At 59.4% G+C, this 224,906-nt stretch carries 225 protein-coding genes, 1 tRNA gene and 8 pseudogenes (2 of these 234 cut by a window edge); 143 read left to right on the forward strand and 91 right to left on the reverse strand.

What is annotated here, in order from left to right:
* The 4 genes from AB8A38_RS25095 to AB8A38_RS25110 all read left to right on the forward strand — a co-directional run.
* A protein-coding gene (locus AB8A38_RS25095) for an FAD-dependent oxidoreductase (RefSeq protein WP_315843663.1) crosses the window boundary here: on the forward strand, window positions 1-1,147 show its 3' portion. 563 nt of this gene lie to the left of the window's left edge; the window shows 1,147 of its 1,710 coding nt (coding positions 564-1,710); the start codon falls outside the window, past its left edge; it ends in the stop codon at window positions 1,145-1,147.
* A 20-nt stretch (window positions 1,148-1,167) separates the two neighbouring features.
* Window positions 1,168-1,476: a UBP-type zinc finger domain-containing protein gene (locus tag AB8A38_RS25100; RefSeq protein ID WP_092145281.1), complete on the forward strand. Its 309-nt coding sequence runs from the start codon at window positions 1,168-1,170 to the stop codon at window positions 1,474-1,476.
* A gap of 41 nt (window positions 1,477-1,517) precedes the next feature.
* On the forward strand, window positions 1,518-2,441 hold the full coding sequence (locus AB8A38_RS25105) for an alpha/beta fold hydrolase (protein WP_315843662.1): 924 nt from the start codon (window positions 1,518-1,520) through the stop codon (window positions 2,439-2,441).
* 148 nt (window positions 2,442-2,589) lie between these two features.
* Entirely contained in the window at window positions 2,590-3,096 is a 507-nt protein-coding gene (locus AB8A38_RS25110) for a hypothetical protein (protein ID WP_315843661.1), read from the forward strand.
* A gap of 31 nt (window positions 3,097-3,127) precedes the next feature.
* On the opposite strand, the gene AB8A38_RS25115 is transcribed toward AB8A38_RS25110, so the two are convergent.
* Window positions 3,128-3,799 (reverse strand): TetR/AcrR family transcriptional regulator, encoded by a 672-nt coding sequence (locus tag AB8A38_RS25115; RefSeq protein WP_439087822.1) that lies wholly within the window; start codon window positions 3,797-3,799, stop codon window positions 3,128-3,130.
* A 101-nt stretch (window positions 3,800-3,900) separates the two neighbouring features.
* Between AB8A38_RS25115 and AB8A38_RS25120 the strand changes: the two genes are divergently transcribed.
* The 11 genes from AB8A38_RS25120 (at window position 3,901) to AB8A38_RS25170 (ending at window position 11,749) form a co-directional block, all read left to right on the forward strand.
* Window positions 3,901-4,836, forward strand: a complete 936-nt coding sequence (locus tag AB8A38_RS25120) for an SDR family oxidoreductase (RefSeq protein WP_315843659.1) — start codon at window positions 3,901-3,903, stop codon at window positions 4,834-4,836.
* A 42-nt stretch (window positions 4,837-4,878) separates the two neighbouring features.
* On the forward strand, window positions 4,879-5,544 hold the full coding sequence (locus AB8A38_RS25125) for an epimerase (protein WP_439087823.1): 666 nt from the start codon (window positions 4,879-4,881) through the stop codon (window positions 5,542-5,544).
* Window positions 5,545-5,670: 126 nt separating this feature from the next.
* Window positions 5,671-6,960 carry a UDP-N-acetylglucosamine 1-carboxyvinyltransferase gene (gene murA / locus AB8A38_RS25130; RefSeq protein WP_439087824.1) on the forward strand — a complete coding sequence of 430 codons (1,290 nt, stop codon included), beginning with the start codon at window positions 5,671-5,673 and terminating at the stop codon, window positions 6,958-6,960.
* Window positions 6,961-6,979: 19 nt separating this feature from the next.
* Window positions 6,980-7,432, forward strand: coding sequence for a DUF2948 family protein (locus AB8A38_RS25135; RefSeq protein ID WP_439087825.1), 453 nt, complete (start codon window positions 6,980-6,982; stop codon window positions 7,430-7,432).
* A 103-nt stretch (window positions 7,433-7,535) separates the two neighbouring features.
* A complete protein-coding gene (hisD, locus tag AB8A38_RS25140; RefSeq protein WP_315843656.1) occupies window positions 7,536-8,831 on the forward strand; it encodes a histidinol dehydrogenase in 1,296 nt (431 codons plus the stop codon).
* Window positions 8,828-9,325: a UPF0262 family protein gene (locus tag AB8A38_RS25145; RefSeq protein ID WP_089266102.1), complete on the forward strand. Its 498-nt coding sequence runs from the start codon at window positions 8,828-8,830 to the stop codon at window positions 9,323-9,325. Before hisD ends, AB8A38_RS25145 begins: the two co-directional genes overlap by 4 nt.
* A 6-nt stretch (window positions 9,326-9,331) precedes the next feature.
* Window positions 9,332-9,799, forward strand: a complete 468-nt coding sequence (locus tag AB8A38_RS25150; RefSeq protein ID WP_089266103.1) for an arsenate-mycothiol transferase ArsC — start codon at window positions 9,332-9,334, stop codon at window positions 9,797-9,799.
* 75 nt (window positions 9,800-9,874) lie between these two features.
* A complete protein-coding gene (locus AB8A38_RS25155; protein WP_315843655.1) occupies window positions 9,875-10,498 on the forward strand; it encodes a Maf-like protein in 624 nt (207 codons plus the stop codon).
* Complete coding sequence (gene yacG, locus AB8A38_RS25160) at window positions 10,488-10,664, forward strand: DNA gyrase inhibitor YacG (RefSeq protein WP_068734778.1); 177 nt, start codon at window positions 10,488-10,490, stop codon at window positions 10,662-10,664. The genes AB8A38_RS25155 and yacG overlap by 11 nt, the downstream gene beginning before the upstream one ends.
* A gap of 158 nt (window positions 10,665-10,822) precedes the next feature.
* Window positions 10,823-10,898: transfer RNA gene (locus AB8A38_RS25165), tRNA-Phe, on the forward strand.
* A 176-nt stretch (window positions 10,899-11,074) separates the two neighbouring features.
* Entirely contained in the window at window positions 11,075-11,749 is a 675-nt protein-coding gene (locus tag AB8A38_RS25170; RefSeq protein ID WP_439087826.1) for a tyrosine-type recombinase/integrase, read from the forward strand.
* A gap of 202 nt (window positions 11,750-11,951) precedes the next feature.
* Here AB8A38_RS25170 and AB8A38_RS25175 read toward each other — a convergent pair whose 3' ends face one another.
* From AB8A38_RS25175 to AB8A38_RS25185, 3 genes are all read right to left on the reverse strand, one after another.
* Window positions 11,952-13,892 (reverse strand): caspase family protein, encoded by a 1,941-nt coding sequence (locus AB8A38_RS25175; protein ID WP_439087827.1) that lies wholly within the window; start codon window positions 13,890-13,892, stop codon window positions 11,952-11,954.
* Between the two features lie 374 nt (window positions 13,893-14,266).
* Window positions 14,267-15,229, reverse strand: a complete 963-nt coding sequence (locus tag AB8A38_RS25180) for a dienelactone hydrolase family protein (protein WP_439087828.1) — start codon at window positions 15,227-15,229, stop codon at window positions 14,267-14,269.
* Between the two features lie 70 nt (window positions 15,230-15,299).
* The gene (locus AB8A38_RS25185; protein ID WP_231079525.1) at window positions 15,300-15,497 is read right to left on the reverse strand and encodes a hypothetical protein; all 198 of its coding nucleotides are present in this window, start codon (window positions 15,495-15,497) and stop codon (window positions 15,300-15,302) included.
* Between the two features lie 67 nt (window positions 15,498-15,564).
* On the opposite strand from AB8A38_RS25185, the gene AB8A38_RS25190 reads away from it, so the two are divergent.
* The 3 genes from AB8A38_RS25190 to AB8A38_RS25200 all read left to right on the forward strand — a co-directional run bounded on the left by AB8A38_RS25190 (window position 15,565) and on the right by AB8A38_RS25200 (window position 20,189).
* Window positions 15,565-18,729 carry a CHAT domain-containing protein gene (locus AB8A38_RS25190; protein WP_439087829.1) on the forward strand — a complete coding sequence of 1,055 codons (3,165 nt, stop codon included), beginning with the start codon at window positions 15,565-15,567 and terminating at the stop codon, window positions 18,727-18,729.
* Between the two features lie 26 nt (window positions 18,730-18,755).
* Complete coding sequence (locus AB8A38_RS25195) at window positions 18,756-19,208, forward strand: hypothetical protein (RefSeq protein WP_439087830.1); 453 nt, start codon at window positions 18,756-18,758, stop codon at window positions 19,206-19,208.
* 213 nt (window positions 19,209-19,421) lie between these two features.
* Window positions 19,422-20,189: a hypothetical protein gene (locus AB8A38_RS25200; protein ID WP_439087831.1), complete on the forward strand. Its 768-nt coding sequence runs from the start codon at window positions 19,422-19,424 to the stop codon at window positions 20,187-20,189.
* A gap of 254 nt (window positions 20,190-20,443) precedes the next feature.
* Here AB8A38_RS25200 and AB8A38_RS25205 read toward each other — a convergent pair whose 3' ends face one another.
* The gene (locus AB8A38_RS25205; protein ID WP_231079528.1) at window positions 20,444-20,686 is read right to left on the reverse strand and encodes a hypothetical protein; all 243 of its coding nucleotides are present in this window, start codon (window positions 20,684-20,686) and stop codon (window positions 20,444-20,446) included.
* Between the two features lie 328 nt (window positions 20,687-21,014).
* Between AB8A38_RS25205 and AB8A38_RS25210 the strand changes: the two genes are divergently transcribed.
* Window positions 21,015-21,494, forward strand: a complete 480-nt coding sequence (locus AB8A38_RS25210; protein ID WP_439087832.1) for a hypothetical protein — start codon at window positions 21,015-21,017, stop codon at window positions 21,492-21,494.
* Here AB8A38_RS25210 and AB8A38_RS25215 read toward each other — a convergent pair.
* Entirely contained in the window at window positions 21,491-21,730 is a 240-nt protein-coding gene (locus AB8A38_RS25215; protein WP_439087833.1) for a DUF2171 domain-containing protein, read from the reverse strand. The two genes, AB8A38_RS25210 and AB8A38_RS25215, sit on opposite strands and share 4 nt — an antisense overlap.
* A 123-nt stretch (window positions 21,731-21,853) precedes the next feature.
* On the opposite strand from AB8A38_RS25215, the gene uvrA reads away from it, so the two are divergent.
* Together uvrA and AB8A38_RS25225 are read left to right on the forward strand one after the other, a co-directional pair.
* The gene (gene uvrA, locus AB8A38_RS25220) at window positions 21,854-24,397 is read left to right on the forward strand and encodes an excinuclease ABC subunit UvrA (protein ID WP_439088600.1); all 2,544 of its coding nucleotides are present in this window, start codon (window positions 21,854-21,856) and stop codon (window positions 24,395-24,397) included.
* A gap of 348 nt (window positions 24,398-24,745) precedes the next feature.
* Complete coding sequence (locus AB8A38_RS25225; RefSeq protein ID WP_439087834.1) at window positions 24,746-25,138, forward strand: response regulator; 393 nt, start codon at window positions 24,746-24,748, stop codon at window positions 25,136-25,138.
* A gap of 818 nt (window positions 25,139-25,956) precedes the next feature.
* On the opposite strand, the gene AB8A38_RS25230 is transcribed toward AB8A38_RS25225, so the two are convergent.
* Window positions 25,957-27,447 carry a PAS domain-containing protein gene (locus AB8A38_RS25230; protein ID WP_139285943.1) on the reverse strand — a complete coding sequence of 497 codons (1,491 nt, stop codon included), beginning with the start codon at window positions 27,445-27,447 and terminating at the stop codon, window positions 25,957-25,959.
* 374 nt (window positions 27,448-27,821) lie between these two features.
* Between AB8A38_RS25230 and AB8A38_RS25235 the strand changes: the two genes are divergently transcribed.
* The 10 genes from AB8A38_RS25235 (at window position 27,822) to AB8A38_RS25280 (ending at window position 34,692) form a co-directional block, all read left to right on the forward strand.
* Window positions 27,822-28,229, forward strand: a complete 408-nt coding sequence (locus AB8A38_RS25235; protein ID WP_439087835.1) for a BLUF domain-containing protein — start codon at window positions 27,822-27,824, stop codon at window positions 28,227-28,229.
* Window positions 28,230-28,842: 613 nt separating this feature from the next.
* Complete coding sequence (locus tag AB8A38_RS25240) at window positions 28,843-29,013, forward strand: hypothetical protein (protein ID WP_439087836.1); 171 nt, start codon at window positions 28,843-28,845, stop codon at window positions 29,011-29,013.
* Window positions 29,013-29,627 (forward strand): cell envelope biogenesis protein TolA, encoded by a 615-nt coding sequence (locus AB8A38_RS25245; RefSeq protein ID WP_309943754.1) that lies wholly within the window; start codon window positions 29,013-29,015, stop codon window positions 29,625-29,627. Before AB8A38_RS25240 ends, AB8A38_RS25245 begins: the two co-directional genes overlap by 1 nt.
* Before the next feature lie 247 nt (window positions 29,628-29,874).
* On the forward strand, window positions 29,875-30,432 hold the full coding sequence (locus AB8A38_RS25250) for an alpha-ketoglutarate-dependent dioxygenase AlkB (RefSeq protein ID WP_439087837.1): 558 nt from the start codon (window positions 29,875-29,877) through the stop codon (window positions 30,430-30,432).
* Window positions 30,433-30,459: 27 nt separating this feature from the next.
* Complete coding sequence (locus AB8A38_RS25255; protein ID WP_093760830.1) at window positions 30,460-31,701, forward strand: DUF763 domain-containing protein; 1,242 nt, start codon at window positions 30,460-30,462, stop codon at window positions 31,699-31,701.
* A complete protein-coding gene (locus tag AB8A38_RS25260) occupies window positions 31,698-32,387 on the forward strand; it encodes an alpha/beta hydrolase family protein (protein WP_439087838.1) in 690 nt (229 codons plus the stop codon). Before AB8A38_RS25255 ends, AB8A38_RS25260 begins: the two co-directional genes overlap by 4 nt.
* A 140-nt stretch (window positions 32,388-32,527) precedes the next feature.
* The gene (locus AB8A38_RS25265; protein WP_093760826.1) at window positions 32,528-32,758 is read left to right on the forward strand and encodes a hypothetical protein; all 231 of its coding nucleotides are present in this window, start codon (window positions 32,528-32,530) and stop codon (window positions 32,756-32,758) included.
* A 167-nt stretch (window positions 32,759-32,925) separates the two neighbouring features.
* On the forward strand, window positions 32,926-33,288 hold the full coding sequence (locus AB8A38_RS25270; protein ID WP_309943758.1) for a DUF3175 domain-containing protein: 363 nt from the start codon (window positions 32,926-32,928) through the stop codon (window positions 33,286-33,288).
* Window positions 33,289-33,415: 127 nt separating this feature from the next.
* On the forward strand, window positions 33,416-34,030 hold the full coding sequence (locus tag AB8A38_RS25275; protein WP_439087839.1) for a cupin: 615 nt from the start codon (window positions 33,416-33,418) through the stop codon (window positions 34,028-34,030).
* 182 nt (window positions 34,031-34,212) lie between these two features.
* On the forward strand, window positions 34,213-34,692 hold the full coding sequence (locus AB8A38_RS25280; RefSeq protein WP_231079536.1) for a TspO/MBR family protein: 480 nt from the start codon (window positions 34,213-34,215) through the stop codon (window positions 34,690-34,692).
* Between the two features lie 321 nt (window positions 34,693-35,013).
* On the opposite strand, the gene AB8A38_RS25285 is transcribed toward AB8A38_RS25280, so the two are convergent.
* From AB8A38_RS25285 to AB8A38_RS25295, 3 genes are all read right to left on the reverse strand, one after another.
* Entirely contained in the window at window positions 35,014-35,724 is a 711-nt protein-coding gene (locus tag AB8A38_RS25285) for an outer membrane protein (RefSeq protein ID WP_093760820.1), read from the reverse strand.
* A 469-nt stretch (window positions 35,725-36,193) separates the two neighbouring features.
* The gene (gene rpoH / locus AB8A38_RS25290) at window positions 36,194-37,069 is read right to left on the reverse strand and encodes an RNA polymerase sigma factor RpoH (protein ID WP_439087840.1); all 876 of its coding nucleotides are present in this window, start codon (window positions 37,067-37,069) and stop codon (window positions 36,194-36,196) included.
* A gap of 110 nt (window positions 37,070-37,179) precedes the next feature.
* Window positions 37,180-37,632 (reverse strand): Hsp20 family protein, encoded by a 453-nt coding sequence (locus AB8A38_RS25295; protein WP_093760818.1) that lies wholly within the window; start codon window positions 37,630-37,632, stop codon window positions 37,180-37,182.
* A gap of 567 nt (window positions 37,633-38,199) precedes the next feature.
* Between AB8A38_RS25295 and AB8A38_RS25300 the strand changes: the two genes are divergently transcribed.
* Both AB8A38_RS25300 and AB8A38_RS25305 read left to right on the forward strand, forming a co-directional pair.
* The gene (locus tag AB8A38_RS25300; RefSeq protein ID WP_439087841.1) at window positions 38,200-41,382 is read left to right on the forward strand and encodes a GAF domain-containing protein; all 3,183 of its coding nucleotides are present in this window, start codon (window positions 38,200-38,202) and stop codon (window positions 41,380-41,382) included.
* Between the two features lie 353 nt (window positions 41,383-41,735).
* Entirely contained in the window at window positions 41,736-42,074 is a 339-nt protein-coding gene (locus AB8A38_RS25305; protein WP_093760814.1) for an integration host factor subunit beta, read from the forward strand.
* 357 nt (window positions 42,075-42,431) lie between these two features.
* On the opposite strand, the gene AB8A38_RS25310 is transcribed toward AB8A38_RS25305, so the two are convergent.
* The 5 genes from AB8A38_RS25310 to AB8A38_RS25330 all read right to left on the reverse strand — a co-directional run bounded on the left by AB8A38_RS25310 (window position 42,432) and on the right by AB8A38_RS25330 (window position 45,180).
* The gene (locus AB8A38_RS25310; RefSeq protein WP_231079538.1) at window positions 42,432-42,716 is read right to left on the reverse strand and encodes a hypothetical protein; all 285 of its coding nucleotides are present in this window, start codon (window positions 42,714-42,716) and stop codon (window positions 42,432-42,434) included.
* A gap of 134 nt (window positions 42,717-42,850) precedes the next feature.
* Window positions 42,851-43,075, reverse strand: coding sequence for a hypothetical protein (locus AB8A38_RS25315; protein WP_231079539.1), 225 nt, complete (start codon window positions 43,073-43,075; stop codon window positions 42,851-42,853).
* Window positions 43,076-43,123: 48 nt separating this feature from the next.
* Window positions 43,124-43,363, reverse strand: a complete 240-nt coding sequence (locus AB8A38_RS25320; RefSeq protein ID WP_439087842.1) for a hypothetical protein — start codon at window positions 43,361-43,363, stop codon at window positions 43,124-43,126.
* Between the two features lie 383 nt (window positions 43,364-43,746).
* The gene (locus AB8A38_RS25325; RefSeq protein ID WP_231079541.1) at window positions 43,747-44,397 is read right to left on the reverse strand and encodes an outer membrane protein; all 651 of its coding nucleotides are present in this window, start codon (window positions 44,395-44,397) and stop codon (window positions 43,747-43,749) included.
* A gap of 525 nt (window positions 44,398-44,922) precedes the next feature.
* On the reverse strand, window positions 44,923-45,180 hold the full coding sequence (locus AB8A38_RS25330) for a hypothetical protein (RefSeq protein WP_231079542.1): 258 nt from the start codon (window positions 45,178-45,180) through the stop codon (window positions 44,923-44,925).
* Window positions 45,181-46,925: 1,745 nt separating this feature from the next.
* Between AB8A38_RS25330 and AB8A38_RS25335 the strand changes: the two are divergent.
* Together AB8A38_RS25335 and AB8A38_RS25340 are read left to right on the forward strand one after the other, a co-directional pair.
* Window positions 46,926-47,147 (forward strand): annotated as a pseudogene (locus tag AB8A38_RS25335) (septal ring lytic transglycosylase RlpA family protein); the annotation flags it as partial.
* A 1,280-nt stretch (window positions 47,148-48,427) separates the two neighbouring features.
* Entirely contained in the window at window positions 48,428-49,444 is a 1,017-nt protein-coding gene (locus tag AB8A38_RS25340) for an AI-2E family transporter (protein WP_439087843.1), read from the forward strand.
* Between the two features lie 654 nt (window positions 49,445-50,098).
* Here the strand turns inward: AB8A38_RS25340 and AB8A38_RS25345 are convergent.
* From AB8A38_RS25345 to AB8A38_RS25360, 4 genes are all read right to left on the reverse strand, one after another.
* Window positions 50,099-50,962: a hypothetical protein gene (locus AB8A38_RS25345; RefSeq protein WP_439087844.1), complete on the reverse strand. Its 864-nt coding sequence runs from the start codon at window positions 50,960-50,962 to the stop codon at window positions 50,099-50,101.
* A 761-nt stretch (window positions 50,963-51,723) separates the two neighbouring features.
* Complete coding sequence (locus tag AB8A38_RS25350; protein ID WP_068738758.1) at window positions 51,724-52,185, reverse strand: low affinity iron permease family protein; 462 nt, start codon at window positions 52,183-52,185, stop codon at window positions 51,724-51,726.
* A 703-nt stretch (window positions 52,186-52,888) separates the two neighbouring features.
* Window positions 52,889-53,128 (reverse strand): hypothetical protein, encoded by a 240-nt coding sequence (locus AB8A38_RS25355; RefSeq protein ID WP_439087845.1) that lies wholly within the window; start codon window positions 53,126-53,128, stop codon window positions 52,889-52,891.
* Between the two features lie 167 nt (window positions 53,129-53,295).
* Window positions 53,296-54,135: a DUF1236 domain-containing protein gene (locus tag AB8A38_RS25360; RefSeq protein ID WP_439087846.1), complete on the reverse strand. Its 840-nt coding sequence runs from the start codon at window positions 54,133-54,135 to the stop codon at window positions 53,296-53,298.
* A 253-nt stretch (window positions 54,136-54,388) separates the two neighbouring features.
* Here AB8A38_RS25360 and AB8A38_RS25365 point away from each other — a divergent pair, with 253 nt between their 5' ends.
* Complete coding sequence (locus tag AB8A38_RS25365; protein WP_286144418.1) at window positions 54,389-54,517, forward strand: hypothetical protein; 129 nt, start codon at window positions 54,389-54,391, stop codon at window positions 54,515-54,517.
* A gap of 241 nt (window positions 54,518-54,758) precedes the next feature.
* On the opposite strand, the gene AB8A38_RS25370 is transcribed toward AB8A38_RS25365, so the two are convergent.
* Window positions 54,759-55,391 (reverse strand): response regulator transcription factor, encoded by a 633-nt coding sequence (locus tag AB8A38_RS25370; protein WP_092148399.1) that lies wholly within the window; start codon window positions 55,389-55,391, stop codon window positions 54,759-54,761.
* 71 nt (window positions 55,392-55,462) lie between these two features.
* On the opposite strand from AB8A38_RS25370, the gene AB8A38_RS25375 reads away from it, so the two are divergent.
* Complete coding sequence (locus tag AB8A38_RS25375) at window positions 55,463-56,803, forward strand: ATP-binding protein (RefSeq protein ID WP_309943785.1); 1,341 nt, start codon at window positions 55,463-55,465, stop codon at window positions 56,801-56,803.
* Here AB8A38_RS25375 and AB8A38_RS25380 read toward each other — a convergent pair.
* The 3 genes from AB8A38_RS25380 to AB8A38_RS25390 all read right to left on the reverse strand — a co-directional run bounded on the left by AB8A38_RS25380 (window position 56,800) and on the right by AB8A38_RS25390 (window position 59,133).
* Window positions 56,800-56,988 (reverse strand): hypothetical protein, encoded by a 189-nt coding sequence (locus AB8A38_RS25380; RefSeq protein WP_231079554.1) that lies wholly within the window; start codon window positions 56,986-56,988, stop codon window positions 56,800-56,802. The genes AB8A38_RS25375 and AB8A38_RS25380 overlap by 4 nt on opposite strands.
* A gap of 358 nt (window positions 56,989-57,346) precedes the next feature.
* Window positions 57,347-57,751 carry a DUF1236 domain-containing protein gene (locus AB8A38_RS25385; RefSeq protein WP_068738747.1) on the reverse strand — a complete coding sequence of 135 codons (405 nt, stop codon included), beginning with the start codon at window positions 57,749-57,751 and terminating at the stop codon, window positions 57,347-57,349.
* A gap of 1,142 nt (window positions 57,752-58,893) precedes the next feature.
* On the reverse strand, window positions 58,894-59,133 hold the full coding sequence (locus tag AB8A38_RS25390; protein ID WP_184511638.1) for a hypothetical protein: 240 nt from the start codon (window positions 59,131-59,133) through the stop codon (window positions 58,894-58,896).
* Between the two features lie 262 nt (window positions 59,134-59,395).
* On the opposite strand from AB8A38_RS25390, the gene AB8A38_RS25395 reads away from it, so the two are divergent.
* The 4 genes from AB8A38_RS25395 to mdoH all read left to right on the forward strand — a co-directional run bounded on the left by AB8A38_RS25395 (window position 59,396) and on the right by mdoH (window position 64,555).
* Entirely contained in the window at window positions 59,396-59,710 is a 315-nt protein-coding gene (locus AB8A38_RS25395; RefSeq protein WP_068738741.1) for a hypothetical protein, read from the forward strand.
* A gap of 15 nt (window positions 59,711-59,725) precedes the next feature.
* A complete protein-coding gene (locus AB8A38_RS25400; RefSeq protein WP_068738739.1) occupies window positions 59,726-60,337 on the forward strand; it encodes a hypothetical protein in 612 nt (203 codons plus the stop codon).
* A 580-nt stretch (window positions 60,338-60,917) separates the two neighbouring features.
* A complete protein-coding gene (locus AB8A38_RS25405; RefSeq protein ID WP_231081050.1) occupies window positions 60,918-62,381 on the forward strand; it encodes a glucan biosynthesis protein G in 1,464 nt (487 codons plus the stop codon).
* Window positions 62,369-64,555 (forward strand): glucans biosynthesis glucosyltransferase MdoH, encoded by a 2,187-nt coding sequence (gene mdoH, locus AB8A38_RS25410; protein WP_439087847.1) that lies wholly within the window; start codon window positions 62,369-62,371, stop codon window positions 64,553-64,555. Before AB8A38_RS25405 ends, mdoH begins: the two co-directional genes overlap by 13 nt.
* 137 nt (window positions 64,556-64,692) lie before the next feature.
* On the opposite strand, the gene AB8A38_RS25415 is transcribed toward mdoH, so the two are convergent.
* Window positions 64,693-65,703 carry a DUF1236 domain-containing protein gene (locus AB8A38_RS25415; RefSeq protein WP_439087848.1) on the reverse strand — a complete coding sequence of 337 codons (1,011 nt, stop codon included), beginning with the start codon at window positions 65,701-65,703 and terminating at the stop codon, window positions 64,693-64,695.
* Window positions 65,704-66,556: 853 nt separating this feature from the next.
* On the opposite strand from AB8A38_RS25415, the gene AB8A38_RS25420 reads away from it, so the two are divergent.
* The 4 genes and pseudogenes from AB8A38_RS25420 (at window position 66,557) to AB8A38_RS25435 (ending at window position 68,725) form a co-directional block, all read left to right on the forward strand.
* Window positions 66,557-66,733, forward strand: coding sequence for a DUF3606 domain-containing protein (locus tag AB8A38_RS25420; RefSeq protein WP_081422158.1), 177 nt, complete (start codon window positions 66,557-66,559; stop codon window positions 66,731-66,733).
* 1,180 nt (window positions 66,734-67,913) lie between these two features.
* Window positions 67,914-68,054: a hypothetical protein gene (locus tag AB8A38_RS25425; RefSeq protein WP_175500496.1), complete on the forward strand. Its 141-nt coding sequence runs from the start codon at window positions 67,914-67,916 to the stop codon at window positions 68,052-68,054.
* 20 nt (window positions 68,055-68,074) lie between these two features.
* Window positions 68,075-68,293 (forward strand): annotated as a pseudogene (locus AB8A38_RS25430) (RlpA-like double-psi beta-barrel domain-containing protein); the annotation flags it as partial.
* Window positions 68,294-68,428: 135 nt separating this feature from the next.
* Window positions 68,429-68,725, forward strand: a complete 297-nt coding sequence (locus AB8A38_RS25435; RefSeq protein WP_120286796.1) for a hypothetical protein — start codon at window positions 68,429-68,431, stop codon at window positions 68,723-68,725.
* Between the two features lie 108 nt (window positions 68,726-68,833).
* Here the strand turns inward: AB8A38_RS25435 and AB8A38_RS25440 are convergent, their stop codons facing one another.
* A complete protein-coding gene (locus tag AB8A38_RS25440) occupies window positions 68,834-69,160 on the reverse strand; it encodes a nuclear transport factor 2 family protein (protein WP_309943793.1) in 327 nt (108 codons plus the stop codon).
* 1,350 nt (window positions 69,161-70,510) lie between these two features.
* Between AB8A38_RS25440 and AB8A38_RS25445 the strand changes: the two genes are divergently transcribed.
* The 5 genes and pseudogenes from AB8A38_RS25445 (at window position 70,511) to AB8A38_RS25465 (ending at window position 76,458) form a co-directional block, all read left to right on the forward strand.
* The gene (locus AB8A38_RS25445; protein WP_439087849.1) at window positions 70,511-70,738 is read left to right on the forward strand and encodes a hypothetical protein; all 228 of its coding nucleotides are present in this window, start codon (window positions 70,511-70,513) and stop codon (window positions 70,736-70,738) included.
* A 720-nt stretch (window positions 70,739-71,458) separates the two neighbouring features.
* Window positions 71,459-72,049, forward strand: coding sequence for a ribbon-helix-helix domain-containing protein (locus AB8A38_RS25450; protein ID WP_439087850.1), 591 nt, complete (start codon window positions 71,459-71,461; stop codon window positions 72,047-72,049).
* A 267-nt stretch (window positions 72,050-72,316) separates the two neighbouring features.
* Window positions 72,317-72,881, forward strand: a pseudogene (scpB, locus tag AB8A38_RS25455) (SMC-Scp complex subunit ScpB).
* Between the two features lie 485 nt (window positions 72,882-73,366).
* Window positions 73,367-75,058 carry an alpha-amylase family protein gene (locus tag AB8A38_RS25460; protein ID WP_439087851.1) on the forward strand — a complete coding sequence of 564 codons (1,692 nt, stop codon included), beginning with the start codon at window positions 73,367-73,369 and terminating at the stop codon, window positions 75,056-75,058.
* Between the two features lie 233 nt (window positions 75,059-75,291).
* A complete protein-coding gene (locus AB8A38_RS25465) occupies window positions 75,292-76,458 on the forward strand; it encodes a glycosyltransferase (protein ID WP_439087852.1) in 1,167 nt (388 codons plus the stop codon).
* Here AB8A38_RS25465 and AB8A38_RS25470 read toward each other — a convergent pair.
* The 3 genes from AB8A38_RS25470 to AB8A38_RS25480 are packed head-to-tail and all read right to left on the reverse strand — an operon-like array spanning window position 76,391 to window position 78,839.
* Window positions 76,391-76,945 carry a class I SAM-dependent methyltransferase gene (locus AB8A38_RS25470; RefSeq protein ID WP_309943799.1) on the reverse strand — a complete coding sequence of 185 codons (555 nt, stop codon included), beginning with the start codon at window positions 76,943-76,945 and terminating at the stop codon, window positions 76,391-76,393. The genes AB8A38_RS25465 and AB8A38_RS25470 overlap by 68 nt on opposite strands.
* A gap of 17 nt (window positions 76,946-76,962) precedes the next feature.
* Complete coding sequence (locus AB8A38_RS25475) at window positions 76,963-77,700, reverse strand: PIG-L deacetylase family protein (protein WP_309943800.1); 738 nt, start codon at window positions 77,698-77,700, stop codon at window positions 76,963-76,965.
* Window positions 77,700-78,839, reverse strand: coding sequence for an acyl-CoA dehydrogenase family protein (locus tag AB8A38_RS25480; protein WP_309943802.1), 1,140 nt, complete (start codon window positions 78,837-78,839; stop codon window positions 77,700-77,702). The genes AB8A38_RS25475 and AB8A38_RS25480 overlap by 1 nt, the downstream gene beginning before the upstream one ends.
* A 93-nt stretch (window positions 78,840-78,932) precedes the next feature.
* Here AB8A38_RS25480 and AB8A38_RS25485 point away from each other — a divergent pair, with 93 nt between their 5' ends.
* Window positions 78,933-79,160 (forward strand): hypothetical protein, encoded by a 228-nt coding sequence (locus AB8A38_RS25485; protein WP_309943804.1) that lies wholly within the window; start codon window positions 78,933-78,935, stop codon window positions 79,158-79,160.
* 144 nt (window positions 79,161-79,304) lie between these two features.
* On the opposite strand, the gene AB8A38_RS25490 is transcribed toward AB8A38_RS25485, so the two are convergent.
* Together AB8A38_RS25490 and AB8A38_RS25495 are read right to left on the reverse strand one after the other, a co-directional pair.
* On the reverse strand, window positions 79,305-79,514 hold the full coding sequence (locus tag AB8A38_RS25490; protein WP_309943806.1) for a hypothetical protein: 210 nt from the start codon (window positions 79,512-79,514) through the stop codon (window positions 79,305-79,307).
* Window positions 79,515-80,673: 1,159 nt separating this feature from the next.
* Window positions 80,674-82,596 carry a PAS domain S-box protein gene (locus tag AB8A38_RS25495; RefSeq protein ID WP_439088601.1) on the reverse strand — a complete coding sequence of 641 codons (1,923 nt, stop codon included), beginning with the start codon at window positions 82,594-82,596 and terminating at the stop codon, window positions 80,674-80,676.
* A 584-nt stretch (window positions 82,597-83,180) separates the two neighbouring features.
* Here AB8A38_RS25495 and AB8A38_RS25500 point away from each other — a divergent pair.
* The 8 genes from AB8A38_RS25500 (at window position 83,181) to AB8A38_RS25535 (ending at window position 87,864) form a co-directional block, all read left to right on the forward strand.
* A complete protein-coding gene (locus AB8A38_RS25500) occupies window positions 83,181-83,405 on the forward strand; it encodes a hypothetical protein (RefSeq protein ID WP_184511624.1) in 225 nt (74 codons plus the stop codon).
* 96 nt (window positions 83,406-83,501) lie between these two features.
* Entirely contained in the window at window positions 83,502-83,717 is a 216-nt protein-coding gene (locus tag AB8A38_RS25505; RefSeq protein WP_439088602.1) for a hypothetical protein, read from the forward strand.
* Between the two features lie 685 nt (window positions 83,718-84,402).
* Window positions 84,403-84,564: a DUF2934 domain-containing protein gene (locus AB8A38_RS25510; RefSeq protein ID WP_309948661.1), complete on the forward strand. Its 162-nt coding sequence runs from the start codon at window positions 84,403-84,405 to the stop codon at window positions 84,562-84,564.
* 111 nt (window positions 84,565-84,675) lie between these two features.
* Entirely contained in the window at window positions 84,676-85,536 is an 861-nt protein-coding gene (locus AB8A38_RS25515; RefSeq protein WP_068738716.1) for an SDR family oxidoreductase, read from the forward strand.
* A gap of 62 nt (window positions 85,537-85,598) precedes the next feature.
* The gene (locus AB8A38_RS25520; RefSeq protein WP_439088603.1) at window positions 85,599-85,853 is read left to right on the forward strand and encodes a SemiSWEET family sugar transporter; all 255 of its coding nucleotides are present in this window, start codon (window positions 85,599-85,601) and stop codon (window positions 85,851-85,853) included.
* Window positions 85,854-85,932: 79 nt separating this feature from the next.
* Window positions 85,933-86,487 carry a phosphatase PAP2 family protein gene (locus tag AB8A38_RS25525; protein WP_439088604.1) on the forward strand — a complete coding sequence of 185 codons (555 nt, stop codon included), beginning with the start codon at window positions 85,933-85,935 and terminating at the stop codon, window positions 86,485-86,487.
* Complete coding sequence (locus AB8A38_RS25530) at window positions 86,484-86,822, forward strand: DUF3147 family protein (protein WP_309948655.1); 339 nt, start codon at window positions 86,484-86,486, stop codon at window positions 86,820-86,822. The genes AB8A38_RS25525 and AB8A38_RS25530 overlap by 4 nt, the downstream gene beginning before the upstream one ends.
* A gap of 433 nt (window positions 86,823-87,255) precedes the next feature.
* Window positions 87,256-87,864: a cysteine hydrolase family protein gene (locus AB8A38_RS25535; protein WP_309948653.1), complete on the forward strand. Its 609-nt coding sequence runs from the start codon at window positions 87,256-87,258 to the stop codon at window positions 87,862-87,864.
* 121 nt (window positions 87,865-87,985) lie between these two features.
* Here the strand turns inward: AB8A38_RS25535 and AB8A38_RS25540 are convergent, their stop codons facing one another.
* Complete coding sequence (locus AB8A38_RS25540; protein ID WP_439087853.1) at window positions 87,986-88,336, reverse strand: hypothetical protein; 351 nt, start codon at window positions 88,334-88,336, stop codon at window positions 87,986-87,988.
* Between the two features lie 318 nt (window positions 88,337-88,654).
* Here AB8A38_RS25540 and AB8A38_RS25545 point away from each other — a divergent pair, with 318 nt between their 5' ends.
* From AB8A38_RS25545 to xth, 4 genes are all read left to right on the forward strand, one after another.
* Window positions 88,655-89,137 (forward strand): (2Fe-2S)-binding protein, encoded by a 483-nt coding sequence (locus AB8A38_RS25545; RefSeq protein WP_170849812.1) that lies wholly within the window; start codon window positions 88,655-88,657, stop codon window positions 89,135-89,137.
* The gene (locus AB8A38_RS25550; RefSeq protein WP_439087854.1) at window positions 89,134-90,147 is read left to right on the forward strand and encodes an FAD binding domain-containing protein; all 1,014 of its coding nucleotides are present in this window, start codon (window positions 89,134-89,136) and stop codon (window positions 90,145-90,147) included. Before AB8A38_RS25545 ends, AB8A38_RS25550 begins: the two co-directional genes overlap by 4 nt.
* Before the next feature lie 20 nt (window positions 90,148-90,167).
* Window positions 90,168-92,423 carry a xanthine dehydrogenase family protein molybdopterin-binding subunit gene (locus AB8A38_RS25555; RefSeq protein WP_439087855.1) on the forward strand — a complete coding sequence of 752 codons (2,256 nt, stop codon included), beginning with the start codon at window positions 90,168-90,170 and terminating at the stop codon, window positions 92,421-92,423.
* Between the two features lie 119 nt (window positions 92,424-92,542).
* Window positions 92,543-93,313 carry an exodeoxyribonuclease III gene (xth, locus tag AB8A38_RS25560; protein ID WP_439087856.1) on the forward strand — a complete coding sequence of 257 codons (771 nt, stop codon included), beginning with the start codon at window positions 92,543-92,545 and terminating at the stop codon, window positions 93,311-93,313.
* A gap of 9 nt (window positions 93,314-93,322) precedes the next feature.
* On the opposite strand, the gene AB8A38_RS25565 is transcribed toward xth, so the two are convergent.
* Window positions 93,323-93,691, reverse strand: coding sequence for a hypothetical protein (locus AB8A38_RS25565; protein ID WP_309948644.1), 369 nt, complete (start codon window positions 93,689-93,691; stop codon window positions 93,323-93,325).
* Between the two features lie 163 nt (window positions 93,692-93,854).
* Here AB8A38_RS25565 and AB8A38_RS25570 point away from each other — a divergent pair, with 163 nt between their 5' ends.
* Window positions 93,855-96,242 (forward strand): PAS domain S-box protein, encoded by a 2,388-nt coding sequence (locus AB8A38_RS25570; protein WP_439087857.1) that lies wholly within the window; start codon window positions 93,855-93,857, stop codon window positions 96,240-96,242.
* A 5-nt stretch (window positions 96,243-96,247) separates the two neighbouring features.
* Here the strand turns inward: AB8A38_RS25570 and AB8A38_RS25575 are convergent.
* Both AB8A38_RS25575 and AB8A38_RS25580 read right to left on the reverse strand, forming a co-directional pair.
* Window positions 96,248-96,493, reverse strand: a pseudogene (locus AB8A38_RS25575) (DinB/UmuC family translesion DNA polymerase); the annotation flags it as partial.
* Window positions 96,494-96,876: 383 nt separating this feature from the next.
* Entirely contained in the window at window positions 96,877-97,197 is a 321-nt protein-coding gene (locus AB8A38_RS25580; RefSeq protein WP_439087858.1) for a hypothetical protein, read from the reverse strand.
* A gap of 158 nt (window positions 97,198-97,355) precedes the next feature.
* Here AB8A38_RS25580 and AB8A38_RS25585 point away from each other — a divergent pair, with 158 nt between their 5' ends.
* Both AB8A38_RS25585 and AB8A38_RS25590 read left to right on the forward strand, forming a co-directional pair.
* Window positions 97,356-97,607 (forward strand): hypothetical protein, encoded by a 252-nt coding sequence (locus tag AB8A38_RS25585; RefSeq protein ID WP_439087859.1) that lies wholly within the window; start codon window positions 97,356-97,358, stop codon window positions 97,605-97,607.
* Between the two features lies 1 nt (window position 97,608).
* Entirely contained in the window at window positions 97,609-97,839 is a 231-nt protein-coding gene (locus AB8A38_RS25590) for a DUF6894 family protein (RefSeq protein ID WP_309948635.1), read from the forward strand.
* A gap of 573 nt (window positions 97,840-98,412) precedes the next feature.
* Here AB8A38_RS25590 and AB8A38_RS25595 read toward each other — a convergent pair.
* Complete coding sequence (locus AB8A38_RS25595) at window positions 98,413-98,649, reverse strand: hypothetical protein (protein WP_309948633.1); 237 nt, start codon at window positions 98,647-98,649, stop codon at window positions 98,413-98,415.
* A gap of 402 nt (window positions 98,650-99,051) precedes the next feature.
* Here AB8A38_RS25595 and AB8A38_RS25600 point away from each other — a divergent pair, with 402 nt between their 5' ends.
* Both AB8A38_RS25600 and AB8A38_RS25605 read left to right on the forward strand, forming a co-directional pair.
* Window positions 99,052-99,396 carry a hypothetical protein gene (locus tag AB8A38_RS25600; RefSeq protein ID WP_309948631.1) on the forward strand — a complete coding sequence of 115 codons (345 nt, stop codon included), beginning with the start codon at window positions 99,052-99,054 and terminating at the stop codon, window positions 99,394-99,396.
* 233 nt (window positions 99,397-99,629) lie between these two features.
* Window positions 99,630-100,139, forward strand: a complete 510-nt coding sequence (locus AB8A38_RS25605; RefSeq protein ID WP_374725728.1) for a hypothetical protein — start codon at window positions 99,630-99,632, stop codon at window positions 100,137-100,139.
* A gap of 37 nt (window positions 100,140-100,176) precedes the next feature.
* Here AB8A38_RS25605 and AB8A38_RS25610 read toward each other — a convergent pair whose 3' ends face one another.
* Window positions 100,177-100,563, reverse strand: coding sequence for a hypothetical protein (locus tag AB8A38_RS25610; RefSeq protein ID WP_309948629.1), 387 nt, complete (start codon window positions 100,561-100,563; stop codon window positions 100,177-100,179).
* On the opposite strand from AB8A38_RS25610, the gene AB8A38_RS25615 reads away from it, so the two are divergent.
* Window positions 100,562-100,987: a hypothetical protein gene (locus AB8A38_RS25615; RefSeq protein WP_439087860.1), complete on the forward strand. Its 426-nt coding sequence runs from the start codon at window positions 100,562-100,564 to the stop codon at window positions 100,985-100,987. The genes AB8A38_RS25610 and AB8A38_RS25615 overlap by 2 nt on opposite strands.
* Before the next feature lie 380 nt (window positions 100,988-101,367).
* Here the strand turns inward: AB8A38_RS25615 and AB8A38_RS25620 are convergent, their stop codons facing one another.
* Entirely contained in the window at window positions 101,368-101,544 is a 177-nt protein-coding gene (locus AB8A38_RS25620; protein ID WP_309948626.1) for a hypothetical protein, read from the reverse strand.
* Window positions 101,545-102,123: 579 nt separating this feature from the next.
* Window positions 102,124-103,161, reverse strand: a complete 1,038-nt coding sequence (locus AB8A38_RS25625) for an adenosine deaminase (RefSeq protein WP_439087861.1) — start codon at window positions 103,159-103,161, stop codon at window positions 102,124-102,126.
* Between the two features lie 761 nt (window positions 103,162-103,922).
* Between AB8A38_RS25625 and AB8A38_RS25630 the strand changes: the two genes are divergently transcribed.
* Window positions 103,923-104,165 carry a hypothetical protein gene (locus AB8A38_RS25630; protein WP_309948623.1) on the forward strand — a complete coding sequence of 81 codons (243 nt, stop codon included), beginning with the start codon at window positions 103,923-103,925 and terminating at the stop codon, window positions 104,163-104,165.
* Window positions 104,166-104,772: 607 nt separating this feature from the next.
* On the forward strand, window positions 104,773-104,952 hold the full coding sequence (locus AB8A38_RS25635) for a hypothetical protein (RefSeq protein WP_309948675.1): 180 nt from the start codon (window positions 104,773-104,775) through the stop codon (window positions 104,950-104,952).
* 668 nt (window positions 104,953-105,620) lie between these two features.
* On the opposite strand, the gene AB8A38_RS25640 is transcribed toward AB8A38_RS25635, so the two are convergent.
* Entirely contained in the window at window positions 105,621-105,854 is a 234-nt protein-coding gene (locus AB8A38_RS25640) for a hypothetical protein (protein ID WP_309948621.1), read from the reverse strand.
* A 33-nt stretch (window positions 105,855-105,887) separates the two neighbouring features.
* On the reverse strand, window positions 105,888-107,279 hold the full coding sequence (locus tag AB8A38_RS25645; RefSeq protein ID WP_439087862.1) for a TAXI family TRAP transporter solute-binding subunit: 1,392 nt from the start codon (window positions 107,277-107,279) through the stop codon (window positions 105,888-105,890).
* A gap of 267 nt (window positions 107,280-107,546) precedes the next feature.
* Here AB8A38_RS25645 and AB8A38_RS25650 point away from each other — a divergent pair, with 267 nt between their 5' ends.
* The 4 genes from AB8A38_RS25650 (at window position 107,547) to AB8A38_RS25665 (ending at window position 114,712) form a co-directional block, all read left to right on the forward strand.
* On the forward strand, window positions 107,547-108,275 hold the full coding sequence (locus AB8A38_RS25650; RefSeq protein ID WP_439087863.1) for a DUF72 domain-containing protein: 729 nt from the start codon (window positions 107,547-107,549) through the stop codon (window positions 108,273-108,275).
* Between the two features lie 481 nt (window positions 108,276-108,756).
* On the forward strand, window positions 108,757-109,758 hold the full coding sequence (locus AB8A38_RS25655; protein WP_439087864.1) for an alpha/beta fold hydrolase: 1,002 nt from the start codon (window positions 108,757-108,759) through the stop codon (window positions 109,756-109,758).
* A 686-nt stretch (window positions 109,759-110,444) separates the two neighbouring features.
* The gene (locus AB8A38_RS25660; protein ID WP_439088605.1) at window positions 110,445-110,789 is read left to right on the forward strand and encodes a pyridoxamine 5'-phosphate oxidase family protein; all 345 of its coding nucleotides are present in this window, start codon (window positions 110,445-110,447) and stop codon (window positions 110,787-110,789) included.
* Window positions 110,790-111,568: 779 nt separating this feature from the next.
* Window positions 111,569-114,712 (forward strand): glycoside hydrolase family 113, encoded by a 3,144-nt coding sequence (locus tag AB8A38_RS25665; protein WP_439087865.1) that lies wholly within the window; start codon window positions 111,569-111,571, stop codon window positions 114,710-114,712.
* 1,108 nt (window positions 114,713-115,820) lie between these two features.
* Here AB8A38_RS25665 and AB8A38_RS25670 read toward each other — a convergent pair.
* Window positions 115,821-116,282, reverse strand: coding sequence for a phage holin family protein (locus AB8A38_RS25670; RefSeq protein WP_309948610.1), 462 nt, complete (start codon window positions 116,280-116,282; stop codon window positions 115,821-115,823).
* Between the two features lie 594 nt (window positions 116,283-116,876).
* On the opposite strand from AB8A38_RS25670, the gene AB8A38_RS25675 reads away from it, so the two are divergent.
* The 4 genes from AB8A38_RS25675 to AB8A38_RS25690 all read left to right on the forward strand — a co-directional run bounded on the left by AB8A38_RS25675 (window position 116,877) and on the right by AB8A38_RS25690 (window position 119,594).
* Window positions 116,877-117,419 carry a DUF4142 domain-containing protein gene (locus tag AB8A38_RS25675; RefSeq protein WP_309948606.1) on the forward strand — a complete coding sequence of 181 codons (543 nt, stop codon included), beginning with the start codon at window positions 116,877-116,879 and terminating at the stop codon, window positions 117,417-117,419.
* Window positions 117,420-117,430: 11 nt separating this feature from the next.
* Window positions 117,431-117,649: a hypothetical protein gene (locus tag AB8A38_RS25680; RefSeq protein ID WP_309948603.1), complete on the forward strand. Its 219-nt coding sequence runs from the start codon at window positions 117,431-117,433 to the stop codon at window positions 117,647-117,649.
* Window positions 117,650-117,936: 287 nt separating this feature from the next.
* The gene (locus AB8A38_RS25685; RefSeq protein WP_309948600.1) at window positions 117,937-118,707 is read left to right on the forward strand and encodes a histidine phosphatase family protein; all 771 of its coding nucleotides are present in this window, start codon (window positions 117,937-117,939) and stop codon (window positions 118,705-118,707) included.
* The gene (locus tag AB8A38_RS25690) at window positions 118,704-119,594 is read left to right on the forward strand and encodes an NAD(P)H-hydrate dehydratase (protein ID WP_309948598.1); all 891 of its coding nucleotides are present in this window, start codon (window positions 118,704-118,706) and stop codon (window positions 119,592-119,594) included. The genes AB8A38_RS25685 and AB8A38_RS25690 overlap by 4 nt, the downstream gene beginning before the upstream one ends.
* 398 nt (window positions 119,595-119,992) lie before the next feature.
* On the opposite strand, the gene AB8A38_RS25695 is transcribed toward AB8A38_RS25690, so the two are convergent.
* On the reverse strand, window positions 119,993-120,181 hold the full coding sequence (locus AB8A38_RS25695; protein WP_309948596.1) for a hypothetical protein: 189 nt from the start codon (window positions 120,179-120,181) through the stop codon (window positions 119,993-119,995).
* A 238-nt stretch (window positions 120,182-120,419) separates the two neighbouring features.
* Here AB8A38_RS25695 and AB8A38_RS25700 point away from each other — a divergent pair, with 238 nt between their 5' ends.
* The 3 genes from AB8A38_RS25700 to AB8A38_RS25710 all read left to right on the forward strand — a co-directional run bounded on the left by AB8A38_RS25700 (window position 120,420) and on the right by AB8A38_RS25710 (window position 121,374).
* Window positions 120,420-120,557: a hypothetical protein gene (locus tag AB8A38_RS25700; protein WP_309948594.1), complete on the forward strand. Its 138-nt coding sequence runs from the start codon at window positions 120,420-120,422 to the stop codon at window positions 120,555-120,557.
* A gap of 128 nt (window positions 120,558-120,685) precedes the next feature.
* Window positions 120,686-120,940 (forward strand): hypothetical protein, encoded by a 255-nt coding sequence (locus AB8A38_RS25705; protein ID WP_439088606.1) that lies wholly within the window; start codon window positions 120,686-120,688, stop codon window positions 120,938-120,940.
* Between the two features lie 308 nt (window positions 120,941-121,248).
* A complete protein-coding gene (locus tag AB8A38_RS25710; protein WP_439087866.1) occupies window positions 121,249-121,374 on the forward strand; it encodes a DUF3606 domain-containing protein in 126 nt (41 codons plus the stop codon).
* Between the two features lie 1,253 nt (window positions 121,375-122,627).
* Here the strand turns inward: AB8A38_RS25710 and AB8A38_RS25715 are convergent.
* Entirely contained in the window at window positions 122,628-122,840 is a 213-nt protein-coding gene (locus AB8A38_RS25715; protein ID WP_309948592.1) for a hypothetical protein, read from the reverse strand.
* A gap of 297 nt (window positions 122,841-123,137) precedes the next feature.
* Here AB8A38_RS25715 and AB8A38_RS25720 point away from each other — a divergent pair, with 297 nt between their 5' ends.
* The 4 genes and pseudogenes from AB8A38_RS25720 to AB8A38_RS25735 all read left to right on the forward strand — a co-directional run bounded on the left by AB8A38_RS25720 (window position 123,138) and on the right by AB8A38_RS25735 (window position 125,453).
* Window positions 123,138-123,536, forward strand: coding sequence for a host attachment family protein (locus AB8A38_RS25720; protein WP_309948590.1), 399 nt, complete (start codon window positions 123,138-123,140; stop codon window positions 123,534-123,536).
* A gap of 401 nt (window positions 123,537-123,937) precedes the next feature.
* Window positions 123,938-124,204, forward strand: coding sequence for a ribbon-helix-helix domain-containing protein (locus AB8A38_RS25725; protein ID WP_309948588.1), 267 nt, complete (start codon window positions 123,938-123,940; stop codon window positions 124,202-124,204).
* Window positions 124,205-124,837: 633 nt separating this feature from the next.
* Window positions 124,838-125,150, forward strand: a pseudogene (locus AB8A38_RS25730) (septal ring lytic transglycosylase RlpA family protein).
* 135 nt (window positions 125,151-125,285) lie between these two features.
* Complete coding sequence (locus AB8A38_RS25735; RefSeq protein ID WP_309948586.1) at window positions 125,286-125,453, forward strand: hypothetical protein; 168 nt, start codon at window positions 125,286-125,288, stop codon at window positions 125,451-125,453.
* A gap of 24 nt (window positions 125,454-125,477) precedes the next feature.
* On the opposite strand, the gene AB8A38_RS25740 is transcribed toward AB8A38_RS25735, so the two are convergent.
* Window positions 125,478-125,741 (reverse strand): PepSY domain-containing protein, encoded by a 264-nt coding sequence (locus AB8A38_RS25740; protein WP_309948584.1) that lies wholly within the window; start codon window positions 125,739-125,741, stop codon window positions 125,478-125,480.
* Window positions 125,742-126,558: 817 nt separating this feature from the next.
* Here AB8A38_RS25740 and AB8A38_RS25745 point away from each other — a divergent pair.
* Window positions 126,559-127,188, forward strand: coding sequence for a TetR-like C-terminal domain-containing protein (locus tag AB8A38_RS25745; RefSeq protein WP_309948582.1), 630 nt, complete (start codon window positions 126,559-126,561; stop codon window positions 127,186-127,188).
* A gap of 131 nt (window positions 127,189-127,319) precedes the next feature.
* Here the strand turns inward: AB8A38_RS25745 and AB8A38_RS25750 are convergent, their stop codons facing one another.
* From AB8A38_RS25750 to AB8A38_RS25760, 3 genes are all read right to left on the reverse strand, one after another.
* A complete protein-coding gene (locus AB8A38_RS25750; RefSeq protein WP_439087867.1) occupies window positions 127,320-127,556 on the reverse strand; it encodes a hypothetical protein in 237 nt (78 codons plus the stop codon).
* Window positions 127,557-127,683: 127 nt separating this feature from the next.
* The gene (locus AB8A38_RS25755) at window positions 127,684-128,049 is read right to left on the reverse strand and encodes a hypothetical protein (protein WP_309948579.1); all 366 of its coding nucleotides are present in this window, start codon (window positions 128,047-128,049) and stop codon (window positions 127,684-127,686) included.
* A gap of 808 nt (window positions 128,050-128,857) precedes the next feature.
* A complete protein-coding gene (locus AB8A38_RS25760) occupies window positions 128,858-129,037 on the reverse strand; it encodes a hypothetical protein (RefSeq protein ID WP_309948574.1) in 180 nt (59 codons plus the stop codon).
* A 314-nt stretch (window positions 129,038-129,351) separates the two neighbouring features.
* Between AB8A38_RS25760 and AB8A38_RS25765 the strand changes: the two genes are divergently transcribed.
* The 3 genes from AB8A38_RS25765 (at window position 129,352) to AB8A38_RS25775 (ending at window position 130,193) form a co-directional block, all read left to right on the forward strand.
* A complete protein-coding gene (locus AB8A38_RS25765) occupies window positions 129,352-129,546 on the forward strand; it encodes a hypothetical protein (RefSeq protein ID WP_439087868.1) in 195 nt (64 codons plus the stop codon).
* 22 nt (window positions 129,547-129,568) lie between these two features.
* Entirely contained in the window at window positions 129,569-129,742 is a 174-nt protein-coding gene (locus AB8A38_RS25770; RefSeq protein ID WP_309948571.1) for a hypothetical protein, read from the forward strand.
* A 73-nt stretch (window positions 129,743-129,815) separates the two neighbouring features.
* The gene (locus tag AB8A38_RS25775; protein ID WP_309948569.1) at window positions 129,816-130,193 is read left to right on the forward strand and encodes a hypothetical protein; all 378 of its coding nucleotides are present in this window, start codon (window positions 129,816-129,818) and stop codon (window positions 130,191-130,193) included.
* A gap of 1,290 nt (window positions 130,194-131,483) precedes the next feature.
* Here AB8A38_RS25775 and AB8A38_RS25780 read toward each other — a convergent pair.
* The gene (locus AB8A38_RS25780) at window positions 131,484-131,672 is read right to left on the reverse strand and encodes a hypothetical protein (RefSeq protein ID WP_309948568.1); all 189 of its coding nucleotides are present in this window, start codon (window positions 131,670-131,672) and stop codon (window positions 131,484-131,486) included.
* Window positions 131,673-132,119: 447 nt separating this feature from the next.
* Window positions 132,120-132,299, reverse strand: a complete 180-nt coding sequence (locus AB8A38_RS25785; protein WP_309948566.1) for a hypothetical protein — start codon at window positions 132,297-132,299, stop codon at window positions 132,120-132,122.
* A gap of 208 nt (window positions 132,300-132,507) precedes the next feature.
* Here AB8A38_RS25785 and AB8A38_RS25790 point away from each other — a divergent pair, with 208 nt between their 5' ends.
* From AB8A38_RS25790 to AB8A38_RS25805, 4 genes are all read left to right on the forward strand, one after another.
* On the forward strand, window positions 132,508-132,780 hold the full coding sequence (locus AB8A38_RS25790; RefSeq protein WP_309948564.1) for a hypothetical protein: 273 nt from the start codon (window positions 132,508-132,510) through the stop codon (window positions 132,778-132,780).
* 159 nt (window positions 132,781-132,939) lie between these two features.
* The gene (locus tag AB8A38_RS25795; RefSeq protein ID WP_309948562.1) at window positions 132,940-133,293 is read left to right on the forward strand and encodes a PRC-barrel domain-containing protein; all 354 of its coding nucleotides are present in this window, start codon (window positions 132,940-132,942) and stop codon (window positions 133,291-133,293) included.
* 865 nt (window positions 133,294-134,158) lie between these two features.
* Window positions 134,159-134,854, forward strand: coding sequence for a helix-turn-helix transcriptional regulator (locus AB8A38_RS25800; RefSeq protein WP_309948560.1), 696 nt, complete (start codon window positions 134,159-134,161; stop codon window positions 134,852-134,854).
* 107 nt (window positions 134,855-134,961) lie between these two features.
* Window positions 134,962-135,237, forward strand: coding sequence for a ribbon-helix-helix domain-containing protein (locus AB8A38_RS25805; protein WP_309948558.1), 276 nt, complete (start codon window positions 134,962-134,964; stop codon window positions 135,235-135,237).
* On the opposite strand, the gene AB8A38_RS25810 is transcribed toward AB8A38_RS25805, so the two are convergent.
* From AB8A38_RS25810 to AB8A38_RS25825, 4 genes are all read right to left on the reverse strand, one after another.
* Complete coding sequence (locus tag AB8A38_RS25810) at window positions 135,234-135,416, reverse strand: hypothetical protein (protein WP_309948557.1); 183 nt, start codon at window positions 135,414-135,416, stop codon at window positions 135,234-135,236. The two genes, AB8A38_RS25805 and AB8A38_RS25810, sit on opposite strands and share 4 nt — an antisense overlap.
* Before the next feature lie 223 nt (window positions 135,417-135,639).
* Window positions 135,640-135,819, reverse strand: a complete 180-nt coding sequence (locus AB8A38_RS25815) for a hypothetical protein (RefSeq protein ID WP_309948555.1) — start codon at window positions 135,817-135,819, stop codon at window positions 135,640-135,642.
* A gap of 57 nt (window positions 135,820-135,876) precedes the next feature.
* On the reverse strand, window positions 135,877-136,143 hold the full coding sequence (locus AB8A38_RS25820) for a hypothetical protein (protein WP_374725726.1): 267 nt from the start codon (window positions 136,141-136,143) through the stop codon (window positions 135,877-135,879).
* A 15-nt stretch (window positions 136,144-136,158) separates the two neighbouring features.
* Entirely contained in the window at window positions 136,159-136,398 is a 240-nt protein-coding gene (locus AB8A38_RS25825; protein ID WP_374725725.1) for a DUF6894 family protein, read from the reverse strand.
* 258 nt (window positions 136,399-136,656) lie between these two features.
* Between AB8A38_RS25825 and AB8A38_RS25830 the strand changes: the two genes are divergently transcribed.
* Complete coding sequence (locus tag AB8A38_RS25830; protein WP_439088607.1) at window positions 136,657-136,944, forward strand: ribbon-helix-helix domain-containing protein; 288 nt, start codon at window positions 136,657-136,659, stop codon at window positions 136,942-136,944.
* 44 nt (window positions 136,945-136,988) lie between these two features.
* On the opposite strand, the gene AB8A38_RS25835 is transcribed toward AB8A38_RS25830, so the two are convergent.
* Complete coding sequence (locus AB8A38_RS25835; protein WP_374725733.1) at window positions 136,989-137,396, reverse strand: hypothetical protein; 408 nt, start codon at window positions 137,394-137,396, stop codon at window positions 136,989-136,991.
* A 173-nt stretch (window positions 137,397-137,569) separates the two neighbouring features.
* On the opposite strand from AB8A38_RS25835, the gene AB8A38_RS25840 reads away from it, so the two are divergent.
* From AB8A38_RS25840 to AB8A38_RS25855, 4 genes and pseudogenes are all read left to right on the forward strand, one after another.
* Entirely contained in the window at window positions 137,570-137,821 is a 252-nt protein-coding gene (locus AB8A38_RS25840) for a hypothetical protein (protein WP_309948551.1), read from the forward strand.
* Window positions 137,822-137,836: 15 nt separating this feature from the next.
* Window positions 137,837-137,998, forward strand: a complete 162-nt coding sequence (locus AB8A38_RS25845) for a hypothetical protein (RefSeq protein ID WP_309948549.1) — start codon at window positions 137,837-137,839, stop codon at window positions 137,996-137,998.
* A 598-nt stretch (window positions 137,999-138,596) separates the two neighbouring features.
* Window positions 138,597-138,740 (forward strand): annotated as a pseudogene (locus tag AB8A38_RS25850) (CsbD family protein); the annotation flags it as partial.
* A gap of 168 nt (window positions 138,741-138,908) precedes the next feature.
* Window positions 138,909-139,250 (forward strand): outer membrane protein, encoded by a 342-nt coding sequence (locus AB8A38_RS25855; protein ID WP_439087869.1) that lies wholly within the window; start codon window positions 138,909-138,911, stop codon window positions 139,248-139,250.
* 247 nt (window positions 139,251-139,497) lie between these two features.
* On the opposite strand, the gene AB8A38_RS25860 is transcribed toward AB8A38_RS25855, so the two are convergent.
* The gene (locus AB8A38_RS25860) at window positions 139,498-140,223 is read right to left on the reverse strand and encodes a Crp/Fnr family transcriptional regulator (protein ID WP_093760764.1); all 726 of its coding nucleotides are present in this window, start codon (window positions 140,221-140,223) and stop codon (window positions 139,498-139,500) included.
* 1,183 nt (window positions 140,224-141,406) lie between these two features.
* Window positions 141,407-141,610 (reverse strand): hypothetical protein, encoded by a 204-nt coding sequence (locus AB8A38_RS25865; protein WP_309948544.1) that lies wholly within the window; start codon window positions 141,608-141,610, stop codon window positions 141,407-141,409.
* Between the two features lie 49 nt (window positions 141,611-141,659).
* On the opposite strand from AB8A38_RS25865, the gene AB8A38_RS25870 reads away from it, so the two are divergent.
* Entirely contained in the window at window positions 141,660-141,863 is a 204-nt protein-coding gene (locus tag AB8A38_RS25870) for a hypothetical protein (protein WP_439087870.1), read from the forward strand.
* A 26-nt stretch (window positions 141,864-141,889) separates the two neighbouring features.
* On the opposite strand, the gene AB8A38_RS25875 is transcribed toward AB8A38_RS25870, so the two are convergent.
* The 3 genes from AB8A38_RS25875 to AB8A38_RS25885 all read right to left on the reverse strand — a co-directional run bounded on the left by AB8A38_RS25875 (window position 141,890) and on the right by AB8A38_RS25885 (window position 143,309).
* The gene (locus AB8A38_RS25875; protein ID WP_309948541.1) at window positions 141,890-142,153 is read right to left on the reverse strand and encodes a PepSY domain-containing protein; all 264 of its coding nucleotides are present in this window, start codon (window positions 142,151-142,153) and stop codon (window positions 141,890-141,892) included.
* Between the two features lie 67 nt (window positions 142,154-142,220).
* Complete coding sequence (locus AB8A38_RS25880; protein ID WP_309948540.1) at window positions 142,221-142,400, reverse strand: hypothetical protein; 180 nt, start codon at window positions 142,398-142,400, stop codon at window positions 142,221-142,223.
* Between the two features lie 756 nt (window positions 142,401-143,156).
* Window positions 143,157-143,309, reverse strand: a complete 153-nt coding sequence (locus tag AB8A38_RS25885) for a hypothetical protein (RefSeq protein ID WP_309948538.1) — start codon at window positions 143,307-143,309, stop codon at window positions 143,157-143,159.
* A 210-nt stretch (window positions 143,310-143,519) separates the two neighbouring features.
* On the opposite strand from AB8A38_RS25885, the pseudogene AB8A38_RS25890 reads away from it, so the two are divergent.
* The 7 genes and pseudogenes from AB8A38_RS25890 to AB8A38_RS25920 all read left to right on the forward strand — a co-directional run.
* Window positions 143,520-143,978, forward strand: a pseudogene (locus AB8A38_RS25890) (YciE/YciF ferroxidase family protein); the annotation flags it as partial.
* A 355-nt stretch (window positions 143,979-144,333) separates the two neighbouring features.
* Window positions 144,334-144,528: a hypothetical protein gene (locus AB8A38_RS25895; RefSeq protein ID WP_089268093.1), complete on the forward strand. Its 195-nt coding sequence runs from the start codon at window positions 144,334-144,336 to the stop codon at window positions 144,526-144,528.
* 412 nt (window positions 144,529-144,940) lie between these two features.
* Entirely contained in the window at window positions 144,941-145,111 is a 171-nt protein-coding gene (locus AB8A38_RS25900; protein WP_439087871.1) for a DUF3606 domain-containing protein, read from the forward strand.
* A gap of 508 nt (window positions 145,112-145,619) precedes the next feature.
* A complete protein-coding gene (locus tag AB8A38_RS25905; RefSeq protein ID WP_172980498.1) occupies window positions 145,620-145,796 on the forward strand; it encodes a hypothetical protein in 177 nt (58 codons plus the stop codon).
* Between the two features lie 430 nt (window positions 145,797-146,226).
* Window positions 146,227-146,490 (forward strand): helix-turn-helix domain-containing protein, encoded by a 264-nt coding sequence (locus AB8A38_RS25910; RefSeq protein WP_374725723.1) that lies wholly within the window; start codon window positions 146,227-146,229, stop codon window positions 146,488-146,490.
* A 972-nt stretch (window positions 146,491-147,462) separates the two neighbouring features.
* Window positions 147,463-148,491: an ABC transporter substrate-binding protein gene (locus AB8A38_RS25915; protein WP_439087872.1), complete on the forward strand. Its 1,029-nt coding sequence runs from the start codon at window positions 147,463-147,465 to the stop codon at window positions 148,489-148,491.
* Window positions 148,488-151,181, forward strand: coding sequence for an ATP-binding protein (locus tag AB8A38_RS25920; protein ID WP_439087873.1), 2,694 nt, complete (start codon window positions 148,488-148,490; stop codon window positions 151,179-151,181). Before AB8A38_RS25915 ends, AB8A38_RS25920 begins: the two co-directional genes overlap by 4 nt.
* Here AB8A38_RS25920 and AB8A38_RS25925 read toward each other — a convergent pair.
* Both AB8A38_RS25925 and AB8A38_RS25930 read right to left on the reverse strand, forming a co-directional pair.
* Window positions 151,178-151,917, reverse strand: a pseudogene (locus tag AB8A38_RS25925) (response regulator). The gene AB8A38_RS25920 and the pseudogene AB8A38_RS25925 sit on opposite strands and share 4 nt — an antisense overlap.
* A 77-nt stretch (window positions 151,918-151,994) precedes the next feature.
* Window positions 151,995-153,704, reverse strand: a complete 1,710-nt coding sequence (locus AB8A38_RS25930; protein ID WP_439087874.1) for a ShlB/FhaC/HecB family hemolysin secretion/activation protein — start codon at window positions 153,702-153,704, stop codon at window positions 151,995-151,997.
* A gap of 324 nt (window positions 153,705-154,028) precedes the next feature.
* Between AB8A38_RS25930 and AB8A38_RS25935 the strand changes: the two genes are divergently transcribed.
* Complete coding sequence (locus AB8A38_RS25935) at window positions 154,029-154,745, forward strand: hypothetical protein (RefSeq protein ID WP_439087875.1); 717 nt, start codon at window positions 154,029-154,031, stop codon at window positions 154,743-154,745.
* Window positions 154,746-154,812: 67 nt separating this feature from the next.
* On the forward strand, window positions 154,813-161,925 hold the full coding sequence (locus AB8A38_RS25940) for an MBG domain-containing protein (RefSeq protein ID WP_439087876.1): 7,113 nt from the start codon (window positions 154,813-154,815) through the stop codon (window positions 161,923-161,925).
* Window positions 161,926-162,437: 512 nt separating this feature from the next.
* Here AB8A38_RS25940 and AB8A38_RS25945 read toward each other — a convergent pair.
* The 3 genes from AB8A38_RS25945 to AB8A38_RS25955 all read right to left on the reverse strand — a co-directional run bounded on the left by AB8A38_RS25945 (window position 162,438) and on the right by AB8A38_RS25955 (window position 165,604).
* A complete protein-coding gene (locus tag AB8A38_RS25945) occupies window positions 162,438-163,361 on the reverse strand; it encodes an HpcH/HpaI aldolase/citrate lyase family protein (protein ID WP_439087877.1) in 924 nt (307 codons plus the stop codon).
* Complete coding sequence (locus AB8A38_RS25950; protein ID WP_439087878.1) at window positions 163,358-164,524, reverse strand: CaiB/BaiF CoA transferase family protein; 1,167 nt, start codon at window positions 164,522-164,524, stop codon at window positions 163,358-163,360. The genes AB8A38_RS25945 and AB8A38_RS25950 overlap by 4 nt, the downstream gene beginning before the upstream one ends.
* Window positions 164,525-164,626: 102 nt before the next feature.
* Window positions 164,627-165,604 (reverse strand): LysR substrate-binding domain-containing protein, encoded by a 978-nt coding sequence (locus AB8A38_RS25955; RefSeq protein WP_439087879.1) that lies wholly within the window; start codon window positions 165,602-165,604, stop codon window positions 164,627-164,629.
* A gap of 146 nt (window positions 165,605-165,750) precedes the next feature.
* Between AB8A38_RS25955 and AB8A38_RS25960 the strand changes: the two genes are divergently transcribed.
* Entirely contained in the window at window positions 165,751-166,713 is a 963-nt protein-coding gene (locus tag AB8A38_RS25960) for a Bug family tripartite tricarboxylate transporter substrate binding protein (RefSeq protein WP_315843401.1), read from the forward strand.
* Window positions 166,714-166,971: 258 nt separating this feature from the next.
* On the opposite strand, the gene AB8A38_RS25965 is transcribed toward AB8A38_RS25960, so the two are convergent.
* The 6 genes from AB8A38_RS25965 to AB8A38_RS25990 form a co-directional block, all read right to left on the reverse strand.
* Window positions 166,972-167,232, reverse strand: a complete 261-nt coding sequence (locus AB8A38_RS25965; protein ID WP_089266051.1) for a hypothetical protein — start codon at window positions 167,230-167,232, stop codon at window positions 166,972-166,974.
* Between the two features lie 90 nt (window positions 167,233-167,322).
* The gene (locus AB8A38_RS25970) at window positions 167,323-167,598 is read right to left on the reverse strand and encodes a hypothetical protein (RefSeq protein WP_315843400.1); all 276 of its coding nucleotides are present in this window, start codon (window positions 167,596-167,598) and stop codon (window positions 167,323-167,325) included.
* Window positions 167,599-167,682: 84 nt separating this feature from the next.
* On the reverse strand, window positions 167,683-168,687 hold the full coding sequence (locus AB8A38_RS25975; protein WP_439087880.1) for a glycosyltransferase family 4 protein: 1,005 nt from the start codon (window positions 168,685-168,687) through the stop codon (window positions 167,683-167,685).
* Between the two features lie 564 nt (window positions 168,688-169,251).
* Window positions 169,252-169,398, reverse strand: a complete 147-nt coding sequence (locus AB8A38_RS25980) for a hypothetical protein (RefSeq protein ID WP_158596715.1) — start codon at window positions 169,396-169,398, stop codon at window positions 169,252-169,254.
* A gap of 377 nt (window positions 169,399-169,775) precedes the next feature.
* Window positions 169,776-170,015, reverse strand: a complete 240-nt coding sequence (locus AB8A38_RS25985) for a hypothetical protein (protein WP_089266054.1) — start codon at window positions 170,013-170,015, stop codon at window positions 169,776-169,778.
* A gap of 877 nt (window positions 170,016-170,892) precedes the next feature.
* Window positions 170,893-171,108 carry a hypothetical protein gene (locus AB8A38_RS25990; RefSeq protein ID WP_315843396.1) on the reverse strand — a complete coding sequence of 72 codons (216 nt, stop codon included), beginning with the start codon at window positions 171,106-171,108 and terminating at the stop codon, window positions 170,893-170,895.
* A gap of 538 nt (window positions 171,109-171,646) precedes the next feature.
* On the opposite strand from AB8A38_RS25990, the gene AB8A38_RS25995 reads away from it, so the two are divergent.
* A complete protein-coding gene (locus AB8A38_RS25995) occupies window positions 171,647-171,985 on the forward strand; it encodes a hypothetical protein (RefSeq protein WP_315843395.1) in 339 nt (112 codons plus the stop codon).
* Window positions 171,982-172,188, forward strand: a complete 207-nt coding sequence (locus AB8A38_RS26000) for a hypothetical protein (RefSeq protein WP_089266057.1) — start codon at window positions 171,982-171,984, stop codon at window positions 172,186-172,188. Before AB8A38_RS25995 ends, AB8A38_RS26000 begins: the two co-directional genes overlap by 4 nt.
* A gap of 21 nt (window positions 172,189-172,209) precedes the next feature.
* Here the strand turns inward: AB8A38_RS26000 and AB8A38_RS26005 are convergent, their stop codons facing one another.
* Window positions 172,210-172,398 (reverse strand): TenA/THI-4 family protein, encoded by a 189-nt coding sequence (locus AB8A38_RS26005; RefSeq protein ID WP_439087881.1) that lies wholly within the window; start codon window positions 172,396-172,398, stop codon window positions 172,210-172,212.
* Between the two features lie 185 nt (window positions 172,399-172,583).
* Window positions 172,584-172,715: a hypothetical protein gene (locus tag AB8A38_RS26010; RefSeq protein WP_256461247.1), complete on the reverse strand. Its 132-nt coding sequence runs from the start codon at window positions 172,713-172,715 to the stop codon at window positions 172,584-172,586.
* Between the two features lie 231 nt (window positions 172,716-172,946).
* Here AB8A38_RS26010 and AB8A38_RS26015 point away from each other — a divergent pair, with 231 nt between their 5' ends.
* On the forward strand, window positions 172,947-173,150 hold the full coding sequence (locus tag AB8A38_RS26015; protein WP_068734860.1) for a cold-shock protein: 204 nt from the start codon (window positions 172,947-172,949) through the stop codon (window positions 173,148-173,150).
* 182 nt (window positions 173,151-173,332) lie between these two features.
* Here the strand turns inward: AB8A38_RS26015 and AB8A38_RS26020 are convergent, their stop codons facing one another.
* From AB8A38_RS26020 to AB8A38_RS26030, 3 genes are all read right to left on the reverse strand, one after another.
* Window positions 173,333-173,509 (reverse strand): hypothetical protein, encoded by a 177-nt coding sequence (locus AB8A38_RS26020; RefSeq protein WP_315843393.1) that lies wholly within the window; start codon window positions 173,507-173,509, stop codon window positions 173,333-173,335.
* Window positions 173,510-173,623: 114 nt separating this feature from the next.
* A complete protein-coding gene (locus AB8A38_RS26025; protein ID WP_439087882.1) occupies window positions 173,624-174,922 on the reverse strand; it encodes a glycoside hydrolase family 130 protein in 1,299 nt (432 codons plus the stop codon).
* A 41-nt stretch (window positions 174,923-174,963) separates the two neighbouring features.
* Entirely contained in the window at window positions 174,964-177,240 is a 2,277-nt protein-coding gene (locus AB8A38_RS26030) for a glycosyltransferase family 4 protein (protein ID WP_439087883.1), read from the reverse strand.
* A gap of 296 nt (window positions 177,241-177,536) precedes the next feature.
* Between AB8A38_RS26030 and AB8A38_RS26035 the strand changes: the two genes are divergently transcribed.
* The 4 genes from AB8A38_RS26035 to AB8A38_RS26050 all read left to right on the forward strand — a co-directional run bounded on the left by AB8A38_RS26035 (window position 177,537) and on the right by AB8A38_RS26050 (window position 178,942).
* The gene (locus AB8A38_RS26035) at window positions 177,537-177,665 is read left to right on the forward strand and encodes a hypothetical protein (protein ID WP_256461248.1); all 129 of its coding nucleotides are present in this window, start codon (window positions 177,537-177,539) and stop codon (window positions 177,663-177,665) included.
* Window positions 177,666-177,785: 120 nt separating this feature from the next.
* On the forward strand, window positions 177,786-177,977 hold the full coding sequence (locus AB8A38_RS26040) for a hypothetical protein (protein ID WP_068735371.1): 192 nt from the start codon (window positions 177,786-177,788) through the stop codon (window positions 177,975-177,977).
* 123 nt (window positions 177,978-178,100) lie between these two features.
* Window positions 178,101-178,604, forward strand: coding sequence for a YciE/YciF ferroxidase family protein (locus AB8A38_RS26045; protein ID WP_439087884.1), 504 nt, complete (start codon window positions 178,101-178,103; stop codon window positions 178,602-178,604).
* 143 nt (window positions 178,605-178,747) lie between these two features.
* Entirely contained in the window at window positions 178,748-178,942 is a 195-nt protein-coding gene (locus AB8A38_RS26050; RefSeq protein WP_439087885.1) for a hypothetical protein, read from the forward strand.
* A 214-nt stretch (window positions 178,943-179,156) separates the two neighbouring features.
* Here the strand turns inward: AB8A38_RS26050 and AB8A38_RS26055 are convergent, their stop codons facing one another.
* Entirely contained in the window at window positions 179,157-179,933 is a 777-nt protein-coding gene (locus AB8A38_RS26055; RefSeq protein ID WP_439087886.1) for an SDR family oxidoreductase, read from the reverse strand.
* 25 nt (window positions 179,934-179,958) lie between these two features.
* Window positions 179,959-180,657 carry a GntR family transcriptional regulator gene (locus tag AB8A38_RS26060; RefSeq protein ID WP_439087887.1) on the reverse strand — a complete coding sequence of 233 codons (699 nt, stop codon included), beginning with the start codon at window positions 180,655-180,657 and terminating at the stop codon, window positions 179,959-179,961.
* 181 nt (window positions 180,658-180,838) lie between these two features.
* Between AB8A38_RS26060 and AB8A38_RS26065 the strand changes: the two genes are divergently transcribed.
* The 5 genes from AB8A38_RS26065 (at window position 180,839) to AB8A38_RS26085 (ending at window position 187,539) form a co-directional block, all read left to right on the forward strand.
* Entirely contained in the window at window positions 180,839-182,095 is a 1,257-nt protein-coding gene (locus AB8A38_RS26065) for an ABC transporter substrate-binding protein (protein ID WP_439087888.1), read from the forward strand.
* 120 nt (window positions 182,096-182,215) lie between these two features.
* Window positions 182,216-183,094, forward strand: coding sequence for a branched-chain amino acid ABC transporter permease (locus AB8A38_RS26070; protein ID WP_068734877.1), 879 nt, complete (start codon window positions 182,216-182,218; stop codon window positions 183,092-183,094).
* Window positions 183,095-183,104: 10 nt separating this feature from the next.
* Complete coding sequence (locus AB8A38_RS26075; RefSeq protein ID WP_439087889.1) at window positions 183,105-185,624, forward strand: branched-chain amino acid ABC transporter ATP-binding protein/permease; 2,520 nt, start codon at window positions 183,105-183,107, stop codon at window positions 185,622-185,624.
* Window positions 185,625-185,632: 8 nt separating this feature from the next.
* Window positions 185,633-186,580 carry a 3-hydroxyacyl-CoA dehydrogenase gene (locus AB8A38_RS26080; RefSeq protein ID WP_439087890.1) on the forward strand — a complete coding sequence of 316 codons (948 nt, stop codon included), beginning with the start codon at window positions 185,633-185,635 and terminating at the stop codon, window positions 186,578-186,580.
* 35 nt (window positions 186,581-186,615) lie between these two features.
* Window positions 186,616-187,539, forward strand: a complete 924-nt coding sequence (locus AB8A38_RS26085) for a 3-keto-5-aminohexanoate cleavage protein (protein ID WP_068734883.1) — start codon at window positions 186,616-186,618, stop codon at window positions 187,537-187,539.
* Between the two features lie 393 nt (window positions 187,540-187,932).
* Here the strand turns inward: AB8A38_RS26085 and AB8A38_RS26090 are convergent, their stop codons facing one another.
* Together AB8A38_RS26090 and AB8A38_RS26095 are read right to left on the reverse strand one after the other, a co-directional pair.
* Window positions 187,933-188,106: a hypothetical protein gene (locus AB8A38_RS26090; protein WP_439087891.1), complete on the reverse strand. Its 174-nt coding sequence runs from the start codon at window positions 188,104-188,106 to the stop codon at window positions 187,933-187,935.
* A gap of 286 nt (window positions 188,107-188,392) precedes the next feature.
* On the reverse strand, window positions 188,393-189,421 hold the full coding sequence (locus AB8A38_RS26095; RefSeq protein ID WP_439088608.1) for a LacI family DNA-binding transcriptional regulator: 1,029 nt from the start codon (window positions 189,419-189,421) through the stop codon (window positions 188,393-188,395).
* Window positions 189,422-189,529: 108 nt separating this feature from the next.
* On the opposite strand from AB8A38_RS26095, the gene AB8A38_RS26100 reads away from it, so the two are divergent.
* The 6 genes from AB8A38_RS26100 (at window position 189,530) to AB8A38_RS26125 (ending at window position 194,474) form a co-directional block, all read left to right on the forward strand.
* The gene (locus AB8A38_RS26100) at window positions 189,530-190,420 is read left to right on the forward strand and encodes a dioxygenase (RefSeq protein WP_439087892.1); all 891 of its coding nucleotides are present in this window, start codon (window positions 189,530-189,532) and stop codon (window positions 190,418-190,420) included.
* Window positions 190,421-190,427: 7 nt separating this feature from the next.
* A complete protein-coding gene (locus AB8A38_RS26105) occupies window positions 190,428-191,174 on the forward strand; it encodes an SDR family NAD(P)-dependent oxidoreductase (RefSeq protein ID WP_439087893.1) in 747 nt (248 codons plus the stop codon).
* Between the two features lie 19 nt (window positions 191,175-191,193).
* Window positions 191,194-192,078, forward strand: a complete 885-nt coding sequence (locus AB8A38_RS26110) for a 3-keto-5-aminohexanoate cleavage protein (RefSeq protein WP_439088609.1) — start codon at window positions 191,194-191,196, stop codon at window positions 192,076-192,078.
* Window positions 192,079-192,098: 20 nt separating this feature from the next.
* On the forward strand, window positions 192,099-193,118 hold the full coding sequence (locus AB8A38_RS26115; protein ID WP_439087894.1) for a quinone oxidoreductase family protein: 1,020 nt from the start codon (window positions 192,099-192,101) through the stop codon (window positions 193,116-193,118).
* Between the two features lie 66 nt (window positions 193,119-193,184).
* The gene (locus AB8A38_RS26120; protein WP_439087895.1) at window positions 193,185-193,472 is read left to right on the forward strand and encodes a cupin domain-containing protein; all 288 of its coding nucleotides are present in this window, start codon (window positions 193,185-193,187) and stop codon (window positions 193,470-193,472) included.
* A 33-nt stretch (window positions 193,473-193,505) separates the two neighbouring features.
* Window positions 193,506-194,474, forward strand: coding sequence for a Bug family tripartite tricarboxylate transporter substrate binding protein (locus AB8A38_RS26125; protein ID WP_439087896.1), 969 nt, complete (start codon window positions 193,506-193,508; stop codon window positions 194,472-194,474).
* Between the two features lie 45 nt (window positions 194,475-194,519).
* Here AB8A38_RS26125 and AB8A38_RS26130 read toward each other — a convergent pair whose 3' ends face one another.
* From AB8A38_RS26130 to AB8A38_RS26150, 5 genes are read right to left on the reverse strand one after another with little or no spacing between them, the layout of a single operon-like run.
* The gene (locus AB8A38_RS26130; RefSeq protein ID WP_439087897.1) at window positions 194,520-195,494 is read right to left on the reverse strand and encodes a sugar ABC transporter substrate-binding protein; all 975 of its coding nucleotides are present in this window, start codon (window positions 195,492-195,494) and stop codon (window positions 194,520-194,522) included.
* 55 nt (window positions 195,495-195,549) lie between these two features.
* Window positions 195,550-196,530, reverse strand: coding sequence for an ABC transporter permease (locus AB8A38_RS26135; protein WP_439087898.1), 981 nt, complete (start codon window positions 196,528-196,530; stop codon window positions 195,550-195,552).
* Window positions 196,527-197,504, reverse strand: a complete 978-nt coding sequence (locus tag AB8A38_RS26140) for an ABC transporter permease (RefSeq protein WP_315843373.1) — start codon at window positions 197,502-197,504, stop codon at window positions 196,527-196,529. Before AB8A38_RS26140 ends, AB8A38_RS26135 begins: the two co-directional genes overlap by 4 nt.
* Window positions 197,501-199,072: a sugar ABC transporter ATP-binding protein gene (locus tag AB8A38_RS26145; RefSeq protein ID WP_439088610.1), complete on the reverse strand. Its 1,572-nt coding sequence runs from the start codon at window positions 199,070-199,072 to the stop codon at window positions 197,501-197,503. Before AB8A38_RS26145 ends, AB8A38_RS26140 begins: the two co-directional genes overlap by 4 nt.
* Window positions 199,073-199,128: 56 nt before the next feature.
* The gene (locus AB8A38_RS26150; RefSeq protein ID WP_158550404.1) at window positions 199,129-199,593 is read right to left on the reverse strand and encodes a RidA family protein; all 465 of its coding nucleotides are present in this window, start codon (window positions 199,591-199,593) and stop codon (window positions 199,129-199,131) included.
* Between the two features lie 176 nt (window positions 199,594-199,769).
* On the opposite strand from AB8A38_RS26150, the gene AB8A38_RS26155 reads away from it, so the two are divergent.
* Complete coding sequence (locus AB8A38_RS26155) at window positions 199,770-200,276, forward strand: MarR family winged helix-turn-helix transcriptional regulator (RefSeq protein WP_315843371.1); 507 nt, start codon at window positions 199,770-199,772, stop codon at window positions 200,274-200,276.
* Between the two features lie 90 nt (window positions 200,277-200,366).
* Here the strand turns inward: AB8A38_RS26155 and AB8A38_RS26160 are convergent, their stop codons facing one another.
* Window positions 200,367-201,509 (reverse strand): LacI family DNA-binding transcriptional regulator, encoded by a 1,143-nt coding sequence (locus tag AB8A38_RS26160; RefSeq protein WP_439087899.1) that lies wholly within the window; start codon window positions 201,507-201,509, stop codon window positions 200,367-200,369.
* 192 nt (window positions 201,510-201,701) lie between these two features.
* On the opposite strand from AB8A38_RS26160, the gene AB8A38_RS26165 reads away from it, so the two are divergent.
* The 10 genes from AB8A38_RS26165 (at window position 201,702) to AB8A38_RS26210 (ending at window position 212,222) form a co-directional block, all read left to right on the forward strand.
* Window positions 201,702-202,781, forward strand: a complete 1,080-nt coding sequence (locus AB8A38_RS26165) for a maleylacetate reductase (RefSeq protein ID WP_439088611.1) — start codon at window positions 201,702-201,704, stop codon at window positions 202,779-202,781.
* Window positions 202,778-204,145 carry an amidohydrolase family protein gene (locus AB8A38_RS26170; RefSeq protein ID WP_439087900.1) on the forward strand — a complete coding sequence of 456 codons (1,368 nt, stop codon included), beginning with the start codon at window positions 202,778-202,780 and terminating at the stop codon, window positions 204,143-204,145. The genes AB8A38_RS26165 and AB8A38_RS26170 overlap by 4 nt, the downstream gene beginning before the upstream one ends.
* A complete protein-coding gene (locus tag AB8A38_RS26175; protein ID WP_439087901.1) occupies window positions 204,142-205,059 on the forward strand; it encodes an NAD(P)-dependent oxidoreductase in 918 nt (305 codons plus the stop codon). Before AB8A38_RS26170 ends, AB8A38_RS26175 begins: the two co-directional genes overlap by 4 nt.
* 9 nt (window positions 205,060-205,068) lie before the next feature.
* Window positions 205,069-205,953, forward strand: coding sequence for an intradiol ring-cleavage dioxygenase (locus AB8A38_RS26180; protein ID WP_439087902.1), 885 nt, complete (start codon window positions 205,069-205,071; stop codon window positions 205,951-205,953).
* Window positions 205,954-206,012: 59 nt separating this feature from the next.
* A complete protein-coding gene (locus AB8A38_RS26185) occupies window positions 206,013-207,413 on the forward strand; it encodes an FAD-linked oxidase C-terminal domain-containing protein (RefSeq protein WP_439087903.1) in 1,401 nt (466 codons plus the stop codon).
* Window positions 207,410-208,948: a sugar ABC transporter ATP-binding protein gene (locus AB8A38_RS26190; RefSeq protein WP_439087904.1), complete on the forward strand. Its 1,539-nt coding sequence runs from the start codon at window positions 207,410-207,412 to the stop codon at window positions 208,946-208,948. The genes AB8A38_RS26185 and AB8A38_RS26190 overlap by 4 nt, the downstream gene beginning before the upstream one ends.
* A complete protein-coding gene (locus AB8A38_RS26195) occupies window positions 208,941-209,891 on the forward strand; it encodes an ABC transporter permease (protein ID WP_439087905.1) in 951 nt (316 codons plus the stop codon). The genes AB8A38_RS26190 and AB8A38_RS26195 overlap by 8 nt, the downstream gene beginning before the upstream one ends.
* Complete coding sequence (locus AB8A38_RS26200) at window positions 209,888-210,862, forward strand: ABC transporter permease (RefSeq protein ID WP_439087906.1); 975 nt, start codon at window positions 209,888-209,890, stop codon at window positions 210,860-210,862. The genes AB8A38_RS26195 and AB8A38_RS26200 overlap by 4 nt, the downstream gene beginning before the upstream one ends.
* 36 nt (window positions 210,863-210,898) lie before the next feature.
* Window positions 210,899-211,870 (forward strand): sugar ABC transporter substrate-binding protein, encoded by a 972-nt coding sequence (locus tag AB8A38_RS26205; RefSeq protein WP_439087907.1) that lies wholly within the window; start codon window positions 210,899-210,901, stop codon window positions 211,868-211,870.
* 64 nt (window positions 211,871-211,934) lie between these two features.
* Window positions 211,935-212,222, forward strand: a complete 288-nt coding sequence (locus AB8A38_RS26210; RefSeq protein WP_184511564.1) for a YciI family protein — start codon at window positions 211,935-211,937, stop codon at window positions 212,220-212,222.
* 127 nt (window positions 212,223-212,349) lie between these two features.
* On the opposite strand, the gene AB8A38_RS26215 is transcribed toward AB8A38_RS26210, so the two are convergent.
* Window positions 212,350-213,987 carry an isocitrate lyase gene (locus AB8A38_RS26215; RefSeq protein ID WP_068734918.1) on the reverse strand — a complete coding sequence of 546 codons (1,638 nt, stop codon included), beginning with the start codon at window positions 213,985-213,987 and terminating at the stop codon, window positions 212,350-212,352.
* 146 nt (window positions 213,988-214,133) lie between these two features.
* Between AB8A38_RS26215 and AB8A38_RS26220 the strand changes: the two genes are divergently transcribed.
* The gene (locus AB8A38_RS26220; RefSeq protein WP_439087908.1) at window positions 214,134-215,573 is read left to right on the forward strand and encodes a helix-turn-helix domain-containing protein; all 1,440 of its coding nucleotides are present in this window, start codon (window positions 214,134-214,136) and stop codon (window positions 215,571-215,573) included.
* Between the two features lie 5 nt (window positions 215,574-215,578).
* On the opposite strand, the gene AB8A38_RS26225 is transcribed toward AB8A38_RS26220, so the two are convergent.
* The 3 genes from AB8A38_RS26225 to carA all read right to left on the reverse strand — a co-directional run bounded on the left by AB8A38_RS26225 (window position 215,579) and on the right by carA (window position 219,005).
* The gene (locus AB8A38_RS26225; RefSeq protein WP_315843361.1) at window positions 215,579-217,078 is read right to left on the reverse strand and encodes an ATP-binding protein; all 1,500 of its coding nucleotides are present in this window, start codon (window positions 217,076-217,078) and stop codon (window positions 215,579-215,581) included.
* Between the two features lie 106 nt (window positions 217,079-217,184).
* Window positions 217,185-217,679 (reverse strand): PaaI family thioesterase, encoded by a 495-nt coding sequence (locus AB8A38_RS26230; protein ID WP_439087909.1) that lies wholly within the window; start codon window positions 217,677-217,679, stop codon window positions 217,185-217,187.
* A gap of 135 nt (window positions 217,680-217,814) precedes the next feature.
* Complete coding sequence (carA, locus tag AB8A38_RS26235) at window positions 217,815-219,005, reverse strand: glutamine-hydrolyzing carbamoyl-phosphate synthase small subunit (RefSeq protein WP_439059556.1); 1,191 nt, start codon at window positions 219,003-219,005, stop codon at window positions 217,815-217,817.
* A 308-nt stretch (window positions 219,006-219,313) separates the two neighbouring features.
* On the opposite strand from carA, the gene AB8A38_RS26240 reads away from it, so the two are divergent.
* Together AB8A38_RS26240 and AB8A38_RS26245 are read left to right on the forward strand one after the other, a co-directional pair.
* Window positions 219,314-220,939: a glycosyltransferase family 39 protein gene (locus tag AB8A38_RS26240; protein WP_439087910.1), complete on the forward strand. Its 1,626-nt coding sequence runs from the start codon at window positions 219,314-219,316 to the stop codon at window positions 220,937-220,939.
* 142 nt (window positions 220,940-221,081) lie between these two features.
* Window positions 221,082-221,537: a GatB/YqeY domain-containing protein gene (locus AB8A38_RS26245; RefSeq protein ID WP_093756874.1), complete on the forward strand. Its 456-nt coding sequence runs from the start codon at window positions 221,082-221,084 to the stop codon at window positions 221,535-221,537.
* A 64-nt stretch (window positions 221,538-221,601) separates the two neighbouring features.
* Here the strand turns inward: AB8A38_RS26245 and AB8A38_RS26250 are convergent, their stop codons facing one another.
* Window positions 221,602-223,230: a fatty-acid--CoA ligase gene (locus tag AB8A38_RS26250; protein WP_439087911.1), complete on the reverse strand. Its 1,629-nt coding sequence runs from the start codon at window positions 223,228-223,230 to the stop codon at window positions 221,602-221,604.
* Window positions 223,231-223,318: 88 nt separating this feature from the next.
* Between AB8A38_RS26250 and AB8A38_RS26255 the strand changes: the two genes are divergently transcribed.
* The gene (locus AB8A38_RS26255; protein ID WP_439087912.1) at window positions 223,319-224,410 is read left to right on the forward strand and encodes an extensin family protein; all 1,092 of its coding nucleotides are present in this window, start codon (window positions 223,319-223,321) and stop codon (window positions 224,408-224,410) included.
* 308 nt (window positions 224,411-224,718) lie between these two features.
* On the opposite strand, the gene AB8A38_RS26260 is transcribed toward AB8A38_RS26255, so the two are convergent.
* Window positions 224,719-224,906, reverse strand: partial view of a L,D-transpeptidase gene (locus AB8A38_RS26260; protein WP_315843350.1) — the end only. Its footprint extends 499 nt past the window's final position; 188 of the gene's 687 nt are visible here — the last part of the coding sequence; its start codon lies beyond the right edge, outside the window; the stop codon is at window positions 224,719-224,721.

Raw genomic sequence — 224,906 nt, forward strand, 5'->3', positions numbered from 1 at the left:
CGACCCCGCAACGGACAAGGACGCCGCCGATCTGATCGCGCGCTATACGCCGTCGCCGGAGGATCTGCCGCTGGTGGTGGTGGCCGACGGCACGGTGCTGCGCAATCCGTCATTCTCCGAACTCGCCCGCGCGATGGGCATGATCAGCCATATCGCCAAGGGCAAGACCTATGACGTCGCCATCGTCGGCAGCGGACCCGCGGGCTTGTCCACCGCGGTGTATGGCGCGTCGGAAGGCCTGTCGATTGCGGTGTGCGATGCCAAATCATTCGGCGGGCAGGCGGGTGCCAGCGCGCGGATCGAGAACTATCTGGGTTTCCCCACCGGCATCTCCGGCATGGCGCTTACGGCGCGTGCCTTCAACCAGGCGCAGAAGTTCGGCGCCGATATCATGATCCCGGCGGCCGTGAAGTCGCTGGACTGTTCACGCAAGGACGGACTGTTCGCTCTTGAACTTGACGACGGCGATGTCATGCGTGCCAAGGCCATCGTGGTGGCATCGGGCGCACGCTATCGCCGGCCGGATATCGAGCGGCTCGCCGATTTCGAAGGTCGCGGCGTCTGGTACTGGGCATCTCCGATCGAGGCCCGGCTCTGCAGGGAGCAGGAAATCTACCTGGTCGGGGGTGGCAATTCGGCAGGTCAGGCGGCGGTGTTTCTCGCGAGCCAGGCCAACAAGGTGCATATGGTGATCCGCGGCGGCGGCCTCGGCGCCAGCATGTCGCGCTATCTGATCGAGCGCATCGAGGCGACACCGAATATCGAGCTGGTCTTCAACACCGAAGTCGTGGCGCTGGAGGGGACGCAGGAGGCGGGGCTCGAACGGATCTGCACCCGTAGTCGGCTGTCCGGCGAGGAGTCCTGCGCTGACATCCGCAATCTGTTCCTGTTCGTCGGCGCCGATCCCGCCACCGAGTGGCTGGCGGACTGCGGCGTCACGCTCGATCGTCATGGCTTCATCATCACCGGCATTCCCGCCAATGGCCGCAGCGTGCAGGCGCTGGAGACGTCGGTGTCCGGTGTCTTTGCGGTCGGTGATGTGCGCTCGGGTTCGGTGAAGCGTGTCGGCGGCGCGATCGGCGAGGGCGCCCAGGTGGTGGCGGCGCTGCATGGTTTTCTCGGCGATACGGCCACGCCAACCCTTTGAGCTCATAACGGGAGATCATCATGCCGAAAGGCTGCACGCATATTTCCGGCATTCGCGATGTGACACCCAGCGCACTCGGTTGCGAGGAATGCCTGAAAACGGGCAGTATGTGGGTGCACTTGCGGATCTGCCGGACCTGCGGTCACGTCGGCTGCTGCGACGACTCCCCGAACAAGCACGCGACCAAGCATTTCCACGCCACGAAGCATCCGATTATCGAAGGCTACGATCCGCCCGAAGGCTGGGGCTGGTGCTATGTCGATGAAGTCATGTTCGATTTGTCGGATCGAAAGACTCCGCACAACGGGCCGATTCCGCGCTACTACTGAGACAATCGTCCCGACGCGGGCGACGTTTCAGTGGGGACTTCATGCACATTTTTACGATCGGACGCCGGGCTTTGTTGGGTGTGCTGCTGGCCGTCCTGGCAGCGCCGTTTCTCCCCGTATCCGCTTCAGCGCAAGCTCCGCAAAGCCGCTTCGCCACCATCAACGGCGTCAAGCTGCATTATCTCATTGCGGGCAAGGGCGATCCGATCGTGCTGCTGCATGGCTATGCCGAGACCAGCCATATGTGGCGCCCGCTGATCGCGAAACTTGCGGCCAGTCATACGGTGATCGCGCCAGATCTGCGTGGCTTCGGCGATTCCGACGCGCCGGCTGATGGCTACACCAAGGCGGCGATGGCGCGCGATATCCATGCGCTGGTGGTCGGCCTGAAATATCCCAAGGTGAAAATTGTCGGGCATGACATCGGTCTGATGGTCGCCTATGCCTATGCTGCGCAATATCCGGCCGAGGTCGATCGTATCGCGTTGATGGATGCGTTCCTGCCCGGCGTCGGCGACTGGACCCATGTCTGGCTGCTGCGCGATCTTTGGCATTTTCATTTCTACGGCAAGACGCCGCTGGCGCTGGTAGCGGGCCGCGAGCGCATTTACCTCGAGCACTTCTGGAATGATTTCGCGGCGGACCCGAAGAAGTCGGTGCCGGAAAAGGACCGCGTGTTTTACGCCAAGGCCTATGCGAAGCCCGGCCACATGGCAGCCGGATTCGAGGTCTTCCGCGCTTTTGAGAAAGATGCCGCCGAGTTTGCCGAACTTGCCAAGACCAAACTGCCAATGCCGATGCTGGTTCTCTCCGGTGAGAAGGCCGGTGGGTCTTTTCTGATCGAGCAAGGGCGCCTCGTCGCCAGCAATGTGGACGGCGTTATCGTCAAAGGCTCAGGCCATTGGCTGATGGAAGAAGCTCCCGATCAGGTGATCCCGAAACTGGTTGAGTTTCTCAACAAGTAGATTGCGCGGCTCTATTGATCGAACGCGAATGTCTTGAACAAAACGGCGCCCTGCGCGCAAATCTATATGATGACTATCAGCCAAAAACTATTGGCAAGTTCCCGCGCTGCACCCTAAGATTTGAAAAGTTCTAAAGCAGGGGTGCATCATGGTCCTAGGAATGAGCTTGGCAACGTTCACGTTGCTTCATGTGGTGGTCAGCCTGATCGGCATCGTCGCGGGCCTTGTCGCAATGGTCGGGTTGTTGAAGTCAAAGCCGATGCCCGGCTGGACCGGTCTGTTTTTGCTGACGACGATCCTGACCAGCGTGACCGGCTTTTTCTTCCCGGTCGAAAAACTGCTGCCGTCGCATGTCATCGGCATCATTTCGCTGGTGCTGCTGGCGGTCGCCTGTTTGGCGCTGTACGGCCAGAAGCTGGCGGGGTCATGGCGCTGGATTTACGTGCTGACTGCGATGATCTCGCTTTATCTCAATGTGTTCGTGCTGGTGATCCAGAGCTTCCTGAAGGTCCCGCCGCTTCATGCGCTGGCACCGAGCGTGCCGCCGAGTGAGCCGCCTTTTGCGATCGTTCAGGGCATCGTGCTGGTGTTCTTCGTCGTCACGACCTTCCTTGCGATCAGGAAGTTTCGCCCGATGCCCGGCGGCTTCGCCTGATCGCAGCGCGACGATCTCCCGCCGATAGCGGCTAGGCTTTGCCTTTTCGGGCGGGCGATTCCCGGAGGATCGCCCGTATCTCGCCGAAGGTGCGCTTCACCAGCGCCTCGGGTCTTTCGCCCGCGCCCTGCGCTAGCCAGATCTCGCCGCCGATCCGCATCGCGCCCGTCGTGATCATGGCGACCAGCCGCGCCTGTAATTGGCCGGATTTGTCTTTGGCGCGGTTGCCGAGCGCGGCAGCGATGGCGCGCTCCATCTTCTCGTATTTCACGTGGTCGCGCGCGCGCAGCGCGGGATTACCGTGCTTCAATTGCGCAATGGCGATCGCCTCGGAGCTCTCGAGCTGCTGCGCCATCGAGAGCAAAGCATTTTCCGCGGCCAGCAGCATCGGCTCGTCCGCGGGCCTTGCGGCGATCGCGGCCACAAGGAAATCCGTGCTGGCATCCTGCCACGCCAGCACCAGGTCTTCCTTCGACGCGAAGTAATGGAAGAAACTGCGGCGCGAGATCTCTGCGGCAGCGGCGATGTCGTCCAGCGTCGTTTCTTCGAAACCGCGCCTGAGAAACAGTTCCATCGCGACCTTGGTCAGCCGCTCTCGGGTCTGCTGGCGCTTCCGTTCGCGCAGGCCGGTCGGCGGCACAACAGGTGCCGCAACCGATTCCGTGTCTGTTTTCTTCGGCTTAGCCGGCGTCCTGGCGGTCACAACAATCCTCGATCTGCACCTATTGCAAGTTTGCACTTAGTGCACATTTATGTCCGGCGGCCGCGCCGCGCAACGATTCTCGATCCTGGGGAGATATAAGCATGACGGACTGGAGCATCGACCATATTCCGCCCATGACCGGCAAACTCGCCGTGGTGACCGGGGCGACAGGCGGCCTCGGCTTCGAGACGGCAATGGCGCTTGCGGGAGCCGGCGCCGAAGTGGTGCTGACCGGCCGTAGCGACGCCAAGGGGAGTGCCGCGATCGAGCGCATCTGCGAGCGACATCCCGACGCGATTATCAGCTATGAGCACCTCGATCTCGCCAGCCTGGACTCCGTCGCTACTTTCGCACGCCGTTTCGATGCGATGTACGCGTCGCTTGATCTGCTGATTAATAATGCCGGCGTGATGGCGCTGCCGACGCGCCAGACCACCGCCGACGGCTTCGAGATGCAGCTCGGTACCAATTATCTCGGTCACTATGCGCTCACGGCGCGTCTGCTCCCGGTGCTTCGCCGCAACAAGGCGCCGCGTGTGGTCAATCTCAGCAGTCTTGCGCATCGTTCGGGCCTCATCGACTTCGACGATCTTCAGGGCGCGACATTCTACAAGCCGTGGAAAGCCTATCAGCAGTCGAAGCTCGCGATGCTGATCTTCGCGATCGAACTGCAGCGGCGCAGCGATGCCGCGGGCTGGGGTCTAATGAGCAATGCCGCGCATCCCGGTTTCGCGCTCACCGATCTCATTCCGAACGGTCCCGGCAGTGGTGGCTTGATGGGGCTCGGAAGCCGGTTGCTGCGTCCGCTGAGCCATTCAGCCGCCGCCGGTGCCTTGCCCACGCTGTTTGCGGCTACCTCACCCGATGCGAAGCCAGCTGGCTATTACGGCCCGAACGGCGTCTACGAAATGAAGGGGCCGCCGGCTCCCGCGAAGATCATGCCGCGAGCGCAGGACGCCGCCGTCGCTGCGCGGTTGTGGGAGGTCTCAGCTGCGCTCACCGGCATGTCGTTCGATCAGGTCGCAATTGCCGCCTGATTGCGTCGCGCGATCGACTGTCAGTGATCCAAAGGAAGTCTCATGAAAGTCATTCTGTTCGGTGCGACCGGCATGGTCGGCCAAGGCGCGCTGCGCGAATGCCTGCTCGATCCCGATGTCGAAGCCGTGCTCGTGGTCGGCCGCAGTCCTACCGGGCAACGCGATGCCAAACTGCGTGAGATCACGCATACGGATTTTTTCGATCTGTCGGCCATCGCACCTGACTTGACGGGCTATGACGCCTGCCTGTTCTGCCTCGGCATCTCTTCACTGGGCATGAGCGAGTCGGATTATCGCCGGCTCACCTATGACATCACCCTCGCGGTCGCGAACACGCTGGTCCGGCTCAATCCTGGCATGACCTTCGTCTACGTGACCGGCCAGAGCACCGACAGCACCGAGCAGAGCAGCGTGATGTGGGCGCGGGTCAAGGGTAAAACCGAGAACGACTTGCTCAAGCTGCCGTTCCAGGCGGCCTATATGTTTCGCCCCGGTGGCATCCAGCCGCTGCATGGTGTTCGTTCGAAGACGGCGTGGGTTCAGGCGATCTACACCGCGACCGCGCCGCTTTGGGGGCTGCTGGTCCGGATCGCGCCGAAATACGTCACCACGACGGAGAAAGTCGGCCGCGCCATGATCCGGGTGGTTCGCAACGGCTATTCCAAGCCCATTCTTGAGACGCCTGATATCAACCTGGTCGGAGCGTAAACGGGCCGATTCGGCCCTTTTTCAGATTTGCTGCCGGCCTCATCGAAAAACCGCAAATTTCGACGCTTTTGCTTTAAAGAGGCCATCCGCCCTATAGTCGGGGCACAGCAATCAGCGGGAATCGGTATGGATCGCATTCGCATCGTCGGCGGCAGCAAACTCAATGGCACGATCCCGATTTCGGGCGCCAAGAACGCGGCGCTGCCATTGATGATCGCCGGTCTGTTGACCGACGAGACGCTGATTCTCGACAACGTGCCGCGTCTGGCCGACGTCGCGCAGTTGCAGCGCATTCTCGGCAATCACGGCGTGGACATCATGTCGGCCGGCAAGCGCCCGGGCGACCATGAATATCAGGGCCAGACCCTGCATATCTCCGCCGCCAACATCATCGATACGACAGCGCCCTACGAGCTGGTGTCGAAGATGCGCGCGTCCTTCTGGGTGATCGCACCGCTGTTGGCGCGCATGCACGAAGCCAAGGTGTCGCTACCCGGCGGCTGCGCCATCGGCACCCGCCCGGTGGATCTGTTGATCATGGCGCTGGAGAAGCTCGGCGCCGAACTCACCATCGACGGCGGTTATGTCATCGCCAAGGCCCCCGGCGGCCTCAAAGGCGCGGACATCGATTTCGCCAAGGTCACCGTCTCCGGCACCCATGTGGCGCTGATGGCCGCCACGCTGGCCAAGGGCACGACCGTCATCAACAATGCGGCGTGCGAGCCGGAAATCGTCGACGTCGCCGACTGCCTGAACAAGATGGGCGCGCGCATCTCCGGCGCCGGCACCCCGACGATCACGATCGAGGGCGTGGCCAAGCTGAATGGCACGCGCCACACCGTGCTGCCGGATCGTATCGAGACTGGCACCTATGCGATGGCCGTGGCCATGACCGGGGGCGACGTGCAGCTCTCAGGCGCACGGCCTGAATTGCTACAGTCGGCGCTCGACGTACTGGTCGAGGCCGGCGCGACGGTGACGCCGAACAACGATGGCATCCGCATCTCGCGCAACGGCGCGGGCATCAAGCCGGTGAACGTGTCGACGGCGCCATTCCCCGGCTTTCCGACCGATCTGCAGGCGCAACTCATGGCGCTGATGACGACAGCCACGGGCTCCTCGCATATTACCGAGACAATTTTCGAGAACCGCTTCATGCATGTGCAGGAGCTGGCACGCTTCGGCGCGCGAATTCACCTCGACGGTGAAACCGCGACCATCGACGGTACGGCCAAGCTGCGCGGCGCGCCCGTGATGGCCACTGATCTGCGCGCCTCGGTGTCGCTGGTGATCGCTGGCCTCGTCGCGGAAGGCGAGACCATGGTCAACCGCATCTATCATCTCGATCGTGGCTTCGAGCGGCTCGAAGAAAAGCTGTCCGCCTGCGGCGCCACCATCGAGCGCATCAGCGGCTAGGTTCTCACATGAGGTCGTCGTGACGGGTCAACGCAAGCTTATTGCACTGGATGCCGACGACCTCGCGGTGATTTCTGCGCATGTGCAGGATGCGGCCGTTAATGTCGGCGACATTATCTGGCGGCAGAGCGAAAAGCGGCTGGTGGTCGGCATGAGCCGGCTCGACTGGGACCAGGCAATTTCGGGTGAGGTGACGCCGCGCCGGCTGGTCTCGGCGCTGCGCTTCGACCGCGTGCTGGCCTGCAAGTCCCGCGATATCGATCTCGACACGCCCGACATCGCGCTGGAACTGTTCGGCATCGAATTCCATGCCGCCGAGCCTCCTGGCGGTAGCGTCGTCTTGATCTTCGCCGGTGGGGGCGCACTTCGGCTGGACGTCGAGTGTCTGGAATGCGAACTGGCCGACCTGGGTCCCGACGATCTCACCAGCGAATCCGGGGCCGGCACCGAGGCCTCCGGCCTGGACGCCTGATCCGCTATTCATCCTTTCCATGGCAGCACAGGGTTGACGGCCCTTTGCCGCCGCGCCATTGAGCAGGGGGCCTTGGCCGGCAAGGCCCCGCCGGAACACCAGAATGCCAATTCGTATCGATACCGCCAGCGCCGATTTCACCCAGCGCTTCAATGCTTTCCTGACCATGAAGCGTGAAGTCGCGGCCGATATCGAGGCTGCCACGCGCGCCATTGTCGATGACGTCGCCGCTCGCGGCGACGATGCGCTGCTGGAGGCCACCCGTAAGTTCGACCGGCTGGACCTCAAGGCCTCCGGACTGCGCGTGAGCCCGGCCGAGGTCGATGCCGCCGTCGCCGCCTGCGACGCAGAGACCGTCGAGGCCCTGACATTCGCCCGCGATCGCATCGAGCTGTTCCACAAGCGCCAATTGCCCAAGGACGACCGCTTCACCGATGCGCTGGGCGTCGAGCTTGGCTGGCGCTGGAGCGCCATCGAGGCTGTTGGTCTCTATGTGCCCGGCGGGACTGCGGCCTACCCATCCTCGGTGCTGATGAATGCCGTGCCGGCCAGGGTCGCCGGCGTCGAGCGCGTGGTGATGGTGGTGCCGTCGCCGGACGGCAAGCTCAACCCGCTAGTGCTGGCCGCGGCGAAGCTCGGCGGCGTGTCCGAGATCTATCGCGTCGGTGGCGCGCAGGCCGTGGCCGCTTTGGCCTATGGCACCGCGACCGTCGCGCCGGTGGCCAAGATCGTCGGTCCCGGCAATGCCTATGTGGCCGCTGCCAAGCGACAAGTGTTCGGCAAGGTCGGCATCGACATGATCGCCGGTCCGTCGGAAGTCCTGGTCATCGCCGATGACACCGCCAATGCCGACTGGATCGCGGCGGATCTCCTCGCGCAGGCTGAGCACGACGTCAATGCGCAGTCGATTCTCATCACCGACAGCAAGGCACTGGCCGACAATGTCGCGCGCGCGGTCGAAGCGCAGCTCACCACGCTGCCGCGCGCGGACATCGCGCGCGCGTCGTGGGACGAATATGGCGCGATCATTCTGGTGCAGGCGCTCGATGACGCCGTGCCGCTCGCCAACGCCATTGCCGCGGAGCATCTCGAAATCATGACGGCCGATCCTGAAGCGTTCTCGCTCAAGATACGCAATGCCGGCGCCATCTTCCTCGGCGGCCATACGCCGGAAGCGATTGGCGATTATGTCGGCGGCTCCAACCACGTGCTGCCGACGGCGCGTTCGGCGCGGTTCTCGTCGGGCCTCGGCGTGCTTGACTTCATGAAGCGAACATCGATCCTGAAGTGCGGGCCGGATCAGCTGCGGGCGCTGGGACCGGCTGCGATGACGCTGGGCAAGGCCGAAGGCCTCGATGCCCACGCACGTTCGGTCGGATTGCGCCTCAATTTGCGATGAGCAATGCCCCTCCACCAGAGGATGACAGCAACAACCGCATCGTGGCGGTGACGCTCGATGAGGAATCGATCGGCCGTTCCGGGCCGGATATCGAGCATGAGCGCGCGATCGCGATCTACGACCTGATCGAGCAGAATCTGTTCGCGCCGGAAGGCGCGCATGTCGGCCCGTTTACGCTGCATATCGGCATCACCGGCAGCCGGCTGATGTTCGACATCCGCCGCGAGGACGGCACGCCTGTCGTCGCGCACCTTCTGTCGCTCGGGCCGTTCCGCCGCATTGTGAAGGACTACTTCATGATCTGCGACAGCTACTATCAGGCGATCCGTACCGCTACGCCCGACAAGATCGAGGCGATCGACATGGGCCGCCGCGGCATCCACGACGAAGGCTCGCGGACGCTGCAGGAACGATTGGCCGGCAAGGTGCGCGTCGATTTCGAAACGTCGCGGCGGCTGTTTACGTTGATCTCCGTCCTTCACTGGAAAGGCTAGTCGCTGATGGCCGCGCCGCCACGCGCGCGTACGCCGCAGGCGGTGTTGTTTGCCTGTGGCCAGAACAGCGTGCGCTCGCCGATGGCCGCCAGCCTGTTGCAGCAGATGTTTCCGCAGGCGCTGTATGTGAAATCTGCCGGGGTGAAGAAGGGCGAGCTCGATCCCTTCGCGGTGGCCGTGATGGCCGAACTCGGCCAGGACATCTCCAGACACAAGCCCATGACCTTCGAGGAACTCGAAGACTGGGAAGGGCTCAATTTTGACCTCATCATCACGCTGTCGCCCGAGGCGCATCACAAGGCGCTGGATCTGACACGCACCGATGCCGCCGAGGTCGAATACTGGCCGACGGTGGATCCTACGGGAACCGAAGGTAACCGCGACCAGAAACTGGCTGCCTATCGCGAGGTCTGCGATGGGCTTTTGCTGCGGATCCGCAAACGTTTCGCCAAAGGCAGTGCTGCCAGCGGCTAAATACAGCGTGTGCGGTTGTCGAAGCAGGGGGCTTCCGATAGGTTCCGCGCGCATTTCCAGGATCGCAGACCCCGCATGCTCGGCCGCCCCAAATTCGTTCTCGCCTCCGGTTCGCCCCGCCGCCTCAGCCTGCTCAACCAGGCCGGGATCGAGCCCGATGCGCTGCGTCCCGCCGATGTCGACGAGACCCCGAAGCGGGGCGAACTGCCGCGCGCCTGTGCCAATCGGCTGGCGCGCGCCAAGGCGGAAGCGGCGCTGAAGTCGGTCCAGCTCGACGACGAACTCCGCGGCTCGTTCATTCTCGCGGCAGATACCGTGGTGGCCGTCGGCCGCCGCATTCTGCCCAAGGCGGAACTGGTTGATGAGGCCTCGCAGTGCCTGCGGCTGCTGTCGGGCCGCAACCACCGCGTCTATACGGCGATCTGCATCGTCACCCCCAAGGAAAGCTTCCGGCAGCGGCTGATCGAGACCAAGGTGCGCTTCAAACGCCTTAACGAAGATGACATCTCGACCTATATCGGCTCCGGCGAATGGCGCGGCAAAGCTGGTGGCTACGCTGTGCAGGGCATTGCCGGTTCCTTCGTGGTCAAGATGGTCGGCTCCTACACCAATATCGTCGGCCTGCCGCTCTACGAGACCGTCTCCCTGCTGGGCGGCGAGGGCTTCCCGATCCGTTTCGGATGGTTGAATGCAAGCTAAGGTGTCCAAATCCGGCGAAAAGCCGTGCCCGATCTGCGGCAAGCCCGTTGTCGAGGCATCCAAGCCGTTCTGCTCCGAGCGTTGCCGCGACGTCGATCTCAATCGCTGGCTGTCGGGCTCCTATGCGATTCCCGGCAAACCGACGGATGACGAGGACGCCGAATAGGCTCGACGGGCATTCGCGCTGTCCAAGCTGGTCCGAAGCGGTCATTTCCCATTGTTTTGACGGGAAAATCTTCGTTCACAGAAATGCCATCGGGCGGGTGGACAGGGCCGATTTGCCTGACTATAAACCGGCGCTCCCTGGACCTGATCCGGGGCGGCGCCCAGGTAGCTCAGTTGGTAGAGCATGCGACTGAAAATCGCAGTGTCGGTGGTTCGATCCCGCCCCTGGGCACCATTTGTTGTCCCCCAGCTTCCTCCTCTGTCCGCTGATGTGCTATAAGTGCTTGAATTAGAGCGCTTTCTCGTTCGCTGACATTCGCGACCGTCCGCCGGCAGCCGTTGTTTTTGTTGGTATTGCTGTTGGTATCCCGTCGATCGCGTGTTGGTAGATTGACTGCGGGGACCTAATCGATGCCGCTTTCGGATGCCGCCTGCCGTGCCGCCAAATCCGCCACGAAGCCCTACAAAATCAGCGACGGAGGCGGGCTGCATTTGCTTGTTGAAAAGAACGGGTCGCGGCTTTGGCGGCAGGCGTATCGGTTCGACGGAAAGCAGAAGCTGATCGCGCTGGGCGCCTATCCGGCGGTCAGTCTCGCCGACGCCCGCGCCGGTCGGGACGCGAACAAGACGCTTCTGGCCAAGGGCATCGATCCGTCCGCGCAGCGCAAGTTGGATCGCAGCGCGGCGCGCATCGCGCGCAGCAATACGTTCCGGATCGTCGCGGACGAACTGATCACGAAGTTCGAAGCCGAGGGCGACGACCCAAAGACAATTGAGAAGAAAAAATGGCTTCTCGGCTTCATCAACGCCGATTTGGGCGATCGACCGATCGCCGAAATCAAGGCGTCGGAATTGCTTGATGTACTTCGAAAGATCGAGAGGCGAGGGCGATATGACACGGCCCGACGCGCCCGCAGCATTAGCGGTCGTGTCTTCAAATATGCGACAACGGCGAGAAGGTTACTTGGCCGTCGGTCGCCGACGCGACTCTCTGGGATAGGTACGACGAGGCACGCTCGGCACTTTTCGCCGCGACTCAAACCGGCAAGCCAGCTCCGCGCTATAATATTGCCTGATAAGAGATAGTAGAGAGACGCGCAATCTGTTGGCCAGAGCGTCGGCGGCGCGCGTCTCGCACGGAACGAATGCAAGATTTCCATGACCGCTTATGGCGCAAAACGGACGTTCATGCTCGCGCTCGTGTGTGAATTGTGAACACCTCCTGCGGCGAAGCGATTGACACATCTCCAGCGCCGGCGCGGCGCGTACAGGAATTTCGGATTTGTGCTCAGTTACAGACTTCGAAGTTTCCGGCGTATCCATTGCGCGTCTGCACTAGTTTGCATCCCTTGCCGATTGGGCGGCAGCCACCATTACCACAAATGATTTGCGCGGACGGCGCGGCGGGCGCCGCTACCTGGGTCGTTGAAGGGGCGCGCTTTGTCGGCGGCTTCTTGACTTCGATTTTTTCGCAAGCGTTGTTGTCTCCAACCTCATAGCCGGCGCGGCATGTTACTTTCGTGCAGCGATCGCCATCGGCCTTGTAGCCGCTTTCGCAGACCAGCGGACAGATGCGGCCGGTTTTACTTTTGACTAGATCGAGCGCATCAAGACTTGCAAGTTTCACATCTAGGGTGGTGCCGGCGTGCTTGTTAAAGAGACCGAGTGCGCGCTGGGCGGCGCCGTTCCACTCGCTGGTAACGGCTCCGGTGTTGCAACCAACTCTACGCAGCTCTGCTTGTACTTGACGAGGTATATCAATTGCATTTTCGGCAGATCGTGATGAAGTTTCGAACTTCGAATCGGATGCAACGCTGGCCACCGGCCCAGTAGGTCTGTCCGTATCCAAATTCGGCGAGATCGCCTGGCGTCCGTCAGCTTCGCGCTTCCTCTCCGGTAGATTTGGGCCATCGGTAGCGTTTTTCTTCTCCGCCGCAACGCGTGCTTCTTCCGCAGCCTTCGCTACCGCGGCGATCTTGGCGCGCTCTGCTTGGGCCAGCTTGGCGTCTTCCGCCGCTTTTTTCTTTTCCGCTGCAACGCGCGCCTCTTCTGCAGCCTTCGCTACGGCGGCGGTCTTGGCACGCTCTGCTTCGGCTAGCTTGGCGTCTTCCGCTGCTTTTTTCTTTTCTGCAGCGATCCGAACCTCGTCGGCTGCCTTCGCGGCTTTCGCTGCTTTCGCTTGTTCCGCCGCACGCGCACCGTCGGCAGCGAGCCGGGCTTTCTCTTCGTCAGCGATACGTGATCGCTCGGCCGCGGCGCTGCGAGCTTCCTCGGCCAATAACTTTGCGCGCTGCGCCTTGGCGAGCTCCGTGTATAGGCCTCTCGGATAATCGACAATAAACGCCTCCCAAACCGCTTGGGTACCGATCGTCACTGCGGCGTCGTAGTCACGCCGGGCATCGGCATTGGTGGAGCCTGGCAATGAAGATGGGGGGGCAACTGCAGTCGGTAATAGAACCGCACCCGACGGCACTAGCGACACGTCGTTGCCGCCGAGGGACCCGTAAACATAGGGCTCTTGCTTGTTGTCGGTAGCTTTCATCACATCGTCGCGAATGAAGCCGAAAGCCTTACGCAGGTCCAGTCCGGGTTTAGGCAGGTGATCCACGAGTGCGGTGGCGAACGGGCTATTGCGGCTCGCGCCGTCTGAAGCGGTCGAACCTGCTTTGGCGGCGAACGCAATCATGGTATTGGGCGTGGTAGGCTCAACCTTTGCCAAGCCTCGGCCAATCGCGCGAGAACCCAACGTACGCTTCATGGTCTTGGCGAACGGGTTGTCGCGACAAGCATCAAGGATTACCAGCCGCAGCTTTTTGGCGGGCTCAACAGCGACAAGGATACGGTCGAGCGAGACCGCTTCATCGTAGATATCCGTGTCCTGCTCAAGAGTCGCGTCGATCGGAATAATGTAATTGATGCCGTCGACTTCAATACCGTGTCCCGCGTAATAGATAACGGCTACGTCTGCATCACGCGTCTTTGCCGTGAAGTCCCGCAGTACTTTTCTCGTGTCACTTATGGAAAGATCACGACGCGAATCGACCGTATCGAAACCGGCTTTTCTCAACACTGTTTCGATGGCGGCCGCGTCATTCGCCGGATTCGCAAGTCTTCCGACATGACTGTAGGCGGAGTTTCCCACGATCAACGCGACTCGTTTTTCTGCCGCAGCCGCTGTAACCAACGTGCAGTAGAGCCCAGCCGCGATCAAAAGGCGTATGACGGTCACTATCAAAATTCCAAAAAGTATAACTTAGATTGCTACAGAAGCCCCCTGTTGGGTAGCGTAAAATTCGTCTGGTTAGCTTGGACTACCTGGCAGGCAACAAAAAAGATGGCGACGGTCGTTTCTGCGTTCACCATCAACCTCCGTGGCGATCGCCGCTAATGGGATTAACCAGATACCGCTGTAATTTACCGTACCGGAACTGCCCCGCCAGAGCGGGTAGGGTCCTTAAGATCCGATTGTATTGAAAGGAAATCGTTCGAACTACCGCCTCTCGCCAATCCTGAACGGTTGCGGTCAGGACGCCTCGCAGATGCAAGTCCTTCAGTGTCGGAGGAGCGGGGGTCTATTCCTGTGGAGAGAGTCTGTCACCACAATTATTTGCCCCGGTGCGGAGCGGCTAGGAATTGAAATAACCGCTTGGATGAGTCTGTCGTGACGTCCTGTCTAAACTTATAGAAAACTAGGTTCCCGTGTAAATCCGTCTTGCTACGACCGTCGAGTTGCCGGCAGTCCCAGCAGTGGCCAGTGTCAGGGTAGACATGCCATTCTACGGCTGAGCCAGCCGACTTGGCTTCATGTAGTTTTTCAACGCATTCGCTGGCGGGGGTTTCATTGTCGGTGGCGCCCATGAGAACCAGTGTCGGCTGCTTCATGTCATCGCTGACGATATCAAAGCTCGGCGTATTTGGCCGCGAAACGCGCAAGCACCCGGGATAGAAACTTGCAACGGATGCGAACGGGCGACCGCCCAGCGCTTCCGCGTACCTTGCGCTGGAGACGATAAGGCCAACCATCGCTCCCCAAGAGAACCCGACGAATGATAGCCGAGTCGGGTCCACGAACGGATATTGACGGAGATGGTCCGCCGCTTGAAATGCGTCCTTTGCTCCGCGGAATAGATTGACGCCGTTTCGCGGCCCGAAGCACAACGTGCTAACCTGCCGAGGCGTCAGACTGTCGATCAGGAGAACGACATAGCCAAGGCTGACAGCTTCGCGCGCCCAGAGGACGATCGCTTGGTTCACGCCTGCGCACTGATGGACCATCACCAGCGCAGGAAACGGGCCATCGCCGTCAGGCTTCAGAAACGCAGCTTGGGACGAAGTCAGTTCATCTCCCGCCTTGACCGGCTGCGGATAGGTGAGATCCTTCGCGAATGACGCGGCGCGGCTGGCGATTTCAGAAGGAAGCATACGTAACGGCGGGACAAAATCTTCCGCCGGAGAGCTCGTCAACAGGCCGGTGGTACCTGCGATCAACACTAGTGCAACGTAAGACACTCGGCAAATGGTCGCCATCTCGTCTCCGAGCTTTACAACAATGAACCCTGGTTCCATGCGGAACCTGTCTCAACGCGCTTGTCGATCAAATTGGTTTGCGGCTAGGATCGCGTCATATTTTGATAAGTTATTTTGGAGCCGTGATCATGCAAGCGGTCATTTCCAAGCGATTGATAATTTGGCATGTGGCTTTATGCGCATCGGCGACGCTCTTCATCAGCGCAGCGCTCGCGGTGTTGTCGCAGGCGGCATTTGCGCTCACGCAGGAAGCTGCGATCGAGCAGTGCCGGATGTCGGTTGGAAAGCCAATTGTGATGTCCTGCATGCGCGGTGGCGGCGGCAGCCTGGAGGCATGCCGGACGAAGGCCACTCCCGCAGTACGCTCTTGTGTGATGTCGAGACTGAACGCGGCAAACGGGCGTGCCAATGTCGCCGTCGCCGTCCCCGCCGATGTCACGCCGAAGATCGCACCGGAAACGGCATTGCCGGTCGGCTTTGTCGCACCGCCGCGCTCGATCTCCGATATCACGGCGATCCTCGATACCGAAAAGCCGGACGAGAAAAAGATCGAGCAACTAAGGGCCGACGCAGACGTGAAGCCTCCCGGCGGAGCTTCGCGCGTCTCGCTTGCGCAGTTCTATCTCGACCGTGCGGGCGCAAGAAGCCAGCTCGGTCGGCTAACGGATTCCATCTCCGATCTTGAAAAAGGGATTGAGGCGGGCCGCGGTGCTGCTCCGCCCGGACTGATGGCGCGCCTGGTTCAACTAGCGGCTGTCCAGTACGGCAGTGCGGGCGATCCGAAGAAGGCGCTCGAAACATATCAGCGGCTACTGCGCGACACCGCGAACACGCCGGGTGCGAAGGGGTTCGTACATACAGCTAATCGCTCGATTGCCAATTCGCTGATCCAGATGGGCGATGTCGTCCAGGCAGAAGGCTACATGCGCCGCAGCCGCCCGGCGATCGAGGAGGCGCGAACGAGTGGCCATCCTTCCATGCGCGCAGCGTATGCGCGTTACGGGCAGAATTGGGAGGCGGAGATCGAGCTCGGGAATGCTGCCATTTTCGAGGCACGTGGACAGTTTAAGGAGGCTGAGGCTTCGCTTCGCATTGCGGAAGCCCGCAAGCGTGCAGGCATGAAGGGCCTTCTCAGTGGCGAGAATCCGCCGACGGAGTCGGCATTGCTTCAATCCATCGATTTTATCACGCTCAGTCTTGCACGGACGAAGGCCCGGCAGGGCCGTTTTGCGGAGGCCGAATCCGATGCACGTCGCGCGCTGTTGTCCCGGTTGAAGGACCAAGGCAAATATCATTACGCGACGCCGCGTTTCATTGCAGGTCTTGCGGGCATCCTGATCGAACAGGGGCGCCATTCCGACGGCGAAAAGCTGCTGCGCGTGGCACTCGATATCGGCAAGACAACGGGCGTTCCGGATGAAGCGCCACAAAGCGTGCAGATGCTTTCACAGCTTGGCGGCGTCCTCAACTTGCAGCGCAAGAGCCGTGACGCCGTCGCGGTTTATGCTCAGATCGATAGGGCAATCGCCAACTGGGAGCCGATGCGGCGTCAGGTATTCGAACTGAACGGCTCGCGTATCGCATCGCTCTATGCTTCGGGCCAGATCGAGGCGGGCATTTCCGCGGCTGACCAGTTGGTCAAGAAGCAGATCGCACGCGTCGGCGAGAGCCATTTTGATACGGCGTCGGCGCGCGGAACCCTTGCTATCGGCTTGATGCGAGCAGGACGCGATGAGGAAGCTATCCGCGAATTCAAGATCGCAATACCAATCCTAGTCGCATCGGCGCGTGAGAATGCCGACGATGACGACACAACGGTCGTTGCGGCAAGGAATCAACGCTTCCAAGCGATTGTCGAAGCCTATTTCAGAATGTTGTCCAGACAGAAGAGTCTGGCGGCTGATATCGGGGCCGAGACATTCAGCCTTGCCGACGCTGTCCGCGGCAGCTCAGTGCAGCAGGCGCTGGCGGCTTCGAGTGCGCGGAGCTCGGTCAAGGACCCAGCGCTAGCTGAATTGGTGCGCAAGGAGCAGGATCTGTCAAAGCAGATCAACGCTCAGCTGGGTACGTTGAATAACGTATTGTCCTTGTCATCGGCTGAGCGAGACGAGAAAGGCGTACAGGCGTTGAATGCATCCATCGCCAATCTGCGCAGCGATCGGGTCAAGGCGCGACAGGAGATCAACCGTCGGTTTCCGTCCTATGCCGATCTGGTCGCCCCAAGAGCACCGTCTGTCGATGAGATTCGCGATACGCTCGCGCCTGACGAGGCGATGCTGTCGTTTTATTTCGGCCAGGATGCGAGCTTCGTCTGGGCGGTCCCGAAGGCGGGCGCGGTCGCCTTCGCTTCAATCGGGTCCAATGCAGCGGAAGTCCAGACCAAAGTGACGAAGTTGCGCGAGGCGCTCGAACCGCAGGCCGCGATCATCTCGGATATTCCGGCTTTCGATATGGCGCTCGGATATGATCTCTATTCGTCGCTTCTCAAGCCCGTCGAGGTCGGCTGGAAGTCGGCCAAGACATTGGTCGTCGTCACCAACGGCGCGCTGGGCCTGCTGCCGCTCTCTCTTTTGCCAACGCAGCCATCGACGATCAAGAAGGATGAAGACGTTCTGTTTGCGAGGTACAGGGACGTTCCCTGGCTAGCGCGCACCCATGCGGTCACCTTGGTCCCCTCCGCGGCCGCGCTGCGAACCTTGCGGCAGCTACCGCCCGGCAAGTCCGACCGTAGCGAGATGATCGCGTTCGGAGATCCCTATTTTAACACCGAGCAGCAGGCCGAGGCTGAGCAGATTGAAGCGAAGATCCGCGTGGCCGATGCCGCAGATGCCAATGCCATGCGAGGTGTGCCGCTGAAGCGCCGTAATAGTCCGAAGCTTGACGGGGTCGATAGCGCGGAGCTTGGCTTGCTGCCGCGCCTTCCGGATACGGCGGACGAGCTGCGCTCGATCGCTTTGGCGCTGCAGGCCGATCCATCCAAGGTTCTGAACCTCGGCAAAGGAGCGACGGAGAAAGCCGTCAAGTCTGTCAATCTGACCGGCTTTAAGATCATTGCGTTCGCAACACACGGCCTCGTTCCCGGTGAATTGAATGGGCTGACCCAGCCGGCGCTTGCATTGTCCTCGCCGACTGTGACCGGTGAAGAGGGCGACGGCCTATTGACGATGGAGGAGATACTCGGTCTCAAACTCGACGCGGACTGGGTCATTCTTTCGGCCTGCAACACCGGTGCCGGCGCCGGCGCCGGCGCAGAAGCCGCCTCGGGCCTTGGCCGGGCGTTCTTTTACGCGGGCACCCGCGCTCTTCTGGTCACCAACTGGTCGGTGCATTCACAGTCCGCGCGCGAGTTGATGACAGATCTATTTAAGCGACAGGCCGACGATCCAAAGCTGGCACGCGGCGAAGCTCAGCGTCAGGCCATGATGGCTTTGGCTGACGGACCCGGCTATCTGAATGCCGATGGAAAGACAGAATTCGCTTACGCACATCCGTTATTCTGGGCGCCCTACTCCATTATAGGGGATGGGGGCACCAGATAAGTTTATAGATCGCGTTGGGGGGGATGATGCGACGTCGTATAGGAATTTGCTTTGCGTTCGCCTGCCTGATCGTGCTGTGTCAATCCGTGCCGTCGCGGGCCGCGGGGGTATTAATCACACAAGAGGAGGCCTCCTTGCCGCCGCCAAAAGGTGCAGTAGTCGTCGATCGGCGCGGTATCACGCGTGGCCCGAAGATCGAGCTCCTTTCCGGCAGCGATAACATCCAATCGCCGACTCACTTTCAGCTCAAGTTCCTGTCATTTGGTGGAGCGACGATCGATGTTACCTCCGTAAAGGTCATTTATCTTCGTACGCCGAATGTGGACTTGACGGAACGGTTGAAGGTGTTCGTTCAACCGGCTGGCATCGATATGCCGGATGCGTCTCTACCTCCCGGCGAGCACATGCTGCGCGTGGATCTCAAGGATTCTGATGGGCGCCCCGGCAGCACGAGTTTCGTCCTCAAGGTCGCGCGCTGACGCGATGGCAATCATTTGTCCGTACTGTCTTCGAGAGAACAGCGATCTCGTACTGGTCTGTGGCTGGTGTTCCAGAGACATCGCCGTTCCCGAAGCACTGGCGAGGGAACGCAAGGACCTGATTGCCAAGCGTGATGCAGCAGTGGCTAAACTTTCCCGGATCAGAACCGAGATCGCGTCCATCCGTGCGAAGCGGAAGGGCTGAGGCGTCTTATGGAATGCCCGTTCTGCACAGAGACAATCAGGGATGAAGCCATCGCGTGCAAGAACTGCTCGCGGGACCTGCGTTTCGTCCGTCCGGTCCTGCTTGAGGTCCAGGACCTTGTCAGTGAAATCGACAATCTAACGCACGCGCTGGATCGGGCCGAGGTTGCGCTGGCGCGGCTGACCAGTCCGCTCCGCTACTACGTAATTCACTTTGCGGTCTATGTACTGCTGCCAGCCGTGTTACTTGTAGCCGCCCACATTGTAATCACCATCGTCCTCAATGTTGCACCGCTATATCTGCGTCTTGCATCGATCGTGATCCCGTTGCTGTTCGGAATTGCTTCGATGCCCTTCAGTAAGCTTGGGCCACTCGGCGCTTGGCTGGTGGGGTTGATCACGGCCATCCTGAGTGTAGGGTGCATGTTGGTTGTTACCGGAATCAACGACAGCGTGCCGATTGTCCCGGCATCGGTCGTCGAGTGGCGTGAGGTCGGAGAATATGTAGCCAGCATCAGTTTGGCATTCCTGTCCGGCAATGTCCTCGGGATGGTTATTTTTCGAATTTTGCCGAACACATTGGCGCAGGGTGGCAAACCCAATGCCATTGCCTTTAGGGCTGCCCGCCTGCTCGGAGAGCATGTTGGCGGAGAGCAGATGAGACGTCGTGCAAGATTGATTCAGGAGTTTGCGCAGACCGCGGGACCGTTGCTCGGCGCAGGTGCCGGCGTGGCTGGGTCTCTTTATACCGGACTCAAAGGTGTGATTGGATCCTAACTTCCACAAGCCAACGTGTGTTCCGTGCCGTTGGCCAAACGCGCTGAACAATGTTTGTTGGCCGCTCCGCAACCGTCCGCTTCTGGCGCAAAGCGGATTGCTCAACACTGGATTCCGAACCTCCGGATAGGGGCGGTGACGAACTACGCCCAATCCGCGAAAGCACCTTATACGGCTGCAAAAATGGCATTCTGAACAGCAGGTTGATTGCGCTTGTAACAGAATGATCGTCCCCACATTGGAGTAGTCTAATCTCACTTGACTGTGGAGACCATTTCTCCCGTGGTCGCGTGCCAAATTTCAGTGTGGCCGGCGATATGCTCAACAATCTCACTTAGATGGCGAAACCGCGTCGGCTGGGCTGATATCCGCGGATGGATGTGGAGACCGAAGAACTTGGTCGATGCGACGCCTTCAGCATAAAGGCCGTCGAACGCATCCATCACCGAAAGCGCATAGTCTTCACTGGTCACCTTGCGATGGACGAGCATCTCCACGTCGTTCCATTCCGACTGGTTAGGAACGGAGATAAGCGGAGGCGTTGTCAAGGACCAAACGTTTCATCGAGTAGATGTCTGCAGTGTCATACTGCACTCACCGTGGGACCATCAAGAAGAGTTTTCAACAGATTGGCTCTCGCTCGTTGACAGAGGTCTAAGGCTTCCTTCTCCCCAGGCACTCATCTCTCGCCCGCGCACCCATTGTGCAGAGACCGGCGGCGGTGCCAATGCCTTCGCATGGCCTATGCTGGCAAGACGGTGACCAAGCACCCGCAGTGAACTCGGCTTCCGCACCGACAAGTCGTTTGCCGTGATGGACGCGATCTTGACCCTGCGCAGCCGAGTCGCATGGGCGCATGATTTCAACACCGACCGTTTCGCTTCGGCGACGTTCCAGATGCTGCCCCGTGCGAGCTTCGTCGTGAACGGCGCGGCACAGGCGCGCGATGTTGCGTTGACGACCGCATCCGCAGAGATGAAATGGACGAACGAATGGGCGGTCGTTGGCACCTTTGAAGGCGAGTTCTCGGATGTCACGCGCAGCTACGCCGGCAAGGCTGTGGTGCGGTACGATGTTTCCATGCATTCGAAACGGCGGATATCTGGCGCCGGCCAACGCGGCTGGTGGCGAACTGGCTATTATCCAATAACCAGCGCTGGATCCCATGGGAAATCCGGCCTCCAAGCTCTAGCTTGCGAAGCTGCGAGAGATGGGCCACCGAGTCACCAATGCCATGCAAAAGGCTACGCAACAATCCCATACCCCGGCCAGATGTCACAAGTGGAATTCCAACTAGCAGGCTAGCTCCGCCCGTGCTTCCAGTGCGCCGTCACTTCCACTCCCGATTTCCTGAGGTGGACATGCTGATCGACGTAGTCGATCCAATCGACGGGAATGAAGTGATGGTGCTGCCCGTCTGGCGAGCTCTGTTTGGTAAGCTTTATCGCATGCACGCCATCCAGGTGATCGACCTTGCCGACGACCTTTTTGTCCGACGAGATGACGTCCATATGCTCTTTGATTTGTGATGTGTCGACCATCTCGTCCTCCTATGTTGTTGAGGCTTCTGCAACGCTAAGGATCTCCGTTGGGGGGAACCGCACTCCTCCGCCAAAGTTTCATCTATGGTTGAAATCGCGGCCAAAGTTCCACGGAAGGGCAAGATGTACGCAGGAAGACGTGGTTCGTACAATGCCGGCTCGCCCTTCGATGAGGGCTTCGTGCGGGTTCGCGGAGCTCGCGAGCACAATCTGAAGAATATCGACGTCGACATCCCCCGCAATGCACTTGTCGTTTTTACAGGGGTGTCGGGATCGGGCAAATCCTCGCTGGCCTTCGGCACGCTCTATGCCGAAGCGCAGCGGCGTTATCTTGAGTCGGTGTCCCCTTACGCGAGAAGATTGTTTAATCAGATGTCCATTCCGGAGGTGGACGAAATCGAAGGTCTACCACCGGCCGTGGCTTTACAGCAGCAACGCGGATCTCCGACGACACGCTCGTCGGTCGGCAGCGTGACGACGTTGTCGAACCTGCTGCGCATGCTATATTCGCGCGCCGGCGACTACCCGCGTGGACAACCACTGCTCTATGCCGAGTCATTTTCGCCCAACACTCCCGAAGGCGCTTGTCCTCACTGTCACGGAATCGGTCGGATCCACGATATTACCGAGGCCTCGATGGTTCCAGATGACAAGCTCACCATAAGAGAGCGAGCCGTGGCGGCTTGGCCGAGCGCCTGGCAGGGGCAAAATCTGAGGGACATCCTGGTAACTCTCGGTCATGACGTAGATACGCCCTGGCGCAAACTGCCGAAGAAAACCCGCGACTGGATACTCTTTACCGAGGAACAGCCCACCGTCCCGGTATATGCCGGTTACACGCCAGCCGAGGTGAGGCGTGCCCTCAGACGCAAGGAAGAGCCGAGTTATCAGGGCACCTTCATCGGCGCACGCAAATACGTCTTGCAGACGTTCGCAACAACGCAGAGCGCGATGATGAAGCGGCGGGTTTCGCAGTTCATGCTGAGCGGCCGTTGCCCGGTATGTCGGGGAAAACGGCTTAAGCCCGAAGCCCTCTCGGTCAGATTCACAGGTTTGGATATTGCAGAACTGTCTGAGCTTCCTTTGAAGGACGTTCGCGAGTTGATCGCACCGTATCTCCAAGGCAAATCTCAAATGCCCAAAGACCATCCGGAAAAAGCTCTCGTGGTCCAGCGCATTCTGGAAGATCTAAACGGGAGATTGGCGATTCTGCTCGATCTCGGCTTGGGATATCTCGCGCTCGAGCGCAGCACCCCGACATTGTCTCCTGGCGAATTGCAGCGGCTCCGGTTGACGACACAAGTTAGGTCGAACTTGTTTGGCGTAGTGTATGTTCTGGATGAGCCCTCCGCTGGACTTCATCCAGCCGACACCGAAGCTCTCCTGCGAGCGCTGGACCGGCTTAAGGCAGCGGGCAATTCGCTTTTCGTCGTCGAACATGAACTGGATGTAGTCCGCCACGCGGACTGGATAGTCGATGTCGGCCCCGCGGCGGGCGTTCACGGGGGCGAGGTGCTTTACAGCGGTATCCCTAAAGGACTTGCCGACGTCGAAGCGTCTCAAACAAGGCGCCACCTATTCGGGAGCGCAACGCCCTTCGATCGAAGGCGCCGTCTCCCGCGAGGTCAGCTTCAACTTCGCGGTGTCACCCGCAACAATCTCAAGGACCTCGACGTCGACATTCCTGTCGGTGTGTTTACCGCGGTGACCGGCATCTCGGGGTCGGGCAAGTCCAGCTTGATCACTCAGTTTCTAGTCGAGAAGGTTGGAGAAATATTGGGGCACAAGAGCGGCGAAGAGGACCGGGGCGCTCCAGACGAAGGGGACCTTCTGGAAACCGCCGTTCAAACGTTAGGCGGCAACATCGTCGCGGGCATGGAGCACGTAAAACGTCTCGTAGTCGTCGATCAAAAGCCGATCGGACGCACCCCGCGGTCGAATCTCGCCACCTATACGGGGCTTTTCGATCACGTCAGAAAGCTGTTCGCGGCCACGAAGCAGGCCAAGGCACGGCATTATGATGCCGGCCGCTTTTCATTCAATGTCGCCAAAGGACGTTGCGAAACCTGTCAAGGTGAGGGCTTCGTCACCGTCGAATTGCTTTTCCTCCCGTCAGTCTACGCACCATGTCCGACCTGTCGCGGGGCGCGCTACAACGCGAAAACATTGGAAATCAAGATCCGGGACAAATCCATTGCTGACGTGTTGAACATGACGGTGGACGATGCCTTCGCCTTTTTCGAGAAAGATGCGCTACTACGACGTTCGCTGGGCGTCATTCGAGAGGTCGGCCTCGGATACATTAGACTCGGTCAGTCCGCGACGGAACTCAGTGGCGGCGAAGCCCAACGGATCAAGCTCGCTACCGAGTTGCAACGGGCTCAGCGGGGGACGGCCCTTTATGTACTGGATGAGCCGACCACTGGATTGCATCCCTCAGACGTCGAAAAGCTAATGGCGCAGCTTCAAGGTCTGGTGGATGCCGGCAACACCGTGGTCGTCGTCGAACACGACATGGCAGTGGTCGCCGAAAGTGATTGGGTGATCGATATGGGCCCCGGCGCAGGCATTGAGGGCGGGTCCGTCGTGACCGCCGGCGAACCCCAACAGGTTGCGCGCAATGCCGAAAGCCGCACTGCCAAATTTCTGGAAGCCTTAATCGGTTAGAGATCCGATCAAAGTTGGCTTTAGCGTCGATCATAAAATTTGTGGGCCCGCTGCTGAGCGATAACGCGCTACGTCGGAGAACTTGATCCGCGCCCACCGACAAGTCAGCCGCCGACCTGAAAAGGGCTATCGCTGCAGACATACCGACGAGTGAATTGAGTTCATTCTGTCGAACGCCTTTGAAGGCACTAGAGCTTCGATCGCCCGCGATATTGCTGTCCCGTCGTCACCGAACGCCTCGCCCTTTTCCTAGAGCTACTTCTCCGCATCAAAGGTTTATCGGAACTTTTCGCTGCCCCATCAATTGTAGCGCGACCGTCGCTTCCGGCTGTCAACAGGGGCGCATCAGTGGAAGACCTTCCAGTAATCCTGCTCGTAGAAGACGAAGAGCTGATCCGAAATATAGTTGAAGAGACGTTGGGCGATGGCGGATTCAAAGTCATCGTTGCCAAGTCCGGGGATGAGGCGGTTAGACTACTCGATAGTTCCGTACCCAAATACCGCGCACTGGTGACCGACATAAAGTTGAGTCCCGGCACACTATCGGGGTGGGATGTAGCTAGGCACGCACGAGCGATCGATCCTGAACTGGCTGTCGTATATATGACCGGGGATAGCGCCGCGGAATGGGCTTCCCAAGGCGTGCCGAACAGTGTCCTCCTGACAAAGCCTTTTGCACCGGCACAGCTACTGACGGCGGTGGCACAACTTCTCAACGTTGGCGGTCAAAACCCTTCTTAATTGCGCTTCATCACTATCCTCTTCAGCCGAGATTTTCCTGACCTATGACAGCCAGATTGAAGCAGCTATCGCAGATCGCGACATCGATAGACTGATAAGATTTGCATACGGAGACACTTGCAGGTGCACGACCGTTAAAGGTGAACCGATGTGCGTCTGCAAGATGTTGGCGAACGCACTTCGCTCCAAGGTTGTTACGCGCTCACTGTTCGAAAACAGGATTGAGCGCATTAGTTCAGTCTGAACGGCTCCACTTCTCCTTGATAGCAAGTGTTTTGAAGAATATTATCAAGCGTGGACTTTTGTAACTCATGACGTGCTGCCATGCCGCGCACCCGAACTCCACCTTGTCAAAATTGCGGAGCCGCCACTCACTGGATCAGATGCTCCCTCCCGGAAAAGGGCTTCGTTGTGCATTCCTACGAATGCCCAAAGTGCAGCTTCATCAATACCGCCGTTGAGCCAGATCCCGCGATCCAAGCCGCAGGCTGGTTGGAGGGCGAGCTTCGACCGATGGAGAAATAGCCGTGAGCAGGCACCTTCTTGCGTAGCCATGGGACACGGACGACGTTGCCAAGCTGAAAGCACTGGTCGACAGCGGAGCGTCTGCTCTACGTGCCGCAGCAGCGCTCCGCCGGCCATTACGTCAGTCAAAATGAAGGCGTGCGATTTGGGTATTCAGCTGCCAGGCGTACGCAAGATAACGGCCGATCTGCGAGACAAGGGTGCTATCGAGGATCGGCGACACCGATAACCCGCTGTGGCAGCTTCTGGGTGCGAAGCGGACCTTCGATCAGGTGGCGATGGGCTATGCACGTTCAAACTAAAAGGCGTTGCAGAGGAATGCTCAGCTTTAGCCTAAGACCGTTTCTCAGCCAGTTATGCTCGATCCGGCCTCCCAGTTCTCCGGTCACACTGCGGTCGATGAGAGTGCTACCAAAGCCACGCGTCTGCGGTTTTACATGAATTTCAGGACCGCCGGTTTCGTCCCAGTCCAGACTGAAGTAGTCACCGCTCGCGTTCCATGTGACATGGATCGAACCATCCGGCCGAGACAGCGCCCCGTACTTGACCGCATTCGTCGCCGTCTCGTGCAACACTAAAGCAAGGCCCGTCACGGCCTTTGCTCCCACTGGCACATTGGGTCCGCTTATGACGATGCGGTCAGGCGAGCCATCTTCATAAGGCTGCAACACGGTGCGCACCAGCGCGTCCATCGTTGTCTGCTCGCTCTCGTGCTCAGTACCCATGATACCTGGACGGACAAGATCCTTGGCTCGCAACAGCGCGTCCAATCGGCCACGAAGAGCTTGAGCCATCTCCTTTGGGCTTCCGGCACTCCGTGCACTCAGACTAATCATTGAGTGGAAATTGGCGAAAATGTTCTTTACTCGGTGATCCGCTTCGCGAGCGAGCAATCGTTGACGCTCTTGTGCGTTCTTCTGATTGGTCACGTCGATCACCACACCAACGAAGCGGCCCGGCTTACCATTCTCGCTGTAGAGGCATTCACCGCGCATCTCGACCCAGCGGATACTCCCGTCTTTCTGAAGAAGCCGATATTCTTGAACATACTTTTCCCGGGTGAGGACAGTGTGGTTCACGGCATCGGCGATCCGCCGAACATCCTCGGGATGAACACCAGCTAGATACTCCGACAACGGAGCACCTTTGTCTCCTTTGGCGGGATCGACCGAGAACATCTCAGCAAATCGCGCGTCGGAATAGAAGGTGTCGGACTGTACATGCCAACTGAACGTACCTACCATCCCAGAAGCGTTCAGAGCTTGTCGTAGTCGCTCCTCCGCGATGCCTAACGCTCGCTCTGCCAACACCTGCTGAGTAGTTTCCACGACAATGGCGAGAACGCCTTCCGGACGACCATCCTCGCCCAACACTGGGCTGTAATCGAGGTTCATCCAGACCTGCTCAGGAACGCCTGAACGATGAAGGGTCAGTTCTTGGTTGCGGTACGAGAGCGTTCCCCCGCTCAAGCCGACCTTCATCACGTTGTCGTTGAAGTCGGCCACCTCGGGCCAACCTTCCCGCACCTTTGAGCCGAACAGGAGGGGATGACGTCCTCCGGCAAAAATAGAATAGGCGTCATTGTAAAGCATGATGCCGTCCGGTCCCCACAAGAGCACAATGGGAACTGGGGAGCGCAGCAATACGCTAACCGTGGTCTTCAAGCTTTCTGGCCACTCGGGGATTGGCCCCAAACCGGTGTTGGACCAATCGAGCGCACGAATAAGAGCGCCATTTTCACCACCGCCGAACGGGAAAGGTTCGTCAGACACCGAGCCCGTCACGGCCACTCCCCTGATGCTGTTGGTACCTGTTCCAAATCAGCGGAACACAGCTATCCCTCACCATCTTAGGCGCGTTCACACAAGTGGGAAATGGCTAAAGCTGGCCTCCATGGCTGCTTTGGGGCAAAGCTGATCTGGGATGGACCTCCGCTTCGGGCGCAAAGCTGCCTTTTGATCGGCGCCAGCCATGGCTTTTCGCAACGTCACCGGGTCGGTACCGTAAATCATTGAGAAGTCGGGGAGGGCCTTCGGCAACCTTGATGACACTTGCTCGGGTGAGCTCAGGGGGCGGCGCCGGTCGGCGGCGGACGTTGCCGTTCAGGCACCATTGAACTCTCTCCGGAAGCCGGCGTTGACGGAGGTGGAGGTCGTTCGTGTTTCGTATTTTGTATCTTAGCACTGCAAATCAGCCGTTTTCACCCGGGGATCTTTCCGAGCTATTGCAGAAGGCAAGGGCGCGGAATGATGCCGCGCATATAACAGGCATGCTTGTCTATTCGGACGGCGACTTTCTTCAAGCGCTTGAGGGAGAGCCGGAGAATGTGATCGAAGTTTACGGCCGTATCAGCGTCGATCCGCGGCATCGAGATATCAGCTTGCTCCAGCGCGGCATTGGATATGGGGACCGGCTGTTTCCGAACTGGGCAATGGGCTTCAAGCGGGTGCCTGATCAGACGTTAATCGACGAAGCGGTTGGGGTGAACGGCCGTGTGAAATTGCGATATCTGGATGCGATGTCGGCTCTGGATTTCCTGTTGGCGTGCAGCCAAAACCAGACGTAAATGGTGCCCTCAGACGGGCGCCCTGAACTTGAGACGGACCTCCAACCGGATGTCCGGACAGTCGCTTAGAACTTCCCGTCTCGCTGCTCGTAAGCGCCCTTGTACAGCAGAGAAGAATCGCCACCAAGCAAAACGCCGTCAAACAGCACGACGACGCCGGCTCCTCCGCGCTTACCGGGGCATTGAATGCGATGCTGTAAAGCCCGTTTTGTAGCAAAGACCTACCCTTGGCCGCGGTGGATAGCGTCTTGCAATCGCTTACTCGCGGTCTGGCTCCGCCGATGCGAGGCTTCGGAACACCCCGCCGAAAGCGAAAAAGATCCGGCGACCGTCAGTATTGTGGCGGAAGCTTTGACGCAAGGCATGGCGAATGCCTTTAAGACCGAGAAGGAACTCGAGAATAGCCTAGCTGTTTTCAAGGTATGTTCGACGATGACCACATTCTCGCATGTCAAAACGCCGGAACGGCATGTCTGATTTCCGGTCAACGCCAAATCCCATTCTCGGAAAAAATTCCCTAGAGAGACATGACTATGTCGAAGATCACGAACGACGCCGAGACCCTATCCATGTGGGCGACGGATATCCTCCTTGAGGCCCACGCCATCGCGCCATGTCCAAATCACGGCTATATATGCGGCTTCGTCACAGCCACCATGCCGTGGATTACGCAAGATCGATCGCCGAACATCGAAAGTTCTCCGGCAAGAACAAGGAGCAACGGGTGAAAGCCATCGAGAAAGTGCTCGATGGCTTGGCCGACACCTGTCCGGCCTGCGAGTGATGACCCGGAAGCTCAAGACCTACCAGACATCGATCGGCTTTTTCGACTTGGCCGTCGCGGCGCCGTCCATGAAGGCCGCGCTCGATATCTGGGGCGCCGACAGCAACCTGTTTCACCAGGGCTTCGCCAAGGAGACTGACGACCCTGCAATCGTCTCGGCAACAATCGCGCATCCCGGCATCGTTTTGCGGAGAGCGGTCGGCACCAATGGCGCGTTCGAGGAGACGAGTGAACTTCCGAAAGACCTTGCGGCCCCCAAGAAAGTGTCAGCGCTGCGGAAGCGGGCCGCGCCTCGGGTCAAAGCGGCCAAAGTTGACAACGTGCAAGCACGTCGGGCCGCGGCCGCCTTCGACAAACAGCAGCGGAAACGCGAGGCCGACCAGCGCAAGGAAGAGCGAGCCAGGACCAAGGAGCGAGAGCGGAAAGCAGCGCAGGTTGCAAACGCCCAAGGAGCCTTTGATGCCGCTGAACAGGAGCACGACGCGAGGGAAGCCGCGATACAAGGGGAACGAGACGAAATCGACAAGCGCGCGGAAGCGGAGCGACGGCGCTGGGAGCAGCAACGCGAGAAGCTAGCTGCCAGTTTACATCGGGTGAAGAAGGGCGGCGACTAAGGCCGGCATTGGAACGGAACTCCGATCGTTCGGTTTCGTAGGCATGCAGCTTCGCAACACCGATAAAATTTGCATCGCCGCCGCGTTTCCGCTGGCGCTGATCCTCCTTGCGATCGCGTACGCGCCGTTTCTGTTCGGCCGGTCATGATGTGCCGGCTCTGCCCGACCTTTGACTTCTTACTACGGCTCCATAACTAGGATCGTAGATCCACAGCCTTGGTAAAATCCACTGTCCAACCAGTTCAGCTTGTTTACGGAAAACACGACAGGTCCCGAAGGCCTCCGGTATGTCGACGACTTCGTTTCGGAAGCGGAAGCGCTCGACCTTATAGCCCAGGTGGCCGACTTGCCCCTCCAGCCGTTTCAGTTCGGCCAGTATGAGGGCAAGCGTCGCGTAGCCTCCTTCGGGTTCAGCTACGACTATACGGCACGCCGCCTCGTTGAAGCCGAGCTGATTCCTGAATGGCTCGCCGATGTCTCACATCGCGTCGAGACTTTCGGTGGACCCAGTACGCGCATACAGCAAGTTCTCTGCACCGAATACGACGTCGGAGTCGGGATCGGTTGGCACAGGGACAAGCCGCACTTCGATCGGATCTTCGGCCTGTCGCTGGGCGCGATGTGCAAGTTCCGATTTCGCAGGCCCGCTTCGACCAAGTTCGAGCGTTTCACCCTCGAAGCGAAGTCCCGTTCGATCTACATGATGTCCGGCGAGGCGCGGTCGGTATGGAAACACAGCATTCCGGCCGTCGAGGCCAAACGCTACTCCATCACCTTCCGGACGATGGTCGAGCGTAGCCCCTAACGGCAAAGAATCGGATATCGAGGACGAATGGCGAAACGGACCGGCAGCGCCGATCTTCCTTTGCATGGTGGACGGGTTCCGCCATGGCTGGCCGCGCGCATGTCAGCGCTCGGTGCCGTCGTCACCCAGGCGATCGTCCACCATTACGGTCGCGACGAGTTTTTGCGGCGGTTGTCCCATCCGTTCTGGTTCCAGTCCTTCGGCGCGGTGATGGGAATGGACTGGCATTCGTCGGGGATCACGACCAGCGTCATCGGTGCTCTGAAGCGCGGCCTGGGGCCGCTGCAGGACGAACTCGGTATCCACGTCTGCGGAGGTCGGGGCCAGCATTCGCGGAAAACGCCTGACGAACTTCATGCGCTCGGCGACCGCATCGGATTCGATGGCGCGGCCCTGACACGCGCGAGCCGTCTCGTCGCCAAGGTCGATAGCGCAGCCATCCAGGACGGCTTCGATCTCTACCTGCACGGCTTCTTCGTCACCGACGAAGGCAAATGGACGGTGGTCCAGCAAGGTATGAACGGCGACAAGAAACAGGCCCGCCGCTACCATTGGCATTCCGAGAACCTGACGAGTTTCGTCGACGAACCGCACAGCGCCATCGATGGTCCGTTTCAAGGGAACGTCGTCAATCTGACGGATGCGCGCGCCGCACCTTCCCGGACGGCGCAACTGGACCTGCTGACGGCTTTGGGCCCCGACGGCATCGTCGACGAGTTCGCAGCACTGACTGGTGGTGGGCCTGCCCAGCCCCTCCTGCCGCATCTCGTCATGCCGGCGCATCACGACGTCCGCTCGAGCGATGTGTTCACCCGGCGCCTTCATGGCACGCTCGCCGCGGCTGCCGAGCGCGGGCCGCTCGACTTTCCCGAGCTACTGCTAACGCCGGGCGTCGGCGCACGGACGGTCCGCTCGCTTGCGATGGTGACCGAGGTCGTCCATGGCGCGCCGTACCGCTTCCGCGACCCGGCGCGTTTTTCACTCGCCCATGGAGGCAAGGATCGTCACCCGTACCCGGTGCCGATCAAGGTCTACGACGAGACCATCCGCGTGCTGAAAACAGCCGTCCAGAACGCCAAGCTCGGCAGAGACGAGGAGATGCAGACTCTGAAACGGCTCGACGACCAGGCTCGCCGCCTCGAACAAACGGCAAGCGGTCCGTGCTTCGAGGATTTCGTGGATGGTGAATTACAGGCATCCTCCGCGCTCGGCGGTCGCTCGGTCTTCGGCTTGGAGGAGCGATTCGGCGAGCGGTCGGCAGCGAAATGAACACCCGGCTGCCGCCCGTAACGCCCCTGACGCTGAAGAGAAAGGACGCACTCGCGCTATCAGCCCTCCTAATGAAGCCGCGGGACGCGCGAGCCTGTTTCGTCTTTGCCCATGGGGCAGGCGCTGGCATGACGCATCCGTTCATGGAAGATGTTGCTGCGAAGCTTTATGACCATGGCATCGCGACCTTGCGCTTCCAGTTCCCGTTCATGGAGACGGGCAGCAAGCGCCCCGACACTCCGGCTGTCGCCCATGGGGCTATAAGATTGGCCGCGGCGGAGGCCGGCCGTCGATGCCGCGGGATGCTAATTATAGCGGGCGGCAAGTCATTCGGCGGGCGCATGACCTCGCAGGCGCAGGCAGAAGATCCGATCGAAGGCGTACGCGCGCTGGCATTTGTCGGTTTCCCCCTGCATCTCGCCGGCAAACCTTCGATCATAAGGGCCGAACATCTCGCGGGCATTCGGATCCCCATGCTCTTCATCCAGGGAACACGTGACAAGCTGGCGGAGCCCGCGCTCCTACGCCAAGTCTGCAAAGGCTTGAGATCGAGGGCGACCTCTCGCCTGATCGATGGTGCCGATCACGGCTTTCATATCCCGGTCCGCAGCGGACGGACCGACCAGGAAGTGGTGTCCGAAATTGCACTCATGATCTCACAGTGGGCGGAGCGCCTGAAGAGTTGACCTCGGGCAGCCATGAGCCGGCTGGACCCTTTCGAAGGGTTCTCCGTTGTCTCTTTGACATCCACGACGGCGTCTTGGCTTTGGTTCGACCGCCCAATCGCCGGCTCGCTTGTCCCGCCGTAGGTTCTGATGGAGGACCGATGTCTGACGCAGTCGATTACTTTAAAGCTTATGCCGAACGTGCGATCTGCAGAGCGCGCAACATGCGTCCGGGCAGACCGAAAGTCCTGCAGCGGGCCGTGGGTCGCGTGTATCATTGGCTCAGCAAGGAAGCCGCACTCGGCCCGAACACCGATCGCATGGACGATTTCCGCACGGCCCGTGAAGTGGAAAGGACCATCGGCCCGGAGGATGCATCGCCAGGCCGTTAGAAACCCTGGCCTTCGCGCGCACGTTTTAGTTCAGGCGTACCAAGTGATGTATCTTTCTAGGAACGCCGCATTCTTCCGGGCGTTGATCGGCAGTGCTTCCGTGCGCTCCCACACACAACCTACGCTGAGGCGATCGGAAAGACGGTATAAAGCTAGCGAAGCGGCAGTTGCCATGGCTCAATATTGGAAGAAAATCACAGCTGCGGGGCGAGGAGGTTGTCCAAAGCGAAATCAACCCAAAACGAGCTCGCGGGACAACGGCACGATCGGTCAAAAAGAGATGGTCGCGGCATGTTACGAAGACAAGCGACGCGTCGGATCTTAGACAAGGCGTTTTCAAGCTGACAGATCCGACGAAAATCGCATCACTCAAACGTTCCGCAGGACATGGCAGTTGCCGAAAAGCAAATCCCCACCGGTCGGCGCTATCGACGCTCACATTTCACATCAATCGTGCCGGGAAGACCACGCACCTGTCACGATTAGAAGAGGCAAAAGCAGAACTGAAGAAAGAGTTCGGTCATGCATAAACGACGGCGCAAGGATACAAAGAAAGCAAGCGGCCTTCGGCTAGCATCGCAACAATGCGATCTTGGAGCGCACGATAAGGGGCCATTGATATTTTGAGATCGCGGCGCTTCGCTTCGGGAGAGATCAATGCCGCTCAAGGACCAAATCAAAAACATCGGTAGAAGGCTGGTCGAAGATCGTCCAGACAGGGAAGCGCTGTCCGGCTTTGTCCTAACGCGAAAACCCCTTTCGATGATGTTTTCGGACGACGGTCTCATTCCCAATAATCCTCGCTTCCCTGTGCTGCTCTACCGGGGAGCTATCAATGTTGCGACAAGGCGTTTTAAAGCAGCAACAATCATGGATGTGATCTTCGCCGAAAATAATTGGGGCCGGTCCTGGCGGGACACCGTCTACGATTTTGTGCATTACCATTCGCAGGTTCACGAAGTTCTTGGGGTGGCGCGAGGCCGTGCCGCCCTCGAATTTGGGGGTCCAAAGGGGCGCGTGTTGACGCTCTATCCAGGGGACGTCGCGGTGCTGCCCGCTGGAACCGGACATCGTCTCATCAAGGCAAGTCGAGGATTTCAAGTAGTGGGAGCCTATCCCGAGCAAGGGACGTACGACGAATGCACCGATAGCCGCGCCCGGCCGGAAGCAATCAAACGAATTGCCAAGGTTATCAAGCCGAGCAAGGACCCGATTTATGGAGCCACCGGCCCAATGGCGCAGCTGTGGTCCACGGCAAAGAAATCACGTTGATAAGGGGTTGGTCGGCGCCATGGCCATTTTGGGCAGCGCTTTGTAGATCTGCTCTCCGCGCAATCGAGGTCCTTGAGGTATCGAGGAAACGATCGTTGAGGTCTTTCTCGGGCATCTCGCTCTTGGCCGACAGAGAAAAAGCGCGCTAAGTTTGTCGCGATAAACGCCAATGGAGTACCCACTTGAACCTTACTTTTTCTTCCACCGCGTCACTGATGTGCGCCCTTGCCATCTGTTTCAGCGTAGCTGCATTGGGAGCAAAGGTCACCGTTCCCGAGATTCCCACTTGGTATGCGACCCTGGCGAAACCGTCGTGGACCCCGCCGCGCGCGGCATTTCCGATCGTTTGGCCTATCCTTTATTTTTTGATGGCAATTTCGGTGTGGCTGATTTGGGAGGCGCCGCCGTCCTCGCTGCGTACGCTGGCACTCGCTGCATTCGCTATCCAACTTTTGCTAAATGCAGTTTGGTCACCTATTTTCTTTGGCAATCACAATTTGCTGGCTGGACTGATCGTGATCCTGCTTTTGGTCGTTGCAATTGCGGTGACGATTGCTACCGCTATTAAAGTCAATTATTTCGCCGCGGCATTGCTGCTACCGTATCTGGCGTGGATATTGTTCGCCGCAGCTCTCAATGGTCGGATCGTATCACTCAACTGATGCCGGACCCGAAAATATACGCGCTTATTACCGGAGGCGGGAAAGCATGCGTGGTGAACCAGGCGACTATGAGGTTCTCGTGAATAGCCAGCGCACTGGCGGCACTTATGCTGATCTCAATGTCGCTATCGATATCGCAGAGAGGCTACATAAAAGTAACGCCCCTCACACCATCACTGTTCGTAGCATCTCGACTGGCGTTACGGTATGGCCGACTCCGGCGTCGTGACCAATCTTGTAACGCCTCCCAACCATTGGCAGAGGTTACCTTAGGACGAGAAAGGCCCGGCTTTCGCCGGGCCCCGGTCTTCATACATGGGCTTAGAAGCTGGTCCCGCCCCAGTTGAAGTGGTAGTTGATGCCGCCCTTAACAGTATGCGTCGTCACCCCAAGGTCCGTGAAACCGGTTAGCACTGTGCCGTAACGCTCGCTGCTATAGTCGGCGTACATGTACTCGCCCTTTAGCGACCAGTTCGGAGCGAACATGTACTCGACGCCGCCACCGACGGTCCAGCCTGAGTGAACTTTGCTCTCTGAGAAGAGCGTCACGCCAGGAGTGGTGAATGAAAGGCGGTTATCAGCCCAGGCGTAGCCGCCCTTCACGTAAAAAAGAGCCGCCCCCGAGGTCACACCAAGGCGACCCGTGACGCTGCCGAAGGCACGGATCTTATCTTCCGCGGTAACCGGGACGATGCCGAACAGCCCCGTTTCGCGGTACTTGACGTCGCCGCCTGCCGCGTCGACCTCAAGGCCCCAAACGAAGTTGCTGCCCGGCGTCTGCCAATTGTAGCCGATGGTCCCCCCGCCAAAGCCTCCATTGATGTCGCTCGACGCAGCGGTGAAACCGTCAACACGGATGCGATCCGACCAGCTATAGCCGCCCATGACGCCGGCATAGAAGCCTGACCAGTTGTAACCGACTGCGACAGGAGCCGGCGGAGCCTTCGTATACGGGCGGGCCGCCAAATCGGCGGCCGAGGCCGATGCAGCGCTTAAGGCCAAAGCGGCCGTGGCCAACACATACTTGTTCATTGGAATCCCCTATAAGTTTTTCGCGATTCCAATATTATTTCCGCGTGTTTCCCAAGGCTGTCACCAATCCGCCACAGCTTGGATTTTTGAAACGGGCTGAAGAGCGAAGGCAGGCCGCCGATTTGGTTCTTCACGCTGGTCGCGAAGTCCGCGGTGGGTCCATTTTTAAAGAAAATAAGTGCAGAACTGGCAGGACGATTTCGATCTCGGATGGACGCTCCGCGACATCTACGCCAACTGGCTGAAGCTGTCGCCGATTACTGAAAGTCAACTCGGCGAGCCGGTGGATAGGGCTGGTCGAGGTCTTGAAGGACCAGGCCAAACTGACTGAGGCAGGCTCCGGAAGATCCGCTAGCAGCCGTTACTTAAGGCCTTGTGGGCACCTCAGTGCCCCCTAACTCCCTCTCGTTTGTTTGGTTTAATGGCATAAACCTGTGGAGTTTGGCGAGCCCGCGCTCATTGGCGTTCACTACGCGTCAACACTCGAGAGCGATGCTGCATACGCTCGGGCCTTTTCGAGCGCTCTAACTTCTACCTGTCGTACCCGCTCCCGTGACACGCTCAACTCTGCCGCCAGCTCATCAAGTGTTAGAGGAGAGTCCGACAGCCATCGTGCTTCGATGATGCGCCGCTCGCGGGCGGTCAATTGGGCGAGTGCTCGCGTCAGCACCTGCCGCCGCCAGTTAAGCTCGCTACGTTCCGCGACATCTTCTTCAAAATTGGAGTCAGGATCAGGAAGGCGCTCCAGCCACTCAGCTCCCTCTTCGTCGTCCTCTCGTGAAGTCGCATTGAGCGACATGTCTCCGAGGAACCGGCGGTTCATCGCAATGACCTCGCGCTCGGATACATTCAAGCGACGCGCGATCGTTGCGACGTGGTCGGGCTGCATATCGGCCTCTTCAAGAGCTGCGATCTTGCTCTTCAAGCGGCGCAAGTTGAAGAACAGCCGCTTTTGGGTGGACGTAGCGCTAATCTGGACGATCGACCATGACCGCAGGATGTAATCTTGGATCGTTGCCTTGATCCACCAGCTGGCGTAGGTCGCAAGCTTGAAACCTTTAGACGGATCAAATCGCTTCACGGCTTGCATCAGGCCGATGTTACCTTCCGAAATGACGTCGGCGATAGGCAGCCCATAGCCGCGATAGCGCATCGCCAACTTGGCGACCAGACGGAGATGGCTGGTCACAAGATGATAGGCAGCGTCCCTGTCGCCGCCTTCGCGTAAGCGCCTGGCGTAGGCGAGCTCTTCTTCAGGCTTGAGGAGCGGAAACTGCTTGATAGCGGTGAGATAATTCGTAAGGCCTTCTCCAGCGGCCAAGGCTGGAAGTGCGAAGTGGGTCATCCCTGCCTCCTGACGATTTCGCGAGTGATCAGCGCGATGCCAAATGTCACGCAGGTCCGCGACGGCCGAAGCCATCGCGGAACGATTGCACAAAGCGATCGATAAAGGCGTTAGGCCGCCCTGGCTTCAAGTTGCTCGACGTTAGAACGGGAAGCGCCGTTGATTTCGATCTTACGCGGCTTCATAGCCTCGGGAATTTCGCGGATCAGGTTGATCTGCAGCAGGCCGTTCTCGAAAGTCGCGCTGGTCACCTGGACGTGGTCGGCGAGGTTGAACTGCCGCTTGAACGCGCGACCAGAAATGCCCTGGAACAGGAAGTCACGCTTCTGTTCGCCCTTGCGGCCCTCGACCGTCAGAACGTTCTGCTCTGCCGTCAAGCTGATCTCGTCCGGCGAGAAACCCGCCAGAGCCAGCGAAATGAGGTATCGGTCGTCCCCGACACGCTCGATATTGTATGGGGGAAAATGGTCCTCGTTGGCGCGTTGTGCGGCATCCACGAGGTCGAACAGGCGGTCGAAGCCAATGCTTGAGCGCCAAAGCGGAGCAAAGTCGTAAGTCTTCATAGCCAAATCCTCCAATGAGCAAGATGGGTATGAGCAGGCGCCGGACACCCCCGGCGTCCGCCTCACACTGGACCCAACCTCTGGCGTCCAGCAGCACTAAAATAAAAAAAACCGGCGGAAAGTTTCAAGGGGGGGCGCAATTTTTTTTGGCTTCCGCCAGGGCGCGCCCGAGTAAGGGGCGATTAGCCGATTGCGGTCGAGACGACTGATCGCGAGCCCGCCAGATGCGGCGGGCTTCTCGCGCCGACGGGCGTTTCATCACTGGCTTTCCTTCTTCGACAGCAATGCCATCCGATGCTCCAGGCGGTACGAACGCATTCCTTGTCCGGGGTGAACGGACTCCTCTACTCTCTGACGGTCGCAAAGCCTATCAGCTGAATAATTCGCAATCGCGGCGGTCAGCTAACCTGGCCAAACGGAAAATTGGAACCTGACGGCCGGCAACGAATTGACCAAATTCCGAATTTTATTGAATTTATGGGGTCACGTGAGCCTTTTTCTCAGTCCCGTTCGAAGCACTTCGAGTTGTGGCGACCTTGTACAGCTGCCGACAGCTGAGGACTTGGTATGACGGGAATGATGGCTTCGGAGCTGCGTAACGAGGTGCTTTCCACATTAGGCGATCATATACGCCAGATATCAGACCCTGATGACCTTGCATACGCCGCTGCGGAAACCTTAGGGCGGGCTTTCGGTGTCAGCCGCGCCGGATATGGAACAATCGACCCTTCCGCTGAAACGATCACGATAAGCCGTGACTGGAATGCGCCGGGCATAAAAAGCCTTGCTGGCGTTCTGCATTTCCGCGACTACGGCAGCTACATTGAGGATCTGAAGCGCGGCATGACCGTCGTGTTTGCTGACGCTCAGGAAGATGGTCGAGTAGGAGATCAAGCGAGGGCCCTCGAGCTTATTTCAGCGCGCGCCTTGGTGAACATGCCTATCCTTGAGCCAAACGGCGTAGTGGCGTTGCTCTATCTCAACAATGCTGAAGCTAGAGAATGGTCAGACGCCGAACTTGACCTCGTACGGGAGGTCGCTGACCGGACCCGGACTGCGGTAGAACGTCGTAGAGCAGAGGCAACTATACGGGCGAGTGAAGCCCGTCTTGCCTTTCTGGATGAACTCGGCAAAGAGACCGCGAAGTGCAGGAGGGCCGACGAAATTCTATCAATCACGACCCGGATGCTAGGCCAGCACCTCAACGTGTCTAACTGCGCCTATGCTGACATGGATGAAGATCAGGACGGCTTCACTATTCGCGGGGATTGGGCAGCACCTGGCGCGAAACACATCTTGGGTCACTACAGCCTTGCTGACTTCGGCAAAAAGGCCGTTCAAGAGCTCGGTAATGGCCGGCCGTTGATCATTAATGACAATGCTCAAGAATTGGATCCGGAAGAAGCCCAAACCTTCCAGGATATTGGGATCGGATCCACCATCTGCATGCCCTTCGTCAAAGAAGGCTGCTTAACGGCATTGATGGCAATACATCATCAGACCGCTCATCGCTGGGCCGCTGGCGAGCTGGCCCTTCTCGGGGAAGTTACCGAAAGGTCGTGGGCTCACATTGAGCGGGTCCGTTCTGAAGAGGTGGCGCGCGAAGCCGCAGAACGCCTCGGCCTTGCTAACAACGCAGCCGGTATCGGAACGTGGGACTTTGACCCGATACATAACGTCCTTCGCTGGGACGCGAGATGTAAAGCCCTGTTTGGCCTGTCCTCCCAAGCCGAGATTTCATATGAAGAATCGTTTCTTGCGGGGCTCCATCCTGACGATCGCGATCGTGTTCATCGCGCGGTGACCAAAGCGTTGGACCCTTCCTCCCCCGAGACGTATCGCATCGAGTATCGGACGATTGGGATCGAGGACGGAATCGAACGTTGGCTCGCTGCGACGGGGGACGCAATATTCGTCAATCACAACGCAGTGCGCTTTGTTGGCACTGTCATTGACATCACGACGCGTAAGAAAACCGATCGGCATCTCAGAATCTTGAATGACACGGGGGCAACCGTCGCCAGGGAGCGTAATCTGGAGACCATCGTCCAGACCGTTACGGATGCTGGCCTTGAGCTCTGCGGCGCGGAATTTGGGGCGTTCTTTTACAATGTTCTCTCGCCTGAGGGCGGGAGCTACATGCTCTACGCGCTCTCCGGCGTGCCCAGATCGGCTTTCGCGAATTTTCCGATGCCGCGAAATACAGCCGTGTTTGAGCCGACGTTCCTTGGCACGGCGGTGGTCCGATCGGAAGACATCCTCGCCGACCCGCGATATGGCAAGAACGTTCCCCGCAAGGGAATGCCCGAAGGCCACCTTCCAGTGCGCTCGTATCTTGCGGTACCGGTCATCTCGCGCACCGGCGACGTTTTGGGGGGACTGTTCTTTGGCCATAAAGAAACCGGCAAGTTCCAGGAAGAACATGAAACGGCGCTTTTGGGGATTGCGGGGCATGCGGCGACAGCCATCGACAATGCGAGACTGTTTGCAGCTGCCGAAAGGGAGCTCGCCGAGCGAAAACGGGCCGAAGCGGAACTGCAGGCACTCAATATCAGTCTGGAGCAGCGCGTGGCTGCAGAGATTGCCGAGCGTTCGAAGGCGGAGGAGCAGCTGCGGCAGGCCCAAAAGATGGAGGCGGTTGGCCAATTGACTGGAGGGATAGCTCACGACTTTAACAACATGCTCGCCGTGATCATTGGCGGCTTGAATTTAGCCCGCCGGAAGCTGGCAAAGGGTGACTTTGACATCACCCGCTTCATCGATGGAGCCCTGGACGGCGCGAACCGGGCGGCCACTTTAACTCAGCGTCTACTGGCCTTTTCCCGTCAGCAGCCCTTAGCGCCGGAAGTTATCGCCGTGAATCGTATGATTGCGGGTATGAGCGAGCTCCTCGATCGGTCGCTGGGTGAGATAATCGGAGTCGAGACGGTGCTCGCAGCGGGTGTGTGGAATGTCCAAGCCGATCCGGCTCAACTTGAGAGCGCGATACTCAACCTCGCAGTCAATGCACGTGATGCCATGCCTCAAGGAGGGAAACTGACGATCGAAACGATGAACGCGTCCGTGGATTCGGCGTATGCCCGACAGTACTCAATTGAACCGGGTCAGTTCGTTCTCATCGCAGTGACCGACACCGGCGCCGGTATCAGCGGCGATGTGCTGAACAAAGTTTTTGATCCGTTTTACACGACCAAAGAGGTCGGAAAAGGCACGGGCCTTGGCCTTAGTCAAGTATACGGCTTCGTGCGTCAGTCGGGCGGTCATGTAAAGATTTATTCGGAGCTTGATGTTGGTACGACCGTGAAAATCTACCTGCCGCGTTTCTACGGCGAGGTTACGACCGATGCTCCGACTGGGGCGGTGCGCGCAGACGTGGGGCAGCATCAAGAGCTGGTCCTGGTGGTTGAGGACGAAGAACGCGTGCGAGCGATTTCTGTCGAGACGCTTCGAGAACTTGGCTATTCGGTCATACAAGCTGCAAGCGCGCGAGAAGCTATTCACCTCATTGAGAACGGCTCACGGCCTGATTTGGTTTTCACGGACGTTGTGATGCCCGAAATGACAGGCAGTGAGCTCGCAAAAGTCCTCCAACCGCTGTTGCCCGACGCCAAGATTTTGTTCACCACGGGCTATACGCGAAACGCCATAGTCCATAATGGCGTTCTGGACGCGGGTACGCATCTGATCTCAAAGCCTTATACAATCAACGATCTTGCAGAAAAGGTCAGGGCGTTGCTTGACGACCTCTAAGAACAAAGCTGCGGCGCCTTAAGCTGAATGAAAACAACAGATACAGGAGCTCTGGCTGCCGACGTATTCCCTCGATCAGCGCGATCAATTGACGCTCCTCGGCTAATGCCCATCAGCCAGATCGAAGGTGCACGGAGGCCTCAATATCAGGAACAGACAGCAAATCGATTGGGATATACGCACTTGGATTATGTAAGCAGAAGTGGATGATTTGGTCCCGCTGCAAGATTGGTGAGTGCAGATCAATAGGTCTCGCCGCGTCAGGTTTTTCGACGATGCCCCGATTTATTGCGTCTTGACAGCGCAAGTCAGATCGAGGAAATGCGGCCTCCCGCTAAATTTCCGACGTCACGATGGTCAAATCCGAACTTGTTCAACGCATCGCTAAGCAAAACCCGCGCCTCTACCAGCGGGACCTTGAGAACATCGTGAACGCGATTCTCGATGAGATCGTCGCTGCGCTGGCACGCGGTGATCGGGCTGAGCTTCGCGGTTTCGGCGCATTCTCTGTAAGGCATCGCCCCGCTCGTGCAGGCCGCAACCCACGTACTGGAAAACATGTTACCGTGCACCAAAAGAGCCTTCCGTTCTTCAAGGCCGGAAAGGAAATGCGCGATCGCCTGAATCGCGAAAATGCCGCGCCGGAAATGAGCGCTGCCTCAAGACCGGCCGCTGGTTTTTCGGGGAGTTAAACCAGCTTTGTCTAATCGTAGGGGGAAGTCTGAAAACATTTTAGGCGCGATCGCCAAGGACCGGCGCTTTCCTCACGCGCAGATTCTTTCCTGTCTCACAAACGAATAGGCGGAAACCTCAACGACATCCGCTACTTTATGGGCAGCGAGGTATGCAGCACCTGGTACGCACCTGCGTACTGCGTACCGTAGGATAACGGTCTGTTGCCGGATGCCTGAGCGGCGCGTGCCTTTAATGAAGTTTTGAGACGGGCTTCGAAAATAGGCCGTTCCGATACAGAAGCCACAGCTCACGAGATGTCTTTTGCTGTTTGCTATCGGACACGTCCATTTCTCCGCATTACGAGCGCACGATGCCTATTGATCGTGAACGTTCAGCCACAATTGGATTGCTCGCGCGGCACGCATCCACTCGCTGGAGCTTTGGGGGACGCTTCGGCCGTGCTGATATCCAGCCAGATCGCGGATCGCAGTCAAAGCTGCTCGTTCAGCTTCGGCCATCGCGGGAGAGGTGTTCGTGGTAACCTGCTCGGTGGCTAGGCCGTTCAGCAGAATGCGGGCTTCCTGCTCGGTGCTGATCGCGGCGACCTTCAGGATCGATCTGCAGTAACGGGCTTTAATGAGGCTTTGGTCGTCGCTCATTCGAGAGCGCTCGGCGGCTTGGGCATTTGGCAGCGTAGGAAGGTCAAACTGGTTGGTCGTTTCAAGATGCAGCCTTGGTCGATGGGACCATAGAACAGGCAATTGCCGGCTTAGTTCCCGCCCGTGAAGGCAGATCAAATTTCTTTCAGGAGGTAGCGAGCGCGGAGTTGCTTCTCTATTCGCACCACAGCCTTTGTCAGATCGGGATAGTGCCGGCGTTCGGTGGCATTCGTCAGCGCGGACCAATTGCCGTTACCGATTGGAATAATCGCAATCCCGGCATTGGGAAAGTTGGAGCCTGCCAGCTCCTCGTGAAAGAGCCAGATCAACTCGTTGGCGGTCGCTTTCTTTTTAAGCATGGAGGTCAGACTTCAGGACGTGGTGGGAGTCTGACATCCTGTAAGGGATCACTCCGGGGCGCGCAATTCATATTGATGGCACAGTTTGTTTACCGTCATTTCCAGCGCGCCATGCAAAGCACCTGGATCAATTCGACCTTCTGTGAAGGCATATAGAGTCCAATTCGTATCGGCTCGAAGGTCACTGTATTGGACGTCGACTGCCTCCAGCGTCTCGCAACCTGGGCGTTTTCTCATCTCCGCGAGGACTTCGCGCTGTAGCTCCTTTTTAGAAAGTATCACTTTCATCGATTGGCTCCGGCGAGTTTTCCAGAAAAAAAGCCGCTGTGGCGGATCGTTCCCGGTCGCGAAGGTTCAGCAATGAATGATCACTCTGTCGCCATGTTTCACGTCGCCCTTAAGGTGGTCATCAAACGTGCAATCATCGTGCTCGATGCGCTCGGCGACTCCGAGATGAGGTGTCAGAACCAGGGGCAGGTCTGGATAGGGCGATCAACGAGGTGCGCCGGCTTAGGGTATATTCACTGACAACGCTCACCTTGAGTGAAGAAATGTGCCCGCCCCGGAGACGTCCGCGGCGGCCGCAATTGTTTCTGATTGTCTCGCCAATAGTCTGGCAAATAGAAAAGGCCGGCATTCATTTGCCGGCCTCTCACTGACGTCAGCAGTCTTTAGAAGGTGCCGGTGCCGAAGTTGCCCAGATTGAAGCGGTAGTTCAGGCCCGCTTTGATCGTGTGCTCGTCGTTTCGGAAGCCGCCGATAGCAAACGTCGGAGTGACGAAACTGGTCGTCCCGAAATCGTAGTACTGATATTCGACCTTGCCCGACCAATTCTGGCTGAACAGATATTCGAGACCGCCGCCAACTGTGTAGCCATCCCGTCCACCATTGCCGGTGAAGCCGTTGGTAAAGCGCGAGTCGGCCCAGGCGTAACCGCCCTTTACGTAAAGAAGGGACGGGCCCCATGTGTAACCGAGACGGCCGGTAACCGAACCGAGACCGCGGTTTGCAAAGCTGCTGCTGGTGTCAATGAAGCTGTAGTTCGCTTCCAGACCAAACACCCAGTTAGGCGCGAACTGTGTGTCCCAACCGATCTGACCGCCGCCCATGAAGCGACCGTCGTCACCGCCGCCGAGAACGTTGTTCGAATTGCCGCGGAAGGCGCCGCCGACGTGACCGCCGATATAGAAGCCGGTCCAATTGTAGATTATCGCGGGCGCCATTGCGGGCGCCTTGGTGTAGGGACGTGCCGCCATGTCGGCAGCCGAGGCCGATGTTGCAGCGAAAAGTAGCGCGGCCGTTGCGAGTAAGTACTTTTTCATGTGTCGCTCCATTTTGAATCTGTAGCGAGATCGTATGAACTAATCCGCCCCACTACCGTCTCTCAAAAGGCACACACGGGGACGATCGCGCCGAAGTTGTCAGCTGCAGGCGGGAACAAATTAAAGCGTGCGGCACCCGCTACCGTCTGGTTCCATGCGTAGGAAGAGTGACGTTTAGCATCCAGCTGATCAGCAAGCCTTGATGGCAGCATGCCGGCGTGACAGGCCTGATCATGGGCACGGATCGAGGCGGGACACCTCCGATATCCAGACTTCGGTATTGAAGCTGTCCGCCTGCTGCACCGGGAGCGAGGCGGGTTTCGCATTCAATGGGCGATGCTAGTAATGTCGTTGCGCAGCATTTTTCTAACCCGTACTCTCGTTCTTCTGTCTATCGTCCTCGATTTTCGCGCTGCAGCGATCATGTATTGTTATTGCGAGTGTCGGCGATCCGCACCTGGGTGCACTCGAAGTCCGTTTCTTCGGAATGTGGGCGACAAGCTCGACTGACTAATGGCAATCTGACTATTCGTTACGTTCGACCAGAGACGGGCTATCGCCTCGGAGAAGAGCTCGTGCTTCTTGGATCAGTTCGTTGGCGATCTGTTCGTTGATCAGAAAATCGTAGTGCCCATCTCGGGTGACTAACGTCAGAGTACCAAGGAGCGGGGAATCGTGTATCGACATCACGCCCACATCGAGGGCCAGCAGCGCCTCGAGGTCATCCTCGGCGGGCATGTTGAGTGGTTTGTCATGCAGGGAAGCCGCTGGTTTCTTTGTCATGCTTTGCGCTTACCCGAGCGCAGTACGACATCTGGAAAGTCGATGAGATCTGGCAAGGTGGGTGTCAGCATGCGGGACACTCATCACTCAGCCCATCGAGCACGCTCTCGACCGCCGCGATCCGCTCCTTTTTGTTTTTGCCCGAGAATGTTCGGTGTACTGCCAGTGACAGAGCGTAGTCCACAGCGTGATGGCTGTGTCGCAAGCGCATATAGCCGTGGTCGGGGCATGGAGTGATCGCGTGCGCTTCCATCAGTAGATCTGCGGCCCACATTTCTAGTTCATTCTCAGCCTTTCTCCTGGGCATGGTTAGGCCTTCTTGGTTCGTTTCGGCTTTGGAGGAGGCTGCTGCGGGATCGATCGAAATATTACGTCGCCGATGACGTGCCGCTCGGTCGTCTCGATGCTATCCGCTGCGAACGAGAGGCGATCACGCCAATCCCGCCCATGGGATCTGCTCTCGTCGCAATGGCGCGAGCCACATCCTCGGTCTCGGCGGGGACGATGGCAATCTGTCTGCTCTTCTCATGCAGAGGCGTTAACCGCCACAATCGATTGGTTTCGGGGACCAAAACGGGCGGAGCGGCGATCTCGGTGACGGGCTCGTCTTCGTCGGACATAAGGGGAAAACGACAACCAGCGCGCCATGTTCCTTGGAGAGATGGGGAGCAGCCGGGCGTGCGCTTGCTACCGGGATCGATGATCTGCGTAACCAGCGATCACGGCCCCTACGGCGATGCCAATAATGATGCCAGCGGTCACGTTCCTGATGGCAATGCCGAGGACAGCTCCAAGGCACACCCCTAACGCAATGCCTAGCCCCATCCTCGAAGGATGTTGTTCCATCGGATTCCAAACCAGTTGGGATAAGATAGCTTAGGGAATCGGCGCGCTGTAAGTCCAGATGTTTAGGGCCCCGGTCGGGTCTCTTCGTGGAAAAGGCAAACGCGGGGTCGAACCGGAGCGCCAATCTAACATCAGGCCTTGTGCGCCATCACCGCCACAAAGGAAGCGCCGTCCTCGAAGAACAAATCCTTCATCATCGAGGAGATGGCCCCGAGATCGTGCGCTGCTATTGGGAAGGGCATCACGTTCGCCTTGACAGGTTTTTGGAGAGCCGAATTGGTCCGAGCGCGCACGCTTAAAGAGGCGGCCCAGCGCCCGTTTGGACTCAGGCGCCGAGCCTAACCAACAGCCGCTGAGGAAAGCTGCCGGCTTCGTAAAAAATCAACGCAAACCTAATTCGTTCCTCGGGGAAGATCGGCCCGACGGCGGATGGGATCGACCGCCGGGCCGCCTCACTGAACTCGGTGCGGAATGATCCCGAGCCCGGTGATGGAAATTTAGAGAGGCCCGGCGGCGGTCGAGTTGGGTGCAAGGGTACGCCGCCGAGCCCGGAAGGCAGACACACAGAAACTGCCGACCGCGGGAAAAATTGGCAAAAACAGATTTAGTTCCAACCAAGCCCGGCAGCGAGATGGCCCGACGCTCAACCGAATCCATGAGCGCCGGGCCTAGCCTAAGCGTGGCTTCTGGGTCACGCCGACCATCGACCTCTAGCATCACAACCCAAGGAACCTCAATGATCCGCCTGTTCTCCGCGTGCGTTTTGCTGTGCGCATTTTAATTCACCGGCGTTTGCCCAGAAGTTTCTCGAAGGCGTTGTCTCGATTGGCGTCAAGTTGACCAAGGAAGAAACGTGCATCGCGAGCCAGTACGGCGTTGGGGATGGCTACCACGGCCGTAGGACGGCTTCGGGCGAACGGTTCAACACCTACGCCCGATGGCCGCGCACAAGAGCCGGCGCTTCGGTAGCCACGTCACGGTCACGAACAAGAACAACGGCAGATCGGTGCGGGTCCGCATCACGGATCGCGGCCCGTTCATCAAGGGGCTGCATCGACCTGTCTCGAGCAGCAGCCAACGCAATCGGCATGGGCGGGATCGCGCGCGTAACCGTTCAGTAACCCACGAGGCCCGAGAGGGCGACCGGGATGACCCGGTCTTGTTTACGGTGCGATTCTCAGCCGGCGAGAAACTAAGCGACTTGAGACAGAATCCAGTTATCATTGACGTCGCCGGTGGCGGGCGGGGAGAATACCGTTTCGACGTCGAAGCTCGTGTACATGCGGCGAAGAGCTAAGGTCCGTGAAGCATGGAGGCCCTGCGATGTGGATAACATTAATGGCTTGCTTCGCTTGTTTTCTGATCGGCGGATATGCGGGCCTCTGCCTTGGTTACTACTCCGGTACGGAAGTGGTCCGGGAAGAGGTGCGCGAGTTGTTGGACAGACGGTGGCCGATCGCAGGTCAGTCGGCAGTCATTCAGGACAACAGCGGCGCCTTCTCCGCAAACTGAACGACGGCCTGTCGTCAGGAATGCCTCCATTTAAGTGTACTCCGGCGCGTTCCTCGACCCTCCGCGCTCGTTCTTGGTATTTGACCGCCAGAGCATTTAGCTGATCGGACACTGATCGATACCCGCCGAATTTCGCAAACTCTTCGCACCTTCGAGATATCGCTCTCAAGCGTGCAGCCGTTGCGATCGCTTCTCGTTGGGGCGCCGTCAGAGCCATCGACGCACTCGGCACAGCGCTACTAATCGATCCACAATCTCGAAAGTGGTCTTTTGCGCAGTTCGATACGCTCTCCACCTTTGGCAGACGTGAGTCTGGCCCTTAGCAAGCAAGACCGAAAACATGATTGAACCGCGATGTTGCGGCGCATAATCTTTTATTGCCGAGAAGGTAGCGTCGATATGGAGGATGGAAATGCCGCACGAATATCGGGTGTGGACCGATGATGATCTTGCAAAGTTACGAGATCTGGCTAGCAGATCTCCTGGCGATATTTCCAGAGAGTTGAGACGGACGCGAACGGCCACCGTGTGCAAAGCTCACCTGCTTGGTATTTCAATGCGTAGGCCTGCAAATGCAGGACTTCCACGAAATTGGTATAAGTAGCCGCAGGGATCGTTCACCTAGACTTTAGTTTTCGGAGCGATTCGAACGCCCGACCCTCACAATCGAAATGCGGTGCTCGTTCATGGCATTGCAACATTTTCCCGATTGGAACTTAACGACAGTCTTTTTTGTTCTTCCCCGACAAACGGGGCGTGATGGATGGTAGAAAAGGCCGGAACGGAAGCGTTGCGCAAGCGACGGATGGTGCACATCGAACAAGCGTCACCCAAAGCAGAGCGAAAGCCCCTACCTTTAGGAGCTGACGCGCGTAGGAACTCCCGGGTCGTGCTTGCCCTGGCCCTTTTCGGCCTCGGGGCATGGACCGCCTCCGCTTTTCTGCCGGCCCTGATATGGGCCACCATTCTCGCAGTTGCCCTGTGGCCGCTGTACCTTAAGTTTGCGGGGCGCTTTTCGTCAGGTCCTTCAAGTCTGGCAGCGTTCATCTTCACCGCAATCGTGGCTTTGGTGCTGTTCACTCCACTTTCACTTGCCATCTACCAAATCGCGCAGCAAGGCGACGTTCTTGTGAGGTGGCTAAAGCAAGCCAGCGAGAGCGGTGTTGAGGTGCCGGATTGGGTCGCGCGTCTACCGCTCGTTGCGGAAACTCTGCAAACTTGGTGGCGCGCCAACCTTTCGGATCCAAAAGCTGCAGCGGCATGGCTTCAAACTGTTAACGCGGATAATGCGTCGGAGTTGTTTAAAACATTCGGCTCACAGCTGCTTCATCGTCTTTTTCTGTTGCTGTTCTCTCTCCTGACCTTGTTTTTCCTCCTCCGTAATGGTCGCGCCGTCACGAGCCGTTTCCTCGAGACGTGCGACCGCCTTATCGGCAATCCAGGAGAGGGACTCGTCGAGAAAATGGTCGAAGCGACGCGCGGCACGGTCAACGGTACAATTCTCGTCGCTGTGGGCGAAGGACTGCTTATTGGTGTCGGCTTCTTAGTCGCCGGTGTACCGACCCCCGTGATGTTTACTATAATAACGATAGCATTCGCGATGTTACCGTTCGGAGCCTGGTTGGCTTTCACCGCGGCGGCATTAGTTCTGGTCTCCGGCGAAGGCAGTGGGTTAGCGGCCGCCGGGGTGTTTCTATGGGGGGCGATTGTTATGCTTGCTGGCGATCACTTCGTATGGCCGACCCTGGTCGGTGGTTCGGCGCGACTTCCCTTTCTTCTAGCATTTGTTGGTATCTTCGGAGGTATTGCTGCGTTTGGCCTGTTCGGCTTATTCCTAGGGCCTGTCATTATGGCAGCACTACTGACCGTGTGGCGCGAGTGGATCTTCCGGCCAGTGCCGCAGTAACTTTGTGCTCCTTCTTGAAGAGCTCCGCAAAAGGAAAGATTTCCATATGAACTACGCTAGCAACTAATAAACCAATGAGGTGCCTTTGCCGTCACAACATAAGTAATGGTCCAAAGATCGTGGCCCGCGGGAGGGGCCCACACGGCAGAAATCAGCTGTCAGTCAAGGCGTTCTGCGCGGAATTTATTAATTTCTCAAGCCGATCCCCGGCATTGATGTAAACCTTCAGCGCCGCGAAGCTCGCGCGCAGGCAACGAAGTAATGGGTCTTGCCGCGTCTAAGCAGGAATTACTCGACTAGAGGGTTCACCAGATCGCGCCCGTCAGCAGTGGCGAATCCGCGCGGCAACGAAAGGCAACTCGTCGTCTTACAACACCCGACCGGCGAAACGGCCGGTCTTGGCGCACGGCCATTGTGAGGTTGAGTGCCTTGCTGTGAGTGACCTCCAGCCCGCATGTGCCTCGCGTAGACGGCTTGCTTCAGGCTTCGCCCACAGGCGTCATACGCGCCATCGAACGGCTTGGCCTAATATCTCCAAGCGAAATCTAAAGCCCCCGTCGTCCGCCTTGGCCGCTGTTCAGTACAAGACTTGCGGCAGCCAAGGTTAGCGAGAAGATCGGCGCATTCAATTCGATCTACTACGTTCCACCTAACTCACGCGACCTCACGTCGATAGGCAGCTCCAGATCCGCGAGCACCCATCCAATGCGGCATCGCTGCGCCGTCGCGGTGGCTGCCGCCGACGCTGGCGGCGGCCACCGCGATCACAGCGCCCAGCAATATGGCCGCCGCGACGGAGAAGGCCAGGATCACTGAACTCCGTCGAGATTTGGCTATCGACGCTTGAGAGGTTGCAATCGCGGCATCGACCCGTTTTTCCGCCTCTGCCCCGGCGAGACCGGTGTTCGCGGCAACGAGTTGAGCAAGATAAGATCGATCCTCGCTGCTCATTCCCGAGTGGCTCGACGAGGTCAAGAGAATTCTTCCCGCCTCCGCACGTTCCTGCAGAAGGTCTACGTTTGCGGCGCGACGCAAGGGCCTGAACAGGCGGTCGATCTCGTAGCTTAGCAAAGGCTCCGCAGCGCTGGTGCGTGCCGACGATCCGTTACTGTTCGGCCGCGTTAGTGTCGCGCTTCCAATGAAGGCCGCAAGCGCTACGCCAAGAACAACGGCAAGCGCCCACGCAGCGAGTCCATGTAGACCATCGCGCTGTTCAATTTCGTGGGTATCCAAAGCAGCGAGACCGACATTTGTCCGCCCGGCAATATAGCCTCCCACTCCGAAACTCAGCGCGGCTTGGAGAATGAGATAAAGTCCCGACAATATCCAAAGCGCAGCGGAGGCGTCCCGCCAAGTCGGAGCCGTGGATGAAACGCCAAGTCCGATCGTTACGCCAAAGGCCAGCAGAGTTGACGAAAGCGCGGTCGCTATGAGGGCACCGAGGATTACGGGCGTCCAGCTCAAATACCTTGACGGGACTTCAATGGAAGCTGCGGCAGGTTCAATCGATTTAATCATCTCAGCGCAGCCCGAAGAAGGACAACACGGCCAAGATGACGACGATTAATCCCACCAGATAAATCAAACCATTCATCGTTCTTCTCCTCGTTTTGTTACCGTCAGAGCCTGCAGTCCTCGCTCGCCCGTCTGCTGCATGAATCGACTTTTTTGCCCTGCCTTTTTAAACTCTCGAATATTGCTTATTGTTCCCGACGCGTTGAGGCTCGCGGCCTCAAGCGACGGTGGCTCTACCTGCCGCCAGGGGCTGCGGCGCATCCTCATCGCTCGCTTGTCTCGAACGTATTCCCCAACCGGGAAAAGATGATTGTGGCCGAAGGCGCCCGTCGGGATGGCCTTCGGGCGCTAAAAACGAACTCGCGTGCAAACGGCGAATAGGCCTGCTAGCAGCAAAGCTAGAATGTCAGCAGAGCTCATCAGTTTCCGGCTCTTTTCGGGACGCTGGAGGCTGTCGTCCATGAGAGTCGGATTGATTGGCAAGCGGGAGCTAAACCGACTCAATGTTCTCGCACGGTTGAGCAGTAAGACTGACAGGTGCAGCTGCGGCCGGCGGTCGTCGAACATTCGGTGGTCCGACGACGTCCATGATCAGGCGACCGTCTTGGTCAGGAATGTCCCGAGGCCGTCGATCTTCACCGCCGGACCCAGTTCGGCAGGATGCCGAGCGTCGTCTAGTCCTGAGCCGGCGTATGGACATGGCGACGACGAAAGTTACGATGAGGGGGGTGCGAAGCCAGGACGGAACCCGCATCATCCGTCCATCAGGACCCAGCGGCGTCCGCAGCTTCGCGAGCTTTCTCGCCCATGCGTTGCACAGTCCTTTCACCGACCTTCTCGGCAGCAGCACGTGCCTCGCACTTGGTCCGGATATCCTCTAATTCCTCGTCGGTCAGATGCTCGATGCCGACGAATGAGTTATGAGCGGCACTCGTTCGGATGAGTTCGTCTAGCTTCACCTGAATGGCGGCGCTGTCTCGGTTCTGAGAGTTCTGGATGAGAAAGACCATCAAGAACGTCACAATCGTCGTCCCAGTGTTGATGACAAGCTGCCACGTGTCCGAGTAACCGAACAGAGGACCGGTCACGGCCCAGATGATCACGACGGCGGCTGCGACGATGAACGTCGTGGCTCGACCCGCGAGTTGAGAAGTCTTGTTAGCAAGGTCTCCAAAAAAGCGGGAAAATCCGCTGCGACGTTCGTTGTTTGACACTATTGAATCCATTTGCCGGTGCGACCTTCCACAACATGCCGTGCAAATTCAAGGCGATGGTAATTTATTGGTCGAGCGCTTGGTCACGCCAGGCGCCACATTTCTTGGCACCCATGGATGACGTGACGCTCAATAGCCCAAAAATCATTATGCGCAAACGCTGTAGTAAGCTCACCAGGTCAAGGGTAGTTGCTCGGAATCCTCAGGTTGCATCACTTGTGGCCTTGAAATGCGCCGGCTTGCATAGTGCGGCGTCTGGCGCATCTTACGCCGGCGGGGCGTTTCGGTGACTTGGCGGAACTCAGTTGGCTTGCGCTCGGCGGTGTTTGTAGAGGCGAGGATAGGTGTCGGCTTCGCCGGCTCGACAGCAGCCGGTTGTAGGTGAACTTGACGCGGAGCGGATCCGCCGCCTTCGCCGCGCAGGCATTCTTCGGAGTAGTATGGCCAGTTTTGCTTTTCGCACACGCTATCGGCAGCAGTTAGCGAAACCCGTGCGGCGTCTTGGTCCATAGGCGCTCTGCCTGATGCGATTAGCGCGTCAGAAGCTCCTGCGGGGGCATTAGGCACCGCGGAGCCCTGGGTCGCAAATGCTAACGTGATGAAACCAGCGAAGATGATTAAGCCAGCTGCACGTCGATCGAATGTCTTTAGAAAAGTCATGCGGATAACCTTGTCAGAAAGGGAGGAGGTGGCCCATGCGGGCCACTTCCTAGGATCAATCCCAACGATGACGGCGCTGCTTAATCACTACCACCCGGTCGCGATTGCGCCAGCCGCGGTGCCATCCATGATCGCGGCGATATTCCGCGCGAGGGCCGCGGTAGCCGCGGTCATAGTCGCGGGACATTCCGTGTTCCTCGCCGATGCGAACGCGGACGTCCTGCGCACTTGCAAAGGTCGGGGTAATTATGGTCGCCACGACGGCAGCGGCAAATGCGTAAGTTGATAACTTCATCTTCAAGCTCCCTTGTTCAACCGAGACGCCAACGGGATAAAGTGGCAATCGTTCCGCTGTAGCTGCATTGATCCGCACAAGGCCAAAAAAAACTGCCCGCGGATGTGGACCCGGGGCAGTAGAGTGAACGAGGAACGAGTGTCTAGCGCCACAAGGCGGCGCCGGGCCTAACCTTCGATGATGTAGACGATCTCGTGCGTCTGCGGTCGAAGGATAACGTAACGACCATTGACCAGAATGAAGTCGTATCCGCGCCATTCTGGATAGATTTCGATCACTCGCGTTGGGAGCGGGTGCACGCGCACTGTAGACGGTACCGTCACGCCTACTGAGATGTTGAAGTTCACATTGCGAACTTCCTCGACCTTTTCTTGCCGGATCGCACTAGTGATCTGCGTGCGCTTTTCAGCAGGAAGGGCACCGGTTGCAGACGTCGCGGCATTGCCCGTCGTAGACGCGGAGCCGGCCTTGCCGTCGCCGGTCTTCGCGTCAGTGGCAGCCTTGGTATCGCTTGTCGACTTGGTGTCCGTCGCGGACTTCGCGCCCTTAGTGTCGGTGCGCTCTTGCGCAGAGGTCCCGGCTTTATCCGACGGAGCGACGGCAGGCTTATCCTGGGCGGTCGTTGCTGGTTTGGCAGGCGCGGCCTTCTGGTCGGAGGCGGCCTTGGCATCAGGTGCAGACCTGGAATCGGTCATCGACTTGCCGTCACTTGCCGTCCCCTTTGCAGCGGGCATGTTGGTCGAAGGAGCCTCGCCGGCCCGCGGTGCTGATGCGGCAGGTGCATCGCCGCCCTTTGATCCGCTCGCGCCGCCGCCCTGCGCCAGAGCGAAAGCAGTCGTGGCAATCAAGGCAATGGCCGCAGCCGATCCCATCAATCTCCTATTCATTTTATGACCTCCACTGTCGAGACCGCTCATTCGGTCTTGCGCAACAACAGCGAAAGCAGTTTCCTGGTTCCGTTCTTGGATGACGATTCCGGGTAAAAGAAGCAATACGGGCGGCGCCATATTCCAAAAGACGCGCTGATGCCAGCAGTTGTCTTCGTAACGTCGAGCTCAGGAACCCATCGCAGCCCGGGAATTTATGTCAACGGCCGCATGGTGCGGTCAAAGGAGAGCAATATGAAACGGATGATGATCGCCGGGGTCGCGGCCCTTTTGCTGACGGCGGGAAGTGGAGCGGCCGTGGCCGCTATGCCGCTAGCGCCGATGACAGCTTCGGGCGATGCGATCGAGATAAAGGGCGGCCACGGTCATGGTCATGGCCACATGCATCGTGGTGGACGCGGACATCATTACGGCTGGTCCCGCGGGCGCGGGCATCATTACGGCTGGAGCCGCGGCCGCGGTCATCGTCATCATTGGTGATAAGTCCGGCGGACGCGATTAAGCGTCCGCCACTCGTTCCGCGCTTGGCGCTGTTGTTGCGCTGCGCCCACGCACGCAATGCAGCGTTTCCACAGTGAATTTCGCGCGGCCGGCGACAGGCGTCGCGCCTCCCTAAGACTGTGGCGGCACTTCCCATGTCATAGGAACGCTAGCCACTTGTCGATCCACGTCCTTAGGCTTTAAGCCTGCGGCTGATGGGAGCTGTGCCGAAAAAAGTGGCCAAGACTTGATCGTGAAGAACTCTAATTTAAGCCCATCTCGACGGCTATACGGATAAGATCGGAGTGGTTCCGTGCGCCCAGCTTCTGCTTCAGTAGGGACGTGGTATTTGCTACCGTCTTGTAGGAGATGCCGAGCGCGTCGGCGACCTCAACGATCTTGTCGCCCCGGCCGAGGAGCCGAAGAATTTCCAGTTCCCGGGCCGACATGCTGGTGGCCGGATTTGCCCGGATAGCAGCGCCTGAGAACGTTACTGTCTTTGCGAGATGCGGAGAAATGAAGTTCTCACCCGCAGCCACTTTGCGTACTGCCTTGATGAGCAGACGCGGATCGTCGCCCTTAGAGACATAGCCTTGGGCACCGAGCTCGATGGCTCGGACCACAAAGGCTGGATCGTCATTCATGCTGAACATGATAATCCGCGCGTCGGGATCATCCTTGCGGATACGACGCATCAACTCGAAGCCGGAAAGATCCGGCAGATTGATGTCGATGATCGTCACGTCGGGCCGTTTAGATAGATAGGCGCGGTGCCCCGATTTCTCATCGACCGCCTCATCGATGGATATTGTAGGGTCCGACGCAAACAGCGAACGGCAGCCCGACACCACGACGGGGTGGTCATCGACAATCAGGAGCTTCACAGTCTGTGCCATCGGCGGGACAATCTCGCAATTATGCTATGCATATTGGATTTCAACGCTTTGACCAGAGGAATGGTGCCGGGTTGACCAATTTAATGATTCCAATGTGGACGACTTTGTCGCTGCGTGCACGCATTTGCGTGCTGCTCGGCGGCATGTTTCTGAGCGCCCTGATCGCCGGCCTCGCTTTGCTATGGATTTTCTCCTCGGATCAAATTTTGGAGGAAAACGAGCCATCGGCGCGGTCGGCAATCACCGTCGCGGCGGGTTTGAACGCCGCTCTCGCGGCCTCCACAAGACCCGACGCAATCCTTGCGGCGTTCGTCGATCAGCTCGGTTCGACACCTGCGGACGCGATCCGGTTTCGCCGTGATGGCGAGGTGCATGCACCGGAGCAGGGCAAGACGTCCGGCAGGGTCCCGGAATGGTTCGTGAAAGCGCTGTTCGTGCCTGACCTTGCGCAGCATATTCCCGTCCTGGTCCAAGGTCGCCGGGTCGGCGATCTTATTTTCGAACCAGATCTCTCTGCGCAGATCTACGAGAAATGGATCGGCTTTCTCTCGCTTCTCGGGTCACTCGTCGGCATGGCATTGCTTGCCGGCCTCTTGTCGTTTGTGACGATTGGCGCAGCGCTGCAGCCCTTACGCGATCTCGCTGAGGGGCTGGCACGGCTCCGCACTGGTGACTTCTCGAAGAAAGTCGATTGTTCCGGCCCCCCTGAAGTTCGGGAAAGCTGCTTGTCCGTGAACGAGCTTGCTTTGACTCTCGGTCGCCTCAGTTCAGAGAACCGAAGTCTATTACGAAGGATGATCTCCATCCAAGATGAGGAGCGACGTGACATCTCGCGTGAGTTGCACGATGAACTTGGTCCGCTTCTGTTTGCTATCCGGGCTAACGTTACTGCTATGATCGACGACCGCGGCAGCGGCACCAACCGGTCCATGGGAGAGGAGCGTGTGCTGCAGGCGGTGGAGGCTTTGCAAATCGCCAACCGCCGCATTCTTGAGCGGCTGCGACCAATGCTCATCGAAGAGCTGGGTCTGGATGCTAGCATTCAAAAGCTTTTGCGTGACGTACACACGCAGGTGCCTGAAATGGCCGTGACATTCGAGATCGATCCCCGGATCGTCACGGCGGACAGTGTGGTCGCTCAGACCGTATACCGTTTGCTGCAGGAAGGCATCACCAACGTCCTGAAACATGCCGGTGCGTCTAAGATGAGCGTGAAGACCGAGGTGACGAACGAAGCTATTCTGGTCGAGGTTGCCGATAATGGTGCGAGGGCGCCCCTAGAGCCGAAATTCGGACGGGGCCTGACGGGGATGCAGGAGCGCCTCCGCGCCTTAGAAGGAAAGTTTGACTACATCCGTGCCGACGGATGGACAACAATCCGGTGCAGCCTACCGCTGGCAGCGCCGGATTAGGTTGGACCGGCCGTCTTTGCCATCGGCGTGATCTCAAAACCGGCCAGCGAGAGAGCCGTAATCACCACCTTTGCAACGCAGGTCGCTTGCTCGCTCGTTATCGGCAATTTTTCTCCGTTGCGGTTCTCGATAGAACAAGTGCTAATAGCCTCGGCTATGATCGTCATTAGCTGGAAGTCATCCACCTCTAGCAACTCCTGAACAAAGCAACGACCTGCTTAAGTCTTTAGGAACGGCACGTTGAATAGAGGGCTTGGGGCCTCCGATCTATTATTTGACGATGCGAAACGCCGCGTCCCGGGCACGTGGCGGGTCTTCCGGCTGACGATGATGCGGCATGCTGCGCAGTGAATCGGTGGGCCTCCACCCCTTTGCGGAGGAGCTTCTTGTCGGAGAGCTGTCGCTTTCGCCGATGGCAAATAGAACTCCCAGCAGTACGGCGCCGACCCACACGAAATATTGAAATATGGGCAAGATGATCCTCCCACAAAGACGCATCGAACTGGTCGAGGCGGCCCTTGCGGCCCGCCTCGAAAAGCGCGCTTAGTCGATCACTTCGACGATACGATGGGTGCCCGGGTCGACCAGTACGGTCCGATCGTTGACCACCGTGTAGCGATAGGCAGTGGAACCGTACTCTCGCGGAACTTCATAATAGGTGACGCCGCTGTCGGGCAATACGGCACCGACGCGTAGCTCGCGGTCATACCGGTACGACGGGTGACGGCGCTCGGTAACGTAGCTGTGGAAGCGGGGACGGTTGGCCTCGGAAATGCCGCCTGCCGTGGCGCCGGCGGCAGCGCCAACGGCGGCACCGACAGGGCCGCCGACGGCGCCACCCACGATTGCGCCGCCGACGGCTCCGCCCGCCGCTCCATTCTGAGCGAGGGCTGGCGAGAAGTAGGCCAGCGAAGCGATTGCAATGGCAGCCGTGGAAATGAATTTCATGATCGTCCTCCTGGTGTGTTGGCGGAGTGAAAACTGCCAACACTTAAGGTCGTTCCGTCGAATTGCCGCTTTGTCCCGACATTTTCCATCGACCGTGTGGAAGGCGGGGAAACGGTTTCTAACTGAATGATCGGGGACCGCGCGCCACGTTGGTACTCGTCAATACATTGACTCATATGACCTATCATAACTATTGGATGTGATTCAGAAAACGTGGTGCTGACTATTGTGAGCCCTGGCAGAAATGGACGAGCGGGAAATCCTGGTATCTCGATTGCGGCCGAGAGGAAGACAGCTGCATATAGAGCGCGGGGATTTGGACGCGCATCCGGCGTCGGAGGAATTGTTTGTCGACATCCCGAGGCGGCTGACGCTCCATGCCGGGATTGACCGCTATGAGCTGGTGGAGTTCTGACATTAGAAAATAGTGGGACCGATAGCCGACTAATGCATAACCGAACTATGAACAGAAATCCTAGGCGCGAAATGAACACAGACAATGGTGCGGACGAACACGTCATCTACCAAACGAGATTTCAGGGAAGGGTACTGGATTTCCGCGGGCGTCCCGTTTTCCTGAGATACGACTGCTGTGAGTTCGTCAAATGCCAGATACTGCTCGATGAGGGGACCACCAGCGTCGCTTTCACGTACTGCACGTTCGAAGATTGCAACATCGATGCAATCCAAGCCGACGAGCATCGAGGCGTGGTCGCTCGCGATAATATTTTCAAGCCGCCAATAGAAGATCGCAGGCTTAACTTAGAACGACGCTTAGCGTTGGCGCTCGCTGCGAGGGATGTGTCACGCGGACGGAGGTTCCCTTAATCGATCGATGTGCTCCTGAAATTGCAACAGAGGCGTGATGCCCACTCGATTAGCACTTCGGCAACGGGACCCATTGAGTGATCGAGTCATGCGTGTCCCGCTTTCCGCTACGCGCGAAGGCGGCTGGGCACTGCCATTCGCTAAGGCGAGCCGCGCCGACATCTGCTGCAAGCGCGAGACGTCGTGGAGCGCTGGACACGCGATTGCGCATCCTTGTGATTAGTCGCGTCGACTCTCGCTAATCGGAACCGCGATACCGTGACCGGCCGGCACAAGCACCCGTCACCGATCGAAGTGACGGGTGCTGACGCGCGTCAGTTCTCTGTGCAGACCTTCATGGTCTTCATGCCGGTTTCGGCTTCCGTTCTGGTCTTGAACGTTCCGTTGTCGACAATCGTCGTTGTCGTGGTCGTTGGCTTCTTATCAACGATTGTGCACTTCTTGGTGGTGGCATCGCGCACCACGTAGTAGTCGCTGGAAACCGTCGTCGTTTGAGCGAAGGCCGAGGTACAAGCGAAAGCAGCTAGGGCTCCGGCGAGATAAAGAGTTTTCATGGTGTATCCTCCATTGCAAAATTTGCGAGACGCAAACGCGTCAATCAATCCGCGCAATTGCCGAAAGTTCCCGATCATGTTTTGGCGGTGAGTCAAGCAAAGGCACGCAAGCCGGCCATATGATCCGCCGTTACGGGAAAGAATGGCATAAGCAAGGGATGTCGCGCCGCTATCGTAGGTCCAGGCCTTTTTTCGGCAATCAATGGAACGCGTCAGCTAACAGCTTGTTGGAGGATCCCAAACACCAACCTAAGAGGGACCTATGAAACGCGTTTCGACTATCTGTGTCGCCGCTCTCCTGATCTCGGGAGTAGCCCATGCCCAGAGCCCGGCGGCAAAAGATCGTCCGGGCAACAATGCCGTCAACAGCGAGCAGAAAAACTCCAATGCGCCGGTCGCCGGACGCAACTCCTTCACCGAGGGGCAGGCCAAGAGTGCCATCGAAAAGGCTGGGTACACGAACGTCACCGAACTGAAAAAAGACGACAACGGCGTATGGCGCGGCAAAGCGACCAAGGGTGGCTCGACCAGTGCGATCAGCGTCGATTTCCAGGGCAACGTCAACGCAGCAAAGTAACCGGAAGGTAATCTCATGACCGTGACCATTTCGCGTTTGTACGATTCGTATACGGAAGCGCAGAAAGCTGTCGGAAGCCTTGAGGCCGCTGGCGTTCCTCATGGGGACATCAGTATCGTGGCCAACAACTCCGAGGGCTGGTTCGACGGCAAGAAGGACCGCGACGGTGATGGCGTCGATGATCGCGCCGAAGCAGCCGGCACCGGTGCCGGAATCGGTGCAGGGATCGGCGGCGCTGCGGGCCTTCTAGCCGGACTAGGGCTGCTTGCAATTCCTGGCCTTGGACCAGTTGTCGCGGCAGGATGGCTTGCCGCCACGGCAGTCGGCGCTGCCGCCGGAGCAGCAACCGGCGGCATTGTTGGTGCTCTGACCGAGGCTGGCGTCTCCAAGGAAGATGCACCGCTTTACGCGGAAGGCGTTCGCCGCGGCGGCACGTTGGTCTCGGCAAAGGTCAACGAGGCCGATCGCGCGCGCCTCGAGGCGCTGATGAGCCCATCGTCAGTCAATCTCAATGATCGCCGTGTGGCCTGGGAGAAGTCGGGCTGGAGCGGGTATGACCCGGCAAGCCCGCCCTACGATGCGGGGCAGGTGCGCAAGGAGCGAGAATTGTACGGTCGTTCCCGATAACAACGATGGCCCGCTTCGGCGGGCCATTTTTTTACCGGAGGTCAAGCTCAGCAGTCAGGGCGGAGTGGTGTGGCGTGTCAGGCGGCCGATGCGAGACACCGGGCTACGCGACGGGGAATTATGAACAACCGGCGGGATAAATTGGCAGCACTAATGCGGATCAATGCAGCATCGTCGAAGCGCTGCGTCCGTCGTTGAAAGCTGATCTTGAGGGTTTTTGTGAGTCATCCGGCAGGGGGCATCTTGGCTGCCGCATTGAATGGTGACTTAGCGGCGTCGCACGGCGTGAACCGAGTGATTCAACGTCTATCGGTAACCGGACAGCGCTATTTTTACTCGTTCTATGGTCAGTTCGTGCGCCGTCGACTGGCGTTTGACACCGGCCAACCGCGGGTTGGGAAACGCCAGCGTTTAGTGAGGTAGAGTCGGGAAACACCGGCAATCACGGCAAGCGCAGAGCGCTGAATGTTCCAGCTCGCGGAACTCGATGGTGCAGCGCGTGTTATTGCATATCACTCTGGCGTTTGGAGACACCTTGAACCGCAGACAACTTCTCGGCGCTTCGGCCGCTTTGCCATTGATGACGATTATCCCGCGCAGCGCCCGCGCAGCTCCCGGGCCTGTGCCGTTCGACGCCGCCGTGGTGCGGCAAATGGCGCGGGAAGCCGCCGCCAAGGCGTTCAAGGCGCCAGACAACAAGCTGCCAGACTCCCTCAAGGATCTGGACTACGACCGATACCGCGCGCTGCGCTTTAATCCGGAGAAGGCTTTGTGGCGCGGCGAGAAGCTGCCCTTCGAGGTGCAGTTCTTTCATCGTGGCTCGTTCTACACCAATCGCGTCGATATCTATGAAGTGGCCAATGGCCAGGCGACCCAAGTCCCTTATCAACCTGAGAATTTCTCCTTTGGCGCTACGCCGCCCCCGCCGGCCGGGGCTGACTTAGGCTTCGGCGGCTTCCGACTGCATGCCCCGATCAACAAGCCCGATTACTATGACGAGGTTTGCGTTTTTCTCGGCGCCAGCTATTTCCGCGCGGTGGCCAAAGGCCAAGTATACGGCTTGTCCGCGCGGGGCCTGTCCATCAACACCGGCGAGGCGGCCGGCGAGGAATTCCCACAGTTCAAGTCCTTCTGGATCGAGAAGCCGGCGTCCAACGCCAACTCGATTGTAGTCCATGCGTTACTCGACAGTGAAAGTGCCGCGGCCGCCTATCGGTTCACCATCCGGCCAGGCGATACGACCATTTTCGATGTAGAAATGGTCATTTATCCGCGGGTGGAAATAAAGAACACTGGCCTCGCGGCGATCACGAGCATGTTCTTCTTCGGTCCGAACGACCGCAAGGAAGTGGACGATTTCCGCCCTGCCGTGCACGATTCGGACGGTCTGGCAATTTTCAACGGGCGAGGCGAGCAGCTCTGGCGACCCCTGCATAACCCGCGCGATCTGCAGATCAGCTCTTTCGGAGACCGAAATCCGCGCGGCTTTGGACTGATGCAACGGCAGAAAGACTTCTCCGACTACCAGGATCTCGAATCAAGTTTCGAACGGCGCCCCAGTCTCTGGGTGGAGCCGATTGGCGATTGGGGCGAGGGATCGGTGCAACTGCTGGAAATTCCGACCAAGGAAGAGATTCACGACAATATCGGTACCTTTTGGCGTCCGAAAAACCCGCTTCCAGCAAAGGGCGAACTCGCGTTTACCTACCGCCTGCATTGGGGGCCCGATCAACCGAAGCCGTCGGCGCTGGCGATCTTTTCACGCAGCGGCATCGGTGCGCGCGGGGACGATACTAAGCTATTTGTGCTCGATCTGATTGGCGACAAGCTCAAATCCATCGATCCCACCAAGATCAAAGGTGTTGTCACGGCCGAAAAGGTTGAAATCCGCAATATCGTAACACAGCGGAATCCGCAAAACGGCGGCTGGCGCCTGAGTTTCGAGATGCCGGTCAAGAGTAAGGCGCCGGTCGAATTGCGCGCTTCTTTGATGCAGGACGATCAGGCGATCTCCGAAGTTTGGGTCTATCGATGGACACCGTGAATGTGAAGAACCCAATGCCGTTGGTTACCGTGCCTGCGGCTGCGTTGCCGGCCGGCGCGGGCGAGGGGTTTCTACCGCCAGAGATGCCGCTGACGATGATATCGGATGGGCTCGCAGGGCCAGCTTCCTCCCAACGACGCGCGCAGTTCAGGCCCAAGCCGACTGTTCTGCGGCGCGCTTACATCCTCCTCGGCACCGTGGCCCTGACCGCGGCCGGCGGCTACGAGATGTTCGAGGTGCTGAAGGTCGGCGGCGTGACCATCCTCGAAGGCATGGTCCTGGCGCTCTTCGTGCTGCTGTTCGCCTGGGTCGCGTTCTCGTTCATGTCGGCGCTGGCCGGCTTCGTCCTACTGTTGATGCGCGCACGGGATCCGCTCGCCATAGAACCGCTTACGCCACTTGCGATGATCTCAAGCCGCAACGCGATGCTGTTACCGACCTATAACGAAGATCCCCATCAGATCACGGCGCGGTTGCGGGCGATGTGGGAATCTATATCGGAGACCGGTTACGCCGCGCAGTTCGACTGGTACGTGCTGAGTGACAGCACTGACCCCGCAATCTGGGTGGCCGAGGAAAAAGCCATTTTGAAACTGCGCCGCGAGACTGCCAGCGATCGCATCTTTTATCGCCATAGGATGCGCAACACCGCGCGCAAATCGGGAAATATTGAGGATTGGGTCAAGCGGTTCGGCGCTGGGTATGATCACATGATCATCCTGGACGCCGACAGCCTCATGACTGGTGACACGATCGTGCGCCTGGTCGCCGGTATGGAGCAGCATCCCGGCGTCGGTCTGATCCAAACGCTGCCTATCGTTGTCAATGCGCGGTCGCTGTTCGCACGGATGCAGCAATTCGCTGGCAGGCTTTACGGTCCGGTAATCGCCTCCGGAATCGCTTGGTGGCACGGCTCGGAAGGCAATTACTGGGGACACAACGCTATCATCCGCGTGCGCGCCTTTGCAGAACATGCCAGCCTGCCCGAACTTCCCGGGCGCAAGCCGTTCGGCGGCCATATTCTCAGCCATGACTTCATTGAAGCAGCTTTCATGCGGCGCGCCGGATGGGCGATCCACATGGCACCGAAACTGGGCGGCAGTTTCGAGGAATGCCCGCCGTCGCTCCTCGATTTTGCAGCGCGCGACCGCCGATGGTGTCAGGGCAATCTGCAGCACCTGGCTGTGCTGGGAGCGCCACGGCTTCATTGGGTCTCGCGGTTGCATCTCCTGACCGGCATCGGTTCTTATTTAACTGCGCCGCTGTGGCTTATGTTTCTGGTGCTCGGGATTCTCATCTCGCTGCAGGCCCAGTTTGTGCGTCCGGAATATTTCGCAAAGGGGTTTTCGCTGTTTCCGCAGTGGCCAGCCCAAGATCCGGTTCGCGCGGCCTGGGTCTTCGCCGGCACGATGGGTCTTCTGATCGTACCAAAACTGCTTGCCTACGTTTTGCTGCTCACCCAGGCCGAAAATCGAGCGCGGTTCGGCGGCGGCTTTCTTGCTTTGTCCGGCATCATCGTCGAGACTTTGCTGTCCGGCCTGATCGCGCCAGTGATGATGATCTTCCAATCGTCGGCGGTCGGCGAGATTCTGCTTGGTCGGGATGCCGGCTGGCAGGTTCAGCGCCGCGACGACGGCGTTGTCCCGATCCGCGAAGTGGTCAGAAAGTACGCGGTACCGACCGTGTTCGGTGTACTGATGGCGATTAGCGCTTATGCGGTGTCGCTACCGCTATTCCTGTGGATGACGCCGGTAATCGTAGGTCTGTGGCTGTCGATGCCGCTGGCCATCGTGTCGTCGCGCGCGCTGCAGCCAGGCCAGCACGCCCGCTTATTTGCAACTCCCGAACAGAATCTACCGCCGAAAGTACTGATTCGCGCGAAAGAGTTGGCCTTGGCGGCACCGATCTACGGCGCAAGCTCGCTGCACGAATTGCGTAAGGACATGGATCTGTGCGCGGCCCATTTGAGATCGCTGGTTGATGAGCCACGCAGCCGTGGCCAGATCGATTCCGACCTCGCCATCGCGCGAGCAAAAATTGTGGAAGCTGAGGATTTTGACGAAGCCGTCAGTTTTTTCAGTACGCGCGAGACTTTTGCGGCGCTGAACAGTCGGGTTGCGCTTCAGCAATTGGCTGCACTGCCCGATAAGGCACACGCCACGAAGTCTGAGTAGGACCTGCCAAAATATAATACGGAAAAGTGCGCGAGCCCCCATATGACAGCCATCGCACCCGAGGTTTCGGCCCTTGTAATGACATTGCGAAAAAGAGGCGGCCCATTGGCCGCCTCGATTCACTTTGTGAAGTCGTGTCAGTCAATTTCGTCGATCACCACGCGCTCTCCGGGGTCGACCAGATAGGTGCGATTTTCGCGGTGGATGTAGCGGTAGTCGCGCAGTGAAGGAGCTTCTCGGTAAACGACGTCGGGAAATTCTTCAATCTCGACCGTTTCCGGTAGACGCTCGCCGCGGCGGATAACCGTCTTGGCCGTACTGCCGGTCGTTTGGCGCTCGGTTGTCCTCGTCTTGACGTGCTTGCGCACAACGTCCCGGTCCGTGTCGGTAAACGAGACCTTGGAGCGGGCCGGTGCAGGCGCGGCGGCCGTTGATCCACCGGAGCGCGGCAGCACAGTTACGATTTGCAAGGTCGAAGGTTCGACGATGACGATTTCGTCGCGCACCACAAAGAAGCTGTAGCCTCGATATTGCGGTACGACTTCGACGACCTCAGAGGGGAGCGTCTGCAGACGGGTGTCGCGGGGAACAGAGGTGCCCACGGTCAGGGAAAAATTAACGTTGTTAAGAGGCTGCACGTTGAGCCGAGAAATCGACTGGGTAACACGCGTGCGCTGCTGGTCGTTAATATTGACGGAAGCATTGACGCTGGTCGATTGCGACTGCGCATTGTTGTTCGTCGAGGGAGCTTGCGCCGCGTTGTTAGAAGGAGACTGCGCCGTATTATTCGTTGTCGTTGGCTGCGCTGCAGCGTTAGCACCGCCGCTGGTCGGAGCCTGCATCTGGCCGCCGGCCGTTGCGGGCGCCGTGTTGGTCTGCGCCTGCGGGGGCTGCGATGTCGAAGACCCGGCCGCCGACGACGGAGCAGTCGTCTGCGCCTGCGAAGAGCTGGTCGATGTGCTTGGTGAGGTGGACGTGGACCGATCGTTGGTCGTATCGGGTGCCTTCTGAGTCGTAGGCGAAGAGGTGCTCGGGGACTGCGTTTGTTGTGTGCTAGGGGAGGTTGCTGTCGCGCTTGGCGACTGAGCAATTGCTGCGGTGGCGAACACCAAGCCGACCGCAGTGCTAAATAAGAAACGCGCCTTCATGATCAATTCCTCCATTTTTTTGTAGTCATCGTGAACGAGGAAGATACACGTAGTTCCGATGGAAATCGGGAATAAGTGGCAAATTCTAATGACAAGGGTCTCTTCTCGGTCGCGTATGCATTGATGGCCGCGTGGCAGAGCCGGAGAGCGAGAGCCTGCCGCAATTGCACGGCGCCTGCTGATCATCACCGTCCCTGCGAGTTCAAGCCTGCTAACCGGCTCACTCCTTGTATTCTCGCAAAATCCGCCGGACTGCTCCGGCAATCAAGCAACCATTGTAATTGGGGAGTACGTCAAGGCAGACACACGCTCGTGGTGCACCGGCGACGCGCAAAGGGCTCAATCGCCCGACAATGACGTGACGGGAACCGTATTATGGTGTTTTAGCGGGACCAAAATTATTTGTAGGCGGGACGCATTGCGGGCCTACTGGGAACGGCGTCTCAACGACTGCCCGGCCTCGGAATTAGACGACCTTCAGCCGGTCCGCAGCGGGGTCGCAATTGCATACCTTTCCCGCGACGTACTCGTACTGGCCCGCTGGAGTTCACCGTAGAAGGTCAAATAAGCGTTTTCAAATGTGGGCCATCGAAACGTGAGTCGCTGGGAACAACGCTCAATTAGAGCTCTTGATCCCACGTCCTTGCATGCACGCAAACTCTTGCATAGACGAACTCGCCGCGCGGACCTTTGGGTTGGCGCGGCTCCTTTATGTGATCGTAAGGCTTTTACAGAGCGCTAACCTGCGCGACTGGCGGCAGCAATTCGCTGACCGTGCCAGATGGCTTTGAAGCGGTCTTGGCGGGAACTTGATGCCGCTGTCCGCTGTTCTAACAGGCGAATCGAGGCTGCTATGGACGATCTTAAAAAGAAAACTCGGCAAGATCGCAGCAAGATCAACATGCACGAAGAGCATGAAGTTCGATACTGGACCAAGCACCTCAAGGTTACGAAGGAGGAGTTGCAAAGCGTTGTCGAAAAAGTTGGCAACTCTGCCGCGACCGTGCGTAAAGAGCTCGCAATTTCATAATGGGAGGCGACCCTGACTACTGTCTCGCTCGCTGCGCTTCTTGATGAGTCCGTCGATATCGCTTTCGATTTTCTGCGGCGCTCTGGAGACCTGGACGATGCTCGTGAGGCTAACCAATTCCTCACATTTTACGTAGCCAGACTGATGCGAGAGGGCATCACGAGCCGCCTTCTGTTATCCAATCGGGCCATCGCAGCATATCGATCTCGAGCGGCCAATGGCCCGCCGAGGGATGTCAAGCGCTCAGCAGGCTAGCGTGGAGTCTTACCGGTCCAACCTTCGCGCGTCGCCGAAGGTTGGAGGTCTGACGCCGACTTGGCCTTCGCCAACTGGGAGATCCCCGGCTAAGTCCTCAGGTCTAAGTCTGCGCTCGTTCTGGCCGCAATGCTCGTTGGATGGGCCCTCATTCAACGTCGAGGCCAAGCTCACGCAACGCTCGGGCTGGCTCAACCGAACCGAATGCGTCGCGGCGCTCCTCGGGATCATAGCGTCCTAACCGAAATGGGGAGCCGCCGAGCCCGGCGACAGCTTAAGGGATCATCTGCTAGCCGCCGGAAAGAACAGAATTCTTAGAATCCTTCCTGCGCCGACGGAAACCGGATTGTATGACCTTGGAAGAACGACCATCGGCTCCTCAAATAATCAGATCTGATCGACAACGTTCCGGTCAACATCCGCCTAGCTTAGTGGGGCCGCTCATATTGCAATTGAGCGACCCCGTGCCACGCAATTGAAATGTTGCCGGTACGAACGACAAGTCCGGCAACGTCACGCGACACTTTTGACGCTAAGCCCTTCGTTCATGTGCACAACACAAGACCCTCCTTAACCTAACTACTCAACCTTACCGCGAAATTCGTTAGCTGCTTCTCGCGGCTTGCGGAGCGGATTTCGCCATCGCCTATCACCGGCGGCGCAGGGCACATCAGCTGAGTACAATCATAGGAGGCTCGGCGGCGTTGGGTTTTGGGGGTGGGGAAGCCGCCGAGCCCGGCCGACAGCACCACACAACTGCCGACCTCAGGAAAAAGCGGCAATAATAGATTTCGTTCCATCAAATAGCAGCCAATGAAATGGCCCGACGCTCAGCCGAATCCTTGAGCGGCGGGCCGACCGTCGCGTGTGCTTCCTGCGATCGCTCCGGCCGGGAAAATCTAGCATCAACACAAATGGAAACTCAATGACCCACCTTTTAGCGGCAGCCTGGCTGTGCGTGCTCTCCGTCAGGCCTGCTGCTGCTCAGAACTTCCTCGAAGGCGTCGTATCCCTCAACCTCACCATGACCAAGGAGGAAACCTGCATCGCTAGCCATACGGCGTAGGAGATGGCTATCACGGCCGCAGGACGGCCTCGGGCGAACGGTTCAACTTACGCCCTGGCGGCCGCACACCGCACCACGCGCTTCGGCAGCCACGTCACGATGCTAAAGCCAATGATCGGTCGGTAAAAGTTCGGATCACGGATCGCGGCCCGTTTATCAAGGGGCGTTGCATCGATCTGTCTCGAGCAGCAGCCAATGCAATCGGCGTGGGTGGTATCGCGCGCGTCACCGTCCGGTAGCCCCACGAGCGGGTGACCCGGTCGTGTTTGCCTCCGGAACTTGTCCGGCTGTCGAACGGAGGCCGGGCTTTTTGTAATCCGTTGCGATGGAGTGTCTAATAGCCGGACAGGCACGGTGCCGACAGGGAGGTTGCAATGCGCGAGCAAAATCCATCCCGGACGATTAACTTTGGTCAGGCCATCGTTTTAATCGTTCTGTTCGCCATGCTGCTCTTCGCAATTGTCTGGTCGATGATGGCATGGACGTCAGCTGAGGACGCTGAGATGTCGATCCATGGTTGGATCGCCTTGGCGCTCGGGACGGTTTTCTCACTCGTTATTGGATGCGGCCTGATGGCCTTGATGTTCTACAGTAATAGAAGCGGCTACGACGACACGGCAAACACCGATTGGCGCAGCGAAAAAAAACCGCCAGATGATGAAGTCGGGTAGGTACCCGCGATTAGCCTGCGGCCGCTCTTGCTCGGCGCCGGCGATGGTGACGGGCTTTTTATTCGACCAGCCTGATGACCCTTAGCCGGTTTGCGCGGTCAAGTGGCCCTAATTTGGCGGGCCGCATTTTTGGAAGGTGATCTGGCCAGCAGCATCAAATTCAAAGCCAGCCCGGATATTTGAGCCGTGGCAAACGTAAGTAATGGCAACGCCATCACGGGCCGGTTCGAGATTATCCAAGTCCGCGGCCGGAGAATCTCTTAGGCGCTGCTCCCAATATGCACGTAAAGCCTCGCGACCATTTATCGTCGTCGCGCCGCCGCAACCACATTCGATCGTAGCGGCGTCGGCATAAAGGCCGAGAATACTTTCAAGGTCGCCTGAGCGATAAGCATCTAGCCAATCAACTACCGCGGCCATCGGGTCAAAGGACATTTTCTCACCTACTTGCCAAACGTATGCGTCTAACAAGCGATTTAGAAGTAGTCTAATGAATGCGTCATGAATGGTTTATTCAGGGAAGTGGCCTGAAACCCACCGTGGACGGTATACAGTATGTTAGTGGTGTTTGGTGGTCGCCGTCCTCTTAGCACTTTGAAATCTTGGGATTGCTCCGATGGTCGGACCGACAGCACGAGCGAGCGCATAACGATGCGCTAACCAAGCTCGATCAGCCTATCCAAGAATGCTGCGGCACCGGACGGGGAGCCGGCAGCCGCATCAGGATGCCGTCCGTTGTCATGCCGGGCGGCTTTTTCGTCATTCGATCAATCGGATCACTTTGCGCCGATAGAGCCGATCCAGCGTGGCAACGAAGTCCCAATCGTCGAGCACGTCGATCAGCCGATCGACTGGATCAACGGCACTCGCGAGCCCGGCCCGATGTAGTCTCTCAAAAGATTTCTCGCCGCGGTCACAGAACGTATCAGATGATCGATCTCATCTCGCTCACTCATTGGTCCCTCGCCAGCTTGGTCGCGCCACGCCGGCTCCTTCTTGCCCTAGTGATAGACGGGTTCATCCATCGGAAAAGGTTTGCATCGAGCCAAGCCGAGCGAACATTTGCGGTCTAGAAACTGGCCCCCGACACCAACAGAACCGCGCCGATTACCATTAGGAGAATGCCCGGCCAGTTGGTTCCGAGCCCCAAGAATCTCATGCCCCGCCGCGGTGGCTCCAGAGTGTCGCGAACTGGCCGGGAGGAATCTGGGCCGCTAAGCGATCCCCGCCAAATAGCGGCGCGTGCCATGTACAAGACGCCGCCTAGGACTAGCAGCGCGCCAAGGCCCATCAGGAACATTCTCGCCTCCGCATTCATCGCTGACACACGCACGGACCGGGATTTTAAGAGCCGGCCGAATAATTCGTTCCGGGCTGGCCGATCGACAGGCGAGGCAGATTGCTGACGAAGTATACGCTAACAAAAAAAGCCCGCCGAAGCGGGCCTTTTCTCAATCAGAGAGAACCATACAGCTGGCGCTCTCTGCGCAACTCGTCCGCATCGAGGTTTGCTCGCCGGATCGTAGCCAGTCCAGCCACTTTTCTGCCAGGCGGGCTCCTTAGAAAGTAGAGAGCGAAGACGCTCATCGATGCAATACGTTTCATGTTCTTCACGAGCAGGGGGCCCGTCCAACTCGCCCGTGCGAATGGTGTTCGAATCCCATCGCGCTCGATGGTGCGGTGCGATCCGACCAAGTGGCCAGCCAGATGATGTTTCCAATTGGTGAGCCGTGGAGGAACAGAGCAAGGCGAAGAGCTGTTATCAAGGGCAGATAGGAGTTACTGATGACACGTTCGAGCCTTTTAATAGCGGCGGCAATCGTGTTCTCCGGCACAGCCCTCGCGCAAAGCAGCGGAACGCTGGAGGAGCAGGCTGCGTGCCGTGCCAGCGTGAAGCGCTATTGCGCACAAGCGATTCAGGGCGGGGATATGATGGTGCTTTCCTGCCTTCAGCAGAATAGGCCGCGCATTTCGAAAGCATGTCGGCAAGTGTTATTGAAGCATGGCCAATAGGCGTGCTCAAGCGAAGGGCCCCGGCACTTGCTCCGGGGCCCCAGCTGTCCAGTAGAGTACATCCGTCCAACTGGACAGTTAGTTCCCGCCGCCCGCGCCACCCCCGGCACCGCCGCCTGCGCCGCCTGCACCACCGCCGCTTGTGCGGCCTTGGTCAACGTTGTTCATTGAGTTGGCGCCACCGGCTTTTCCTGCAGCTGCGTTTGAACCGCTGAGAGAGCTGGCGTTGTTGCCGCGTTCCGAGCCAACTGCGCCGGTCGTCCGGTCCGACGTTGTTGGTGCAGTGGGCGAGCTCGGCGTCGTCTGGGCGAGCGCCGGCGCTGCAATAAGTGTCAGTGCTGCACTTGCAATAAGAAGTTTTCGCATGTCGTTTCCTCTCGTGACGCCCCAACCGAGAAATGCAAACTAACAAAACCTGTTCCCGAACGACTTCACTTTTAGATGGGAACAATTTCTGGTTCTCGCATTTCTCAGAATGCCCCGCATTAGTGTGTCTTCGTAAGGCGTTCAATTTTCTGGTTGCCTCGCCGCGGCGCCCCGAGCGCCGGGGGACCTTGAAAGTAGCCTCTATGTTGAAGAGTCCGCGACGATCCATCCGACCGATTTACGGCTACGCGCTCGGCTTCATCTTGTTGCTGGGTCTCATTGGAGCTGCGGTCTCGGTCATCAGAAACGAAGGTAAGGCACCTGTCGATCAGCAAACCAAAACGGTGAAATAGCGTGCCTCAGCCGAAAAGGAGAAAGCAGGGACTCGTTAAAGCCGACGGATCGAAGTCGAGCGTCAGCCTTGAGCCTGAGTTTTGGAGCGCTTTAAAGGAAATTGCCATTGAACGAGGGACGAGCCCAGCAGCCCTTGTCAGACTGCTTGACCGCAATGGGCCTCAGGTGAACTTAACCTCGGCCGTCCGTCTCTTCGTCTTGCAGCATTTCAAAGCCAAAATAAAGGACGGGTCTCCCGCCCAACTTAGTCGGCAATTGGCAACGTTCGCATTGCGAATTCAATGCGGTCATCAGCAACGGCCGGCAATGCTCAATCATCGTCATGTATGCCTCCGCTGGAAAATCCGCGAAATAAGCGCGCGCTCGTTGTCTGGCGGCATGACGGGCCGGGTGAATGTCTCGCGGACGGACCCACTGTTAAGTCGAAGCTTTTCACGTCGTGATCGAAGCCGTTCGCTCAACGACCGGGGCTTCGTTTACGATCCTCAACTGGCCATAGCCCCTCTGCAAACTCTCAGAGCGGCGATTTACATCGTCACGGTCAGGTATTTCAGGCATGCGGGTCGCGAGGCCCAGGGTGTAGTCCCATAGAAGCCGCAGGTCCATTTCCAGATGCCAGACCTTTCCGGGTTCGCATTCCAGTCTTGCTGAGCGATGGTGCCCACGTCTACGTCGCCGGACCGGATGTCCATGTCTCGAGCAGGGCGGGAGGGCGATGGCGGGAGAGTTCGGGCGGGCATCACAGCGCCTTCGTGGCGTGCCGCTGTCCGGGCGGCGCTATAGAATGGGACGCCCAAAGCAAAAGTCAAACTGGACGACGCTGAGGGATCTGCGGGGAAGCTGCGCTGGCGCGAATGGATGGGCCGCGTCGAAGCGGTGGTCTCTGCCTAGCGCGAGTCGGTCACCCGCGCCATGCTGGCGCGGGTCGTCGGCCGCGGCTGCACTCTCGATCTGATCATCGACGACATCCAGGCCGAGCTGCGCGGCCGCCCCTATGAGCTCGTGCCGGTCGCCGGCGGCTGGCAGCACCGCACTCGCAAACAGTTTGCCGATGCGATCCGCACAGCGACCGGTGCGAGCGAGCAGGGTAGCGCGTTGTCGGCGAGCGAGATGCAGGTGCTGCTGTGCATTGCCTATTACCAGCCGATCACCCGCGGCGAGCTTGGGCGGTTCTTTGGCAAGGAGATCAGCCGCGACGTGACCGGACAACTGCGCAGGCTCGGCCTGATCGGCTCCGGACCGCGGGCCGCGGCCCGGCGCGCTGCACACCTATGTGATGACGAAGACGTTCCTGGCGCAGTTCGGATTCGATACGCTGCGCGACCAATCGGACATGCAAGCGCTCAAGGACGCCAGGCTGCTCAGCAAGGATGAGCTGTTCGCAGGGGACATCCTGCCGGGTGAAGGGAGCGATGATGAGTAGCCTGATGAACTTCTCAAAAAGGTCGAGGGCACGGCGTGCATCCCAGGTTTTTTTGCCCGGTCGGCAATTTTTGCCGGCGCGCCGCGACGTCCCGGATCCCCGCTGGGCTGACAATGGGCCGATTATGCCGACCGTCGGAAACTCGTCGACTTCCGCGCCGTCCAGTCGCTAGCATTCTGTCATAGTCGACACTGACACCAAACGAAAACTCCGCTTTATTCGCACAGCTCTTTATAAGGATCGCTGTGTTGACGGGAACCATTGATAGCACCAGTTGTTTAATCGACTTCATCCGCACGGCGAAACGTAATTGCGGCTCATGTAGTCGATGGATCTTTTCTTCGCGTCGAGCTCTCATGGTTCAGGACTGAAAGCGGCGGTGCGATTTTGGACGTGTGCGCCGTCGGCAAGCTCCAACGATTCCGCGTGAGTCCCGGCTGATCGACGCGACCCGGTCGCGACACAACCACGGACCAAAGGGCCACATGATCGACGACCTCTGGTACAAGAACGCCGTCTTCTACTGCCTCTCCGTAGGCAGTTTCATGGATGCTGATGGCGACGGTTGCGGCGACTTCAAGGGCCTGACGCGGCGGCTCGACTACATTCACGGCCTCGGCATCACCGCGATCTGGCTGATGCCCTTCCAGCCCTCGCCCGGCAAGGACGACGGCTACGACATCTCCGACTACTACGGCGTCGATCCGCGCTATGGCACGCTAGGCGACTTCGTCGAATTCACCCATGGCTGCCACCAGCGCGGCATCCGCGTCATCATCGACCTTGTGGTCAATCACACCTCGGACCAGCACGCCTGGTTCAAGGACGCGCGCGGCGCCAGGGATTCGCGCTATCGCGACTGGTATGTGTGGTCGGACAAGAAGCCGCCCAATGCCAACAAGGGTATGGTGTTTCCCGGCGTTCAGAAATCGACCTGGACGCATGACACGACCTCGAAGTCCTGGTTCTTCCACCGGTTCTATGACTTCCAGCCGGACCTCAACACATCCAATCCCTATGTGCAGGCCGAGATCCTGAAGATCATGGGGTTCTGGCTGCAGCTTGGCGTCTCCGGCTTCCGCATGGATGCGGTGCCCTTCGTGATCGCCACCAAGGGACCGAAGGTCAACAAGCCCACCGAACAATACGACATGCTGCGCGCCTTCCGCGAATTCCTGCAATGGCGCAAGGGCGACGCCATCATTCTCGCCGAAGCCAATGTGCTGCCGGAAACCGACATGGAATATTTCGGCAGCGACGGCGACCGCATGCAGATGATGTTCAACTTTCACGTCAACCAGAACCTTTTCTATGCGCTGGCCTCCGGCGACGTGCGCCCACTGGCTGCGGCGATGAAGGTGACCAAGCCACGCCCGGCGACGGCGCAATGGGGCCTGTTCCTGCGCAATCATGACGAGCTCGATCTCGGCCGACTGACCGAGGAGCAACGCCAGACGGTGTTCGCGAAATTCGGCCCGGACAAGGACATGCAGCTTTACGATCGCGGCATCCGACGTCGGCTGGCGCCAATGCTCGGCGGCGACCGACGCAGGCTCGAGCTTGCTTACAGTCTGATGTACACGCTGCCGGGTACGCCCGTGCTGCGCTATGGCGACGAGATCGCCATGGGTGATGATCTCACGCTGCCTGAACGCAACTGCGCGCGGACGCCGATGCAATGGTCGACCGAACCCCGTGCCGGCTTCACCAAGAGCGAGAAGTCAAAGAATCCTGTGATCGACAAGGGCCCCTACGGCTACAATCACGTCAATGTCGCCAAGCAGCGCCGCGATCCCAATTCGATGTTGAACTGGACCGAGCGCATGATCCGGATGCGCAAGGAGGTTCCTGAAATTGGCTGGGGCGACTTCACCATCATCGCCACGCGCAACCCTGCCGTGCTGGCGATCCGCTACGACTGGCGCAACAACTCCGTGCTGTTCGTGCATAATCTCAACGAACAGCCACGCGAAGTGTCATTCGCACTCGGCCTCGATGGCAAGCAGGGCGACCACCTGATCAATCTTCTGGCGGAAGACCATAGCCGCGCCGATGCCCAGGGCAAGCATCACCTGATGCTGGAAGCATATGCCTATCGCTGGTACCGCGTCGGCGGTCTAGATTATCTGCTCCGGCGCAGTGACATCGACAGTGATACGGATGCGCATCCGGCGTGAGGATGCCTGCGCCCGGATCGCGGGACCAAGCCTGCGGCCCTCAGCGAGTACGCCGACATCAGCGGAAGGCAGATGAAGAAGCTTCGCTCTAAAACCTGGAGAGCGATACGACCTGGAACATGGACAGGCCTTCGCGCCAGTTTCTTGATAGAGTAGCCGCTGCGGCCCACCTGAGGGAACATGCATCGAACCTGGCGATTAGCAGGCGCACCTACGCCAGGACGCTCCGCCTTATGAATACGAACATCGAGCCTTTCGCGATCGTCACCATTCCGGCCTGCAACGAAGCCGATCGGATCGAGCGGTGTATCGCTGCGCTGGCCGTCCAGCGCGACCGTTTCGGCGCGCCCCTTGCCGCGGACGCGTTCGAGATCCTGGTGTTTGCCAACAATTGCACTGACGGTACCTCGGCAGTCGCCAGACGTTTCGCCGACTCAGTCCCGCAGAGGGTGGTGGTCATAGAGGAGGAATTGCCGTCGGAGATGGCCAACGCCGGCTGGGCGCGGAAGCGTGCAATGGACCTTGCGGCCGACCGCCTCGATGCGCTCGGCCCGGGCGGTGTAATTATGAGCACGGATGCCGATAGCTGCGTCGGTCCCGCGTGGTTTTCGTCTAACCTCCATGAGTTGGCGAACGGTGTGGAGTGCGTGGCAGGCTACATCGATGCAGAACCGCTCGAGATCGTTTCGCTTGGACGGGATTTCCTGTCCCGCGGTAGGCTCGAAGATAGTTACCTCAGCCTTGCCGCGGAAATCGTCGCGCGCTGTGATCCGCGAGCCCATGATCCGTGGCCGAACCATCGTGTCTCTTCGGGCGCGAGCCTGGCCGTAACCGTGGCGGCCTATCGGGCCATCGGAGGACTTCCTGCACGCGCTCTCGGCGAAGACGCCGCCCTTACGGCTGCGTTGGACGAGGCGGGATTCAAGGTTCGTCACTCGCTCGACGTCGTCGTCCAGACGTCCTGTCGGATCTTGGGGCGGGCGCCTGGCGGAGCGGCCGACACCATGCAACACCGGCTCGCCGATTTGAATGCTCCTTGCGACGACGATCTTGAGCCCGCCTTGCAGATCGCCCGTCGCGCCATGTACCGATCGCTTTTCCGCCGGGCGTGGCAGAGTGCGCTCGAAGACGGTCCGATGTCCGCCCGGTTGTGCATTCCCTCCGACTTCGTTCGTCGCCTCCGTGCCGAGGAGGCGACGCTTCGTGAGGCATGGGAAGCCGTATCGGGCAGAAGTCCTGTTCTCACGGTTCACCGGACGCTACGCCCCTCGGAGCTGCCTCGGCAGATCGCGATCGCCAGAATGATCGTCGCAAGCCTGAGGGCCGCCGCAATCACGCGGACAGCCGCTCCAGGCGGTAGACTTCATCGCGAAGGATCCGGCGAGCCGGAACTCGCTTGACGACGGCGTAGGCGAAAGCGTCGCTGGCCTCCGTTCCTCTCAGCGGATAGTCAGTCTCGCCCAGCCAGTGGCAGAGGACGATCTCTCCGTCGGGAGCGAGGACCCTGCAGCAGTTTTCGGCCACCGAAAGGAGATCGGCCCGGCTGAAGTAGTACAGCACTTCAGACAGCACGATGAGGTCGAAGGCGCCGTCCGGGAATTCGGTCGGCAGCACACATTCCTCGAAGGCGACGTTCGGCGGCGCGTCCTTTCGCGCAGCTTCCAGCGCCGTGCGGGACGCGTCGATCGCCAGCAGTTGCCCGCCTCGCTGCGCGAGCCTTGCCGTCAGGACCCCGATCGAGCAGCCAACTTCGAGGATACGATCGTAATGGGCGCGCGTAAGAGCCGACAGAGTGCGGTCATATTTCTCCCGCTCGTAGGCGCTGGTTCGGAATCCCCAGGGGTCGATATCCTGCCGGTACCGTTCCTCGAAGTATGAAGCGGGCAAACTCTCTATGTGCCTCCTCATCGGGAGACCTCGTAAACGTACTCGTGCTCGCCAAGGAACGGCGCCAACGTCTCTTCGGTGAACCGGAAGCCCGTTGGATCGTCTTCGATAAGCGTGGACATCTGCGAAGCGTGGGCCGCGATAGCGCGGTGCTTGAGATCACGTTCTCCAGCGATATCCAGCCGGTGGCCTCGCGGGAAGCCTGGGACATCGTCGTCCTGATCGAGGTGCCACCCCCAGATGGGGTAGGCCCAGAGCCTGACAGCTGGGTTGGCGACTCCGGCCGCCTTGGCGATGGCAGCGGCGGCCTGATGATCGCAATGCGGATCCCGATCCCACGTCACAAACAAGGCCTTTGCGCCCGTCTCCTGAAGAAGGTCGGACACAGCGCGGACCGCCGCGTCGAACTGGGGTCCCTCCAGAGGGGCTTGCGTGTCGGGGAGGTCGAGATGGCGTACGAACGCCGGATGGAGGCCCAGAATTTCGCCTGCCGCCCTGACTTCCGCCTTCCGGAGATCGACCAGCCGTTCCGGAGGATACTGGACCGACCGGGGGTGCGAGCCCGCACCATCGGTCAAAATCATGACGTGAACCTTCTGGCCTGCTTGGCAGGCCTGAGCGATCAGACCGCCAAGACCTAACGTCTCGTCGTCCGGGTGCGGCGAGAGAATTAAGAAGGGCGCACCCTCCGTCAGCGCCTCGCGCGAGATGATAGGAAGCGCCTTCGTCACTTCGAGATATTCCGAAACCTTCACTAAAAGTCTCCTGCCGACCGCGACGAACTCAGAAAGACCTGAGCCCCATCGCTCATGGCGCGGTCCGGCACCGGTTGCCGCAGATACGTCGCCAGGTCGCGGCAGATGCGCTCAACGTCGTGAGGACGCACAAACGCCCGAAGCCCGATGCCCCTCTGGACGGTCTCCATGACAGTCAGGGCGGATCGTTCGACAACCATCCGGGTGAGGTTGGCGAAAGCCACGATGCTCTCTGGATCATCTTCGACCGCCAGACGGCGCGCGGCGTCCTCCACCCAAAAGCGCGCCGTCGTCGCGTCGGCGACACAAGTCGCAAGGCGCTCGAGCTGATACGCGTCTTCACCCCTTGCTGAGGAATTAAGGTGCTCTCGGAACAGGTCGACTAGCCGTTCCGTTGCGCCGGTATGGACGGCGCAGAAGCGCCATGCGCCGCCCGAGAAGTGCGGCTGTCGCATGAAGTCGCCGGGAGCGCCGATCCGCTCACGATCCGTGATGCGTCGCCCGGTGAAGTCGACCGTCCCGGTCGCCGTCGCGCGCATGCCTTGCGCCTGCCAGCTGGACGTGTCGTGCGCATATCCGATGTCGAGGTCGAGCAGGCACATCTGCTGCCCCTCCGGTGCTGATGCGGTAACCAGGGGACGCATCACGAACCCGGCGCCCGACGCTAGGATCTTGCGGCCTTTGAGGACGTTGCCATCCCGCTCCGGGGTGATCCTCAGGCCCTGCGCGTCGTCGGCGCCCCATACTGCGGACAGCGCACCATCACGTACGCTTCCCGCGAGACCTTCGATCTGTGCTTGTGTTCCGTAACGGCAGACCAGCCCCACGGCGTTGACGTGGCCCTCAAATATACGGGCAAGCGAGAGGTCCGCTCCGCCGAGCAGACGCAGGATGGTGCAGAGTTCGGCGCCGAACCGCGGGTCCCAGAGACTGCTGCCGCCGAACTCATGAGGCAGAGGGCTCATGGCCAATCCGCTGAAGCGAAAGTCCGTCCAGACGTCCGGAGCGATGTGAGCAGTTCTGTCCGTATCAAAGGCGCGGCTTGAGAGCTTCGCGGCGAAGGCCTGCGCATTCTCCAGCAGCTTATGACGTTCGGAAGGGGCGAGAATGGCGGTGTCCTCACGACAGTGGGCGAGCATGCGATGAAGTCCGCAGCGCACCGATAGTTCCGATCTGCTGGAACGACTCCCAATCTTAGCGTTGTCCTCGGGCACTCCTTTTGGACGAACTATATGGCGACCATCGAGCTTGAGCCACACAACGAGAACTCCGAGACGTGGCTGCTCGTCTGGGCCGAGCGTCAGGAGATCGTCGGACGCGTCCGACGCGGGGAGGATGGGTGGTTCCATATCACCGCTCACGGACCGCACTGGAGCCCCATGAAGAGTTTCGCCGGCGACAAGTTCGACGACCCGTCCGAGGCTCTGAAGCAGGCTCAGGCGTATTTCGGAAACCGGTAGGGCACTGTCCTACAATAAGCAGATAGGACAAAGGCCACGTCGTCATGGGCGATGCGGCCTTTCTTTTTAAGCATTATCTAGTCGATCGTTCGAAGGACCAACGCACGTGCGACGGGCCGTAGGCGCCAGCGGGCCGCGGCCAACCTAATGCGGTTTGAATAAACTTACGACGAAGTCGTCGCCGACAAGGCGAAACGACGCTAGGTCCATTCCAGTCCGGTCCATCTCCTCGATTGGAATCCGTAATGGACCGCCGCCAAGCCGCTTCAACATAACGATCAGCAACTGATCTTTGAAACGATCGACGAGACCATCGCCGTTAAGTCTCGGGTCACTTCCTAGTGCAGTCTTCATGAAACGCTCCGCGGCCGCTTAACGGCCCTTGCTGGTGAATCGCGGGCAAAGACGCTGCCTCTAATGAGACCCAAGCGATAGTCATCGCCCAGGCGCAAGCACGCCGGAAAAGGTCTGTTAGATGGCCAAGGCTCAAGTGGCGGAGAGCTAGGCGATCGTTGAGACCGCGAAAGATAGTTCAAGAGTCCGGCGCCTTCACGGTATGACTAAGCGAATATTGTTAGCGTTGTTCCCAAGACGTACCGCTGACATGGTCCCTCGATCGAGCAGACCCGTCTGCCATCGGTTCCAAGCGAAAGACAGATTGATTGAAAAGAGAAACGCTAGCGTTCGAGAATAAGGACGGCCCGCATATGCAGACGGCCTGCAAGGTCGGCGTTGAGCGCTGATAAAGAAACCAAACAGTTAAACTCGCTCGACCGCCAGCTTCGTAATGCTGCCGGCAAGGGCGGTGCGCAGCCGCACCGGTGGCGGCCACGTCACGCTCTCCGAGGACGCGCACTATTACTACTGCCGCGGCGGCTCAACGCCACCAAGATCCCAAAGTCCCGCCCCATTGAGGCGATCCGCTGGCCCGCTGGCGTCCCGTTGCCGACCGCCGGCCGCAAGATGGGCGCAACGGGGCAGGCCGTGAAGGAGGAAGCGAGGCCTAGTCCTTCGCCGCCTTTGCTAGGATAGCCCGTGCCTGCTCCAAAATCCGACGTGCAATTTCAAGCTTGGCCACCTGCTCGGCGTCTATCCCGGGGATTGTGGTTCCGTCCTTTGTGACCATGGCAAACACTTCCACGCTGATGAACGCGAAAACAGTTTGATCTTCAAAAGCACGTTCCAAAGCTGGCGCGAAACGGCGTCGCGGCCCTCAATGACAGCGAACAAGGCGGTAAGCAAGACGATCTGCAACGTGGAGTCTGACAGAAGGGACATGGCGCCCTTACTACGTTCCTTTCGCAGATGCGTTCCAATCTAAACTGAGTTCTCAACACTCTGCATTTAGATAAAATTACGGCCACGCAATCGAAGGCATCGTCGCATCGCGAACCCATGAGGGACCTTCGCCTTGCTCCATCGGCTCTCGCCATGGCAGGCAAAGTGTCATGAACCGATGAGGCTGACACTAGTCAAGACAGGTGGGCGTAAGATCCGGTGCATTGATTGTGGTTCAATTTAATAGAGCACCCTTCGATCTTTGGTGAAGGGCTGTCTGTAAGGCACTACTCAGCTCATGAAGCTCGTAAGGTTTTCGCAACAGCAAAAATTCAGAGCCCAGTTTCCGCGCTGCTTCACTGTAGCCCGTTGCGAGAACGACGGGGATGTTCGGGTAATTCTGCCTAAGATGGCGGGCCAGGCCGAGACCATCCATTTTTCCAGGCATCACGACATCGCTGAAAACGAGGTCGATGCCGTCGTGCTCGATCTCGCGCAATGCGGACTCCGCGTCCGGTACGCATTTCACGCGATATCCCAACTCTTCCAGAAATACGGCGCTGGCGGTGGCAACATCCGGATTGTCTTCAACAAGAAGGACATTGCCGGCGCCTTTGGCCAGAACCTCTGCTTCGTGCGCACCTGCATGGCCTTCGCCACGCGGAAGCCGAATGGTGATTTCCGTGCCAGCGCCGAGCTCGCTTTGGATTTCGACACGACCGCCGGCCTGGTTGGCAAAGCCATGCACCTGTGAGAGTCCCAATCCTGTTCCTTTGCCGACGGGTTTGGTCGTGAAAAACGGATCGAACACCTTCGCAATGACATCCTCGGGAATACCTGCGCCGGTATCAGCCACCTTGATCTGCACGTACTCGCCTTTATCCTCTCCATCCCTGACTCGGTAATTTGCTGCCGTAATCGTCAAGGTGCCCCCGTCGGGCATGGCGTCACGAGAGTTGATGCTGAGATTGATGAGTGCAGTTTCGAGTTCGGTTGGATCCGCGAAGATTGGCCAAACTCCGGCCGGTACGGAGATTTCGAGCTTGATCGCGCTACCCAGAACGGTAGCCAAGACCTCGCGTACAGCTTGCACGGTCTCTTCAAGATTGAGCAGCGTCGGAGCGACTTGCTGACGCCGCGCAAACGTCAGCAACTGACGAGTAAGTGCCGCGCCGCGACGAACGCTTGCCTCAATCGCTCCTGCTGCTTCGATCACGCGGGGGACAATGGCATGCCGTTTGATCAGCCGAACGTTACCAGTGATTGCCATAAGGAGGTTGTTGAAGTCATGAGCCACTCCGCCGGTCAGCTGACCGAGCGCGTCCATCTTCTGCGCTTCCGCCAGCTGCTTTTGCATACGTTCAAGCTGCTGTGCTGCTTGACGTCGCTCTGTGATGTCGCGCGTAATCTTGGCAAACCCGATCAGCTCGCCTGCGTCATTGCGGACGGGATCAATGACCACACTCGCCCAAAAGAACGTGCCGTCTTTGCGGACGCGTAAGCCTTCTTCTTCGTAACGGCCCTTTTCACGTGCAATGCTGAGAGCACGCGCTGGTTTTCCCGCGTCCCGGTCGCCGGGGGTATAAAAGCGCGAAAAGTGCTGACCGATAATCTCGTCAGGAAGATAGCCTTTGATCCGCTGACCGCCGAGGTTCCAGCTGGTGACATGACCTTCCGGATCAAGCATGTATAACGCATAGTCCGTGACATTGCTCACTAACAGGCGAAAAAGATTTTCGCTTTCGCTCAATGCGGAGCGGGCTTGCATCCGTTCGGTGATGTCCCGCGTGATCTTGGCAAAGCCGACAAGGACATCGTTTTCATAGATGGTGTCGATAACCACGGACGCGAAAAACCGCGTACCGTCTTTCCGCATCCGCCAGCCTTCCGCTTCGAAGCGCTTATTCCGGCGTGCGGCCTCCAATGCGGTGGCGGGAAGTCCGGCTTCGCGATCCTCCGGCGGATAGAACACCGAGAAGTGCTGGCCCACGATTTCGTCTGCGCCATACCCTTTGATCGTCTCGGCGCCTGCATTCCAGTTTGATACGATGCCGTTGGGGTCGAGCAGATAAATCGCATAATCTGTGACGCCTTGAACGAGAAGTCGGAAGGCGCGTTCGCTTTCTAAAAGATTGCGCTCGTTTTTTGTTTTTGGCATCATTCACTTTCCGCGAACCAATCCCTCTGGTAGAGGGCGATAACTGCCATCGTTTAGCGGCACGGGAGTCGCAAGTCAGAGTAGGCTCCCCCACATACGCGGCACAAGAACACTTTTACCGTCAGATTCGGAACCAAAGTTTGCTTTAAGAGTTATCTCTGCCGTCTCAGATTAGCCGCTCGTTACGGCGATAAATTCAAATTTCTAGAAGAGGGCAAAGCGGCCGGCCGGAGGATCGCCTAAGCCGCGGACTGCTTCGAGCAATCGGGGTGCGCTTGGCGCGAGGCTGATGCGGGTGAAAGATCTTCGACGGCAGCATCAGCGCAGCGCCGGATCTCTTCCGAAACGTTGGCGGCCCAATGCTCGAAGGTGTAAGGCGATGCTCCCTAGGCCCTACATTCTCGGCGCTGTAGTCCTGCCGTTGCTACCCGGCAGAGCGCTTATTCTGCGTGACGCCGGCTCGCGCGAACCGCCGGACCAGGTTTTCAAAGCGCAACGGGAATGATCTTGGACCGGGAAGAACCGTCTTGCCCGGAACAATACTCATAGTGAATGCTTGTGCAACGACCCGATGAGGACGCACCATGACCGATCAAGACACGCCACGCGTAAGTGATCAATTGTCAGATCTGAAGGCCACCGTGGCGGATGGTGTCAAAGCCGTCGCATCAACAATAGGAGAAGCAATCGAGGAAGGCAAAAAGCCCGGCAAGCCGCTCGACATATTAAGCAAGCTTACGCGTGAAGCTCCGCTCGGTATGTTGTTGGCTGCATTTCTCATTGGCCGGGCACTGGCACGGCGGCGATGATTAGGACGTTTGCCTTTTGAGATCGTCGAGCGTGACGCTTTTGGGAAACATGAATCTAGCAGTGGCTTGTTCCCGACAGTTATTCCGGAGGACACTATGGGTTTAGCAACTTATGCCGTCATCGAATCTAACGATGGCTGGGGCGTTCTGCACGATGGAGACGTGGAAGGGGAAGTCCTGACCAAAGAGTCTGCTTTCGAAGCAGCCGTCGCTGCAGCGTCTCTTGCGATCCGGCAGGGACACGAAGTCCATGTCAGCGCCCCGAGCAGCGAAGCCGGAAACAAGACAGCACTTGGCGGTGCAACAAATTGAGGGGGCTCAAGCTCCGTGAAAGGATATGAATTGGGACGAGATGATGATGGCGCCGAAGTAAAGTCAGCGCGCAAAGCACGCGGCGCCGAGCCAGGGCCGTCGGTTCGCAACGTTTTAATTTGGAGCCTTGGCTTAGTTGTGGCCGCCTTTGCCGTTGTATATTTCCTGTTTTTCAAAACCTAGCCGACCCTCAGCTGGTGGCGACGTACCCGCTTGGAGACGCCGATCACGTTGCCGTCTGTTACTTCGACTTACATTCCTTCCTCTTTTGAGGTTGAGCGTCCTGTTCGCATGTTGGCCGTTCCGATGGCCCTGCCATCGCTCCAAACGCGGCGGAGCTTTTGCTGTCATGGCCGTTGGTATGCAGTAGCCGAATGAACTCGTCCGTCGAGGCATTAAGCTGTTGGTACGCTCGGCAGCTTCCGTGTGAGGGTGCGGCCAAAAAGCCGGCTGATGGATTCGCGAAAAGCCATGCGAGGCCCCTTTTTCGTGACAGCGCTTTGCTGCGCGGACGAGAGAAAGGTTCATTCGGGAGCGACAGTCCTAACGGAATATTCTTGGACGGGGAACTGGTCACATAGTGGCGTCTTAAGCGCACAAGCAATTATAGCGATCGATGCGACCGCCTGCATGATTGTTCCAAAGCGATTCGCCGCCGCAATTATCCGTTTTTGAGGAGAGGCCGATGCCCCGATACTCTGACGAACAGATCCGAGAGTACGCTCACAAACTTTGGGAAAGGGAAGGTCGCCCGGAAGGTAAGGCCGATGACTTCTGGCACCAGGCCAAAAGCGAGCTCGAAAGCGATGCGCCTGGCGACGAAGACCCGAAACCGATGCCAGAGTAGGAAAAAGCGCTGCCCAAGCGCCCCTTCGTCATTGGGCGGGCGATGTCGCCACCGGCGGAACGCTGCATCCAATCAAGCGTTTTCGATTGGCACTTATCTAGGAGCTGGTTCATGCCCCATTCTTATCCCGCGCCTCCGTTTGCTTCCCAGAAACAACCGATGCCCGGCCGAACGGAGGCCATGCAGCCTCGTCCCGATCATGGCGAGAGCAGCTACAAGGGGGGTGGTCGATTGCAGGGCATGAGAGCGGTTATTACCGGTGGCGACAGCGGGATCGGCCGCGCTGTCGCGTTGGCCTACGCACGCGAAGGTGCCGACGTCTTGATTTCTTATCTCGATGAGACCGAGGATGCCCTCGAAGCTAAAGCTTTAATCGAGCGCGAAGGCCGCAAGGCCATAATGGTGCCAGGTGACATCCAGCATCGGCGCCATTGCGACGTGATTATCGATAAGGCGGTAAGGGAATTGGGTGGGATCGACATCCTCGTTAACAACGCCGCGCATCAAGCGACGTTCAAGGACATCGGCGACATTTCCGATGACGAGTGGGATTTGACGTTTAGGACAAATATCTATGCAATGTTCTACCTGACAAGGGCCGCCGTGCCTCACATGAAGCCCGGAAGTGCGATCATCAATACCGCGTCGGTCAATTCGGATATGCCGAACCCCACCTTGCTGGCCTATGCAACGACGAAGGGGGCCATTCAGAATTTCACAGGCGGCTTGGCGCAGATGTTGGCCGATAAGGGCATCCGCGCAAACGCGGTCGCACCGGGACCGATTTGGACGCCGCTCATTCCATCCACTATGCCAGACGAAGCCGTTAGAAATTTCGGCAAGCAGACGCCGATGCAACGTCCCGGACAGCCCGCAGAGCTTGCAACCGCCTACGTGATGCTCGCAGATCCACTCTCAAGCTACGTTTCCGGGGCCACGATCGCCGTTACAGGCGGCAAACCTTTCATCTAATCGGATCGAGCGTTTCGCGGCAAAGCAGTGGGGTCTCATCGGTGTCCAGCATTTTGCCGTGGGTGGGAGGGTTCGCCGCTGTCCTGACTTCGCTGTCGTACGTTCCACAGGTCCGGAAAGCATTGCCCCGGAGCTCAACCAAAGATCTGTCGCTCAAGATGCTTGTGGTGCTGACATCAGGCCTCGGTCTCTGGATCGCCTACGGTCTACTCAAGGGCGACTGGATCATCGTTCTGGCGAACAGTATCGGCTGTGCGCTGACAGCAACCGTGCTCGGCTGTAAAATACGAGACATTCGCGGGGAGGACTCTGCATAGGGAGCGGAACCTGGCTGCATGATCAGGGTTTAGAGTGCCTGTTATCTAGGTGTCATACGGAGATGCCATGCGGCCAATAATGGTACCACCCACTCTCCTTGATCGCGAGGTCGCAGCAACCGCCGTTCGGCACGCACATGCCACAAGCGAACAAGTGGCCGAAGCTCTGACGTGGGGCGCGGACGAGCATGTTCTCGTTGTTGCTGCAGCGGCCTTCTGGCTCCTGTCGCGTAGCGGCTCCCCCCGGAAGCGAACTGTCGGTACGCATTTTCTGGCGGCCTCGGTGGCCACGGCCGTTGTGCCACATGCACTGAAGCATGTTTTCAATCAACGTCGACCGGATAGGCTCACCATTCTTGGCCATCTACACGGAGTACCGATCTCAGGCCGCCCGAATGATGCGTTCCCCTCGGGGCATGCGATGCATATGGGGGCTCTCGCGAGCGCAGCATCCTCATTCGATCGGCCGTATCGCGAGCTGACCTGGACGGCTGCGGTCGGGATCTCGCTGACGAGGATCTATGTTCTCGCGCATTGGACGAGCGATGTGGTCGCGGGCTTCGCCAGCGGATATCTGATTGATCGGCTATTGAGACGCTGGACCGGCTACAGCAAGGAGACGACGACGCCATGACGGATTACGCCGTCCGATTTTTCGTTGGAGGGGCAGTCGTTTCGATATTCGCGCTGCTCGGAGACGTGCTACGGCCTAAGTCCTTCGCGGGGCTCTTCGGCGCCGCGCCATCGGTGGCCCTGGTTTCGCTCGCGCTTGCTATCTCCAGGCACGGACCGGACTACGTCTCTACGCTGGCTGCTTGGATGATGGCCGGCGCGACCGCTCTTCTCGTGTTCTGCTTCGTGACGTGCCATCTACTCAAACGCACGGGGTTGTCAGTTCTATCTGTTACTCTGCTCGGGTTTCCCCTGTGGCTGGTAGTCGCGTTTGGCCTCTATGGGATGGTGGGCTGAATGCTTGTTCGAGTCTCATTCTCGTCGTTGAGCGATGGTCACTGGTACGAATACATCGTCCGGTTCCTACTGGGCGGAGCATCGACTGCAATAACGGGTCTGATCGGCACACGTTGTGGGCCGGGCGTCGGCGGTCTGTTTCTGGCATTTCCAGCCATGCTCTGCGCCAGTGCCACGCTGGTCGAGTCGCACGAAAGGCGACGCAAGACGGAAGTTGGTCTGCAGGGCAAGAGACGCGGTGAAGACGCCGCTGCGCTCGACGCCGCCGGAGCGGCTCTGGGAAGCATGGGTCTCGTTACGTTCGCTCTCACAGTTTTCCTCCTAAATGCCGCGGCTCCCTGGAGCAGCTTGGCGCTGGCATCTCTGGTATGGGCGGCGACCGCAGGTTCTTGCTGGTGGACTTACAAGAGACTTCGCAGGACGTGGACCTGAGATGGGCGAGCTCCGATCAAGAATAGACACCAGTCGGGCAGTGCACTTGTGTCTGGACATGCAGAGGCTGTTCGGTCCCGAAGGGCCTTGGCCGACGCCTTGGCTCGAACGTGTCATGCCGGCGGTGGAAAGCCTCGTCGAGCGTGACCCGGCACGGACTGTCTTTACGCGCTTTATTCCCCCGGCGTCGCCCGAGCATGCAAATGGGATGTGGCAGAGCTACTTCCAAAAATGGCGGTTGGTCACGCGCGAACGTCTGGACCCGCACCTCCTCGAGCTTATGCCCCCTTTGCAGCGACATGTCCCACCGGCGATTGTCTGCGACAAGTCTGCGTATTCTGCGTTCTCGAATGGAAGACTTCACGCTATTCTGCAAGACGGTAACGTCAATACCTTGATTGTGAGCGGCGCGGAGACTGACGTCTGCGTTCTCTCAACCATCTTGAGTGCCGTTGATCTGGGCTATCGAATCATCGTTGCCCAAGACGCGATATGCAGCTCAGCTGACGAAACTCACGATGCCTTACTTGGCTTGTACGCCCAGCGTTTCGACCTACAGATCGAACTGGCAGATTGTGCCGAAATCCTTAAAAGATGGTCGCAGGCTTGAATGCAGTCAGGGCTAGGGCCGGACGGGCGAAGTGTTTGGCGCGCGCCACCGGAGCGGGCGACCAAGACCCATAAAGAGGAGACCCCGATCATCGGGGTCTCCTTCTGGCTGGCATCACGCGCTAGTTGCCGCCGCCGGCACCACCACCTGCGCCACCACCAGCACCGCCGCCGCCGCCCGAAGTGCGACCTTCGGCAGAGCTGTTAGACCCGGTAGTTCCAGTCGCTGCGTTCGATCCACTAAGGGAGCTCGCATTGTTGCCAGTCTGCGATCCTGCAGCGTGCGGCGCCGCGTGTGGAGTGCTCGATGTCGGGCGATCGACTGCCGTCCCTGTACTGGTGGTGCCGGGCTGTGTAACGCCGTTGCCTGCGGAATTGACCTGAGGCGCGCTCGGATTTGCACCGCTCTGTGCGAACGCAGCAGGAGCAATCATCAGTGCTGTTGCCGTTACTGCTATCAACGTCTTCTTCATATTGTCCTCGTTCGTTGTCATGCCCCGAGCTGGATGAATTAACTTGCTCGTTTGTTGTTCCTGGCGACGGACATCACGCAACGGTGGAACAACACTCGCGTCTCCTTCACCCATTTGCCAGAGGCGGTTCCGACAGCATCCTGGCGGCCTTCCCACGGCGCGCCTGAGACGCCAGAAGCAGTAAGGTTGGCCTCGCCGACCGGTGCGGGCAAGCCGATCCTGAGGGCGGAAGAAAACGGAACATCCTACGATTAGAATGGTTCTGATGGCGAACGCATAGCGAGGCGCCCCGTGAACCAGATTCCACCTCACCCACAGATCCCAATTTCCCTGACGATCAACGGAACGTTGCATGAGCTCAAAGTAGAGCCGTGGGTGACGCTGCTAGACCTGTTGCGCGAGCGCCTCTCGCTCACCGGGACTAAGAAGGGATGCGATCAGGGACAATGCGGCGCCTGTACCGTGCTCGTCGATGGCAAACGCGTCAATTCGTGCCTAGCACTCGCGGTATCGCGCGACGGCGCCGAGATCACCACTATCGAAGGTCTGGCTCAGAACGGCGAACTGCATCCGCTGCAGGTCGCCTTCATCGAGCGCGACGCGTTTCAATGCGGCTACTGTACGCCTGGCCAAATTTGCTCAGCGGCGGGCCTGCTGGCGGAAGGTCACACCCGTAGTCGGGCCGAGATACGCGAGCATATGAGCGGCAATCTGTGTCGCTGCGGCGCCTATACCAATATCGCCGACGCGGTCGAGGACGTGCTGATGCCGCGGATCGCGGCGAAGGAGGCCGCCGAATGAACCGGTTCGAATATATCCGCCCGGCCACAGTGGCCGATGCCATCGCGGCGCTGAATGAACCTGCAGCGCGCGCGCTGGCGGGTGGCACCAATCTCGTCGACCTCATGAAATACGATGTGGCGCAGCCGTCGCGGCTGGTCGACATCAACCGGCTTCCGCTCAAATCGATCGAAATCACTTCCGGCGGAGCGCTGCGCATCGGCGCTCTGGTTACCAATACCGATCTGGCGTGGCATCGAGACGTTCGGGAAAAGTGGCCCATACTGTCAAGCGCCATTCTTGCCGGCGCATCCCCGCAATTGCGAAACGCAGCTACAGCCGGGGGAAACCTGATGCAGCGAACCCGCTGTTATTATTTTTATGATCCGTCCACAGCCTGCAACAAGCGACAGCCAGGAAGTGGCTGCTCCGCCATTGGCGGCGTCAATCGCATTCACGCCATTCTCGGCGCGAGCGATAGCTGCATTGCGGTCCATCCGTCGGACATGTGCGTCGCGATGGCTGCACTCGATGCATCCGTCGAAGTCGAGGGGCCGGAGGGCAAGCGATCGATTCCAATGTCTGGTTTCCACCGCCTCCCCGGCGGAGAGCCCGAACGCGACAATACGCTCAAGGTGGGCGAGCTCATTACATCGATCATTATCCCCAAGCCCGACTTCGGTGCCCATCACACCTATCTCAAGATCCGGGACCGGCTCTCCTATGCCTTCGCGCTGATCTCCGTCGCCGCCGCGCTGCGTGTGGAGGAGGGCATCATCCAGGACGTCCGGATCGCGCTCGGCGGGGTCGCGCATAAGCCATGGCGGGATTTTGACGCAGAAAGATCGCTGAAAGGCGAGCGAGTCGGCAACCAGAGCTTTACGCAGGTCGCTGATTTCATTCTTCGTGATGCGAAGGGGCAGGGTGACAACGACTTCAAGATCGAGCTTGCTCGCCGCGCTATCGTTCGTGCCCTGGAGCAGGCGGCTGCGGGCACGCCGCAGGACCAGGCCGACAAATCGCTCCACTAGAAAGTTAACGGGAACATCGCATGTCAGTTGGTGAAATCACGCATATCGGACGTCCGACCAACCGGGTCGACGGTAGGCTGAAGGTGACCGGCCAAGCGCACTACGCGGCGGAGTATCCTGCTGACGATCTGCTCTATGGCTACATCGTTGGTAGTACGATCGCCGCTGGACGGATCGCGGCGATGCACTTGGATGCAGCAAGGCAGTTTCCAGGCGTCGTCGAAATCTTCACGCACGAAAATCGCAGCAAGGCGGCATGGCTTGATCGTAGCTGGCGGGACGAAGTCGCGCCTCCTGGCCGTCCGTTCCGGCCGCTGCATTCGGACCGTATCCTGTTTGACGGTCAGCCGGTCGCGTTGATTGTCGCCGAAACGTTCGAGGCCGCGCGCGATGCGGGCTCCCTGGTTCGCATTGCCTATGATGTCGATGCGCATTGTACCGAGCTTGAGGCGAAGCGGGCAGAGGCCTATGTGCCTCCGAAGAAGCGTAGCGGTATTCCGCCGCCGCCGGACCCGCGCGGCGACGCTGAGCAGGCGTTTCAAGATGCACCCGTCAAGATCAGCCGCGATTACCGGGTCAATGCCGAGCACCACAATCCGATGGAGATGTTCGCCACCACCTGCGTGTTCGAGGGCGACGGCAAGCTGACGATCTATGACAAGACGCAGGGCTCGCAGAATGCGCAGGGCTATGTCACCTCAGTGTTCGGCCTGCGTAGCAAGGATGTGCGCCTGGTCAATCATTATGTAGGCGGCGCCTTCGGTGCCGGCTTGCGGCCGCAGCACCAATTGTTCTTCGCCGTCATGGCCAGTCTCGAACTCGAACGCTCGGTCCGGGTGTCGCTGACGCGCGCGCAGATGTTTCATATCGGCTACCGGCCGGACAGTTACCACAGCGTCTCGCTCGCCGCCGATCGCGATGGGCGGCTGCAGTCGATCATGCATGATGCCGTTGCCTCGACCTCCCATTACGAGGATTATCAGGAGGCTGTCGTCAATTGGTCGGGCATGATGTATCACTGCGACAACGTCAAGCTGACCTATCAGCTTGCCAAGCTCGATACGGCCACGCCGTGTGACATGCGCGCACCCGGCGCAGCAATCGGCGTGACAGCGCTCGAATGCGCGCTCGATGAACTTTCATACGAACTCGGTATCGGTCCGCTCGAAATTCGGCGTATCAATTTCGCCTCGAAGGACGAAAACACCAACAAGCAGTTCACATCCAAGGCGCTTCTGGAATGCTACAGCAAGGGCGCTGCGGCATTTGGATGGGAGAAGCGAAGCCCCAAGCCGCGTGCCATGAGGGAGGGTCGCGAGCTGATTGGATGGGGCGTCTCAACGGGAATGTGGGACGCCTTCCTGCAAAAGGCCCAGGCTACTGCGACTCTCAAGGTGGACGGGACGCTGGAGGTGGCAACGGCGGCGTCCGATATTGGCACTGGGACCTGGACAATCCTGACGCAGATCGGCGCCGAAGCGTTCGGATTACCACTCGGAGACGTTCAGGCCAGGATCGGCGATTCGACTCTGCCGATGTCGCCGGTCGAAGGAGGTTCGTGGACCGCAGCGTCAAACGGCTCGGCAGTTCAGGCCGCATGTGAGGCGGTCAAGCATTCTCTGTTCAAGCAAGCCAGGAAGATGGCCAATTCGCCTATTGCGGATGCAAGTTTCGAAGACGTCGAGGTTCGGGATCGACGCATCTTCCGGAAGGATGATCCGGCGCGCGGGCTTTCCGTTTTCGAAGTCATGCACGCCGCCGAGCTCACGGAAATCACCGAGCAGGGCAAAGTCAGCCCGAACCTGCGGCAGATGCTGAAATACATCAGCTACACGAATTCCGCCGTGTTCGTGGAAGTGCGCGTGGATGAAGATCTGGGTGTCGTTCGCGTTACGCGCGTCGTGTGCGCGGCGGCGGCGGGCAAGATCCTCAATCCCAAGACGGCCCGCAGCCAGATCCTAGGCGGTGTGGTGATGGGAATCGGCATGGCGCTTCACGAGGAAGCCATGACGGATCATCGCCTCGGCAAGATTATGAATGCCAATCTCGGCGAATATCACGTTCCGGCCCATGCCGACATCGAGGATATTGAAGTGATCTTCGTCGATGAAAAGGACGACAAGGTCAGCCCTCTTGGCGTCAAGGGCCTGGGCGAGATCGGCATCGTGGGAACCGCGTCTGCCGTCGCTAATGCGATCTTTCACGCAACTGGTGTGCGGGTGCGTGATTTTCCCATCACGATTGACAAGATTTTGAACGCTCCACGACCGTCCTGAGTTCATCTCGTACAGACCCAAGGGTGGCATACGCCGATGGAGCTTCACTTGTCGGCTTTGGAGCCCGGGCCGCTGCATGACTGAGCTAAATGTCCGTAAGCCTCGGATCAGGAGAGCGCGTGAAGATCGCCACCTTCAACGTGAACGATATCAACAAGCGATTGCCCAATCTGCTGGCATGGTTGAAGTCGTCGAAACCGGATGTGGCCTGTCTTCAGGAGTTGAAGGCCGCCAGGTCCGAATTCCCGGAAAGTGCGCTGCGTGAGGCGGGCTATCTTGCCGAGTGGGTTGGGCAGAAGACTTGGAATGGCGTCGCAATCCTCGCTAGAGAATCCAAGATCGTGGTAACGCGCAGGCGGTTGCCTGGTCACGAGAGCGACGACCAGAGCCGATACATCGAGGCTGCCGTCGACGGCGTTCTCGTTGGCTGCGTCTACGCACCCAACGGCAATCCGAAGCCGGGACCGAAGTTCGATTACAAGCTCGCCTGGCTGAAGCGTCTGAACGCCCACGCCGGCAAACTGCTCAAGTCCGGTGCTCCTGCTGTTATCGCCGGCGACTTCAACATCGTGCCAACGCCCTTCGACATCTACCCGACCAAGTCGTGGGACAAGGATGCGCTCGTGCAGCCGGAAAGCAGGGCGGCGTTCGGCAAGCTCCTCAAGAAGGGGTGGATCGATGCGCTGCGCGAGCAGCATCCGGATGAGCCGATGTATACGTTCTGGTCGTATTGGCGGAACCGCTACGAGCGTGACGCTGGCCTTCGCATTGACCATCTGCTTCTCAGTCCTGCGCTGAGTCCGCGGCTTGCGCAGGCCGGTGTCGACCGAAAGGTGCGCGGCAAGCTGGATGCAAGCGACCATGCTCCAGCGTGGATAGTGCTGAAGTAGCGCTACTCCTTACTTTTTGGCTTTCCGATCAACCCGGACGTCGCGGAATTCCTCGGGCCCTTTGAGTAGGCGCCGCTTCCGACTGGCCTGATCGTCCGCACTGGCGCCCTTATCCGTCAGCTTGTCGATTGCGCCGGCGGCCATCTCACTGGCACGGGCTCTATGAGCGACGCTCTTTCTGCGAGACCGTTTAACGGTAAGGCCCAGTTCGACAAGGCGGCGCACGGCTTCTGAGAGTTTCGGAGCGTCCGGCTGAAACTCGGCCCAATGAACAATCCTGCCGCGTAGTTCGTCCGCGGCGCGAAAGCCGAGCATTGGCGTTTGGCCGGTCGCAGGTCGGCCTTTTGATTTTTGCTTTGCTACTGTCGTTTTCTTCATAAGATTATGTTTAACATAAATGCCAGATAGGCGAGAAGCTGGAACTCTGCATCATGTTTATTGAGTTGCGATCTCCGAGGGCACGCCGTTTTAGCGGACTTTCCCCCTGCGCCTTGCTAAGCAGTGTGAGAGCGGCCGACCGCCGCATGATGGCGAGGAAGCCGTGGCGAACGAACTGACAGCGTCCGAACAGGCCCTGCGCGATCGGGAAAGCGAGCTCGCGGAGGTGCAACGGATCGCGAAAGTCGGCGGTGTGATCGTCGACCTGCGCGATGGATTTCAGAACCGACGATCACCTGAATATCTCGCCATACACGGGTTACCCCCTGAAGCTGCAAACGAGACACATGGAGACTGGGTCGCCAGGCTTCATCCGGACGACCGGGAGCGCGCTGAGCGGCAATTTCTGGACCTTCTGAAAAGCAATGCGGAACGTTATTCTTCGGAGTATCGCATCATTCGGCCCAACGACGGGGAAATTCGCTGGATCGTAGCGGAGGCGCGTATCGAGCGTGATCCAGAAGGCCGACCGCTGCGGATGATCGGCGCTCATATCGATATCACGGAACGTGCGATCGCCAGAGAGGCGCTACGCGAGAGTGAAGAGCGGTTCCGATTGATCGCCGACAGTGCGCCAGTCCCGATGTGGGTGACACGTCTTGATCGGACGCGGTCCTTCGCAAACAAAGCCTACCTGGAATTTCTTGGCCTTGAATATGAAGAAGCGTTGGCTTTCGATTGGAGGACCATCCTTCACCCGGACGATATGGCGCGCGTCGTGCGCGAGAGCATTGCAGGTGAGGCATCCCTAAAGCCGTTCGTGCTGGAAAGCAGATATCGACGTGCGGATGGCGCGTGGCGTTGGGTCAGATCCGAATCGCAACCCCGATGGGACCCGGCGGGTAAGCATATCGGCTTTATTGGGGTTGCCCACGACATCACGATTGCTAAAGAAGCAGAGATCGAACTACGTGGGTTGAATGAGGTGCTTGAACGGCGGGTTGAAGAGCGAACCGCGCAACTTCATACTCACGAGGCTCATTTACGAGCCATTTTGGAGACGACCAACCAGTATCAGGGATTGCTCGCGCTCGATGGTACGCTCGTTTTCGCCAACGCGGTCGCACTTGCCGCCATCGCGGTCGAAGCGAAGACAGTGCTTGGGATGCCGTTCTGGGATACGCCCTGGTTTACTGCGACGCCCCGTATGCCCGAACGAGTTCTCAGCGCGTTTAAAACCGCACTGAGCGGCGATGCGTGGCGCGCCGAAGTTCAATTGAACCTATCCGGGACGGAGCGGCATCTCGACCTCGCCATGCGCCCAGTATTTGGCAGTGGAGGTAGGATTACAGCCGTCTTGGCAGAGGCCGTCGATGTGACCGAGCGTCGCCGGAACGAGGACGCTCTGCGCCAGGCTCAGAAGATGGAGGCGGTCGGACAACTCACCGGAGGCGTGGCGCACGACTTCAATAATCTCTTGACGATTATCAGGTCAGCCACAGATTTTCTTCGTCGGCGCGATCTTCCAGATGAGAGACGAGGGCGGTATATCGACGCGATTTCCGATACAGTTGACCGTGCGGCCAAGCTGACCGGACAGTTGCTTGCATTCGCTCGCCGACAGCCGCTTGCTCCGCGCGTCTTCAATGTTTGTACGCAGGTCGCGAGCGTGGCGAATCTGATCCGACCACTGGTCGGCGGCCGGATTCAGATTGATCTGGAAGTTGAGGCTGCCGACCAGTTCGCCATGGCCGATATAACGCAGTTCGAAACCGCGTTGGTCAATCTCGCTGTTAATGCACGCGACGCCATGAACGGCGAAGGGCGCCTCGTCATTGGTGTCGCGGCAGTCGACTCGATCCCGGGGATGCGTTCTCATCCTCTGAAGGAGGGCGACTTCATCGCGGTCTCCGTAACTGACTCTGGCGTCGGCATAGCTAGCGAGTACCTGGATGCGATTTTTGAGCCATTTTTCACGACCAAGGACGTGGGAAAAGGGACGGGCCTCGGCTTGAGTCAGGCCTTCGGGTTCGCCAAACAGACGGGCGGCGAGATCGGCGTCAAAAGCACGCTTGGAGCGGGCGCGACGTTCACAATTTATCTGCCGCGGGCCGAAACTGGCGCCGAAGTCGAAAGCAGCGCGCCGCCATTAGCAAGCGCAGCGACAAGCGGGCGGGGGCACCGCGTTCTTGTTGTCGAGGATAATACGGATGTCGGGGGATTCTCGACAGAGCTTCTGCAGGATCTCGGATACGCAACCGACTGGGTGACGTCAGCTTCCGCGGCACTGGACGTTCTAGCCAAGAATGAATTCGCATTCGACCTTGTGTTTTCGGACGTCATCATGCCCGGCATGAACGGGGTGGAGATGGCCACAATTATCCGCGACCAATACCCTGGATTGCCGGTCGTTCTGACAAGTGGCTACAGCCACGTTCTAGCCGAAAACGCCCATGCAGGCTTTGAACTCATCCAGAAGCCGTATTCGGTTGAGCTTTTGTCGCGCACGCTGCGCAAGGCGATCACTGACCGACGGATTGAATCGGCCTAGCGCTGCTAGATTGGTAATTGGAACTGGGATTGCGCGTCGTCCCCCTTCGTCCGAAGTGTCGATAGCGACACACCGAGCAGCCGCACTGCTTTCGGCAGTGGCATTGAGCGCTCGAGAAGTGATATTGCGACCCGTTCGAGTTCTCCACGTTTTGATACGGCTGTCGGCATTGATTGGCTTCGTGACATGATTTCAAAGTCAGCGGACTTCACCTTCAGCGTGACGGTTCGCCCGCGGTTTGCCGCAGTTTTCATGACGTCTGCCATCAGAACTAGGCGTCAAAAAAATGCCCGCTGGAAAGCGGGCATTTCAAGTAAGAGTACGTGGCTTATTGGTGCGTATTTGGAAGGAAAGATCGCCTATAGGGCGCCTTGCCGATCGACGATGCAAGCGCGGGCGACGAATCCGGGGAAGGTCGCCTTCACGCCTTGCGGTACTTTTTTGCTTGCGATAGGGCATCCTCAGCTGGCCGGCGAGACCAGGGAAGGTGAGGGAGCCGCAACTGGCCTGCGCATCTCGGATACACACAGAACTCCGCGGTCAGCTTCCTCCGCAATCTGCCGCAGGATGCGGGCGCGCTCCGGATCCTTTTCAATCATGGCGAGGCGGCGGTATCGGACAGCCCGGACGTCGCTCATGCCAGTCTCAGATTCAGCTGTTGTTCTCTGCCGGCGTGGCGCACCACGAAGTCCTCGATCGATGATGATAGATCTTCGTGGGCGGCATCGGCGCGGCGCCGGATTTCGCGCGCGATGTCTTCCGACACATCGTCGGCCCAATGCTCGAAGGTATTGAAGGCAATGACTCGCTGAGGGTCGTTGTACTGTCCAGACATCAAATCGCGGATGACCGTCTCGAGATCGGTTTCGCCAGCGTCAGCCTCGCGCCATGCGCATCCTGATCGATCGAAGCAGTCTAGAACGAGGTAAACGTTCTGATCGCCGATGTTCGGCACGATTGATGGTGTCCACCCCGACTGACGCATACTTGGTACTCCGACGCAACTTACGGCCCGATTCAAGCTGCGCATGATTCGTTCCGAAACCGTTGGGAACTTATTGATCGAATACCCGTTTTCCGTCCGCGGTATTACGGTGTTTGGAGATGAGATGAATGGCTACCAACAAACCGACGGGCGACAATGCCCGCAAAGGCGCGGTGAGAAAGCGCAGCCAAACCAAAACCACGATGGAGGGCGCCTCGACCTGGACGAAGCGAGACACCACGTCCGGCGAGTTCATGGCGATTAAGAAAGCTAAGAAGTCAGCACCGAAGAAAGCTGCTGCCGCGACGAAAAAGACTGCCAAGAAAACGGCGGTGGCCAAGAAATTCAAGGGCATCCGCCGTGAGAAGGGGTCTCGGTAAATTGCGGTACTTCTTCAATTTGATGGACGGGACGAAGCTTCCAGATCATAGCGGCACTGATTTCGCGACGGACGAGGCGGCGATCGCACACGCCCGGCTCATCGCCTCCAACATCTTGGCCCTGTCGCCCCATCACGACGGGCCGCAGCGCTTTGTTTCAGTTGTCCAAGAGGACGGTCGTGAGGTGCTTCGCCTGCCGGTTCATAAAGAACATTCTCGCTCGGGTGATTGATCCGCTAGTGGCGTCGTCCAGCCTCGATGGCGCCCTTCTCCCGCAGATGAGCCCTTAGCTTGCGAACGCTTGGCAGCGGAATGCCGAGATCGTTCGCCTTCCTTTTCACCGATGTTAATGGCCGGCCGAGCGCTGCGGCGGCTCGCAGAGCAGTCGCTCCGTGTTCGACCAGGGCTTTCAACCTGGCGACCTCTTCCGCATCCCATGGTTTCGCAAGTAGGCGCCTGGTCACGGCTATCTCTCCGGAGGTCGCAGCTCGGCCTTCGACCACCCCTGGGCTTTGATCGCGGGATCAGGCTCGACGGCGGCGTGAATGAAGCTGCACTTTGGACATTCGTAGGCCTGCGCAACAAAGCCGTTCTCGGGGAGGGAGCATCTGATCCAATGAGCGGAGGCTCCGCAATTTGGGCACGGTAGGGTCCGGACGCGTCGCATGGCCAATACTCTTTAGTAGAGCCGTAGGGCGTTGCTTCATTGCGATCACGAATCTTGTACAACGGCGGACAACATGGTGTTGGCTTGCCGGGCGGCGGCGATCCACCGCCACCCGACAGCGGCATATTCGAGAGATGGTTAGTTCTCGCTGCACACCTTAATGGTCTTCATGCCGGTTTCCGCTTCCGTCCTCGTCTTGAAAGTGCCATTGCCCACGATTGTGGTGGTCGTTGTCGTCGGCTTCTTATCGACGATGGTGCACTTTTTCGTGCTGGCGTCGCGGACCACATAATATTCAGTCGAAACCGCCCCCTGGCCGAACGCCGCAGTAGCAGCGAAAGCTGAAACGGCGGAGACGATAAGAAACTTTTTCATTATTATTCCTCCATTTGCATGCGGCACATAACCTCCGCTCGTATTAAATAAGTAGAGTTTCCGAAAGTTCCCGATTGGTATCCGTGGTGGTGAGACGTGGCCGGCGACGGCCGGCACCGGTCGGAGGTTGGGCAGGCAGCCCTTTCACACAACACAAATCCGTAGCAATTTGCATCGGATTGCCAAGTTATCCCGGATACTCTCCCTGGTGGTCGCGGCTAGTAGATCATCTGAGGTAATCCTCGTCACGATTGCGCGGTGCCTTGGTCGCAAAGAGCCGATGGCCCGTGCGATCATAAGGGTGTCTGTATTTGGGTTGCGGTTGCAGAGCACAGGCGCGCTCGGACGGGAACATTCGGCAATCCGTAGGGTTGGGCTTCCACCCACGGAGGAGTTTGAATCATGAAAAACTTGGTTTTGTCACTCGCTGTCGGCGCCGGCGCCTTGCTGTCGTCGGGAGCCAACGCGGCGCCGCTCACCATCAATCATTCGATGCAGCCAGACACCGGCATCGAACAAGTGCGTTTGGTGTGCGACGACTACGGTCGTTGCTATCGCACCCGCGGCGGTCGTCGTGTCGTCATTCAACAAGACTACGGTGACCGCTATAATTACGTGCCGCGAGAGCGTTACGTCGAACGCCGTGGATACTATGACGGCGGCTACTACAACAGTGGCCCGAGCGTCGGAATCGGCGTCGGTCCTGGGGGTGTGGGCGTAGGCTTCGGCGTCGGCCCGCGCTGGTAGGTTGCCCGGTGCGAATGAATAAAGAGAACAGCTACGCTTTCAAGTGCGGCGATGTGATTTGAAGAAAAGCGGCTGCGGAGTATCTCTGCAGCCGTTTCGTTTTTGGCTCTGCAAATATGCGCGGTAACAGTCGGGAATTTTCAGCAAGTGTAGTCTGGAACGTTTTCAAAATTTGTCGATTAGCATTCGCGTAGTTTTCTTCGCTTTAGAAAATCCAAGAGGAGACGTTCAATATGAAGATTTTGAAAATTTCTGCCGTCGCTGCTGCGTTGCTGGCCGGTACGGCGCTTGCGGTCGCTCAGTCGAGTTCGACGGTCGGCACCGGCGGAACATCGGCCGGCGGTGGCACCAGCAGTTCGAGCATCGGCACCGGCGGGTCGTCGGCAGGTGGCTCCGGCAGCGGTTCGGCCTCGACACTCGGCACGGGCGGCACGTCCGCCGGCGGCGGCCAGAGTTCTTCCAGCGTCGGCACCGGCGGTTCGGCCGCGGGCTCCGGCAGCGGCTCGGCCTCGACGCTGGGTACCGGCGGCACGTCGGCCGGCGGCGGCAAGAGTTCATCCAGCGTAGGCACCGGCGGCTCCGCGGCGGGCTCCGGATCCAACTCTGCTTCGACGGTCGGCACCGGCGGTTCGTCGGCGGGCAGCGGCCAGAGCGGATCCACCGTTGGTGCGGCGGGTTCGTCCGCGGGCCACGCCAGCCCGCAGGGCATGGAGCATGGCAAGGGTCACAACAAGGACAAGTGACGGCTATTTCCGGGAGCGGCTTGCCGCTCCCGGTTCGTCATGATCCTGGAGCGAGGAATAGCACAATGGCCCACGCAATGAAGCTTACTGCCCTGGCGCTGATGGCCGTCATGGGCGGGTCCGCGTTCGGCGAAACGATCATCAAGACGGGAAAGACCTCCTCGGGGGACACTTGCAAGGTTTCGGTCGAGAAGCATGCTGACGGCAGCATTACCGCGGCCGGATCATCCTCGACGACAGGAAGCACCGGCTCGCTTTCCAGTAGCAGCTCTGCAGGCGGCTCATCGGTGAATGTCCAGGCAGGCGGCGGCAGCGTGTCGAGTTCATCGTCGACATCCGGGGGTCCCGGCGCGACCACTTCAAGCACCGTGACGGTGAACGGCTGCACCATCTCAACTTCATCGCCATAAAGGGAAACACTCATGACATCTTGCATCAAATGGTCAGCGGTCGCCGTTTTGTTGGCTGCCTCGTCTCCTCTGGCCGCTCAGACGAGCATTTCCGGCGGGACCGGCGGATCAGCAGCCGTTGGCGGGACGTCTGCTTCGACCGTCGGAACGGGCGGCACTTCGACATCGCCGGCGGGGACGGGTTCATCGATTGCCGGCGGTGGCAGCGCGGCATCCGCCAGCGGCAAGGCGCAATGGGGCAGTCACGTGAATCAGGGCAATGGTCCCGTGCTGAACTCGAACACCAGGGCCCAGGCCCATGACGGTGGCACCTTCAGCCGTTCACAGACCCGTACCAAGGTGAAGGCGGGCGAAGAAGTCCAGTCCACCACCCGCACGATGGAACATCAGCCTGGCTCTGCGCCGGTGAAATCGAAGTCCTCGATTTCGGCGCAGTAACGAGCTTCTTTATCCACAAACGCCCGCCCCGGGCAACCGGAGCGGGCCTGCATTGGGCTCTTCCGCTTGTCCGCTGATCGACAGATGACGTATGAAGATAGCACCATGAGATTTAAGGTACCGGAATGTCACCCTCGATCTAGGTCAATTGGCCCTGGGGCATCAGTATCGTTCAGTTCGACAAGGGCGAGTTGCTTTTCAAGCTGTAATGCTAAGGCCTTTAGGCGCTCCACCGTAAGCGGATCGAAAGGCTCGGCAGTCAGCCGACGCGCTTGCGCAAGCCTCCGATAGAGTTCCTCTTTGTCGCGATCGTCCGGCACGCCACATCTCCAACCCGACGTACCGTTTACGGCGGAAGAGACATTTTGTTCGATGCACGACTAGGGTTTGTGCTTGAGCACTGCAACCTTGCGAGCAAGGTGCCAGAGTTCGACGTCGTGACCGTCGACGAGCTTCTCTGCAACCTTCAAAGCTTGTTCGTCGGAAGCGGCCGCGATGATTTCGAAACTTTCGAAATGTCCGTCTTTTCCTATGATATAGGCGCGATAATCAGGCATCGTTCTGCTCCTTAAAAGACGGGAGCAACCAGACTCTCGGCACCGATAGTTGTCCTTGGTCGCGCGGTGATGAGTCAGCGTAGCACGTTTGCAGGCGGCAGGCGGCATATATCTGCCCACACCTCAGACGGCAGGCTGGCACCCGGGCAGCTCGCTTAGCCGCGTCAAGTGCCGATGCACGCACGAAGCGGCGCCGCCATCCGATAGTTTCATTGGCAGCAATATTCCATTCGACGCGAGGCACCGCAGCTGTCCAATGCGGCGCCGCACCTTCGCGGCACGGGAGTAGCCGTGTCCAGACCAATTTGCATCAAGTGCGGCCGGCCCATGAATTTCGATCTACCTCCCGGCGGAGGCGAGCGAAAGTTTGCCTGCCGTAAATGCAGCCCGCCGCCAAGCATCGACAATGTTCGCGGCTGGCTAAGTGCGACTGACCTTAGTCCACCCAAAAAATAACCTGCACTCGCTACTTTGATAGGCGCGGCTGGACCTCTAATTGGTCAATCTCAACTACCTTCCCGTCGAGATCCTTAACTTTCACCTCATCAAAACCGTCTCGGGAAGCGGCTTTGGCGCTCGCTAGCGGACTGCTGGCAAATGGGCGCCGAATAAAGCCGTGTATTGCTCAAGCCGCGCAATGAGCTGGGCTCGTTCCTCCGGCCTGACGAAAGCCGCTTCGATGCCATTGCGCACAAGTCGCACGATATCGGAAACCGACAGATCGAGCGCATTGTAACAACTCAGGAGGTTTTCCGTCACGTAGCCACCGAAATAGGGGGGGTCATCGGAATTGACGGTGACCTTTAAGCCTGCCTCCATCATCAATCTGAGTGGATGCTGGGCCATATCCGCCACCACATGCAATCGAAGATTGGAAAGCGGGCAGACAGTGAGCGGAATCTCGCGTTCAGCTAGGTCTCTCACAAGATCTGGATCGGCCAGGCTAGCGTTGCCGTGGTCTATGCGATCGACCTTTAGTATCTCTACCGCTTCGCGAACATAGGCGGCAGGTCCCTCCTCACCGGCATGCACGCAGGTATGAAAACCTCGCTCGCGAGCCGTCTGATAAAATCGAGCAAACCCAGAGGGCGGATTGCCGATTTCCGCGCCGCCCATGCCAATTCCGACAATCTTATCTCGCCACGGCATGATTTGCTCGAGGACCGTCATTGCCTCGACCTCAGTACGGTGCCGATGAACGCTTATCAGCAAGCCGGCACTCATGTTGTGCTGGATACGTGCGCCTTCCAAAGCGCTGAGTACGCCATTCATCAGCGCCTCTATCGGTACACCGCGCTCCGTGAAGCTTTGCGGACCAATGAACATCTCGGCGCGCACCACGCCATCCTCGCGAGCGCGCGCGAGGTAAGCCCGCGTGACGTCGCGAAAGTCCCTTTCCGTGAACAGGACCTTGCAGCCTTCAAAATAGAGGTCGAGAAACGATTGGAGGTTCCGGAAATCATACGCGCGACGCAGAGCGTCGGCTGTCTCCCAGCGAAGTGGAACGCCATTCCTTGCGGCCAGCTCCATCATCAACTCAGGCTCAATGCTGCCTTCGAGATGCATGTGAAGGTCGGTTTTCGGCAGCTCCCGCACGAAGCTTTCGATGTCGATCATGAGAAGGGTCCAGCAGCTTAAGAGTAATGACGAACGATTTGCAGATGCGCTCTCCGGGTGTGCAGCTTAGCGTTTAGGCGTACGCCTGAGACGCCGTGGCTTCCCGGTATTTGCAGCAAGCCATAGCCGAGAGTCGCCCCTCAATGAAAGACGGCGGCTCTGCAATCGAAGTTGACGAAGTTCCCGCCCCGGACGCAAAATCTGTCCATGGGTCAAGCCGAAAGACCAGCCTGTCCCCGATGCGGGGCTCATCTGATTTTGGCACCGCCCCCCGGCGGCAAGGGGCCGCGCACGTTCCAATGCTTCAATTGCGACCGGCCCGAGCCGCTTAGGACAGAGCAAGCCGTACGATGGTTGAAAGGTGAGTTGCAGCCGCCGAAGTGATCTCTGCGCGCGAGCTGGTGAATGAATTCCGGCGAGCTATTTGGTCCTGTATCTGGAATCTAGCAACTGGTCCAAAGTGATCGCATCATCGCCTCGACCTCTTCGGTCGAAAGGTGCGGCTCGGCTTTTCGTCGTGTTCGAAAAGCGCGTAGTGCGTGAGCACCTCCAGACACACGATGCGTGAAAGCTCTTGGGGTTCAATCAGGCCTGGCTCAACGATGAGCGGTCCGGAAGCAGCGACGCTTTGACCCTTTAGCTGCGGCTCGTGGGTCCAGGCGGCTCCGACGCGCCGTTGGCGGCGTCGATACACGAGCGAATGGAACGGAAGCTCTCCGGCGTGCTTGCCATCTATCGCTGGGCGCCTGGAGGATACGCGGATGACAGATGATGATGATGCCCGGACCTCGCCCGGACAGCAGGGATTCGATGCGGCAGCCCGGGTCGTGCACGCGGCCGTCGAAGAAGTGGATCGGGTCGGTCGATACCTTAAAGACAAGGTGGATGCCGCCAAGCGGCCGGAGACCTATGTAGGGATGCTGAAGGATGTGACGAAAGCGGCTCCTCTCGGCATGTTGGCCGTGGCGTTCATCGGCGGCATGCTGTTCGCTAGGCGCCGTTGAACGCCAACTGGTCTGCCGCCGCCCTTGCAACATTCGACGATTCTGTGATGCAGTGGCCGTAGAGGTCGCTATTTGCGCGCGGACAAGCTCCCTCCGACGCGGCACTCGTCGACACGAGGCGCGCAGAACGCTATGTCTCTGCTGCCACTGTCCCGAATTTGCAGTGAGCGATCACGGACTATCCCACACGGACGTTCGGCCTTCGCGTCGTCGGGTCGGGATGCAACGCTTGCAACGGAAGGCGGCGAAGTTTTGCCCATGAACGATCAGACGCAACCGCTTCGTTCGGCTAGAAGAGAGGGACGGATGATGAAGCGAGCCTGCTCAAGTGTCACCATCGCAACGTCCCATGGTTGCGCACCGCGGGAGCGGTCTCGGTTCGATCCCCACGAGAGGCGTAAGGTTTTCAAGGACATGAGATGAGTCGGAAGCGGATAACTGCAGACGAGCTCTCGTGGATGATCTTCGAGCGGAAGCCGTGACGGCCGCGAAGCGACAAGGGTGCCCGCGGCCAAGCGCACATCCGCGCGGATCTCAGCTCGTGACGATTATGCAGATCGTCGAGAGACCATCTGCAATATGAGATAGTGGAAAGGAATGATTGATGTTGAGGGATCGAGAAAAAGTTCTGACCGCGCTTCTTGAGAAGCCGATGAAGATTTTCGAGGTCATGAAGCGCGCCAACATGACGAACCAGGAAGCCTGCCAGTCGCTTTTGCTGAAGATGCGAGACGAGGGCGCCATCAAGTTCGACATCAATAAAGGTACCTGGTCGGTCAAAACCTGATGTTGGCGCCTTGGGCGGAGAACTCGTCCATTGTCGTGCTATGCCGGGCTGAAAGCTCGGTGGATCGATGACTGAACGCGCAGATAAATTCATGGAACTCTGGATTTCCAAGCATCTCAAAGCGGAGATTTCGCGAAGGCGCAGGATCTCGCGGAGCAATGCCTGACGGCGGCGAGGGCCGCCAAGATCTCGGAATCTGAAGTTACGGACGAATTTCCCGATCTGGTGAGCCACATGGCGGCAGAGATAGAAGACGCCAACGATCGTGTCGCTACACATTTTGCTGAAGGGCGAGTAGGTTAGCCATCGAACTGCAGCGCCATCATTCTGGAATGCAGCGCGGCGCATAAGTCCGACGTGAAGCGCTAATTCGCCCACGCTGATTTCCGTCAGCCTCTGCAAGTTGCAGGAACCGCCGCTTTATCGCATTCACTCTGGAGATGTATGCCGCAACGAGGTGATCTCCACTCGCTCGCTGGCGACCATCCGGAAGCTACGGCGTGCATAAGCGATGGCGGGACCTCCGCCGCGGGCTGCGGAACATCCCGCAAGTGGAGACTCCAGACTACGTCGCGTTTCGGTCCCTTATCGTCGTGCCGAGAGCCACGGCTTTGGCCAGAGTCGCGGCCGTGGCCTTCCGGGCGGCGAGCCGCGACGGCAATTGCTTATCAATGATGCGCTCCAGCGGCCCAGTCATGCCGATGCGCTCCACTCGGTAATATGACCGGTACGAAAATGGCGGCGGGGCTTTCATCGATCTCACCGACGCAGGTGGCGTGACCGGTCGTTCGCACCTTGGCGAATTCCTGCTCGATCCATTTCTTGCTGGTGCGCGAATTGATGGTCGGCTTTGGCAGGTTGTGCGAGAGAGCCTCCGCGAGCTCCTTGCGTTGAAACGCCATGATGGCCTTGCCGGTGGCGGCCGCACCCCGCCGCTATGACGGGCCGCGCGCAAGAACGTCGCGGCGGTCGCTGACAGCGAAGTGAAATTGCTCAAGTACCAGGCCAAAGGCCAACAACGCGGCTTCCTCGATCGCGCCGTCCTCGAAGCAATCGAGCGTCTCGCGCAGCACCTTATCGACTTCGTTCTGCATATTGATCAGTGCGTCCGCGTCTTCCGCTCTACGCACGTCGGCGATCATCTCCAGCACGCGGTCCCGCGATGCCATGTACGCGTTGCGCTCGTCTCGCTTAAGGTAGCTGCGCAGCCAGGCGCCGACCGAGCCGAGGCCAGACAGCAGCAACAACCCGGCCCATAGGAAGTCGCTGTAGCGCTCGAGGAAGGTTCGGTCAGTGCCGTCAATATACGCCGCCGCGCCGCGGTGCGCTGGGATAGCGGCATCTTTGTCGGTGTTGGGCTTTTCCAGCGAAGCCACGCCCGGCAGCTCACGAAGAAGGGCTGGACGCGCCAAGAACAGTTGCCGAGTCAGCGCGGTGACCGTCGCCTCGGTCAGAGACTTCGGCGCGACCATTAGGTGGTCAACGCTGATGGTCTCCACCTTGTCGTCCGGTCGCGCCGGCGACGAACTGAACGTGCTGCCGGGGATCTCGGCCGACTCATACGCCGGGTGTTTCTGCGCGATGGTTTCCGAGACGTCGACGCTGAGGAAGCCTGGTTCACCACGGGCGCGAGCGGTGGCAGAGATCGCCTCTGCCGTGACCTTGCTGTCGAGCGGGCCAACGGCCATGAAGGCGTCGTTGCGAAGGTCGCGAGCCATCTCGTCGATCGCGCTTGTCTCGTACTGCACCATATCGACCTTGTCGGTGGCGATTCCGGCATAGGTAAGAATCAGCTTCAGCATCGCCGGGTTGGCAGGCGTCTTCCCGATGATCGCGACGCGGTGGCCGGGCAAGTTCTCCAGCGACTGAAGGGCTGGCGTTGGCTTCTTCGCCTTGGCCTCCTCGCGCTTCGGCGCCGACCAAAGCACCACAAAATCCTTTCGCAAAATAGCGACGGCCTGGGTGTCATTAGGCATTGGCAAGTCAGCGCGAGCGACGGCGAGGTCCGCCTTGCGGTCGCCAAGCGCGGCGAGGCTTTCTGCGGGACCAGTGGTAGCGGTCAGTGCAAGGCGAACACGGTCGCGCTCACGCGCGAATGTTTGCGCGACCGCCTGCATGAACCGCACGTCTTCGCTGCCAGGCGGGCCGACCGCAACGCGAAGGGTTTCCGGACGCGTCACCAGATAGATCGACGCACCGGCGAGGCCAACCAGGAGTAGCACGCTAACTGCAACGAACAGCGAGAAGGTACGCGACGCGCGGCGTCGCCGCCTGGCGCGCTGCGACAGTGACTGCGCTGGCTTAGGCGGTTTGACGGGAATTTCCATGCGATCCTCTTAGCCGGAAATGCGCAAGTTGTTACGGTGCCGCCACGGGCCCGCAGTTGCGGGAACCTTTCGATCTCTTGATCGGTTACGAACAGGCTGGACGGACGGTGCCGGCCTGTAGATCGAAGCCGTGTTGAAGCGCTGCGTGACAACGAGCGCGTCGCAATGAAGTTGCTCCGCAATCTCAATTGAGCAAATAAAACAAACAGTGGCCGTTTCTTACGAAGAAATGGCTTCGAATGATCCGGTCTTGATGGACAGTTTCGAATGCTGCGTGCGCAACGAATCAGAATCGGGACGGCAGGCTGGAGCATCGCATCGGACTACGTCGCTCAATTTCCGCTAGGGGGGAGCCACCTCGAGCGATACGCGCGCCGGCTTGCTGGCGTGGAGATCAATTCGTCGTTCTATAAGCCTCATCGCCGCTCGACATATGAACGGTGGGCGATATCAACACCAAACGATTTTCAGTTTTCCGTCAAGCTTCCCAGGGCAATTAGCCACGAACAGGCGCTGGTCTCTTGTGAAGAGCCATTGAGCCGCTTTCTCGATGCCGTCTCGGGATTGGGAAAGAAGCTAGGGGTCGTCTTGGTTCAGTTGCCGCCAAGATTCGAATTCGATGACGCGGTATTCGAACGCTTTTTCGATGAGTTTCGCAGGCGCAGCGACGTTTCGGTGGCAATAGAGCCGCGCCATGCGAGTTGGTTCGCGGACAAGGTTGCAGAAAGGCTGACGAGGCGCCGCATTGCACGAGTCGCCTCTGATCCTGCCAGGGCGGCCAGTGGAGGCCTGCCCGGCGGATGGGCCGGGCTTTGTTACTATCGATGGCACGGTGCACCCCGTGTCTACTATTCTAGCTATGATTCCACGGAACTTGCATCCATGGCAGCTCGTCTGCTGGAAGAGAAGCAGCGGCAAACCTGGTTCGTCTTCGACAATACAGCCTCAGGTGCCGCCTTGAGCAACGCTCTGGAGCTTTCGTCGCTTATCGAGTGACTGGATTGCAAAACGCAGAACTAGCGGCCCTCGTACGTCTCCGCCTCCCGATTGATCGACGCAAACTAATTCCATCGGTCAGGAACAACGCACATCGACCTCTGTTTGCAGGACACACTCTAATCGATCGGAGATCGAATGTTTATGCGCTTCGACAAGCTCCGAGCCGAGCGCCAGGCACCAAATCGCTCTAAGAAGGTAAGAAAGAACCCACCCAAAAGGTCCGGTGAAGGCGATGCTGGACAGTCGTGACGGGCGTTCGTGGCTGCAGGACGCATTGCGGCTGCGATGCTGGCATCACTTTCCTCGATAGGTAGATCATCGCGACTTAATCGACGGCATTCCCGTCTGCGGTGGGCGCACAGTGCGCGCTCAAGGCACTAACTTAAAGTCAAACGCTCAAGGAGCGGATCATAAAGGCACTATGCTGGCACGGTGCGGAACGTCTTCACGGTACTCCGCGCTCGAAGGAAACCGCTCAATGACGTTATATCCAATAAAACGTTCGACCAGATCCCATATTAAGCGGATGTCAGGGCCGCCGACGTCGGCCTTCCTCACCGGTGCGTTGATCGGGACCGCAGCGCTGGTCGCCACCGCAGTGTTAAATCGATATCTTGCGAAGCGTGCGGAACACAATAATCCCCCATCGGGAAAGTTCGTGAACATCGACGGCCTCGACGTGCACTATGTCGAGCGCGGGGAGGGACCGGCGCTGGTTCTTCTCCATGGTAACGGGAGCATGTTGCAGGATTTTGTATCTAGCGGATTGATCGAAGCGGCGGCCGCGGACCACCGAGTAATCGTCTTCGATCGGCCGGGGTTCGGGCACACGAAACGCCCAGGCAAACTGCGCTGGGGACCCGACGAGCAGGCGGATTTAACAAAGAATGTGCTCGGGCGGTTAGGCGTGTCCGACGCGATCGTGCTCGGACACTCGTGGGGAGCATCGGTTGCGGCCGCCTTAGGAGTCCATTATCCGGCTTTGGTCAGCAAGCTCATCCTGGTGTCAGGATATTACTATCCAACCGTTAGGCCAGATTTTCTTGCGATGTCCGCACAGGCATTGCCGGTTGTGGGCGATCTGCTCAGCCAAACCCTGTCTCCGATTGTCAGTCGTATGATGTGGCCGGCGTTGCTGTCTAAAATCTTCGCGCCTGCAAACGTCCCAACGAAGTTTCAGGGCTTCCCAGAGGAAATGGCTGTTCGTCCGTCTCAAATCCGTGCATCGGCCGAAGAGTCCGCACTATTGATTCCGAGTGTCGCCGCTCTCCAGAGTAAATACTCAGAGCTGCGTATGCCAGTTACGATAATCGCGGGAAAGGAAGACAAGCTAATCGACCCTGTATCGCAGTCTGTGCGATTGCACGGGGAGATCGCGCATAGCGAGCTTATCATCATTCCCGACAATGGTCACATGGTCCACCAGACGGCGACGCGTGCCTTGATGGATGCCGTAAGGGGTCATGCCGCCGCTTCTTAGGGCACGCCTTGGGCACGCGCCTGACGTTATCGTAGGTCAGAAGTATATCCGTCGACCGCCATCGTTGCCAACCATCGGGTACGGGTATTTGACCTGACGTTGGTTATCGCCTTTGATGCACCCCGTCCTTCTGACCGCCTGGCTTCCATGGTCATAAACGAGGCACCGTTGTTCCTTCCATCGTCTGTTCTCATCGGTCCGTCGGTACCGTTCCCGAGCTTCGGTACCGTTTCCTTCGACAAATCTTGCAGCCGTGGAAGCTGCGGAGCTGGTTGTCATCATCTCCTTGACGGGGGCCGCTCTCAAGATCGATAGGCAACTCGGTTGGTGCTTCTACGTCACCATCTGGCACCCGTTGGCTTTCGCAATGCCATGGCGATTGGCGCCTTGCCCGTCGCGACTCGCTCGGCTGGGGATCGGCGCGGTGCTTCGCTCAATACCTGACGGGCGTGCGACCCTTTCTGATCGGTAGATAGCCTCGCGTGCGGGAGTTCGGTCTCGCAGCACTCTTAGCCCGATATCGATGCGATCGGGAGCGTTCCATGCACAACGACGGAACGCCTTGCTTTCGAGACCGTTCTCCGCTTTTGAAGGAGAGCACAATGACCAAGACTCTGAAAGACATCGCCACGGACATGGCCGGAATAGATATCGCCATCCTGTCGACGCATACGGACTAAGGACAGATCGCCAATCGGCCTATGAGCAACAACGGGGACGTTTCCTACGACGGCACCTCGTATTATTTCGCACTGGAATCGACCCGTGCGGTGAAGGACATCCAGCGCGATCCAAAGGTAGCGCTCGGCTTCTCGTCGGAAGCCGGCCTGCTTTCTGAGGGCATCTACGTCGCCGTCGAAGGGGATGCCGAATTGATCCGCGATAAGGCCGCATTCAAGCAGCACTGGAATTCGGATCTCGACAAATGGTTCGAGAAAGGCGCCGACACACCAGGCTTGACGCTTATCAGGGTCAAGGCGAACCGGCTTACATACTGGAAGGGTACTGAAGAAGGTGAAATCCGGCTGTAATGGAGACTGCGAACTTCGCGAGCGGAAAATTGTGGTCCGTTTCTAAGCCGAAGATTAAAAAGAAAGGCCCCGATACCGGGCCTTTCGGTTATTTCTTGGACTTCGTCATCTTCTTTTTCGGCGCCATCTTAGTCGGCGTATCGACAGCGGTGCCAGTGCAGTCGAGCCCGGCTGGTCGACCCCGACGCCGGTCGATCTTGGCTGCGGAGCGGAGGGGTTTGCGCCGGATTGCGCGAATGCGGTCGACATCGAGAAGCTGATGAGAACAGTAGCTCGAACAAGTTTCTTCACCGTGGTCTCCGGATTGGTTGTTACGCTCGAATGAAATTATTCGGTGCGTGGTTCCTCCCGTTGTGCAACGGTTACTTCGTCTTGAGCCGTACCCGCCCAAGGATATATTGGGCGCGATCTCTTCAGTGGCCTAATTATTCCGATGCGGTGATACCGGAACTTTCGACCGCCTTCGTCCTCAAGCTGCCGCTCAATTCACCTTTCTCGCTTTGTTTTGCAAAGGATAAGGCCGCACATCTCATTGAAACTCACTCCCGCTCAAGCCGGGGCGCTGGGTGTGCGGCCTCTTGCCTGCGATAGGCTGGGCTTCTGGGTAGAAGCTTCAATGCAGTTCCGTTGATGGAACTGCCTCGTATCTGCTGAGATGCCGCACGTCGCGATAGCTGACGTTTCTTCTTGAAAACGCGCTTTCCCAAAATGCAAACCGTTCTTTTAAGGCTGCTGTTAATTCATTTCGCTAAGCGTGTCGCCAATAGCGGAGAATATCGGTGGCCAATCTTTTTGAAGTGCAAGGCTTCGGCGCATTGTCGGAGTGGAATGGACAGTTCGCGAGCACATCTGCGGCGCAAGCGTTCCAGCAGATCGCGGCACTTGGTTCCAACTCAGTTAGTCTGACGGCGCGGATTTGGACGACGAACAAGACAACAAACGACGTGTTCGCCCATCCCGGGAAGACCGAAAGCGACGCGAGTCTGCTCGCGGGTTTCAAGGCCGCAGAAGCTGCCGGCCTATCTGTGGTATTTAAGGCAGGTATCTCGCCGCTCGACGGCACTGGCGTATCGAGCCTGGCACCGACCGATATTGGCGCATTCTTCGCCTCCTACAAGGCCGAGATCATGCATCTAGCCGGGATTGCGCAGCAGGGCGGTGTCGACACCTTCGCCATCGGCAATGAGATGAGCAGCCTGACGACCAGCGCCTATCGCAGCTATTGGACCGACATCATCTCGTCGGTACGTCAGGTCTATCACGGTCAACTGACATATTCCGCTGCAACAGACGAGGCGCTGAAGGTTTCCTTCTGGGATCAGGTCGACATCATCGGCGTCAATACATATCCGCCGCTGACGTCCAGCGCCACGCCGACGGTGCGGGAGATGATCGATGCCTGGACCGAAATTCCCTACAATCCTTATTATGCGGCCGCCTTTGACTACAAGTCGCCGGTGGAATTCCTGCATTCGCTATCCGAGACCTACGGCAAACAGGTGCTAATGACCGAAGCCGGCTTCCGCAGCATGGATGGCACCGCGATGCGGCCGGGGTCCTGGACCGTGAGTGCCCCGGCCGATACCGCCGAGCAGGCCGATGCTTACAACGCCTTCTTCCAGGTCTGGAGCGCGCATGGCGGCAGCTGGATGAAGGGTGTTGAGCTGTGGCAGTGGGATCTCAACGGCAAATACAATGAGACCGGCTATTCGCCGATGGGAAAGCCGGCGGAGGCGATCGTCGCACAGTATTTCCATGGCAACGGAGCGTCGATCAATCTCAGTGTCACCGGCTCGCCGATCAGCGATGTGATCGATCTCGGCCGCGGCGACGATACGATCAATGCCGGGCTCGGCAATGACGTGATTTATGGCGGCGACGGTAACGATGGCATGATCGGTGGTCCGTCGATGGATGGAACGCTCGCCACGACGACAGTCACGCTGACCGGCTACGGCACGGCGGTCGGTGGCGTCAACGCGCAAGTGCAGGTGCTCGTGAATGGCCAGCCGGTATCTGCCGTGTTCGAATTCAAGCCGTCCGCCGATCCTGCCGGATACCAGACCTATGCGGTGACCTTTGCTAATCCTGAGCAACTGACGAGCCTCGATATCTCGCTGATGAATGCCGCGCCCGGCCGCGCGCTTCATCTCAAGGATCTGGTCATCAACGGCGTCTCCGTCGCGCCGAAGGAAGCGATCAATGCCGGTTCGCCTGGGAGCTTCGATCTTTATGTGCGTTACATCCATGTGGACGCCGCCAGGCATCAGGACTGGTTCATTGGCGCCAGCAGCGATCACGACCTCATCTATGGTGGTGCCGGAAACGACGTCATCACCGGTGGCATCGGCAATGATGTGATCGATGGCGGCGACGGTATCGACACGGCGGTGTTTTCCGGCAAGGCGTCGGATTACAAGATCTCTGTCGTGAACGGGCAACTGGTCGTCATCGACAGGGTGGCGGCGCGCGATGGTATCGACCGCATCAGCAAGGTCGAATCTTTCAAGTTTGCGGATGCAACCATCAGCACTGCTGGCTTCCTTGCCAGCCAATCGGCCGTCGCGAAGGGGGCCGAATATCAGGCTGTGACGTCCAACGGCACGACGGTGACCAGCGAAACCATTCGCAATGTTGACGGATCGCGCGACGTCTATACGCGCGACATCGCCGGCAAAACCTATGTGTCCGAACATACCGTCATTGGCGCTGGCGGAAAGACCACCCTTATCGAGCGGTTTTACAGCGATGGCGATCTCGGCTTTCGCCAGGTCACGAATGGGGACGGTTCGGTATCGCGTAGCGATTTCGACGGCGATGGTCACATGACAAGCTTGTTGAAGAGCTTTGCCGGCGGCTCCTTCCAGCAGTTCGCCTTCAACGCCGCGGGCTTTGAGACCAATGAGACGGTCCGCAATGTCGATGGCACGCGCGATATCCGCGACTACGGCCTCACCGGACAGGAATATACGTCTCGCCATACGGTGCAGGATGCCGCCGGCAAGAGCGTGTTGATCGAAGCATTCCATAGCGATGGCACGCTGGCGATGAAGCAGAAGGTGGATGCGGCAGGTACGAAGACGTTCAGTCAATATGACCAGCTTGGTCATCTATCCCAGCAGACCGAGACCAAGGCAGACGGCTCGTTCGTGCAGACCGGTTACAAGGCCGATGGCGACGTCGCGAGCCTGACTATCCGCAGTGCCGACGGCACGCGCGATGCCATGACCTACGATATCGCGGGCAAGGCCTATACGACCGAGCATGTGATCCGCGATGCCGCGGGCAAGAGCGTCCTGATCGAGCAGTTTCATCAGGATGGTTCGCTGGCGCTACAGCAGACGGTGGATGCGAGCGGCATCAAAATGCTGGCGCAGTATGACGCCACCGGACATCTGGCGACGCAGACGCTGGCTCATATCGACGGCTCCTCTGTGCAGTCTACTTTCGCGGTCAATGGTGCACTGACCGCGGTGACCACCAGGAACGTCGACGGCAGCAAGAGCGTCTATACATTCGGTGTAACCGACCAAGCCTATACCTCGCGCCACGACGTATTCGATACGGGAGGGCAGCGTCTGGCGACGACCTTCGACAACAGGGACGGTTCGCAAACGCAGGCGGCCTACAAGGCGGGGGCGACGCTGACGTCGACAGTGGGGAACGACATCATGAACAGCGCAGGCGGCGACACATTCGTATTCAAGCAGGCCTCAGGCCATGACACCATCAACAATTTCCGGGTTGCGGAAGGGGCGAGCCATGATGTTATCGAGATCGATTCGTCGATCGCGAAAAGTCTCTCGGAACTGGCTATTCATGTGGTCGGCCACGACACGATCATCGAGCTCGGACACGATGCATCGATCATGTTAAAGGGTGTCGTAGCACCACTGACCTCCCACGAAGTATTGATCGTCTAACTGCTGGGCCAGCGCATCAATTCCCGACGTTGTGACGGCTTACAGGCGCTCCGTGGCGGCCACGTTACGCTCAATCAGCGCGCACCATCAAGGCGATCCGTGGGCCGTCGGCGTGCCTGCCAGCTGCCGGCCGCAAGATGGGAGAACCGACAGGGCCGGTGGCGAGGCCGGAACGGACACTTAGTAATGGAGAAGCTGACGGTTACGCGTGAGCCGGAGTCAAACCTAATCACCTAAGAGATGTGTGTCCTAAACCTGAGGTGCACTTCGAGTTTGATGTCCAACTGAGAGGATGCGCCAAAGGCGCGTGCGTCGCCGCGGATGATAGTGCCAGCGAAGCTGAGCGTTGCTTCGTCCAGGCCAAACAGGGATGGGGCATGGTGGGAGTGACGCGATGTTCGGACAGTCGCTTTGAACTTCCCGTCCCGTTGACTGTAGGTCCCTTTGTAGAACAGCGACGAGTCGCCCCCCAGCAAGACGCCATCGCATAGCACAACGACTCCAGAGCCCCTGGGTTGGTCGGGGCCGGCACTGAACTCGATGCTGTAGAGCCCATTTAGAAGCAACGGTTACGCCTTTGGGGCCGGTTGGTAGCCATCTCTAATCGCCGAAATCGCGGTGTTGTTCCAAGCCCTGCTGAGGGGAAGAAATATGGGCGTTCACGAACTAAAGCAGGCTTTGATGACCGAGCATGCCGGCGCGACCGGCCTCATCGTGTCGGTGGCGGTGACAAGAACCTCTCCGTAGATTTCGGTGATGACCGCAGTGCGATTTCCCGAATTGATGAATGTGAGCTGCTGATCCTGATCTAGAAGCAAGTCACCTTTGTCCGGCCGCACTTCCACCGTTCCATCAACAACGACGCGAATGTCGTCCTTCTGAATTAGCTGAGTGCGATAGAGTGTGACCCCGCTAAAAAGCAATCCAGCAACGCCGACTGCCCAACCTGCCCCAATCCAACCAGTGTTTTTTGTGCGGCTTATCTGCTGATGTCTCCGGAGCTGCGTTCGTCATTCCTCAGCAGCCGCCTGCGAACAGAGGGTCGGGGCTTTGAGATGACGTTCAACATGCGCGGTGCGCGCCGTAAACAGATCCAAGGTCGGTACCGTCAACCGGGATCGTTCGCGTCCAGCGCTGCTGTGTGAGCTTGGCCTCGTCGCATGATCGCCCACCCAGCGAGGGTTGCAGCCAGAATAAGCGCATACTTCTGCACTCCTTCATTCCGTTTCCGAGCACGAGACGAGCTTAAGCTCGCCACTGCTGTTGCAGGCGATAGATCGTCGACCGACGGCGGATCGCTAATTGCAACTCGCAATCTGCTCGCCAACGGGACAATGCGCTTTGCCGGTCGCTTCAAACGGTAGATCGCAAGAGCGACGCAGAGGATGGCGATGATGGTTAGCTGGCCGCCTAGCGCCACAAAGGCATAAAAAAGGCCGTATCGAAGTTCGATCCATCGGAAGGCTGCGGTCGCGCCTACGAGCAGCGCAGAGATCAGAAAGATGCCGGCCGCCGCAAACAGCCCGGCGGCGACAGCGTAAGAGACCGCGGTCGCTCCGGTGTTTTCCACTCGATCGTGCACGTAGGCCTGAGCAGCTCGTTTAGCTCGGTCATATTTCCGCGCTGGTCCTTCACCCCTCATTACCAACGCCTCGTCGACGCCCGGCCGATCAGAAACGCAACGCACATTGCGGCTAAGGGCGCCTGACGGACAACCTTGCTCAAAGTGTCGAGCGCGTTCCCCAGCTTCCTGCCTTCTTCGATCGCGCCCCTAATGGTGGTCGTCGCGAATTTGACGCCGTCAGTTACGGCGGTCCGGATATCCGATACCTGCCCGCTTATGGAGGGTGTTTGTTCATCGGTCATGGTGCGTGCTCACCTAGCATTAGCGGACGAAGCGACGAGGGGGAGGGATTTGCCTTAGGCAATCACGCCCGTCTGCGAGAGTTGACTTCGAAGCCAACCCGTAAAGCGCCTCGTATGAGAAATGCTCAACGGGACCGCGGCGTCGGAGTTCCCAGCAAGTTCGGAAACCTCGACGAGGTCGACGGCCATAACCCGGCGCGCCCAAAAGCGTCTCTCGGGTCAACGCTTGCGTCGGAATGGAACCTTGCATCAAATCGATCATTTTTCATGCCTTACTGCTTTTTTCAGGGATACCGCCATGCACAAAGTCACCTTCGCCGCCGCGACCGTCCTATCACTCGCGCTCGGCGCTACGAACGTCTTCGCACAGTCAGTCGGGGAAAAGACGGGCGTGAACTCCGTCCTAGGTGTGGCACCGACCACTGCCGACTTCGTCAAGGAGGCCGCCCTCAGCGACCTGACTGAGATAGCGACCAGTAAGCTCGCGCAAGAGCGCGGCGATGCGGATGCCAAGACATTCGCGTCCCAGATGATCACGGACCACACCAAGACATCCGAAGAGCTGAAGGCCCTGGTTGGCGGCGACTTGAAGGCGGCGCTGCCAACGGCCCTTGACGAAACGCATCAGAAGAAAGTGGAGAAGCTAAAGGACGCCAAAGCGGACAGTTTCACGTCCGACTACGCCTCGATGCAGGTCAGCGCTCACAAGGACGCCGTGTCGCTCTTCGAGCGCTATGCCAAGGGCGGCGAAGATCCAAAACTCAAGGATTGGGCCGGTAAGACGCTCCCCCACCTTCAGCATCATCTCGAGATGGCGCAGAATCTGAACAAAAAGAAGTAGCTGGAGACAAGGTGGGACTGGCATCTTATTACGAGGTGATCGCAAGCGGGTCCAGTTGGGGCGTGCTCCATGACGGAAACGTGGAAGGTACCTTCGAAACGAAGGAAGCGGCTTTTGAGCCCACGGTCTCCGCCGCATCACTTGCCATTCGACAGGGGCATGAGGTTCGCGTGACCGCGCCGAGCAGAGACGCTGGTAACAAGACAACATTGGGCGGCGAGACTAATTAGGGCAGTTGTACCATGGGTCAGGAAATCGTCTTCGGGATCGGAGCCTTATTGCTTCTCTCCGCTCTGATTTTCGGTGTGCTGCAGTACCAGCGTCGCAATAAGGCGGCGGTACGCGAAGGCGACAAGATCGTTGCCGATAGATATCGCAACGACGAGACCTAGTCAGACCCGTCGGCGTTTCGCCTTCGCTTTGGCATCGACACATTGTCATCATCATAAATCGGCTACCGCTATCAGCGTTTTCAGCCGCAATTATCGAGAGACACATAGGGACTCGGCGAGACCGCATGGGCCAAGACACCAAGGAACGATGGCCTGAACGGCTATGGATCGTGCGTCACGGGGAGAGCGCGGGAAACGTTGCGCGCGACGCCGCTCATGAGGCAGGGCTGGCGGATATCGCCATCGAGCTGCGGGACGTAGACGTCCCGCTCAGTGCGTTGGGCGAACGGCAAGCGGAGGCGTTGGGGCGTTGGTTTGCAGAGTTGCGGGGTGAAGATCGCCCGAGTGTCGTACTCAGCTCTCCATATCTTCGCGCACAGCAAACCTCGGAGATTATTCTAAGGGCAGCTGGGGAGGCTGAACGCGCTGTAACGATCATCCACGACGAGAGATTGCGCGAAAGGGAATTCGGCGTTCTGGACCGTCTCACAAAAATGGGCATCGAACAGCGCTACCCCGAGGAGGCCAGACGGCGTGCCCTGATGGGGAAGTTCTATTATCGGCCGCCAGCTGGTGAAAGCTGGGCGGACGTCGTGTTGAGGCTTCGAAGCGTCCTCGATTCCGTAAGCCTGCATTACGCCGGGGAACGCGTCCTAATTGTTGCTCATCAGGTCGTCGTCCTCTGCCTGCGATACCTCTTGGAAAACATGGACGAGAGCACGATCCTTTCGATCGATAAGGAAGGCGACGTCGCAAATTGTTCGATAACCGAGTTCGGACCGGGCCAAGACGGTGAAAGCTCGATGCGCTTAGTCCGGTACAACTTTGTCGCGCCGCTGAAACGTCAAGGCGCACCCGTCACACTGGAGCCGGACGATAGCGGAGCGGCGAGATGAAGCTCTACCGGGACTTATCGGAAGACTACCTGCGTGCGCATCCGCTCCCGTCTCACGAAAACGGGAACGGCAAGGAAGCTCGAGGCCGCGTCCTCGTGGTTTCAGGCAACGCCCGCGTGCCTGGTGCGGCCATTTTGGCGGGCGTGGCTGCCTTGCGCGCAGGAGCCGGTATTCTTCAAATTGCGACGAGTGCGTCGGTTGCCCCCAACATAGGAGTGGCTGTGCCCGAGGCTATGGTCTTGGGATTTTCGGAGACTTCGCAGGGGGAGATTAAGCAATCGAATGCCACGGACATCGTCGCGCTCGCCCAGGATGTCGACGCCGTCGTGGTCGGACCGGGCATGATGGATGAAGACGCGCTCCGTCACTTTGTGAGGTTGCTGCTTGCGACGCCGACGAAGGCGCGCATCGTCCTGGACGCTGCTGCGTTCACCTGCATGGGCGATCCTTCGCCGGACTTTCGCCAAGACTTGCAGGGAGCGATCGTCACGCCGCACGCTGGCGAAATGGCCCGCTTCCTCGGTCTCGACCGCGAGACCGTCGAACGCAACCCCCTCGAGGCCGCCCAGCACGTCGCGGTATCCGCTGGGTGCATAGTGGTGATGAAGGGAGCCGAAACTTTTGTCGTTGGCAAGGAGGTGTGGCGCTCGTGCTTTGGCTCGGTCGCATTAGCGACGTCCGGCTCTGGCGACGTCCTTGCAGGCGTTCTCGGAGGTATTCTGGCGCGCGGTGTGGATCCGACGCTGGCGGCGCTATGGGCAGTCTTTTTACACGGGGAGGCGGGCAGGCGCCTCGGTCTCCGACATGGCAACGTCGGAGCGTTAGCAAGAGAATTGCCGGCGGAGATTCCGCGGCTGATGTCAGGATCCGAGGTGACGTCGGCTTAAGCCGACCCGCCATCGTACGGTGCTCATCACGAACGGCGTAAAGTGGGCCGCGGATTTACTAATGGAAGCACACGCAATCGAACCATGTCTCAAGCACGCCTATAAGCGCTTGCGGCATAGCCATCAGCCATTGACTATGCGCTATCCCTCGCGGAACACGCAAATTGTCTGGCAGATATCGCATCTGTGGAGAGCGTGCTCGACAGCCTAAGCGATGAATGTCCCGCTTGCTAAAGCTGCTGCCGTCGTTGACATCAGCAGTCGTTATCTTGAGCCTTTGTCCCCTAGTTAAAATTTCGTACTTAGGCCCGCTCGAGTTAGCGATAGCAAGCACGCATGGTGAAGTGATGTCGGTTGGAAGGCAGGTCTCAAATGACTGCGATCCACCGAGCGGAAGGTCACACTGGATCCCGCGTGTGGTCGGTTTTGGGATGATGGTCATGCAGGTAGGCCGCCAAACCGGAACGCATGTCGGGAGCGTTGCGAGCTGCTAGCTCGAAGATTGCTTCTTGCAGGTCGCGAGGGAGGTCTCCCCAGACCTCTATGGTCGCCTTTCCTAGAAGGCTCTCGAACAGATTCTCTCTCATCGGGGTCTCCTTTCCTGGGTAACGGCCTGCGATCGAGCATGGTTCCGCTCGACATAATCATCGGAGTTAGCGAGCGAAGCAGCGCCCGCCCGCCGCTTGAGCCAGCGTGCTCTGAACCCGAGACATCTACATTCCGATCCCACGGACTGGCTTGGGCACGGGAGAATGCCCAAGCTAGCGATCTTCACTCTTGCAAAATCGTTCCGGTTATGTTCTATGCATTCGATGGAGGATTTCCATGGACAAAGCGAAGCAGCAGGAACTTATTCGGCTCTGGTGCCAGCTTCGGAAGGCTCGCGGCCCGGCGGCCGAGGAAATTCGAATCCGGATTCTGGAGAAGTTCGGGGAGCGCAAGGATGCGGACCTTGCCGCCTGAACAGTTCAAGCGTGAGACGGAAGGCACGGCATCATCGGTCCGATCCCAATGTGATGGCAGAGATTTGAAGTCCGGCATCGTCGGATCGCTGGCGGCACTTTATATCCCATGAGCTGCCCGTATTGCCGGTGTACTACTATCTCGACCATTTCACCGAGATGCTGTCGTTTGTCGAGACGACGTACGGTTCGGTTTTGGCGGATGAGCATCGTACATTCGTGGCGCGCTTCAATGGCTTCTCGCAGGATGCGCGGTGCCTGCTGATCCGTATGATCAACCGACGCGGTACGATCTTCAACAGCGGCCACTTCAGATACGAGGAGATCAGCAACCTCGAACGGGCGCTCGCCGATTCCGGCGCCGTGGATCGCGGAAGAGGATAGGGACTGCTTCCGCGTGAAAGATGCCAACAGCTTTATGTTATGCGTCGTCCTTCACCGGGAAGACCTTCACGCTCGTAACTACCAATACGCCAACGAGTCCTTGTCGCGTGACGAGGCCCGGCGGATCGCCAACGGCATCTCGCGGCTGCCTGAGCTGATGAAACGCCCCCCGTACTGACGCTATCAGAAATCACTGGGACACAGTCGTAACTTTCATTTCGGGAGATCATTGCTGGTCATTGCTTCAGGGGAGATTTGACTATGGATGATTTGAAAAAGACCGGCACGCAGATCGCAGCAAGATCAACATGGGTGAAGAGCATGAGGTTCGGTACTGGGCCAAGCACCTCAACGTCACCAAGGAGGAGCTGCAGCGCGCAGTGGACAAGGTCGGTTCGTCGGCCGCCGCTGTTCGGAAGCAGCTTGCAGCGTGAAGCTCCTCAGTCGGCCCTGGAGCGAGGCGGAAATCGCCCGACTGCGGGAGCTTGTTCAAAAGGGAGCAACGGTTCTGCGCTGCTCGGCTGCTTTGGCCAGACCCGCGGCATCAATCCGCAGAACGGCGCGGCAGCTAGGTCTTGCGATGGCAGGTATCCGCGAGCTCAATGCCGGTAATCGCCGGAGGATTGAGGATGCCGAGAAAGACTTGCGGCCTGGGTCCCAACGGAACGACGGAAGCTGGGTCTAACCAGCTTCTCCTCTGGAACTAGCTCCAAATTCAGCCGTTTCAGCTGCGAGGTTTCAGGAGTTTGGCTCATGCATTTGTCAGTTCTCATAGAGGAGGCAATCCAGATTGCATGGGATTATCTAGAGCGGGCAGGCGAGATTGAAGACGCCCAATTCTGTAGCCACGTACTCCTAAACTCAGTGGAGACGATGGTGCGGCAAGGAGTACGGAGCCGCCTGCTGCTCTCGAACAGAGCAATAACTCACTACATGCGCGCGCTCGAAGCACGCACGCTGAACGCGGCATAAAGGCAGTGTCGATGGTAATGGGCGGAAGCCAAACCTCTATCCGACGCCAGCAGACGGCCATTGGATGGCTCGTCGATAAGTGGCTGGCTTATTGTCAGGGTGAAAAATGTCGACGGTCGAACGACGGTCTCAGGAGAAGTAAAGGGCGACGATAATCTAGGACTTGGCGTCCTCGTCATTTTTCTGCTGGTGCTGGGCTTGCCCTTAATGCTCTTGTGACGCCTAGAGCCAGGCCGCTGACAGCAGAGATACTGCGGGCGCAATAAGCGCCATAGCTGTCATCGTCATTGAAAGCACGCGTTCCGTAGCTAAGCGGATGTGCATTCATTCAGCAAGCGCGTTTTGCCAGGATCGGACATGCAGAGCAAAATCGGTCAATGGTGGACAGAGACGCATGATCAGAGGCAAGAGGCGGAACTCGCCGCCGCGCTTGCCGTCCAGCTGGCTGCAGTCGCTACGGTGAGCCTCCGATTACTGTTCGAATCTCTGTGAGCCTGAATGAAGAAGTCGCTGCGTTAGTTTCGACAAAAGGCCGCAAATCCCACTCGTTGCCGTTGGAAGCCAAGCGAAGCCGCCGTGATTGAGCCGTAAATTTATTTTCGGCTTTGGATTTCGGATAACTCTCGGGTTGCCAGAGTATTCACGGATGGAGGTGTATTTGAAAGAAGATGATGCGGATGCCGCGGGGGCAACCGCTTTTGCGTTATACAACAGCCTATTTGGCTGATTTCGTCTTTCTGGTTTTCTTGGCAGTTTTCTTCTTCGCAGCATTCATGTTGTCCACGAGGCTGGGGTACTTGCGGCCTGCTTTCTTGGCTGCTTTTTTTGCCTTTGCCTTCTTTGCTGGGGACAGCTTAGTGGACTTCTTGCCAGTCTTCTTCTTCGGATTGGGCTTATCCCAAGGTGCTTTCTTTGCCTTCTTCGCCATTGCGTCTCCTCCGTTGCACAATCGGCAACGAGAGGAATGCGCGGCGGTTCCTTATTCGGCTTACAGCATATCAACCTTCGCCTCGCCCTTGCGTATCGATGTTGCGGGCAGTGATGAAGTGATCGTCAGCTTGTCGTGCCGTATAATGGCAGCAAATCTCCCACACACCTAAGCAATCGGCACCTTCCATAGCTTGGCGAGGCGCCGGATCTCGTAAAACGGGAACTTCGCGGAGGCGGATGCATTGCTCTATCACTCGCTTAGCGAGGCCAATCTCAAACCTTTTAGGAAAATGAAATGATCCTCCCAACGGATACTATCGTCGCTGTCGCCGACGGTGAAAAGCTGAACCTTTTTCGCAATGTGGGCACGGAAACTGAAATGAGCCTGGTCGCTGCTCCCGGTGAAGATGTTGAGCCGGTCAGCGGTAGCGGTGGACAGAATAGCAGCTCCGCCAACCCCGATCAGAGTCGGGCGGAAGAAGACGGTTTTGCATCCGGGATCATCGAAATGCTGAATGCTCAGGTGCTAACGAAGAAGTTCAGCAATATCGTGATCATCGCTGCTCCAAAGACGCTTGGTGAGATGCGCAAACATTACCACAAAAAGCTCGATGAGGCTCTGGTGGGCGAAATCGCCAAGGACCTGACTGGTCACTCGATAGCGGATATCGAGAAGACGATACTTGCAGCGTAGTCTTTAATGCTCTCCCGCGAGCCGCCGGTGCCCGCCGGGGGAGATGGTCTTGAGTAGCTTTGCTCCTCCGAAACAGGATGCGGCCGAGGCGTTGCGTGGAACGATGCACGTTGAACTGACGACCCGCTCTAATGCCACAGCCGCCCCGATCGCGCCACCGACGCGGCATCTATACTACTGCGAAGCCGAGCATCTTGAGCAACCCTGACACTTGGCATCGCCCTAATTTGGAGCATCTACGTCGTCTTGTGGGTAGGCTAGTGGGGCGGCGCCGAGAGCATGATCGACAGATCGATTTTTCGTATACCCTCGGCCTTGGTAAGTGCCGTCAGTCTGCGATGACCATGAGCAACAGTTATTTGCAACCTACTAGTGAGTTTGGAAAGCCAGGGAGCAATCATATGAAGTCTCCGGTAGCCAAGAGGTCCATTGTCATCGGCGGTCATAAGACCAGCGTAAGTTTGGAAGAGGCGTTTTGGAGCAGCATGAAGGAGATCGCCGGTGCGCGCCGCATCACGCTTTCGGATCTAGTAAGCGAGATAGATCGCAAGAGGGATCAGGGAAATTTGTCGTTGGCCATTCGGCTTCAGGTTCTCGCGCATTATCGCGATCAGATGCCGCCGTCTGATCCGCCCGCCAGCCGTCTGATGACCCGAAGTTTGCCGTAGCCGCGGCCGAGTCGCCCTTGCGCCGGACAAGGCCGTCGCGATCCAGTATCTCAAGGATGCGCTTGACGTCGAAGCTCAGTTTTACGATTCCGCCAAATGCGCACGCATGATGAGGCGACCCAGCGCCCGTTGGACTCGGCGCCGAGGCTCACCAGCGGCCGCTGAGGAAAGCCGCCGGCTTCGTAAAAAATCAATGCAAAGCTAATTCGTTCCTCGGGACAATCGGCCCGACGGCGGATGGGAATCGACCGCCGGGCCGCCTCACCGAGCTCAGTGCGGAATGATCCCGAGCCCGACGATCGAAAATTAGAAAGGCCCGGCGACGCTTGAGTTGGAGTGCAAGGGTGCGCCGCCGAGCCCGGGAGGCAGCCCACGACAAACTGCCGACCGCGGGAAAAATTGGAATAAACAGGTTTGGTTCCAACCAATCCGGCAACGAAAACGGCCCGACGCTCAACCGAATCCATGAGCGCCGGGCCTAGCCTAAGCGTGGCTTCTGGATTCACGCCGACAATCGACCTCTAGCATTACTACCAAAGCCTGTTCTCGGCGTGCGTTTTGCTGTGCGCATTTCTCATCTCACCGGCAACTGCTCAGAACTTCTTCGAAGGCGTCGTATCCATCGACGTCACCATGACCAGAGAGGAAACCTGCATCGCCAGCCAGTATGGTGTGGGGGACGGCTATCACGGCCGCAGGACAGCGTCCGGCGGTCGGCTCAACACCTACGCTGCTGACAGCGGCGCACCGCACTAGGCGCTTCGGCAGCCATGTCACGGTGACGAACAAGGCCAACGGGCGATCGGTGCTGGTCCGAATCTCGGACCGCGGGCCGTTCATCAAAGGACGCTGCATCGACCTGTCTCGCGGAGCCGCTGATGCGATCGGGATGGGCGGGACGGCCAGGGTGACAGTCCAATTAAGAGCTTCTGGCGTGTCGCCGTAGCCACGGCCTCCGCCATCGGAATGTGTGTTTGCGCGGTGAGTCGGACTGTTTCATACAGAATGCCGACGCGTCTCACGTCGCGCGCAAGTCTCTTTGGCGGTGGAACGATCCGCCGCGCTGCGACATAATATCGGCATGAAACCGACGAAGTCCTTGAAGAAGCAGGCCGAGAAAGCCGAGTCTGCAGCGCGTCGCTCGGAGGACATCGAGCATGCCGAGCGGATGCGGAATCTTGCTGAAGCGTTCCGCGCGCAAGCGGATGCGCTGAAAGCTAAGAAGAAAAAGCAGAAGGCTAACAAATAGCCTTCTGCTCAATTCCGGCCCGGCTTAGTCAGCCAATTTCTCAGAGATGATTACGCCAGTCTTCGGGTCGGCGTGAAAGTCCATCTTCTTGCCGTTCTTGATGCCTTCACCTTCCCACCGGCCATCGTCGGCCTCGAGCTTGGAAATCAACGAGTAGCCCGACTGAAGCACCTTCGCGATCACTTGCTCCATTGGCATCCAATCCGGCCCAGGGTGGTCAGCTCGCGCTATGGTGAAGGCACCCATCAGCACCGAGCCGCAGAGAGCGAACGCAGCTAATCTATTCATTCTAAGCCTCCCATATGTTTTCGGCTCAATCCGATAGGGGCGAACGCAAGCTACCATCGCCATCCGCAACGACGACGCCCGCGATGCCACCAACACACCCAGCGGCGCCCGCGCCGCGACCACCGTCTTCCGCGGCGGGGGCCATGTCTGGGTGGGCCGGGAGGCCCGCCCCACTGTGCTGGCGTCGTGCGATGCCGCTCAGGCCTCCCGAGATCGGGAGCGATCGGTATCGCCTCTGCGATATTGATAAGCTGCGTGCCAGCTGCACCTATGGCAGTGACTGCGATCACATTGCTCGCCAAACGGAGGAAATGCCGGCGGTCGGGACTTTCGATCATACTTGCCTCCTCTGCGTAGCCCATTGCTGTGACGGCAGCTTAAAAATCGCCTCGTGGAACGGCATCGGTTGAAACCCTAGTTGACTATTAAGGTGTTGGCGGCGCCGGAAGGGAGGGCCTGTTTCGAAAGGACTCGAAATGCCAGAGCTATGCTGAATGCCAGCAAGAAAATTCGTCCGGGCTGCGGCCCGCCATCAGGCCCGAGAGGTGACCGGATGACCCCGTCCTGTTTATCTCTGTAAACTCGCCCGGCGCCAGCGATGGAGGCCGGTTGAGAGCAGGCAGCGCGGCTTTATTGTTCATTAAGTAACTTCGCCCACTGTTTCGGACGACGGCTATAGGCTTTGGCGAGCATGGCCGTCGAAGCCGCCCGGCCGCGACCGGGCGGCTTTTCTTTTTTCAGCCAGCCTTGGCGTCTCGGAACCTTCGTGGCTAGCGAAGGTTGATAGGTAGTATCCGGACAATCAGTGGAATAATGCATGGGGCCTCTAAAGGGGCGCCAGCTAGAAAGGCGTTTCGTGTTTTCACAAGTTCGGAGAGCAGCCGCGTTTTCCGCGGTCGATGTGGAGCAAGTGCTCCGTCCGCTAGAAAGCCGCTGGGATAAACATATCGCGGCTGATCTCATTTCGGAGATGGAACCTTACCTAGGCAAGGTCAGTAGTCTGCCGGAACTGCGTACTGCACTCGCGATCAAAGGCTATCGCGGGCTTCAAAGCCGAATTGAAAGCTCGGTTAGCCAATTGTCTGGGACTGCAGCATTGCGTGCGATGGCACACGCGATGAGGGGATTTGCTCTAGCTAATCCGGGCTTGGCTGCGGCGTCATTTCGCAGCCTAGATGTAACCTCTCCAGAATGGGAGGTTTCTGGTCATGCGCTCGCCAGAACGGTCGTGGAGGTTTTTGCTTCCTGCGGAATCCATGATGATAAGGCAATTAGCGGTGCGCTCATAATGCGAAGTTTGGTTCGAGGCTTCGTCGTAAATGAAATGTCGTCCTCGAACCATTCGCTAGATTTCCAGCGCAGCTTCTCAGTTGCCATCGAAATGTTTATAGCAGGCCTGGGCGAGTTGCGGCTCGATAAAACCTCTGCAGAGGAAGCGATCGGATAATCTTTCGTCTATCTCTCACTTCATGAATCCGATCATGAAAGCGATGGTAAGATAGGCGGCCCCGATCACGGCCGCCGTCACTGCAAGAGCGAGCAAAATTCTCCAAACCTGAAACGGTCCGATTTCATCTTTCACCTATCCCTCACCAGCTTGGGCCGGTTGCGCCACTTCTGGTCTTTGTCGACCGAGTGGTAGACCGGCTCAACTTTCGGAAACAGCGCCTGCATCATGCCAAGGCGGGCGAACTCAATCGGGCCGCCCTTGTCAGCGGCCTCGATTAGGCACCGCGTCGCAGTCTGCCAGGCTGGTTCAAGGTGTCGTTTGGCGGGCAGGTTGGAGATGTAATTGCCGGCATCCCGGAGCGTCATTAGTCGTTCCCCATCGGGGGGAATGATGGGATCTGGAAACCGGGCAGACCAGGACACAACGCAACTCCGCAACTGAACGGCGGATTCAAGCGGTCTGATTAGAATTGGTTCCGGCCAGCGTGCGTCCTCAACGCAACCCGAGCGAAGCGGCTGGAAACTGAAGCTCAGCGCTCATCTCAGTTCGATCTGACGGAGCGCAGTTGGGTCCCCACACGATGTAGCCGCCGCTGCCATCCATCTCAATAAAGCCGCCTGCGATGAGATGATCCCGGCCAAGGGTATATTCGGCCACGTTGGCCTTGTCCCTATTGAGAAAAGTCGCGTTCCATGCACCTATCGGGATCATGCCTCGCCCGTCAGCGCCGATCGCCTTTGCGATCTCAAATAGTCTTGCGGCTGCGGCTTCAGGCTTGGCGTAGGGGCGGTCTTTGGCGAATTTCTCGGACGACTTGTTCATATAGCCGTTCGATCCGATTCCGAACTCGGCGGTCAAGGCTTGACGATGTTCTCTAAATGTTCTTATTTGGATCATGGCCGAGACCTACGGCAATTGGCCGTTTCAGATCGCTATTCCTGACGACGAAAAGACTTGCGTTAAGGCCGCGAGCTTCTGTTCACGGAAGCTGTTGTCGCTGCGCGTGCGCGGCGCAAGTGTGATGCATGGCGACAAGCGGTGGGCTGTTTTCTGCTTCGCTTACCATCGAGATGCCGAGACCCTGCGTCATGCGTTCGACGGCAGATGGGTGCACGCGCATTTGTGGCGACCATCAAATTATAGAGAGACGAAATGATTTCGCAGTGGTCACGGGATGAGCGTCGGCGGCGCCGAGAGGAAGAGGCGGCCAAGCCACATCCGCACCACGTAATAATGCTTGAGCTGATGCGCCAACTTCGACCGCACACATATGGTGCGATCTATGACCACGCACTGTGTTGCTGCTCGCGCATTGCAGAAGGCTCTCGACGAGATGGCGGGCGCGATCACCGGTGACGTGCAGTATTTTCACGCAAAGCCTCACAGTCTTTGCGTCGGATTCCGGGAGCCGCGGAAGGATTGAAAATACGAAGTAGGCCCGCCTTTGGGACCCCGTAACTTTCCGCGCCGTCGGTCCCGGCTTGGAGTAGAATGCCTCTTCGCAAGCTGCGCGTGGCCAGCAATCGAGAGACAAAATGTTTCAGTTCGAGCTACTTACGAAACGCGATTGGACAGTCGTCGCGGTGTCTTTCGTCGCGGCTGTTTGTTTTTTGGTGTTTGGCGTGAACTGGTTCTTCCACTATTTGGCATCGCCCGGATAGGCGCATCAGTGGATCTTCCGGTATCCAGCTTCGGTCAGTTTGACTTGGTCATTCACGACCTCAACAAATCCCAGCTCCAACAGCTCACTCAGCTGATCTTCCGTGATCGGCGACATCTTTAGCCGGCCGGCGTAGATGTCGCGGAGCGTCCAGTCGAGCTCGATAGCGTCCTTCCAGTTTCGCATCCCTCTCCACAGCTTTCCAAAATCGTGGTTGGCCAGCCGAATCGCGGGGCCACAAGTAAGAGACCGCCGGCATTCTCGCTCGGCGGTCACCGGAACTACTCAAAATCGATCGGTACTAAAAAACTCTCATCTCCGGTAGCTTCGATAAGATCACATATGTCGCAATCTATTAAATGCCGAGGTCGGCTTCTCATTGGTTGAGAGCTTTGCGGGGTCGGCAGCCCTCGCTGATTGACGCTGGACTACGCGTGACCTGCAGACCTCTTTGTCTTATGGTACCTCTGGGGAGACCTTACCGGGGCCGGTAAGATGCCATGCCAACCTATCTCGTTCGAATAATAGAGACCCGCGACCTCGTCGGGGTCTTCTCCGCCGACAACATCCATCAGCTCATTATCATCGTCGACGAATGCACGGAGCCAGATGAGTGTGAGTACACGCGCATGACCCGGCGGCATCATGTGGACAAGCCCGGCGATACCGATCCCCATAGCGATCCCCCAGGATGACGACGGCGGGGAGCCAGATCCGATGCCGTGGGGTGACGCCAGCGTTACTGAGTCCTGGTGGGACTACTTCTACGGATACGCCGCCTATCGCTGGAAGCGGTTCTTTCCTGACGATCCGCCGAAGCCTAAACAGCCAGTACTGCCGCAGCGGCCGGGGCCAGGGCATGTGGTGCCGTTTAAGAAGAAGCGGGAATGAGGAACTTTCTTATTTGATCGCGCGTTTTTTAAACGAACGAGACTGTGTATCAGCCGCCTTATAACTTCGGAGATTGCGCAAACTCTTCAGTTGTATTTTTCTTACCGTCATCGTGCAGGAGGCGCGGATGCAGGAAAGAGCTACAATTGTCGAAGGCGAGATTGACGTCGAACAAGTTGTTCGGAACTATGAACGTTCAATCTGCGAGGCGCTGAATCAGATGGAAGTTGCCGAAGTTCGCCAGCTCGTATTGGAGATAGAAGACAGGCTCGACAAGTCGGGAAGTTCCGCTTCGCCTATGCGACGACAGGCGGCGGAAGTGCTTCGGCGGGCGAGAAGACTTCCAGTAGGGCTGGACCGGAACGAGCTTCGACAGATCGCGCACGCATTGCTCTGGCTCGAAGAGAAGGGCCTGAGCCTAAAGGCCCTTCGCCGGGTGGTGGACCGATGAAAGTCAGAGCCAATGCAGGCCTGACCGTGCTATGCCTCCCTGGGACAGGGGCGCCGAATGCTGCATCGAACGGTTGAGTATGATGTCAAAGAGATCCAGCCCGGCCTTTGGCGCTGGAATATCTATCCTGGAAATCGCACCGTGCAGGGACCAGTGAAGTTTCGCTCACGCGAACTAGCTGTTGAGGCCTGCCGGGGCGAGATCAACGATGGCATCGAGCGGACGCGAATCTATGGCGGTGCCTACCGGACCAGCCGTCGCCCGCCAGGAAAGCACTTGTAGTTGGGTCCATGTTCTTGCCTGCATGACGTGTACTCATCAGCCACGAAGAAGCCGGCCATCAGTACAATCAAGATCAGACAAGCTATGGCTATTCGAGGACTCATCGTAGGGCTGGACCCGGCTGCATTTTGCTAAAGATTTTCCGCCAGCTGTTGCTGCGCGCTGCGGTTCAATGGGATGGGCTCGCGAGGATCCGACCACAACCATCCACATCCTTCCAGGACGGCCGCCAGAACGGCGGTCGCGGCGGGGCCCAGTAGAAAAACGCTTAGGCTCAGGCCGACCAGCACGACGCAGATGATCGCCGCCGCGGTTGTAGGGCTACCCCATAGACCTTCTTGCCGGATCAACCATGCAATCATCGAGATCCCTGAGTGTTGCCGCTATTCCAACTAGGCAGGACGAGCTTAAAAAAAACCAAATCACTAGGGGTATATCAATCCCCATACCCGCTTTAATTGCATCACGTTCGTGCACTCGGGCCGGAGGTGGAAGTCCCAAAAACAGGACCAGCTTCAGGATCAGCTTGCGCGAGGGAAAGTGGTGATAACTCAGTAAGTTCGGCTCGGAGCAGAGACGCTGCCGGAGTCACACCGACGCCCCTGTCCCTCACACCAGGAATGGCGCGAATGGAAAGACGTCCTCTCCCAGAATGCACACGGTGTCGGCGCCCAATGAACTTCGACGCGCGCACCGGCAAATTTGTTTGCTTGAAATGCGAAGCGAGCGAAGGGTGAGGGTGACCCAGAAAAGCGAAAGCCCCGTCGGGGGAACGGGGCTCTCTACAGTCTTGGGGGACATTGTGGGCGTTGGGCCACCCACGCTGAGTAGACGTCCGGTCGCGGGAAAGGTTCAGTCATGCGACGAAATGGCCTTATGGCTGGGCGACGGGTGCCCATCCAGGCTTCCAACTCTCGATGATGCCAAACTGTTTCCAAGCGGCCTGTTAACGCCTTTGGGCGGGTAGCCGTGGGGAGGTTCGCCGAAGGCGGACGGGCGTCCAATAAATCAGTTGGCTCTGCCGATAACCGGCTCGATGGCGAGCGCCGTCGGAGGCGTGATTTCAAGCTGGTCTGCTCTTTGCCGGTACTCGGCGGAAAGGGTGTTCAGCCGGTCAATAGTCAGGCTGTCTCCCACGGTACGAGCGAGCCGTTCGGCTGTCGCTGCCTTATCGCGCAGACTCTTGATGTCGGTCATTGGTGTTCCCCCAATCGCTAATACAATTTGAGGCAAATGGTTCCGTTCCGCTGCATCCGCGGGGACTAAAATCATGGTTAGTAAAGTCTGAACGTTGACGGATGGGCAAAAGGCCCTGCTGAGGGGGGCAGCAAGGCCTTTCGCGCCGGGAGCCCTGGAAGGCTCGACCGTCAGAGATTCCCAAATAGGCGCGCGCGGTCTGATTGCAAGATGGGGCAGGCTGCAGCCGAAACACCGGCGGACGGGCTTCCAGAAACCAGATGACGGCGGCGCCAAAGGCAAGCTGTCCGGCAATAAGAATGACGGCGCCCGTCACCCACCACTTCTCCTGATGCTCAATCGGGTTGGTATTTGTGTTGCTGAAGTAATCCAGCAAGAGCCGGTCATCGCGCATGGTCGCCCCCATCGTTGAAGCGACTGAATCCGATTTGGAGATTCGCCGTCAAGTCAGTGGATGGTGTCGGAAGGCTTCGGGCGCCACGCCCGATCAATCTCCCGCTGCTCCTGCGCGTACTCCATGATGATGTCGCACAAGGCTCTGTAATACCCCTCGTGGGGCACGTCGTTCTTCACCGCCCTGATAATTTTGACAATGACCGCAACGTGGTCGGGGATGTCGTCTTCCATGAATGCCTCCTTGGCCCACCATGGCGTCAACCCTTGGACTCCGCGTCAACAACGGGGGCACGGCAATCGGCTTTCCGGTCTCTTCCTCAGTGCTGCATGGCTGAATGGTGTAGCCGTCACGGACTGCGCTGCATCAAACGTCTTACAGGACCGCCCGGAACTAAGCCTAAAATTGCGCGCTATTCGAGAAATGGAAAAGGAGGCATCCATGTTTGTCGAAGAGTTGGTTGAGTTGCCTGCTTCTAGTTCGTTGCCCCTCGTGACAGTCGCGTTTGACAAAAGAACTGTGCTCGAAATGGAAATCGCGCTGACAAAAGCGTGCGAGACCTTACCTCGCTGCCTGGACAGTCACGAAAACCGCTGCGTCATCGCCAAGAGGATTCTACGCCGCGTCAACGACGGAGAACGGACCTTCGGCGGTATGGCAGCCGCGGGGATGGCGGCAGTTGAAGAGCTACGGCGTCGGCAGCAACAGGTTTGAGCTAAGCGGGATGCCCGGAGCGGCTGGCCCTGAATGTAAGATGGAGCGTGGTCGGTCCGTCCAACACTGTGGGCTTCTCTCGATGACACCGCAGGCAGCTCCGGAACGAATGACAGTTTCTCCCGTTTTTATCGAAACTCAAACGCGAGGAGAGCCATCATGGCAAACGAAACGAGCAATCTCATCAGCAGCGAGAAGGTGGAAGGCACCGCCGTCTATGGTCCAGACAGCGAGAAGATCGGCTCTATTGAAAGCGTAATGATCGACAAAGTCAGCGGCAAAGTCGCCTATGCCGTGCTGAGCTTCGGCGGCTTCCTTGGAATGGGCGATGAGCACTATCCGCTCCCTTGGCAGACGCTGAAGTACGACACCAATCTTGAGGGTTACGTTACCAACGTGACGAAGGCTCAGCTCGAGGGTGCGCCGAAATACGCCCATGACAGCGACTGGGACTGGTCGGACACCAACCGGGCTCGCTCACTAAATGATTACTACGGCACTCCTTGGGTCTAGCTCCTGGATCGCGGCGCGTTATGGCTTTTTGATCTTAAAGCCAGAAACTATTCTACTTTGGCTGAATTGTCTGACGCATACGCCGGGTGACAACCGGCCAAAACGGGGATGATGGACGCGGCGGTTTTGCCGGTTTCTCGTCGCGACAGCAACGCATTGGTACGCGTGGCAATCTAACCCGTTCCCGGCGTATGCGCTTTAGTACTTCGCTCGATTCGCTGCAGAAGCGTAATGCTCATAGTCGTACTAGGAAAATGCCAGCAGCCGCGACGGCGATGATCCAGGCAGCCAGCACAGCGATTGGCGCGATCCTTGGGTGGGGATTAGAATTCTGCATGGGCGGAGCTCACAGAAACGCAAGTACGTTTTCGCTGGAGGCCTCTTAGGGAGCCGACGACCCTCAGCACCTTGCCGTAACTACAGGTGTTGTTCTGGACATAAACGACAGCAAAGGGGGGCAGGGTGTGGGGCTCCCGGGCAAGGATGGGCTGAGCCGACGCCTGCGCGTCAAACAGCAATGCGATACCGAAAATGAGCAAACGCATAACACATCCCATCATCCAATAACCGCATACAATACTTTTATTGAGATTTAGTTCGCTTTGCGAAACGTCGCACCGCCCGTGGCACAGGAGGTAACCACGATGGGGTACGAGTGTTCATGAACCTTCTAGCCCGACGGCTAGCGCAGACGGGAGCAGGGTTCTGCATCGCTCTTCCTATTTCTTCTGTGTCAGTCGGAGCCGGGGAGGTGTGCAGTCGGATTACTCCGTGCGGAGCATTTACATGGCTCGTTGACGTCGGAATGCTCTTGGCTCGATCAAGCCTTCATTCAAACGACGTAGCAGGCAAAGGGAAAGACGCAATGTTGAACTTGACCCAGAGTGCCGCATTGCCTGCCGCAATTGCATCCCTTCATCCATGCAGGGAATCAATCTTCAACATTTCCAATCGCGCATCCCTCTTCAGGTCGGATGCTGATCCAGACAAGAAGCCTGACCTAGCTGGACAACGTGACGTACTACACGCGGTCCTGGCGCGAATTGGCTGCGGGCAAGTTCTACTCAAACGAGGCGGTTTGCTTGACGTGAGCGCAATCGGTCGTGCGATACTGGAACGGGAATGTGGCGCCGCGAATGGGGAAACACTCTATAGCGCCGTCAAGCAACTCGTGAATCGCGCGGGAGCGCAAATTCCCGTTGGCTCGACATCATGGCTCGCGACTTCCTTCAGGGAAGGCGTTACCAGGCTTGTAAGCCAGATGATCAATGTTTGGACCGATGAAACCAGCACCATCATTCTGCTCGATCTTGACGCTCATCCAGAGCCGACGCCCGAGGCGCTGCGGCGCTTGTTCGGCCTTACAACCGCGGAAAGCCAGCTTGCAGTCGAATTGGCGCGTGGTCATAATTTGCTTGATATTTCTCGCTCCCGGCGTCTGAGCCGGACGACAATCCGCTCACACTTGGCCTCTCTGTTCGTCAAAACTCAAACAAGGCGGCAGGCGGAGCTGGTTGCGTTACTCGGGCGTGTCGCCGTCCTCCCGTCTCAGGGCAATTGAGTTCAGCGATAGTCAGCCAGAAAGCCGAAGTGAAGTGCGATCGATGGAGAGAGTCTGAGCTGATAGGGCATAGGTCCGCTTCGCTCGCACTAAGGGGCTCAATCGTTATGGCTAACCAGAGGAAACCTATAAAGCCACGAAAGCAGACGTTCAGTAGAGATAACAGGACGTCTACGAGTGTCAGCCTCGAGGATGCCTTTTGGGATGCGTTAACGGAAATTGCGCGCGAGGAAGGTGTTTCTCGGATAGCACTCATCAGGCGAATAGATCGCGACCGGGTTCACTCCAACTTTACGCCAACTATCCGAGTTTTCGTTCTGGAGCACTTTGTTGCCAAGGACCGCTCAATGATTGGCACCAATCCTCCTGGGTCAGATCCCTAGGTCGCCCGGAACGTTTCCGGATGCGAGAGTGCCTCGAGGTCGTGGGCCATCTTTTGGTATTCGTCGGCAAGCTGCGCGAATGCATTCCGTTTAACCGGGTCGGTGGCGAGCCTGCTAATGAGCTGGCACTCTTCAGCGTCCACGCGCAGTTTTTCCAATCTCTGTTTGATGTCCTGCATGCTATTTGGCCTCTATATGGGCTCGTACTGCCGCCTTCAACGCTCGAATGCCCACCAACGGCTTGCCTAGCTCGCGGGCCTTGTTTTGTACCGCCGTCGCCGGCCGTCCGAGGGCCGCGGCCGCTCGCAGAACTGTTGCACCGCTATCGGCCAGACCGATCAGTCGAGCAATGTCTTCTGGAGTCCATGTCTTGTTAATAGGGCGTCTTGCCATGACAGCACCTCAAGCGATCTTCCCATACCCTCTCTCGGTCAGCTTCACCTGATCGTTTACGACTTCGGCCAAGCCCATCTCAATCAGTTCACTCAACTGGTCTTCGGTGATCGGCGACATCTTTAGCCGGTTGGCGTAAATATCGCGAAGCGTCCAGTCGAGATCGATGTCGTCTTTCCAATTTCTCATCCCTCACCACGGTCGTTCCAAGCCGTTAGCCACGTTCGGCCACCCAAACCATGCCAATCACTTTGGCAAGTCAGCTGCATACATCCAGCCAATGTACCCGATGGCGGGGAGGGCGTCACATCGAGACGTTCCTGGATGAAAACTCTTTATTGACCGGACGAACGTGATCGACAAGGGGGGCACTGCGCCGCTCGCGATCAGGTCAGCCAGATAGTGTCCTCCGACCAGCAGTGTTGCAACGATCACAATGCCGTTGATCAATAGTGCAGGCACGAATGTATAAATGCGATCTCGCAGGGCGTAGGTCGTAACCAGGCCGAGCACCGTTTCTAGCCGTTCTTAATTCGGCGATGCAACGGGGGTCATCGAATGGGGCTTTCCGGCTTCACCGGCTCTTTGTGAAGTCCTGTGCCTTCCTCGTCTTCCACGACGACGTGGCGAGGTTTTGCGCCGGTCAGCGCGGACATGCTTGGCTATTAGCTCGGCCTGCCGCTTCGCCTGTTCATCATTTTGGAGCTCCAATCCCACAGGATCTACAAGCTTCGTGCCGTCGACGCTGGGGAAGTGATATCTGGGCATTTGGGTTCTCCGGCAGAGGAATGCGCACGCTTTCTGTCAGTCCCAAGTTGGGTACAATGGGCCCAGATCGGAGTTGTAAACCTCTCGTTAACCATGCTGGGTCAGCCTATAAGAGTGCGGTGGCACCGGACGACTTTGGGGACCGGCAGCCGCACCGAAGAGCCGTCCGGTGTAATGCCCGGGCGGCTTTTTCGCTGAGCTTGGGAGAAGGAACTTTCCGCAGACTGGGGAGCTTAAATCGCCATGCCCGACGTGAGGATGCCCACAAAACCACGAAAGCAGTCGTTTACCAGGCCCGACGGGACGTCGACGAGTATCAGCCTTGAGGAAGCCTTTTGGGAGGCGTTGAAAGAGATCGCGAGCGAAAAACGTATCTCGCCGACAGACCTCACCAGGCGAATTGATCGGGACCGGGTTCGAGGCAACCTTACCTCGACAATACGTCTTTTCGTCCTAGAGCACTTTATTGCGAAGTACCGATCGGCGACTGACGCCAACGCGAATAGGCAGCGAAAAGCCCGCCCCGGGGAAGGCGTCCGTTCTTGATAGTTGCCCCAATTACTTTTCAGATGACCGGAGCCGGGCGGGGTTTACTTCGGCCGAACGCTTTGATCGCCACCGGGACTGCCGGGCGGCGGAATCACCGGCGTATTGCTGCTATCTGAATTCGGCGTGGGTGCCCGCATTGCTGGATCGACATTGCTCGGCGGGCACAGAACGCCATCGGATTTCGCGAGTTTATCGCCCAACAGTTCCGGGCTCCGTCCCGTCGTTGTCGTGACGCCCAAACGATTGTACAGGCAGATGAAGCTGAACTGCGTTTGGCGATTTGGCGAGCGAAGGCGATAGCGCCCATCAAAGCCTGACTTTATTTGCGCTGGTGATCCTGGCGCGCACCAGCTTCTCTGGCGGAAGGGGCGGGGTGGCGCGGTGTACAGATAGCAGGTCCGGGGCCTCCGTAGAAGCGGGTAGCGGACCGGGCGGTGCAATGTTCTCAACATAAACCTTCATGCTCTCATTATGCGCGCATACTTCGCATTAAGCCATCATCCAAGGGCCTTACCGACTTCGCTTTCGTGATGTGCCTCGGCACTGTGAGATAAGCACGGAACGAGTCCGGTGACCCCACGTTCGAAAAGCAAGGGCTTCACGAACAGACAGGTTGTACTCCATGCAAAAGATTACGATGATCGGCGCTGCGGCGCTTCTCCTCGCGGCTGCCGCGATGACGAGTGCTTCCGCCGAGAAATCCCGCGCGCACCATCCCAGCCAGAGCGTCAACACGGGACAGGGCATGACGACCGGATCCGGCCACACTTATACAGGTGGGAACGCCGCGCTGAAGGGCAACAATGGCAATTCGGGGCAGGGGGACAACTCGCTGGGCAACATCAAGGGCGGCAACATCGGCGCCGGCAAGTAACATTGCGGAGGGACCATGAGCAAAGAAACTCCCAAAGATGATCCCCACTCGGAGTCAGATTGGGCTCCAACGAAACAAACCGACAAGCCCTGGAGAGGCGTGCCGGAAAAGGAACAGTTTGATCAGGACCGAGAAAAGCCGGACCTTGAAAAGTGGCACAAGACCGACACTCATTGACGATTGCGGCGGACTTGCATCGATCTTTTCGATGGGGCGACGATTGAGCCGTCCGAGCAATATGCTCGGGCGGCTTCTTTGCGAAAATGGTTTCGCGCCTTATGGATGGATGTCCACTAGACGGCGGCGTCGATCCTCTCCTGCTGTCTGGCCCACAGCTCGGACACGAAGCGGTGCCTCCGGCAACGGCATTCGCGACGTCTTCGGTGGCGGACCGTCATCCTCATCAAGGGATCGGAGAGCTGCGAGAATATCACCGATCCTAACAGTCTCATGGGAGCCTGGAATCTGGCGCAGCCACGGCTTCCCTTCGACGGTAAACGCATCTGATGCCCAAGCAGCTAGGATGCATCTCTTTTGCAGGGCGTCTAAGAAGGGATTCGCAAGAACCTCCCGTGGGTGCGTGAAGGTACTGGCGAGCAGAGAATTTGCGTGGATTTCATTCATCGACATGGCACTGCTTGTCATGTAGGGCCTCCTCACTCCTTTCGTTTAAAGGCGATTGTCGATGTAGATTTTCGCCGCGTTCGGTCAAGGGGTGAAGCTAAATTTTTTCGCACCCCTCACGACGTTCATCCCACTAACAAGGGAGAGAAAAATGGATTGGAACTGGGTCGAAGGAAATTGGAAGCAGATGAAGGGCAGGATCAAGGAGCAGTGGGGCAAGCTCACTCACGATGACCTCGACGTCATCCACGGCAAACGGGAGCAACTCGAGGGTGGTCTTCAAGAGCGTTATGGCTAGTACACTAAAGCCCCGCCCGCTCCGGTTCCGGTAGGCTACAACTGGCCGGGCTTCTGTCTTGGTGTCATGGGTGCTTACGCCTGGTCGGATCGCGTCAACGTCGGCGGTATCACGACACAGCTAGACCGGCTTGTTCGGCATTTCCGGTCACGCTTGAGGATAAGATTGTTCATTCGGCAGTGTCACCGGTCGCGTCGGTGTGACATCAGGCGCAGCGCGTTCTACGCCAAGGGCGGTTACGCATGGGCCGATGATCGCTTTTCGATCGCCGGCCTAGGCGGCAGCTTCAGCGAGAGCAAAGTGCTGTCGGGCTGGACCGTCAGCGCTGGCGTGGAATACATGTTCGCCCCCAACTGGTCGCTCAAGGGTGAGTACATGTATGCGGACTACGGCGGCGAACGTTACCTGACTGCATTTGCTTCCGGCGGTCTGGAGCTTGGTGCCACCACCCACACTGTGAAGGGTGGCATCAACTATCACTTCAATTGGGGCGGCTCAAACTTCTAAGTTCGAACACTGAATTCAGCAGACCGGGGCCCGGCGAAAGCCGGGCCTTTCCCTGCCTACGCATAATCTCGGCCAATGTCGGGAAGGCGTTACCGGGATTTGGTCAGAGGCTAGTGTCGGTCAGACCGCGACCACCGCCGAGATGCTAAGAACCGTGATCGCGTTGTGCAGCCTCTCGACAAACTCGACAGCGGTCTTGAGATTGGCATAGGTGCCGCCATTGCGCTGTTCGTGGACATTCGCGATGTCAGAACGGCTCGCGTCGCAGATGCAAGTAGCGAGGATTGAACTCGCCGCAGTCCGCCAGACCCGCCCAATTTCTGATGGTGAGAGACCCGCTCTTGAAGTCGGCAAGATCGGTGTCTCGAAGGTTGGCCAAAGCGCGGTTTACGGTAGCTAGCGACAGCCCGAGAGCCTCTCCCAGCTGATTGAGACCTATCGGCAGAATACACGTATCGTCACGCGTCAAGCCGGAAGCCCGCGATCGGTAGAAGAGTTCGCAGAATAGATGAGCCATGCGGGCAGGAGCGGATCGCGCGCTGTTGTTCGTGATTGCCTCGCGGAAGATGGCTGCGTCAATCAGGGTTTCACGCCAGATTGCAGCGCCAACCTTTGGCCTGCTATCGAATAACTTCATCAAGTCCCGATGCGGGACCGAGGCGACGACGGCCTTGCCGATCGCGCAGACGGCATGATCCATCACCTCGATGAAAAGACACTGTGAATCCGGCATGTCGCCAGCGAGATGAAAGGACAAATACTGGCGCGCGCCATTTGGCAGGAGATGATAGCGAGCCAGCATCCCTTCGACGACGATGGCGGACACCTTGGGTCGATCGCCCTGCCGAATGAAGTCCTCATGACTATCCAATTCGCGGACAGAGCACGGCAGCCGGCGGATCTCCAAAAGGTCCTCTTGGCTCAGGTGCGAGTGCTCTTTCAGTTTTTTTATAAGGACGACTAGAGGGTCGATTGTAGCCTCCTACGGGCTGAACCTGTTCGGCTGCGCTCAGCATCCTAGTCATCTTGACGGTGGCTTCAACTCGCTCGACAGCCAACCCTTGCTGCGCTCCATCGGATCGACCTCGCACCTTGAGCATCTGAACTCTGAATCTCCCTTTTCAAATGACGTCATCTTGCGATTGCACTTCGGGCATTTCGGCGCTGTAGACCCAATAACTGTCATTGGGTTTGCTCGCGAGCGTTGATCTCGCGCCGAACTTCTCGAACACTTGCGAAATGCAGGCCAAGTTCACGAGCTCGCTTTTTGACGGAAGCCATTGGTCGCTTCATAGCCGCACATGCTCGTAGAAGCGTAGCCCCCTCTGCATGCAACTGTTTGAGCTTCTCCAAGTCCGCATCTTGCCATGCGCGGGTTATCAGCTGACGCTCCGTCATGTCGGTTCCTCCAACGGTTCCTCGGGATGGAACCACAAGCCAGGAGGTGACGTCGTATCATTTGAGACGAATTACCGAGAGCGGATCTCAATGCTTTTGCGGTGCACTTTGCCGTTTTGCCACCCGGATCCTTGCCACCCGTCGCGTCGTCTCCACGTTGCTGGCAATGTAATCGCGCCTCGTGCCTTCCAGGGTCAGACTTCTGCATGTGATCGGTGGTGTCCTCAACCGAGGCTCAACGCGCAAGTTGAGGCAGCAGAAGCTTGCGATCGAAGAATGACGTCGTTGGCAGCTAGGCAGTACGCGTCGGGCCTGACCGGCTTGTCGAAACTGGAGGATGCTGTCTGGTTGGTCGAACAGCAACGTTAGGGAACATCGTTGCTTAAAGGCCCGGCGGGTAGGTCGCTCTACCGCCGGGCCGACCGAAGCGAGGCTTCTGGGGTCAAGATTCGGTCGCTGTCATCCTGCGTTAACTCGAGCCGGAAATCCATCAGCCGTTAGATTGAGGCAACTCGCTCAATCCTATTCTTGAAAAGTGAACGTGGAACAACTTTGGAGCGAAGTGCCGTCGCCAACATCTTGCAGACGCACATCGGTTCACCTTTGACGGTAGTGCACCTACATGTGTCGCCGTATGCAAATTTTATCAACCTGTCGATGTCCTGATCTGCAATCGCTGTTTCGATCTGATCGTCGTAAGTCAAAACGTGCTCCTCGCGGTAAGATCAATCGGGATACGAGACGGGAGCAAGAAAGTTTCAGTTCTTTTCTGGATCGGGCATGCTGCGCGGCAGATCAGTTTTCGGCGAAGCCTCGCCATCGAGCCAGTCCTCTTCTTCGGCCAATGCGAGCCATGCCGTTTCCATGCGCTTGAACCGATTCCTGGCCGGTTCGTTGTCGGCTGCGGCAGCCATTTCGGCGCAGTTGTGTGCGTTCGCGCGGTAAGTGTCGGACTTTTTCATCCCGGAAGCCTACGCTGTCCGGAGGGCGTGCGATAGGACCGCCCAGCAGGTGGAACTACTTCCCGGCTTGCGGCATAACTTCCGTATGAAACCAACGAAGTCGCTCAGGAAGCAGGCTCGTAAGGCCGAGGCCGTAGCTCAACGCTCCGAGGACATCGAGCATGCTGAGCTGATGCACGACCTGGCTGAAGCATTCCGCGCGCAAGCCGAGGCTCTGAAAGCTTCTAAGAAAAAAGGGAAGGTGAGAAAGTAGCTCCCCTTCACCGCAGGCCGCGAAGGTTAGTCATCAAGCGTCTCTGAGACGATCACGCCAGTCTTCGGATCTGCGTGAAAGTCCATCTTTTGACCATTCTTGATGCCTTCACCTTCCCATCGGCCATCATCAGCCTCAAGCTTGGTAACCTGCGAGTAGCCAGACTGCAGGACTTTCGCCTTTACTTTCTCGATTGGCATCCAATCCGGTCCAGGCTGATCAGCTCGCGCCATAGTCGATGGGCCGATTAGCAAGACTCCACAGAGAACAACTGCAGCAAACCTGTTCATCGCAACCTCCTTTGTTCTGTGTGAGCCAAATCAGAATACCGGAAGATCGTCCTTCGGTAGAAAGGCTTCACTGGATCTTCCGATTTCCGGCCTCCGTCAGTTTGACCTGGTCGTCCACGATTTCGACGAGGCCCATCTCCAGGAGTGCGCTGAGTTGGTCTTCCGTGATAGGGGACAGCTTCAGCCGGCCGCCGCTGATATCGCGGAGCGTCCAGTCGAGCTCGAAATCGTCACTCCAGTATTTCATCTAGTGGGGCCGTCGCCGGCAGAGGTTGAAAAACTAAAAGCCCGCCGGATCGTCCGCGCGGGCTTTTACTATCTAATTCCGAAAGCCAACGTAGAGACCAATCATGGTAATGGCCGATACCAAGATGAAGCAAAAAAGCCCCCACGCAATAATAGTGGCTTCATCTGGGGTATTCCGATTCGTCTTCTGAAGAACGTTCAATGGTCTCTCCCTGTAATCTCTATCGTCGGCGCTCGCATCTCGAGGCGAACTTGTGCAAAGCGTAGCGACGGTAGATCGCAGGGTCCAGAATGAATTGATGGTGCGCTGCAGCGTGGCGCGTAAAAGACGGAATTGCCGGACGGCCAGTCGCCAGCGCACCGCGATTGGTCGCACAGACAGTCGACAAGCGAACAATTCTCGAGATGGAGATAGCCCTTACGAAAGCCTGCGAGGTCTTGCCGCGCGAGTTGGACAGCCACAAGAACCGCTGTTTCGTCGCCAAGAAAATACTGAAGCGCGTGAATGCGGGTGAGCGCAGGTTCGGCGGTATGGTGTCCGCGGGTATGGCGGCAGTAGAGGCGCTACGGCGAAAGCAAGAGCAGGTTTGACGGCGTTTCCTGAACAATCGTTCAGGAAATTTATCCTGAGACGACGGAACGGGCCGTGCCGTCGCGCATTCAATCTCCGCTCATTCAAAGGGAGAAGATAATGCGCAAAGTTCTTTTGGCTCTCGCTGCCTTCGCTACCATCGGCGTCGCTGTTCCTGCCGCTACTTCACAGGCTGATGCTCAGACCGTAGTGGTGCGGCACGGCGGCGGCCATCACGGCGGCTACCATCGCGGGCATCGTGCCAACAAGGTTGTTATTGTGAAGCGCGGTCATGGCCACATGCATCGTGGAATCCACCACGGCCATCGCTGAGCCCATTGCACTTCAAATCAAAAGGCTCCCTCCCGGGGGCCTTTGTCGTTTGGCGCAACGGTGGGCGGATCAACCTTCGCGCTGGGTGAATAGGGCCATCGCGTTTTGCGAAGAAAGCGCGGCGCAGCTGCTTGTCGGAACTTACGTTCCATGGGCAGGTTGGGCTGGCGTGAAGAAGCCGCCCCAGCTCACCGGGGCCGCTTGAGGAAATTTCCCATGGCCAAAAAGCCAAAGCTTCTCGCCGACCTTTTCCATGACACCCTCAAGGATATTTCGCCGAGAAGAAGATTCTGGCCACGCTGCCGAAGGCCGCACAATCGAAAGAGCTCAAGGCTGCCTTCCTGAAGCACCAGAAAGAGACCGCCGGTCATCAAGCGGCTCGAAGGCGTGTTCAAGATTTTCGGCAAGAAGCCGACCGCCAAGAAGTGTGAAGCCATCATGGGTATTACCAAGGAAGGCGCAGAGATAATGACCGAATACAAGGGCATGCCTGCTCTCGATGCCGGTCTTGCTGCCGCGGCACAGGCGGTGGAGCACTATGAGATCTCCCGCTACGGCACGTTGGCGACCTGGGCGAGGGAGCTTGGGATGCCTGAAGCTGTCTCGCTTCTCGATGCCACGCTGAAGGAAGAGAAGGCCACCGACGTTGCGTTGACCGCGCTGGCCAATGCCTCCCACCCGTCGAAGAAACCTTTAGCGCAACAGTGGCTTATGTTTTCGCTGAAATGGAGAGCGAAGATGCGCCAAGGTACGTCGTTTCGGTTGATGGCATCCGATGCAGCGAGACAGGCAAAAGAAGCCACGGACCAAGCTGAAGCTCTCCGGCTTTTACAGATGGCACACTACTGGATCTCAGCTGCAGACAACGAGGACTGGCTGAATGCGAACTCGATCCATCATCCGGTGAGATCACCTGGCTCCGACTGAGAACTGAGAAACTTGGAACGATCGGAAGTAGCGGGACTTGACTCCGACAACTGTCGCACAGGGCGACGGTGAACGGGTGGCTGTGGCCATCAGAAAGCTCGCCATGAACATCCCGGCCGTCGACCGCGCCATCGATATTTATGGCGCCCTCTCAGGACATTCGGAAGCACCGGGCGTCCGCGCCCAGCTTTCCCAGCATCTTGACCAACTGCACAGTGAGGGGGAGACCGATCATCACCGCCTTACGGTGCATGGCCTCTCGTTCCTTCGGCAGAACGATCTTCAGCGCAACAGCTAGCCGCGCTGCATGGCTCGCTGCTTCTGCAATGATTTACGGAGCGTCGCTTTCGCAGAGTGAGCGCGCTCCTTGTCGCTCGCCGATTTCTTGATCGGACGAAATGGGCCGGTCTTGGAATTTCCGGCCATCGGCATTGCTGGCATCATCTGCGAGCAGGATTCCGACTGGGAAGGTTGAAGGCCCATAGGGGCCGATGTCCGTGTGCGCTTGGGCATATTTCTCAACCCGCCACTCAACCCAAAGTTCATTCGTGCACATCAAGCGGCGGCAAAAAGCACCTCGTCCCTTTAGAAGGCCGGCATCAGAACCGCGAAGAGGCGCGGCGACCTACGGCGGCGGCGGCCATACTGGCCGCGCCGGAACAAGAAAGTCAGAAATGCGTTCTTTTAGGCATCAAACACTGGAGGATGCCATGGACGATCTGAAGAACAGGCAGCCCGATCGCAGCAAGATCAACATGCACGAGGCGCATGAGGTCAAGTATTGGACCAAGGAGCTCGGCGTGGACAAAGACAAGCTGCAGAAGACGGTCGACAAGGTCGGCAACTCAGCCGCCGCAGTTCGCAAGGAGTTGGCAGCCTGAGCCCGTCAACAGAATCCCTGCACGAGCAATCCGTAAAGATCGCGCTGGATTACCTGGCGGGGGTTGGGCGCTTGCGCGATCCGCAAGAAGCGTTTGAATTTATCGGGAAGTATGTCGCGTACCAGATCGGGCAGGGGATCGTTAGTCCTCTGCTGCTGTCGAACCAAGCGATTACAGCCTACGAGCGCTATAGGGAAAAGACGTCACTCCGGTTGGTGGAGTATGAGTGATGATGCCGCTAATCCGGCCTTGGTCGGCCGAAGAAAGTGAAAAACTTAAAGCCATGGCTGAAGCGGGTGCATCGCCGATCAAAATTGCTGCGGCCATGAAACGTAATGTGCAGGCCGTCAGACGTCAGGCGAATCGATTGGGGATGTCTTTGCCCACAACTCGAGAGACGCGTAACCGACAGCGTGCGTTAGAGGCGGAAGCCACAAGGTCTTCAGCATGCCATCGCAAATAGGAACAAGCTGTGCGTTCCGTAGTTGCCATGGAAACGGAGGTTCCCATGCTTACAGACGATCAACTGATGGTTCTGCGGGAAATCGATAACGCCTTTGCTTTTGACGATACAGCCAAGGCTGAAGAGTTGGTGCTGGACGGCTATGTTCAGAAGGACGGCGACCTTTATCAGCTCACGCCGAAGGGTGAGAAAAGTCTGCTCGACAACGGCGTCTCGGCATAGGCTTCATCGTGAAGGGATTCTAGACCTCACACAGAAGCTCAGGGAGTACGACGAGGCGCTCCGGGACCGGTTGTCGCTCGAGGCGTCAAATTACATCGCACAATTGAAGGACATTGAGCCAACCGAAAGCTGCCGGCTTTTGGAGGCGTCTGTTGCGGGTCCCCGATTTGAACCTATTGCTGTCTTGGTACATGAGGTTAGCAATTCACGCTCGACGCGGAAAGTGCTCGACCTTTGGATGCCCGCCGCGACCCATTGTTGTGGCTGATGCGGTCAGCGAAAATTCTCTTCACCGCCATTGATGTCCGGATGTGCTCGAAAAGTCCGTCTAAGTACGCTGTTGTACGCGAGGGCCCTCGGTTGCTCGCATTGACGTTGCTCGTCGCGCAGTCAACTCTCGCCATCGAACGCTTTGCGATTGGGAGGCTTGGTGAGATACAGACGTCGAGAGAAGAACGGAGGAGAGCAGTCACCGGCTGCTCCCCTTTCAAAATCTGCTGAACCGCAGACGATTGCATTCTCCCAGCGGTTCACCTGCACGATCGACGAAGCATGCGAGGCGACCGGTTTGGGACGCACGAAGCTTTACGAACTGATAGGAGCGGGGCATCTCGCGACCACAACGGTCGGACGTCGGCGACTCGTGGCAGTACAATCACTTTTGTCGCTTCTTAAAGCGAACATGTCGACGTGATGAGGCGACTTGAGTGGCGCGGCTACATTTTGGTTCGTGTTTTCCTTCACGCTCTCATTTTGAGGACGCGACCGTTCTCCCTCAACGGATCAAGCGCGTCAGCCCACCACCGCATCATCCGAACACGCTCCTGCCAGAATTCGACGCCGTGGGTATAGGCGCTACGGATTCGTTCGCGCGGCAGAGCCAAATTTGTAGAGGCCGATTCTCGCCTATTTGAAATCGGCGTCGCGGGTGCTCGGCCAGGATAGGTATAGTAGATCAAGATATCGGGCAATGTTCTCAGGCCCCTCGTGTCCGAAGCTGCGAAGTATGCTATCCTACCGAAACCGGTTAGTGGGGCTGAGCCTGTCCAACGCTTCGAGTATGCCAACGAGCGCTACTGGAGGCGGCGGTGATCAGAGGGGCGCCGAAGCTGTCCCAACTGACCTAATCGGCCTCCTTTAACTGTTCGCTGCGATCCATATCGAAGCGGTTTTTGGCGAAGCACGCTCCCATGTGATCGGTCTCATCGAAAAGCAACGCGCCCCTCCCATATCGGGAATGGTGCCGTAGTCTGCCTGCCGGTGGTGCTGGTCGAGGATATCCGCCCGCTGGCGGCCGGGCATTCGTTGTCCCGGCAAAACTCAGTCAACATTCGCAAATTGTTGGTATCGACGTTGGTAGCGTCTCGGATCAACCTAAAAAATCATGTGTCTTGTCAATATTATAGCTTTGCAATGCGGAGCCGCCCCTGGGCACCAAAGCTCCCGAGGCCAGCCGATGGTGCTGGCAAAGCCAGCGAGCAATGTAATTCCCGTAATCGCACGGCGCGCTTGCCGAGTTTGACCGTCTAGGCCCCTCTCCCGTCGGGCGGCGAGCGCTTTGATCGTTCTCGCTCAGATCGTCCATTTCGGATATTTGAGAAAAGCGAGTAGTGGGACGTCCGCTCCCCGCGGTACAACGTCTCGCTGTTGTGCTGGGAAATTCCTCATGCGGAAGACTATGGCGCTCGATCGACGAAGTGTTCTTGTGTTTGCTGCGATCTTGGCCCTTCCGCGCCTGGCCGTCGCGCAGGTGGCGCCCGAGCGGCGGCGCGTCTCATTCCTGCTGAGCACCGCCTATGACGAGCCTATGACCGTTGCACGCCTGGCAGCGATGAAGGCCCGACTTGGCGAGCTTGGATGGGTCGATGGGCGTGCGATCGAGTATGAAGCGCTGTCGTGTCTGAACGATCCGGTCCAACGCAAGGCGATGGCCAAGCAGATCGTGGCACGGACACCGGATCTGATCATCACGGGTGGCGTGCTCGATGCGCAGGCCATTCTGAGCGAGACCCAGACCATTCCGCTCGTCTTCTCAACGGCAGCGGATCCGGTCAGCAGCGGATTTGTGCAGAGCCTGGTGCGCCCGGGGGGGAATGCCACGGGCTTCACGACCAGCCATCCATCGATGGGGAGCAAATGGCTGGAAATTCTTCTGGAGCTTGCGCCTCGCGTCAAGCGCGTCGGTGTGATCTTCAATCCGCTCTCCGCGCCGCGCAATGGCGACTACTATCTCGATCCGTTGAGGGAGATGGCGTCATCTTTCGGCGTTGACATCATCCCGCTTCCGATTTCGGACCCAGACAACATATCCGCGCAGATTACCCGACTTGGCGGTGCACCGGCTGGCGGGCTTGTCGTGACGCCGGATGCGTTCACCGTCCTCAACCGCAAGGCGATCGTATCCGCTGTCGCGGCAAATGCGGTCCCGGCGGTCTATTCCTATCACTTCTTCATGACCGAAGGTGGCCTGGTCTCCTACGGGTTCAAGTATGAATCGGTGGCGTCGGAGCGCTCGGAGCTGGTGGAGGCGATGGTCGAATATATCGACCTGATCTTGCGCGGCGCCAAGCCCGCGGAGCTGCCGGTGCGATCGCCGCGCACCTATCAGCTGATCATCAATCTCAAGACTGCGAAGTCACTGAATCTGACGGTGCCGCCGGTGCTGCTGGCCCGTGCGGACAAGATCATCGAATGAGTGCGATCGGCGCCGATCGCGATGCACGACCGCCGGTGCGCGGCGGTCTGTTCCGCAAGTATCTCGTCTCCTTTCTGGCGGTCGTTTCGGCGGCGCTAATCGCCAACAATGTGATCGACGCGATATTCTCCTATCGCGAGCAGCAGCGCCTGCTGATCGCCGTGCAGCGCGAGCAGGCCGGCGCCGCGGCGGACAAGATCGATCAGTTCCTCAAGGAGATCGAGCGGCAGCTCGTCTGGTTGTCCCAGCTCTCGCTGCAGATGCTTCCGCCGGAGGAAATGCGTATCACCGGCATCCGCCTGCTGCGCCTGACACCGGCGATCTCCGAAATTGCTCAGCTCGATCCGCAAGGTCGCGAGCAATTGCGGGTGTCGCGCTATGTGCGTGACATGGTCCGCAGCAACACGGACCTTTCGCAGTCTCCCGCCTTCGTCGATGCCAAGGCGCGCGGCATCTATTACGGACCGATCTTCTTCTTCCGCGAGACCGAGCCCTATATCACGGTTGCCGTGAGCGGCACGGATGGCGGCGTGACTATCGCCGATGTCAATCTGCGCTTCATGTGGGATCTCGTCTCGCAGATCAAAGTCGGGAACGAGGGGAGTGCCTTCGTCGTCGATACAAGGGGGCGTTTGATAGCCCATCCCGATCTCCGCCTTGTGCTGAAGAACACCGATCTGTCGGGGCTTCCGCAGGTTGCGTCCGCGCTCGCGGGCAACGCCGACAGCGACGCGGGTTCCGTTGTCACCGATCTGGCGGGGAAGCGCGTTCTGTCAGTTCACACATCCATCACGCCGGTCGGCTGGAAGGTGTTCGTTGAACTGCCAACTCACGAAGCCTATGCGTCGCTTTATGCGTCGATGCTCAATTCGGCGCTACTGCTGCTTGTCTCGCTGTTCTGTGCGTTTCTCGCGGCGCTGTTGCTCAGCCGACGTATGGCCGATCCCATCCGTGCGCTGACGGAAGGCGCTGAACGCATCGGAAGCGGCGATCTCGATCAGAGACTTGTCATTCGGACGGGTGATGAACTGCAGACTTTGGGCGAGCAGTTCAACCGGATGGCAGAGCGCCTGCGGGAGTCATATCTGACCCTCGAAGGACGGGTTGCGGCGCGAACGACTGAACTCGCACAGGCGCGCGATCAAGCGATCGAGGAACGGGCAGAAGCGCATCACGCGCGACAGGCGGCCGAACTGGCCAACGAAACCAAGTCGCGCTTCCTCGCGGTGGTCAGCCATGAACTGCGGACGCCTCTCAACGGCGTGATGGGCGTGCTGCAACTGCTCGATAACAGCCGCCTGGACGGGCGCCAGATCCGGTTGCTCACGGCCGCCAAGGTCTCGGGCGATACCCTGCTCGCACTGATCGAATCGATTCTCGACTATGCCCGCCTCGAAGCGGGCGCCGACAAGCTCGAGTTTCGCAATTTTCGCCTGGATCAACTGATCGAAGCGGATCTGGATCTGTTGAGGCAGGAGGCGGAGGCGAAGGGATTGACGCTGGGCCTGTCGATGCGAGACGAAGTGGCCGCGGACGTCGTCGGCGACCCGATCAAGCTCAGTCGGCTGGTGCTCAATTTGCTCGGCAATGCCGTCAAATTCACCGCGCGGGGCGGCATTCAGGTCGATCTCGCATTCGATACACCGGATGCTCCCGGCATGCTCCATCTGTCGGTCACGGATACGGGTATCGGAATCGCGCCGGACATTCAGGAGCGCATCTTCGAAGACTTCGTGCAGGCCGATAGCGATATCGAGCGTCGGTTCGGCGGCACGGGGCTTGGTCTTGCCATTTCCCGCCGGCTGGCGCGGCTGATGGCCGGGGATCTCTCGGTTCGCAGCGAACTCGGCAAGGGAAGCACGTTTACTTTGTCCATTCCCCTCGACCGGGCGCAACCGGGGCCGGCCGTTGTCGAGGCGAGAACTCCGGTAGCGAAGCTGTCTGTAATGCTCGTGGATGACGATCCGGTCAATCGCGATGTGGGGCATGCCCTCCTTGTTCGTCTCGGCCACGAGCCTGTCGTGGCATCAAGCGGAGCCATGGCCCTGGAGCTTGTTCGCTCGCGCGCCTTTGACGTCGTGCTCATGGATGTGCATATGCCGGAGATGGACGGCATTGCCACGGCCAGGCTCATCCGAAAACTGCAACTTGATCGATCGCCACGGATTATCGCGCTGACAGCCGACTTGTCGGATCGTACACAGGGGCGGCTCACTGCCAATGCCATCCATGCGCGCGTCAGCAAGCCGATCACGCTACAAGCGCTGCAAGCAGCCTTGCAGGCGGGTGTCGACGATCTGCCGGGCACCCCGGTTGGTGCGCCCGAGCTCACTGCTGGTTCTCTCATCGATGACGATTTCTTCAATGATCAGGAAGAATTGTTAGGGGTGCCCCGGTTGCGTGGTCTGCGCACCATCTTCCTTGACACCTGCCTTCCACTGACGCGGAGCATGGTGGAAGCGGCCAGGATGGGCGATCGGCATCACATGCAACGCCTGGCGCATCGGATCGGTAGTGCGGCCAGTGCGCTCGGTCTCGAACGCCTGTTCTTCCAATGCAACGGGATCGAGACCGACGCGGTGCGATTTCCGGCGGATGCGCTTGAAGCTGCTGCCGTGCAGTTGGAGGCGACCTGCCGTGAATCGATCGCTGCGCTCAATGAACGGTTGCGAGAGCCCGAACAGGCCTAGCGCTTTGATTCGATCGTGAGTTTGTAACCTATGCCCGTCAGGTGGTGATCAGGGGCTGGTTGCTGCCGCTGGCGAGTTTGCGCCGGAGCCTGGCAACGAGGGCGTCGACGGTACGTATATCGACATCGGTCTGCCGATTGCTGACGACTTCGATCAGATACTCCCGGCTGAGCGGCCTGCCATCGGCACCAACCAGCGCTGCGAGCAGATCGAATTCGGCGCGCGTGAGATGCACCAGCTCGCCGCCGAGCGTGGCCAGTTCGCGTCGCACGAGATCGATGATCCAGCGCCCGAATACGATCGTGGTGCCGGCGATCGCGGCGTCACGCTCGATCGCGCGTCGCCTGAGGACCGAGCGCGCGCGCGCGAGCAGGTCGCGAAGGTTGATCGGTTTCGTGACGTAGTGATCGCCAGCCACTTCGAGGCCAAGGATCCGATCAACTTCGGTATCGCGGCGCGTGACGAATATGATGCCGGCCTGGCTTACGCTCTGGATTTCCCTCGCGAGTTCGAACCCGTCGCCGTCCGGAAGCTGAACGTCGATGAAAACGAGCTCAGCGCCGTTCTTCCTGATCTTCTGACGGCACTCAGCGCAATTTGCCGCTTCGGCGACGTCAAAGTTGTGATCGGTGAAGTAACCGGCCAGCATGGCCCGCGTCACGGGGTCGTCCTCGACGATCAGGAGCCGGTCGCGGCGCTGCGAATCTCGGTTAAATGAAGGGGCCGGCGCCGACATCTAGTGCTCCTGCCGTATCAATGGAATGGCATCTGACCGAAAGCAAGTGATCTGTCCGTTGTTGCCATTTCTGGAATCTAGTAGCGGATCGAGCCGCCCGCGAACACCATCCAGCCGTCGAGGCTGGAAGCGCTGGCGCGTCGTTCGCTCAGCTCCACGAAGCCGGACAGCGACGGGGCGTCGGGCGCCTGCGGCGCGAGCTGGAAGCGCATACCGCCGCCATAGTTGTTCGCGCGGATGACCGGGATTTCCAAGACGGTCGGCATTTCATAGCGGCGCTCGCCGGTAGCTGCGAAGACGTAAGGCACGATTGCATGCGGTTCGGCGATGAACGGAAGCTGGGTGCTCCAGCCGAACTCTCCGCGTCCCACCCAGCCGGTATCGCCCGCGAGCGTGCCGGCGGCAAAGCCCGATAGCATGTTGGCGCCAATGACCGGAAATTGCTCGGACGTGAGCATCGGGCGACCGAATGATGTCTGGCCTGCAAGTCCTGCCGAGAGAAACAGATTCTCGGGAAGCGTTTGCATGACGTCGATGCGACCGTCGAGCTTGCTGAATTCCGCGTCCGCGCCTTGCCGCGAGAGCGTGAGCAACGGCGTAGCATCGGCCATGGAGCGGGCTCCAAGCGCATTGATGCCGTGAGAATAGGTCGCCGTGTAGCTGAGGGTGGTTCCGCTTTCGCGTAGTCGCAGGATCCCGTCGAGGCCGACACGTGGCACGCGTGTACGGTCAAGCGATAGCGGCGTGGCCGGCGTCGTGATCAGCGTGCTGACCTGTTCCTCCGTGAGATCGAATCGCGTATTGAAGCTCAGTTCGTTATCGCGGCGTTTGACAACATCGTAGGCGACCTTTGCGCGCCCCTGCCGGAAAACGCCCTGTGAAGCGAATATCGCATCCACCCTCGGGGTCGTGCGACCATCGGTGACGCCGAGTTCGAATCGCCAACCGTCGATGCCGAGTGGGACGGCGAGGTTTGCACCGAGATAGCGACGTGTCGGATAGGGCGTCACGAAATCATTGTCGGGCAGGCCAGCGATGGAGACCGAGAGTTGTTCGCCAAATCCCGTCAGGTTGTTGAGCGAGAAGTACGTTGCCGCCTGCCACTCGCCAAAGGATTTTGGCATGCCATTGTCGAGATAGAGGCTCGCCGAGACGGGCCTGTACCGGCCGCTGAGCACCAGGACAGAGCCGCCGACGGCCGAACCGGCAGCAAAAGTGGCATTGAGAACGAGACCCGGTGTATCGCCCGCAATCAGCAGTTGCCGTTCGAGTTCGTTCTGCGTGAGACGTCGCTTGTTGAGTAATGGCGCCAGCACGGCTGCAACGCGAGCAGCCGATGTTTCGGACAGGGTGCTGGTGTCGAATTTCTCGACATAGCCGTCAATGACGCGCAGCTTCACACGTGCACGCCGATCAAGTTCCTGGGGCAGGATGACGATGCGCACGAGCGGGTAGCCTGCGCGCACATAGGCTTGCTGCAATTTGTCGGCAAGGCCGAACAGATCTGCGACCGTAACGGACTTTCCCAGCAGCACCGCCGCGGCTTCTTTCCTCGCGATGGCGATCTCGTCAAATTCGCCTTCGATGTCGATTCCGGTCAGGATAAACGTCAGCTTTTTAGCGGCATCCGGCACGGTTGAGCCGGCGGCGATTTGCGGCAAGGTAATACGCGTCGATGCGGGCGGCGTGGCAATCGTGGGCGGTTGTACGAGGCTCGGTGCGGGCGCGGGGGATTGAGCGAGCACGGCACTACACGACGATCCCAAGGCGATTGCGATCAATGCCAAGGATTTCTTTGTCGAACGAATAGACATTAAAACAGCCCCAGAACTTCCCACGTGCAGTGCGCATGCATCCGTCGGTCATGCGCAACCCGACGACCGGCATCGTCAGGCAGCAGCGACGCGGCGCATATATGCATGGATAGTTTGGGCGCGCATCAACCATAACGGTCGTTGATGGGCGATGTGAACGAGCGTTCACACGGTGTTCGAAACTGATTGCATCCAGCCCCTAATAAGACGCTGGTATCACGGGCATCGGCCGCGTGAGCGCAGCCCGGAGCGGTTCTGTGCTCAACCGATGCCATTGATCGCTTAGGAGTTGAGCAGGTGAGAGATCGTTTCGGCACTTCCATTCGTCGTGATTCCGCGTCCCATGCGTTCAAGCGCGCGATGGTACGGCTGATCCTCGTCGCAGCGATTGTCGCGGGCGTGACCGATGTATTGCCGGCCCGGGCGCAACAGGAAGCGCCGAAGTATGAGGTCACTGGATTTCGCGACGCCCGTTTCGGCATGACGGAGGCGGAGGTGCGGGCCATTGTGACGAAGGCATTCAATCTCAAGCCGGCCGATATCACGAGCGGCGTGAACAGCGTCGAAGGTACAAATGTCATTACCGTCAACATGCCGGCGCTCGATCCCGGCCCGGGCGCCGCGCGGGTCGCCTACATCTTCGGCAACAAGTCGAAGAAACTGATCCAGGTGAATGTCATCTGGGGCGAGGTGGCGTTTACACCGGCGATCGATCCCAATGCGATGATCACAGCGGGATCGCGGATCGAGCGATACTTCGCGGGATTCGCCTGGAAAAAGGACACCCTGCGCTCGGGCATCCCTGTCGGCGAAAACACCATCGTACTGTTCGCTGGCGAGGACGAGAAGAAGGGGGCGGTCCGGCTGATCGCGGATGGTGTCAAGTATCAGATGCAGCGCGAGGGCAACCAGACCACATCGCCGGACCCGAAGGGGCCACCAAAGCTGATCATCAACTACATCGCTGAACGCGACGACCCAGACATTGCGCGGATCGAGCGCGGAAAATTCTAGAGCGGACCGACGAGATAATTTCGGGAACGCCGGTCAACGGCGCCCGTGCAGGTGACAGGAACTGGGCATGGCACAGACATATGACGTAACGTCGATCCGCGGCAGTGTGAGGGCGGCCTTTGCACCGCTGGTGTTCGGCTGCGTGGTGTTCAGCGGCAGCATTGCGCTGGCGCAGACGGTGCCGGGCGGCGGTACCGTGACCCATGGCGCCGCGAGCATCGCCGCACCGTCGAACGGCACGCTGAACGTCAATCAGTCCTCGAACAGCGCCATCATCAACTGGAATTCGTTCTCGATCGGTGCCGGTGGCACCGTCAACTTCAACCAGCCGAGCGCGTCGGCTGCCACCCTCAACCGCGTTACGGGTAACACGCCTTCCAGCATCGCCGGCACGATCAATGCGCCCGGCACCGTGCTGCTGGTCAATCCGAACGGTATCGCAATCACCAATACGGGTGTCGTCAATACCGGCTCTTTCGCGGCCTCGACCCTCGACATCAGGAACGAGGACTTCCTGTCGGGCAAATACAAGTTCACCGGCAACGGCTCCTCGGCTGTCGTCACCAATGCCGGCCGCATCAACGTGTCCGACGGCGGCTTCGCGGCGCTGCTCGGCGGCCGCGTCGCCAATGACGGCGTCATTTCGGCGCGGCTCGGTAAGGTCGGCCTTGGCTCCGGCGAGATGATCACGCTCGATCTCTCCGGCGACGGCTTCCTGTCGGTCGCCGTGCCTTCCAATCAGCTTGGCAATCTCGTCGATGGCACCGGCAAGGCGCTGGTGACCAATAGCGGGAAGATCCGTGCCGATGGCGGTCAGGTGTTCCTCAGCGCCGCCACGGCGAACAATATCCTCCGCGACGCGGTCAATGTGCCCGGTACGATCCGTGCCAATTCCGTGGGCACCCGCGCCGGGCGCATCGTACTCGGTGGCGGTGAGGGCGGCCGCGTCAACGTGTCGGGGCGCGTCACCGCCACCGGCAAGTTACGCAATCAGGTTGCCGGCAAGAAAGGCGGCCAGATCGACATCAGCGGCGCCGAGATCGCGCTGGCCGGTGCGCGCATCGATGCGTCGGGCGCGGCCGGCGGCGGCAGCGTTCGCATCGGTGGCGATGCCTATGGTCGCGGCGATTTCCAGCATGCCGTCAAGGTCACGGCGGATTCTGCGACGGTGATCCGCGCTGATGCGCTGGACAGCGGCAAGGGCGGCAAGATCGTGCTGTGGTCGGACGGGCTGACCAGCGTGCGCGGCACGCTGTCGGCGCGCGGCGGTGTCAATGGCGGCGACGGCGGCCTCATCGAGACCTCGGGCAAGCAGCTCGATTTCGCGGGCATCCGCGTCGATGCGTCCAGCCCGAAGGGCCGCACTGGTGACTGGCTGCTCGATCCGGTCACGCTGACCATCGATTCCGCAGCGGCTGCGACCATCGGCGCGAATCTCGGCTCGGCCAATGTCACGCTGATCACCATGGCGTCGTCCGCCAGCGGCCCGGGCAACCAGTCGCAGGGCGCCGGCGATATCATCATCAATGCGCCGATCTCCTGGACATCGGCCAATACGCTGTATCTCAATGCCTATCGCGACATCCAGATCAACGGCACGATATCCGGCCGCAACGGGACGCTGTGGCTGACGTCGCCCGGCAGCATCTCGCAGACCGCGCCGATCATGGTGTCCAACTTGGTGCTCCCGATGACGTTCACGTCGGTATCACTGACCAGCGCCGGTAATGTCGTCGGCCGGCTGTCGAGCGATACAGCGAGTGTGGGCTGGGGGAGCGAAGACCCGCAGCCGTTTACTCCCGGTTCGGTGGCCTTCAGCAACAACGGCAATCTGGTAACCGGCGACCTCATTGGGCGCGATATATCGCTGGTGATCGGCGGTTCGCTCACTTTCGAAGGCAGCATTCGCGCAACAGGGACGGCGGCCTCGACCTCGACATCGATCGTGGCGTCGGGCGACGTCACTGCCGGGAGGATCGGCAGCATTGTCAGCGGCAATATATCGATCACGTCGGGTGGTGCGATCACCACCAACTCGCTGGGCTCGTTCGGCACGATCAATCTGCGGTCGGCCGGAAATATCCAGATCAACGATCACATTTCCAACTTCAACAGCGCGCTGACTTCGGTGACGCTCCGCTCCGACAACGGCCTCGTCAACTTCGCGTCCAATGGGCGGGTGAATACGGCCACGCCCGTCGAAATCTTTTACAATCCCTATGCGGCAACCGGCAGCTACGCCAATACGATCAACTATTCCAGCATCACGCAGAGCGGCTATGGCGCGACCGTGGCAGCGTATATGCTGGTGAATGATGTCTACCAATTGAAGGGAATCGAATCCAATCTCGGCGGTACCTACGCGCTGGGCCGGGACATCGATGCCAGCGTGACGTCGACCTGGACCTGTCTGAGCGGCATCTGCCGCGGCTTCGATCCGATCGGTGCGTTTGGAGATGGTCGCCCCTATCAGGGCTTCACCGGTACGCTCGATGGCCGCGGCTATGCGATCCTGAACATGTACCAACGCCGCGGCGAAGGGCAGGTCGGCGGTGGCGATGTCGGCGTGTTCTACCAGAACAATGGCACGATCCGGAATGTCGGTATCATCGGCGGTTCGTTCAGTGGCAATGCCAGCTATGTCGGTTCGATCGCCGCAGAGAACAATGGCACGCTGACGAATGTTTATTCGACGGCGAGCGTGACCAACATCGCCAGTTCGCTGGGCGCGGGCGGTCTGGTGGCACGCAATAATGGCATCATCAATGGCGGCTCCTATTCGACCGGTGCCATCCGCGGCTATGTTGTCGGCGGCATCGCCGGCTACAATTACGGGACCATCCAGGATTCCTATTCGGCCGGCTCGGTCACCGGCGCGACGGCAGGTGGCATTGCCGGCATCAATGGCGAAGGCGCCATGGTTCGCTGGACTTATTCGCTTGCCAGCGTGAGCGGCACGAGCTGGACCGGCGGTCTTGTTGGCGAAAATCAATGGAGCGTGATGGGCTTCGCGTCGCTTCAAGATTCGTATTTCGCGGGCGTGGTGTCCGGCACCAATGTGGGTGGCATCGTCGGGCGCAACCAGTTCCGCGACTGGGATACGATGGAAAGCTTCAATTCCCAGCACAGCCAGTCAGCACGCATCTGGCACGTTTACTGGGATCAGGCCACGTCCGGCACCAGCCGCGCCTTCGGTCGCTCCTATCACGACATGCCCGGCGGCTGGACGTCGGAGCAGATTCAATATGTTGCTGCGCTGAACACGAATTCCGACAACAGCCCGTATTCGCTTAACTCCTACAGCAATTTCAACGACCCGAACTATCTCAATGGATACCAGGAAGGCAACTTTCACTCCCACTGGTACATGGTGGACGGCTATACGCGCCCGTTCCTGAAGGCCGAATATTCGACCAACATCCAGAACCTGCACCAGTTGCAACTGGTGAATATGAACGGTGCTGCCAGTTACAAGCTTGCGCGCGACATCAACGCGTCGGTAGAATTGTCCACCGGGATGTGGAAGGGCAACGCCTTCTCGCCGATCTCGCCGATCAGCTATAGCGGTTACACGACGAAGGTCTTCATGCGCCTGCAATTTGGCGAGAATCGACCGTCCGATTCGTATGAGGTCTGGAACAATGGAGTGCGCGAGGTCTACACGACTGTTTATACGCTGGGCGAGACAGGATATTCGCAGTCGGGACAGTACGCCGACTACGCGAAAACGGCAGCCTCGTTCACCGGAACATTGGACGGCCAGGGTCACGCGATCAGAAACCTCTTCGTGAATATGACCGACGGCAATCATGCGGGCGTGTTTGCCTATCTGGCATCCGGCAGCACGGTGAAGAATCTCGGCGTCGTCGACAGCAGGATCATCGCCGACTGGGGATCGGCCGGCTCGATCGCGGGCCTGAGCGATGGCACGATCTTCCGCTCCTGGGCGTCGCGCAGCGATGATGCGACGGGGGTCTATTCGAACTGGGCCGCCGGCGGCCTGGTCGGCTACAATCGCGGCACGATCGAAGAGTCCTACAGCACCGTGGCAGTGGAGGCGGTTGGCCAGCAGTCCGACTGGGTCACCTTTTTCGGCCAGGCGGGCGGTCTCGCCGGCGTCAATCTGAACGAAGGCGGCGGTGCCGGACGGATCATCAATTCCTATGCGACGGGCCTGGTGCGCGGCAATGGCACGATCGGCGGTCTCGTCGGCACCAATGCGACAGATTATGGCGTGGGCACCATTATCAATTCCTGGACGACAGGGCGGCTCGACCGGGCCTGGAACTATGGCATCCACTTTGTCGGCTCGATCGTCGGACGCAATGTCAGCGACAACGGGCGAACGGGAACGGTCACGAACTCGTACTACGATTCCAGCATCTCGAACCCGTCATCGCTCGCACCCAATCGTGGCCAGACCTTCGTCGGCACCGGCCTGACCACGGCGCAGATGCAGGATCTCAACACGTTCCGCACCGTCTATGCCGGCTGGGATTATCGCAACGTCTGGATCCCGTCGAACAGCGCGGGCCAGTCGGACGGCGTCGCGCGCTATCCGGAATTCTACTGGGCCAATCACGTCGCCGTCGTCGAGACATCGAATGCCACGCGCATGTATGGCGATGCCAATACGACGCTGGCGGCGATGATCTACGGCCTCAAGAATTACGACACGCCGAATGTGATTCCGATCACCGTAAGCTCGACCGCCAACCAGTCATCGGGCGTCGGCACCTATGCTATGTCGGTCGGCTTGACCGTATTGCCGCCGCAGGCCGTTGGCAGTGGCACTCCTGGTTCTGTCGGCGTGTACCAGCAGTACGTAGGCATGCGGATCAATAACGGGTCCGACATTATCTGGGATCGGGGCTCGACAGCGCAGCAGATCGCGGATCGCATCAACCTGTTCACTGGGCAGAATGGCGTGACCGCGACGGTCAATGCAAATGGTGCGATCGTTCTCACCGGCACCGGCACGTTCTCACTGGTTCCGATGGGCGTGACGATTGGCGATGGCGTGGCCTGGCTGCATCTGACGCCATATGTGCAGATCACATCGACCCAGCTTCAGCCCGTCAGCACCGACGGGGCGCGCTACCGCATTATCAACCTGCCGAGCGGGCAATTGACGGTGACGCAACGTGCCATCACGGTGGCCGCCGATGCCGGACAGGGCAAGGTCTATGGCGACACAGGTTCTGCCCTCACCTGGCAGGTGACCGGTGGGTCGCTGGTGAATGGCGATAGTCTGACCGGCGCGCTCGGCCGTGCCGCGGGCGAGAATGCCGGCAACTATGCGATCAATCAGGGATCGCTCAGCGCGTCCTCGAACTATCGGGTGAGTTTCGTCGGGACCGATTACAGTATCGCCAAGCGCACCGTGACGCTGTCGCTCACCGGCACGGTGGAGAAGCAGTATGACGGCACCAACGCCGCCGCGCTCGGCGCCAGCAATTTCACGCTGAGCAATGTGGTTGCAGGCGATGCCGGGCTGCTGTCGGTCGCGAACCTGCCGACCTCGGGTAGCTATGACAATGCCAACGCCGGAAGCGGCAAGACCGTCTCGTTCAATCTCGGCTCGGGCGGCCTGACTGGCAGTGCGGCCGGCAACTACACGCTGGTGGTCAATAGCAGCCGCAATATCGGCAACGTCACCAAGGCGGCGCTGACCATCACGGCCAACGATCAGTCCAAGACCTACGGCGATACGCTTGCGCTCGGCAGCACCGGCTACAGTATCGGTGGTACGCTCTACGGCACCGATCGCGTGACCGGCGTGACGCTGGCGAGCCTCGGTGCGGATGCATTGGCGAATGTGACGGGCGCGCCCCACGGGATCACGGCCAGCAACGCGCTCGGCAATGGCCTCGGCAATTACACCATCAGCTATGTCGGCGGTTCGCTGTCGGTCGCTGCAGCGGACATCATCGTGTCGGCGAATGGTGGCAGCTCGGTCTATGGCCAGTCGCCGTCCAATCCCGGCTTCACGGCGCAGGGCCTCAAGAATGGCCAGGATGTCGATGTCCTGACCGGCCTGAGCAACTCGTTCGGCATTTTTCCGACGACGGGCGTGGCTGGCGGTCCGTATACGCTCAGCGTGGCGGGAACACTGACCAACGCGAATTATCGCGTGACGGCGCGCAACGACGCCAGCTGGACCGTCACGCCGGCGTCTATCGCGGTCTCGGCCAATGGCGGCACATCGGTCTATGGCAGCTCGCCGCTCAATCCGGGTCTGTCGGCCACCGGCTTGCAGAATAACGAAGGCGTCGACGTTCTTGCGGGCCTTCGCAACTCGTTCGGCATTACCGCGACCAGCGGCGTGGCTCATGGGCCATATGCGCTCAGTGTGCTCGGCACGCTGGCCAATCCAAACTATCAGGTCTCCGCATTCAATCCGGGCAGCTGGACCGTCACGCCGGCCTCCATTGTTGTCACGGCCAATGGCGGCACATCGGTCTATGGCAGTTCGCCGCTCAATCCCGGCCTGTCGGCCATCGGTTTGCAGAACGGTCAGGGGATTGAGGTTCTGACCGGGCTCGTCAATTCGTTCGGCATCACCGGCCGGACCGGCGTCGCGGGCAATCCCTATCTGCTTGACGTAGCCGGAACGCTGACCAATCCGAACTATGCGATCTCGGCCCGCAACAGTGGTGTCTGGATCGTGACGGCAGCGCCGCTGACAGTCACCGCAGATCCGCAGAGCAAGATGTTCGCGGAGCTCGATCCGGCGCTGACCTATCGTCTCACCGGCGGCACGCTGTTCAACGGAGATCGCTTCTCCGGCTCGCTGGAACGCGCGCTGGGTGATGTGGTGGGCGACTATGCCATTCGGCTAGGCTCGCTCGGCGTTTCGCCGAACTATGCGCTGAGCTATGTCGGGGCGGTTTTCACGATCAAGTCGTTCAACGTCTCGCTCGCGCCGACCCCCGGTCAGATCGCCGTGGTCAACCCGGCCGCGCCAACGGCCAATACGATGTCGCCATCCCCTGTCGGCAGTGTGAAGTCCTCCTTCGAGAACCTCTTCCAGGAGCCGCCGAGATCGCCGGCTCCAACCGGAATCGTCGCCGGCAGTGCTGGCGGGAGAACCAGCACCAACGGATCGCCCAATGATGACGTGACGAACTCCATCGGTGGCGAGCGCCGCGACGACAGAAAGCGGAGGAACGGTCGGTGAAACGACTCTCGCCGGCAGCTCCGCGTCCTCTGAATTGCTCCCAACTCGACCGGTAGTTGCGACGAGAGACGTCCGCTAAAAGAAGGGATTGGAAATCTTGGCGCCGCGCGATCGCTCTTAGCTCACGCCAAGCCTAAAAGCACTAGAGTTGCCTATGCGTGCGGATTCGACAGCATCGCAACATTCTATCGCGTGTTCTGAAATGCGACGGCGATGGCGCCGAACGACTGGCATGCGATGCATCGCGAGATCTAACCCGCAGTTGCTCCAAGAACGATCATGCCATGGGATGACCTCTTCTGGCGCGAAGCCGTCATTCGATCCCTCTGCGATTCCATGAGGGAGTGTCGGGGATGCGCATATGACCGGCATTCTGCCGACCTAGTACGCGAGATGACGCCGTGTCTAATAGCACCGCTGCCAATTCGCGTCCTCAGCGGCTGTTGCAAGCCATCCAACGATGCAGCAGTGTGCTTGCGAGAAGCAAGCGCCAGCGGACAGGGTCTGGTCCCTTATGATGCGAAGCGAAGGATGCGCTCGGCCATTCTCACATTGGCGAGATCGAGCATCCGGCCGTCCAGTGTCACGGCGCCATGCCCGTCCCGTTCGGCGGCGCACATCGCTTCGATGACGCGTTTCGCCGAGGCGATGTCGCTGGCTGACGGGACGAATGCCGACCGCGTCGGCTCGATCTGGTCGGGATGGATTACCTGCTTGCCGTCATAGCCCATGCTTGCCGCCTTGACCGCAGAGCCGAGCGTGCCTTGGTTGTCCCGGAATGTGCCAAAAGGCCCGTCGATCGCCCTCAGCTGGAAGGCGCGCGCGGCGATCAGAATTCGCATCATTGGATAGGCGAACAGGTCGAGCGCTGTTTCCCGGTGCTCCTCCGCTGCGGAGGCAACGTGCCTGTAGTCGCGCGGGGACAATCCGATCTCGTCGCTGCGCGCGCCGATCGAGGCGCTGAAATCGCCGACACCGAAATGCAGCGCGGCGACCGTCGCATGCGCAGCGGCGAGGGCATCGACATTGACCACGCCGAGCGCCGTTTCGATCAGGAGCTCGAGCTCCAGCGGATGGTCCCGGCCGCCGCGATGCTGCGATAGCCGCTCGCCGATGCCGATCACATCGACCACGCGTTCCGCTTTCGGTAGCAAGACGGTATCCAGTCTTGCGAGGCCGGACAGTTTTTCGACTTCCTCCGCGATGGACGGGCTGTCGATCGCGTTGATGCGAACCGTGACGGTCTTCTGCCCCCAGTCCAGACGGGTGATGGCATCGATCGCCGTCCGCAAGGCGGCGTTCTTTTCGCCGACGGGGACAGCGTCTTCGAGATCGAGAAACACGGCGTCCGCCGTAGATCCCGCGGCGCGCTCGACCATGCGTTCGCGATGCGCCGGTACGGCAAGATAGGTACGCGTCAGTCGAGGGGCGGTCATAAGCGGGCTCGTTCTCGGAGTTCGGACAGGATCGCGTCGGTGTGCTGCCCGACCGCGGGGACCGGACCCATCTGCGGCGTCAGGCCGAGGATCGTGATGGCCGGGAGATAGCTGGTGACAGCGCCATTCGGCGTACCGACATTGACGACGCGATGACGACTATGCAGTTGCGGGTGATCGAGAAATTCCTCAACGCTGTTGAGGCGCGCATTGGCGATCGAGGCCTCCTCTAACTGGGCCAGCAACTGGTCGCTGGTGGTGCCGGCAATGCGGCTTTCGATCAGACGTTCGAGCTCATCGCGGTTGGTCATGCGATCCGGATTGGTCACGAATCGCGGATCGCTGGCGAGATCGGCATCGCCGAGTACATTCGTACAGAGCGACAGCCATTCGCGTTCATTCTGGATTCCGAAGAACACGGTCTTGCCATCGCCGGCGCGAAATGGACCGTAGGGCGCGATCGTGGCGTGGCGCATGCCGGTCCGTTTCAGCGGCTTTCCGGCGCCCGCTGTATAGAGCGAGGGATAGCTCATCCATTCGGTCATCGCATCGAACAGCGACACCTCGAAGGCGGTGCCGCGCCCGGTGCGTTCGCGCGCATAGAGCGCCATCAGAACGCCGTTCAGCACATACATGCCCGTGGCGATATCCGCGATGGCGATGGCGCCCTTGGCGGGATGGTCTTCTGAACCGTTGATCGAGAGCAGGCCGGTCTCGCATTGCACCAGCAGGTCATAGGCCTTTTTGTCACTATACGGTCCGCCCGATCCGTAGCCGGAGATGTCGCAGGCGATCAGGCGCGGAAAGCGCTCAACCAGCGCCTTGGCATCCAGCCCGAGCCGCTGCGCTGCACCTGGTGCCAGGTTTTGTAGAAAGACGTCGGCGCCGGCGAGCAGGCTTTCCAGCGCGTCGCGGTCCTGCGGCTGCTTGATGTCGAGCGCCAGGCTTTCCTTCGACCGGTTGGTCCAGACGAACTGGCTGGACATGCCGTTTAGGACGAAGTCGTAATCCCTGCAGAAATCGCCGCGTCCCGGCCGCTCGATCTTGATAACGCGGGCGCCCCAATCCGCCAGATGTCGGCTGGCCAAGGGCGCAGCAATCGCCTGTTCGAGCGATACCACGGTGACACCCGTCAGGGGCAAAGCGCGCTTTTCTTGGTCCATCTGCTGTCCCGACAGTTTTGCTCCGCGCACTCTTAACCGCGTCGGTGCACGCTGGGGGCATACTGGTTTGCCATCGCAGGTATAGGCTGAACCAATGGCGTGTCAGTCAGGGGCCTTGTCCCAGATCGCGGCATGTTCGCGCGCCAGTGTGCGGATGGTCTCTTCAGCAGCCAGTGCGGCCGCGGTCTGCGGAATGCCGGTGGGCAGGCAGAGACCCACGGTGCGATTGATGGCGGGGTTCACTAGCCGTCTCGACAGGATGGGTGTTTCTGCGACCCGGGCGACCCCGGAGGAGTTGATCGTCGCGGCGGTGCCGTTGCGCACGAGTTTCATCATAACCGGCAGGGAGTCGATGTCGGACATCACATTCAGTGGCACACCAGCTTCCGAGAACGCTTGCTCGACGAGAAGGCGCAGCCCGTTGGTTCTGTCCGGAAGAACCATCGGGACATCGGCCAGGGATGCGAGATCGCAGGTCGTCGCTTCGGGATCGCCTATGCCGGGGGCGCCAAATACGGACAATTGCTCAGTAAACAGCGGCCTGGCGGTCATGCCCGGCGCGTCGGAGCCGCGAAACAGAATGGCCATGTCGAGGCGGCCATTGGCCAGCAACTCGTTGAGATAGCCGCTGAAGCTCTCGAAGAGCTGGAGCTTCACGCCGGGATGGTCGTGCCGCAGGCGCTCCACCAGCGGCACGGCGAGCACCGAGGCGATGCTGGTGGGAAGGCCGACAGCCACGGGTCCGACTGCGCCGGCGCCCTCGTCAGCAATGTCGGCCGTGAGCTCCTGCATCTGCCGCAATACGATGCGGGCATGACGATACAGTTTGGCACCCGCATCGGTCGGCTTCACGCCCGTCGCGCTACGCAGCAGAAGCGGCACGCCCAGGTCGTGCTCCATCGCGGCGATCTGCTGGCTCAGCGAGGGCTGCGACACTGCGAGCAGCACCGCGGCCTTCGACAGGCTGCCCATGTCGACCACGTTGACGAAGTAGCGAAGCTGTCTCAGTTCCAAGGCATCGATCCAGTGAAGATGCGGGCAAGCTCGTCTGCTTACACCGAACCGCACTTCGCTGGCCATTGCCAGCGGCGGCGGCGATGGGGCCGGTGCCCGATCTTATACCCCTCAGAGCAACAGCCTATGGGACGGAGCCCCGGCGAGTATGCCAGAAGGACAACAAAGGCGCGCGAAGCGTCGCATCGGCAAATATCAAGGGGAGGCTCTACGTGCGCCGTCTGTTCATTGCACTGCTCTGGATCGCAGCTTCGCTTACGTCGGCACGCGCGGACAACTATCCGGACCGCCCGATCACGCTGGTCGTGCCCTATGCGGCCGGCGGCACCACGGACGTGCTGGCTCGCATTCTCGCCAAGGCACTCGGCGCCGAACTCAAACAGACGGTGATCGTCGAGAATGTCGGCGGCGCTGGCGGCACGATCGGCACCCAGCGCGTGGTTCGGGCCAAACCCGATGGCTACACGCTCAATTTCGGCAATATGGGCTCGATGGCGGCGATCGTGCCACTGTACCCGAATCTGGGCTTCGATCCGCGCAAGGACCTGACCGGCATCGGCGTGTTCGCGAATGTCCCGATGATGCTTTCGGTCAGCAAAAAGAGCGGCATCGAGAATCTGAGTCAACTGGTCGAGCGTCTCAAGGTGCCGAACAACCGCATCACTTTCGGGCAATCCGGGGCGGGCTCGACCGCGCAGCTCGCCGCAGCGATGTTGCTCTATCTGACGCAGACCAACGCGATGCTGGTGCCCTATCGTGGCTCGGGGCCTGCCATCCAAGATTTGATCGCTGGCAATATCGAGGCGGTGATCGACCAAACCGTCACGATGATTCCGGCGCATCAGAACGGGCTGGTGCGGGCCATCGGCGTCACCGGGCCGCAGCGATTGGCGCAGGCACCCGACGTGCCGACCTTCGTCGAAAGCAATCTGCCGAAATTCGATCTGCAAGTGTGGAATGCGCTGGCGGCCCCTGCCGGCACGCCGCCCGAAGTGATCGCCAGATTGGAAGCGGCGCTCGCCAAGTCGCTTGAGAATGAAGACGTCAAGGCGCGCTTCGCCGAACTGGCGGCGCAGGCGCCATCTGCGCAAGGTCGCACGGCCCTGCAGCAACTCATCAACTCGGAGGTCGACCGCTGGTCGATCATCGTGAAGGAAGCGAAGCTCGAACCCTGACACGTGTGAGATGACTTTATCTCTTGCGAGATCGCTGCGTGGCTAGGCGGGATCGATGACTATCTCGAGATTAAATGTCTTTGCATGGGCGGGATCTGATTGGCGCCGTTGAGCCCGAATGCGCGCCCGCGAGCAACTTAACGTCACGCGTGGGCACTAAGTTCTTTTGAGTTGGACAGGCGCTTATGGCGCAGAGCGAATATCAAAAGCGTCGAACCGGTGTATTCGCGTTACGCTTCACCAGCAGATTAAGCGAGCTCAGTTAGTCTTGAGGTTGTAGAGCTTGCGCAATCTTTCTTGCGTGCCGTCAATCGCGCGGACTGTATTGAGCTCTGCGGTGAGCCTCAATTGCACGTCGGCTGCTCGGTGAAGTGAGAGAATGCCCCAGTTCGTCTCAAAGCGAGGGTCTGCGATCTCGTCAATGATCACGGCCGTGACGTCTTCGCACCCGTAGCAACTGCGGATTTGCAGCAATGCCGCATGTTCGAGGTCATGTCTGGAGAGTAGCGACTTCGCCATAGTGGGTATCCCTTGCGTCATCGCTTGATTCAATTCGAAGACGAGATTGTGCCTTTGCTTTTCGGAAACGGCAAGTATGGCAGACCACTCTTAAATCATCACCAGCTTGATCTCACCGTCGTTGGCTGCAACCAGTTCCATCTGCTCGCGCGCCAGTTTTTCGATCAGCGGCCTGTTGGCGTGGAAGTACCTTTTGGCCTGATCTTTGGTTGGAAACTTGGTCGTCAGGGTACACGCAATTCGGCGGTTGCCGTGCCTTATGTCGAACGCCACGCGCTGAAAGTCATCAGGCGCCTGAACCTGTGTCGAAATAGCAATCATGTTTGGATCCATAAAGCTCGGCGAAAGCCCGAACTCAACGAACATTACGACGTCTATGTGTTCAATGTATGTGGACGAGTCGGCAAACAGCCTGAAGGCGATCTCGCTCTCGCTGCGGTTCCCCGTCGATTACCCGAGGATAGATTGGTATAGGGTCAGGTAGCGATCTGCCATTCTATCGACGGTAAAGTGCTCAGAAACCGCCGCCCGGCAGGCGCGTCTATCCAGTTCACCAATGCGCTCAACGGCTTGAACAGCTTCGAGGGCGCTATTGACCAGGAAACCTGTCACGCCATCCGTAATCAATTCGGGCATCGATCCGCGGTTACGCGCGATCACCGGTGTTCCACAGGCAAGCGCCTCAACAACTGATAACCCGAATGGTTCGTCGAAATTGATCAGGTGAAGCAATGCCCGTGCAGATCCCAGAACGCGTGTCCGCTCCAGACCTCCGACCGGACCGAGATAAGTCGCGGACCTTCCCAGTGCTGGCAACACATGACGTCGATGATAGTCCGCATCCTGAACGATACCGGCCATGATGAGGTGGCGGCCTGCCGCTTCGGCAGTTGCTATCGCTTCGGCAGCGCCTTTATCGGGATGAATGCGACCGAAGAATAGAAGATCGTTGCTGCCACTCGGATCGAAGGGAAACTCGTCGATAGGAATGCCGTGATGGATCGTTGCCGCGTAGCGAAGGTCGGGATGGCGATTGGCATCGCTGATTGCGACATAATGGACATGATCCTCATATTCCTTGAAAACCGGAACAATGCGGGCTGATGAAAAGCCGTGAATGGTTGTGACGACTGGCGTGTTCACAAGGCGAGAGAAGCCCAGCGGTAAAAAATCTGCCTGATTGTGGATGATGTCGAATTCGCCGGCCCGCTCAAAGACATTCGCAATATGCAGGAGTTCCCACGCCTTGGCATCGAGCGACGGGTCTTCAGAGTACGGCGCCGGGACTACACCGGCGAGATTTCCCGACGTCAAACTGTCCTTCGTGGCAAACAGTGTGACGTCAACTCCCCGCACAAGCAGCGCCTCCGTCAGCAAGCTTGTCACGAGTTCCCACGGGCCGTAGTGCCGGGGAGGAGTTCGCCAGGATATAGGCGCTAACATCGCGACGCGCATCGTGTTTAGCCTCGCAGGATGGATGGCGGATAATCGGCTACGTCAATCCGGGCACGGCGGATATATGGCCGACGGATTGGTGGAGGCCAGCTGCAAATTGGATTGACGCGACGACTCAGGAGCGCATGGTGAATGTCGTCGGTGGCTGGTTCGATGGTGTCATCATCGCTGCCGAATGAGAGGCGCTCCGCCCGTCATCTGTCAAGAGCAAGCGCACTGATCGCTGCAGAACGGGGCGCGGCGCCTTCAGATAAACAGGCAGGAAGCGACCTTTTGTAAATGCTGTTTCGAAAGTGAGGCTCGATATGGTGGCTATGTATCGCCAACCAAACTTGGAAGTCACAGTCACTCCACATCCTTTGCTTTTCTGGGAATGGCAGGTGCAGGACGATGGTGATCTGTTCGACAGTGGCTTCAGCAGCACGCGATGGAAGGCTCGGTATGATGGAAACGCAGCGCTTTTCGAGGTCCTGGCAGGCGGATTTTACTCTGAGCCTCTATTTGACTGATTGTTAAAAGTGCCGCAACGCGGCCTTGCCCGCAAGGCAATCCGATCTTGCTGGGCTAGCGCGGTTCTTCAATAGGCGCCCAGTGCGTGGGATCGATCCGGGTGACGTTGACGCATCCTGCTTCAGCCAGGGTAATAATCCAGTCGCCGTCGTTCCACCATGCGCGGCAGGCGGTTCGCATTTTTTCTGCCTCGGATTCCATGGCATGATCCGAATTGTCATCGTATCCGCCAGCCAGGAATATTGGCGTTCCGTCTTGTGGTGCGGTGTCTATAGGTAGCCAATTCAACGGTTAATGTCCTTGCAGTGGTGGGGGAAATAAAGCTGATGTTGTCCGCGCGATGACTGCGTGCCGCGCACGCGTTTCACGTTGACTTTGCGACAATGTGGGGTGGACGTCGGTGTTTGAAGGTTGAGATGCAGAGGATTCCTTTTTCGGCTTCGTCGGCAAGAAGTATAAGTAGCCGGTACACCTCGGGACTGCTTTGGGCGGCTGCCAAACGTCTGTACCGAGCGGCACGCGTGCCGTTCATGGAAAGGTCGTCGTCAGATGCTGGGTGTCTGCCAGCCTGATGGAGGTCATGTGGTCGTTCGAGTGACTGGTTGCGAAGCGATAATGGCATCGAGTGCTGCTCTACCGAGTTGCCGCGCTTCATCTTCGTAAAGCGGTGATGGCATGTCGCCCATCGTATCCCAAGTCTTTCTGATTGCCTTCGCAGCAACCTCGACCGCTGCATCATATTCGGACTGCTCGTTACATCTGGCGTGCTGTGGCGTGTGTTGAAGGTCATTCACGGCACTGAATTCCAGCTCTGACATTGAGAGCTCCCCTCAAGTTGAGATCGCGCAAGATCTGCTTCCGTTCAATCGAGGATTTGGCGTCACGCAGATTATGACGCGTTCTGACCGGAGGTGATTTAGCCCTGCTGAATAACGACGGCGTCAACAATTAAGAAGAGCCAAGAGGAGGGACAGTAGTACCAGAGGCAGAGGCCGATCCCAGATATTGATCGTCCAACGCTTATGGCCACCCCTTGTTGAGGGGGAAACAGTGCTCACAGACGCCGGTAAAAGCCCAGGTTCTTGCGATGATCTTCAGATCTTACGCTTCCAGTCGGAAATTACGAATGGAAGATATTATTTTTGGAAGCACGAATTGTGTCGCTGCCAAAGCGCCGATCGCGAGCTAGTAGCTGGATTACTGGATAGGTCTTCACACTTCCGGCTTCTGTAGCCGATGCTTCTTCGCATCTGCGATTAGTTGCAGTTGTCCGGCTTTTCGCATGGCAAGCGTTCGCTCGTCTCCGTGAGGGAGTTGAGCAGCTGCCGCAAGCGCGATCATGGCGGCGTGCTCAGCTTCAAGGTGAGAAGCATTCACCGTCCGGGCCTGTGTTGTTGCGATTCCAAAGTACATTCGGAGGTAGGCATGGCAGTCCCGAGACATTGGGCGGGAGCGCGACCGAACTCTCGGTCACCGGTGAATGCCTAAGGACGGGCGATGATGCGGTGCAGTAGATTCCCTTTATGTTCGGGAGTCGACCTAATTCGAAGGTTTTGATTTGTCGGCCGGAAGCGCTGAGATCCATCACCGGACTGCCCGCGCCTTGGATGGCTGGTTCAGGAGAATAGGGGCCCTACGGATACATACGGCTGCGGTATGGCGGGGTTGAAGAAAGCCGGATGTCGTCGTCCGGCTCTAGGCTGAGCGGCGCAGACGATATTTTCTGTCAACGATAGGTGGCGTTGCAACGAGCTTTACAGTCCACTTTGCTGCCGATGCATCCATCACGACAGATCTCACCGATCCCGTGACTGTTTGCCCGTTCAGCTGAAGTGCGCGCGGCAGCCCGTGATATTGAGCCAGACGAGCGCGTCTTGCCTCGACGAGGTCCGTGATTTCGATGACCTGCATCTGCGACTCCAGAGTTGGCGCGGTGCGCTCGACAAGATCCGCGCTACAGGACGGGTAGCATCGTATGGTTAATGAAATGCGTCAGATCGTCTTCAGCAGTTCCGATGCTGAAGGCAAGTCAGCGGGCGGGATTGCCATCCAGACTTTGGGACCCCGTATGAGCGCTCGCGGCCCTTCATTGTCGCAAATGAGCCACTCGGTTTCGTCCCAGATGACGAGGCATGGAAATGCCTGAGGCAGCTTGTCCTTGTTTCCGCGTATCCATGTTCCACCCGCAACGATGATCCTTTCATCGTCCTTCGGTGCGGTGCTGATTGGTTGCCACCCGTCGCCCATTTGATCGCCCTTTGTCTACGCTTCAGTGCGACTCAAATGCGAGACCGCAACGTCCAGTTAAAGCGTGCAGACCTAGGCTGCCACATGAAACTTGCTTCCGATCGGCAGGCAGCTAGGCGGTTACGGAAGGGCTGTGCATCAAGTCGCATGGTGTCGCGACGAATTTGATTGACCGTCACGGGCATAGGCGCATGGTTCCACCATGCCCTTCAATTTCACCTCCGACGTTAAATCCAAGCAAAAAGATTGCTGGCTCATTTTGAACTTCAGCGGAGAGGAGATTTCCCTGTCGTTCGACGATGCAATCGAGCTTAAGATCCAGATCAATCACGTTCTGGAAACGGGAACTCCCAACGAACGGAAGATCGTGAGCGAAGCTGACAGCTGGTCGGCGCTGTGCGTGCCAAATGCGGGCGGTTTCGGGGTTGCCTTTGTCCTGTCGGCGACGTCGACGATAAAACTATGGCTGGATGCCAGGCAGGCTGAGCGCTTTTCTGCAGAGCTTCAGACATTTATCGACCTGGTTGGGAGTCGGAGTTGAAGGGTTTCTGGCATGGCTATGTCGAACTGGTATTGGCCGGCGTGACGTACGAAGCCAGTTACGACATCCTGGATGGCATGGTTCAATTGACCATTGGCCAGTTGATCGTGGTCGCAGAACCGCTGCCGGGTGCGACGTATGAGGAAAGTGCGCTCTACGCTTTAGAACAGTTCGCGACCGGAAAAATCGTCGCGCGGGGCTAGAGCCGCTCCCCGGGGGCTGGGTCAGCTCGCCGCCACTTCGCCCGCTTTTGTCGTCTCATAGGCAATGTCTGTCTTGTTCATGACGAGGGGCGATAGCCACCCGAGATCGACAAGGCGCTGGTATTTGCTGCGGTCGATATTGCCAGCCGTATATTTTGCGCCGCCGTGCAGGACGATCTCACGGATCAGTTCCAGGTCTTCAGGTGTCATGATTGCTCCATCTGGCATGATCGCCGATGCGCGTCGGAGCGCCCCGGAAGGGGATTGGACATTTTGATTGAATTTGACGGTTCTCGGTTGCTGCGAACGCAATAGCGCGGTCGAGCACATGGATCATGCGCCGGGTGCCCGTGACCTCAGATGCCGCAGCTATGTTGACGATGCGCTCTGTTCGACTATTTCTTTCGGGGCTTTTCCGCCTCGGGGTGCATTAGGCCCTTCATGGTCGGAGCTGCCGCGATTGTCTTGGCCTTGTCCTTCTTGGGTTTCTTTACTTCACGATTGTTCCGTTGTTCGCCTTTGGCCATGGTTTCGTCCTCCGCCCGCACTGGGCTTCAGTGACATTAGCACGTCGGTTGGGATTCCCGGAGATTATGTTGCCTAAAGCCGCTGTCGCATCGCGGCGTCGCGGGCGGACGACCGCCACCCGTCGTCCTGGCAGCGGACAGCCGCATCAATTCAGGAGATGGAAGTTTGCTTGATTGACTCCTCCCTGAATTCAGGGTTGCTATCGTTGAGAGACAACCGGGAGAACTGAAGTGACCACTGGCGTAGTAAAATGGTTCAATGCGACGAAGGGCTTCGGCTTTATCCAGCCGGACGATGGCAGCAAAGACGTCTTTGTTCACATCTCGGCCGTCGAGAAGGCGGGGCTGAGCACTTTGAATGAAGGGGCCAAGGTCAGCTTCGAGGAAGTGGCTAACCGTGGCAAGACGTCGGCAGAAAACCTGCGGGTTGGCTGATCGGGCCTCTTTTGCCCGGCGCCGCAAGTCTGGTGGCGTCCGGCTGTCGCCCAAATGACCACATAACTGGCAGCCCGTCGGACTTGTCCCGGCGGGCGTTTTGCGATGAGTTCAGCGGCTGGTTGGTGTCGCGTCGGCTTTCGCGAATGATGGTCAGGAAAGCTCGTTGGGGCTAAGTAAATTCAGGCGGCAGTGCAGCTATCCATATCGTTGTGCATGATTGTCTGGCTGGGGCGGCTATCCCATTTGACCGTGACGCTGCTCCAGTCCTTGGCGATCACGGTGCCAAAGTCATTCTTATCGTTCTTCCAAAAGACTGTCGTTCCGAGAACGAGCGCTCTTGATTTTTCACCGGTCACTGTGCGTCTCCCAAGAGTTCTATTTGCTGTTTGGTGAAAGGTGCCGACCACGGATGAGCTGGGCGTGCTGAGAAGCCACGTCCGATTGCATCTACGGGAAAACTAAGTCAGCTCTTATTTGTCCATCGCTGCGAGCAGGCTTCTTATATCGATCGTCGCGATGTTCGAGTAACTGTCCGAAATCGCATACGGGAAGATAATTTGATCGCCATGCCGCATTGCGCCGCATGTATAGACGACGTTCGGCACATATCCTTCGCGCTCGGACGGCGCAGGTCGAAGGAGCGGTTCGTCCAGGCGCCCCAGCACCTTCGTCGGGTCATTTTTGTCGAGCAGTGCTGCTCCTATCGAATATTTGCGGACCGGGCCGACACCGTGTGTCAGCAATAGCCAGCCCTCGTCTAATTCGATAGGTGAGCCGCAGTTGCCAATTTGAATGAACTCCCAAGGGGCGGCCGGCTTCAGGACCGGCGTGCCGCCATCCCATGTATAAAGATCATCCGAATAGATCAGGTAGAGGTTTTCATTGTCTTGCCGCGCGATCATCGCGAACCGCCCGTCGATTTTCCGGGGGAAAAGTGCCATGCCCTTGTTATGTGATGCGCTGCCTCTGAGGGCTGAAAAGCGAAACGTGACGAAGTCCGACGTCTCGATGATCTCCGAGCGGATCGCCCTGCCGCTATAGGCCGTGTAAGTCGCGTAATAGACCGTTCGCTCGGAATGCTCGAATTTCACGAAGCGCGCATCCTCGATGCCGTTCGATTGCGACTCCGTAATTGGAAAAATGACCCGCTCGCTGATATCCTCGCTGCTACGAAACGTGACGGCGACATCCTCCCCGCCAGGCCCAGACCCGAGGTGTTGAACTGCCGGATTTGATGCGAGGCGTGCGGTCGGGTCGATGCTGACGGTCCCGTCGGTATCTACAAGGCCTGTGCGAAATGTCAGGGATGACACATGGCCTTCACCGACTGCGCGCAGGCTGAGGATGAAGCGCAGGGCGCCAGCTGTCGTTCCCGACTGATCGGGGTGAGGCACGATGCTCGGATTGAAGAGGGCTGACGCTTCAAACGAGTATTCACTCAGGAAATAGGCGCCGACTAGCTGACGCTGAATCGTCGTGAACCGGCTATGGTCGTGGAACGCATCTTCCATTTCGTCAGCCCGGGCCTCGAATGTCTGAAGCAGATTCCGGTGGCGGCCCAGAAAGTTTTCAAGCACGTCGGCCAACTGATGTTCTGCCTGCTCGGGACTGAGCGCAAGAATCCGGTCGACGATATGATTGGCGCGCGTTTTATCTGTCGGATTGAGATCGCGTGGCTCCGTTGCTGGTTTAAACGGTCGTACGATGACTCGGGATGCATCGGGCCGGAGATAGAGCGCCTGGCGATTCAGTATCGGAGATGAGGGCAAAAGGAATCTCAATTGTCTGCTGAGAGGGGAGCGCGCCGTGATCAGGCTACGCGGGTCGCGGACTTGGATTGATCCTCGGCGATACGTGCCATGTGCCGAATTTCGGACAGTCCGAGCAGGTAGGATACGACTGACTCGCCACCGCGGTTTTCATTCGCACGGTCCGGATGCAGTCCATCACGGCAGCTTCCTGTCTCCAGATCGACGAGCGGGATAGAAAGGTCATTGCTGCCGAGGAACCACGCGAAGACCCGGGCGGCTTCGCTCTTCCATTCGATGTTTTGGTCGGCGCGCCACGCCGCAAGGCTGGCCGCGATGGTGGCAGCAGCCTCGACAGGCTGTTGGTCGAAGCTGCGCGGCTGGCGCCGGATGTCGTGAAATCCCTCCGTCCCCACCGGCCTGAACTGACCGCTGGCCGAGGTCTGCTGTGTCAACAACCAGCGCAGGCTTCTCAGCCCGGCATTGAGATAGTCCGGCCGTTTCATTGCAGTGCCGGTGAGAATCAAAGCCTGGCAGAGTCTAGCGTTGTCATAAGAAAGTCCGTTTTCGAACCACACCCAATCGCTCGTCTCGACTTTCTCAAGAAGCGAGACGAGCCTGTCGGCCAGAATCGTCCGGATTGCATTGGCACGGCTATTGTCGGTGACGGTCGTGCAATACGCATCGAGTCCCAGCAACACGAACGCCCAGGCACGGGGCGAGAGGAAATCGCCGACCTTTGGTAAGGCCTCGGCAAAGAGTGCTGCGGCCCAGGTCCGCCGAGAGGTGTTCGCATCCGAAAGAGCGCAAACGCCCAGCGCCCAAAGTGTGCGCCCATGACTGTCTTCCGATCCGCTTTCTTCCAGCCAGCTGCGATCGAAAGCCATGAAATTTCGAAACCGGTGCGTCTCAGGATTCCACGCATGCTGGACGAAAGCTGCAAAGCGGGAGGTCAGGACCTCCGACAGACGCAGTTCCCCCGGCGTGTTCAATGCGCATGCCAGCAGCAGCGCGCGGGCATTGTCGTCGATGCAATAGCCATGCAAGCGATCCGGAACACAGTGGACCGCATGCTGGAGTAGCCCGGTATCGTCGCACATCGACAAGAAGTGACCAATGCGCATCTCGGGAGGTGCGCGACTATCTCGCAGGAGCGTACTCGTATCCGACTTTGCAATGGTCTTGAGCCGGTGGCGCCGAGCCGCGTTCTCGAAAACGGACATGTATCGATCGGCCGTCCGTTCCCAGGTCATGGAGCGGCTGCTGGCATAGGCGCGTTTGCGCATCGCTTGGCGCAGTGGCGCATTGATCAGAAGCTTTTCGATCTCGGTGCCGATCGCATCCGCATCCGCGAATGGGACGATGATGCCGCGGCCATCGGCAAGCAATTCACGGGCATGCCAATAGGGAGTCGATACCACGGCCTTTCCCAAGCCAAAACTATAGGCCAGGGTGCCTGACGTCATCTGAGATTCGTTCAGATAAGGCGTGACATAGACATCGCACATCGAGATGAAATCGAGCAGTGTCTCCTGGTCAACGAAACGATCAAGGAAGACAACGTGATCCGCGACGCCAGCTTCGCGGGCCCTTGCAATAAGGGATTCGCGATAGGCCTCGCCTTCGTCATGTACCAGATTTGGATGGGTTGCACCCAATACGACATAGACCGCATCGGGACAGGTGCTCAGAATGGACGGCATCGCATCGATCATGAATTCGATGCCCTTATTGGGCGAAAGCAGGCCGAACGTCAGAATGACAGACCTGCCGGCAAAACCGAGCCTCGTCTTTGCATCGTCGGGCTCCACAAAAGCGAATTCCGGAATTCCATGTGGAATGATCTCGATCTTCTCTTCGGCGACCTGATAGATGGTTCGCAGCAGTTCCCGACCTTTCTCTGCCATCACCACCACCTTCGACGACATCTCGACAACGCGTATGAAGACATCTTTTTGTGCGGCAGTGGGCTCTGCAAGAACCGTATGGAGCGTCGTCACGATCGGCATCTTGAGCAGCGAGAGAAGCTGGATGATATCGCTCCCGGCTTCGCCGCCGAAGATACCGAATTCATGTTGAAGCGACACCACGTCGAAATGGCCGTTGTTCAGGAATTCCGCAGCACGTATGTAGTCGTTGATCAGCCCGTCATTGATCTGAATGCCAACGGTGGCTGGATAGTCATAGAAATGACCGTGATCGGTCATCGCCACGATGACGGTTTTGGAGTCTGCGCGGGCGGCTGCTACTGCACTTTGCAGATCGGTAGTGAACGTGGCGATCCCACATCGGCGTGGAAGTGAATTGCCAATGAATGCAATGCGGCTGAACACCGTCAATCTGCTGCCTCGCGATTTCAAGGTTGAAAGGGCAATCGCTCAAAATTGGCAATGCTGCGCCAGCCGCGGCATATCGGACAATTTCGTGACAAAAGCAGCGCGCTCGGCAGGGACCATCAGGGTCATCAAGGCGCGCGAGCGCAGGGTGCGCTCTTTCTTCGCGAATAGCCATCAGTATCTTCGAGGGCTGGGAGTTGGAACAAATCGGTGGGAGGTTGGCGAGAGAGCGGTGATAATAAATCGGTCTTTCAGTGCCAGCCGTGGTAACGCTCGAGTTCACATAGCGGGAGTACGATATGGCCAAGGGAAATCGCGAAACCAAGAAACCGAAGAAGGTGCCGGTCAAGACGATCGCTGCTGCAGAGAGCCTCAAAGGCGGCGGTCCCAAGATCATGCCGGCGCTGGGTGCGGTCAGAAAGAAATAGTACTACTCCTCGCGCGGTAGCACTGGACGCTTCCCGTTCGGCGTTGAACAGAGAGCCCGCTCACGTGGCGACGATGCGTCAACGTTACGTCATCGAAATGTTCACAGATCGAGGAAAGACATGTCGATCAAGACGGCAATTCGAGATGCGTACGGTACACCAGCGATGTTCGCCGGCTCCAAGACAGGGCAGGAAGATGCACCGTTTGTTTTCATCAATGTTGGCGGCGAGGAGCGCCGGATGAGATCTGCCGAGTGGGAGGCGCTGCCGCCATGGCTAGGGGAACGCCCGGCCTGGGCAGGCAAAGGCTGATATTCGAGGTCTTCCTCGCCTGCTGGAACATAAATCCTTACGGCGACTTGTCGGGCGTGAATAACCTCAACCAGAGAATGCGAGGCCCCTGCATCAGCGGGGGCTTTTTATTGGAGAAACCCCATGGCTAAAAAGCCCAAGCTGCTCGCCGACCTTTTCCACGACACCCTCAAGGATGTGTATTTCGCCGAGAAGAAGATCTTCGCAACCCTGCCGAAGATGGCGAAGGCCGCTCACAACAAGGGCCTGAAGGCGGCCTTCCTGAAACATCAGAAGGAAACCGCAGGTCAGATCAAGCGCCTAGAGAGCGTGTTCAAGATTGCAGGCAAGAAGCCCGTCGCCAAGACCTGTGCAGCCATCATGGGCATCACGAAGGAGGGGACCGAGATCATGACCGAGTACAAGGGCATGCCCGCGCTCGATGCCGGCCTCCTGGCAGTCGCTCAGGCGGTGGAGCATTACGAGATGTCTCGCTACGGCACGCTTCGTACATGGGCGCAAGAACTGGGCATGTCGGATGCGGCCTCGTTGCTCGACGCGACTCTGAAGGAAGAGAAGGCTACGGACGCTGCGCTGACCAGTCTGGCAAAGTCGGTCGTCAACGTCGAAGCTGAAGCCGAGATGTGACACAGATACCCGGCTGCTTCGGCGGCCGGGATCTGCCGGTGTTTGAGAAAGTCTGGAACATTTGGCGCTGGCGAGCTTTACATTGGACAACCGCCGCACCGCGCGTCGGATACAGATGGCCTCTGCCATCATAAAGGCCAGCCATGAACATCCAGGCCGTCGATCGCGCCCTCGACATTTACGGGGCGCTCTCAGGTCATTCCGAGGCGCCCGGAGTTCGGCAAAAGCTTTCCATGCACCTCGATGAGCTGGTGGACAGCGGTGAGAAAGATCACCACCGTTTGACGGTGCACGGTCTGACATTCCTTCGCGAGTACGACCGACAGCGCAACAGCTAGCTTGTCTGAAAAGCTGCGGTGATCATAGCTGCTATCGTCGCGACGATGATCGCGGCGATGAAGCGGAAAGCTCGCGTTCTGCCTATTTCGTGCAGCGCGTTCCGGCCGACATAAAGCATCGGCTTCGTCCGTACCTGATCCACTGCGAACTTAGAAATTAGAGACTGCTTCGCAGTGTCGTCGGTTGGCTTGCTCGGGTCTTGAGCATCGACGGCTAGCCTAGCATTTGGGTGTCGCCGCAGATCGAAATAGCCTGGCCCGAGATCGTACGTCCGCGTGGGCTGGCCAGGAACAGGATCTGGTCGGCGATCTGTTCCGGTGTGACGTAGTCCTTGATTGACGTATAGGAGAACGCCGTTTTCTCCATCTCCGCAAAGGAAATGCCGCGCTGCTGCGCCTTGGCTTCCAGCACGCGGCGCTGGCGATCGCCGGCGACGAGGCCAGGCAGGATGGCGTTGACGCGGATGTTATCGGGGCCGAGCTCGATGGAGAGCGATTTCGTGAAGCCGATGACGCCCCATTTCGCTGCGGCATAAGGTGAGCGCATCGCGAAGCCCACGCGGCCAGCCGCCGAGGACAGGTTGACGATGGAGCCGTTGCTGCTCTGGCGCAGCAGCGGTACGGCGAGGCGCGTGCAGTTGAACTGGCCGGTCAGGCAGATGTTCAGGCAGCGGTCCCAGTCATCGGGATGCATCTCCTCGACCTTGGCGGTCGGGCCTGCGACGCCGGCATTGTTGACGAGGACGTCGAGGCCGCCGAGTTTAGCTGTTGCCTCATCGAACAGTCTTCGAACTGACGCACGATCAGCAACGTCGCAATGTGTCTGTGTGATTGCGGGATCACTCGCTGTGAGTGCGGCGAGAGCAGCCTGGTCCACATCGCAGACATGAACGCGTGCGCCTTCGCCGGCAAAGGCGCGTGCGATGGCGAGGCCAATTCCGTTGGCGCCCGCGGTAACGATGACGCGCAAACCCTCGATGTTGAGATCCATGGTGGCTCCGGGGACTTTGTGAGAACTAGGCGGAGAGGCCGCCGCGCGAGAGGATGAAGTTGGCTGCGCTGGTGATGTCGGCGGCGATCGCAGTCTTGGCGGCATCTGCATCGCCAGTCTCGATGGCCTTGCGGGCATCGGCGTGAAAGCGGACCGCTTCACCCTTGGCCAGGCGATCTGGATTGCCGCGCAGATCGAGATTGATGACGGGGCCAGCCTTGAGCCAGAGCGCACGGATGATCTCGACCAGGATCGGCGATTGCGCGGCCTCGTAAACGGCAAAGTGAAACGTCTTGTTGAGTTCGACGGCGCGCGGCAGGTCGGGTGCCTTCAATTCACTTTCTGCGCGCATGGCCGCTTCTGCGGTAGCGATGGAAGCGAGATTAGTGTCGCCACGTAGTCGCGCTGCCTCTGCTGCGGCATGACCCTCGATAGCGATACGCACCTTCGTCAGATCGCGAAACTGCGTGGCCGACATCACGGGCACGCGCACGGCACGGTTTGCCGCGACTTCCAATGCCTTGTCGGCCACAAGCCGCGACACCGCCTCGCGCACCGGCATTATGGACACGCCAAGCACCTCGGCGGCCGTACGCAATGACAGCTTTTCGCCAGGCGCGAGCCTGCCCGAGATGAGCAGATCCGCCAGTTGCGCATATGCGCGCTCGCCCAGCGTCTGGCGGTCGAGCGGCTCCACAAGGGTCAGTGCAGTCGGCAGGTTCAACGCGGTCTCCGGGTATCGTCGCGAAATTGCAGGGAGGGACTCGACAAAGTCCCCGTCTTTTGCAACTCTAACTGTGATCACAGATCACGGCAAGCGGACAAAGCCCTCTCAACAGAAGAGTGCGGCGCCTGCCGGAGGGGAAACAGCCGCGCCGCGCGGCCGTATCAGGGAGACGAATCTGATGTCGAACACCAATCAATTCACGCGCCGCAGTCTGCTGAAGACCGCAGGCGGTCTCGCACTTGCTTCCGGCCTCTCTGCACCATCGGTCCTGAGCGCGCAGACCTCCGAGGTCATCCGCATCGGCCATCTCACGCCGCGCACGGGCTTTCTCGGCCCGCTCGGCGAATATGGCGTCATGGCCATCGACCTCGCCGTCGAAGAGATCAATGCCGCTGGCGGCATGATGGGGCGCAAGGTTGAGCTGCTCAAGGAGGACTCGATCAATCCTCAGACGGCTTCGACCAAGGCGGAGCGCATGATCGAGCGCGACAAGGTTGCCTGTATCATCGGCGAAATTTCTTCGGCATCGTGTCTGACCATCGCGCAGGTCGCCACGCGCAACAAGACGCTGTTCATCAACACCGGTGGAAATTCCGATGCGCTACGCGGCAAGGACTGCCAGCGCTACATGTTCCACGTCGAGTCGCAGAACTCGATGTATGTGAAGACGGTCGGCCGCTCGTTCCTGCGCGACGGTCTGGTGAAGGGCAAGAAGTGGTACTCGCTCACGGCGGACTATGCCTTCGGCCATGACCTGCTCAGCGTGTCGAAGCGCTTCATGCAGGCCAATGGCGGCAATTTCGCCGGCGACGACCTGGTGCCCACCGACGCCACGGACTTTTCTGCCTATCTCCTCAAGATACGCGAGGCCAAGCCTGATCTCGTGGTGATCAATCTTGCCGGCAACCAGATCACCAACTTCCTCAAGCAGTATGCCGAATTCGGTCTGACTTTCCCGGTCGGCGGTTTCGGCTTCGACACGGCTCTGGCCTGGGCTGCAGGCAAGGGCAATTTCGTCGGCACCTGGCCTGTGGTCTGGCATCATCTGCTGGACACGCCTGGCAGCAAGGCCTTCGTCTCGGCCTTCACCAAGAAGTACAACAAGCCGCCGGAGAACCAGGCCTGGGGCGACTACATCGCCACCAAGATCGTGGCACAGAGCATCAACGAGCTGAAATCGGCCGAGTCGCCGAAGATCATCGAGTATTTCGAGAAGGGCGCGAAGTTCGATTTGCTGAAGACACGTCCCGGCTACTTCCGCGCATCGGATCATCAGCTGATGCACGAAATGTATGCGGTGACGGCGCTGCCTGCCGACAAGATCAAGAACCAGTGGGACATCTTCTCATCGAGCCCGGCCGTCCCGGGGCCGGATGAACCGCTCGAAGTTATCGCGTCCACCGCGGAAGAGAACGTCTGCAAATTCCCGAGCTAGCAACAATGTCGGCGTTTCGCTTTCGGGCGAGACGCCGACATTCTGCTCGCGAGTTGCTTCGGTCTCGTCCTTCCGACCCCTGTCAGATGCGCGCCGGCGCGCGACTGCGGAGCCCATATCATGTCCGCCATGTTGCTCACCCAGCAGATCCTCAATGGGCTGCTTGATGGTGTCTATTATCTTCTGATTGCGCTCGGCTTGTCGCTGATCTTCTCGCTCGGCGGCATCGTGAATCTCGCGCATGGCGCGTTCTATGCGATCGGCGCCTATCTTACCCTTGTCATTTCGCCCTATCTCGGCTTCGGTGGCGCATTCGTCGTGGCCCCCGTTGTCGTTGCGCTGCTCGGTGTTGTCATCGAGCGGACGTTGTTCCGGCGCTTCTATCGGTCAGATCCCATTCTCTCGCTGTTGCTGACTTTCGGGCTCGCGATGGTCGCCGAGCAGGCCTTGCGCATGATCTTCGGCGCGCCGCCGTTGTCCTATTCGATCCCGCCAGCGCTGCGAGGTCAGGTCGCGATCGGAAGCTTCATCTATTCGTTTTATCGCGTGGTGTTGCTCGGCATTGCCGTGGCCTGTGTGGTCGGGCTCTGGGTGCTGCTGCAGAAGACCTCATTCGGCCGTGTGGTCCGGGCCGGCGTGCAAAATCCGGACATGGTCGGAGCGCTCGGTATCTCGCTGCAGCCCTATATGTCGGTCGTCGCAGCCCTGGGTATTGGTCTGGCGGGACTCGCGGGCGTGTTGCTGGCGCCGATCTATTCGATCCATCCGGCGATGGGGCAGGAGATCATCACGCCCGCCTTCGTGGTGGTAGTGATCGGCGGCCTCGGCTCGTTCTGGGGCGTGGTGATCGCTGCGCTGCTGGTCGGATTGGTCAAGGGCGTCATGGTCGGCATCGGCTATTCGGCGGCGTCCACGGCGGCGATCTATTTGTTGATGCTTCTGGTGTTGCTGTTCCGGCCGCGCGGCTTGTTCGGCGAACGCATCATGCGGTTCGAGTAAGGCGATGCCAATGTTGAATCGTCTTCCCGTTCCATTGCTGATCGCGGGCATCGGCTTGCTCATCCTGCCGCCGATCTTGCTGGCGCTCGGATTGACCGTGACGTCGGCGACGGAGATCGTCGTCTTTGCACTGGCCTGCATGGCTCTGAATATCCTGGTGGGGCACACCGGTCTCGTCTCGTTCGGTCATGGCGCCTGGTTCGGCCTCGCGGCCTATGCTGCAGCGCTGATCCAGCGCAACTGGATGCCGAATTCATTCGTCGGGCCGACGCTGCTTGCACTTGTCGTGGTGGCCATCACGGCGGCTGCCTTTGGCTACCTGATCCTGCGCCGCCGCGGCGTGTATTTCTCGCTGCTGACGTTGGCGCTCGCGGCCATGCTCTACAGCGTCTCGTTCCGCTGGACCGACGTCACCGGTGGCGAGAACGGTCTTGGCGGCATCACCCGGCCGGCACTGCTTGGCTTCGACCTCGATGCGGGTGCGACCTATTACTGGTTCGTGGCGCTGATCGCGTTTCTCGTGCTGATCCTGCTGTGGTGCTTCCATAATTCCACGGTCGGTTCGGTGCTGGTGGCGATCCGCGAAAACGAACAGCGTGCACGCTTCCTCGGCTACCCCACCAATCGCTACAAGCTCGCCGCCTTCGTGCTGTCGGCTACCATCACCGGGCTGGCTGGCATTCTGCTGCTCTACAAAAACCGGATGACGTCGGCGGATCCCATTTCGGTGGCGTTCTCCGGCGAGTTGCTGGCCATGGTCGTGATCGGCGGCATGCGTAGTTTCCTCGGGCCGGCGTTGGGCGCGCTCTTCTTCATTCTGTTTCGTGAGTTTCTCGGCATCTATTCTGAGAACTGGTTGTTCTGGTTCGGTCTCGTTTTCGTTGGCTTCATCATCTTCTCGCCTACCGGCCTGATCGGCATGGGCGAGCGGCTGATCGCGCCATTCCGCAAGAAAGTGGAAGAAGACGCGGCGATGTCGGCGCGGCGCATCGAAGTATTGCCGTTGCCGGAATTCCTGAAGCCGAAATCGTCCGTCGATGGCGCTGTGCTTGCCGCCAGCCATATGGTGAAGAGCTTCGGTGGCATCAAGGCGGTGCAGGGCGTCGACATCGCCATCGCCGATCGCACGCTGCATGCGCTGATCGGTCCGAACGGTGCCGGCAAGACCACCGCGTTCAATCTGCTGTCGGGCATGTACAAGCCGGATCAGGGCAGTGTGTCGCTGATGGGCAGGCCTATCGCCGGCCATACGCCGGAAGATATTGCGAGGGCAGGTATTGGGCGTTCGTTCCAAATCACCAACCTGTTTCCCGCGCTCAGCGTTGGCGAAAATATCCGCCTCGCGGTGCAAGCACGGCATCCGCGGCGCTTCGATCCCGTGACCAACGCGCTATCGATTGGCGCAATCAACGCGGAGACCGATGCGGTGATCCGCTATCTCGGCCTCGCAGGAATCGAGAAGGCAGAGGCGGGCATGCTGTCTTACGGCGGTCAACGCCTGCTCGACATGGGCGTCGCGCTGGCCACGGCGCCGCGCGTCCTGTTGCTTGACGAACCGCTTGCAGGCCTCGCTGCTGCCGAACGTGAACGTATCGGTGCGATCATCAAGCGCATCTCGACCGATTTGCCGGTTCTGCTGGTCGAGCATGACATCGATCGGGTGTTCCAGCTGGCCGACCACGTCACCGTCATGAATGAGGGACGCGTATTGCTGGATGGCTCCGTCGAAGAGGCGCGGTCCAGCCCGAAGGTGCAGGAAGTCTATATCGGGTCGGGTACGACGGCTGTGGCTGCGCGCCCCCGTGAGACCGCGGCGGGGGCGAAGCCGCTGCTGTCGGTGAAGAATGTCGATACGTTCTATGGCAAGAGTCATATTCTCAACGACGTCAATTTTACCCTGCACGAGAACGAGATCATCGCACTGCTCGGGCGCAATGGCGCGGGTAAGTCGACCTTGCTCAAGTCGTTGATCGGGATCGCACCGGCTTCGAATGGCTCTATTCAACTGGCGGGCAGCGAGTTGATCGGCCTATCGTCTGCGGAAGCCGCGCGGCTCGGTATCGGCTACGTACCGCAGGGACGCGCCTTGTTCGCGGGCATGTCCGTCGAGCAGAATCTCGAACTTGGTGGTCTGAAGCGGCAGACTGGCAATGGCGTGCATTGGACCCGCGAGCGCATCTACGATTATTTCCCGCGCATTCGTGAGCGTCTCGACAGTCCCGCCGATTATCTGTCAGGCGGCGAGCAGCAGATGGTGGCCGTGGCGCGCGCACTGTCGGGCGACGTCCGCGTCTTGTTGCTTGATGAGCCATTCGAAGGATTGGCGCCCGCGGTCGTGGAGCAGTTGTTTGAAACCTTTGACCGGCTCCGCAAGGAAATTGCCATCATCATCGTCGATCATAATCTCGATCTCGCTTTGGCTTTGTCCGATTCGACGGTGGCCCTGGAACGGGGCAAGGTCATTCATCAGGGGCCGTCGAAGGCCCTGCGTGACGATCTCGATCTGCGCCGCAAGGTGCTGTGGCTGTGAGAACATCAATGACAGTAAACAATCGACATGTTGGGATCGTCGGCGTTGGCTTGATCGGACGCGCCTGGGCCGCGATTTTCGCGCGCGCAGGATGGACCGTGCGGCTGACAGATCCGCATCGCCCGACGCTGGATGCTGCGCCCGGGCTTATTCGCGATGAGCTGCATGCGCTGGCCCGCCACGGACTTGCCAATGACCCCAACGGCGCCGCCGCGCGCATCTCGATCGCAGAAAGTCTGGCCGATGCGGTGAAGAACGTTGCCTTCGTGCAGGAGAACGGCCCCGAAAATGTCGATCAGAAGATCGCCATCTTCGCCGAACTCGACCGTCTCGCGCCTCCGGATGCATTGCTCGCGTCATCCACCTCGGCCATCGTGGCGTCCCGCTTCACTGAAATGCTTCCGGGGCGGGCGCGATGCCTTGTCGGTCATCCCGTCAATCCGCCGCATCTGGTGCCGCTGGTCGAACTATGCGGCGCATCCTGGACCTCGCAGGAGACCATCGACCGCGCGCGTGAGATCTATCGCGAGATTGGGCAGGTCCCCGTGACCGTCAACCGCGAGATCAACGGCTTCATTCTCAATCGCCTACAGGGCGCCTTACTCGCCGAGGCGTTTCGTCTGGTCGGCGAAGGTTATGTTTCTGCGGAGGATCTCGACCACACCGTAAAGGACGGCCTCGGTCTGCGCTGGTCGTTCCTTGGGCCGCTGGAGACCATCGAACTCAATGCGCCCGGTGGCATCCCCGATTACTGCGCGCGCTACACCGGTTTCTACAAAGAGCTGGCCGCTGCATCGGCAGGACCCGAGGTTTATCAAAGCCCGAATGTCGATCGGGTGATAGCGGCCTGGCCGCATCAGCCGTCGCCCGACCGGATTGCCGCGCTGACGCAGCAACGCAACGAACGCCTCGCAGCGCTGGCGGCTCACAAGGCCGTGCAGGGCGAAAAATCCTGACTACACCATCTCTTAACAGCAAGACGGAGACTGACATGAGCCGCAAAGTCATCATCACCTGCGCCGTGACGGGCGCTATTCATACGCCCTCAATGTCCAAGGCATTGCCGGTGACGCCGCAGGAAATCGCCGACGCTGCCGTGGATGCGGCGGAAGCCGGCGCCGCCATCGTGCATCTGCACGCGCGCAACCCGAAGACCGGGCAACCCGATCAAAGTCCCGAAGCCTTTGCGCCGTTCCTGAAGATCATCAAGCAGCGCACCAATGCGGTGATCAATCTGACCACCGGCGGCGCGCCCACCATGACGGTGGATGAACGCGTACGGCCTGCCGCGGTCTACAAGCCGGAAGTGGCGTCGCTCAATATGGGCTCAATGAATTTCGGGTTCTTCGGCATGCTGAACCGCTTCAAGAAGTTCGAACATGATTGGGAATTGAAGCACCTGCAGAACAAGGACATCGTGTTCCGCAACACGTTTCAGGACATTGAGTACGTCCTGAAGACGCTGGCCGAGACGGGTACGCGCTTCGAGTTCGAATGCTACGACACGGCGCATCTCTATAATCTGGCCTACTTCCTCGAACAGGGGCTGGTGAAGCCGCCGCTGTTCATCCAGACGGTGTTCGGTTTGCAGGGCGGTACAGGTGCACATCCCGAAGATGTGCTGCACATGAAGCGCACGGCGGATCGGTTGTTCGGCGACAAGTATGTCTGGTCGGTGCTCGGCGCCGGTCGCAATCAGCTGCCGATCGCGGCGATGGCCGCGGCCATGGGCGGCAATATCCGCGTCGGTCTGGAAGACTCGCTGTGGGCGGCGCCAGGTCGCATGGCCTCCTCGAATGCCGAGCAGGTCACGCTCGCGCGCAAGATCGTCGAAGGCTTGGGTCTTGAGATCGCGACCCCGGATGAAGCGCGCGAGATGCTTGATCTGAAGGGTGGAGACAAGCTGGAGGTCTAAGCTATGCCTGGAGGAGGCGGACAGTGCAAGAGATGTCCGCCTCCTCTGCTTTAGGGAAACCCGCTGGCGAATGGCCCGCTTCTGACACAAAGGCGACGTGGTGGGCCACTGCTCTTGGCGCAAAGCGGACATTTTGCGCGCTGGACCTCGCGCAGATCGCATACTTTATCGTTCATGAATTTGGCGTTTCTCAACCAAATCTCTCTGTATGATTCTGTTCACCATCTGCTTTAGGGAAGCAGCGAGCCGCATAAGAGATGCTGTGTCATGCTCGAAGATCAACTTCGACAAGGAGGCGTCAATGGCCCTTATCATTATGCCGTTTTTGGTGACCGCAGCGGCTGTCGGTATGTTTGTCCTGGCGACCGAACGCACCGATGACAAACAATGCAGTTAGGCGCGCGGCTGGTCAGATTTAGAAATCTCCGGCTGATTGGAGAGCAGCAGAACGGCTTCTGAGATCAACAAGGCTACATCGCTTAGATCCAGGCGTTGGGCCCGGCCTCGCATGATGTGCAGATCGTTTTTCAACAGAATAAGTTGAGCGCGGCGAGAAACATCAGACATCTTAGGTTCCCTAGCGTGGGAACCGCCCAGCTTCATCATACGGAATGTAGAGTTCGGCCGAATTACTGCAGATGAATGTTCAATGCATCCCATATGACGTCAGATCTGTCATGCAACGCGCTCTTGTCTGATCACTCGCTTGTTATCGTTTGGGCGTAGCCGCTTCCGGATTGGGCCGAATTGATAAGAAGGTCGGAGGGGTTTGCCGGTATGCGAGTCCGCCCTTGTTCAAAGCGAGGGCCAAACCAGAATCACGTTGGCTCAATCAATGAGATCCAACACTGGCTTATCGCGAAATCCTTGGTGGCTGTGTCGAGCGGCGCACGACGAGCACGGGCGCTGTGACGACGTAAGGCGCATCGCCGCGCACGCCTTCGATCAGGTCGAGCAGGAGTTGGCCGGTCTGTTCACCCATCTCGCGGTGGCTGATGCGGATCGTGGACAGCGGCGGATCCACCAGATCCACCAGCGGCATGTCGTTGTGACCAATCACTGACAGATCTTCCGGACATCGCCGGCCCATTTCGCGCAACGCTTCATAGATGCCGAGCGCGAGGAGATCGTTGGCTGCGACGATGGCGGTGGCCTCAGGCTGTCGTGCGAGCAGTCTGAGTGCAGCAGCGCGTCCTGCCTCGCGCGTGAATGCTTCAGCTTCTTCGATATCACTGTCAGCCGGCGCGAGACCCGCTTCGTGCATTGCCTCCACGAAACCGCGGCGGCGGAGCGAGCCGGTCGATAGCATTTGCGGGCCGGCGAGGTGGAGGATGTGGCGATGCCCAAGTTCGAGAAGATGCGCAACCGCGAGCCGCATCCCGACCACATCGTCCGAGACCACCGAAGGCACACGCGCCTCAGCTTCCGCGCGATTGACAAGCACGACAGGGACTTTCCAACTCAGACAACGCTCGATCGAATTATCCTTGAGCGCGACATTCGCCAGCACGAGGCCGTCCACGCGGCGTGCCACGAGCCGTTGAACGATGTCGTCGGCGCCCGTCCGTTGCGGTTGCGGGTCGGCGACGATCAGCGCGTAGCCGCGTGCCGATAGCACGTCTTCGAGACCGCCGATGATGGGCGAGAAGACCGGGTTCGCGATGTCCGGGACGATGATGCCGACCATGTTCGAACGGCCGCTGCGCAGACTCGCGGCCACCGTGTCTGGGCGGTAACCCAGCCGCTCCACTGCTTCCAGAATCCGGCGCACGACCGGCTCGCCGATCCGTCCGCGGCGGGCAGGGTCGAGCGCGCGCGAGACGGTGGATGGGTGCACTCCCACCTCGCGCGCCACGTCTTTGATTGTCGTCATCCCTGCCACGATCTCCAAACTATCTGTTGCAGTTGACTTGCGCAATCGATTGCATTAATTGTGCAATCGATTGCGCATCGTGGATAGCCAAAAAATTGCAATGTGAGGGAGTGGTCGATGATCATTACGCGCCAGGAGGACGTGACCGACGTTGTGCTTGCCGCGATGAGCGCTGCACCCAATGAGCGGCTGCGCACGGTCATGAGCGCCTTCGTTCGCCATCTGCACGACTTTGCTCGCGAGGTCCGGCTGACCGAGGCGGAATTCGAGTTTGCCATCGATTTCCTCAACCGGATCGGCCAGACCACGACTGACAGCCATAACGAGGGCGTGTTGTTCAGCGACGCGGTCGGGCTCTCGACATTGGTCTGCCTGTTGAACAACGGCCAGGACGGGGCGAGCGAGACCGCCGCAGCGTTGCTCGGGCCGTTCTGGCGGGCGAACGCTCCGCGCGTAGAGAATGGTGCCTCGATCTTGCGTTCGCCGACGCCCGGTGCACCGCTGTTCGTCGATTGCCGCATCACCGACGCGCTGGGAGCGCCGCTCTCGGGTGTCAGCGTTGATGTCTGGCAGGCCTCGCCATCGGGAATGTACGAAAACCAGGACGCCGGTCAGGCCGACATGAATTTGCGCGGCGTGTTTGAGACCGATGCGAACGGCCGCTTCGCCTTTTGCTCGGTCAAGCCTGCTGGCTATCCGGTGCCGACCCATGGTCCGACCGGGGAGATGCTGGCTGCGCAGCGCCGGCATCCGTTCCGGCCGGCGCATTTGCATGTGCTTGCCTTCAAGCCGGGCTTCAAGACGCTGATCACGCAGATCTTTGTCGATGACGACGAGCATCTGGAGAGCGATGTCGTATTCGGCGTGACGCGCGCGCTGATTGGCGATTACCGTAAGGGCGAAGGCGCGCCGCCAGCGCCGGATGTCACTGGCGAATGGTTCAGCCTCAACTACACATTCGTCATGGAGCCCGGCGAGGCTGTGCTCCCTCATCCTCCCATCAAGTGAGCTGTCGATGTCGGATATTCTTGCTAACAAGGTAGCCGTGGTGATCGGCGGTTCGGGCGGCATCGGCGCCGCGGCCGCGCAAGCTTTGGCCGCCGAAGGCGCCCGTGTCGTCGTGACCTGGCGCTCCGGCGAAGCAGCCGCCAACGCGTTGCTGGCCGGCCTTCCGGGCGAAGGCCACCTCGCCAGACGCGCGGTAATTGAAGATAGTGCAACGCTGACCGCGCTTGCCGGCGAGGTGGAGCGAGCGTTCGGCCGCTGCGATATTCTCGTCAACACCGCGGGCTACACCAAGCCGATCCCGATCGGGGATCTCGACGCGCTGACCGACGAGTTCATCGACGACATGTTCAAGGTGAACTGGCGCGGCCAGTTCGCGGCCATCCGCGCTTTCGCGCCGCTGCTCAAAGCGAGCGACGACGGGCTCATCGTCAACGTTTCGTCGATTGCGGGGCTGAATGGTGTCGGCTCCAATCTGGCTTACGCGGCGATCAAGGCCGGCATCGACACCATGACCAAGTCGCTCGCGCGGGCATTGGCGCCGGCAGTGCGGGTGATGGCGGTGTCGCCCGGCGTGGTGGCTACTGACTTTGTGCCGGGCCGCGATGCGGCCGCGCTCGGAAAGGTCGCGGGGACCATTCCGCTCAAGCGTGTTGCGACGGCCGAGGATGTCGGCCGCGCAATCGCGGCCTGCGCCACCCACCTGACCTATTCCACCGGCTCGCTGATCGTCGTTGACGGCGGCCGAGCGTTATAAGGAGAGATTGATGCGCCCGATGCTCGACAAGATCGTCATCACTTGCGCCGTCACTGGCAACCTGACGCGGCCGGACCAGACCCCGCATCTGCCAATCACGCCGGAAGAAATCGCCGACGCCTGCCTCGGTGCCGCTGAAGCCGGCGCGGCAGTCGCGCACATCCATGTGCGAGAGCCCGGCACCGGCGCGCCGTCGATGAAGCTCGACTATTATCAGGACGTCGTGGCGCGCATTCGCGCGCGCAATCGTAACCTGATCCTGAACATCACTACCGGGCCCGGCGGTCGCTTCGTGCCTTCGCAGGACGATCCCAGGGTCGCCGCCGCTGGCACCACGCTGATGAACCCGGAAGAACGCGTCGCCCATATCACGGCGCTGAAGCCCGACATCTGCACGCTCGATCTCAACACCATGAATTCCGGCGGGCAGGTGGTGATCAACACGCCCGGCAATGTGCGCCGCATGGCCAAGGTCATCCGCGAGGCCGGCGTGAAACCCGAGATCGAACTGTTCGATTCCGGCGATATCGCGCTGCTGCACGATCTCCTCGCCGACGGTACACTCAGCGGCCCGGCGCTCACCTCCTTCGTGATGGGCGTCAAATATGGCTTCCAGCCGTCGCCGGAAACTGTGTTGTATGCGCGCGGTCTGCTGCCGCGGGATGCGCATTTCACGGCCATCGGCATCGGCCGCTCCACATTTCCCATGGTGGCGCAATCGGTGCTCGCTGGCGGTCATGCCCGCACCGGTCTGGAAGATGCGGTGATGCTCGGCCGCGGCGTACTGGCGCCGTCGAACGCCGTGATGGTGGACAAGGCACGCCGCATCATCGAAGAACTCGGCGCGCAGATCGCGACGCCTGCTGAAGCACGCGCACTGTTCGATTTGCCGGGCGCCGCATAACACAGCATTCGAGGACTGAAATGACTGCAGCCGCCAAGACTTCCTCCAGCGTCACCGCAACATGCCTGCGGGTCGCCGCCAAGGCTGATCGCATCGAGAATGTGGCGCTCGGCATCGAGCAACGCACACTCGCCTGCGCCAGGCCAAGCGATGCGCTGGTTGAGATAAAGGCCGCCGCGATCAATCCGTCGGACGCCAAGGCGACGCTCGGTCTGATGCCGCATGCCGTATTTCCGCGTACGCCTGGCCGGGACTTCGCCGGCGCCGTGATCGACGGACCGGCCGACCTGATCGGCAAGGAAGTGTTCGGCTCGTCCGGCCAACTCGGGATCGGTCGCGATGGCACCCATGCGACGCATCTGGTGGTCGAGGCGTCTGCGCTGGTCGAGAAGCCGGCAAACATCAGCCTCGCGGAGGCGGCTGGCATCGGCGTGCCCTTTGTCACCGCGCAGGAAGGCTTTCGTCGCAGCGGCATGCCGAAACCCGGCGAGACGGTGTTGATCCTCGGCCTGAACGGCAAGGTCGGTCAGGCGGCGACGCAGATCGCGTCCTGGCAGGGCGCTCGCGTGATCGGCGTGGTTCGCAAGGACGAGCTATATGCTGGCCATGCCCATGGCGAGGTGACCGTCGTCGATTCCAGCCGCAATGACGTCGCCGCGACCGTGCGCGAACTCACCGGCGGCAAGGGCGCGGACATCGTCTACAACACTGTCGGCGAACCCTATTACGACGCCGGCACGAAATCGCTCGCGCATCTCGGCCGCCAGATCTTCATTGCCTCCACCAAGGCCACCGTGCCGTTCGATATCTTCGCCTTCTATCGCGGCAAGCACACCTTCTTCGGTGTCGACTCGCTGTCGCTGTCATCGCCGGAAGCCGGCGAGATCCTGCACGAATTGGTGCCGGGTTTCGCCAGCGGCGCATTGAAGCCGTTTCCGATCAAGCCGGACGCGATCTACCCGCTGGAGCGCGCTGCAGAGGCCTATGTCGCCGTGCTCGGCTCCTCGCGCGATCGTCTTGTTTTTCAGCCTAACGGGTGAAGCCATGCATGTTGTCCGCCTGAGCGATGCCCGCGTTACGAAGCCCCTGGCCACAATGACATGCGGATGTTCCGCCTGCAGGGCCGCGACGCCGGGCCCGGCGATGTGATGTGGCTCGGCATGAGCCAGATCCTGCCGGGCGGCGGTATTACGCCCTCGGCCTCACCGGAGGAGAAGTTCTATGTCGTCCTCGAAGGCGAGGTGACATTCGAGACGCCGGATGGCATCGCCACCCTGGGCATTTGGGATTCCTGCCGCATCGCGCCGAACGAGACGCGCGCCTTGCGCAACGAGACGAAACGACCGGCAGTGGTTTTGCTCGCAATGCCACTGCCCAACACCGCAAGAGGCTGAAAGCCCGGCACTCAATACTCCAGGGAGAAACAAATGGACCGCCGCCAGTTTATGGTCGGCTCCGGCCTTGCCGCGACAGCGGCGTTGATGGGCACGCGGGCTGTCGCACAGACCTATCCGAACCAACTCGTCCGCATCGTGGTGCCGTTTTCGGGCGGCAGCATCACCGACATCCTCGCACGTTCGGTGGCCGAGAAGCTGACCGCGAAATGGAAGCAGCAGGTCATCGTCGAGAATAGGCCCGGCATCGCTGGCGTCAGCAGCGTCGCCAAGGGACCGACCGATGGCTCGCAGATCATGCTGACCTCAAACGGCCACAGCGTGGTCGGCGTGGTCAACAAGAACCTCAATTTCGATCCGATCAAGGATTTCGCTGCGATCAGTCGTGTCGGATCGACGCCGTCCATCCTGATCGTCCCGCCGGATGCACCGTTCAAGACGCTGGCCGAACTGATCACCGCGGCGAAGGCCAAGCCGGATTCGCTGAGCTACAGCTCGGCGGGCGTCGGCAGCGCCACCGGCATCGCGGCCGAACTGTTCAGGCATCTCACGCAGACCAAGATGGTACTGATCCCGCATCGCGGACTGCCGGAATCCCAAATCAGCATCATGCGCGGCGATACCTCGGTTGCCTTCACCTATTTCGGTGTCGGCGGTGATCTCATCCAGTCCGGCAAGCTGCGTGCACTGGCGGTCACCGGCAAGAGCCGCATGGCTCAACTGCCTGATGTGCCGACTTTCGCCGAGGCGGGGCTCCCCGAATTCACCTATGATAGCTGGTTCGGCCTGCTCGCCGCCGCCGCAGTGCCCAAGCCCATCGTCAGCCAGATCGCGCGTGACGTCGCTGAGGCGCTCAGCGATCCCGCCCTGATCAAGCAATTCGCTGGACAGGGCGTCGATCTTGCGAGCTCGACACCGGAAGCTTTTGAAACGGAGCTGCGCAACGACGCGGAGCGTTATGGCAAGCTCATCGCGATGTCGACGGACGGGGCGACCAAGTAAGCAGGCAGGCCTGCAGCACGCGACGCGTCTGCAGGCCCGTTGGCGTTACTTCGCGATATACGCGTCGGGCGTCGGGCAAGTGCGGTTCTTGTAGGGGACGAGCCACGGCGCGTAGTTCGCCTTGGTGATGATCGCGCCCGGAATCGTGACCTGCTTCGGCGCGCTCTGGCCGCGAATGGCGTTAAGGCCCACCGCGGTGGCGACGCAGCCGATCTTGAAGCCGTCAAACTCGGCGATCGCCAGCAGGCTGCCCGCCTTCACGGCTTCGACTGCTTCCGGCACGCCGTTGATCGAAACCACTGCAACGTTCTTGCGGCCGGCGGCATTGAGAGCCTCGATGGCGCCGAGCGCGGACGCGTCGGCGGCGGCGATCACGCCGTCGATGGTGCTGAACTGCTGGATCAGGTTTTCCATCGTCTGCATGCCGAGCAGGCGCTGGAAGTTGGCGGGCTGCGAGGCCAGTACTTTGATATTCGGATAGTCCTTGGCCGCGGCGTCGAAGCCGCGCTTGCGCTCGTCACCCGTCGTGGAGCCCTTGACGCCTTCGAGGATCACCACATTGCCCTTGCCGCCGAGGTGGTCGAACAGGGTCTTGGCGATGTCGTAGCCGAGCTTGTAATCGTCCTGGCCAACAAAGGAGAGATAAGGCGCGTCGCCGCCGCGGTCGTTGTAGTTGATGATCGGCAGGCCGGATTCGATTAGGCGCTTGATCGTCGGAAGTTGCGCCTTTGCGTCGATCGGCATGAATAGCATCAGATTGGGCTTGGTCACGCCGACATCTTCGAGCTGCGACATGCCTTCGGTGATATTGTTCGGCTTGGTCGGCGTGTAATATTTGACCGTCGCGCGCATTTTCTCGGCCATCTGCGCGACGCCGGCGCGCACGCCCTCGAAATGCGGGTCCACCTGGTTCTTCGTGAAGGCTGCAATCACTTCGCCATCGGCGCGCGCTGCCGAATTGAACAGGGTGCCGCAAATGACGGCGGCAAGAACGCATCGGATAGATCGGGTGGTTCGCATGATGGCCCCTCTAGTTGTGAATGACGAGACGTGTGGTGAACTGGTGATGCCGGGTCTATCCGCTCCCTGATCGGCGTCGGCTGATGACGAGATCCGCAATGATGGCGACCAGGACGACGGCGCCGTTGACGAAGGGGTGCCAGGTCGCTGCAACATTCAGCAGATTGAGGCCGTTGACGATGATGGTGAGCAGGATGGCGCCAAGCACGGTGCCGACGATGTTGCCGTTGCCACCGAACAAGGATGTGCCGCCGACCAGAACTGCGGCGATAGCAGGAAGCAGCAATGGCTCGCCGATTCCGGGCTCGGCGGCATTGAGGCGTGCGAGATAGACGAGAGACGCGATGCCCGCCGTCAAGCCGCTGAGCACGTAGAGCAGCAGCCGACGACGCTCGACCGGGACGCCGGACAGCACCGCGGCGGTCTGGTTGGCGCCCATGAAATACGCCTCGCGGCCGAAGGTCGTGCGGTGCAGGAGGATGCTGCAGGCGAGACAGACCACAAGCGTGATCCAGATCGGCAGCGGAACGCCGAGGAAGAAGCCGGTGCCGAAATAGCGAAACGACATCGGCATGCCGTAGATCGTCTGCCCGGCCATGAACCAGTAGGCGATGCCCTGCGCCACCCACAACATGCCGAAAGTCGCAAGGAAAGGCGGCAGCTGCAGGCGGTTGATCATCAGCCCGTTAGCGTAGCCGATCAGCGTGCCGGCGCCGATCGCGACCGCGACGCCGTACCACGGGTTGCCGGTCGTCTTGATCGTGGCTGCGGCGAGACAGGCCGACAGCGTCAGATTGGCGCCGACCGACAGATCGAGCCCGCCGCCAATAATGACGAGTGTGAGGCCGGACGCCACGAGAAACAGCAGGCTCGCCTGTCGCAGCATGTTCAGGAGATTGCTCACCGACGCGAATCCCGGATCGACCGCGGTCAATGTGCCGGCGATCAGGGCGATCAGCACGAACCGGCCGAGCAGGGCCGCGGCGTCAGACGACAGGGACGATGGGCGAATATCGAGCGTTGCCGGGACCGTCATGCCGTACGCCTCACGAATTGTTTGCGCGCCTGATCGATCAGCAGCGCGAGGATGAGCAGGATGCCGATGCATACGACCTGCAGCGACGAGTCGATGGACAGAATGTTGAGTCCATTGCGCAGCACGGTGATGGCGAGCGCGCCAAGCACAGCGCCGAACAGCCAGCCCTGTCCTTTTTCGAAGGAGGTGCCGCCAAGCACCACCGCGGCAATCGCCTCGAACTCCATGCCGATGCCGACGGTTGGATGCGCTGAATTGGTGCGTCCGATCAGCAACACCGCCGAAAGGCCGATGATCGCGCTGCCGAGCACATAGACCGCGAGGTGGACGAGATTGGCGCGAATGCCGGCGAGACGCAGCGCGTCCTTGTTGCCGCCGATGGCGATCACGTAGTTGCCAAGCCGAGTGCGATAGAGCAGTAGCCACAGCGCGGCATAAAGGGCGGCTGCGATCGCGATCGGTGTCGGAATGAACCAAAGCTGGGAGCGATAGAAGGTTTCGATGGCAGGCGTGAAACCGCCGACCGGATCTCCATTGGTGAGCACCAGCGCAATCCCCTGCATCAGCCCCATGGTGCCGAGGGTGACGACAAAAGCAGGGAGCGACAGATAGGCGATCAGGATGCCGTTGAGGGCCCCGAAGGCAATGCTCACCGCTAGCGTCGCCGCACAGGCGGCGAACACGCCCCATCCGGCAAGAAGCGCCTCGGCGACGATGACGCCGCTCAGCCCGAGCAGAGCTCCGGCCGACAGGTCGAGGCCCTCGGTCATAATGATGAGCGTCATCGGCAGGGCGAGCATCAGCAGTAGCGAGGTCTGCAAGCCGACATTGATGAGGTTGGTCTGGGATACGAATCTCGGATTGACGATCGTGAACAGCACCAGCATCAGGATCAGCAGGAGGCCGGCGCCGGGGATTGCGCTGAGGAACTGGCCCATGCCGGACCTGCGCTGCAGCTGGATCATCATGCTCATTGATGCACCGCCAGTTCGAGGATGGCCCGCTCGGTTAACTGGTCGCCGGCGAGATGCCCGACGATGCGATGGTCGCGCATGACATAGGCGCGGTCGCAGAGCTGGACGAGCTCCGGCAGTTCCGAGCTGATGACGACGACACCGGCCCCGCCATCGACCAGTTGATCGATCAGGCGATAGATCTCCGCCTTGGCGCCGACATCGACACCGCGCGTCGGTTCATCCAGCAGGAACAGCCTGGACCCTGCCGCCAGCCATTTGGCCAGCACGACTTTCTGCTGATTGCCGCCGCTGAGGGTGTGGACGCTCTGGCGCGTGCCATGCGCGGCGATGCCGAGCTGTGCGATCAGCCCGCATGTGTCCCGCTCTGCTTTGGCCGGTGAGAACCAGCCGGAGGCGAAGCAGCGCCACAGCGAGGCGACTGTCGCATTGTCGCGGACATCGAGTGGCAGCGCCAATCCCTCCCGCTTGCGATCTTCCGGGAGCAGGGCCATGCCCGCACGCACCCGTCTGTCCAGTGTGGCCGGCGCGCGCGATCCCAACAGAGAGATCTCGCCGCTTGCGATCGGGTCCGCGCCGAACAAGGCCCGGACCACTTCAGTCCGGCCGGACCCGACGAGGCCGGCAAGCCCCACCACCTCGCCGGCGAGAATTTCGATGGAGATGTCCGACAGTTTGGCCGTGTTCACATCCCTTGCGAACAGGACAGGCTCGCCGGGCGGGCGCGGCGTCCGTGCGAGTTGCGATCCCGACGGCCGTCCGATCATCGCGCCGACCATCTCGGCCTGGCTTTTCTGATCGCGCAGCACGCTGGTCACGACGGCGCCGTCGCGCAGGATAGTGATGCGATCGCCGAGCATCTGCACCTCCTTCATACGATGGGAGATGTAGACGATGGCGACGCGCTTCTCCGTCAATCGCGCGATGGTTTGAAACAGGCGATCTGATTCACGCTCGGAGATCGCCGCCGTCGGCTCGTCCATCACGAGCACCCGCGCGTTCTGCGACAGCGCCTTGGCGATCTCCACCATCTGCTGCTGGGCCACGCCGAGATCGGCGGCATATGCGTGGGTGTCGTAGTCGAGCCCGAGATCGTCGAGGATGATGCGCGCGGCTGCATGCATGGCCGCGGAATCGACGAGACCGAAGCGACTGAATGCGGCTTCGCGACCGAGAAAGATGTTCTGCGCGATGTCCAGATACGGGATCAGCGAGAATTCCTGGAAGATGACGGCGACACCAAGCGCGCTGGCATCGGCCGGGCGGGTGACGGCGACCCGCCGGCCCTCGATCTCGATATAGCCGCGATCGGCCGCATAGGCGCCGTACAACGTCTTGATCAGCGTCGACTTTCCCGCACCATTCTGGCCGAGGATGATATGGACCTCACCGGCATAGACGTCGAGCGATACGTTCTTGAGCGCATGCACACCGGGAAAGGATTTGTCGATACCGACCAGACGCAGGAGCGGCGCATCGGCTTTGCTTCCGGTCGCCCGCGACGCAGACCCCTTTGGGGTGTGCAGCGAACGGTCCCCTTGCTCATCTTGATTTTCAGTGCCGTGCATCATTGTCGGCCTCGTTTGGCCCGATGACCCGGGGCCGGCGGGAGGTCACATCCGGTCTATTTTTGCACGGGAATGGCGGCGATCATGTCGAGCTCGACACGGGCGCCCTGGGTCGAGAGCTGGTTGATGCAGATGGTGGTGCTGGCCGGCGTCCAGTCGCCGAAATATTCCTTCATCACCTTCACCATACCGTCCTGGTCCCGGATGTCGGTCAGGTACTTCGTCACCTTGACGATATCGGTCCAGGTCAGCCCTTCGTGATCCAGGATCGACTGGATCGTCTGCATGGCGCGATGGGTCTGGTCCTCGATCGAATTCGGATGATCGTGCTCCTCCAGAACGTGGGGATGCTTGTGATAGAGCGGCGAGGGCGTCGCTCCGGAAATGAAAAGCATGCCGCAGGGCACTTCGACACGGATCGCTGGCGCATAAGGCATGTCCGGCTTCCGCTCCGGCATCGTCTGGATTTCCTTGACGTGCGGATTGGTGGGCGAGGTCGCAAAGGCCGGCTTGGCTGTCATGATCATTTCCTCGATGGCGGGCGTTGGTAACCTCGTGACCTTCTCGCGAGGTGGCATCCGGTCAACCCGTCACGAAGCGTGATGTCAAACTATCTTTTAGTCAAGATAAAATATCTTGGCGCAAAGATAGACGAATTTGCATATATTGGGTGCCCCGTGCCTATATGCTGATCAGCATGACTACCGATTCGATTGATGAGATCATTGCCGGCTGGAGCCGGCGGCGGCCCGACCTCGACGCCGGTCACCTCGACGTCGTCGGCCGGATTGTCCGGCTATCCGTGCATATGCGCAGCGCCATCGAGCCGGCGCTCGAGGAGCAGGGCTTCAATTGGGAATTGTTCGATCTGCTGCTGACGATTTACCGCCGCGAGGCCGACAGCAGTATCGGTGTTCGACCGACCGACCTCTATGCTGAGTGCCTGCTGTCGTCTGGCGGGCTCACCGCGCGGCTACGGCGTGCCGAGCAGGACGGCTTCATCGTCAGGCGCCAGGATCCGGAAGATGGCCGCGGTGCGCGGATCACGCTTACGGCCAAGGGGCGAAATTCCGTCGATAAGGCGATTGCGCAGCACTTCAAGCTGTCCCGTTCGGTCGACGAGGTCCTGACGGCCAACGAACGCCAAACGCTCACGCGGCTGCTGCGGAAACTTCTGATTTCGGTCGAAAAGCCAGATCTGTAACGGATCGCTTCTGAGCCCGCGTTCTCGGCAAATTCAGATCAGTCGCTGGCATTTTTCCATGCCACCGTCGCAGAGTGCGTCAAGTTTCGCTTAGCTTTGTCGGTGCCGTATTCTGACTTCTCTTTTGGCCGTGTCAGAAAAATCTGACGCACGTGTCTTGGTCGGCAGCTTGATTGCCGCGACAGAATCCCGCGCGAGCAAAACCGGCTTCAGCACGATCCGATCGTTTTGAACCGGTGTTCCCTTGATCATCGCAATAAGGATGTGAGACGCCTGCGTTCCCAGTTCCGCAGTCGGCGTACTGATGGTCGTCAGTGCCGGCGCTATCGCGTCCATGAACAGCATGTCGTTCATGCCGACCAGCGAGATGCTGCCGGGGCATGAAATGCCCCTGTTTCTCAGGTGCCGAAGGCAGCCTACGGCCAGCATGTCGTTGCCGGCCACAATCGCCGTAATATTGGGGTTCTCCGCCAGCAAACGTTCGCAGGCGAACTCGCCTTCCTCGACCGTAAAGGCCTCACCGAAGACGGCAGTGGGCACAACTCCGTCTTGAGCCAGAGCTTTGCAGGCGCGCCGGAAACCGCGATAGCGGTGGTAACCCGTCGACACGTTTTGCGGGCCGCCGACATGAGCAATCTGCCTGTGTCCACGTTCGGCGAGATGATGAACCGCCAGTTCCATTGCCTTCGCGTCGTCGACCCGGACGCTCGGTATGAATTCGCTTTCAGGATCGCGAAACACTGCGACCACGGGGATGTTGGCCTCGACGCAGGCCGCGATACCAGGATCGTTTCGCTCGAAGGTCGCTACGATCAGCCCCTCGACGCCTTGCTGGATGAAACGATCGATCAGCGCGGCCTGCCTGAGTGGATGGTTGTCGGTATTGCCGACGATGGTGACGTATCCAATCTCGGCGAAACTGTCTTCAATCGCGCGGACAATCGGCGGATGCACGGGGTCACCCAGATTCGAAATGATGACGCCAACCGTGCGAGAGCGCTGCGTGCGAAGCGCCGATGCCATCGCGTTCGCCCGATAACCGAGTTTCTTCGCGCAGGCCTCGACGCGCGCGATCATCTCCGGCGAGATCAGGTGACGCTTCTCGGGATTGAGGCCGCGCGAAACGGTCGACCAATGAACGCCGGCGCACTTCGCAACATCGATGATCGTCTTGCGTGATGTGCGGTCTTGCTGCGTCGATGAGTTCTTTTTGATCTTCTTGGGCATCGCCATCCAGCCTGCTCGCGCGCATCGCCGTGTCCGCTGACGATCTCGTGAGAATGCCTCATCTTGCACAAATTGACAAACGTGTGCAGAGTTTCTTGACAAACGTGTGCACGGGAATGATTGTAGCGAAAAATCCGCTGCATGCCCTGGTGCAATGCAGCAGAAGCGCGCTAACGGCGTCGACGATCAGGGATGGAAATGGTGGAGAGCTTCGTCTATCAGGCGGCGCCCATGCGGGTCGTCTTCGGCTCGGGACGGCTGGCAGATCTGGCCGCCGAGCTCGACCGACTCGGCATTAAGCGCGCGCTCGTTCTGACGACAGCCCAGCAGAAATCTCACGGCGAGCAGATTGCCATGCTGATCGGTGATCGCGCGGCGGGGGTCTATGCAGGCGCGGTGATGCATACGCCGGTTGATGTGACCGAACTTGCGATGGAGCAGGTCAAGGCTCTGCAGGCCGACGGCATCGTCGCGGTGGGCGGCGGGTCGACCATCGGGCTAGGCAAGGCGATCGCGCTGCGGACCGACCTGCCGCAGATCGTTGTGCCGACCAGCTATGCCGGGTCCGAGATGACGCCGATCCTGGGTGAGACCCGCGACGGGCTGAAGATCACGCAATCGAGTCCGAAGATACTCCCCGAAACGGTCATCTACGACGTCGACCTGACGCGCACATTGCCGCCTGCGTTTGCGGTGACGTCTGGCGTCAATGCCATCGCTCACGCTGTCGAAGCGCTCTATGCCCGCGATGCCAATCCGGTCGTGTCGTTGATGGCGGAAGAGGGTATCCGGCTGTTTGCGGGCGCGCTGCCGAAGCTTGCAGCTGGCGAGGACGACGCGGCGGCACGCGACGACGCACTGCGCGGTGCGTGGTTGTGTGGCGCCTGTCTCGGTGCGGTGGGCATGGGGCTCCACCACAAGCTCTGTCATACGCTGGGTGGCACATTTAATCTGCCGCATGCCGAAACCCACACGGTGATCCTGCCGCATGCGATGGCCTATAATGCTTCGGCTGTACCGGTCGCAGCGGCCCGCGTCGCGCGCGCGCTTGGCGCCGGACAGGCCGCGCAGGGACTGTTCGATCTCACGCAGGGTCTTGGTGCAAAAGTCGCGCTGCGCGACCTGGGAATGCCGAAGGACGGTATCGAGCGCGCCGCCGACCTCGCCGTCAGCAATGCCTACTGGAATCCGCGGCCGCTGGAACGCGATGCGATCCGCGACCTGATCGCGCGGGCTTGGGCGGGCGATCTTCCGGTCACGGCGGAGGCATTGCGATGACGGCGACACGCACGCTCATCAAATCCGCCACCATCCTGACAATGGACGACACGATCGGCGATCTCACGCAGGCCGATCTGCTGATTGATCGCGATCGCGTCGTCGACATCCGGCCGGGCCTCGATGCCGGTGATGCGGAGATCGTCGATGGTCGTGGCCGCGTCGTCATTCCGGGCCTCGTCAACGCGCATATGCATACGTGGCAGACTGCCCTGCGCGGCTTCTCCGCGAACTGGACGCTTCCCGAATATTTCCGCCGGATGCATGCGGGACTGGCCACGGTCTTCCGTCCCGAGGATATTCATATCGGTACGCTGATGGGCGCGCTGAACCAGATCAATTGCGGCACCACCACGCTGGTTGACTGGTGTCACAACAACCCAACGCCTGCGCACAGTGATAGCGCCGTCGCGGCGCTGAAGGAGAGCGGAATCCGTGCTGCCTTCTTCCACGGCTCGCCGAAACCGGAGGCGGCGCCGGGGCAGCCGCACTTCTCCGAAGTTCCGCATCCGCGCCACGAGGTCGAGCGCTTCCTGGCCGGGGCACTGTCTAACCGCAGCGACCGCGTCACCCTCGGCCTTGCGATTCTTGGTCCTCATTATTCGACCATGGATGTTGCCATCCATGATTTCGAACTGGCGCGTGAGTTCGATCTGATTGCCTCGATGCATCAGGGCGGAGGCCCGGCCAAGACGCCGGGGGGCTGGGCGAGACTGATTGCAGCTGGTCTCGTCGGTCCCGGCATCAACATCGTGCACGGCAACGATCTTCCCGACGATCTGCTGCGTCAGCTTGTCGATCTCGGCGTGTCGTTCTCGGTCACGCCAGAAAATGAAATGAATCAGGGCCACGGCTACCCGATCACCGGGCGGCTGTTGAAGCTGGGATCGCGGCCATCGCTCGGCGTTGATCTGGAATCCGTGCTGCCTGGCGACATGTTTAACGTGGGCCGCATCGCACTGTCGATGCAGCGCGCGCTGGACAATGCCGAGAATCGGCGGGCCACGGGCGCCATCCCGGCCGCCACGACAATCACGACGCGTGAGGCCTTGCGCTGGATCACCATCGAGGGCGCCCGCATGCTCGGGCGTGAAAGCAGCATCGGCTCGCTCACGCCGGGCAAGAAGGCGGATCTGGTCGTCATCAATGCCACGGACCTTAACCTCTGGCCGGTCCATGACCCGGTTTCGACGGTCCTGATGCAGTCCAGCATCGCCAATGTCGAGGCGGTCATGATCGACGGCATCTGGCGCAAGCGAGGCGGACGCCTGCTGGCGGATAACCTCGACCACAAAAAGAATGAGCTCGAGCGATCAGGCATGCGCATCGTCTCTGAGATCGAACGTCAGGAGAAAGCGGCATGACAACTCCGTCCAAAGATCAAGCACAGGCGGTAGCCTGGATCGGTGTTGGCAAGATGGGCTTGCCCATTGCCGGCCGCATGGTGGAGGCCGGTGTTCGTGTCACCGGTTACGACCCAAGCCAGCAGCGCATGGCGTTGGCGCAGCAGCTTGGGCTTCAGACGGCGAACTCCGCGGCAGGCGCCGCTGCAAACCACTCGATCATCTTCACATCGCTGCCCGATGATGCGGCGTTGCGTTCCGTGGTGCTCGGACCAGACGGCCTGCTGAACAAGCTGACACGTGGTGCGGTTCTGATCGAGACCAGCACGGTCAGCGCCGAAATATCAGCGGAGGTCGGCATCGCGGCGGAAGCAACGGGTGTCGCCTATCTGCGCGCGCCTGTGTCCGGCAATGCAGCGATCGCGCATACCGGCGCGCTGACCTGCTTCGTGTCGGGACCGCGCGACGCGTTCGATGCGGTTCAGCCGGTGCTGGCGACGTTCACGCGCGCGCAAACCTATCTCGGCGTGGCTGAAGAGGCGCGATTTGCCAAGCTCGCGGTCAACCTGATGATCGCGGTGTCCGCGGGAATGATGGCCGAAAGCCTCGCGCTGGCGCGCAAGGGCGGCATCTCCTGGCCGGATATCCTCAAGGTCCTGGACGACAGCGCGGTCGCTTCGCCGATGGTCAAGTACAAGACGCCGCCGCTTGCCACGCGCAACTTCGAATCCACCTTTTCGTGCCGGCAGATGGCCAAGGATCTCGACCTCATCATCGGCGCCGGTCATCACGTCGGCGTGCCGCTGCAGCTCGCAGCGCAGGTGCGGGAAATCTACGGATCGCTTGTTGCACAGGGAGATGGTGAATCCGACTTCATCGCCACTGTGCGCCATGTCGAGCGACTGTCGGGTCTCGGCGAACCGAAGCTTGGGTGAGGGGAGGCCATGCGGAATTTCAACGAGAACACCATTACCGACGCCGTACTGGATCGCATCACGGATGCTGGCCAGCCGCGGATCAGGCAGATCAGCGAGGCGCTGGTACGCCATCTGCATGCCTTCGTCCGGGAGGTTCGGCCAACCCAGAGGGAATGGGAGCAAGGCATCGAATTCCTGACGCGCACCGGTCACATGTGCGACGATAAGCGCCAGGAGTTCATCCTGCTTTCGGATACGCTCGGAGTGTCGATGCTGGTCGATGCGATCAATCATGGCGCCGAGAAAGGCGTGACGGACACGACCGTGCTCGGGCCGTTCTTCGTTCAGGCAGCCCCGGAGAAAAAGCTTGGCGAAGACATCTCCGGCGGCCTGGAGGGCGATCCGATGATCGTGACGGGATCGGTTTCCACACCTGACGGCAAGCCGATTGCTAATGCGACAATCGACGTCTGGCACTCGGACGATGACGGCTATTATGACGTCCAGCAGCTCGACAAGATCGGCGATCTTGCAATGCGCGCGCGGTTTCACGCTGACGCCGAGGGCCGTTTTCGGTTCTGGTCGATCAAGCCGGCGGCCTATCCGATCCCCCATGACGGGCCGGTCGGCGATATGCTCACGGCTCAGGGGCGTCATCCGTGGCGGCCTGCCCATGTTCACTTCATGATCTCGGCGCCTGGCTTCGAGCAACTGGTGACGCATGTGTTTGTCGCGGGCGACAAGTATCTCGACTCCGACGTCGTCTTCGGCGTCAAGGATACGCTCATTCGCGAATTCGCGCGGAAAGGTGCCGGCGAAGCTCCTGACGGGCGCATGCAGAACACGCCTTACTATCATTTGAATTACGATTTCGGTTTGAAGCCAGACGCCAATAAGGCGCATGCTGTCTAGCTAACAATGCGCATCACAGGCCGCAGAGCCTGAGCGCTGATATGGAAGGGGAGGATGCTATGGGAGCGCCAGTGAGCGCCGAGACGGCCGTGGTCCGTCTGAATGAGATCATTGGGGCGCGCGCGACAATTGCGCGCGGTGTGCTCGATGATCACGGCCGCAGCGAGGCCTATCATGCCAGTCGTCCACCGGATGTCGTGGTGTTTCCGGAGACCACGCAGGAAGTCGCTGAGATCGTGAAGCTCTGCGGCGAACTCGGCATGCCGGTCGTTCCATTCGGCGCGGGCACCTCGCTCGAAGGCAATGCGGCATCGGTGGCTGGCGGCGTCTGTATCGATTTTGCGCGGATGAACCGCGTGCTGCAGGTGCATGACAAAGACCTCGATGTCGTCGTGCAGCCCGGCATCACGCGCAAGCAACTCAACGCGCATCTGCGTGATACCGGATTGTTCTTTCCGATCGATCCCGGCGCCGATGCATCGATCGGCGGCATGACCTCGACGCGTGCGTCCGGAACCATGGCCGTCCGCTACGGCACCATGAAGGACAATGTGCTGGCGCTCGAAGTCGTGTTGCCGGATGGGCGGGTGATCCGCACCAGCCAGCGCGCCCGCAAGTCGTCAGCCGGCTACGATCTCACCCGGCTGTTCGTCGGTTCCGAGGGCACTCTCGGCGTGATCACCGAAATTACCCTGAAGCTGCATCCATGGCCGCAGGCGATCTCGTCCGCGGTCTGCAGTTTCGGCCGGCTTGATCAGGCGATCGATGCCGCAATTGAAGTGATCCAGTCGGGCATCCCGGTCGCGCGGATGGAGCTGCTGGATGAAGTCATGATGCGCGGCATCAACGGCTATTCCAAGCTCGGTTATCGAGAGGCGCCGACGCTGTTCTTCGAATTCCACGGCACCGAAGCGAGCGTCGCAGAGCAGGCCGAATTGGCGGAGGCGATCGCCGCCGAACATGACGGCCAGGGCTTCCAGTGGGCGCGGGCCGCTGAAGAGCGGACGAAGCTGTGGCATGCCCGCGACAACACGCTCTATGCGGGTCTCAGCCTGAAGCCGGGCGCCAAGGCCATGATCACGGATGTCTGCGTGCCGATCTCACGGCTGACGGAATGCCTGTCCGAAACCCGCCGCGATATCGATGCCAACGGACTGATCGCGCCCGTGGTGGGCCATGTCGGCGACGGGAATTTCCATCTGCTGATCCTGATCGATCAGGACAATGCCGACGAAGTCGCGCGCGCCAAGGCGCTGCATGCGCGGTTGGTGGCGCGGGCGATCGCGATGGAGGGCACCTGCACCGGCGAGCACGGCATCGGCACCGGCAAGATCGGATTCCTCCAGGACGAGCTCGGCGCCGCCGTCGATATCATGCGTGGCATCAAGGCTTCGATCGATCCGAAAGGCATGATGAACCCCGGCAAGATCTTCTTGCCCAATGCACCGGTGCTGGCATGACGCAACTCGCGCAGTCCAAGGCTGCCGTGTCGATCGTTCAAGCGGCGCCGCCGCTGTTCGAACTGCGCGGCATTTCCAAGGAATTCCCCGGAGTGAAGGCACTCGACGATGTGTCGTTCTCGGTCTGGCCAGGCGAGGTGCATATGCTGCTCGGCGAGAACGGAGCAGGAAAATCGAGTCTTATGAAAGTGCTGTGCGGGGCCTATCGCGCCGATAGCGGCTCGTTCCACTATAATGGCGAGACAGTCGAGATCGCGTCGCCAGCCGATGCGCAGAAGCTCGGCATCGCCGTCATCTTCCAGGAATTCTCGCTCGTCCCCTATCTCGACATCGCGCAGAACATCTTCCTCGGACGTGAGCCTGCTGGCCGTATTCCCGGCACCATCGACCGCAAGAAAATTCTGGCTGATGCCAGACGCGTGCTGGATTCGATTGGATTCGACATCGACCCGGCGATCCGGATCGAGAAGCTGGGCGTTGCCCAGCAGCAGATGGTGGAGATTGCGAAGGCCATCAGCCAGAACGCGCGAATTCTCGTGATGGATGAGCCGACGGCGGCGTTGTCCGATCGTGAGACGGAATTGCTGTTTGCGCTGATCGCGCGGCTCAAGGCGGATGGCGTTGCCATCATCTACATCTCGCACCGCATGGCGGAGGTGTTCTCGCTCGGCGACCGCATCACCGTGCTGCGCGATGGGCGTCGTATCGATGAGGTGAAACCCGGTGCCGTGTCATCGGACGATCTGGTCCGGATGATGGTCGGTCGCAGCGTCGATATGAGCTATCCACGGACCTTCGCCCAGGCGCCCGGCAAGGTCATGCTTGAGGTGAAGGGTCTCTCCTCTGCCTCGGGCATTGCGGGCATCGACCTGGTGGTGCGGCAAGGCGAGATCGTCGGGCTGTGCGGGCTGGTCGGCTCGGGGCGCACCGAAGTGGTGCGGGCCATTTTCGGAGCCGACAGGGCGACCGCGGGGCAGATCTTGTTCGACGGTCAGGAGAAATCCGGCGGTCCGGACGAAGCGGCCAGACTGGGGCTCGCGCTGATTCCGGAAAGCCGCAAGGCCGAAGGTCTGGCTCTGATCCGCTCCGTCGGAGACAACCTGATCGTTTCCGCGCTACGCAAGATCTTTCCGCGTGGCTTCTTCGATTACGGGAAATCCAGGCAGGTTGCCAATGATCTGATCCGGCAGTTGAGGATCGTGACGCCATCGGACAAGCAGGCCGTCGGTCTTCTGTCCGGCGGTAATCAGCAGAAGGTCGTCATCGGGAAATGGCTGGCGGCCGGCGCCAAGCTGTTCATCTTCGACGAACCGACAAGGGGCATCGACGTCGGGGCCAAAGCCGAGATCTTCGCGCTCATCGACCGACTGGTCGCGGACGGTGCCGCCGCGCTGATGATCTCGTCGGAGCAGGCAGAAATCTGCCACGTCTGCGATCGCGCCTATGTCATGTGCGACGGGCGGATCGCGGGTGAACTGGCTCGCCACGAACTGAGTGAGGAAAACATCGTGAAGCTGGGGATGCATCATGCGTGAACAAGCGATGGTACTAAACACCAATCCGCTTCAGCGGATTCCCGGCGTTGCCGTCATGCTGGTGCTGCTATGTGTTGTCTTCAGCCTGATGACGCCCGGCTTCCTGACGGTGCCGAATATTTCCAACGTGCTCGTCCAATCGACGATCCTGCTGATGCTGGCGCTGCCGATGACGCTGATCATCATGACCGAAGGTCTCGACCTGTCGATGGGCGCAGTGTTGACGCTGACCTCGCTGATCGTCGCCATTGTCGCCTTGGCCACTGGCTCGTTGCTGCTTGGCCTGCTTGCGGCTCTGGCTGTCGGAATCGTGTTCGGGACGATCAACGGCTGGCTGGTGGCCGTCGTCGGTATTCCTCCCTTTGTCGCCACGCTGGGCACACTCGGGATGGCGCAGGGGCTCTCGCTGATCGTCAGCGATGGCCAGAGCGTCGTCGGCATGCCGGCCGCCGTCCGCGGCGTCTATTCCGGGACGCTCGGCGGCGTTCCGCTTCCGATCGCACTGGGACTGGGAAGCTACCTTGCCTTCCACGGATTGCTCTACCACACGCGTTTCGGGACTTACATTTTCGCGCTCGGCGGCAACCGTGAAGCGCTGAAATTCGCCGGCATCTCGGCCCGACGCTTGCTGATCCTCGTCTACGCGCTCGGCGGCGCCATGGTTGGTCTGGCCGGTCTCCTGATGACCGCGCGGATGAACTCCGGGCATCCGACCGCTGGCCTCGGTCTTGAGTTCGATGCCATTGCCGCGGTTGCCGTCGGCGGCACGTCGTTCGAACGCGGCAATGGTTGGCTGCTCGGCACCTTGCTCGGGGTGGTCACGGTGGGTGTGTTGCGCAACGGATTGAATCTGCTGGCGCTGCCGTCTTCGATCCAGGTGGCAAGCGTCGGCTTGCTGGTAATTGCAGCCTTGTTCGTCGATGGATTGCGGAGCCGATCATGACCGATATCTCAAAGCCGATCACAGGCGGGCGAATGTTGCTCTCCGACGAGATGATCCAGGTGTTCTATCGCCTGCTTGCCGCGTTTCTGATCTGTGCGGCGCTGACCATCCTGACTAACTCGTTCTTCAGTCTCGGCAACATTCTCAACGTCCTGCGTCAGGCGAGTCTGCTGTTCTTCATTGCGTCGGGCCTGACCCTGGTCGTGCTGACAGGTGGCCTCGACCTTTCGATTGGTGCCAATGTCGCTATTTCTGCCTGCATTGCCGGAACGGTGATCCACCAGACGGGTTCACCGACCTTGGGGGGGCTGACAGGTATCGGCGTCGGTGGCGCGGTGGGGATGCTGAACGGCGTGATGGTGACGGCGCTTCGGATCCCATCCTTCATTGCGACCTACGGGATGCTGTGGGTGCTGCACGGCATCACTTACTGGTACATGGGCGGAGAGACCATGCACGGCTTCCCGGCTGGCTTTCGCCAGATCGGCAGTGGCTATTTTCTCGGTCTTCCGATCCCGGTCTATCTGCTGCTGGTTTTCCTCGCCATCGGAACCATTTTCGCGCAGCGCACCACGTGGGGACAGGAAATCTATGCCATCGGCGCCAACCCGGTTGCCGCGCGGTTGTCAGGCATTCCCGTCGCTCGCCGCCTTCTGCTCGTCTACACAGTGTCGGGTGCAATGGCTGGGCTCGCCTCGATCATCTTTCTTGCGCGACTAAACTCTGCCGAGGCCGACATCGGCGAAAGTCTGACACTCCCGGCGATTGCCGCGGTTCTGATCGGGGGCACCTCGCTGTTCGGTGGTCTCGGAACGGTGTTCGGTACGTTCGTCGGCGCACTCATTTTGACCCTGGTCCTCAATGGCATGAACCTGTTGTCGGTTAACGCGAGTTGGCAGCCACTGGTAACCGGCGTCATCGTCATTCTGGCAGTATGGCTGGATATGAAAACACGGCGCCGTGCGGCGTAAGTGTTCGATCTTAAAAACAAAACGGAGGGAACGACTATGAAGAAAGCCTTTGGCGCGCTTGCTGCACTGCTCCTGACGACATCACTCTCATCCCACGCGTTCGCCGACGGCGAGACGATCGCGGTGTTTACGAAAAACCAGACCAATCCGTACTTCCAGACAGTGCGGGTCGGGTCCGACGCAGCCGCCAAGGCGATGAAGGCAAAGACGCTGCATTATATCCCGACCAAGCCGGACAGCATCCCGGAGCAGCTCAGCCAGATTGAGGACGTGGTGGTGAAGAAGCCGTCGGCGATCGTCTTCATCCCGGTCGACTACAAGGCGATGGTCCCCGGTGTCGAGAAAATCAATGACGCAAAGATCCCGGTGGTCAACGTGACCGATCGTTCCGCCGGTGGCAAGTTTGTCGCCTTTGTCGGCGCCGATGACTACAGTCTGGGTCTGGAGACCGGGCGCTATCTGCTGAAGACGCTGGGCGGCAAGGGCAACTTTGTGATCATTGAGGGCGTCAAAGGATCCTTGACGAGCATCGACCGCGTCCGCGGCTTCAACGACGCCCTGAAGGAAAACCCGGGGGCCAAACTGCTTGCGTCGCAACCCGGTAACTATCAACGGCTGCAGGCGCTTCAGGTCATGGAGAATCTCATGCAGTCGAATACTCAGATCGACGGTGTGTTGGCTGCCAATGATGCGATGGCGATCGGTGCGATCGAGGCGCTCGATGGTGCCAATCGCAAAGCCCAGGTCATCGGCGTCAATGGCACCAAGGAGGCGATCGACGCGATCAAGTCCGGGAAATTGCTGGCGAGCGGCGACTACAATGGCTTCATGCAGGGATGCCTCGGCATGATGATCGCCATTCGTTCGCTGCGCAACGAGCCGGTGATCACCGAGATCGTTCTCAAGCCAACGGTGATCGGCAAGGAGAATTATCAGCCCTACGACGTGCCGCTGGAATCGCGGACCTGTCCGAGCTGGGACGAGGCTGCGAAGCTCGGCACTAAATAACATCTGTGCCACCAGGACGGTCGCCGCGGAACGGCGGCCGTCTTCTGCTTTTCAGGAGCTACGTATGCTGTTTGCCATCCATGCTGTCGATCATGCCGGCGCGCTTGACAGGCGCTTGTCTCACTACGAGGCTCACAAGGCCTTTTTGTCCGACACCTCGGCCTATGACGTGACGATCGTCATGTCCGGTCCGCTGACGGCCGATGACGGCCAGACCATGATTGGCAGTCTGTTTCTCGTCGAGGCCGCCGACCGCGCGGCGGTCGAAAGATTTCATCACGCCGATCCGTTCTTTGCCGCCGGCATTTGGCAGACGGTCACGATTACCGGCTTCCTGCGCCGACAGGGATAACCGGAATGGAGGCCGGCGCCCTGCCTGTCGGTGAGGCAGTCGTTCGGCATTTGTACACCGACAACGACATCAGCCCGGGGTCTGATGGGACCCCGGGCTGGTTTTACGATGAGCTGAACCGTAACGATTAGCCGAACTGGTTCATCGTGTTGTGCGCGCCGCCCGCCTTCAGGGCTGCTTCACCGGCGAAGTATTCCTTGTGCTCGTCGCCGATGTCCGAACCAGCCATGTTCTGATGCTTCGCGCAGGCGATGCCTTGACGGATTTCCGCGCGCTGGACGTTCTTGACGTAGCCCAGCATGCCCTGTTCGCCAAAATACTCCTTGGCGAGGTTGTCGGTGGACAGCGCAGCCGTGTGATAGGTCGGCAGCGTGATCAGGTGATGGAAGATGCCGGCACGCTTGGCTGAATCAGCCTGGAATGTCCGGATGAGCTCGTCGGCTTCGACCGCCAGCGGCGTGCTGTCGTACTCCACCTTCATCAGTTCGGCCCGGTTGTACTTGCTGACATCCTTGCCGGCTTCCTTCATCGCGTCATAGACCTGCCAACGGAAGTTGAGCGTCCAGTTGAACGACGGCGAGTTGTTGTAGGCCAGCTTCGCATTCGGGATCACCTCACGAACGCGATCGACCATCTTGGCGATCTGCTCGATGTTCGGCTTCTCGGTTTCGATCCACAAAAGGTCGGCACCGTTCTGTAGCGAGGTGATGCAGTCGAGCACGCAGCGGTCCTGACCCGTGCCTTCGCGGAACTGGTACAGGTTGCTGGCCAGACGCTTCGGGCGCATCAGCTTTCCATTACGCGTAATGACGACGTCGCCGTTGCCGATCTTTGAAGCATCGATTTCTTCGCAATCAAGGAAGCTGTTGTACTGGTCGCCGAGGTCGCCCGGCTTGTGGCTGACGGCGATCTGCTGCGTGAGGCCAGCGCCGAGCGAGTCGGTGCGGGTGACGATGATGCCGTCTTCGACGCCCATTTCGAGGAAGGCGTGACGGCAGGCGCGGATCTTCGCGAGGAAGACCTCGTGCGGCACGGTGACCTTGCCGTCCTGATGGCCGCACTGCTTCTCGTCCGAGACCTGGTTCTCGATCTGCAGCGCACAGGCGCCGGCTTCGATCATCTTCTTGGCGAGCAGATAGGTCGCTTCCGCATTGCCGAAGCCGGCATCGATATCGGCGATGACGGGAACGACGTGGGTCTGGAAGTTGTCGATCTTGTTGATCAGTTCTTCTTCCTTTGCCTTGTCGCCAGCCTTACGAGCGGCGTCGAGGCTGCGGAAGATGTCGTTGAGCTCGCGCGAGTCAGCCTGACGAAGGAAGGTGTAGAGCTCCTCGATCAGAGCCGGGACCGAAGTCTTCTCGTGCATCGACTGATCCGGCAGCGGGCCGAATTCCGAGCGCAGCGCCGCGATCATCCAGCCCGAGAGGTACAGGTAGGTGCGGTCGGTGGTGCCGAAATGCTTCTTGACCGAGATCAGCTTCTGCTGCGCGATAAAGCCGTGCCAGCAGCCGAGCGACTGGGTGTACTTGGTGGTGTCTGCATCATAGGCGGCCATGTCGGCACGCATCAGCGATGCCGTGTAGCGTGCAACGTCGAGACCGGTCTTGAAGCGGTTCTGCAGGCGCATGCGTGCGACCGCTTCGGCGGTCACGCCGTTCCAGGTGTCCTTGGTCTTGAGCAGCGCCGACGCCGCCTCGACTTCGCTCCGATAGGAGCCGGTGCCGAGGATGGTCTGGTTGCTGATCCCGCGTGGCTGGAAGTTCATTTTCTCGATTCCTTTGGCTGACGAAAACCTGTCCTTGGTTGTAATCGCGGGATCGCCAGCCGCTAGACGGAACGCAGATAACTTGTCATACTTTACAAATTGAACGTGTAAGTCTGTAAAGTAGTTACAAGGTATTGGAGTGTGCGATGGCCGCCTCGGCAGGTCGTTCGGTGTTCATGGGGCCGCGAATCCGGCGGCTTCGGCGCGATCTGGGCCTGACCCAGGCCGATATGGCGGCCGATCTGGAAATTTCGGCCCCTTATGTCGCTTTGCTGGAGCGTAACCAGCGGCCGATGACGGCCGACATGCTGCTTCGGCTGGCGCGCACCTACACGATCGATCTCGCCGATCTCGCCGGCGATGGCGGTGCCGACAATACGGCGCGGATGCAGTCGATCCTGAAAGAGCCGATGTTCTCGGACATCGATATCCCCGCGCTCGAAATCAGCGATCTCGCGGTGAGCTATCCCGGCATGGCCGAGGCGTTCCTGCGCCTCTACACCGCCTATCGCGAGGAGCAGCTCGCGCTGGCGGATCGGCGCGCACCGGCGCTCACCGGTGGCGCGTCGTCTTCGGATAGCGAGGGCTATGATGCCAACGATCCCGTGGCCGAGGTCAGGCGGTTTCTGGCAGCTCGCCGCAACAATTTCGCTGTGATCGACGACGTGGCCGAACGTCTTGTGCAGGCGACGTCGGGGCCGAGCGGTTTCGTCGAGCGTCTCAAGACCCGGCATAAGTTGCAAGTGCGCTATCTGCCGCCAGACGTCATGCTCGGCTCGGTCAGGCGACTGGATCTGCATCGCAAGCAATTGCTACTTGAGGATTCGCTCGATACCGCAAGCCTCCATTTCCAGTTGGCGCAGCAACTCGCCTATCTCGAAATGGAAAACGAGATCGGCACCGCGCTCGAAGACGGCCAGTTCACCACCAAGAGCGCTGAACTGCTGGCGCGCCGGGCGCTCGCGGGTTACGCCGCTGCGGCGCTGATCATGCCCTATGTGGCTTTCGCGCGCGCCGCCGAGACCCGTCGCTACGATCTCGAAGCACTGGCGCGCCAATTCGGTGCCAGCTTCGAACAGACCGCGCATCGCATCACGACCTTGCAGCGGCCGGGCGCCGAGAAAGTCCCGTTCTTCCTGATCCGCGTCGACCCCGCTGGCAACATCTCAAAGCTGCTCGACGGCGCCGGCTTTCCATTTGCCAAGCACGGCGGTGCGTGCCCGCTGTGGTCAGTGCATGACGTTTTCAAAACGCCGCGCCAGATCGTGACACAATGGCTGGAATTGCCGGATGGGCAGCGCTTCTTTTCGATTGCCCGCACCGTCACGGCTGGCGGTGGTGGTTACGGCGCACAACGCGTCGAGCGCGCCATCGCGATCGGTTGCGCAGCCGAATATGCGGGCCAGTTGATCTATACGCGCGACGCGGCGGCGCCGCGCGTCGATGCGCCCACGCCGATCGGCGTCGCATGCCGTGTCTGTCATCGTCCAAGATGTGCTGCGCGCTCGGCGCTTCCAATCGGGCGCGAGTTGTTGCCCGATGATTTCAGGACGCTGAACGTTCCGTTCGGCTTCTCGGCAGACTGAGGGGCTCAGGCCTGCTCGGCCGCAGCTTCCTCGGCATTGGGATCGCCGGGCGCCGTAGCCCACGCCAGTTCGACGAGCGTCACGATGCGCCGACCGGCGCCATCAAGCTGGCACACGATGAGGCCCTGCTCCTCGATATAGTTCAGCAGGCGCTGTGCACGGCGCAGCGAATGCGAGCCGTAGGCGCGGGCGATCGCGGCATTGCTCGGGCAGGGCCAGCCTTCCTTGGCGGCGCGGGCGATCATCATGAAAACGCCCTGCATATCCTCCGGCAGAATCGAGGCGCGGACCGAGACGTCTTGCCAGCCGTCATCATTGGTCATGTCGGAGCCGAGCCCGGCGCGGGCGCGTGTCAGCATGCGGCGGAAGTCGTCGAGGTCCGGCACGGCGGCACCGAGACCCTCGATGCGGCAGCGGACCACGAATTCCTGATAGAGCACGCCGACCACCCGGAAGCCTGCATCGGGCTCCGCCATCAGGGCCTGCAACACGCGGTCGACGCGCATGCGCCGCTCCGCCAGTTCCTCGGCGCTGATCGGCGTCTCCGCCACGTCCGGCCGAATTTCCAGCGCTGCGGACTTCGCCGCCATGAGCTGGCCAAGCAGATCCGGCGATGACGGTGCGCGGCGCTGCGGCCGCACCGGCTCCGGCGGGGGCGCTGCGAGAATCGTGGCGCGTACGTCGTCGAGTGTCGCTTCCGGCAGCGGCATCAGGCGTGGGGTCGCATTGCGCGGACTTGTTTCGGTGACGCCGATGCGCAGGCCCAGCGGACGACGGGAGAGGGCGGGACCCAACGCCATGAACTGGCCGCGCTCGAGGTCGCGGAAGGATTCGGCCTGCCGTCGCTCCATGCCGAGAAGATCGGCGGCGCGTGCCATATCGATATCGAGGAAGGTGCGACCCATCAGGAAATTCGACGCTTCGGCCGCGACGTTCTTGGCGAGCTTCGCCAGTCGCTGTGTCGCGATGACGCCGGCAAGGCCGCGTTTGCGGCCGCGGCACATCAGGTTGGTCATGGCGCCGAGCGATAGCTTGCGGGCTTCGTCGGACACCTCGCCGGCAACGGCCGGGGCGAACAGCTGTGCCTCGTCCACCACCACGAGCATCGGATACCAATGGTCGCGAGGCGCGTCGAACAGCCCGCCCAGAAAGGCGGCGGCGCGGCGCATTTGATTCTCGGCATCCAGCCCTTCGAGATTGAGCACTGTGGAGACGCGGTGCATGCGCGCGCGCTCGCCGGCCACCTGCAACCCGCGTTCGGTATGCGCCTCGGCATCGATCACCAGATGACCGAATCGCTCCGCCAGCGAGACGAAATCGCCTTCAGGGTCGATGATGGTTTGTTGCACCCATGGGGCGCTCTGTTCGAGCAGCCGGCGCAGCAGATGCGATTTTCCGGAACCCGAATTGCCCTGTACGAGCAGACGCGTCGCCAGCAGTTCCTCAAGGTCCAGAGCCGCCGGGGCGCCTGACGTCGTATGCCCCATCTCGATCGCAACGGTCATGTCTCGACTCAGGTCTCCTTGAGCAGAGGGCTTACCAACCAGAGCGTGGCTCGTCGAGCGCATGCGGCGGATTGCCTGGAGTTCCGCACGGCTTTGGACATTGTTGTCAGGCCGCGTCCTTTGGAATTTCGAACACGAGGCACGTTGTGGTCGCATGTGCCAGCAGGCGTCCCTTCGCGTCGGTGATGCGCGCTTCCGCCGTCGCCGCGCGGCGGCCGACATTCAGCGTCTTGCCTTCGGTGCGCACGGCGCCAGAATCCTTGCTCATGCCGCGGATGAAGCTGATCTTGAATTCCAGCGTGGTGTAGCCGGTGCCGACAGGCAGCATGGTGTGCACGGCGAGGCCCATTGCCGAATCCAGCAGGATCGCTGCGTAGCCGCCATGGACCGATCCGATCGGATTGTAGTGCCGGAAGCCTGGGACGCTGTGAAATACGACGGTGCCGGCCTCGATCGTGGAATCGAACGGCTCGACATTCTCCATGATCGGAGGCTGCGGAAATTCGCCGGAGAAAATCTTGCGCACGAAATCGAGCCCCGGCATGGAGGCCATCAAGCTGGTGGGGACGACGTCGTAGCGGGGTGCAGGTGCGTCGGTCATGGATCGTTCCCGGCAATTTTGATGACGATCATCATACAAAGGGTTGCTCCCTATGTCATCTTCTCTGCGTCCGGAACGAAAATGGCCGGGATGATCCCGGCCATGACGTCTTGATTCCGCAAACGGAAATGAGAGCTACGACGCCTTGTTCGCGCGCATCAGGTCGGCGAACCGCTTGAACAAATAGTGCGAGTCGCGTGGACCGGGGGATGCTTCCGGGTGATACTGCACAGAGAACACCGGCTTGCCGTCGAGCTGGATGCCGCAATTGGAGCCGTCGAACAGCGAGATATGGGTTTGCGTCGCACCCTTTGGCAGCGTCGCTTCATCCACCGCGAAGCCGTGATTCATCGAGGTGATTTCCACCTTGCCGGTGGTCTCGTCCTTGACCGGATGATTGGCGCCATGATGGCCCTGATGCATCTTCTTGGTCTTGGCGCCAACTGCGAGGCCGAGCATCTGGTGACCGAGGCAGATGCCAAATGTGGGCACGCCGGAATCGATCACCTGCTTGATGACAGGCACAGCATATTTGCCGGTCTCGGCGGGATCGCCGGGGCCATTCGACAGGAACACACCGTCCGGCTTCAGCGCCATGATCTCTTCAGCTGAGGTCGTGGCCGGAACGACCGTGACCTTGCAGCCTTCGCCGGCCAGCAGGCGCAGGATGTTGCGCTTGATGCCGTAGTCGATGGCGACGACGTTGAATTCCGGATTGGTCTGGCGGCCGAAGCCCTTTTCCCATTCCCAAGGGGTCTCGTCCCAGGTGAAGCGCTGGGCGGATGTCACCATCGGGACAAGGTCCATGCCTTCAAGGCCGGGCCATTCGCGCGCTTCTTCCTTCAGGCCGTGCAGGTCGAATTGGCCGTCCTTCGCGTGCACAAGCACTGCATTGGGCATGCCCTTGTTGCGAATCAGCGCGGTCAGGGCGCGGGTGTCGATGCCGGAAATGCCGATGATGCCGCGCGCCTTCAGCCAGGCGTCGAGATGCCGGGAAGAGCGGTAATTCGACGGGTCGGTAATCGCCGAGCGCAGGATCACGCCGCGGGCGCCTGGCGTCGCCGCCATGTTCACCGTCTCGATATCCTCGTCGTTGGTGCCGACATTGCCGATATGCGGGAAGGTGAAGGTAATGAGCTGTCCGGCATAGGATGGGTCGGTGAGGATTTCCTCATAACCGGTCATCGCCGTGTTGAAGCAGACTTCGCCCACGGCCTGGCCTTCCGCACCAAGGCCGAAGCCTTCCAGCACGGTGCCATCGGCGAGCACGAGGAGCGCGGTCGGTTTGTGGTCCGGCCAGGCTGAAGATGTTTCTGAGGGGGTCATGAGGGGACTACATAGTCCGCGCATCCGCTGCCGTCAAAGCCAGAACGGCCGGATTCACACGTCAACCATGGCCTGCAGGGTTAGCAATCGGCGCTTTGGCCGATCAACGGGCCCGGACAGAGCTTAATTAAGGAATAATATCTTATCTGGCAAAATTGTGGTGTTCCGGTTGTCCGGCGAAACCTGCACGCCGATAGCGCGTATTTGCAGAATGAGATGTAAAATCAACTAATTATAATTACGGATGCTTGCCGGAACTCACTTTCGCCGGTAGCAAGCTACGACTTCCCGTATTTCCGGATATTTCAGTGCAATTGGACTATTTCGCCAAGATGGCCGCGCGCTCGGCCATCGCGCCAGCGCGATGGCGTAGGCCTTTTCTGACCTTCCTCGATGGGATCGAGGCGGGCGGGACGATTCCTGTGCTGATCGTCGGCTTCGCGGGAATCTGGCTGCTGTTTCTGGTGATCGCCTATCAGAGCGGCGATCTGCATGCGGATGCGCTGGAAACCTGGACCCTTGGGCGCGAATTCGCGTGGGGTAATCCCAAACATCCGCCTTTGATGGGCTGGGTCGCGCGGCTGTGGACGCTGGTTTTCCCGCTGACCGACTGGTCGTTCCAGTTGCTGTCGATGACCAATGCCGCGGTGGCGCTCTGGGCCGTCGATCTGATTGCGCGCCGCTTCGTGCGCGGCGATTCGCGAGCCGTCGTGCTGCTGCTGCTGATGCTGCTTCCGGCCTATCAATTCCATGCCCAGCGCTTCAACGCGAACACAGTGCTGCTCGCGGTCTGGCCGCTGGCGACCTATTGCTTCCTGCGCTCCTTTGAAACGCGCGCTATCGGCTGGGCTGCCGCCGCCGGCGTCCTGTCCGCGCTGGCGATGCTCGGCAAATATTATTCGATCTTCCTGATCGCCAGCTTCGCGCTGGCAGCGATCGTACATCCGCAGCGGGCGGTCTATTTCCGGTCTTGGGCACCGTGGGTCTCGACACTCGCCGGGGTCATTGCCCTTGGGCCGCACATCCATTGGCTCGTGACGACCGGTGCTACGCCGTTCACCTATGCCATGCAGGTTCACGGCGGCATCGACTTTGGTCAGTCACTCATCGAAGCCAGCATGTTTTTGCTCGGTCTCGCGGCGACGCTGGCGCTGCCGGCTATTGTCTGGGTTTTATCGGCCGAGCTGCGCCTGAAGTACTTTTCGGCCGATTTCCGTGCGATGGGTCCAGGATTGCTGCTGCTGTTCTGGGTGTTCATCGGCACCGTACTGCTGCCGGTTATGACAACCGTCACGCTTGGCACCGACATGCCTTCGCTATGGGCGCTCCAGGGCTTGTTCCTGCCTGCCGTTTTGATCGTCTGCGGCGCCCGCTTCACGCTCGAACGCCTGTATGTGGTCAATATGGTGGTGTTCGTCGCAGGCATCGCCATCATCGCAACCGTTGTGGCGGCTCCGATCCATGCGATTTACCGCAACAGCATCAATCCTAACGAGCGGACTTACTATCGGCTGGCCGCTCAAGAGCTGACCGACCGGTGGCACCAGATGACAGGCCGGCCGATGCCGCGGATCAGTGGCGACGACGGGCTGGCATTCGCGACGGCCTTTTACAGCCCTGACCATCCCGTCTACAGCCGCCCGTTCCAGTTCCAGTACACTTGGGGCATGCCGCGCGCGACGACGCTGCAGAAGGGGTGGGCTTCGATGTGCTTTGCGACAGATAGCGATTGCCTGATGTGGATGGGCAAGGTCGCGATGCTCGAGCCGCGGCACGTCAGGTTTGATTTCGAGGTTCAGCCCCGGCTATGGGGCCAGGCCGGTATTCCGGCCACCATATCGGCATTGATGGTTCTGCCATACGTCGCTGGGGCCAATGCGCCCGGGCCGCTGTCCGCAGGCGTGGAGGATTTCAGCTCCAGCCATCGGCAATAGGTTTGGGCAGTAGGTTCAGGCAACAGCTCCGGGCGGCGTCCCCGAGAATTGGCGGGTGCAGTTGTGCATACCCCTTAAAACGCTTAGATCGGGGCCAACCGAGTTCCGGCGCTGCGATTGGCGGCCGCAAGAGGAGACGCAGATGCTGCGCGATGACATCAACAACGCCGTCAAGGACGCCATGCGGGCCAAGGACGAGCGCAAGCTTTCGACGCTTCGCATGGTCAATTCGACCATCAAGAATGCCGATATCGAAGCGCGCGGCCAGAGCAAGCCACCGCTGTCGGACGCCGACCTGCTGAGCCTGCTGCAGAAGATGATCAAGCAACGCCAGGAATCCGTCGAGCTCTATGACAAGGGCGGCCGCGCCGAACTCGCGGCCCAGGAGCGCGAGGAAATCGCGATCATCTCCGCTTATCTGCCGCAGCAGATGTCGGAGGACGAGACCAAGTCCGCCATCGCAGCCGAGATCGCAGCGACGGGTGCGGCCGGCATGAAAGACATGGGCAAGGTGATCGCCGCGCTGAAAGCGAAATATGCCGGCCAGATGGACTTCGGCAAGGCCAGCGGTCTGGTCAAGGCCGCACTGAACGGCTGAGGCTCTCGTCGCCTCACAAAATGAAAACCTCTCCTCGCAATGCGAGGAGAGGTTTTTTCTTTGACTACGCCGCTGCCGTCGGCAGGCTATACGTCTTGAACTGATCGCGCAGCGCGGTCTTCAGGATCTTGCCGGTGGCCGTGTGCGGGATCGCATCGACGAACACGACATCGTCCGGCATCCACCACTTGGCGATCTTGCCATCCATATATTTCAGGATGTCTTCGCGCGTGGCGGTCTGGTCCTGCTTGAGTTGGACGATCAGCAGCGGGCGCTCGTCCCACTTCGGATGATAGACGCCGATGACGGCGGCTTCCGCCACCTGCGGATGACCGACGGCAAGGTTTTCCAGATCGATCGACGAAATCCATTCGCCGCCGGACTTGATGACGTCCTTGGAGCGGTCGGTGATCCGCATATAGCCATGCGCGTCGATGGTCGCGACGTCGCCGGTGTCGAAGTAGCCTTCCTCGTCGAGGATCTCGTCCTCGACGCGGAAATAGGCTGATGATACCGACGGGCCGCGCACCTTGAGACGGCCGAAGGTCTTGCCGTCCCAGGGGAGGCTCTTGCCGCTGTCGTCGGTGATTTTCATCTCGACGCCGAATGGCGGATAGCCCTGGGTCTGCAGGATATCCAGCCGCTCATCGCCTTCGAGCTGGTCGAAGGGCGGCTTCAACGCGGCCAGCGTGCCGATCGGCGACATCTCCGTCATGCCCCAAGCATGGCGCGCGCCGATGCCCATGTCGACGAAGGCCTTGATCATCGAGCGCGGCATCGCCGAGCCGCCGCACACCACCATGCGCAGGTCGGGCAGTTTCAGATTGTTCTGCGACATGTAGTTGAGCAGCATCAGCCACACTGTCGGCACGCCCGCGGTATGCGTCACCTTTTCGGTCGAGAGCAATTCGTAGATCGAGGCGCCATCCATCTTGGCGCCCGGCAGTACGAGCTTGGTGCCCATCGACGGCGCGGAAAACGCGATGCCCCAGCTATTGGCATGGAACAGCGGGACCACCGGCAGCATGGTGTCGGCGGCATTGGCGCCGAGCGAGTCACCGGTATTGGCCATCAGTGCATGCATCACGTTGGAGCGGTGCGAATACAGCACGCCCTTCGGATCGCCTGTTGTTCCCGATGTGTAGCACATCGCCGCTGCGGTGTTCTCGTCGAACTCCTTCCATTCGAAGTTGCCGTCGACTTCCGCGATCCAGTCCTCATAGGCCACGGCGTTTTTCAGCGTGGTCTGCGGCATGTGCGCCTTGTCAGTGTAGACGATGTAGCGCTCAACTGATGGCAACTGGTCGGCGAGTTTCTCGAGGATCGGGATGAAGGTCAGGTCCGTCATCACGATGCGATCTTGCGCATGGTTGATGATCCACGCGATCTGATCCGGGAATAGACGTGGATTGACGGTGTGGCAGATGGCGCCGATGCCCATGATGCCGTACCACGTTTCCAGGTGCCGCCACGTGTTCCACGCGATGGTGGCGACGCGGTCGCCCATCTTGATGCCCTCGCGGTCGAGACGCTGTGCGACCTTCAGGGCACGGGTACGAATTTCGGCGTAATTGGTGCGGTGGATGGGACCTTCGACTGATCTGGTCACGACCTCGCGCTCGCCGTGGACTTGGGCCGCATGATCGATGATCCGATGACACAGCAAAGGCCAGTCTTGCATCAAGCCACGCATTTGATCGTTCCTCCGTCTTGTGATTGCCGTGCCGGCTCCCCGATCGTTGCCGGGGAACTTCGACCGTCTTCTTGCTTTAGGTCTTGGCATGAAGTTTAGCGCGGGGAAAGCGGCCCGGAAATGGACTTTTGGCCTATCCGGCTGCGACCAAAGGACAATTGGAGCGGTTCTGGCGTTGCTGCTGGTGGCCGCGCCGGCGCAGGCCTATCTGACGACATCGCGTGTGCCGCTGCCAAAGCCCCGCCCGGTAGAAGCGCCGGCGATCGAGCCCGCGCAAAAGCCCGGTGAGGAGCCTGCGAAATCGGAGCAACCAGCCGAGCCTGAGAAGCCTGCTGCCGAAGCGCGTCCGCCGGAGCCGCCGCCGCCTTCAGCCTGCCGCTTGGCGCTCACCGATGCCATCGCCGTGGCGCCGAGTATTCCCGACATCAAGGGGCCGGGCGCCTGCGGCGGCCCCGACATGGTGCGGCTGGAAGCGGTCGTGCTGCCGGACAAGACGCGCGTGCCGCTGAAGCCGGCGGGAACGATGCGCTGCGCCATGGCAACGGCCGTGGCCGAGTGGATCCGCGCCGACATGGCGCCGCTCGCGACCAGCCTCGGCACCAAGCTCCTCGAACTTGATAATTTCGACTCCTTCGATTGCCGCGGTCGCAACCGTGTCGTCGGCGCAAAACTGTCAGAGCATGGCCGCGCCAATGCGTTGGACGTGCGCGGGCTGAAACTCGCCAATGGCCGCTCGATCGCGCTCACCGAGCGCAACACGCCGCGCGAGCAGCGCGAGGCGGTGCTGCATTCGGTTTGTACGCGGTTCACCACCGTGCTGGGGCCGGGTTCCGACGGCTATCACGAGGATCACATCCATCTCGATATCGCCGAGCGGCGCGGCAATTACCGCATCTGCCAGTGGGATGTCTGGGACGAGTGGCCGCGCATCGCACCGCTGATGCCAGCCGTGCGCCCGGACGAAGCACCGCCGCGCGAAGTGGCCGAGGGCAAGCCGGGGGAGGCGAAGCCCGAGACGGCGAAACCCGCTGAGCCTGCAGCCGCTCAGCCTGCGGTTGAAGCCGAGCCGGAGCCCGAAGCAGAAGCCGCGCCTCCACAAGAACAGCCCAAGTCGAAGCCAAAACCCAAGCCGAAGAAGCGCCGCGCTGCGCCGCCATCGCCGTTCAGCTTTTTGCGGTGACGTTCTGATCGCGTATTTGTGGCCACGTCCGGGCGGGTGCTTTCTTTTCCCTCCCCCTTGCGGGGAGGGTGGCCGGCCGTAGGCCGGTCGGGTGGGGGGGCCACAGGCGACGGCGCTTGTGGCACCCCACCCCGGTCTCCACTTCGTCGATGCTGCGCATCGCCTCGCTCGGCCGACCCTCCCCGCAAGGGGGAGGGAGACCACTAGCGTCTGCGCAAAAACAGGGAAGCAACAGTCATCAGCTTGCTCAAAACAAAAAAGCGCCGGCAAAACCGGCGCTTTTTCTAATCAGATAAAACCCTGTCAGCTCAGTACGGCGTTCCGCCACCGCCCTGCAGGGCCAGCTTCGAATTATACGGCGAGTCGCCGGCCTTCGGCTCGAGCACGACGACCACAGCGCCGGGCTTGACGCGGCTATAGAGGTCGATGACGTCTTCGTTGGTCATGCGGATGCAGCCCGACGAGATCGAGGCACCGATATATTCCGGCTGATTGG

Origin of the sequence: Tardiphaga sp. 839_C3_N1_4 (genome assembly GCF_051811045.1) — a bacterium.
In the GTDB taxonomy this organism is placed as follows: Bacteria; Pseudomonadota; Alphaproteobacteria; order Rhizobiales; family Xanthobacteraceae; genus Tardiphaga.

Excerpts from the sequence above, each read along its gene's own strand:
- AB8A38_RS25100 (WP_092145281.1), top strand. The coding sequence starts at position 1,168 with ATGCCGAAAGGCTGCACGCATATTTCCGGCATTCGCGATGTGACACCC.
- AB8A38_RS25105 (WP_315843662.1), top strand. The coding sequence starts at position 1,518 with ATGCACATTTTTACGATCGGACGCCGGGCTTTGTTGGGTGTGCTGCTG.
- AB8A38_RS25110 (WP_315843661.1), top strand. The coding sequence starts at position 2,590 with ATGGTCCTAGGAATGAGCTTGGCAACGTTCACGTTGCTTCATGTGGTG.
- AB8A38_RS25120 (WP_315843659.1), top strand. The coding sequence starts at position 3,901 with ATGACGGACTGGAGCATCGACCATATTCCGCCCATGACCGGCAAACTC.
- AB8A38_RS25125 (WP_439087823.1), top strand. The coding sequence starts at position 4,879 with ATGAAAGTCATTCTGTTCGGTGCGACCGGCATGGTCGGCCAAGGCGCG.
- murA (WP_439087824.1), top strand. The coding sequence starts at position 5,671 with ATGGATCGCATTCGCATCGTCGGCGGCAGCAAACTCAATGGCACGATC.
- hisD (WP_315843656.1), top strand. The coding sequence starts at position 7,536 with ATGCCAATTCGTATCGATACCGCCAGCGCCGATTTCACCCAGCGCTTC.
- AB8A38_RS25145 (WP_089266102.1), top strand. The coding sequence starts at position 8,828 with ATGAGCAATGCCCCTCCACCAGAGGATGACAGCAACAACCGCATCGTG.
- AB8A38_RS25150 (WP_089266103.1), top strand. The coding sequence starts at position 9,332 with ATGGCCGCGCCGCCACGCGCGCGTACGCCGCAGGCGGTGTTGTTTGCC.
- AB8A38_RS25155 (WP_315843655.1), top strand. The coding sequence starts at position 9,875 with ATGCTCGGCCGCCCCAAATTCGTTCTCGCCTCCGGTTCGCCCCGCCGC.
- yacG (WP_068734778.1), top strand. The coding sequence starts at position 10,488 with ATGCAAGCTAAGGTGTCCAAATCCGGCGAAAAGCCGTGCCCGATCTGC.
- AB8A38_RS25170 (WP_439087826.1), top strand. The coding sequence starts at position 11,075 with ATGCCGCTTTCGGATGCCGCCTGCCGTGCCGCCAAATCCGCCACGAAG.
- AB8A38_RS25180 (WP_439087828.1), bottom strand. The coding sequence starts at position 15,229 with ATGGAACCAGGGTTCATTGTTGTAAAGCTCGGAGACGAGATGGCGACC.
- AB8A38_RS25185 (WP_231079525.1), bottom strand. The coding sequence starts at position 15,497 with ATGCAGGACATCACAATTGGCTTTCCAACCGACATCCGGCACTGCTCG.
- AB8A38_RS25190 (WP_439087829.1), top strand. The coding sequence starts at position 15,565 with ATGTCGAGACTGAACGCGGCAAACGGGCGTGCCAATGTCGCCGTCGCC.
- AB8A38_RS25195 (WP_439087830.1), top strand. The coding sequence starts at position 18,756 with ATGCGACGTCGTATAGGAATTTGCTTTGCGTTCGCCTGCCTGATCGTG.
- AB8A38_RS25200 (WP_439087831.1), top strand. The coding sequence starts at position 19,422 with ATGGAATGCCCGTTCTGCACAGAGACAATCAGGGATGAAGCCATCGCG.
- AB8A38_RS25215 (WP_439087833.1), bottom strand. The coding sequence starts at position 21,730 with ATGGTCGACACATCACAAATCAAAGAGCATATGGACGTCATCTCGTCG.
- uvrA (WP_439088600.1), top strand. The coding sequence starts at position 21,854 with ATGTACGCAGGAAGACGTGGTTCGTACAATGCCGGCTCGCCCTTCGAT.
- AB8A38_RS25240 (WP_439087836.1), top strand. The coding sequence starts at position 28,843 with ATGTCCAAATCACGGCTATATATGCGGCTTCGTCACAGCCACCATGCC.
- AB8A38_RS25245 (WP_309943754.1), top strand. The coding sequence starts at position 29,013 with ATGACCCGGAAGCTCAAGACCTACCAGACATCGATCGGCTTTTTCGAC.
- AB8A38_RS25255 (WP_093760830.1), top strand. The coding sequence starts at position 30,460 with ATGGCGAAACGGACCGGCAGCGCCGATCTTCCTTTGCATGGTGGACGG.
- AB8A38_RS25260 (WP_439087838.1), top strand. The coding sequence starts at position 31,698 with ATGAACACCCGGCTGCCGCCCGTAACGCCCCTGACGCTGAAGAGAAAG.
- AB8A38_RS25265 (WP_093760826.1), top strand. The coding sequence starts at position 32,528 with ATGTCTGACGCAGTCGATTACTTTAAAGCTTATGCCGAACGTGCGATC.
- AB8A38_RS25275 (WP_439087839.1), top strand. The coding sequence starts at position 33,416 with ATGCCGCTCAAGGACCAAATCAAAAACATCGGTAGAAGGCTGGTCGAA.
- AB8A38_RS25285 (WP_093760820.1), bottom strand. The coding sequence starts at position 35,724 with ATGAACAAGTATGTGTTGGCCACGGCCGCTTTGGCCTTAAGCGCTGCA.
- rpoH (WP_439087840.1), bottom strand. The coding sequence starts at position 37,069 with ATGACCCACTTCGCACTTCCAGCCTTGGCCGCTGGAGAAGGCCTTACG.
- AB8A38_RS25295 (WP_093760818.1), bottom strand. The coding sequence starts at position 37,632 with ATGAAGACTTACGACTTTGCTCCGCTTTGGCGCTCAAGCATTGGCTTC.
- AB8A38_RS25300 (WP_439087841.1), top strand. The coding sequence starts at position 38,200 with ATGACGGGAATGATGGCTTCGGAGCTGCGTAACGAGGTGCTTTCCACA.
- AB8A38_RS25305 (WP_093760814.1), top strand. The coding sequence starts at position 41,736 with ATGGTCAAATCCGAACTTGTTCAACGCATCGCTAAGCAAAACCCGCGC.
- AB8A38_RS25310 (WP_231079538.1), bottom strand. The coding sequence starts at position 42,716 with ATGAGCGACGACCAAAGCCTCATTAAAGCCCGTTACTGCAGATCGATC.
- AB8A38_RS25315 (WP_231079539.1), bottom strand. The coding sequence starts at position 43,075 with ATGCTTAAAAAGAAAGCGACCGCCAACGAGTTGATCTGGCTCTTTCAC.
- AB8A38_RS25320 (WP_439087842.1), bottom strand. The coding sequence starts at position 43,363 with ATGAAAGTGATACTTTCTAAAAAGGAGCTACAGCGCGAAGTCCTCGCG.
- AB8A38_RS25325 (WP_231079541.1), bottom strand. The coding sequence starts at position 44,397 with ATGAAAAAGTACTTACTCGCAACGGCCGCGCTACTTTTCGCTGCAACA.
- AB8A38_RS25330 (WP_231079542.1), bottom strand. The coding sequence starts at position 45,180 with ATGACAAAGAAACCAGCGGCTTCCCTGCATGACAAACCACTCAACATG.
- AB8A38_RS25345 (WP_439087844.1), bottom strand. The coding sequence starts at position 50,962 with ATGATTAAATCGATTGAACCTGCCGCAGCTTCCATTGAAGTCCCGTCA.
- AB8A38_RS25350 (WP_068738758.1), bottom strand. The coding sequence starts at position 52,185 with ATGGATTCAATAGTGTCAAACAACGAACGTCGCAGCGGATTTTCCCGC.
- AB8A38_RS25355 (WP_439087845.1), bottom strand. The coding sequence starts at position 53,128 with ATGAAGTTATCAACTTACGCATTTGCCGCTGCCGTCGTGGCGACCATA.
- AB8A38_RS25360 (WP_439087846.1), bottom strand. The coding sequence starts at position 54,135 with ATGGCGCCGCCCGTATTGCTTCTTTTACCCGGAATCGTCATCCAAGAA.
- AB8A38_RS25365 (WP_286144418.1), top strand. The coding sequence starts at position 54,389 with ATGGCCACATGCATCGTGGTGGACGCGGACATCATTACGGCTGGTCCC.
- AB8A38_RS25370 (WP_092148399.1), bottom strand. The coding sequence starts at position 55,391 with ATGGCACAGACTGTGAAGCTCCTGATTGTCGATGACCACCCCGTCGTG.
- AB8A38_RS25385 (WP_068738747.1), bottom strand. The coding sequence starts at position 57,751 with ATGAAATTCATTTCCACGGCTGCCATTGCAATCGCTTCGCTGGCCTAC.
- AB8A38_RS25390 (WP_184511638.1), bottom strand. The coding sequence starts at position 59,133 with ATGAAAACTCTTTATCTCGCCGGAGCCCTAGCTGCTTTCGCTTGTACC.
- AB8A38_RS25395 (WP_068738741.1), top strand. The coding sequence starts at position 59,396 with ATGAAACGCGTTTCGACTATCTGTGTCGCCGCTCTCCTGATCTCGGGA.
- AB8A38_RS25400 (WP_068738739.1), top strand. The coding sequence starts at position 59,726 with ATGACCGTGACCATTTCGCGTTTGTACGATTCGTATACGGAAGCGCAG.
- AB8A38_RS25405 (WP_231081050.1), top strand. The coding sequence starts at position 60,918 with ATGACGATTATCCCGCGCAGCGCCCGCGCAGCTCCCGGGCCTGTGCCG.
- mdoH (WP_439087847.1), top strand. The coding sequence starts at position 62,369 with ATGGACACCGTGAATGTGAAGAACCCAATGCCGTTGGTTACCGTGCCT.
- AB8A38_RS25415 (WP_439087848.1), bottom strand. The coding sequence starts at position 65,703 with ATGAAGGCGCGTTTCTTATTTAGCACTGCGGTCGGCTTGGTGTTCGCC.
- AB8A38_RS25420 (WP_081422158.1), top strand. The coding sequence starts at position 66,557 with ATGGACGATCTTAAAAAGAAAACTCGGCAAGATCGCAGCAAGATCAAC.
- AB8A38_RS25425 (WP_175500496.1), top strand. The coding sequence starts at position 67,914 with ATGACCCACCTTTTAGCGGCAGCCTGGCTGTGCGTGCTCTCCGTCAGG.
- AB8A38_RS25435 (WP_120286796.1), top strand. The coding sequence starts at position 68,429 with ATGCGCGAGCAAAATCCATCCCGGACGATTAACTTTGGTCAGGCCATC.
- AB8A38_RS25440 (WP_309943793.1), bottom strand. The coding sequence starts at position 69,160 with ATGTCCTTTGACCCGATGGCCGCGGTAGTTGATTGGCTAGATGCTTAT.
- AB8A38_RS25445 (WP_439087849.1), top strand. The coding sequence starts at position 70,511 with ATGACACGTTCGAGCCTTTTAATAGCGGCGGCAATCGTGTTCTCCGGC.
- AB8A38_RS25460 (WP_439087851.1), top strand. The coding sequence starts at position 73,367 with ATGATCGACGACCTCTGGTACAAGAACGCCGTCTTCTACTGCCTCTCC.
- AB8A38_RS25465 (WP_439087852.1), top strand. The coding sequence starts at position 75,292 with ATGAATACGAACATCGAGCCTTTCGCGATCGTCACCATTCCGGCCTGC.
- AB8A38_RS25480 (WP_309943802.1), bottom strand. The coding sequence starts at position 78,839 with ATGCTCGCCCACTGTCGTGAGGACACCGCCATTCTCGCCCCTTCCGAA.
- AB8A38_RS25485 (WP_309943804.1), top strand. The coding sequence starts at position 78,933 with ATGGCGACCATCGAGCTTGAGCCACACAACGAGAACTCCGAGACGTGG.
- AB8A38_RS25490 (WP_309943806.1), bottom strand. The coding sequence starts at position 79,514 with ATGAAGACTGCACTAGGAAGTGACCCGAGACTTAACGGCGATGGTCTC.
- AB8A38_RS25495 (WP_439088601.1), bottom strand. The coding sequence starts at position 82,596 with ATGCCAAAAACAAAAAACGAGCGCAATCTTTTAGAAAGCGAACGCGCC.
- AB8A38_RS25500 (WP_184511624.1), top strand. The coding sequence starts at position 83,181 with ATGACCGATCAAGACACGCCACGCGTAAGTGATCAATTGTCAGATCTG.
- AB8A38_RS25505 (WP_439088602.1), top strand. The coding sequence starts at position 83,502 with ATGGGTTTAGCAACTTATGCCGTCATCGAATCTAACGATGGCTGGGGC.
- AB8A38_RS25510 (WP_309948661.1), top strand. The coding sequence starts at position 84,403 with ATGCCCCGATACTCTGACGAACAGATCCGAGAGTACGCTCACAAACTT.
- AB8A38_RS25515 (WP_068738716.1), top strand. The coding sequence starts at position 84,676 with ATGCCCCATTCTTATCCCGCGCCTCCGTTTGCTTCCCAGAAACAACCG.
- AB8A38_RS25525 (WP_439088604.1), top strand. The coding sequence starts at position 85,933 with ATGGTACCACCCACTCTCCTTGATCGCGAGGTCGCAGCAACCGCCGTT.
- AB8A38_RS25530 (WP_309948655.1), top strand. The coding sequence starts at position 86,484 with ATGACGGATTACGCCGTCCGATTTTTCGTTGGAGGGGCAGTCGTTTCG.
- AB8A38_RS25535 (WP_309948653.1), top strand. The coding sequence starts at position 87,256 with ATGGGCGAGCTCCGATCAAGAATAGACACCAGTCGGGCAGTGCACTTG.
- AB8A38_RS25540 (WP_439087853.1), bottom strand. The coding sequence starts at position 88,336 with ATGAAGAAGACGTTGATAGCAGTAACGGCAACAGCACTGATGATTGCT.
- AB8A38_RS25550 (WP_439087854.1), top strand. The coding sequence starts at position 89,134 with ATGAACCGGTTCGAATATATCCGCCCGGCCACAGTGGCCGATGCCATC.
- AB8A38_RS25555 (WP_439087855.1), top strand. The coding sequence starts at position 90,168 with ATGTCAGTTGGTGAAATCACGCATATCGGACGTCCGACCAACCGGGTC.
- AB8A38_RS25565 (WP_309948644.1), bottom strand. The coding sequence starts at position 93,691 with ATGAAGAAAACGACAGTAGCAAAGCAAAAATCAAAAGGCCGACCTGCG.
- AB8A38_RS25585 (WP_439087859.1), top strand. The coding sequence starts at position 97,356 with ATGGCTACCAACAAACCGACGGGCGACAATGCCCGCAAAGGCGCGGTG.
- AB8A38_RS25595 (WP_309948633.1), bottom strand. The coding sequence starts at position 98,649 with ATGAAAAAGTTTCTTATCGTCTCCGCCGTTTCAGCTTTCGCTGCTACT.
- AB8A38_RS25600 (WP_309948631.1), top strand. The coding sequence starts at position 99,052 with ATGAAAAACTTGGTTTTGTCACTCGCTGTCGGCGCCGGCGCCTTGCTG.
- AB8A38_RS25605 (WP_374725728.1), top strand. The coding sequence starts at position 99,630 with ATGAAGATTTTGAAAATTTCTGCCGTCGCTGCTGCGTTGCTGGCCGGT.
- AB8A38_RS25615 (WP_439087860.1), top strand. The coding sequence starts at position 100,562 with ATGACATCTTGCATCAAATGGTCAGCGGTCGCCGTTTTGTTGGCTGCC.
- AB8A38_RS25610 (WP_309948629.1), bottom strand. The coding sequence starts at position 100,563 with ATGAGTGTTTCCCTTTATGGCGATGAAGTTGAGATGGTGCAGCCGTTC.
- AB8A38_RS25620 (WP_309948626.1), bottom strand. The coding sequence starts at position 101,544 with ATGCCTGATTATCGCGCCTATATCATAGGAAAAGACGGACATTTCGAA.
- AB8A38_RS25625 (WP_439087861.1), bottom strand. The coding sequence starts at position 103,161 with ATGATCGACATCGAAAGCTTCGTGCGGGAGCTGCCGAAAACCGACCTT.
- AB8A38_RS25630 (WP_309948623.1), top strand. The coding sequence starts at position 103,923 with ATGACAGATGATGATGATGCCCGGACCTCGCCCGGACAGCAGGGATTC.
- AB8A38_RS25640 (WP_309948621.1), bottom strand. The coding sequence starts at position 105,854 with ATGGCGTTTCAACGCAAGGAGCTCGCGGAGGCTCTCTCGCACAACCTG.
- AB8A38_RS25645 (WP_439087862.1), bottom strand. The coding sequence starts at position 107,279 with ATGGAAATTCCCGTCAAACCGCCTAAGCCAGCGCAGTCACTGTCGCAG.
- AB8A38_RS25650 (WP_439087863.1), top strand. The coding sequence starts at position 107,547 with ATGCTGCGTGCGCAACGAATCAGAATCGGGACGGCAGGCTGGAGCATC.
- AB8A38_RS25655 (WP_439087864.1), top strand. The coding sequence starts at position 108,757 with ATGACGTTATATCCAATAAAACGTTCGACCAGATCCCATATTAAGCGG.
- AB8A38_RS25675 (WP_309948606.1), top strand. The coding sequence starts at position 116,877 with ATGCACAAAGTCACCTTCGCCGCCGCGACCGTCCTATCACTCGCGCTC.
- AB8A38_RS25685 (WP_309948600.1), top strand. The coding sequence starts at position 117,937 with ATGGGCCAAGACACCAAGGAACGATGGCCTGAACGGCTATGGATCGTG.
- AB8A38_RS25690 (WP_309948598.1), top strand. The coding sequence starts at position 118,704 with ATGAAGCTCTACCGGGACTTATCGGAAGACTACCTGCGTGCGCATCCG.
- AB8A38_RS25695 (WP_309948596.1), bottom strand. The coding sequence starts at position 120,181 with ATGAGAGAGAATCTGTTCGAGAGCCTTCTAGGAAAGGCGACCATAGAG.
- AB8A38_RS25700 (WP_309948594.1), top strand. The coding sequence starts at position 120,420 with ATGGACAAAGCGAAGCAGCAGGAACTTATTCGGCTCTGGTGCCAGCTT.
- AB8A38_RS25710 (WP_439087866.1), top strand. The coding sequence starts at position 121,249 with ATGGGTGAAGAGCATGAGGTTCGGTACTGGGCCAAGCACCTCAACGTC.
- AB8A38_RS25715 (WP_309948592.1), bottom strand. The coding sequence starts at position 122,840 with ATGGCGAAGAAGGCAAAGAAAGCACCTTGGGATAAGCCCAATCCGAAG.
- AB8A38_RS25720 (WP_309948590.1), top strand. The coding sequence starts at position 123,138 with ATGATCCTCCCAACGGATACTATCGTCGCTGTCGCCGACGGTGAAAAG.
- AB8A38_RS25725 (WP_309948588.1), top strand. The coding sequence starts at position 123,938 with ATGAAGTCTCCGGTAGCCAAGAGGTCCATTGTCATCGGCGGTCATAAG.
- AB8A38_RS25735 (WP_309948586.1), top strand. The coding sequence starts at position 125,286 with ATGAAACCGACGAAGTCCTTGAAGAAGCAGGCCGAGAAAGCCGAGTCT.
- AB8A38_RS25740 (WP_309948584.1), bottom strand. The coding sequence starts at position 125,741 with ATGAATAGATTAGCTGCGTTCGCTCTCTGCGGCTCGGTGCTGATGGGT.
- AB8A38_RS25745 (WP_309948582.1), top strand. The coding sequence starts at position 126,559 with ATGGGGCCTCTAAAGGGGCGCCAGCTAGAAAGGCGTTTCGTGTTTTCA.
- AB8A38_RS25750 (WP_439087867.1), bottom strand. The coding sequence starts at position 127,556 with ATGACGCTCCGGGATGCCGGCAATTACATCTCCAACCTGCCCGCCAAA.
- AB8A38_RS25760 (WP_309948574.1), bottom strand. The coding sequence starts at position 129,037 with ATGCGAAACTGGAAGGACGCTATCGAGCTCGACTGGACGCTCCGCGAC.
- AB8A38_RS25765 (WP_439087868.1), top strand. The coding sequence starts at position 129,352 with ATGCCAACCTATCTCGTTCGAATAATAGAGACCCGCGACCTCGTCGGG.
- AB8A38_RS25770 (WP_309948571.1), top strand. The coding sequence starts at position 129,569 with ATGCCGTGGGGTGACGCCAGCGTTACTGAGTCCTGGTGGGACTACTTC.
- AB8A38_RS25780 (WP_309948568.1), bottom strand. The coding sequence starts at position 131,672 with ATGACCGACATCAAGAGTCTGCGCGATAAGGCAGCGACAGCCGAACGG.
- AB8A38_RS25785 (WP_309948566.1), bottom strand. The coding sequence starts at position 132,299 with ATGGAAGACGACATCCCCGACCACGTTGCGGTCATTGTCAAAATTATC.
- AB8A38_RS25790 (WP_309948564.1), top strand. The coding sequence starts at position 132,508 with ATGTTTGTCGAAGAGTTGGTTGAGTTGCCTGCTTCTAGTTCGTTGCCC.
- AB8A38_RS25795 (WP_309948562.1), top strand. The coding sequence starts at position 132,940 with ATGGCAAACGAAACGAGCAATCTCATCAGCAGCGAGAAGGTGGAAGGC.
- AB8A38_RS25800 (WP_309948560.1), top strand. The coding sequence starts at position 134,159 with ATGTTGAACTTGACCCAGAGTGCCGCATTGCCTGCCGCAATTGCATCC.
- AB8A38_RS25805 (WP_309948558.1), top strand. The coding sequence starts at position 134,962 with ATGGCTAACCAGAGGAAACCTATAAAGCCACGAAAGCAGACGTTCAGT.
- AB8A38_RS25810 (WP_309948557.1), bottom strand. The coding sequence starts at position 135,416 with ATGCAGGACATCAAACAGAGATTGGAAAAACTGCGCGTGGACGCTGAA.
- AB8A38_RS25815 (WP_309948555.1), bottom strand. The coding sequence starts at position 135,819 with ATGAGAAATTGGAAAGACGACATCGATCTCGACTGGACGCTTCGCGAT.
- AB8A38_RS25825 (WP_374725725.1), bottom strand. The coding sequence starts at position 136,398 with ATGCCCAGATATCACTTCCCCAGCGTCGACGGCACGAAGCTTGTAGAT.
- AB8A38_RS25830 (WP_439088607.1), top strand. The coding sequence starts at position 136,657 with ATGCCCACAAAACCACGAAAGCAGTCGTTTACCAGGCCCGACGGGACG.
- AB8A38_RS25840 (WP_309948551.1), top strand. The coding sequence starts at position 137,570 with ATGCAAAAGATTACGATGATCGGCGCTGCGGCGCTTCTCCTCGCGGCT.
- AB8A38_RS25845 (WP_309948549.1), top strand. The coding sequence starts at position 137,837 with ATGAGCAAAGAAACTCCCAAAGATGATCCCCACTCGGAGTCAGATTGG.
- AB8A38_RS25865 (WP_309948544.1), bottom strand. The coding sequence starts at position 141,610 with ATGAAAAAGTCCGACACTTACCGCGCGAACGCACACAACTGCGCCGAA.
- AB8A38_RS25875 (WP_309948541.1), bottom strand. The coding sequence starts at position 142,153 with ATGAACAGGTTTGCTGCAGTTGTTCTCTGTGGAGTCTTGCTAATCGGC.
- AB8A38_RS25880 (WP_309948540.1), bottom strand. The coding sequence starts at position 142,400 with ATGAAATACTGGAGTGACGATTTCGAGCTCGACTGGACGCTCCGCGAT.
- AB8A38_RS25885 (WP_309948538.1), bottom strand. The coding sequence starts at position 143,309 with ATGGGCTCAGCGATGGCCGTGGTGGATTCCACGATGCATGTGGCCATG.
- AB8A38_RS25895 (WP_089268093.1), top strand. The coding sequence starts at position 144,334 with ATGAACATCCCGGCCGTCGACCGCGCCATCGATATTTATGGCGCCCTC.
- AB8A38_RS25900 (WP_439087871.1), top strand. The coding sequence starts at position 144,941 with ATGGACGATCTGAAGAACAGGCAGCCCGATCGCAGCAAGATCAACATG.
- AB8A38_RS25905 (WP_172980498.1), top strand. The coding sequence starts at position 145,620 with ATGCTTACAGACGATCAACTGATGGTTCTGCGGGAAATCGATAACGCC.
- AB8A38_RS25915 (WP_439087872.1), top strand. The coding sequence starts at position 147,463 with ATGCGGAAGACTATGGCGCTCGATCGACGAAGTGTTCTTGTGTTTGCT.
- AB8A38_RS25920 (WP_439087873.1), top strand. The coding sequence starts at position 148,488 with ATGAGTGCGATCGGCGCCGATCGCGATGCACGACCGCCGGTGCGCGGC.
- AB8A38_RS25940 (WP_439087876.1), top strand. The coding sequence starts at position 154,813 with ATGGCACAGACATATGACGTAACGTCGATCCGCGGCAGTGTGAGGGCG.
- AB8A38_RS25945 (WP_439087877.1), bottom strand. The coding sequence starts at position 163,361 with ATGACCGCCCCTCGACTGACGCGTACCTATCTTGCCGTACCGGCGCAT.
- AB8A38_RS25950 (WP_439087878.1), bottom strand. The coding sequence starts at position 164,524 with ATGGACCAAGAAAAGCGCGCTTTGCCCCTGACGGGTGTCACCGTGGTA.
- AB8A38_RS25955 (WP_439087879.1), bottom strand. The coding sequence starts at position 165,604 with ATGGCCAGCGAAGTGCGGTTCGGTGTAAGCAGACGAGCTTGCCCGCAT.
- AB8A38_RS25965 (WP_089266051.1), bottom strand. The coding sequence starts at position 167,232 with ATGGCGAAGTCGCTACTCTCCAGACATGACCTCGAACATGCGGCATTG.
- AB8A38_RS25970 (WP_315843400.1), bottom strand. The coding sequence starts at position 167,598 with ATGTTCGTTGAGTTCGGGCTTTCGCCGAGCTTTATGGATCCAAACATG.
- AB8A38_RS25975 (WP_439087880.1), bottom strand. The coding sequence starts at position 168,687 with ATGCGCGTCGCGATGTTAGCGCCTATATCCTGGCGAACTCCTCCCCGG.
- AB8A38_RS25980 (WP_158596715.1), bottom strand. The coding sequence starts at position 169,398 with ATGGAATCCGAGGCAGAAAAAATGCGAACCGCCTGCCGCGCATGGTGG.
- AB8A38_RS25985 (WP_089266054.1), bottom strand. The coding sequence starts at position 170,015 with ATGTCAGAGCTGGAATTCAGTGCCGTGAATGACCTTCAACACACGCCA.
- AB8A38_RS25990 (WP_315843396.1), bottom strand. The coding sequence starts at position 171,108 with ATGCAGGTCATCGAAATCACGGACCTCGTCGAGGCAAGACGCGCTCGT.
- AB8A38_RS25995 (WP_315843395.1), top strand. The coding sequence starts at position 171,647 with ATGCCCTTCAATTTCACCTCCGACGTTAAATCCAAGCAAAAAGATTGC.
- AB8A38_RS26005 (WP_439087881.1), bottom strand. The coding sequence starts at position 172,398 with ATGACACCTGAAGACCTGGAACTGATCCGTGAGATCGTCCTGCACGGC.
- AB8A38_RS26010 (WP_256461247.1), bottom strand. The coding sequence starts at position 172,715 with ATGGCCAAAGGCGAACAACGGAACAATCGTGAAGTAAAGAAACCCAAG.
- AB8A38_RS26035 (WP_256461248.1), top strand. The coding sequence starts at position 177,537 with ATGGCCAAGGGAAATCGCGAAACCAAGAAACCGAAGAAGGTGCCGGTC.
- AB8A38_RS26040 (WP_068735371.1), top strand. The coding sequence starts at position 177,786 with ATGTCGATCAAGACGGCAATTCGAGATGCGTACGGTACACCAGCGATG.
- AB8A38_RS26045 (WP_439087884.1), top strand. The coding sequence starts at position 178,101 with ATGGCTAAAAAGCCCAAGCTGCTCGCCGACCTTTTCCACGACACCCTC.
- AB8A38_RS26050 (WP_439087885.1), top strand. The coding sequence starts at position 178,748 with ATGAACATCCAGGCCGTCGATCGCGCCCTCGACATTTACGGGGCGCTC.
- AB8A38_RS26055 (WP_439087886.1), bottom strand. The coding sequence starts at position 179,933 with ATGGATCTCAACATCGAGGGTTTGCGCGTCATCGTTACCGCGGGCGCC.
- AB8A38_RS26065 (WP_439087888.1), top strand. The coding sequence starts at position 180,839 with ATGTCGAACACCAATCAATTCACGCGCCGCAGTCTGCTGAAGACCGCA.
- AB8A38_RS26070 (WP_068734877.1), top strand. The coding sequence starts at position 182,216 with ATGTCCGCCATGTTGCTCACCCAGCAGATCCTCAATGGGCTGCTTGAT.
- AB8A38_RS26075 (WP_439087889.1), top strand. The coding sequence starts at position 183,105 with ATGTTGAATCGTCTTCCCGTTCCATTGCTGATCGCGGGCATCGGCTTG.
- AB8A38_RS26080 (WP_439087890.1), top strand. The coding sequence starts at position 185,633 with ATGACAGTAAACAATCGACATGTTGGGATCGTCGGCGTTGGCTTGATC.
- AB8A38_RS26085 (WP_068734883.1), top strand. The coding sequence starts at position 186,616 with ATGAGCCGCAAAGTCATCATCACCTGCGCCGTGACGGGCGCTATTCAT.
- AB8A38_RS26090 (WP_439087891.1), bottom strand. The coding sequence starts at position 188,106 with ATGTCTGATGTTTCTCGCCGCGCTCAACTTATTCTGTTGAAAAACGAT.
- AB8A38_RS26100 (WP_439087892.1), top strand. The coding sequence starts at position 189,530 with ATGATCATTACGCGCCAGGAGGACGTGACCGACGTTGTGCTTGCCGCG.
- AB8A38_RS26105 (WP_439087893.1), top strand. The coding sequence starts at position 190,428 with ATGTCGGATATTCTTGCTAACAAGGTAGCCGTGGTGATCGGCGGTTCG.
- AB8A38_RS26110 (WP_439088609.1), top strand. The coding sequence starts at position 191,194 with ATGCTCGACAAGATCGTCATCACTTGCGCCGTCACTGGCAACCTGACG.
- AB8A38_RS26115 (WP_439087894.1), top strand. The coding sequence starts at position 192,099 with ATGACTGCAGCCGCCAAGACTTCCTCCAGCGTCACCGCAACATGCCTG.
- AB8A38_RS26120 (WP_439087895.1), top strand. The coding sequence starts at position 193,185 with ATGTTCCGCCTGCAGGGCCGCGACGCCGGGCCCGGCGATGTGATGTGG.
- AB8A38_RS26125 (WP_439087896.1), top strand. The coding sequence starts at position 193,506 with ATGGACCGCCGCCAGTTTATGGTCGGCTCCGGCCTTGCCGCGACAGCG.
- AB8A38_RS26130 (WP_439087897.1), bottom strand. The coding sequence starts at position 195,494 with ATGCGAACCACCCGATCTATCCGATGCGTTCTTGCCGCCGTCATTTGC.
- AB8A38_RS26135 (WP_439087898.1), bottom strand. The coding sequence starts at position 196,530 with ATGACGGTCCCGGCAACGCTCGATATTCGCCCATCGTCCCTGTCGTCT.
- AB8A38_RS26140 (WP_315843373.1), bottom strand. The coding sequence starts at position 197,504 with ATGAGCATGATGATCCAGCTGCAGCGCAGGTCCGGCATGGGCCAGTTC.
- AB8A38_RS26145 (WP_439088610.1), bottom strand. The coding sequence starts at position 199,072 with ATGCACGGCACTGAAAATCAAGATGAGCAAGGGGACCGTTCGCTGCAC.
- AB8A38_RS26150 (WP_158550404.1), bottom strand. The coding sequence starts at position 199,593 with ATGACAGCCAAGCCGGCCTTTGCGACCTCGCCCACCAATCCGCACGTC.
- AB8A38_RS26155 (WP_315843371.1), top strand. The coding sequence starts at position 199,770 with ATGACTACCGATTCGATTGATGAGATCATTGCCGGCTGGAGCCGGCGG.
- AB8A38_RS26160 (WP_439087899.1), bottom strand. The coding sequence starts at position 201,509 with ATGGCGATGCCCAAGAAGATCAAAAAGAACTCATCGACGCAGCAAGAC.
- AB8A38_RS26165 (WP_439088611.1), top strand. The coding sequence starts at position 201,702 with ATGGTGGAGAGCTTCGTCTATCAGGCGGCGCCCATGCGGGTCGTCTTC.
- AB8A38_RS26170 (WP_439087900.1), top strand. The coding sequence starts at position 202,778 with ATGACGGCGACACGCACGCTCATCAAATCCGCCACCATCCTGACAATG.
- AB8A38_RS26175 (WP_439087901.1), top strand. The coding sequence starts at position 204,142 with ATGACAACTCCGTCCAAAGATCAAGCACAGGCGGTAGCCTGGATCGGT.
- AB8A38_RS26180 (WP_439087902.1), top strand. The coding sequence starts at position 205,069 with ATGCGGAATTTCAACGAGAACACCATTACCGACGCCGTACTGGATCGC.
- AB8A38_RS26185 (WP_439087903.1), top strand. The coding sequence starts at position 206,013 with ATGGGAGCGCCAGTGAGCGCCGAGACGGCCGTGGTCCGTCTGAATGAG.
- AB8A38_RS26190 (WP_439087904.1), top strand. The coding sequence starts at position 207,410 with ATGACGCAACTCGCGCAGTCCAAGGCTGCCGTGTCGATCGTTCAAGCG.
- AB8A38_RS26195 (WP_439087905.1), top strand. The coding sequence starts at position 208,941 with ATGCGTGAACAAGCGATGGTACTAAACACCAATCCGCTTCAGCGGATT.
- AB8A38_RS26200 (WP_439087906.1), top strand. The coding sequence starts at position 209,888 with ATGACCGATATCTCAAAGCCGATCACAGGCGGGCGAATGTTGCTCTCC.
- AB8A38_RS26205 (WP_439087907.1), top strand. The coding sequence starts at position 210,899 with ATGAAGAAAGCCTTTGGCGCGCTTGCTGCACTGCTCCTGACGACATCA.
- AB8A38_RS26210 (WP_184511564.1), top strand. The coding sequence starts at position 211,935 with ATGCTGTTTGCCATCCATGCTGTCGATCATGCCGGCGCGCTTGACAGG.
- AB8A38_RS26215 (WP_068734918.1), bottom strand. The coding sequence starts at position 213,987 with ATGAACTTCCAGCCACGCGGGATCAGCAACCAGACCATCCTCGGCACC.
- AB8A38_RS26220 (WP_439087908.1), top strand. The coding sequence starts at position 214,134 with ATGGCCGCCTCGGCAGGTCGTTCGGTGTTCATGGGGCCGCGAATCCGG.
- AB8A38_RS26225 (WP_315843361.1), bottom strand. The coding sequence starts at position 217,078 with ATGACCGTTGCGATCGAGATGGGGCATACGACGTCAGGCGCCCCGGCG.
- AB8A38_RS26230 (WP_439087909.1), bottom strand. The coding sequence starts at position 217,679 with ATGACCGACGCACCTGCACCCCGCTACGACGTCGTCCCCACCAGCTTG.
- carA (WP_439059556.1), bottom strand. The coding sequence starts at position 219,005 with ATGACCCCCTCAGAAACATCTTCAGCCTGGCCGGACCACAAACCGACC.
- AB8A38_RS26245 (WP_093756874.1), top strand. The coding sequence starts at position 221,082 with ATGCTGCGCGATGACATCAACAACGCCGTCAAGGACGCCATGCGGGCC.
- AB8A38_RS26250 (WP_439087911.1), bottom strand. The coding sequence starts at position 223,230 with ATGCGTGGCTTGATGCAAGACTGGCCTTTGCTGTGTCATCGGATCATC.
- AB8A38_RS26255 (WP_439087912.1), top strand. The coding sequence starts at position 223,319 with ATGAAGTTTAGCGCGGGGAAAGCGGCCCGGAAATGGACTTTTGGCCTA.